Source organism: Pseudomonas sp. NY5710 (assembly GCF_013305665.1).
In the GTDB taxonomy this organism is placed as follows: domain Bacteria; phylum Pseudomonadota; class Gammaproteobacteria; order Pseudomonadales; family Pseudomonadaceae; genus Aquipseudomonas; species Aquipseudomonas juntendi.
Genome location: NZ_CP045554.1, coordinates 1,829,922 through 2,060,607, shown reverse-complemented (window position 1 = coordinate 2,060,607; position 230,686 = coordinate 1,829,922). Strand labels below are relative to the sequence as shown.

At 62.8% G+C, this 230,686-nt stretch carries 188 protein-coding genes, 2 tRNA genes and 6 pseudogenes (2 of these 196 only partly in view); 84 read left to right on the top strand and 112 right to left on the bottom strand.

Annotated elements, in window-relative coordinates; genetic code table 11:
* Window positions 1–1,010, top strand: partial view of an alcohol dehydrogenase AdhP gene (gene adhP, locus GEV39_RS09255; RefSeq protein ID WP_173888428.1) — the 3' portion only. It extends 1 nt beyond the left edge of the window; only the last 1,010 of its 1,011 coding nucleotides appear in the window; only part of the start codon is in view: it crosses the left edge, with 2 bases visible at window positions 1–2; it ends in the stop codon at window positions 1,008–1,010.
* 73 nt (window positions 1,011–1,083) lie between these two features.
* On the opposite strand, the gene GEV39_RS09250 is transcribed toward adhP, so the two are convergent.
* Complete coding sequence (locus GEV39_RS09250) at window positions 1,084–1,314, bottom strand: hypothetical protein (protein ID WP_173888426.1); 231 nt, start codon at window positions 1,312–1,314, stop codon at window positions 1,084–1,086.
* Between the two features lie 207 nt (window positions 1,315–1,521).
* On the opposite strand from GEV39_RS09250, the gene GEV39_RS09245 reads away from it, so the two are divergent.
* Window positions 1,522–1,758 carry a hypothetical protein gene (locus GEV39_RS09245; protein ID WP_173888424.1) on the top strand — a complete coding sequence of 79 codons (237 nt, stop codon included), beginning with the start codon at window positions 1,522–1,524 and terminating at the stop codon, window positions 1,756–1,758.
* A gap of 108 nt (window positions 1,759–1,866) precedes the next feature.
* The gene (locus GEV39_RS09240; protein WP_173888422.1) at window positions 1,867–2,202 is read left to right on the top strand and encodes a hypothetical protein; all 336 of its coding nucleotides are present in this window, start codon (window positions 1,867–1,869) and stop codon (window positions 2,200–2,202) included.
* Window positions 2,203–2,258: 56 nt separating this feature from the next.
* On the opposite strand, the pseudogene GEV39_RS09235 reads toward GEV39_RS09240, so the two are convergent.
* From GEV39_RS09235 to GEV39_RS09220, 4 genes and pseudogenes are all read right to left on the bottom strand, one after another.
* Window positions 2,259–3,224, bottom strand: a pseudogene (locus tag GEV39_RS09235) (DUF4113 domain-containing protein); the annotation flags it as partial.
* Between the two features lie 429 nt (window positions 3,225–3,653).
* Complete coding sequence (locus tag GEV39_RS09230; protein WP_003152694.1) at window positions 3,654–5,087, bottom strand: multidrug efflux transporter outer membrane subunit TOprJ1; 1,434 nt, start codon at window positions 5,085–5,087, stop codon at window positions 3,654–3,656.
* A gap of 4 nt (window positions 5,088–5,091) precedes the next feature.
* Window positions 5,092–8,226 carry a multidrug efflux RND transporter permease subunit TMexD3 gene (locus GEV39_RS09225; RefSeq protein ID WP_034065037.1) on the bottom strand — a complete coding sequence of 1,045 codons (3,135 nt, stop codon included), beginning with the start codon at window positions 8,224–8,226 and terminating at the stop codon, window positions 5,092–5,094.
* A 15-nt stretch (window positions 8,227–8,241) separates the two neighbouring features.
* Window positions 8,242–9,405, bottom strand: a complete 1,164-nt coding sequence (locus tag GEV39_RS09220) for a multidrug efflux RND transporter periplasmic adaptor subunit TMexC3 (RefSeq protein WP_034039546.1) — start codon at window positions 9,403–9,405, stop codon at window positions 8,242–8,244.
* A 179-nt stretch (window positions 9,406–9,584) separates the two neighbouring features.
* On the opposite strand from GEV39_RS09220, the gene GEV39_RS09215 reads away from it, so the two are divergent.
* Together GEV39_RS09215 and GEV39_RS09210 are read left to right on the top strand one after the other, a co-directional pair.
* Entirely contained in the window at window positions 9,585–10,142 is a 558-nt protein-coding gene (locus GEV39_RS09215; RefSeq protein ID WP_003152690.1) for a TetR/AcrR family transcriptional regulator, read from the top strand.
* Between the two features lie 439 nt (window positions 10,143–10,581).
* Window positions 10,582–13,272, top strand: a complete 2,691-nt coding sequence (locus GEV39_RS09210; protein WP_058131653.1) for an AAA family ATPase — start codon at window positions 10,582–10,584, stop codon at window positions 13,270–13,272.
* A gap of 67 nt (window positions 13,273–13,339) precedes the next feature.
* Here the strand turns inward: GEV39_RS09210 and GEV39_RS09205 are convergent, their stop codons facing one another.
* The 10 genes and pseudogenes from GEV39_RS09205 to merT form a co-directional block, all read right to left on the bottom strand.
* Window positions 13,340–13,804, bottom strand: coding sequence for a hypothetical protein (locus GEV39_RS09205; protein ID WP_023443007.1), 465 nt, complete (start codon window positions 13,802–13,804; stop codon window positions 13,340–13,342).
* Window positions 13,785–15,824, bottom strand: a complete 2,040-nt coding sequence (locus GEV39_RS26020; protein ID WP_173888420.1) for a hypothetical protein — start codon at window positions 15,822–15,824, stop codon at window positions 13,785–13,787. The genes GEV39_RS09205 and GEV39_RS26020 overlap by 20 nt, the downstream gene beginning before the upstream one ends.
* Window positions 15,821–17,551: a site-specific integrase gene (locus GEV39_RS09195; RefSeq protein WP_034039553.1), complete on the bottom strand. Its 1,731-nt coding sequence runs from the start codon at window positions 17,549–17,551 to the stop codon at window positions 15,821–15,823. The genes GEV39_RS26020 and GEV39_RS09195 overlap by 4 nt, the downstream gene beginning before the upstream one ends.
* A complete protein-coding gene (locus GEV39_RS09190; protein WP_034039555.1) occupies window positions 17,544–18,833 on the bottom strand; it encodes a site-specific integrase in 1,290 nt (429 codons plus the stop codon). Before GEV39_RS09190 ends, GEV39_RS09195 begins: the two co-directional genes overlap by 8 nt.
* A 73-nt stretch (window positions 18,834–18,906) precedes the next feature.
* A pseudogene (locus GEV39_RS09185) lies at window positions 18,907–19,119 on the bottom strand (Y-family DNA polymerase); the annotation flags it as partial.
* A 359-nt stretch (window positions 19,120–19,478) separates the two neighbouring features.
* On the bottom strand, window positions 19,479–19,895 hold the full coding sequence (locus GEV39_RS09180) for a hypothetical protein (RefSeq protein WP_008567175.1): 417 nt from the start codon (window positions 19,893–19,895) through the stop codon (window positions 19,479–19,481).
* An 18-nt stretch (window positions 19,896–19,913) separates the two neighbouring features.
* Entirely contained in the window at window positions 19,914–21,596 is a 1,683-nt protein-coding gene (merA, locus tag GEV39_RS09175; protein WP_008567178.1) for a mercury(II) reductase, read from the bottom strand.
* Window positions 21,597–21,628: 32 nt separating this feature from the next.
* The gene (gene merC / locus GEV39_RS09170; RefSeq protein WP_008567179.1) at window positions 21,629–22,063 is read right to left on the bottom strand and encodes an organomercurial transporter MerC; all 435 of its coding nucleotides are present in this window, start codon (window positions 22,061–22,063) and stop codon (window positions 21,629–21,631) included.
* A 12-nt stretch (window positions 22,064–22,075) separates the two neighbouring features.
* Entirely contained in the window at window positions 22,076–22,351 is a 276-nt protein-coding gene (gene merP / locus GEV39_RS09165; protein ID WP_008567180.1) for a mercury resistance system periplasmic binding protein MerP, read from the bottom strand.
* Window positions 22,352–22,364: 13 nt separating this feature from the next.
* Complete coding sequence (gene merT, locus GEV39_RS09160; protein WP_021205791.1) at window positions 22,365–22,715, bottom strand: mercuric ion transporter MerT; 351 nt, start codon at window positions 22,713–22,715, stop codon at window positions 22,365–22,367.
* Between the two features lie 71 nt (window positions 22,716–22,786).
* Between merT and merR the strand changes: the two genes are divergently transcribed.
* A complete protein-coding gene (gene merR, locus GEV39_RS09155; protein ID WP_008567182.1) occupies window positions 22,787–23,197 on the top strand; it encodes a mercury resistance transcriptional regulator MerR in 411 nt (136 codons plus the stop codon).
* 142 nt (window positions 23,198–23,339) lie between these two features.
* On the opposite strand, the gene GEV39_RS09150 is transcribed toward merR, so the two are convergent.
* Complete coding sequence (locus tag GEV39_RS09150; RefSeq protein WP_008567184.1) at window positions 23,340–23,522, bottom strand: hypothetical protein; 183 nt, start codon at window positions 23,520–23,522, stop codon at window positions 23,340–23,342.
* A 33-nt stretch (window positions 23,523–23,555) separates the two neighbouring features.
* Between GEV39_RS09150 and GEV39_RS09145 the strand changes: the two are divergent.
* Window positions 23,556–23,743 (top strand): annotated as a pseudogene (locus GEV39_RS09145) (DUF4113 domain-containing protein); the annotation flags it as partial.
* 17 nt (window positions 23,744–23,760) lie between these two features.
* Here the strand turns inward: GEV39_RS09145 and GEV39_RS09140 are convergent.
* From GEV39_RS09140 to GEV39_RS09115, 6 genes and pseudogenes are all read right to left on the bottom strand, one after another.
* Window positions 23,761–24,114, bottom strand: coding sequence for a hypothetical protein (locus GEV39_RS09140; protein ID WP_008567186.1), 354 nt, complete (start codon window positions 24,112–24,114; stop codon window positions 23,761–23,763).
* A 71-nt stretch (window positions 24,115–24,185) separates the two neighbouring features.
* Window positions 24,186–26,039 carry a site-specific integrase gene (locus GEV39_RS26015; RefSeq protein ID WP_249414335.1) on the bottom strand — a complete coding sequence of 618 codons (1,854 nt, stop codon included), beginning with the start codon at window positions 26,037–26,039 and terminating at the stop codon, window positions 24,186–24,188.
* Complete coding sequence (locus tag GEV39_RS09130) at window positions 26,020–27,636, bottom strand: site-specific integrase (protein ID WP_010794484.1); 1,617 nt, start codon at window positions 27,634–27,636, stop codon at window positions 26,020–26,022. The genes GEV39_RS26015 and GEV39_RS09130 overlap by 20 nt, the downstream gene beginning before the upstream one ends.
* A gap of 10 nt (window positions 27,637–27,646) precedes the next feature.
* Window positions 27,647–28,804: a tyrosine-type recombinase/integrase gene (locus tag GEV39_RS09125; RefSeq protein WP_010794485.1), complete on the bottom strand. Its 1,158-nt coding sequence runs from the start codon at window positions 28,802–28,804 to the stop codon at window positions 27,647–27,649.
* 118 nt (window positions 28,805–28,922) lie between these two features.
* A pseudogene (locus tag GEV39_RS09120) lies at window positions 28,923–29,039 on the bottom strand (Y-family DNA polymerase); the annotation flags it as partial.
* Window positions 29,029–29,457, bottom strand: coding sequence for a LexA family protein (locus GEV39_RS09115; RefSeq protein ID WP_173888418.1), 429 nt, complete (start codon window positions 29,455–29,457; stop codon window positions 29,029–29,031). The gene GEV39_RS09115 and the pseudogene GEV39_RS09120, both read right to left, overlap by 11 nt.
* 102 nt (window positions 29,458–29,559) lie before the next feature.
* Between GEV39_RS09115 and GEV39_RS09110 the strand changes: the two genes are divergently transcribed.
* Entirely contained in the window at window positions 29,560–30,279 is a 720-nt protein-coding gene (locus GEV39_RS09110) for an SOS response-associated peptidase family protein (protein ID WP_173888416.1), read from the top strand.
* A gap of 36 nt (window positions 30,280–30,315) precedes the next feature.
* Here the strand turns inward: GEV39_RS09110 and GEV39_RS09105 are convergent, their stop codons facing one another.
* The 3 genes from GEV39_RS09105 to sohB all read right to left on the bottom strand — a co-directional run bounded on the left by GEV39_RS09105 (window position 30,316) and on the right by sohB (window position 32,478).
* On the bottom strand, window positions 30,316–30,816 hold the full coding sequence (locus tag GEV39_RS09105; RefSeq protein WP_173888414.1) for a GNAT family N-acetyltransferase: 501 nt from the start codon (window positions 30,814–30,816) through the stop codon (window positions 30,316–30,318).
* A 409-nt stretch (window positions 30,817–31,225) separates the two neighbouring features.
* Window positions 31,226–31,299 (bottom strand) — tRNA-Cys (locus GEV39_RS09100).
* A gap of 153 nt (window positions 31,300–31,452) precedes the next feature.
* The gene (gene sohB, locus GEV39_RS09095) at window positions 31,453–32,478 is read right to left on the bottom strand and encodes a protease SohB (protein WP_009682123.1); all 1,026 of its coding nucleotides are present in this window, start codon (window positions 32,476–32,478) and stop codon (window positions 31,453–31,455) included.
* Window positions 32,479–32,674: 196 nt separating this feature from the next.
* Between sohB and GEV39_RS09090 the strand changes: the two genes are divergently transcribed.
* From GEV39_RS09090 to GEV39_RS09075, 4 genes are all read left to right on the top strand, one after another.
* Entirely contained in the window at window positions 32,675–33,385 is a 711-nt protein-coding gene (locus tag GEV39_RS09090) for a histidine phosphatase family protein (RefSeq protein ID WP_029884992.1), read from the top strand.
* Window positions 33,386–33,441: 56 nt separating this feature from the next.
* On the top strand, window positions 33,442–33,759 hold the full coding sequence (locus GEV39_RS09085) for an SCP2 sterol-binding domain-containing protein (RefSeq protein ID WP_009682121.1): 318 nt from the start codon (window positions 33,442–33,444) through the stop codon (window positions 33,757–33,759).
* Between the two features lie 203 nt (window positions 33,760–33,962).
* Window positions 33,963–35,030: a phosphotransferase family protein gene (locus GEV39_RS09080; protein ID WP_173888413.1), complete on the top strand. Its 1,068-nt coding sequence runs from the start codon at window positions 33,963–33,965 to the stop codon at window positions 35,028–35,030.
* Between the two features lie 33 nt (window positions 35,031–35,063).
* On the top strand, window positions 35,064–35,831 hold the full coding sequence (locus tag GEV39_RS09075) for an SDR family oxidoreductase (protein ID WP_173888411.1): 768 nt from the start codon (window positions 35,064–35,066) through the stop codon (window positions 35,829–35,831).
* Here the strand turns inward: GEV39_RS09075 and GEV39_RS09070 are convergent.
* Both GEV39_RS09070 and GEV39_RS09065 read right to left on the bottom strand, forming a co-directional pair.
* A pseudogene (locus tag GEV39_RS09070) lies at window positions 35,832–35,987 on the bottom strand (SAM-dependent methyltransferase); the annotation flags it as partial. It lies immediately after the preceding gene.
* Between the two features lie 9 nt (window positions 35,988–35,996).
* Entirely contained in the window at window positions 35,997–36,347 is a 351-nt protein-coding gene (locus GEV39_RS09065) for a hypothetical protein (protein WP_173888409.1), read from the bottom strand.
* A 116-nt stretch (window positions 36,348–36,463) separates the two neighbouring features.
* On the opposite strand from GEV39_RS09065, the gene GEV39_RS09060 reads away from it, so the two are divergent.
* Window positions 36,464–36,754, top strand: coding sequence for an RcnB family protein (locus GEV39_RS09060; protein ID WP_173888408.1), 291 nt, complete (start codon window positions 36,464–36,466; stop codon window positions 36,752–36,754).
* Window position 36,755: 1 nt separating this feature from the next.
* Here GEV39_RS09060 and GEV39_RS09055 read toward each other — a convergent pair whose 3' ends face one another.
* Entirely contained in the window at window positions 36,756–37,916 is a 1,161-nt protein-coding gene (locus GEV39_RS09055) for a GGDEF domain-containing protein (protein ID WP_173888406.1), read from the bottom strand.
* Between the two features lie 221 nt (window positions 37,917–38,137).
* Between GEV39_RS09055 and GEV39_RS09050 the strand changes: the two genes are divergently transcribed.
* The 4 genes from GEV39_RS09050 (at window position 38,138) to GEV39_RS09035 (ending at window position 42,319) form a co-directional block, all read left to right on the top strand.
* The gene (locus GEV39_RS09050; protein WP_173887062.1) at window positions 38,138–38,317 is read left to right on the top strand and encodes a hypothetical protein; all 180 of its coding nucleotides are present in this window, start codon (window positions 38,138–38,140) and stop codon (window positions 38,315–38,317) included.
* A 76-nt stretch (window positions 38,318–38,393) separates the two neighbouring features.
* On the top strand, window positions 38,394–38,786 hold the full coding sequence (locus GEV39_RS09045; RefSeq protein WP_009682112.1) for a glycine zipper domain-containing protein: 393 nt from the start codon (window positions 38,394–38,396) through the stop codon (window positions 38,784–38,786).
* A gap of 144 nt (window positions 38,787–38,930) precedes the next feature.
* Window positions 38,931–40,763, top strand: a complete 1,833-nt coding sequence (locus GEV39_RS09040) for an SLC13 family permease (RefSeq protein ID WP_173888404.1) — start codon at window positions 38,931–38,933, stop codon at window positions 40,761–40,763.
* A gap of 134 nt (window positions 40,764–40,897) precedes the next feature.
* A complete protein-coding gene (locus tag GEV39_RS09035) occupies window positions 40,898–42,319 on the top strand; it encodes a GGDEF domain-containing protein (RefSeq protein ID WP_173888402.1) in 1,422 nt (473 codons plus the stop codon).
* 1 nt (window position 42,320) lies between these two features.
* Here the strand turns inward: GEV39_RS09035 and GEV39_RS09030 are convergent, their stop codons facing one another.
* Window positions 42,321–43,082, bottom strand: a complete 762-nt coding sequence (locus GEV39_RS09030) for a sulfite exporter TauE/SafE family protein (protein WP_173888401.1) — start codon at window positions 43,080–43,082, stop codon at window positions 42,321–42,323.
* 98 nt (window positions 43,083–43,180) lie between these two features.
* On the opposite strand from GEV39_RS09030, the gene GEV39_RS09025 reads away from it, so the two are divergent.
* Window positions 43,181–44,086, top strand: a complete 906-nt coding sequence (locus GEV39_RS09025) for a LysR family transcriptional regulator (protein WP_173888399.1) — start codon at window positions 43,181–43,183, stop codon at window positions 44,084–44,086.
* Window positions 44,087–44,216: 130 nt separating this feature from the next.
* On the opposite strand, the gene GEV39_RS09020 is transcribed toward GEV39_RS09025, so the two are convergent.
* Complete coding sequence (locus tag GEV39_RS09020; RefSeq protein ID WP_054904596.1) at window positions 44,217–44,411, bottom strand: hypothetical protein; 195 nt, start codon at window positions 44,409–44,411, stop codon at window positions 44,217–44,219.
* A 412-nt stretch (window positions 44,412–44,823) separates the two neighbouring features.
* Complete coding sequence (locus GEV39_RS09015) at window positions 44,824–45,177, bottom strand: SH3 domain-containing protein (RefSeq protein ID WP_173888397.1); 354 nt, start codon at window positions 45,175–45,177, stop codon at window positions 44,824–44,826.
* A 495-nt stretch (window positions 45,178–45,672) separates the two neighbouring features.
* Here GEV39_RS09015 and GEV39_RS09010 point away from each other — a divergent pair, with 495 nt between their 5' ends.
* The 5 genes from GEV39_RS09010 to nhaA all read left to right on the top strand — a co-directional run bounded on the left by GEV39_RS09010 (window position 45,673) and on the right by nhaA (window position 50,427).
* Window positions 45,673–45,858 (top strand): hypothetical protein, encoded by a 186-nt coding sequence (locus GEV39_RS09010; protein ID WP_173888395.1) that lies wholly within the window; start codon window positions 45,673–45,675, stop codon window positions 45,856–45,858.
* Between the two features lie 207 nt (window positions 45,859–46,065).
* A complete protein-coding gene (locus GEV39_RS09005) occupies window positions 46,066–47,283 on the top strand; it encodes an amidohydrolase family protein (RefSeq protein WP_173888393.1) in 1,218 nt (405 codons plus the stop codon).
* Between the two features lie 262 nt (window positions 47,284–47,545).
* Entirely contained in the window at window positions 47,546–48,241 is a 696-nt protein-coding gene (locus GEV39_RS09000; RefSeq protein ID WP_173888391.1) for a 3-oxoacid CoA-transferase subunit A, read from the top strand.
* Window positions 48,242–48,249: 8 nt separating this feature from the next.
* Window positions 48,250–48,891 (top strand): 3-oxoacid CoA-transferase subunit B, encoded by a 642-nt coding sequence (locus tag GEV39_RS08995; protein WP_173888390.1) that lies wholly within the window; start codon window positions 48,250–48,252, stop codon window positions 48,889–48,891.
* Between the two features lie 174 nt (window positions 48,892–49,065).
* On the top strand, window positions 49,066–50,427 hold the full coding sequence (gene nhaA, locus GEV39_RS08990; protein ID WP_173888388.1) for a Na+/H+ antiporter NhaA: 1,362 nt from the start codon (window positions 49,066–49,068) through the stop codon (window positions 50,425–50,427).
* A 574-nt stretch (window positions 50,428–51,001) separates the two neighbouring features.
* Here the strand turns inward: nhaA and GEV39_RS08985 are convergent.
* From GEV39_RS08985 to GEV39_RS08970, 5 genes are all read right to left on the bottom strand, one after another.
* Complete coding sequence (locus tag GEV39_RS08985) at window positions 51,002–51,307, bottom strand: hypothetical protein (protein WP_249414334.1); 306 nt, start codon at window positions 51,305–51,307, stop codon at window positions 51,002–51,004.
* Window positions 51,308–51,337: 30 nt separating this feature from the next.
* Window positions 51,338–52,204: an ROK family protein gene (locus tag GEV39_RS08980; protein WP_173888386.1), complete on the bottom strand. Its 867-nt coding sequence runs from the start codon at window positions 52,202–52,204 to the stop codon at window positions 51,338–51,340.
* 108 nt (window positions 52,205–52,312) lie between these two features.
* A complete protein-coding gene (locus GEV39_RS26010; RefSeq protein WP_249414333.1) occupies window positions 52,313–52,552 on the bottom strand; it encodes an MDR/zinc-dependent alcohol dehydrogenase-like family protein in 240 nt (79 codons plus the stop codon).
* A gap of 160 nt (window positions 52,553–52,712) precedes the next feature.
* Entirely contained in the window at window positions 52,713–53,309 is a 597-nt protein-coding gene (locus GEV39_RS26005) for an alcohol dehydrogenase catalytic domain-containing protein (RefSeq protein ID WP_249414332.1), read from the bottom strand.
* Window positions 53,306–53,806 (bottom strand): lactoylglutathione lyase family protein, encoded by a 501-nt coding sequence (locus tag GEV39_RS08970; protein WP_029885012.1) that lies wholly within the window; start codon window positions 53,804–53,806, stop codon window positions 53,306–53,308. The genes GEV39_RS26005 and GEV39_RS08970 overlap by 4 nt, the downstream gene beginning before the upstream one ends.
* Window positions 53,807–53,896: 90 nt before the next feature.
* Here GEV39_RS08970 and GEV39_RS08965 point away from each other — a divergent pair, with 90 nt between their 5' ends.
* Window positions 53,897–54,787, top strand: a complete 891-nt coding sequence (locus GEV39_RS08965) for a LysR family transcriptional regulator (protein ID WP_218581702.1) — start codon at window positions 53,897–53,899, stop codon at window positions 54,785–54,787.
* Window positions 54,788–55,287: 500 nt separating this feature from the next.
* Here GEV39_RS08965 and GEV39_RS08960 read toward each other — a convergent pair whose 3' ends face one another.
* Window positions 55,288–56,202, bottom strand: coding sequence for a LysR family transcriptional regulator (locus tag GEV39_RS08960; protein WP_173888384.1), 915 nt, complete (start codon window positions 56,200–56,202; stop codon window positions 55,288–55,290).
* A 139-nt stretch (window positions 56,203–56,341) separates the two neighbouring features.
* On the opposite strand from GEV39_RS08960, the gene GEV39_RS08955 reads away from it, so the two are divergent.
* The 4 genes from GEV39_RS08955 (at window position 56,342) to GEV39_RS08940 (ending at window position 59,688) form a co-directional block, all read left to right on the top strand.
* Complete coding sequence (locus GEV39_RS08955; protein ID WP_173888382.1) at window positions 56,342–57,181, top strand: type 1 glutamine amidotransferase domain-containing protein; 840 nt, start codon at window positions 56,342–56,344, stop codon at window positions 57,179–57,181.
* 33 nt (window positions 57,182–57,214) lie between these two features.
* Entirely contained in the window at window positions 57,215–57,910 is a 696-nt protein-coding gene (locus tag GEV39_RS08950) for a type 1 glutamine amidotransferase domain-containing protein (protein WP_108190530.1), read from the top strand.
* A 130-nt stretch (window positions 57,911–58,040) separates the two neighbouring features.
* The gene (locus GEV39_RS08945) at window positions 58,041–58,343 is read left to right on the top strand and encodes a putative quinol monooxygenase (protein WP_108190531.1); all 303 of its coding nucleotides are present in this window, start codon (window positions 58,041–58,043) and stop codon (window positions 58,341–58,343) included.
* Between the two features lie 169 nt (window positions 58,344–58,512).
* Entirely contained in the window at window positions 58,513–59,688 is a 1,176-nt protein-coding gene (locus tag GEV39_RS08940) for an L-dopachrome tautomerase-related protein (protein WP_173888380.1), read from the top strand.
* Window positions 59,689–59,922: 234 nt separating this feature from the next.
* Here the strand turns inward: GEV39_RS08940 and GEV39_RS08935 are convergent, their stop codons facing one another.
* Window positions 59,923–60,825, bottom strand: coding sequence for a LysR family transcriptional regulator (locus GEV39_RS08935; RefSeq protein WP_050492165.1), 903 nt, complete (start codon window positions 60,823–60,825; stop codon window positions 59,923–59,925).
* Window positions 60,826–60,927: 102 nt separating this feature from the next.
* On the opposite strand from GEV39_RS08935, the gene GEV39_RS08930 reads away from it, so the two are divergent.
* From GEV39_RS08930 to GEV39_RS08920, 4 genes and pseudogenes are all read left to right on the top strand, one after another.
* Entirely contained in the window at window positions 60,928–61,920 is a 993-nt protein-coding gene (locus GEV39_RS08930) for a zinc-binding dehydrogenase (protein WP_173888378.1), read from the top strand.
* 28 nt (window positions 61,921–61,948) lie between these two features.
* Window positions 61,949–62,251: a putative quinol monooxygenase gene (locus tag GEV39_RS08925; RefSeq protein ID WP_173888376.1), complete on the top strand. Its 303-nt coding sequence runs from the start codon at window positions 61,949–61,951 to the stop codon at window positions 62,249–62,251.
* 81 nt (window positions 62,252–62,332) lie between these two features.
* A pseudogene (locus tag GEV39_RS26500) lies at window positions 62,333–62,446 on the top strand (DUF4224 domain-containing protein); the annotation flags it as partial.
* A gap of 4 nt (window positions 62,447–62,450) precedes the next feature.
* Window positions 62,451–63,518, top strand: a complete 1,068-nt coding sequence (locus GEV39_RS08920) for a site-specific integrase (protein ID WP_173888374.1) — start codon at window positions 62,451–62,453, stop codon at window positions 63,516–63,518.
* 123 nt (window positions 63,519–63,641) lie between these two features.
* Here GEV39_RS08920 and GEV39_RS08915 read toward each other — a convergent pair.
* A tRNA-Ser gene (locus GEV39_RS08915) sits at window positions 63,642–63,729 on the bottom strand.
* 132 nt (window positions 63,730–63,861) lie between these two features.
* On the opposite strand from GEV39_RS08915, the gene GEV39_RS08910 reads away from it, so the two are divergent.
* The 8 genes from GEV39_RS08910 (at window position 63,862) to GEV39_RS08875 (ending at window position 69,841) form a co-directional block, all read left to right on the top strand.
* Window positions 63,862–64,533, top strand: a complete 672-nt coding sequence (locus GEV39_RS08910) for a Bax inhibitor-1/YccA family protein (RefSeq protein WP_003251184.1) — start codon at window positions 63,862–63,864, stop codon at window positions 64,531–64,533.
* Window positions 64,534–64,783: 250 nt separating this feature from the next.
* The gene (locus GEV39_RS08905; RefSeq protein ID WP_173888372.1) at window positions 64,784–66,163 is read left to right on the top strand and encodes a nucleobase:cation symporter-2 family protein; all 1,380 of its coding nucleotides are present in this window, start codon (window positions 64,784–64,786) and stop codon (window positions 66,161–66,163) included.
* Window positions 66,164–66,393: 230 nt separating this feature from the next.
* Window positions 66,394–66,786 carry a sulfurtransferase complex subunit TusD gene (gene tusD / locus GEV39_RS08900; RefSeq protein ID WP_173888370.1) on the top strand — a complete coding sequence of 131 codons (393 nt, stop codon included), beginning with the start codon at window positions 66,394–66,396 and terminating at the stop codon, window positions 66,784–66,786.
* A gap of 1 nt (window position 66,787) precedes the next feature.
* Window positions 66,788–67,147 carry a sulfurtransferase complex subunit TusC gene (gene tusC / locus GEV39_RS08895; RefSeq protein WP_173888368.1) on the top strand — a complete coding sequence of 120 codons (360 nt, stop codon included), beginning with the start codon at window positions 66,788–66,790 and terminating at the stop codon, window positions 67,145–67,147.
* On the top strand, window positions 67,147–67,443 hold the full coding sequence (gene tusB, locus GEV39_RS08890; protein WP_173888366.1) for a sulfurtransferase complex subunit TusB: 297 nt from the start codon (window positions 67,147–67,149) through the stop codon (window positions 67,441–67,443). Before tusC ends, tusB begins: the two co-directional genes overlap by 1 nt.
* The gene (locus GEV39_RS08885) at window positions 67,440–67,775 is read left to right on the top strand and encodes a TusE/DsrC/DsvC family sulfur relay protein (RefSeq protein WP_173888364.1); all 336 of its coding nucleotides are present in this window, start codon (window positions 67,440–67,442) and stop codon (window positions 67,773–67,775) included. Before tusB ends, GEV39_RS08885 begins: the two co-directional genes overlap by 4 nt.
* 11 nt (window positions 67,776–67,786) lie before the next feature.
* The gene (locus GEV39_RS08880) at window positions 67,787–68,788 is read left to right on the top strand and encodes a glycosyl transferase family protein (protein ID WP_173891674.1); all 1,002 of its coding nucleotides are present in this window, start codon (window positions 67,787–67,789) and stop codon (window positions 68,786–68,788) included.
* Between the two features lie 93 nt (window positions 68,789–68,881).
* Complete coding sequence (locus GEV39_RS08875) at window positions 68,882–69,841, top strand: glutathione S-transferase family protein (protein ID WP_173888361.1); 960 nt, start codon at window positions 68,882–68,884, stop codon at window positions 69,839–69,841.
* Between the two features lie 104 nt (window positions 69,842–69,945).
* On the opposite strand, the gene cysG is transcribed toward GEV39_RS08875, so the two are convergent.
* From cysG to GEV39_RS08845, 6 genes are all read right to left on the bottom strand, one after another.
* Window positions 69,946–71,334, bottom strand: a complete 1,389-nt coding sequence (cysG, locus tag GEV39_RS08870; RefSeq protein ID WP_173888359.1) for a siroheme synthase CysG — start codon at window positions 71,332–71,334, stop codon at window positions 69,946–69,948.
* Window positions 71,335–72,615, bottom strand: coding sequence for a serine--tRNA ligase (serS, locus tag GEV39_RS08865; RefSeq protein ID WP_173888357.1), 1,281 nt, complete (start codon window positions 72,613–72,615; stop codon window positions 71,335–71,337).
* 30 nt (window positions 72,616–72,645) lie between these two features.
* Window positions 72,646–73,020: a fluoride efflux transporter CrcB gene (gene crcB / locus GEV39_RS08860; protein ID WP_173888355.1), complete on the bottom strand. Its 375-nt coding sequence runs from the start codon at window positions 73,018–73,020 to the stop codon at window positions 72,646–72,648.
* A complete protein-coding gene (locus GEV39_RS08855) occupies window positions 73,017–74,342 on the bottom strand; it encodes a replication-associated recombination protein A (RefSeq protein WP_054904213.1) in 1,326 nt (441 codons plus the stop codon). Before GEV39_RS08855 ends, crcB begins: the two co-directional genes overlap by 4 nt.
* Window positions 74,343–74,354: 12 nt before the next feature.
* Complete coding sequence (lolA, locus tag GEV39_RS08850) at window positions 74,355–74,978, bottom strand: outer membrane lipoprotein periplasmic chaperone LolA (protein ID WP_173888353.1); 624 nt, start codon at window positions 74,976–74,978, stop codon at window positions 74,355–74,357.
* A gap of 62 nt (window positions 74,979–75,040) precedes the next feature.
* Window positions 75,041–77,602, bottom strand: a complete 2,562-nt coding sequence (locus tag GEV39_RS08845) for a DNA translocase FtsK (RefSeq protein WP_457254946.1) — start codon at window positions 77,600–77,602, stop codon at window positions 75,041–75,043.
* A 323-nt stretch (window positions 77,603–77,925) separates the two neighbouring features.
* Here GEV39_RS08845 and aat point away from each other — a divergent pair, with 323 nt between their 5' ends.
* From aat to infA, 3 genes are all read left to right on the top strand, one after another.
* Window positions 77,926–78,609: a leucyl/phenylalanyl-tRNA--protein transferase gene (aat, locus tag GEV39_RS08840; RefSeq protein WP_054881605.1), complete on the top strand. Its 684-nt coding sequence runs from the start codon at window positions 77,926–77,928 to the stop codon at window positions 78,607–78,609.
* Window positions 78,610–78,664: 55 nt separating this feature from the next.
* Window positions 78,665–79,372 carry an arginyltransferase gene (locus GEV39_RS08835; protein ID WP_173888348.1) on the top strand — a complete coding sequence of 236 codons (708 nt, stop codon included), beginning with the start codon at window positions 78,665–78,667 and terminating at the stop codon, window positions 79,370–79,372.
* A 102-nt stretch (window positions 79,373–79,474) separates the two neighbouring features.
* A complete protein-coding gene (gene infA, locus GEV39_RS08830; RefSeq protein WP_002553999.1) occupies window positions 79,475–79,693 on the top strand; it encodes a translation initiation factor IF-1 in 219 nt (72 codons plus the stop codon).
* Between the two features lie 85 nt (window positions 79,694–79,778).
* On the opposite strand, the gene clpA is transcribed toward infA, so the two are convergent.
* Both clpA and clpS read right to left on the bottom strand, forming a co-directional pair.
* Entirely contained in the window at window positions 79,779–82,049 is a 2,271-nt protein-coding gene (gene clpA / locus GEV39_RS08825) for an ATP-dependent Clp protease ATP-binding subunit ClpA (RefSeq protein ID WP_173888347.1), read from the bottom strand.
* A 30-nt stretch (window positions 82,050–82,079) separates the two neighbouring features.
* Entirely contained in the window at window positions 82,080–82,442 is a 363-nt protein-coding gene (gene clpS / locus GEV39_RS08820) for an ATP-dependent Clp protease adapter ClpS (RefSeq protein WP_009683116.1), read from the bottom strand.
* Between the two features lie 230 nt (window positions 82,443–82,672).
* Between clpS and cspD the strand changes: the two genes are divergently transcribed.
* Window positions 82,673–82,933 carry a cold shock domain-containing protein CspD gene (cspD, locus tag GEV39_RS08815; protein ID WP_009683117.1) on the top strand — a complete coding sequence of 87 codons (261 nt, stop codon included), beginning with the start codon at window positions 82,673–82,675 and terminating at the stop codon, window positions 82,931–82,933.
* 72 nt (window positions 82,934–83,005) lie between these two features.
* On the opposite strand, the gene icd is transcribed toward cspD, so the two are convergent.
* Window positions 83,006–84,262, bottom strand: coding sequence for an NADP-dependent isocitrate dehydrogenase (icd, locus tag GEV39_RS08810; RefSeq protein WP_054912648.1), 1,257 nt, complete (start codon window positions 84,260–84,262; stop codon window positions 83,006–83,008).
* 481 nt (window positions 84,263–84,743) lie between these two features.
* On the opposite strand from icd, the gene GEV39_RS08805 reads away from it, so the two are divergent.
* The 10 genes from GEV39_RS08805 (at window position 84,744) to GEV39_RS08760 (ending at window position 96,901) form a co-directional block, all read left to right on the top strand.
* The gene (locus GEV39_RS08805; RefSeq protein ID WP_173888345.1) at window positions 84,744–86,969 is read left to right on the top strand and encodes an NADP-dependent isocitrate dehydrogenase; all 2,226 of its coding nucleotides are present in this window, start codon (window positions 84,744–84,746) and stop codon (window positions 86,967–86,969) included.
* A gap of 327 nt (window positions 86,970–87,296) precedes the next feature.
* Window positions 87,297–87,737: an NUDIX hydrolase gene (locus GEV39_RS08800; protein ID WP_173888343.1), complete on the top strand. Its 441-nt coding sequence runs from the start codon at window positions 87,297–87,299 to the stop codon at window positions 87,735–87,737.
* A 59-nt stretch (window positions 87,738–87,796) separates the two neighbouring features.
* Window positions 87,797–88,921, top strand: a complete 1,125-nt coding sequence (gene mnmA / locus GEV39_RS08795) for a tRNA 2-thiouridine(34) synthase MnmA (protein ID WP_029887826.1) — start codon at window positions 87,797–87,799, stop codon at window positions 88,919–88,921.
* Window positions 88,918–89,544, top strand: a complete 627-nt coding sequence (hflD, locus tag GEV39_RS08790; protein ID WP_144188000.1) for a high frequency lysogenization protein HflD — start codon at window positions 88,918–88,920, stop codon at window positions 89,542–89,544. Before mnmA ends, hflD begins: the two co-directional genes overlap by 4 nt.
* 215 nt (window positions 89,545–89,759) lie before the next feature.
* Window positions 89,760–91,130 carry an adenylosuccinate lyase gene (gene purB, locus GEV39_RS08785; RefSeq protein WP_154211427.1) on the top strand — a complete coding sequence of 457 codons (1,371 nt, stop codon included), beginning with the start codon at window positions 89,760–89,762 and terminating at the stop codon, window positions 91,128–91,130.
* An 81-nt stretch (window positions 91,131–91,211) separates the two neighbouring features.
* Window positions 91,212–92,378 carry a ribosomal protein uL16 3-hydroxylase gene (locus tag GEV39_RS08780; RefSeq protein ID WP_173888341.1) on the top strand — a complete coding sequence of 389 codons (1,167 nt, stop codon included), beginning with the start codon at window positions 91,212–91,214 and terminating at the stop codon, window positions 92,376–92,378.
* On the top strand, window positions 92,371–92,799 hold the full coding sequence (locus GEV39_RS08775) for a GNAT family N-acetyltransferase (protein ID WP_173888339.1): 429 nt from the start codon (window positions 92,371–92,373) through the stop codon (window positions 92,797–92,799). Before GEV39_RS08780 ends, GEV39_RS08775 begins: the two co-directional genes overlap by 8 nt.
* 167 nt (window positions 92,800–92,966) lie before the next feature.
* Entirely contained in the window at window positions 92,967–94,925 is a 1,959-nt protein-coding gene (locus GEV39_RS08770) for a DNA topoisomerase III (RefSeq protein WP_173888337.1), read from the top strand.
* A gap of 169 nt (window positions 94,926–95,094) precedes the next feature.
* Entirely contained in the window at window positions 95,095–95,925 is an 831-nt protein-coding gene (locus tag GEV39_RS08765; protein WP_173888335.1) for an alpha/beta fold hydrolase, read from the top strand.
* 196 nt (window positions 95,926–96,121) lie between these two features.
* Window positions 96,122–96,901 (top strand): TSUP family transporter, encoded by a 780-nt coding sequence (locus tag GEV39_RS08760; RefSeq protein WP_173888333.1) that lies wholly within the window; start codon window positions 96,122–96,124, stop codon window positions 96,899–96,901.
* Here the strand turns inward: GEV39_RS08760 and nudC are convergent.
* Both nudC and GEV39_RS08750 read right to left on the bottom strand, forming a co-directional pair.
* Window positions 96,869–97,699, bottom strand: a complete 831-nt coding sequence (gene nudC, locus GEV39_RS08755) for an NAD(+) diphosphatase (RefSeq protein WP_173888331.1) — start codon at window positions 97,697–97,699, stop codon at window positions 96,869–96,871. The two genes, GEV39_RS08760 and nudC, sit on opposite strands and share 33 nt — an antisense overlap.
* Window positions 97,700–97,734: 35 nt before the next feature.
* Window positions 97,735–98,547 (bottom strand): crotonase/enoyl-CoA hydratase family protein, encoded by an 813-nt coding sequence (locus GEV39_RS08750; RefSeq protein WP_173888329.1) that lies wholly within the window; start codon window positions 98,545–98,547, stop codon window positions 97,735–97,737.
* 141 nt (window positions 98,548–98,688) lie between these two features.
* Here GEV39_RS08750 and GEV39_RS08745 point away from each other — a divergent pair, with 141 nt between their 5' ends.
* Both GEV39_RS08745 and GEV39_RS08740 read left to right on the top strand, forming a co-directional pair.
* A complete protein-coding gene (locus GEV39_RS08745; protein ID WP_173888327.1) occupies window positions 98,689–99,234 on the top strand; it encodes a lipocalin family protein in 546 nt (181 codons plus the stop codon).
* A gap of 119 nt (window positions 99,235–99,353) precedes the next feature.
* Window positions 99,354–100,313 carry a ribonuclease Z gene (locus GEV39_RS08740; RefSeq protein ID WP_173888325.1) on the top strand — a complete coding sequence of 320 codons (960 nt, stop codon included), beginning with the start codon at window positions 99,354–99,356 and terminating at the stop codon, window positions 100,311–100,313.
* 221 nt (window positions 100,314–100,534) lie between these two features.
* On the opposite strand, the gene GEV39_RS08735 is transcribed toward GEV39_RS08740, so the two are convergent.
* Together GEV39_RS08735 and GEV39_RS08730 are read right to left on the bottom strand one after the other, a co-directional pair.
* Entirely contained in the window at window positions 100,535–101,818 is a 1,284-nt protein-coding gene (locus GEV39_RS08735) for a Zn-dependent hydrolase (RefSeq protein WP_173888323.1), read from the bottom strand.
* Between the two features lie 76 nt (window positions 101,819–101,894).
* Complete coding sequence (locus tag GEV39_RS08730) at window positions 101,895–103,385, bottom strand: NCS1 family nucleobase:cation symporter-1 (protein WP_173888321.1); 1,491 nt, start codon at window positions 103,383–103,385, stop codon at window positions 101,895–101,897.
* Window positions 103,386–103,720: 335 nt separating this feature from the next.
* On the opposite strand from GEV39_RS08730, the gene hydA reads away from it, so the two are divergent.
* The 3 genes from hydA to preA all read left to right on the top strand — a co-directional run bounded on the left by hydA (window position 103,721) and on the right by preA (window position 107,903).
* Window positions 103,721–105,160, top strand: coding sequence for a dihydropyrimidinase (gene hydA / locus GEV39_RS08725; protein WP_173888319.1), 1,440 nt, complete (start codon window positions 103,721–103,723; stop codon window positions 105,158–105,160).
* Between the two features lie 101 nt (window positions 105,161–105,261).
* Window positions 105,262–106,629 (top strand): NAD(P)-dependent oxidoreductase, encoded by a 1,368-nt coding sequence (locus GEV39_RS08720; protein ID WP_173888317.1) that lies wholly within the window; start codon window positions 105,262–105,264, stop codon window positions 106,627–106,629.
* Entirely contained in the window at window positions 106,629–107,903 is a 1,275-nt protein-coding gene (gene preA / locus GEV39_RS08715) for an NAD-dependent dihydropyrimidine dehydrogenase subunit PreA (protein ID WP_054911519.1), read from the top strand. The genes GEV39_RS08720 and preA overlap by 1 nt, the downstream gene beginning before the upstream one ends.
* Window positions 107,904–107,979: 76 nt before the next feature.
* Here the strand turns inward: preA and GEV39_RS08710 are convergent, their stop codons facing one another.
* The 5 genes from GEV39_RS08710 to gnd all read right to left on the bottom strand — a co-directional run bounded on the left by GEV39_RS08710 (window position 107,980) and on the right by gnd (window position 113,459).
* Window positions 107,980–108,600, bottom strand: a complete 621-nt coding sequence (locus tag GEV39_RS08710; protein WP_173888316.1) for a TetR/AcrR family transcriptional regulator — start codon at window positions 108,598–108,600, stop codon at window positions 107,980–107,982.
* Window positions 108,600–108,956, bottom strand: a complete 357-nt coding sequence (locus GEV39_RS08705) for a VOC family protein (protein ID WP_173888314.1) — start codon at window positions 108,954–108,956, stop codon at window positions 108,600–108,602. The genes GEV39_RS08710 and GEV39_RS08705 overlap by 1 nt, the downstream gene beginning before the upstream one ends.
* Before the next feature lie 80 nt (window positions 108,957–109,036).
* A complete protein-coding gene (locus GEV39_RS08700; protein WP_173888312.1) occupies window positions 109,037–110,833 on the bottom strand; it encodes a glycoside hydrolase family 15 protein in 1,797 nt (598 codons plus the stop codon).
* Between the two features lie 140 nt (window positions 110,834–110,973).
* Window positions 110,974–112,479, bottom strand: coding sequence for a glucose-6-phosphate dehydrogenase (gene zwf / locus GEV39_RS08695; RefSeq protein ID WP_173888310.1), 1,506 nt, complete (start codon window positions 112,477–112,479; stop codon window positions 110,974–110,976).
* Window positions 112,476–113,459 (bottom strand): phosphogluconate dehydrogenase (NAD(+)-dependent, decarboxylating), encoded by a 984-nt coding sequence (gnd, locus tag GEV39_RS08690; RefSeq protein ID WP_029887475.1) that lies wholly within the window; start codon window positions 113,457–113,459, stop codon window positions 112,476–112,478. The genes zwf and gnd overlap by 4 nt, the downstream gene beginning before the upstream one ends.
* Before the next feature lie 201 nt (window positions 113,460–113,660).
* On the opposite strand from gnd, the gene GEV39_RS08685 reads away from it, so the two are divergent.
* The 5 genes from GEV39_RS08685 to GEV39_RS08665 all read left to right on the top strand — a co-directional run bounded on the left by GEV39_RS08685 (window position 113,661) and on the right by GEV39_RS08665 (window position 119,990).
* Window positions 113,661–113,828, top strand: a complete 168-nt coding sequence (locus GEV39_RS08685) for a DUF6026 family protein (protein WP_009683150.1) — start codon at window positions 113,661–113,663, stop codon at window positions 113,826–113,828.
* 185 nt (window positions 113,829–114,013) lie between these two features.
* A complete protein-coding gene (locus tag GEV39_RS08680; protein ID WP_029887476.1) occupies window positions 114,014–114,919 on the top strand; it encodes a LysR family transcriptional regulator in 906 nt (301 codons plus the stop codon).
* 165 nt (window positions 114,920–115,084) lie between these two features.
* Window positions 115,085–116,044: a hypothetical protein gene (locus GEV39_RS08675; protein ID WP_173888309.1), complete on the top strand. Its 960-nt coding sequence runs from the start codon at window positions 115,085–115,087 to the stop codon at window positions 116,042–116,044.
* Complete coding sequence (locus GEV39_RS08670; RefSeq protein ID WP_173888307.1) at window positions 116,041–119,220, top strand: T6SS effector BTH_I2691 family protein; 3,180 nt, start codon at window positions 116,041–116,043, stop codon at window positions 119,218–119,220. Before GEV39_RS08675 ends, GEV39_RS08670 begins: the two co-directional genes overlap by 4 nt.
* Before the next feature lie 164 nt (window positions 119,221–119,384).
* On the top strand, window positions 119,385–119,990 hold the full coding sequence (locus GEV39_RS08665; RefSeq protein WP_249414331.1) for a DUF6708 domain-containing protein: 606 nt from the start codon (window positions 119,385–119,387) through the stop codon (window positions 119,988–119,990).
* Between the two features lie 101 nt (window positions 119,991–120,091).
* On the opposite strand, the gene GEV39_RS08660 is transcribed toward GEV39_RS08665, so the two are convergent.
* From GEV39_RS08660 to GEV39_RS08595, 14 genes are all read right to left on the bottom strand, one after another.
* Window positions 120,092–120,787 carry a response regulator gene (locus GEV39_RS08660; protein ID WP_173888305.1) on the bottom strand — a complete coding sequence of 232 codons (696 nt, stop codon included), beginning with the start codon at window positions 120,785–120,787 and terminating at the stop codon, window positions 120,092–120,094.
* Window positions 120,784–123,438 carry a DUF4118 domain-containing protein gene (locus GEV39_RS08655; RefSeq protein WP_173888303.1) on the bottom strand — a complete coding sequence of 885 codons (2,655 nt, stop codon included), beginning with the start codon at window positions 123,436–123,438 and terminating at the stop codon, window positions 120,784–120,786. The genes GEV39_RS08660 and GEV39_RS08655 overlap by 4 nt, the downstream gene beginning before the upstream one ends.
* 3 nt (window positions 123,439–123,441) lie before the next feature.
* Complete coding sequence (gene kdpC / locus GEV39_RS08650; RefSeq protein WP_173888301.1) at window positions 123,442–124,005, bottom strand: potassium-transporting ATPase subunit KdpC; 564 nt, start codon at window positions 124,003–124,005, stop codon at window positions 123,442–123,444.
* Between the two features lie 10 nt (window positions 124,006–124,015).
* Window positions 124,016–126,070 carry a potassium-transporting ATPase subunit KdpB gene (gene kdpB, locus GEV39_RS08645; RefSeq protein WP_173888299.1) on the bottom strand — a complete coding sequence of 685 codons (2,055 nt, stop codon included), beginning with the start codon at window positions 126,068–126,070 and terminating at the stop codon, window positions 124,016–124,018.
* Between the two features lie 9 nt (window positions 126,071–126,079).
* Window positions 126,080–127,774 (bottom strand): potassium-transporting ATPase subunit KdpA, encoded by a 1,695-nt coding sequence (kdpA, locus tag GEV39_RS08640; RefSeq protein WP_173888297.1) that lies wholly within the window; start codon window positions 127,772–127,774, stop codon window positions 126,080–126,082.
* A 9-nt stretch (window positions 127,775–127,783) separates the two neighbouring features.
* Entirely contained in the window at window positions 127,784–127,873 is a 90-nt protein-coding gene (kdpF, locus tag GEV39_RS08635) for a K(+)-transporting ATPase subunit F (RefSeq protein ID WP_033690477.1), read from the bottom strand.
* Between the two features lie 175 nt (window positions 127,874–128,048).
* The gene (locus GEV39_RS08630) at window positions 128,049–129,101 is read right to left on the bottom strand and encodes an AI-2E family transporter (RefSeq protein ID WP_047149931.1); all 1,053 of its coding nucleotides are present in this window, start codon (window positions 129,099–129,101) and stop codon (window positions 128,049–128,051) included.
* A gap of 12 nt (window positions 129,102–129,113) precedes the next feature.
* Window positions 129,114–129,908 carry a DUF4892 domain-containing protein gene (locus GEV39_RS08625; protein WP_173888295.1) on the bottom strand — a complete coding sequence of 265 codons (795 nt, stop codon included), beginning with the start codon at window positions 129,906–129,908 and terminating at the stop codon, window positions 129,114–129,116.
* A 108-nt stretch (window positions 129,909–130,016) separates the two neighbouring features.
* Window positions 130,017–130,871 carry an alpha/beta hydrolase gene (locus GEV39_RS08620; protein ID WP_173888293.1) on the bottom strand — a complete coding sequence of 285 codons (855 nt, stop codon included), beginning with the start codon at window positions 130,869–130,871 and terminating at the stop codon, window positions 130,017–130,019.
* Window positions 130,868–131,656 carry an alpha/beta fold hydrolase gene (locus GEV39_RS08615; RefSeq protein WP_173888291.1) on the bottom strand — a complete coding sequence of 263 codons (789 nt, stop codon included), beginning with the start codon at window positions 131,654–131,656 and terminating at the stop codon, window positions 130,868–130,870. Before GEV39_RS08615 ends, GEV39_RS08620 begins: the two co-directional genes overlap by 4 nt.
* Window positions 131,657–131,730: 74 nt before the next feature.
* Entirely contained in the window at window positions 131,731–132,123 is a 393-nt protein-coding gene (locus tag GEV39_RS08610) for a hypothetical protein (protein WP_173891672.1), read from the bottom strand.
* A gap of 129 nt (window positions 132,124–132,252) precedes the next feature.
* Entirely contained in the window at window positions 132,253–132,711 is a 459-nt protein-coding gene (sixA, locus tag GEV39_RS08605; protein WP_173888289.1) for a phosphohistidine phosphatase SixA, read from the bottom strand.
* Window positions 132,708–133,055, bottom strand: a complete 348-nt coding sequence (locus GEV39_RS08600) for a DUF4389 domain-containing protein (protein ID WP_029887739.1) — start codon at window positions 133,053–133,055, stop codon at window positions 132,708–132,710. The genes sixA and GEV39_RS08600 overlap by 4 nt, the downstream gene beginning before the upstream one ends.
* Before the next feature lie 24 nt (window positions 133,056–133,079).
* Entirely contained in the window at window positions 133,080–134,105 is a 1,026-nt protein-coding gene (locus GEV39_RS08595) for an NAD(P)H-dependent glycerol-3-phosphate dehydrogenase (RefSeq protein WP_173888287.1), read from the bottom strand.
* Between the two features lie 157 nt (window positions 134,106–134,262).
* On the opposite strand from GEV39_RS08595, the gene GEV39_RS08590 reads away from it, so the two are divergent.
* From GEV39_RS08590 to fabB, 5 genes are all read left to right on the top strand, one after another.
* Window positions 134,263–136,410: a TonB-dependent receptor plug domain-containing protein gene (locus tag GEV39_RS08590; protein ID WP_173888285.1), complete on the top strand. Its 2,148-nt coding sequence runs from the start codon at window positions 134,263–134,265 to the stop codon at window positions 136,408–136,410.
* Window positions 136,410–137,300, top strand: coding sequence for an ABC transporter substrate-binding protein (locus tag GEV39_RS08585; RefSeq protein ID WP_173888283.1), 891 nt, complete (start codon window positions 136,410–136,412; stop codon window positions 137,298–137,300). Before GEV39_RS08590 ends, GEV39_RS08585 begins: the two co-directional genes overlap by 1 nt.
* Entirely contained in the window at window positions 137,297–139,228 is a 1,932-nt protein-coding gene (locus GEV39_RS08580) for an ATP-binding protein (protein WP_173888281.1), read from the top strand. Before GEV39_RS08585 ends, GEV39_RS08580 begins: the two co-directional genes overlap by 4 nt.
* 208 nt (window positions 139,229–139,436) lie before the next feature.
* Entirely contained in the window at window positions 139,437–139,952 is a 516-nt protein-coding gene (gene fabA, locus GEV39_RS08575) for a 3-hydroxyacyl-[acyl-carrier-protein] dehydratase FabA (RefSeq protein WP_008089108.1), read from the top strand.
* Window positions 139,953–139,963: 11 nt separating this feature from the next.
* Complete coding sequence (fabB, locus tag GEV39_RS08570; protein WP_173888279.1) at window positions 139,964–141,184, top strand: beta-ketoacyl-ACP synthase I; 1,221 nt, start codon at window positions 139,964–139,966, stop codon at window positions 141,182–141,184.
* A 173-nt stretch (window positions 141,185–141,357) separates the two neighbouring features.
* Here the strand turns inward: fabB and GEV39_RS08565 are convergent, their stop codons facing one another.
* Entirely contained in the window at window positions 141,358–142,362 is a 1,005-nt protein-coding gene (locus GEV39_RS08565) for an amidohydrolase family protein (RefSeq protein ID WP_173888277.1), read from the bottom strand.
* Between the two features lie 117 nt (window positions 142,363–142,479).
* On the opposite strand from GEV39_RS08565, the gene GEV39_RS08560 reads away from it, so the two are divergent.
* Window positions 142,480–143,343: a pirin family protein gene (locus GEV39_RS08560; RefSeq protein ID WP_173888275.1), complete on the top strand. Its 864-nt coding sequence runs from the start codon at window positions 142,480–142,482 to the stop codon at window positions 143,341–143,343.
* 105 nt (window positions 143,344–143,448) lie between these two features.
* On the opposite strand, the gene GEV39_RS08555 is transcribed toward GEV39_RS08560, so the two are convergent.
* From GEV39_RS08555 to GEV39_RS08540, 4 genes are all read right to left on the bottom strand, one after another.
* Entirely contained in the window at window positions 143,449–144,174 is a 726-nt protein-coding gene (locus tag GEV39_RS08555; RefSeq protein WP_009684696.1) for a dienelactone hydrolase family protein, read from the bottom strand.
* A 63-nt stretch (window positions 144,175–144,237) separates the two neighbouring features.
* Window positions 144,238–146,142 (bottom strand): molecular chaperone HtpG, encoded by a 1,905-nt coding sequence (htpG, locus tag GEV39_RS08550; protein ID WP_173888273.1) that lies wholly within the window; start codon window positions 146,140–146,142, stop codon window positions 144,238–144,240.
* A gap of 69 nt (window positions 146,143–146,211) precedes the next feature.
* Window positions 146,212–146,694 carry a PaaI family thioesterase gene (locus GEV39_RS08545; RefSeq protein WP_173888271.1) on the bottom strand — a complete coding sequence of 161 codons (483 nt, stop codon included), beginning with the start codon at window positions 146,692–146,694 and terminating at the stop codon, window positions 146,212–146,214.
* On the bottom strand, window positions 146,691–147,167 hold the full coding sequence (locus tag GEV39_RS08540) for a PaaI family thioesterase (RefSeq protein ID WP_173888269.1): 477 nt from the start codon (window positions 147,165–147,167) through the stop codon (window positions 146,691–146,693). The genes GEV39_RS08545 and GEV39_RS08540 overlap by 4 nt, the downstream gene beginning before the upstream one ends.
* A gap of 152 nt (window positions 147,168–147,319) precedes the next feature.
* On the opposite strand from GEV39_RS08540, the gene GEV39_RS08535 reads away from it, so the two are divergent.
* On the top strand, window positions 147,320–147,583 hold the full coding sequence (locus GEV39_RS08535; protein WP_009684700.1) for a hypothetical protein: 264 nt from the start codon (window positions 147,320–147,322) through the stop codon (window positions 147,581–147,583).
* 65 nt (window positions 147,584–147,648) lie between these two features.
* Here the strand turns inward: GEV39_RS08535 and GEV39_RS08530 are convergent, their stop codons facing one another.
* From GEV39_RS08530 to sdhC, 11 genes are all read right to left on the bottom strand, one after another.
* Complete coding sequence (locus GEV39_RS08530) at window positions 147,649–148,398, bottom strand: DUF599 domain-containing protein (protein WP_009684701.1); 750 nt, start codon at window positions 148,396–148,398, stop codon at window positions 147,649–147,651.
* A 215-nt stretch (window positions 148,399–148,613) separates the two neighbouring features.
* Window positions 148,614–149,927: a branched-chain amino acid transport system II carrier protein gene (gene brnQ, locus GEV39_RS08525; protein ID WP_173888267.1), complete on the bottom strand. Its 1,314-nt coding sequence runs from the start codon at window positions 149,925–149,927 to the stop codon at window positions 148,614–148,616.
* 483 nt (window positions 149,928–150,410) lie between these two features.
* Window positions 150,411–151,295: a succinate--CoA ligase subunit alpha gene (gene sucD / locus GEV39_RS08520; RefSeq protein WP_003254203.1), complete on the bottom strand. Its 885-nt coding sequence runs from the start codon at window positions 151,293–151,295 to the stop codon at window positions 150,411–150,413.
* Window positions 151,295–152,461, bottom strand: coding sequence for an ADP-forming succinate--CoA ligase subunit beta (gene sucC / locus GEV39_RS08515; protein ID WP_003254205.1), 1,167 nt, complete (start codon window positions 152,459–152,461; stop codon window positions 151,295–151,297). Before sucC ends, sucD begins: the two co-directional genes overlap by 1 nt.
* Window positions 152,462–152,633: 172 nt before the next feature.
* Window positions 152,634–154,070, bottom strand: a complete 1,437-nt coding sequence (lpdA, locus tag GEV39_RS08510; protein WP_173888265.1) for a dihydrolipoyl dehydrogenase — start codon at window positions 154,068–154,070, stop codon at window positions 152,634–152,636.
* A gap of 96 nt (window positions 154,071–154,166) precedes the next feature.
* Entirely contained in the window at window positions 154,167–155,390 is a 1,224-nt protein-coding gene (gene odhB, locus GEV39_RS08505) for a 2-oxoglutarate dehydrogenase complex dihydrolipoyllysine-residue succinyltransferase (protein WP_054881175.1), read from the bottom strand.
* Between the two features lie 42 nt (window positions 155,391–155,432).
* Window positions 155,433–158,264 carry a 2-oxoglutarate dehydrogenase E1 component gene (locus tag GEV39_RS08500; RefSeq protein WP_173888263.1) on the bottom strand — a complete coding sequence of 944 codons (2,832 nt, stop codon included), beginning with the start codon at window positions 158,262–158,264 and terminating at the stop codon, window positions 155,433–155,435.
* Window positions 158,265–158,510: 246 nt separating this feature from the next.
* Complete coding sequence (locus GEV39_RS08495; RefSeq protein WP_009684708.1) at window positions 158,511–159,215, bottom strand: succinate dehydrogenase iron-sulfur subunit; 705 nt, start codon at window positions 159,213–159,215, stop codon at window positions 158,511–158,513.
* 11 nt (window positions 159,216–159,226) lie between these two features.
* Window positions 159,227–160,999, bottom strand: a complete 1,773-nt coding sequence (sdhA, locus tag GEV39_RS08490; protein WP_173888262.1) for a succinate dehydrogenase flavoprotein subunit — start codon at window positions 160,997–160,999, stop codon at window positions 159,227–159,229.
* A gap of 3 nt (window positions 161,000–161,002) precedes the next feature.
* On the bottom strand, window positions 161,003–161,371 hold the full coding sequence (gene sdhD, locus GEV39_RS08485) for a succinate dehydrogenase, hydrophobic membrane anchor protein (RefSeq protein WP_008091903.1): 369 nt from the start codon (window positions 161,369–161,371) through the stop codon (window positions 161,003–161,005).
* Window positions 161,365–161,751, bottom strand: a complete 387-nt coding sequence (sdhC, locus tag GEV39_RS08480) for a succinate dehydrogenase, cytochrome b556 subunit (protein ID WP_008091902.1) — start codon at window positions 161,749–161,751, stop codon at window positions 161,365–161,367. Before sdhC ends, sdhD begins: the two co-directional genes overlap by 7 nt.
* 352 nt (window positions 161,752–162,103) lie before the next feature.
* Here sdhC and gltA point away from each other — a divergent pair, with 352 nt between their 5' ends.
* Window positions 162,104–163,393, top strand: coding sequence for a citrate synthase (gltA, locus tag GEV39_RS08475; RefSeq protein ID WP_173888260.1), 1,290 nt, complete (start codon window positions 162,104–162,106; stop codon window positions 163,391–163,393).
* A gap of 202 nt (window positions 163,394–163,595) precedes the next feature.
* Here the strand turns inward: gltA and GEV39_RS08470 are convergent, their stop codons facing one another.
* From GEV39_RS08470 to GEV39_RS08430, 9 genes are all read right to left on the bottom strand, one after another.
* Entirely contained in the window at window positions 163,596–164,201 is a 606-nt protein-coding gene (locus GEV39_RS08470; RefSeq protein WP_173891671.1) for an START domain-containing protein, read from the bottom strand.
* 33 nt (window positions 164,202–164,234) lie between these two features.
* Entirely contained in the window at window positions 164,235–164,489 is a 255-nt protein-coding gene (locus tag GEV39_RS08465) for a YkgJ family cysteine cluster protein (RefSeq protein WP_009684718.1), read from the bottom strand.
* Window positions 164,490–164,621: 132 nt separating this feature from the next.
* Window positions 164,622–165,077: a hypothetical protein gene (locus GEV39_RS08460; protein WP_173888258.1), complete on the bottom strand. Its 456-nt coding sequence runs from the start codon at window positions 165,075–165,077 to the stop codon at window positions 164,622–164,624.
* Window positions 165,078–165,141: 64 nt separating this feature from the next.
* Entirely contained in the window at window positions 165,142–166,584 is a 1,443-nt protein-coding gene (locus GEV39_RS08455) for an aminotransferase-like domain-containing protein (protein WP_173888256.1), read from the bottom strand.
* Window positions 166,585–166,780: 196 nt separating this feature from the next.
* Window positions 166,781–167,593: an OmpA family protein gene (locus tag GEV39_RS08450; RefSeq protein ID WP_173888254.1), complete on the bottom strand. Its 813-nt coding sequence runs from the start codon at window positions 167,591–167,593 to the stop codon at window positions 166,781–166,783.
* On the bottom strand, window positions 167,590–167,943 hold the full coding sequence (locus GEV39_RS08445) for a DUF4398 domain-containing protein (RefSeq protein ID WP_173888252.1): 354 nt from the start codon (window positions 167,941–167,943) through the stop codon (window positions 167,590–167,592). The genes GEV39_RS08450 and GEV39_RS08445 overlap by 4 nt, the downstream gene beginning before the upstream one ends.
* Window positions 167,944–167,952: 9 nt before the next feature.
* Window positions 167,953–168,774, bottom strand: a complete 822-nt coding sequence (locus GEV39_RS08440; RefSeq protein ID WP_173888250.1) for a substrate-binding periplasmic protein — start codon at window positions 168,772–168,774, stop codon at window positions 167,953–167,955.
* Between the two features lie 95 nt (window positions 168,775–168,869).
* A complete protein-coding gene (locus tag GEV39_RS08435; RefSeq protein WP_054904872.1) occupies window positions 168,870–169,799 on the bottom strand; it encodes an electron transfer flavoprotein subunit alpha/FixB family protein in 930 nt (309 codons plus the stop codon).
* Window positions 169,800–170,549: an electron transfer flavoprotein subunit beta/FixA family protein gene (locus tag GEV39_RS08430; protein WP_029886526.1), complete on the bottom strand. Its 750-nt coding sequence runs from the start codon at window positions 170,547–170,549 to the stop codon at window positions 169,800–169,802.
* Between the two features lie 532 nt (window positions 170,550–171,081).
* Here GEV39_RS08430 and GEV39_RS08425 point away from each other — a divergent pair.
* Complete coding sequence (locus tag GEV39_RS08425) at window positions 171,082–172,764, top strand: electron transfer flavoprotein-ubiquinone oxidoreductase (protein ID WP_173888248.1); 1,683 nt, start codon at window positions 171,082–171,084, stop codon at window positions 172,762–172,764.
* 58 nt (window positions 172,765–172,822) lie between these two features.
* Here GEV39_RS08425 and GEV39_RS08420 read toward each other — a convergent pair whose 3' ends face one another.
* Window positions 172,823–174,148 carry an MFS transporter gene (locus GEV39_RS08420; protein WP_173888246.1) on the bottom strand — a complete coding sequence of 442 codons (1,326 nt, stop codon included), beginning with the start codon at window positions 174,146–174,148 and terminating at the stop codon, window positions 172,823–172,825.
* Window positions 174,149–174,206: 58 nt separating this feature from the next.
* On the bottom strand, window positions 174,207–174,686 hold the full coding sequence (locus GEV39_RS08415; protein ID WP_029886525.1) for a response regulator: 480 nt from the start codon (window positions 174,684–174,686) through the stop codon (window positions 174,207–174,209).
* A 296-nt stretch (window positions 174,687–174,982) separates the two neighbouring features.
* Here GEV39_RS08415 and azu point away from each other — a divergent pair, with 296 nt between their 5' ends.
* The 4 genes from azu (at window position 174,983) to GEV39_RS08395 (ending at window position 180,148) form a co-directional block, all read left to right on the top strand.
* The gene (gene azu / locus GEV39_RS08410; RefSeq protein WP_173888244.1) at window positions 174,983–175,432 is read left to right on the top strand and encodes an azurin; all 450 of its coding nucleotides are present in this window, start codon (window positions 174,983–174,985) and stop codon (window positions 175,430–175,432) included.
* A 135-nt stretch (window positions 175,433–175,567) separates the two neighbouring features.
* Complete coding sequence (locus GEV39_RS08405; RefSeq protein ID WP_173888242.1) at window positions 175,568–176,770, top strand: efflux RND transporter periplasmic adaptor subunit; 1,203 nt, start codon at window positions 175,568–175,570, stop codon at window positions 176,768–176,770.
* A gap of 2 nt (window positions 176,771–176,772) precedes the next feature.
* Complete coding sequence (locus GEV39_RS08400) at window positions 176,773–178,740, top strand: MacB family efflux pump subunit (RefSeq protein ID WP_173888240.1); 1,968 nt, start codon at window positions 176,773–176,775, stop codon at window positions 178,738–178,740.
* A gap of 4 nt (window positions 178,741–178,744) precedes the next feature.
* Window positions 178,745–180,148, top strand: coding sequence for an efflux transporter outer membrane subunit (locus tag GEV39_RS08395; protein ID WP_173888238.1), 1,404 nt, complete (start codon window positions 178,745–178,747; stop codon window positions 180,146–180,148).
* Between the two features lie 29 nt (window positions 180,149–180,177).
* Here the strand turns inward: GEV39_RS08395 and pvdP are convergent, their stop codons facing one another.
* Window positions 180,178–181,785: a pyoverdine maturation tyrosinase PvdP gene (gene pvdP, locus GEV39_RS08390; RefSeq protein WP_173888236.1), complete on the bottom strand. Its 1,608-nt coding sequence runs from the start codon at window positions 181,783–181,785 to the stop codon at window positions 180,178–180,180.
* Window positions 181,786–181,932: 147 nt separating this feature from the next.
* Here pvdP and GEV39_RS08385 point away from each other — a divergent pair, with 147 nt between their 5' ends.
* Genes GEV39_RS08385 through GEV39_RS08370 form a run of 4 tightly spaced genes read left to right on the top strand, consistent with a single transcriptional unit; the run spans window position 181,933 to window position 187,019 of the window.
* Window positions 181,933–183,309 carry a dipeptidase gene (locus GEV39_RS08385; protein ID WP_173888234.1) on the top strand — a complete coding sequence of 459 codons (1,377 nt, stop codon included), beginning with the start codon at window positions 181,933–181,935 and terminating at the stop codon, window positions 183,307–183,309.
* Window positions 183,306–184,184, top strand: coding sequence for a dihydropyoverdine dehydrogenase (gene pvdO, locus GEV39_RS08380; protein ID WP_173888232.1), 879 nt, complete (start codon window positions 183,306–183,308; stop codon window positions 184,182–184,184). The genes GEV39_RS08385 and pvdO overlap by 4 nt, the downstream gene beginning before the upstream one ends.
* A gap of 16 nt (window positions 184,185–184,200) precedes the next feature.
* The gene (ptaA, locus tag GEV39_RS08375) at window positions 184,201–185,310 is read left to right on the top strand and encodes a pyoverdine biosynthesis transaminase PtaA (protein WP_173888230.1); all 1,110 of its coding nucleotides are present in this window, start codon (window positions 184,201–184,203) and stop codon (window positions 185,308–185,310) included.
* Window positions 185,311–185,369: 59 nt separating this feature from the next.
* Window positions 185,370–187,019 (top strand): cyclic peptide export ABC transporter, encoded by a 1,650-nt coding sequence (locus GEV39_RS08370; protein WP_173888228.1) that lies wholly within the window; start codon window positions 185,370–185,372, stop codon window positions 187,017–187,019.
* 47 nt (window positions 187,020–187,066) lie between these two features.
* Here the strand turns inward: GEV39_RS08370 and GEV39_RS08365 are convergent, their stop codons facing one another.
* From GEV39_RS08365 to GEV39_RS08330, 8 genes are all read right to left on the bottom strand, one after another.
* Window positions 187,067–188,026: an alpha/beta hydrolase gene (locus tag GEV39_RS08365; protein WP_173888226.1), complete on the bottom strand. Its 960-nt coding sequence runs from the start codon at window positions 188,024–188,026 to the stop codon at window positions 187,067–187,069.
* A gap of 140 nt (window positions 188,027–188,166) precedes the next feature.
* Window positions 188,167–199,998: a non-ribosomal peptide synthetase gene (locus GEV39_RS08360; protein ID WP_173888224.1), complete on the bottom strand. Its 11,832-nt coding sequence runs from the start codon at window positions 199,996–199,998 to the stop codon at window positions 188,167–188,169.
* A gap of 190 nt (window positions 199,999–200,188) precedes the next feature.
* Entirely contained in the window at window positions 200,189–202,684 is a 2,496-nt protein-coding gene (locus GEV39_RS08355) for a TonB-dependent siderophore receptor (protein WP_249414329.1), read from the bottom strand.
* A 193-nt stretch (window positions 202,685–202,877) separates the two neighbouring features.
* Window positions 202,878–206,072: a non-ribosomal peptide synthetase gene (locus tag GEV39_RS08350; RefSeq protein WP_173888222.1), complete on the bottom strand. Its 3,195-nt coding sequence runs from the start codon at window positions 206,070–206,072 to the stop codon at window positions 202,878–202,880.
* On the bottom strand, window positions 206,069–218,191 hold the full coding sequence (locus GEV39_RS08345) for a non-ribosomal peptide synthetase (protein ID WP_173888220.1): 12,123 nt from the start codon (window positions 218,189–218,191) through the stop codon (window positions 206,069–206,071). Before GEV39_RS08345 ends, GEV39_RS08350 begins: the two co-directional genes overlap by 4 nt.
* A gap of 279 nt (window positions 218,192–218,470) precedes the next feature.
* Window positions 218,471–219,862, bottom strand: a complete 1,392-nt coding sequence (locus tag GEV39_RS08340; protein ID WP_173888218.1) for an aspartate aminotransferase family protein — start codon at window positions 219,860–219,862, stop codon at window positions 218,471–218,473.
* Window positions 219,863–220,068: 206 nt separating this feature from the next.
* Window positions 220,069–221,391 (bottom strand): ATP-binding protein, encoded by a 1,323-nt coding sequence (locus GEV39_RS08335; RefSeq protein ID WP_009684794.1) that lies wholly within the window; start codon window positions 221,389–221,391, stop codon window positions 220,069–220,071.
* Window positions 221,388–222,071, bottom strand: coding sequence for a response regulator (locus GEV39_RS08330; protein WP_173888216.1), 684 nt, complete (start codon window positions 222,069–222,071; stop codon window positions 221,388–221,390). Before GEV39_RS08330 ends, GEV39_RS08335 begins: the two co-directional genes overlap by 4 nt.
* Window positions 222,072–222,279: 208 nt before the next feature.
* On the opposite strand from GEV39_RS08330, the gene GEV39_RS08325 reads away from it, so the two are divergent.
* The 3 genes from GEV39_RS08325 to GEV39_RS08315 are packed head-to-tail and all read left to right on the top strand — an operon-like array spanning window position 222,280 to window position 224,904.
* Window positions 222,280–223,623, top strand: a complete 1,344-nt coding sequence (locus GEV39_RS08325; protein WP_173888214.1) for a DUF6861 domain-containing protein — start codon at window positions 222,280–222,282, stop codon at window positions 223,621–223,623.
* A 17-nt stretch (window positions 223,624–223,640) separates the two neighbouring features.
* A complete protein-coding gene (locus tag GEV39_RS08320; protein WP_173888212.1) occupies window positions 223,641–224,258 on the top strand; it encodes a GAD-like domain-containing protein in 618 nt (205 codons plus the stop codon).
* A gap of 19 nt (window positions 224,259–224,277) precedes the next feature.
* A complete protein-coding gene (locus tag GEV39_RS08315) occupies window positions 224,278–224,904 on the top strand; it encodes a GAD-like domain-containing protein (RefSeq protein WP_173888210.1) in 627 nt (208 codons plus the stop codon).
* Between the two features lie 7 nt (window positions 224,905–224,911).
* Here GEV39_RS08315 and GEV39_RS08310 read toward each other — a convergent pair whose 3' ends face one another.
* The 5 genes in view from GEV39_RS08310 to GEV39_RS08290 are tightly spaced (at most 3 nt apart) and all read right to left on the bottom strand, a layout consistent with a single transcriptional unit that may run on beyond the window.
* Window positions 224,912–225,478, bottom strand: a complete 567-nt coding sequence (locus GEV39_RS08310; RefSeq protein ID WP_173888208.1) for a nucleotidyltransferase family protein — start codon at window positions 225,476–225,478, stop codon at window positions 224,912–224,914.
* Window positions 225,475–226,446 (bottom strand): XdhC family protein, encoded by a 972-nt coding sequence (locus GEV39_RS08305; RefSeq protein ID WP_173888206.1) that lies wholly within the window; start codon window positions 226,444–226,446, stop codon window positions 225,475–225,477. Before GEV39_RS08305 ends, GEV39_RS08310 begins: the two co-directional genes overlap by 4 nt.
* Window positions 226,447–226,449: 3 nt before the next feature.
* Window positions 226,450–227,661 carry a cytochrome c gene (locus GEV39_RS08300; RefSeq protein ID WP_173888204.1) on the bottom strand — a complete coding sequence of 404 codons (1,212 nt, stop codon included), beginning with the start codon at window positions 227,659–227,661 and terminating at the stop codon, window positions 226,450–226,452.
* 2 nt (window positions 227,662–227,663) lie between these two features.
* Window positions 227,664–228,200, bottom strand: coding sequence for a (2Fe-2S)-binding protein (locus tag GEV39_RS08295; RefSeq protein ID WP_029887985.1), 537 nt, complete (start codon window positions 228,198–228,200; stop codon window positions 227,664–227,666).
* Window positions 228,193–230,686, bottom strand: the 3' portion of a protein-coding gene (locus GEV39_RS08290) for a xanthine dehydrogenase family protein molybdopterin-binding subunit (protein ID WP_173888202.1). 338 nt of this gene lie beyond the right edge of the window; 2,494 of the gene's 2,832 nt are visible here — the last part of the coding sequence; its start codon lies beyond the right edge, outside the window; the stop codon is at window positions 228,193–228,195. The genes GEV39_RS08295 and GEV39_RS08290 overlap by 8 nt, the downstream gene beginning before the upstream one ends.

Genomic DNA, 230,686 nt, shown 5'->3' with positions numbered 1-230,686 from the left:
TGAAAGCTGCTGTTGTTGCGCCAGGCCGTCGCGTGGACGTGATCGAGAAAACCTTGCGCCCACTGGAACACGGCGAAGCGCTGCTGAAGATGCAATGCTGCGGGGTATGCCATACCGATCTGCATGTCAAAAATGGCGACTTCGGTGACAAGACCGGTGTCGTGCTGGGCCACGAAGGCATTGGTGTGGTTCAGGAAGTAGGCCCCGGTGTTACTTCGCTCAAGCCCGGCGACCGCGCCAGCGTTGCCTGGTTTTACCAGGGCTGTGGGCACTGCGAATACTGCACCAGCGGCAACGAAACCCTGTGCCGCGAAGTGAAGAATTCCGGCTACACCGTCGACGGCGGCATGGCCGAGGCCTGCATCGTCAAGGCTGATTACTCGGTCAAGGTGCCTGACGGCCTCGACTCTGCAGCGGCCAGCAGCGTCACCTGCGCCGGCGTCACGACCTACAAGGCCGTGAAGAGCTCCAACATTCGCCCCGGCCAGTGGATCGCCATCTATGGCCTCGGTGGCTTGGGCAATCTGGCCCTGCAATATGCGAAGAATGTGTTCAACGCCAAAGTGATTGCCATCGACGTCAACGACGAGCAACTGCGCTTCGCCAGCGAGATGGGCGCCGACATGGTGGTCAACTCTCGTACCGAAGATGCGGCGAAGGTCATTCAGGCCAAGACCGGTGGTGCCCATGCAGCCGTCGTTACGGCGGTAGCCAAGGCCGCATTCGATTCGGCGGTCGACGCACTACGTGCCGGTGGACGCCTGGTTGCGGTCGGCCTGCCCTCCGAAGCGATGAACCTGAACATCCCCCGCCTGGTATTGGACGGCATCGAAGTAGTCGGCTCGTTGGTAGGCACCCGCCAGGACCTGCAGGAGGCCTTCCAGTTTGCCGCTGAGGGCAAAGTCGTGCCCAAGGTGACACTGCGGCCGATCGAAGACATCAACCAGATCTTCGACGAGATGCTGGAAGGCAAGATCAAAGGCCGCATGGTGATCCAGTTCGAAGGTTGACCTGCTGATTAAGCGTCGAACACTACCACTGCACAGCCCGCAGACAATCCATTGCGGGCTTCGCTTCCACCGGTCAGTTTCTGCCCATTGGGGCAACGCTCAAGTTCAACCGCGCGTTCATGCCCTGTAGCAAAGGGGGCACACCGTCCACAAGCGGCGACGTTGCGCACGAATGGCTACGGATACATTGATGATTGCCAGCACCGGTAAACACTTGGCTGGCTGGCTCACCCTCATGCGGGCAATCGGCAGCCGCCTCTTTGAGCATCTTGTCCAACGATTCAACCATGCTGGAATAATCCATTCCCTGACTCCGTCGTTGGTGAACATCGCTTACGCTCAACCATAGCTGAGAAACATTTCAAAAGTACGCAAGGAAATGCGTGATACAAACCACTCCCTTCAGTGATGCTGACCGATCACCGGCATGCCGGGTTCAACGAAAAAACTCGCACTGTTCGGCATAAGGGTTTTGAATGGCTTACACGGCGTGTACTTGCAGGAGAAAGAAATGACCATTCGCAGCCTGGCCAGGATCCTTCCCCAAGACCCCGAAAATCCAGGCTGGGTGCTTGGATGGGGCGTACTGAGAGACCGCCATCCGTGGCACTTTGTCGATGTCTATGCCGACCAGCAAACAGCGCAGGCAGAGGCGCGGCGGCGCGGCGCGGGCTATGTGGTCGAGTACGGGTCGCACCGGCTGGGATCGAAGGAGTTCATCTGTGGAACGAGCCTGCCGGAGGGCTAGCGCAACGCGACTCACTGCTGTGCACAAAAAATCCGACAGAGTGACCAGGGGATGAACGCCGGGTGAGCTAAAGTTTTTGATGAATACACGCAACGTGAGGCACCCATCATGATAAAAAGTGAAGCAGAGGCCGTTATCGAGCGTATCAGAAAGGAACTGGAGAAGAACGGCGTGAGTTTTGGCTTCGACCAGGTAACTACCACGCCGAATTTCGGTTGTGATCTGGACCACTCCGTTGCGCAGGTCAGCGAGGCTCCGGAGAACCTCGTAGAGCTGATTCTGATACATGACACAGGCTTATGGCGCTTTCTCGAGGGAAGCGAAGTCCATCACTGTGGAATCAAGAATTGCAAGGGCAAGCTCTTTGGCATGCCTATTGTCGCAGAACCGAGATCCGATGACTCTTACACCATCCAGTTCAGGGCAGGTCGGGGTTTGAGCTAACCGGTACATCCCCCGTAGACCTTGGGTCTGCGGGGGGTCTTAAACCGGCGCGTGGCTCAACCTCTGACCGTCCACAATTGATCGAGCCGTGTCGTATAGGATTGGCTCATCATCTCTCTCTTCATGCCCCAGTCCGGCACCGCGGGCACGCTGGCGGTGCGCATAGTACCCCTCCCCCAGCGCCCATTGATGTCGTCCATGACCGCCATCAGCCTATCGCACGCCACCGACTGCCTCAGGGCAAAAAGATCTTCTGAAAATTCGCCCGGTTGTCGAAGGTCCATCAACAGCACCTCGGCCTTACTGTAGCGAAACCCGGGGCGGAAGATTTTTTCGACCGCTGCCGTAGCCAGCCCGGTCATGAGCAGTGTGTCGCAGGTCGGATAGGGCAGCTCCACCAAGGCTCCCTGGGCGTGGTGCGGCTCCTGCGGGTTGAACATGCCGGTGCGGATGCTAACGCGCATGCGCTTGCACAGCGAACCCTGGGCACGCAACTTTTCCGCCGCGCGGCCAACGTAGGTGGCTACTGCCTGCTTGATCGGCGCCAATTCAGCAAGCCGCCTGCCAAACATGCGGCTGCAGCATATTTCCTGCTTCGGCGGCTCTACCTCGTCCAGCTCAAGACAGGGCGTACCGGCCAGCTCCCGGGCCGTTTTCTCCACGACCACGCTGAACTTGCGTCGCAGCGTCCAGGCATCAGCCCTGGCCAGGTCCATCGCCGTATGGATGCCCATCGCCTCGAAGTGGGCGGCCATGCGCCGGCCAACACCCCACACCTCCTTCACCTCGGTATTGCGGAGCACCCAATCGCGCTTGAACGCATCGGTAATGTCCACAACCCCGCCGGTTTGGGCCTGCAAGCGTTTAGCGGTGTGGTTGGCCAGCTTGGCGAGCGTCTTCGTACCGGCGATGCCAACGCCAACTGGGATGCCCGTGCACTGAAAGACTCTTGAACGCACATTTCGCCCAAACTGGGTCAGATCTCCCTGAATTCCGGACAGGTCAGCGAAGCACTCGTCAACGTAAAGGAAAGAAGAACAGCCATGGACATGACTTCAGCTCAGACATTCCGCTACTCAATCTCTGATGTCGGATGTCCATAGAAAGAACCTCTTTTCCAGGAAATTGGGGCTTGAAGTCCATACCTGCGCAATTGCACCCATTTGACCAGTCAATTGCATTGGTACTGACCACCGCGTGCATCCGACTTGGCCAGTGGGCAGCAGAGACGCAACAGGCAGAAACCGGCCAGAAGCAGTCAGTCAATCATGCGTTACAGTGATTTTTTGCAGCTCTTTATAGAGCCGTTAGCTGCTGCCACCAATAATCCATAGGCCTGCCAGTCGTCAGACAGTCTTATTCTCGATCAGACGATTGCCCCGTCGATGACCAGTAGCTCACCGGTGATGGAGCCAGAGTCCGGTCTTCGGATGCAGGACTCCTGGCTTTGCTCACTCAGCGCCGATCCCGGCCATCGGTTCAGTTTGGCCCCAGCCACCGCCCAGAGACCTGAACAGGTCAACCAGCGCAATCTGCCGTTCCGTGCTGATTTGAATTAGTGTGGTCTGGTTGCTAAAGGTGCTGCGCTGGGCGTCAAGATAACGCAGGTAGTCGTCCACGCCGCCCTCGTAACGCGCCTTAGCCAGGGCCATCGCAGCCTCGCTGGAACCGGCCAGAGCCTGGCGGGCAGCCTCCTCGCGGCGCAGGGTGTCGGTGGCGGCCAGGGCATCGGCCACTTCGCGGAAGGCGGTCTGGATGGTGCCTTCGTAGTCGGCCACCGCCGCGTCCTGGCGCACTTCGGCGAGGTCCAGGTTGGCGCGGTTGCGGCCACCGGCGAAGATCGGCAGCGACAGCGTCGGGGCAAAGCTCCAGGCCCGCGAGCCGCCATCGAACAATCCGGACAACTCGGCACTGGAGCTGCCCACCGAACCGGTCAGGCTGATCCGGGGAAAGAACGCGGCGCGAGCTGCACCGATATCGGCATTGCGCGCCTTGAGGCGGTGCTCGCTGGCGAGAATGTCCGGGCGCCGTTCGATCAGTTCCGAGCTGGTGCCGGGGGCGATGTCCTGCAGCACCATCAGGTCGTCGCGGGGCGTCGCGGGCAGCAGGCGAGCGGCATCTGGCGTGCCGAGCAACAGGACCAGGGCGTTGTCCGCCTGGCGTAACTGGCGTTCGGTGCTCTCGCGCTCGGCCCTAGCCTGTTCGGCAAGGCCGACCGCTTCCTGGTAATCCAGGGCGGTGGCGGCCCCCGCTGCACGGCGCTGGCTGACCAGCTCCAGCGAGGCCATGCGGCTGTCCAGGGTTTGTTCGACCAGGGCCATGCGGCGTAGCGCACCATCGCGGGTCAGGTAGGCCTGGATGACCTCGGCAACCAGGCTGATCTGCGTGGCACGGGTCGCCTCCTCGGTCGCCAGGTAGGTCTCCAGCGCGGCCTCGGAGAGGTTGCGCACGCGGCCGAACAGGTCGACTTCGTACTCCGCGAGGCCGAGGCCGACCTGATAGTTGCTGGTCACTTCCGAGCGCCCGGTCTGCGACAGATCGGCAGGCAGGCGCTGGCGGTTGCCGCTGGCATTGGCGTTGATCGAAGGCAGGCGATCAGCACGCTGGATGCGGTACTGGGCACGCGCAGCTTCGATATCCAGCAGCGCCTGGCGCAGGCTGCGGTTGTTGCTCAGCGCCGTATCCACCGCGCGGCGCAAGTCGGCATCGACGATGAAGGTCTGCCAGTCCAGCGCCTGGGCACGGGCGCCCTCCGCGTCGGCGGCTTGCCAGTGCGACGCGACCGGTGCCTGCGGGCGCTCGTAGGTCGGGGCCAGCGAACACCCCGCCAGGGCGGCGATGGCCAGGGGCAGCAGAGCGCGACGGAGCATGAAGTGAGAGGTCATCGCATTACTCCGCTTTATGCAGGGGATGGTTGTCGGTTTGCTGAGGTTTGGTGCGCAGCAGCGACAGCACCCAGACGAAGAAGATCGGCACGAAGATCACCCCGAGCATGGTCGCGCTGAGCATCCCGCCCAGCACCCCGGTGCCCAGTGCGCGCTGGCTCGCAGCGCCGGCGCCAGTGGCGATGGCCAGCGGCACCACGCCGAGCATGAACGCCATGGAGGTCATGATGATCGGGCGGAAACGCAGGCGCGCGGCTTCGACAGCGGCATCGCGCAGCGAGTAGCCGTCTTCCCACAGGTCCTTGGCGAACTCGACGATGAGAATGGCGTTCTTCGCCGCCAGGCCGATCACGGTGATCAGGCCGACCTTGAAGTACACGTCGTTGGGCAGGCCGATGGCAGTCACCGCCAGTACCGCGCCGAGTGCGCCGACCGGCACGATCAGCATCACCGTCAGCGGGATCGCCCAGCTCTCGTAGAGCGCCACCAGCAGCAGGAACACCACGGTGATGGCCAGCGCGAACAGCATCGTCGCCTGGCCGCTGGCGACCCGCTCCTGATACGAAAGCCCGGTCCACTCGTAGCCGATACCTTCGGGCAGCTCGGCAGCGATGCGCTCCAGTTCGAGCATCGCCTCGCCAGTGCTCACGCCGGGCGCGGCGTCACCGGCAATGCGGATCGACGGGTAACCGTTGTAACGCGCGACCTGCACCGGGCCTTCCTCCCAGCTCGTGGTGACGAAAGCACTCAGCGGTACCAGGCTGCCGCTGTCGTTGGGCACATGCAGGCGCAGGACGCTTTCCGGCGTCATGCGCTCGGCCTGTTCGGCCTGTACCACCACGCGCTGCTGGCGGCCGGCGTTGGCGAAGTCGTTGATCACCGACGAGCCGAACGCAGTGGACAGCGCGCTGCTGATCGCTTCGAAGCTGACACCCAGCGTGCGGGCCTGCTCACGGTCGATCACCAGGCGCAGCTGCGGCGCCTCGGCCAGACCTTCCATCATGGCGTAGAGGAACTTCGGATTGCCGTTGACCTTGCCCAGCACTTCATCGCGCGCTGCCAACAGGGCATCGCGGCCGAGACCGGCGCGGTCCTGCAGGCGCAGGGCGAAGCCACCGGAGTTACCAAGGCCTTCAATCGGCGGTGGTGGTACCGACATGATTGCGCCGTCATCGAGGTTGGCGAAGTGCTCGTTGACCGCAACCGACTCGGCTTCCGGCGACTGCGAAGAATCACGCTCAGACCAGTCCTTGAGCAGCGGGAAGGCAATGGCCGCGTTCTCGCCCATGCCGGAGAAGCTGAAGCCAAGCACCAGGAAGGTCGTCTGCACGGCCTCGCGGGCCATCAGAAATGACTCCAGCTCTCCACCAGCGGCCGAGGTACGCTCACGGGTGGCGCCGGGCGGCAGCTGGATGTCGACGATCATGTAACCCTGGTCTTCCACCGGCACGAAGGATTCCGGCAGGCGCATGTAGAGAAAGCCCATCAGCACCACCACGCCCAGGTAGATGAACATCACCCTCCCGGCTCGCGGCACCAGCTTGTCGTTGAGCTTCGTGTAGCGGCTGGTCAGGCTGGTGAACTTGCGGTTGAACCAGCCGAAGAAGCCAGTCTTCTCGTGATGGCCTACAGGAATCGGCTTGAGCAGCGTGGCGCACAGCGCCGGGGTGAAGGTCAGCGCGAGAAAGCCCGAGAACAGAATCGACACCGCCAGCGACAGCGAGAACTGCTGGTAGATCACCCCCACCGAACCCGCCATGAAGGCCAGCGGCAGGAACACCGCCGACAGAACCAGGGTGATACCGATGATCGCCCCGGACACCTGCCCCATCGCCTTGATGGTCGCCGGCACCGGCGCCAGGCCTTCCTCGGCCATGATCCGCTCGACGTTCTCCACCACCACGATGGCGTCGTCCACCAAGATGCCGATGGCCAGCACCATGCCGAACATGGTCATCATGTTCACCGAGAAGCCCAGCAGGTACATGAAGGTCAGGGTACCAAGCAGACACACCGGCACGACGATGGACGGGATCAGGGTGTAGCGCACGTTCTGCAGGAACAGGAACATCACCAGGAACACCAGCACCATGGCCTCGATGAGGGTCATGATGACCTTGTCGATGGCCACGTCGACGAAGCGCGAGGTGTCGTACGGCACGGAGAACTCGACGTTGTCCGGGAAGTTGGCCGACAGCTCGGTCAGACGCTGCTTGACCGCCTCGGCGGTCTGGATCGCGTTGGCACCGGGCGACAGCTGCACGGCGGCGGCAACGGCGGGCTTGCCGTCCTGGCGCGAGCCGAAGTTGTAGTCCTGGCTGCCGACCTCGATGCGTGCCACGTCGCCCAGGGTCAGGCGCGAGCCGTCCTGGTTGGCACGCAGCACGATGGCGGCGAATTCCTGCGGGTTGTCCAGGGTGCCCTTGACCGCCAGGGTCGCCGTCAGCTCCTGCTCGCTGGAACCCGGCGTGCTGCCGAAGGCACCGGCCGGCACCTGCACGTTCTGCGCGCGGATGGCGTTGTTCACGTCATCAATGGACAGGCCGTAGCCAACCAGCTTCTGCGGATCGATCCACACGCGCATGGCCGCCTCGGAGGCGAAGAACTGCAGTTTGCCGACACCGGGTACCCGGCGGATTTCGTTGTTGATACTGCGCGCCGCGTAGTCGGCCAGCGCCGTGACATCGGAGTCCTTGTCGCCATCGGTGTAGCTCAGCGCATAGATCAGCAGGAAGCCGGCGGTGGCCTGCTCGGTCTGGATGCCGAGGGTCAGCACGGCCTGCGGCATGCGCGCCTCGGCCTTCTTCAGACGGTTCTGCACGTCGACCTGGGCCAGTTCGGGGTCGGTCCCCGGCTGGAAGGTGACGGTGATCTCGGCTATGCCGTTGGCGTTGCTGGTGGACTCGAAGTACAGCAGGTTCTTGGCGCCGTTGAGTTCTTCCTCGATGACGCTGGTCACCGAGTCGGTCAGCACCTGCGCCGAGGCGCCGGGATAGGTGGCGGTCACGGTAATCTGCGGCGGCGCCACGTTGGGGTACTGTGCCACCGGCAGGAACGGAATGACCAGCAGGCCACCTAGCGAGATGAACAGGGCGACTACCCAGGCAAAATTGGGGCGTCGGATGAAAAACAGGGGCATGAATGGTTCTCCGGCTTACTGGGCCTGGGACTGTGGAGCTTTTTCGGCGGCGCCTTGCTCGCGTGGGATGACCTTGGCGCCCGGACGGATAGCCGCCAGCGAGCTGGTGATCACCTTGTCGCCGGCCTGCAGGCCCTCGCTGATCTGCCAGCGCGAGCCTTGCATGGCGCCAGTAGTGACCTGGCGCACCTCGACGGTATCGCCCTCGCCCAGCAGCATCACGCTGGCCTGGCCGTCAGCCGAACGCTGCACGGCACGTTGCGGCACCAGGATGGCGTTCTGGTTGAGCCCCTGCGGCGTGCGCACACGCACGTACATACCCGGCAGCAACACGCCCTCGGGGTTGTCGAACTGCCCTCGCAGGGCGATTTGCCCGGTGCTGCGATCCACCGAGATATCAGTGAACAGCAGCGTGCCCTTGCTCTCGATATCGGTACCATCGACGCGCAGCGACAACGGCTGGTCGCTAGCGCCGGCAACCTTGCCCTCGGCGATGGCCGCGCGCAGGCGCAGGGCGTCGGCAGCCGGCTGGGTGAAGTCGGCGTACACCGGATCAAGTTGCTGGATACGCGCTAGCAGAGTCGCCTCACCCTGGCCTACCAGCGCCCCTTCGGTGACCTGGGCTCGGCCGATGCGTCCGGCAATGGGTGCGCGAACCTCGGCATAGCCCAGGTCCAGGCGGGCGGTTTCGACATTGGCCTGGGCCGATCGCTTGTCGGCCTGGGCACTCTGCAGAGCGGCCTTGGCGTTGTCGAAATCCTGCTGGCTGACGGCGTTGATCTTCACCAGCGGCTCGTATCGGCGAACCATCGCCTGGGCCTGGAACAACTGCGCCTCGGCGCGGGCCAGTTCACCCTGCGCCCGCGACAGGGCCGCTTTGAACGGCGCAGGGTCGATCTGGAACAGCACGTCGCCGGCCTTCACGTCGGCCCCTTCCTCAAAGGTGCGCTTGAGCACGATCCCCGCCACCCGCGCGCGCACCTCGGCGACACGCACCGGCTCGATGCGTCCTGGTAGCTCGGCAACCACGGTGAAGGGCTCGGTCTGCACGCTGAGCACATCGACTTCACGCGCCGGCGCCTCCTCCCCTTGCTCTTCGGGCTTGTCGCAGCCAACCAGGGTCACGGCGACCAAACAGGAGATCACGGAAAAAGTGATCCACTCGCGAAATTTGTTCATATCTCACCCAAGCACGAAGCCAGTACGTAGTCGAAGCCGCGCATAATGCACACCAAAATCAAATGAGTCAATATTGACTCATTTGATTTTGATGTGAACAAAGCTAGTATCCTCTTTGAGAAAAATGAGTGTTCTAGGCAAAATACCCGCATCTGCCTGCGATAGATAAAGAGTGACCGATGGATTTAACTGCTGCCGATGAGAAATTGCTGAAGGCCCTGGCGATCGCCATCGTTGACCACCCGCGAGCCACGTTCAAAGAAATAGCCCAGGCAGCGGGAGTCAGCAAGGCGACGCTAAACAGGTTTTGCGGCACCCGCGACAACCTGATCGAGATGCTTCTGGATCATGGTTCGGTGGTTATTTATCGGGTCATTGCCGATGCCGATCTTGAGTCGGCGCCCTTGGACGCATTGCATCGCCTGATCGAAGGCCATTTGACTCACAGGGAGTTGTTGGTTTTCCTCTCATTTCAGTGGCGCCCGGACACGTTTGATTTAGATGCAGGCGGCTGCCGATGGCTGCCTTACTCAGAAACGCTGGACGAGTTCTTTCTACGCGGGCAAAAACTGGGCGTATTCCGTATCGATATCGGTGCCCCGGCGCTTACCGAAATCTTCTCCTCCTTGATCTTCGGCCTGGTAGACGCCGAGCGCCGCGGCCGTATCGCACGCGCAGGTATGGCGGCGTTGATCGAGCAATTCTTCCTGAACGGGGCTTGCAACTACCAAACTTAACGGAAAGCAACGCTCAGTTTTTTTCCAACGGGTTGGCGGTGTCCGTTTTTGGCCGTTCTCTGACGGTCGTGACAGTGACACGCCCTGGTCAAGTTGAACGCAATCCGTGGTCAACGCCAACCCAAATTGGTGGTCAAGAGGAGTGCAATTTCGCACATACCTGAGGACTGCTCACCACATCGCTTGCGTCGGTAGTAGCTTCCGCACTTTCCCCGTCTCTCACCGCTAAACAGCGCTTTCCGGTAGCGGACTTTAGAGCGGCTTGATACTGGCCAGCATGCAGAAATTCTGCCCGTGTAGCGTCACGACCGGACAAGCCACTAGGGTGGCGGTCAGGAAGGCAGGCAAACGGAACACGGCGAAGCACCTCGAAGGCGCTGGCCACTTGCCATCCAACTGGGCGCGGCCTTTAATCGGCGGATCTGGAAAGGAGACGGATATGCCATTGTTGGACGAGATTATTGGGTGGGCCGGCGGACTCAGACCCTGGCAGCAGGAAGCACTGCGCCGGATATTTGCCCGGGCCGAACTAACCCAAGATGACATCGAGACCATTCTGCGAATGGTTCGCGAGCAAGAACGGGAAGACGCAACCACGGGGGGAGCACGGCCATTCACGCTGGACGACGTACCAGGCGCCGGAAGTGGCGCAACCGTGCGGTTGGTGGGTGTCTCGGGGCTAGACCAGGTAAACGGCTTCCCGTCCGGTCGTGCCTTTGACCTCGCACCGGAGGGCATGACCATTTTCTTTGGTCATAACGGCGCCGGCAAATCCGGCTACGCCCGCGTCTTCAAGAATGCCTGCAACGCTCGGCATCGGGTGGAGGTCCTGCCCGACGCTTTTGGGGCGGCAACCCCAGCTAGACTGCCATCAGCAGATTTCGCCATTTTGGTGGATGGCACTCCGGAAACCGCACGTTGGGTCCAGAACGGGCCGGCCCATTTGCATTTGAGTTCGGTCTCGGTCTACGACGCGGCCTGTGCCAATGACTACATCGACGCGGAAGGGACCCCTGCATTTCAGCCCTACGGACTCACTCATCTGACGCGCCTGGTCCTACTTCAGCGTGATTTACAGGCACGGATTGGGACCGAACGCAATGCCTTGGCTCTGGATACCCGGCAATTCGAACCGCTGAAGGGTGACACCGAAGTCGGCCGCTACATCGCCAAATTAGGTGGGGACTCGGACCGCGCCGTGCTTGCTCGATTAGGGACGGTCGGTGACGATGAACTCCGGCGACTGGAGTTTCTGAAGCGGACATTACTGGAAAGCGATCCTGTGCCGCAGGCGCTGGCCTTGGAACGTTTGGCGACACGCTTGGACCAGGCGCAGCGTCGAGCCGAGGAAGTCCAGCGCTGGGTGAATGATCGTGCCATAGCACGGGCAAAGGAACTGATTACAACGGAAAAAACCGCGCATCTCGCCATGCAACTGGCGCAAGCGCGTCTTCAGGATCGAGACACACTGAACGCCATGGAGTTGCCGGTAACGTCCTCACCCACCGCCACGCTGCTGGAAGGCACAGGAGCTGAACTCTGGCAAACGATGTACCGAGCCGCTGAGGCTTTCTCTCAGCAGACGGCATACCCTGAACATCCCTTCCCGCACCTGGAACCGGACGCTTACTGCGTACTCTGCCAGCAACCTTATTCAACGGATGCCTCGGAGCGCATGCGGCGTTTCGCGGCATTTGTCGCCGACAGCGCCACGGCGGATGCGCAAGCCGCCACGCTTGCGCGCATGAACGCTCTAGGGAAGGTGCAGGCTGTCGATCTAAACGTTCTGGATGTGCCAACACGGGCTGACGTGGAGGAGCGACTGCCCGACCTACACGCTGCCATCACCGCAGCGGCATCGGTCTGGACCGCCCGGCATACTTGGGTTAGCCAAGCCCTGCAAACTGGAAACTGGTCCCCCGAGTCAGAACCGCTTCCTATCGAAGCAAACCTCGATAGTCTCTTCGCCGCCAAAGCTGCTTCGCTCCGAGTCGACGCCAATACCCTGCGGACCTCTGCCGATCCCGCTCTACGCTTGGCGCTGACCCAAGAACTGGCAGAGCTAGAAGCCCGACAACGCCTCGCCAACCAGCTTGGCGCGGTGGAGCGCTTTGTTCAGGACAGTCAGGTCCATGCCACATTGAGCCGCTGCCATGCCGCCCTCAACCCAGCGGCAGTGTCACGCAAACTGACGTCCCTGGCGGCGACGCATGTGACCGAGGCTCTGGCCGCTTCTATGAATGCTGAGTTGAAAGCCCTGGGCTATAAGCGACGGGTGCAACCCGACCTGAGCGGGCGCACAGAGCTGGGGGTGACCAAGGTCACGCTGCGCCTGCAGGAAATCACGGCGAAAGCCTCCAAGGTGCTGTCAGAGGGCGAGCAGCGCGCGTTGGGGATGGCTATGTTCCTCGCCGAGCTCGAATCCCTGCCACATACTTCGACCGTTATTTTCGACGATCCGTCTACGTCGCTGGATCACGTATATCGTCGGGCCATAGCTCGGCGTTTGGTAGCGCTGGCTGAGACCCGCCAAGTGCTGGTGTTCACCCATGATGCGGTGTTCCTGACCGAGCTCGCGATGGCGCTTCAGCGCGCTGATCGCTCGGCCAGCTACAAGACCATCGGTTGGGACGAGTCGCCGGGACTAGTGAGCGAGGGGCTGACGTGGACGACGATGGACACCAAGGCCCGCCTGGCCGATCTCGAAAGTCGTGCGAAAGCGCTGAACGTTCCGGTCGGCAGCGACCCGGATGATGAGCTTGAGCGGCAAATCGCATCGGGATACTCAAGCCTCCGAGGCACTGTCGAGCGCGCCATACGCGAGGTTTTTTTGAACAATACCGTCCAGCCGTTCAGCGATGTGGTGAGCGTAGAAGCATTTGGTGCTGTCATTGGCCACCCCGCAGAGGAGTGGGAGCAGTTGCTGGCAGTGTATGCGCGGGCCTGCGAAGCTACCGAGGCCCACGACACCCCAGGCGAGCGCCAACTACCGCTTCCCGCGCGTGAGGAGTTGCTCGGCGATATCGCCCAGGTCCTGGAATTAATCAAAAACGCGACTAAACGCCGAACTGCCTACGAGAATCTACGCCGGGAGCGGACCGCGCAACGCAAGAAGCTCTTCGGCGGCTAGCCCGACGTTTCATGCCGGGCTGGTCGGGCATGGCTGTGTTTCTTTCGAATATTGCGAGCTCTCCGTTTCAAAGTTTTTTGTGGCCTCGCGGATCAAGAGGAAGCACATTGGAGGCCGGCAGTTGGCGCTCCAAGTCCGCAATACGGTCGTACAGCTCAAGAATGGTGGCGTCGGCCTCACTGAGTAGGCTGGCTAGGTGGTCACGCTGCTGCGTGATTTCCTCGATCCGTTCTCGAAGTCCACGATTTTTTCTGCGGGCTAATAAGCTGACTTGGCGCACTGATGGCGGACGTTGCTCAGCGTGTCCTTCCACGTACTTTTGGATCTCAGCGATCAGTAGGGGGAAACGAGCTTTTTTCAGTGCAGAGGGGTCGCTGCCGGCCTCCTTGGCAACGTTGTTCTGACTTACGGGCGTCCCCTTCGGCAGTCGTTCGGGCTTGTTGCTCTTCAGCCGCTCGAACGCTGCGCGATACTGCTCGCCGGCACTCATTCGCTTAGCCGGGTCAGCGGATTCATGTTTGCCGGATGACATGGCGATAATTCTCCACACTACGTTTCTGGGCTTCCAACGAAGTCCTTAGCGGACTGTCTACCTCGGCAGCGGCCAGGCGCTCATCCAATACCGCCTCCAACACTTCGACTTCGTCGAGTTGCTCGGGGTCATAGAGAACGTCCGCACATGGTTTGGTTTCTCCGGGGGAGTCGCCCCCTCCGCAGCGAGCGATATTGTCGATGCCCCCATAGGGACAGGGGGTACGGCTCGTGCAGATGCCCAGCAAAATCGGTCGATGAGTGACCGTCCCCTTCTTAGCCAGATTGATCGCTTTCTTAGCATCAGAGGCTGAGATTAGGCGGACAATCTCAGATTTTCGCTTCTCGCCGTGGGGGCTGACGAATCGGTTGCTCGTCAGCTGTTGCAGCTGCCTACCCAAAGTTTCGTACATGGTGCGGACGTAGTAGGTATGGGCCTTCTCTTCCAGCCGTACCCTGGAATGGTTTTGCCCGTAGTAGAGACTCATCGCTCTGGCGACGTGCTTTAGCTGAAACTGCAATGAAGCGTCGCTGACCAGCCCGGATGCCTGCATATTCACTGCGCCGGTTCGTCGGAGTTGATGCCAGGCCAACGGCCAGATTTTGCCGACCGCAAACTCGTCGGTCAGCGTCGGCGTCACCAACCGAGCCAATTCGAAATCTTCCGGCGTAATGCGCAATTGCTCACGGTCGAACAGCTTGTCGAACCACTGAAGCACATGGGCATAGCTCGGAATCGATGGCCCAATCGTGCGGTTGATCTTGGTGAACTTCGTTCCCCACGGTTCAAGGCAATAATCAAGCAGATAGCGCTTGGCCGGATCATCCGGCACCGAGGCCTCGCCGGGGGGAGAGTCGCATTCTGCGCGGAGGTCTGCGACCACACGCATGGCTTCAACTGCCACCTGAGCTGACGGGGACGTCACCCAAAGTGCCTCAGAATCCGACATCGTCTTGGTCGTTCGTCCGCACAATACATGGATGTCGCCAAACTGCGGATCACGTTCTATGTGCAAGCAATCGGCGCGCAGGTTCCAAGCCTCTTCGACTCGCATGAGGCTGAAGTTCAGCAGATAGCACAGTCCAGATCGACTCACGAGGTTGAGGTAGCGACTCAGAGTTTGAATGCGAATTTCGTCGTCGCTCACTCCCAGCCAGCGACGAAATAGTTCCACCATGCCAAACCGATGCGCGGTGTCGATGAATGGGCCGTAGTACTGCCGCCCAGTCCACTTTCCGTTTGATCCATCCGACGGCCACTGAAACGGATAGAACGATTGTGGCCTGCGTTGTCCTTGGAGACTGGCAGAGTTGTGCCGATAGGCAGCCAGACAGAAGCGGAAGCACTCCTCGACTTGGCCTCGATGCGCCAAAAAGTCATCCAGGCATTCGCGCAAGCGTGTGATTTGATAGTGCCAAATGCGGGGCGGGATATAGGGGGTCTGGAGCTTCTGGTGGTCGGGCATGGCCGCTGCGAGGCGTGCCAACCCTGCGCGATCCAACAAGGTGAACCCCAGCGCATCCCGCCGCTCGTACAGTTCGTGCAGCAATGCCAAGAACTCACCGGACCGGGAAGCCTGGAGCACCTCCGGGAGACGGTCGGCAACGCGCGGAAAATGACTCAGTTCGGATGCGAGAATGCCTTCTTGAGTGCACAAGACGAACAGCCGACGCATCTGGTCGAAGCGCGTTTTCAGGCCTCGGTATCCACGGGCTCCATTGGGGCCGTATAGCCACCAGCCGATTACGGTCCGCAATAAATCGGCGTTCGCAGGATCGATCGCGGCGACATATTTCTTATCTGGGCCATCGCCGAAATTGAGAGTGAGCCGTTTTCCCGCCCATGGGTCGAGCCGCCAAATGGCATCGCCCCAACGGCTCACCACCTGGCCAGCGGCATCTATGATGACCGGCCAATCACGCTGCGGTGGCCAGCACGGCGGACGGTAGTTCGGCGCATCAGGAATCGCTAGGGGCGAGTCGATGCCGAGGCCAAGTTCGGAAAGAATATTTTTCGTCATGCTGATCTTTGTCGCAGTTCTGCCAATCGGATGAAGCCATCCCAGGCCGGGTGGTAGTCACCTTCACTTATGCGCGCTCTGGCTTCTTCGACCCAAAGCCTGCGGACCTCGCTACTTTCTTCGAAGAAGCGCAGTTTGGCCGTCAGCCGATCGATCACCAGCAGGGCCGGATGCTCTGTCGTCAGGTGCTTACCCGAACTGGATGGGCGGTAGCGTGCCAGTTCAAGCGATTTGAGGTGGCGCAAGCTACCGAGAGACCACACATGATCCTCACTTTCGATATCCCGGTGCTGGGTACAGAACAGGCAACCGGCAGCATTGATGCAGTCGGGTCGCGGACCATTCTTCGGCATCGTGCCCACTGGTTCAGGTGTGGCCGATACACATCTACCAGGAGCAGGAGGTGAAAGGGACGGATCGGTTTGCTGATGGAAGCGCGTAATTTCCACCATAGCGATCTGCGGATGGGGGTCGGCATATACGCGTATCAGCGTTTGCACCGTATGCTGGGCCAACTCCGCAACCTGTTGGGGATTCTGGGACTCCCGAAGCAACCAGTTGATGCGCGTCCCGCGCAGTTTTCGCGGTCTCACTATCGGTATGCCAAGCTCGCGGCAGATGCGCGTAACGTTCGTGAACTGCGTCGCCTCTTCTAGGATTCGTCCCCCGCTACGTATAAGCGGAAAGAGCAAACCATCCGGCTCATTGGGAAACCATTCGGAACGCCATTCGAGATAGCGCTCGAACCACTCTCGATAACTGGCAAAGATCTCGAATAGCACTTCTCCTTCCCGTCGATTTTTGTAGGTACGTACCTGGTAGCCGTCTATGTGGCTGGTGTAATGAAACTGCTCAACCCGCAGGGTATGTGCTTGCTGGAGGTTCAGACCGGTCTGGGCGATGAACATCAGCAATTCACTCTCGATCCGTAAATTGACGATGGGGAAACGGGTCCGCAGTGTCCGATCTGCATCGTGGGCGGCACGCGCCGCCAGGGATGCTTCGATTTGCGCTTGGTTTTGCGGCCTGGTACGGCGGGCCGCTACTTTCTCGGGGCTCTGCAATCCCGACCATAGTTCCAGCACTTGGCCGGTGCGTAACGAAATACAAACTGGGAGGGGGGCCATTGTCCCCCTCCAGGTCAATGCCTCGCATACGTCAGCTAGAAGGTGTCCGAATGCGAAGGTGTTTTGCAGATTCTGCTTGTCCGCTTTGCTCGTATGTACCTTGCCTTTGCCGCGCGGCTTGCGAATACGTGTGCTCTTGCTCAGGCTTGCTTGGCGGTCCAATGCTCGGTCCAGCATCGTCGCCGTGAGCCTGGTGAGATCGTACAGGGACCCATCGCTGAAATTGCGTTCGACTCGATGACGCTGGAGCAAGTGATCGGTCCAACGAATGAACGTGTCGGCCGCCGTCTCGAGACTGAGATTCACGTTTTCTGAATCGATCCAGGCAAAGAATCGGCGCAATGCACTGATCTTGTTCTGCACCGAGAAGCGACTTCCGCCACCAGCAAGGTCGTCAGTCATGTGCTCATGCAGCTGCGTCACCAGCTCGAAACGTTCCGGCAAGGGACTGCCGAGTTCGCCCTGCGCGATCTGGCGGCCCACATGCTTCACCTTTGCTGCTGCACCTCCGCGAAACAGCAGCGGCCGGAGGTCCCAGGGCGTTTCAGTGGCCCCATACTCAAGCATCGGGAAAGTGAGGTCGAATTCGGAACTATCCATCGTGCCGCGCCCCAGCGCCGATCCCGCTAAATGCCGCCATGAAGCTATTTGAGAGGGCTTGTTTGATCGGCAGTGCCTGTACGAATCGGATGTATTTGAAGGTGGTGGCTTCAGAGTTAGGCCCATGGAGCAACGCGTCGCTGACCGTCGCAATTACAATAGCGACATCGGCACAAGCCGATAGCGCCAGACGTGCCAATTCGGTACCGAAGGTGCAGCGCGACTGATGGAAGCGGAATTTACGGAGCACCTGTAGTTCTGCTTTGACGCCCCGTTTTCGAAACTCGGACATCTCAACATTCACAGCAGATGACTGATCGGTGCCGCGCCTGCCATAGGCGTTACCAAAGCGGGTCAAGAACAGCAAATCACGATTCTCGGGCGAGGCTTTCGCCTCTCGTTCCATCCTCCGCCAGCCTTTGGCATATTCCAGCAATTCATCACGCAACGCTTCGGGTATCCAGACCTGGCCAGTCACACCGAATTTCGTGTGCACTGGCGGAGCTGCGCCTGGACCAACTGCAAGGCGTAGAAGCCCTTCAGCGGAAGGGTCGGGGGCGGCGCGCTCCAGAGACTGAATCTTGAGATCACAGATGCTGCCGAGCCGCATCCCGGTAAAAAATCCAAGGGCCAACATGAGGTAGAGCTCGGGCGTGGCGTTCTCTGCGGCGAAATCCAGAATTGCATCGCGATCGGTCTCCGAGACTGGCAACAGCCCATCTTCAAGCGTTTGGCCTGGGCGCTTACGGTTCGGGATGCTGAGGTCGGTGGTGGTTCCGCTGATCGTTCGCTCGAACCCCACCCGGTCGAAGTATTTAACGACGTAGGGTTTTTCCCGCCACAGCTGGACGTGTGGAGAAAGAAGCTCCCTATGCCTTACCCACCGATAGAACATGATGCAATTGCGCATGTACTCAGACGCCGTGGATGGGCCGATCTGGCCGGCATCGCGCATCTTGATCAACGCCCCTCGGTATAGCACCAGGCAGCGGTCAGCTTTGCGAGCGGGAAACTCGAACCACTGCAAATCACGAGATTCAAGAAATTTAGCGTAATTGAGAAGGCCATTCATGTTACTGGCAACGGTCTTAAGAGAAGCGTCACCAGTCGTTGCTCGCTCCACTGCCCACAGGTTTGCCTCCCTCCAAGGTGCATAGTCTGCCCAAAAGATTTGGGGCAAGCCCTCAATGGATGGCCGGCTGCTACTGGGGGAGTATGCGACGGCGTTCTCTCTGCGCACGAGGTAATGGGGCACGAAATGAATGCGCTCTAGCGTCGCCATTCAACGCCCCTGGGACGCTTAACAATGTCCATAGATAGAACTCAATAGCTTAGGCGTCCGCACTATACAACTTACTCTTATCAACGGAGTAGACCTCGATGCTGGCGACCAGAGTGCTAATGGTTCGCATCACACGATTCGACACGTCGGCGTATAGCGCATAGTTGCTCGAAAAGGCTGTCACTCCCCTCTGGTCGAGAAACCGCTTCACTTTGAAGTACGGGTCGCCCATCTTTAGGCCCAACGCTTTAGCCTCCCGACTTCGAGCGATGATGCAGCCGTCGTTGTATCTGAATGACGCTAACAGTTAGTAGTGCATAACATATTGATATTTAACGATATTGTTACGCTAACAATTTTTCGTCCTTCGCAGCCTAAATCAGGGCTTTTCAGTCCGACCCACCCCCATGCGGCCAACTAGCTGCCCGCCTCGAATGTCGTGTCCCTGGGGCCGCGAGGCCCCAAAAAACTTTGAATGAACTTCATGAGCGTGCACATCTGTTGTCGGCTGGAGTCGTTCGGTTGTTCGGAAGAGCAGGCGAAACCGAAAAGCACACGGAGTCCTCGCATAACGTCCTTGGCTCGCAGCACTATTACGGAGACCGAAGCGTTCCCGGCCAATCAGGGCTGCTGAGAGGGCCTACATCACCGACACTCCCGGCCTTCTCCGCACCCTGGAGCGCCAAGGTACTTTCGGCCGGCCAGGCGCTCGGGCAGCCAGATGAGCAAGGGTGCCGCCCCCAGTGCCAGCAATAGCCACAGTCTGGAGAACTGCTCGCCATGCGGGTCGAAGCCATAAGCCAGCAGCCCGCCGAGCGCGAGCAACAGGAAGTACGGCGCCGTGAGGTAGCAGTGAAGTCGGCGGCAGCGTGCGGCATTGACCAGGCAGGCGCCACCCATCACCGCCAGCGCGGCGCTTGCGGCCAGGAATAGCGTGGGGTGTCGATCTGCCAGAAGAATGGTTAGCGTCGCGACAACGGCAGGCAGCCCCCAGAAGCTGATCACCTGCCATGTCTGGCGCAGGCTGTCACCCCTGCCGAGTTCATTAGTCTTAATGTTCATGTTTGCACCTCGCATTCTTTACCCGGCGCAGCAGGACAATTGCTTCACGTCCTTACTGAAGGTTTGCGCCGCGAGCTTCAGGCCCTCGACCATGGTCAGGTAGGGGAACAATTGGTCGGCTAGTTCCTGCACCGTCATCCGGGCGCGGATGGCGAGGGCGGCCGTCTGAATCAGCTCGCCCGCTTCCGGGGTCACTGCCTGCACGCCCAGCAGTCGGCCCGAGCCCGTTTCGGCGACCAGCTTGATGAACCCCCGTGTGTCAAAGTTCGCCAGAGCGCGCGGCACGTTGTCCAGGGTCAAGGTGCGGCTGTCGGTTTCGAGGCCGGCTTGGTGCGCTTCCGCTTCGCTGAAGCCGACGGTGGCCACCTGCGGATCGGTGAACACCACGGCCGGCATGGTGTCGAGATTGAGCATTGCCTCGCCGCCGGTCATGTTGATCGCCGCGCGATTGCCGGCCGCCGCCGCGACATAGACGAACTGCGGCTGGTTGGTGCAGTCGCCGGCCGCATAAATATCCGCTTTGCTGCTGCGCATGCCCTGGTCGATCTGGATGGCACCGCGTTCATCCAGCTGCACGCCGGCCGCTTCCAGGTTCAGGCCGTGGGTGTTGGGCGTGCGTCCGGTGGCGACGAGCAGTTGGTCGACCCGCACTTCACCGTGCTTGGTGGTCAGCACGAACTCGCCGTTGGCATGGGCCACCTGGCTGGCTTGCGTCTGTTCCAGCACTTCGATGCCCTCCAGGCGGAAGGCCGCCGTCAGCGCTGCGCCGATGGCCGGATCTTCACGGAAGAACAGCGAGTTGCGCGCCAGGATGGTGACGCGGCTACCCAGCCGGGCAAAGGCTTGCGCCAGCTCCAAGGCCACCACGGATGAGCCGATCACGGCGAGCCGTTGCGGAATACTGCTGCTTGCCAGCGCCTTTTCCGAGTTCCAAAAGGGGGTATCTTGCAGTCCGGGAATCGGCGGCACGGCCGCACTGGCGCCGGTGGCAATCAGGCAGCGGTCGAAGGTCACGATGCGCTCGCCCCCCTCGACCAGTTCCACACTGAGCGTGTGGCTGTCCTGGAAGCGGGCGGAGCCACGCAGCACGGTGATGGCTGGGGTGCTTTCCAGAATGCCTTCGTACTTGGCGTGGCGCAGTTCGTCGACACGACCCTGTTGCTGGGCGAGCAACCGTTCGCGCAAGACAAGCGGCGGCGTGGCGGGCAGTCCGCCATCAAACGGACTTTCGCGGCGCAGATGGGCCACGTGCGCGGCGCGAATCATGATCTTGGAGGGCACGCAGCCGACGTTGACGCAGGTGCCGCCGATGATGCCGCGCTCGATCAGGGTGACGCGGGCCCCCCTTTCTACCGCCTTGAGCGCGGCCGCCATGGCGGCGCCACCACTGCCGATAACCGCCACGTGAAGCCTGTCACCCTCTTTCCCGGCGTCAGTGCCACCGCTCAGCCAGCCCCGTGCCTTATCGAGCAGGCCGGGACGGGTAGGTAGCGTGATGTCTTCGAACGCCGCTCGATACCCCAGGGCCTCGACGGCGGCCTGCATTTGTTCACGGCTTACGGCCTCGTCGACCTTCAATTCGGCCCTCCCACTGGCGTAGGAAACATCCGCCCGATGCACGCCCGGAATCTTCTCCAAGGCCTCTTTCACATGCACGACACAGGATGCGCAGGTCATGCCAATGATTTTCAGTTCGGTCATAACGTTACTCATTGAATCGTCTCTTGTCAGGTTCACTGGTTTGGCGGCGTCGGACAGGACGCCGGGGAGCAACGGCGGTGCGCGGGCGACACGAAGTCCCAGATGGACACCCCAAACATGACGGCCAGGCCGATATAGAGCAGCCAGCCGCTCCGCCAGCCGTGAGCCAGCATCAAAAACACCGCTACCAGCACCAGGGCCGGGCCGATCAGGCCAGGCGCAGCGCGTCGCCACTGCCGGTGACTGAACCAGCCGAGGGCATTGACGAGCAGAGCCACGCCGGCAAACAACGGCAACAGCGTGGTGATGAACAGGCCTTCCCATTGGCTCAAAAAGCCCAGTCCGATCGTGGCGCCCAGGCTGGCAAGGGCGGGAAAGCACGAGGCGCAACCTATGGCGGAAACCAGCACGCCGACGGAACCGGCTTTGTCACCGATCCGTGTGAACAGATTGAAAGAATTTGCCATCGGAATGCCCGCCTATTGCTTGACGCTGGACGGGTAGCCGGCGTCCTCTGTCGCCTTGGTCAGCGCCTGCGCACTGGTCTTGGCATCGTCGAAGGTGACGATGGCTTCGCGCTTCTCATAACTCACCTCGGCCTTGGTCACGCCCTCGACCTTGGTCAGCGCTTTCTTCACCGTGATTGGGCAAGCGGCGCAGGTCATGCCCGGCACCGACAGGGTGATGATTTGGGAGGCGGCCCACACTGGGGAAACCACGGCAATGAGGGCGAGAGCGGCAAGCAGCTTTTTCATGACCAACTCCTGATTAGTAGAACAAGGGGAGGATGTAGGGGAAAGCGAGCGCGACCAGCACCAAGGCCATCACGACCCAAAAAACGAGCTTGTAGATGGTGCTTACCTGGGGATCAGCGCAGACCTCACCGGGTATGCAGACTTGAGCCGGGCGGAAAATGCGCCGGTAAGCGAAGAACAGCGCAACCAGTGCCGCGCCAATGAAGAACGGGCGGTAAGGTTCCAGAACGGTGAGGCTGCCGATCCAGGCACCGCTGAAGCCCAAGGCGATCAGCACCAGCGGCCCCAGGCAGCACGTGGACGCGAGGATTGCCGCCAGACCTCCAGTGAGGAGTGCACCGCGCCCATTTCGCGATTCAGACATACGTTCATCCTTCCGAGTGGTTGATCGATGGGTTAAGGTTATTTCCGTAGTTAGGTACGGGGTCAAGCGGCATGCACAACGCGGTGGAAAGCCTGACCATCGGCGCCTTTGCCAAGGCAGCCGGGGTTAACGTGGAAACCATTCGGTTCTATCAACGCAAGGGGCTGTTACCCGAACCGGACAAGCCCTACGGCAGCATTCGCCGCTATGGCGAGGCGGATGTCGCACGGGTGAGATTCGTGAAGTCCGCGCAACGGCTGGGCTTTAGCCTTGATGAAGTGGCCGGACTGTTGCGACTGGACGACGGCGCGCACTGCGACGAAGCGCGTGTGCTCGCCGAGCAGAAGCTTGAGGATGTGCGTGAGAAACTCGCGGATCTTCAGCGGATCGAGTCGGTCTTGGCGCAGCTGGTTGATGACTGTTGCGCGAGCCAAGGGACAGTGAGCTGTCCGCTGATCGTTTCGCTGCAAGCGAGCAAGTGACCGCCCGCACTTCGCGCGTTAGCCCACGATTTCCCGTTTGTCAGGGCTCTCTGTTTGTCGGTCTGAAGGTGGAAAGAGCGGCGCTCATTGAGCGCCGCTGACTGGGCAAAGGAGCACTTGCAAAGGCCCTAGGTTGGTACTGCTATTTGCCCTTGTGCATCAGTGGGGCGGGCCCACGTTGCATCTGGTCGAGTAGCACATATCTACCTTGCAGGCGGACAGCCGGGCTGCGCTTCGCTTCGCCACGGCCTGCCGCCGTGGCGCCCAGTTGTTCAATCTTCTTGACGGTTTCCGCCACTAGGATTGCGTCAGCCTTGTCGCGCATGGAGACAATCTGCTCGGTCGCTCTCGTGACATCGTGATCGCCGCCGTACAGCCCGTCGCCTCTGAGAAGGTCATGCAGGTGATGGATCGGATCAATTCCAAGTGGGGTCGAGGCACGCTCCGCCTGGGCGGGGTGCCGGTGACTCCTGACTGGGGATGTGTCGGGAAATGCTCGGCCCAAGCTATACCACACGGTTAGATCAGCTCTGGACAGTGAGGTGAGGCACACCCCAGCGCTGCTAGGAAGCCGGCTTACTGCTCAGAAGAACCACCTTACCAGTGGCTACGCCCTTCAGTTGAGCTAGTTCGAGAATCAGGGTCTGATTCACTGAGGCCAGTCGAGCCAGATCCTGGCTTAGCTGTGCGTTCTCCGCGCGCAATGCTCTGTTCAGCTCCCTCTCCTTCAACAATGCTTGGTGCTTCGAATCGCGCTGTGCTCGGACTGATTTCCCCATCAGACCACGAATGCGTTCAGCCACGGCTGGGTAGGTGTTGTGGATGAGACCTGGAGTGACCCCTGCCGCTTTCGCTACGCCAGAAATGGACAGCTTTCCGTTTGTTGAAAGGATGCCGTCGATGACCTTATCGAGCATCTCCGAGGTCTTCTGTCTGGAGCGTCCGGAGGATCGTTGCGCAGTTGGCTTATTGGTCAAAGTCGGCACCTTCAAGTTCGCGTTGGGTCACTGTCGCGAGCGTCCAAAGGAGACAGGCCAAGGCTGCTGATTACGTCGAATGCGACCTGCATATCACGTTTTGCCCGTTGCCTTACAGCCGGCCCGGCATCGTCGATTTCCATCAGCTCCAGCTGATGCGAGTAGATCCCCTGCCACGTGGTGGCAAAGGTCTCGTCAATCACAGAGTGTTTGCAGCCAGGACAACGGGTTGCCTCATACAAACCAGCCCCACCACAGCCCCGTTCTGTCGCGATGCACCAGCCATGACCAGTCGCTCGAATGTTTGCATGGGGGGCTGTCTGGGCCAGCAAGGCACTCCGATCTTTGATCGGAATGGCACGTAGCTCCATGATCCTCTCACCCGCCCCTCCAGCAAGTGGCTGATCATCCAACCACGACTCGATGAGATCGATCTTGAATTCCGTCATCTGTTGGAGGATTTCATCGAACAGGGTGAGATCCTGTAGGGGGTTGGAGGCATAGAGCTGAGTCATGCTCATACTGCTGTGTTTGAACTGCCACTTGAGGAAGACGAGCGAGGTACGCCCCATGCGAGACTCAACGAAGCACCGGGCATAGGTGCGACGGCACTGGTGAGTCCGCAATGGCCAATCACTTCCAGCCGCTTTTGCGACGCGCTTGAAGGCTTCATTGGAACCTGCGGCGCTGAGCACTTCGATGTGTCCAACACGTTCGGCTTTGTTGCCGTACCCATTCAAGCAGAGGAACAGTCTCTTCGAGTCCTTTCTGGCTTTCTCCAATCGAAGCAAAAGATCAGCGGAGTCAACTGAATTGCATGACAGTTCAAGGTCACTCAACTCCGCCTCGAGCTCCCTTCTCATGGGGGTTGAGCACATGGCGAAGAGATTCAACGCATCCAGCGTAAGCTCAGGGACAAGATAGTCGACTCGTCCCTTTCCCGTTTTATGCTCGGTCGTGGTTACCCAGCAGTAAGTAACGCCATCCACTACCTCTTTTCGCCACGCACCGACTTCAATCCCGATGACCTCTTCGTTACGCATGCCACTGGTAATGGATGCAATGTACAAAACAGCATCGCGGCAACGAATCATTTTGGGGCTGCGGCGAGTGAAAGTGTCAATTCCGGTGGCTTTCAGATCTTCTTTCGTCTTATGAACGATCTGCTCGCAATAGTTGAAGATCTTCGCCTGATCATCTGGCGAAATTATATCCGTTCTACCCGTATTCTTATTGGCAGCCGAAGTACCCCTTGCTTCTCCAATTCCGCTGACTCGCCACAGGGACGAGTCCCCCCACGGAAAACACTGAAGAGGGGAAAGGGTTTCGGCAGAGAATATCCATAAAAAGTCAATTATCCGCAGCCTGGAATAAAGAGGCATTGGTCTTAACGACTCTGACTTGCAATGGTGAATATAATTACTAATGTGTATGGGCCGAACATCGGAAAATCGTTCAAGCTCTAAATCGCTAAGCCAACGAATAAATGGAATGACACTGGCACTGACGAGAGTTGTAATACCCCGTGCGACAGGTGGCTTTGACCCTGGAAGCCCTCTCTTGAACCATGCATACGCAACTGCTTTGCAGTCATCAATCATCTCAGGTGGGAGATTAAAATCCCAACTGACGTACTTGTGCCCCTCGTTTACGTTAGATTGATCAAAGAAAGGTCGAAGATCCCAGCGAGCATCGCCAAAGCGGCTTAATACAAGAGTTTCGCCACGATCATTAACAATGGCACTAATAACTATCGCATCACGCTCAGCCTTGCTGAGGCCCGAGGCAGTTACAGGTTGCGCGAATAGCACATCATAGGCCTTAAGGGCGGCCCTAGAGTTCCGATTAGCCGACAAGAGCGTCACCTCGAACTTTCCTCATAAACTCAATCTTGCATCCCCAGAACGGATGAGGGGACGCTTTCGCTTTGGCTTTAGCCGCTTCGATCAGTTCAATCTTGAATTTTCGAGACGTAAACTCGTCAATAAGCCTGATGAAATCGCCCTGGCGTTTCCGCCATGCCGCCCACTCATCCGTTAAAAAATACTCCATCTCAGCGTGCAAAAACTGCTGATAGCTGAACAGTCGATACAAGTCTCCGAGAGTCCCTACAATTGCGTAACTAGGACATGTCAAGCAATGAATGAACTCGGAACAATGGGTAACGCCATCTTTGGGTGCCAGGCTTCCATAGAGGCTATCTTTGCAACCTCCTGGGGGTGTCGGTGTGACGTTGATGCCACGCAGCTGATCGGTGAATGCTTCCCCTACGAAGGTGGCACCCTCAACCTTGATCTCGTCATTTATCTTCAAATAGTGGTTATCAGCAACGCTAGGGGAATGGCCCATCACAGCGGACACCTCCAGTAGGTCGCCGCCGCTGAGCTTCCAAAGCCTACTTTCCATAGTCTTTCGAAGACGACTGAGATTAACGATCAGCGGTTGGCCCTGATCGTCCTTCAAAGCATGCCGCGCACAGATACTCTTTGTTGATTGAAATAGCGTACTGGAAGCCAGCGCGACTACCCTATGACCATGCCCATTCTGTCCGGCGCGGTAAAGCCAAACATGCGACTTAAGCTTTTCAGGCGCAAACCCAACCAGTGGCTCAGAAATTGCCAAAGCCTTATTTACAACAGCCACCCCATCTAAAGGAATTGGGTTATATCCGTCATGCAGTTCAGTTTGTCGAATGGTTTTGCTCTGAGCACCCTTGCCGCGTCTTTTTACGGTGTTCAAGAGCCGAAGATTGGGGATGAATGGATGCGGCTGGAGTGCATCTCTAGACATTTCCAGAAGCGGCGTAGTGTTAATTCCAGATCTGGCCGCAGTAATCAGCAATAAGACCGTCATTGCTTCGGCGTCATTTCCAGAGAATAAGCCCTTATGAATGGCTACTAAATCTGACTTTAGCGCAGTGATGAGCCCCTGCATTTCCGAGAGACTGAGCGGCTTCGCGTCATTGGTCGATTTCGCGGTATGGGGGAAAGGAACGGCTGGAAGTAGATCATCTTTATCCGCCTCAACGAATCCGTATTCAATTAGGCTGATGATCAATGACTTCAGCGACGTGTAATAGTTCTTCGCAGTTGACCCGTTTGGATACTTGAGCTTAAGCCACGAAACATATCGCTCAAGATGCCGCTTGGTCAGGCTGTTCGGGGTTGACGGCGGAGAATCAATCGTTCCGCTTTTCAGGAAGGCCATGAAATATCGAAGGCCATTGCTGGAGTACCCTACAAGAGTGGCCAGGGAGAAATTCCCTCCATTGACCAGTGCTCTGATTACATGAATACTCTGAATAGCCCATGCGTCAAAGCCAAACCCAATGTACTGAGAGTGATCAATCTTAGTTACATTCCGGGGATTTTTCGGAAGATCGATTCTAAGCTCATTCTCTACGGTCTCGAATCCTTTAGTGACCGATTGCATTTCAGCTTTATAGTTTTTCTTTCGGGCCAACAGTAGTACCTCAGATGCTTGGAGTAGAGACGGCCATAAACATCATGTCTATCTCGTCTTCATGAGCAAGGACAGACTGAGCCTCTAGCTGATTAATGAGATGCAGGTACACCATCGTTGTTTGAACGTCGGAGTGTCCCATCCTGTCTCGGACATAGAGCAATGGCTCTCCTTTAAAGTCTCGGCTTTTCCTCAGGGCAAGAAGGGTATAAGTCCCATAGGTATGACGAAGCATGTGGGCCCTAACATAAAATCCGCACTTGCGCTCATACGCCTTCATCACGTCGACGATGGAGTCTTTCGTGTACTGCCGCCCCTCCCTTGTCAGCACCAAGGCCGTGGCGCGCCCGTTGCCGGCCGCTTTCCGTACTTCGCGCTCATGAAGCGTGTACGACCACATTTCCTCCATCAGCGACCAAGGCACGTCAATTGTTCGAGGGCGGCCGTACTTGAGATGCATGTCCGATGGCTCGAGAGCCACGCTGATCATTTGCCCAGGGCGGAGGCCCTTCTTCAGCCGAGGATTAAAGACGTACTTGAAAGGGAAAGTGCGCGCCTCGCAGGAGCGAAGACCAGTGCGAACCATCAGATGGAACAAGATCCGGTGACTTGGATCGGCATCGAGGGCGAGGCAAACCTTAGCCTGATCTTTGGTCAGGAATTTGGTCAATCGCTTACGCTCTCGCACCATCACTGAGGGCTTCGTACTCTCGGCGTTAGGACGAGCTACGTGACTGAGGAAGCCGGAATGCGGAGTCGCTCTGACCCTTCGCTCGCCAAAGGGCAGCGCTGCGATCAGATCACGCTGCTTGGCCCATTGGTAGAACCTCACAATTAGGTTCAGTCGCTTGTTCAGAGTGCTGGGATCTAGTTCCAACTCACCGCTCGACCAGTCTCTATACCGCGACAGGACGCTCAGGCCATCTGCCTGACTCTCCTCATTCCAGGCCAGACCATTGGCCTCGAGGAAGGCGAAGTAGTCGAACAGACGGCGTCCATAGGCCTCCCACGTCAGAGCACTGAGTGCCTCACCTGACTCGACTAGCGTGTGCCAAAGGAAAGATTGCGCCGGCTCCACTGGCCAACCGTCGGCGCCAACCAACAGAGGGAAACCTTCGAATGATCGACCCGCTACAGCAAGGTCTTTTGTTGCGAACACCAGCCTCATTTCACAGCCTTAAACACCATCCAGATGACTCCCCTTCAGAGGCTGGAATGTAATTTCTCAGGCTTCTATCAAGGTGGTGCGGACTGTAATTCATTTACTAACGGAAGCAATCCCTCAGATCATTGTTGCTCAGCACCACGATCGGGGTCTTGGCCAGGTCGGGTCTGAACACACGCTCGCAGCTCGCGTAGAACGCGTTGCAGTCGATGAGCGCGAAAACCGGGTCACTGGGCATGGTCACGAACGCTGTATCGCACAACGCCCCATACTACAAAGTCATCCCCTTCCATGATGTACCGCGCCGGGTAAGCGGGGTTTTCAGACTTGAGGATCACCACTCCGTCGCGGCGGTGCAGGCGCTTGCACACCGGCTCGCAGTTGACCGCGGCAATGACGATGTCGCCGTGCTCCGCCTCACGGCCACGGTCTACGATGACCAGATCACCTGAGTAGATGCCGGCGCCTTGCATGCTGTCGCCTTCAACTTTCACCAGATACACATGGGGTGCGCGGATGTCGAACAGCTCATCCAGGGAAATATGGCCTTCCAGGTGGTCTGCGGCAGGCGAAGGGAAACCGGCCGGAACGTGGAACGAGTACTGCGGGAAGGTTTCGGTGCCGCCAGTCGGCGGACCGAGATAGGTGATGGTCATGACGGAAGGTCCAATGCAAACTGTATGCATATACAGTAAATCCGGCATTGGGCATGCGGTCAATCATGCACGGCGAAAATTCTGACGGACGAGAGGTGGATTATGTGCGGGCGCTACTCGATCTACGAGTCGATGGATCACTACCTGCGCCAGCTCGCGCTGGACCTGGTGGTGATCAATGGCTACGACCCCGAGCCGATCAACCGCTACAACGTTGCGCCGTCCACGCGCGTGGAACTCGTTCGTCAGCGTGGTGACGGTTTGTACGTGGACCGGGTCAAGTGGGGTTGGTCGCCTGCCTGGGCCAAAGGCAAGCGCCCGGATCCGATCAATGCTCGAGCCGAGACGGTAGTGTCAGGTAAGTTCTTCAAGGCGCTTTGGCCAAACGGCAGAGCCCTGGCGCCTGCCAATGGTTGGTTTGAGTGGCTTGCGGATCCAGCGGACCCAAAGCGCAAGCAGCCCTGCTACATCACCAGTGCCGACGGCGGCCCGCTTTTCTTTGCTGCGTTGGCAGACGTGCACCACGGCGTGGCGCCGGATGAGCGCGATGGCTTCGTGATCATCACCGCAGCCGCAGACCAGGGGCTTATCGACATCCACGATCGAAAGCCGCTGGTGCTGACGCCGCAACGGGCAAGGGAATGGCTGGACCCCGCCACATCGGCGGAACGTGCGGCGACGATCATCGAAAAGGGCTGCCGCCCCGCACAGGATTTCCGTTGGTTTCCGGTTGGAAAAGCAGTGGGCAATGTTCGCAACGAGGGGGCGGAGTTGATAGAGCCTGCCAATGATCGGGACCGTCAGGGGGACCTGGGGTTTTGAAGCGGGGAGCCGGGCTTCCCGCCTCGCAGGCGCTCATTAGCCTGCTTCCTCCACCTGCTTGTAAATGCGGAATCCCCGTGCTTGATAGTTTTGAAGGGCTGCAGGATGGTCAAGTGTGCATGTGTGCACCCATACCCGCTCTGTGCCAGGCCACTCCCATGCTGATAGGGCGGCGTGGCTCAACAGCGCCCCGCCGAACCCGCACCCTATGAACTGCGGCGCCAGCCCAAAATATCGGATCTCACTGTTACGACCATCGGGGCGATAAAGCTCGTAGTAGCCGGCGATTGCACCTCGGTGATAGGCAACCCACGTTCGATGGCAGTCCTGCTCAACAAGTGCCTGCCAATCGGAGTCACGCCAGGTATCAAGATCGCCCCATTCCCAGGACGCGCCTACAAGCTGGTAGAGGAATTTGTTGAATAGCGCCTGAGGCACTTCGCACTCGATAATCTGTAGGTCATGGGGCTGGGGCTTAGCCTTCAGGTCTGAAGCCGAAGTCATTTCCAAGTAATAGGTAGTGCAAGAACAATTCATTACGGGCACCCTTTGCTCCCTTTCGTGCGCAGACAAGAATGCCAGCAACCGCTTGATTTCGGCCAGCCCGCGCTGGCGCTTAATAAGGGGCGCAAGACAGCGTTTTGGCCGTGACTCAGCAGGCGTTCTCCCATCTAGGCGTCAATGTCGAAATACGCAATCAGGCGTAGGGCTAATGCCAGTCAGTTAAGTAATTTGGGGCCGCTTTGCGACCCTTCGCGGGCACGCCCGCTCCCACAGGGGATCGCGCATTTCTTGAGTTCAGCGCCAAACCTGTGGGAGCGGGCGTGCCCGCGAAGGGCTGCAAAGCAGCCCCAGTAACGCTTAACCTTTAGTTTCGGAACTTCTGGCACTTTTTGACGCGCAAATAAAAACCCCGCAGACGTTAATCTGCGGGGCTTTCGAATGGTGGAGGCCGAGGTCGGAATCGAACCGGCGTAGACGGATTTGCAATCCGGAGCATAACCACTTTGCTACTCGGCCTCAAAGTCGGACATAGCAGCTTGCGCTTTGCTATCCCCTTGAAACACTGAACCTTTTTCAAAGTTCGCTGCGTTTCGATGGGCGCCATTATGTCTTCATTCTTTTAACCTTGCAACCCCCTCGACGAAAAAAAATTTCAACGGGTTCAAGGTGTTAGCGCAGGCGGCCGAGTTTACTCCACAAACCCACCAAGGTGTTCTCCACCGCGCCACTGGCTGCCACGCCGATTCGCTCCTGCAGGCTTTTACGCTCGGCATAGTGCAGGTGGAACAGGTTGGCGTTGCGGGCACGTTCGCTCAGGTACTCGTCGCTGGTCTGCAGGGTATCCACCAACTGGCGGTTGAGGGCCGCCACACCTAGCCACACTTCACCGGTAGCCACTTCGTCAATGTGCAATTGCGGGCGATAGCGGGCTACGAAGTCCTTGAACAGCTGGTGGGTGATGTCGAGGTCTTCCTGGAACTTCTCCCGGCCTTTCTCGGTGTTTTCGCCGAATACGGTCAAGGTGCGCTTGTATTCGCCAGCGGTCAGCACCTCGAAATCGATGTCGTGTTTCTTCAGCAAGCGATTGACGTTGGGCAGTTGCGCCACCACGCCGATCGAACCCAGTACGGCGAATGGCGCACTGACGATCTTGTCGCCGATACAGGCCATCATGTAACCACCGCTGGCAGCCACCTTGTCGATGCACACGGTCAGCGGGATGCCTGCCTGGCGAATGCGCGCCAGCTGGGAGGCGGCCAGGCCGTAGCTGTGCACCAGACCACCGCCGCTTTCCAGGCGCAGTACCACTTCATCGCGTGCGGTAGCGAGGGTCAGCAGCGCAGTGATTTCATTGCGCAGGCTTTCAGTGGCCGAGGCCTTGATGTCGCCATCGAAGTCCAGGACGAACACGCGGCCCTGCTCGTCGGCCTTGCCTTTGCCCTTCTTCTGTTGTTTCTCCGCCTTGGCCTGCTGCTTGCGCAGCGCCTTTAGCTGGGCCTTGTCGAGCAAGCCGGATTCCAGGCGCTCGCGCAGGTCCTTGTAGAACTCGTTCAGACGGGTGACCTGCAACTGCCCACCCGATTTGCGCCGCCCTTTGCCACGCAGCCCGGCGATGGCCGATAACACCACCAGAATGGCGATGACCAGGGTGGCGGTTTTGGCGAGAAAGCTTGCGTATTCGGCAAGAAACTCCACGTTGACTCCTTAAATACCAGCGCCATCACGGCGCGTAACTGTTGCAAGCATACCGGTGCATCTGGCGTGCTGCCAGCGGATGCAAACGCTGGCAACATCTTTCAAACAACCTTTTCAAACGCTTGTATGTTTTTCGTTGACAGCCTCTGTGCAGCGTCCTAACCTCGCAGCAACCTCCTACAGGCCGGAACCTTCCGTGGGCAACCTCTACCTGATCCGACACGGCCAAGCCTCTTTCGGTGCCGCTGACTACGACGTACTTTCGCCAGTGGGCGAGCGTCAGAGCCTGGCGCTGGGCGAACACCTGGCCCAACTCGGCGTGCGGCTGGACCGCTGCGTAGCTGGGGACCTGCGCCGCCAGCAGGACACCGCGCGCCTGGCGCTGCAGGCCTTGCACGCCACGGGTTGCCCGGTACCCGCTGTAGAGACCGACGTGGCGTTCAACGAGTTCGATGCCGACGGTGTTATCCGGGCCATGCTGCCTGGGCTGCTGCCGGCAGAGCCCGATGCGCTGCAGGTGCTGCGCAACGGCGCCGAGCACCGTAGCGAGTTCCAGCGCCTGTTCGCACTGATGGTGCAGCGCTGGCACGATGGCGAGCACGGCGGCGATGACCTGGAAACCTGGCAGGCCTTCACCGGCCGCGTGCACGCAGGCCTGCAACGCGTACTGGATGCAGCCGGCAGCGGCGACAACATCGCTATCTTCACCTCGGGTGGCACCATTGCTGCCCTGCTCCACCTGGTGACCCGTATCACCCCCAGCCAGGCGTTCGCGCTGAACTGGCAGATCATCAACACGTCGCTCAGCCAGCTGAAGTTTCGCGGCCGCGACGTGGCGTTGGCTTCCTTCAACAGCCAGGCCCATGTGCAGCTGTTGAGGGCGCCGGAGCTTGTCACTTACCGATAAAGCCGGCTAGTTATGTCCCTGCGGGGACGTGTAAATCACTCAATAAGGAATGCGCCATGACCTCCGTAGCTGATGCCGTCAAAAAGATGCAAGAGAAGTTCAACCCATCCGCTGCTGCCGGCCTGGACCTGGTGTTCGGCTTCAATATCACCGATGAAGACAAGCACTACGCACTGATCGTCAAGGACGGCACCTGCGAGCTGCAGGAAGGTGAAAACCCGGATGCCAACTGCACCCTGGTAATGGACAGCGAAACCCTGAAGGGCATCGTCAGTGGCGAAACCGACGGCATGCAGGCCTTCATGGGCGGCAAGCTGCGCGTAGAGGGCGACATGATGTTGTCGATGAAGTTGAGCGAACTGTTCCCATCCTGAAGGCCGGGAACAGCGCATGATCGAAAAACCGAAGCCTGACCGGCTTCGGTTTTTTTTTGCCTGCACAACCCTTCAGCGGCTGCATCAAGGCAGCTGATCGTACAGCAACACCCCCACCTATTACGCACCTGGGACGCTTGTTCCATAACGGGCAGGCCATTAGATTAGCCAATAGTTCTTGCGATCGAGAATAAGGAAAACGCATGACGCTCACCGACCAGTCCACCCAGGCACGCCCCGGCGAAGAGCTCGACGCGGGCGTCATCGATCCTTATCTGAAGGCCAACATCGCCGGCCTTGATGGCCAGCCCAGCATCAGCCAGTTTCCGGGCGGCGCTTCGAACCTTACCTACCTGGTCAGCTACCCTGGTCGCGACCTCGTGCTGCGCCGCCCGCCGTTTGGCCAGAAGGCCAAGTCGGCCCACGACATGGGCCGCGAGTTCCGCATCCTCAACCAACTGAACAGCGGCTTCCCGTACTGCCCAAAGGCCTACGTACACTGCACCGACACCAGCCTGATCGGCAGCGAATTCTATGTGATGGAACGGGTCAAGGGCGTCATCCTGCGCTCGGACATTCCGGCTGAACTCAAGCTGGATGCCGAGCGCACCGAAACCTTGTGCAAAAGCTTCATCGATCGGCTGGTCGAACTGCACCAGGTGGACTACAGCGCCTGCGGCCTGGCCGACCTGGGCAAGCCGGAAGGCTACGTGCAGCGCCAGGTAGAAGGCTGGACCAACCGCTACGAGAAGGCCCTGACACCGGATGCGCCGCACTGGCAACACGTGACCGCCTGGCTGCACGAGAAAATGCCCGCCGACCACCCGCGGCCCGGCATCGTGCACAACGATTACCGCTTCGACAACGTGATCCTCGACGCGGACAACCCTATGCGCATCATCGGCGTGCTGGATTGGGAAATGGCCACCGTGGGTGACCCGTTGATGGACCTGGGCAACAGCCTCGCCTACTGGATCGAAGCGGGTGACCCGGCGCCCGTGCAACTCATGCGCCGCCAACCCAGCAATGCGCCAGGGATGCTCAGCCGTCGGCAGTTCGTTGACTATTATGCCGAGCGTGCCGGAATACGCCTGGAAAACTTCGATTTCTACTACTGCTACGGCCTGTTCCGCCTGGCCGGGATTGTCCAGCAGATCTACTACCGCTACTACCACGGCCAGACTCAGGACAAGCGCTTCGCCCAGTTCATCCACATGAACCGCTTGCTGGAACAGATGACCCTGCAGGTCATCGCCAAGTCCAGCCTTTGAGCCCCGCCCACCACGGATAACAAGGAAAACAGCATGTCCAAGACCCACCTGTTCGACCTCGATGGCAAGATTGCCTTCGTTTCCGGCGCTAGCCGTGGCATTGGCGAGGCCATTGCACACTTGCTGGCGCAGCAAGGTGCCCACGTGATCGTTTCCAGCCGCAAGCTGGAGGGCTGCCAGCAAGTAGCGGACGCCATCACTGCTGCAGGTGGCAAGGCCACGGCGGTGGCCTGCCACATCGGTGAACTGGAGCAGATCCAGCACGTGTTTGCCGGCATCCGCGAACAGTTCGGGCGCCTGGACGTGCTGGTCAACAACGCCGCCACCAACCCGCAATTCTGCAACGTGCTGGACACCGACCCGGGCGCCTTTGAGAAAACCGTGGACGTCAACATCCGCGGTTACTTCTTCATGTCGGTCGAGGCCGGCAAGCTGATGCGCGAGCATGGCGGCGGCAGCATCATCAACGTGGCCTCGATCAACGGGGTGTCACCAGGCTTGTTCCAAGGCATCTATTCGGTAACCAAGGCAGCGGTCATCAATATGACCAAGGTGTTCGCCAAGGAGTGCGCCCAGTTCGGTATCCGCTGCAACGCCCTGCTGCCGGGCCTGACGGACACCAAGTTCGCCTCGGCGCTGGTGAAGAACGATGCCATTCTCAACGCGGCCTTGCAGCAGATCCCCCTCAAACGCGTGGCCGACCCCAAGGAGATGGCCGGCGCGGTGCTCTACCTGGCCAGCGATGCCTCCAGCTATACCACCGGCACCGCGCTGAATGTCGACGGTGGGTTCCTGTCCTGATCAGGCTTTGACCGCCACCAGGGTATAGCTCAGGGGCAGGCGTGCGGGCTGTTCGCGAAGGCGATACTCGCCGTCGTCGCCCTTGATCATTTGCCCTGGCAGCGCCTCCGAGGGAATGCTCTGGTGCTCGACCAGCGTGGTCAGGTGCAGGCCGTGGCAATGACTTTACAAGCAGGTCGCAGCCGCTGCCCGGCGCTGCAGCGCCACGCCGTCGCGCTTCTGCGCGTAGTAATCGACCCGCGTGCCACCGGCCTGCGGGTACACGTCCACGAACGCTTCGGCTTCACGGGTATACACCGTCAACCCGCCCTGCTTACGCGGCTGCAGGTAACCACTGGCATTGTCACCGAACACCCTTTCTTCCTGCCAGCTGTACTGAATGCACTGGGCCACCAGCTCTGGCGCCTTGTGCGAGTCGAGCTGCGCCGTCGGCTTGCCGCCGCGGGCAGTGTCCATGGTCGCAGCAGCACAACCAACCAGCATCAGCGCCGCAGCCATCGGCAGAATCGCACGCATGTTCCATCCTCGGGGGTTTGAAAAAGAAGCGACTCTAGCATTGGCACGCAGCGCGAGTGAATTGTCACGCGTATTCCGCTGTCGCAGACAATACAAGCCGTCATAAGGACATTGCCATGAAACTGCACTATCTACTGTTCGCCGCCCTGCCCTGCCTGCCATTGGCCGCCACCGCTTCTCCCTCGAGCGAAGAAAGCGTCACCGCGCCAGATACCCACAACCGCGAGCTGAAGGTTGGTGACAAAGCGCCAGACCAGTACAAGCGTGAGGAGGAAGCCATCAAGAACTGGAAAGCCAAGGGCCTGCCACAGCCTGAGAAGGAAAGCCACTGGGTGCGCATGGGCGATCACTACGTACTGATACAGATTACCAACGGCGTGGTGCTGGCCATTCAGCCTGCCTCCTGATTCAACCCGCTGCGTCCAGCGCCACCATGCGCACGGTGTCGCGCCCGGCGGCCTTGGCCTGATAAAGCGCCGCATCGGCCTGCGCCAATAGGCTGGCGGTGCTGTCTTTGCTCCCCGGCACACCGCACCACAGGCCAACGCTGAAACGCAGCTCGATGTGGTCGCCGGCAAACCGGGCCGGGCTGCGCGCAATGGCCTCGCGCAGCCCTTGCACCGCAGCCAGGGCACCGGCGCGGTCGGTAGCAGGCAGCAGCAACAGAAACTCCTCTCCACCGTAACGCCCCAGGCTGTCGCCCTGACGCAAGCGTTGCTGCAACTGCCGTACGCAATGGCATAGCACTTCGTCACCGGCCAAGTGCCCATACAAGTCGTTGATGCGCTTGAAATGGTCAATATCGATCATCGCCACCGCAAGGCTCGCCTGCTGCCCGCGTGCGCGGTCCAGTTCGCTGGCAAAGCGCTCGAGAATCGCCCGACGGTTGAGGGTACCGGTGAGCACATCATGCAAGGCCAGGTGCTGCAGGCGCGATTCACTGCGCTCCTTGGCCATCAGCACCAGCCCGATCGAATACATCATCACCGTCACGGTGCCAATGGCTACCGAGATGCTCTGTTTCAGGTTGCTGGTGTCATAGCGCAGTTCCACAGCCGTGCCATTGGCCACCGCAACCACCCGCATGCCCAGGCCCACCAGGCTGATCAGCGCACCGATCTCCAGCAGCAGGTGCGCTTTGCCCGGTCGTTCGCCATGGCGCCATGCCCAATAAAGGATCAGCGCACATTGCAACATCAGTACCAGGGTCGCCAGCAACATGCGCGGCTCGACGGTATCGAGCAGTAGCATCAACCCCACCAGCATGAACGCCGGGATGATGAAAATGACCCGCCAGGGCACTACCCGCTCACGCACACGGAACAAGCTGGCCGTATAGAAGGCCAGCGCCAGGGAAAGCAGGCTGTTGCCCAACCCGTAGCTGAGCCACAGGGGGGCCTGGGCATAAAGGGTGTAACAGACGTAAGCCAGCGCATGCACCAGCAACCCGCAACCGGTGAGCATCAGGTTGTCGCGGCGGTTGCCGTGCCCCACCAGCAACAGGCAGAACGCCAGGATGGTGGCAACCAAAGCAACAGCGGCGAACAAGGTAGGGGTATGCGCGATCATCATGATTCACTGAGTGGCAGAATGCCGTCTTGGCTGCGGCTTACCGTGCAGTCTAGAGCTGCCACGGGCGCCCGGCCATGACCGTGCGGGACAGAACAGCAACCCAGAAGCACGTGGAGGCCCGTGGATAGCACAAATTTTTGCCCGCCCACGAAACCAAATGGATCGATCCGGGTCTCAGAGAGTGTGCGGTAAACCTTTGTGGATCAAGGACCTATCTCGTGATAAACCGTCTTGCAAGCCTTTCGCTGGTTGCTGTGGTACTGCTGACTGCAGGTTGCCACAGCCATCGCTACCATGACGACGATGGCTGGCGTGATCGCGACCGTGATCATCGCCACCACCGGCATGACCGCGACGATGACGACCGTCAATACCGCGGCGACCGCTACTACCGCTGAAGCGTTTACAGCCCCGGCTCGGCTCGCCGCCGTTCAGGCGGCACCTTAACCTGGTGAAATTTTCGAGGTTTATATCATGCGTCTGACTCTGCCTTCCGTTGCCCTTGGCCTGCTGCTGTGCCAAGGCGCTTTCGCCGGTGATGGTACTGCCGCCATCGGCGGTGGCCTGGGTGGCGTACTGGGTAATGTGGTTGGTCAGCAACTGGGTGGCAAGACCGGCGCAGCCATTGGTGCTGGCGTTGGCGGCGCAGCAGGCAGTGCGGTAGGGGCGCGCAAGGGCAACCGTACCGAAGCGGCGCTGGGCGGCGGCCTGGGCTCGGCGGGCGGCTCATTGCTGGGCGGTGCAGTTGGCGGGCAGACTGGCTCGACCGTAGGCGCAGGCCTGGGTGGCGCCGCCGGGGGTGCCTTGGGCAACCATCTGGGCGACGACGACCGGGGCGGCAAGAAGCACCGCCGGCACCGTCACTGACCAGCCGAGCTGGCCGGGGCCGCTGACGCCGATTGGTAGCAGCGGCCTTAAACCCTGCAGTACATCAACACCCCCTTCACCACAAGCTGGCACACTGGCTGCTACTGTCTAACGTGCCCCTGTGTGAAGGAACACCCCCTCCCCATGAACCAAGAGTTGCTTTGGGTCCTTGGCCTGCTGGCCATCGTCATTGTTCTGTTCGTCATCAACCGCCCACGCATGGACGTGGTTGCGCTGATGGTGATCCTTGCCCTGCCGCTGCTGGGCATCCTGAGCGTGGAGCAGGCGCTGGCCGGTTTCAGCGACCCCAATGTGGTGCTGATCGCCGCCTTGTTCGTGATCGGCGAGGGCTTGGTACGCACCGGCATTGCCTACCGCATTGGCGATTGGATGAGCGAGCGGGCCGGCAACAGCGAGGCGCGCCTGCTGGTGCTGCTGATGGTCGCGGTAGCCGGCCTGGGCTCGATCATGAGTTCCACAGGTGTGGTCGCCATTTTCATCCCGGTGGTGCTGAGCATTGCCGCGCGCCTGCAGCTCTCGCCCAGCCGCCTGATGATGCCGCTGGCCTTCGCCGGCCTGATCAGCGGCATGCTCAGCCTGGTCGCCACGCCGCCCAACGTAGTGGTGCACAGCGAGCTGGTACGCCATGGCCACGCCGGCTTCAGCTTCTTCAGTTTCACCCCCTTCGGCCTGGTAGTGCTGGTGCTGGGTGTCGGCTACATGCTGCTGACCCGCAACTGGCTCAACGGCGAGGTGCGCAAGGACGGCCGCGTGGAAAGCCGCCGCACCCTGCTGGACCTGGTACTGGACTACAAGCTCAACGGGCGCGAGCGGCGCCTGCGTATTCGCCCACACTCGCCGCTGATCGGCCATACCCTCGGCGAACTGGAACTGCGTACGCGGCATGGCGCCAACGTGATCGGTATCGAGCGCCAGCACAAGTTCACCACGCGGGTCATCACCGCAGATTCCAACACGGTGCTGCACCAGGGCGATGTGCTGCTGCTCGACCTGTTCGCCAACCATGACAACCTGCGTAGCCTGTGCCAGACCATGCAACTGGAACCCCTGCACTTCAAGGCAGCTTATTTCATCGACCAGTCCCAGGAATTGGGCATGGCCGAGGTGTCGCTGCCGCCTGGCTCGCAGCTGATCGGCAAAAGCATCCTGGAACTGGCGTTCCGTACCCGCTATGACCTCAACGTGGTCGGCCTGCGCCGCGACCAGGCGGCGATTGAAGGCCAGCTGGTAGAAGAAAAGCTGCGCCTTGGCGACACACTGCTGGTGGTCGGCCCGTGGAAGGCTGTGCGCCTGCTGCAGGGCAAACCCAAGGACTTCCTGGTACTGAGCCTGCCTGCAGAGATCGACCAGGTAGCACCAGCCCGCACCCGCGCACCGCAGGCGTTGCTGAGCCTGGCAGTCATGGTGGGGCTGATGGTCACCGGCGTGGTACCCAATGTCATCGCCGCGCTGATCGGCTGCCTGCTGATGGGCGCAGGTCGTTGCATCGACATGAACAGCGCCTACCGCGCCATCCACTGGCAGAGCCTGGTGCTGATCGTGGGCATGCTGCCATTTGCCCAGGCACTGCAGAAAACCGGCGGCATCGACCTGGCAGTGGGCGGCCTGGTCAGCGTGCTGGGCGGAGCCGGCCCCAGTGCCATTCTGGCCTGCCTGTTTGCGGTTACCGCGGTGATCGGCCTGTTCATTTCAAACACCGCCACGGCTGTGCTGATGGCACCGGTTGCGGTCAGCACTGCGGCGCAGCTGGGCATGTCGCCCTACCCGTTTGCCATGACCGTGGCGCTGGCCGCATCGGCGGCGTTCATGACGCCCGTGTCTTCGCCGGTCAACACGTTGGTGCTGGGCCCGGGCCAATACCGCTTCGCCGATTTCGTCAAGATCGGGGTGCCGTTCACCGTGCTGGTGATGCTGGTCACCGTGCTGATGGTGCCGTGGTTCTTCGGCCTGCAGTAAAAACGCCAAGCAGTAGCGGCAGTTTGGCATTATTACGACCTGCCGCGGCAGATTGACATCAACTGCCATGACGAAACACACTGCCGAACAAAGTCCCAGGTGCTACAAGGCGTTGTCCTGGATTTCGTCTCCGCTTGCCGGTCGAGCCCATGGTTTTCCCAGCCCCATCGCGCCTATTGCCCTACGCTGCTCTGCTATGCCTGGCCTTCGGCCTCACCTTGGGCGGCATCCTTGCGCGCCCGATCGAGTCCCTGTCATTGTTCTGGCCTGTGAATGCGGTAATGGCCGGCGTGTTGCTGCGGCACCCGCGCCAAGCCACGCTGGCCGGCTTCAGCCTGATGTGGCTGGCCATGGTCGGCGCCGACCTGCTGTGCGGCAGCGCCTGGCTGCCCGCACTGTGGTTCAACCTGTGCAACCTGGCTGTCGTGGCCACCCTCTGGCTGCTACTGTCGCGCCTGCCTCGTGTGCACCGGCGCTTGCGCACCCCACAGGGTGTACTCAGCGTGTTCGCCGCCTGTGCCGCCGGCGCCGTGGTTGCGGCCAGCATGGCAGCGGTGATGGCCGCACCCTGGTTTGAACAGTCCCTTGGCGCCACCTGGCGGGCGTGGTTCAGCGAACAGTTCTCGACCAGCGTGCTGATCCTGCCCGTGCTGCTCACTGCACCCTCGATGCGAGCCATGATACGCGGTGGCGCGCAGCCTGTGCGGCTGGCGCCGCTGCTGGGGCTGCTGGCCTCACTGGCGTTCAGCATTGCCTTCGGCGGCCCTGGCGCCATCGCCTTTCCCATCGCTGCACTGCTGTGGTGTGCCTGGACCTACTCGCCGTTTCTGGTCTCGCTGCTGGCACTTACCGCTGGGAGTACGCTGATCGTGGCCGTGGCACAAAACCTCATGCATTTCATCGTGCCGCAAAGCGCGCCGGGGGTGACGACACTGTTGTCGGCGCGCCTGGGCATTGCCATGCTGGTGCTCGGGCCGCTGGTGGTGGCCTGCGTCAGCCAGGCCAACCGTAGCCTCATGGCCCGCCTGGCCCACCAGGCCACCATCGACCACCTCACCGGCACGCTCACCCGCAGTGCCTTCACCCGCCGCGCAAACGCGCTGCTGGACAGCCGGCAACACACCCAGGCACTGCCACTGACCCTGATGATGCTGGACATCGACCACTTCAAGTCGATCAACGACGCCCATGGCCATGGAGTGGGCGACCAGGTGCTGCGCCAGTTCGCCGGCGCCCTGCAAGACCAGCTGCACAACAATGAACTGTTTGCCCGCCTGGGCGGGGAAGAGTTTGTCTTGGTGATGCCAGGCCTTGCGCCCGAGCGGGCCAAGTTCACCGCCGAACGGCTGCGCCGTGCCGTGCAGGACCTGCAGGTGGTCCACGGTGAGCACCGCCTGCAAATTACTGTCAGCATCGGCGTGGCCGGGTGCGAAGCGCACATGCCGTCACCCAGCCTGGACGTGCTGTTGGCCAGCGCCGACCAAGCGCTGTACCGGGCCAAGGCCCATGGCCGCAACTGTGTGGTGCATGCAGAACCGCAGCGCCAGGTGGTCTGATTCAGCCGACGAACACATCCCACGACAGCTTGGCGATCAGCACGCACAACAGCACCAGGAACAGCCCGCGAACGAAGCCCGCGCCCTTGCGCACCGCCAGCCAGGTGCCGGTCAACGCACCAAGGACATTGCACAGGGCCATGGGCAGGGCAATGGCGTACAGCACGTTGCCCGACGGCACGAAAAACACCAGCGCCGCCAGGTTGGTGGCAATGTTCACGACCTTGGCCGAGGCCGATGCGTGCAGGAAATCCAAGGCAAAGAAGCGGATGAACAGGAAGATCAGGAAGCTGCCGGTGCCAGGGCCGAACAGACCATCGTAGAAACCGATCGCCCCACCGATCAGCACTGCCAGGCATTGCTCCTTGCGGCCGATCCGGGCCGGTTTGTGCAGGGTGCCGAAGTCTTTCTTGCAGAACGTGTACACCGCCATCAGCACGATAAGCACCAACACCGCCGGGCGCATTACCCCCGGCGGCAGCAGCGACACCGTGGCAGCACCGGCGAACGACATGACGAAGGCGCTGACCGCCGCCGGCACGATCAGGCCCCAGTCCAACGTGACCTTGCGGATGAACGAACGCGCTGCGAAGGCCGTGCCACACACCGAAGCCAGCTTGTTGCTGCCTAGCAATGCCGCCGGTTGCGCGGTGGGTAGCACGTTGAACAACGCGGGAATCTGGATCAAGCCGCCGCCGCCCACGGCCGCATCGATCAGGCCGGCGGCAAAGGCAAATACAGAAAGTACAGCGATATCCATCATGACGCGGTTCCAGGCAGTGGGTACTGGTGCAAGGCTAATCAAAATGGCGTGGCTGTGTTGAAATGCCATATTGCGAAAACTGCAACAAGGAGCAGCGCATGGCATTGGACATGCTGCGGGAAATTCAAGCGTTCGTGAGCGTCGCGCACAAGCGCAGTTTTGTTGCCGCGGCTCGGGCACTCGGGCGTTCGCCCAGCGCGGTGACACGTGCGGTACAAACCCTGGAAGACAACGCCGGGAGCAAGTTGCTGAACCGCAACGCCAATGCGGTCACCCTGACCGCAGCGGGCGAACGCTTGCTGCCGCATGCCGAGCGCTTGCTGGATGTGCAACGCGATGCAGCCGACGAACTGGCTGCGCTCAGCGGGAGCGCACAAGGCTGGATCCGCTTTGCCGTGCCGCAACTGCTGGGCGAACACCTGTTGCCCCAGGTGCTCGCAGATTTTTCCCGTTGCAACCCCCAAGTCACATTGGACGTGCAGTACAGCGACGAAGCGCTCGACCCCCTGCTGGGCAAGATGGATTTCGTAGTACGCGGCGCCTTTCCGCAGTCCAGCGAACTGATCGGCTACCCGCTTTGGCCCTACCAGCGGCACTTGTATGCGAGCCCGGCGTACCTGGCCTTGGCCGGTACGCCGGCGCATCCCGAACAGCTGGAAGGCCACTCGCTGATCCTGCATACCGCACCGCGCATCCTCAAAGCCTGGCACTTTTGCCGCGATGGCCAGATCACCAGCGTGCGCCCCAGGCCACGGTTGCGCCTCGCCTCGGGCACTGCGGTGTACCACGGCGCCTTGGCGGGCGCCGGTATCGCGCGCCTGGCAGCCTGGGTAGGCGAAGCGCAGGTCAAGGCTGGGCGCCTGGTGCGTGTATGCGCGCCATACCGCCTCACCTCCAGCACTGGCCAGGACCCGCAAATGCACGCCGTATACCCGGCGGGCGAGCTGCCCGCCCGGGTACGCGACTTGCTGACAGCCCTGCGCCAGGCCGGCCTGGCGCCATGAACCGGCCCTCGAAAAGGCTGTTCAAATTCTGCTCAATTTAACAGAGCCCGCCGCCGGCATGGCTTTCAGCACTTTATCCACAGACCTACCCACGTTTTTTGTGGACAGATTTCCCAACGCAAAGAATGACTTATCCCACACCCAGCAATGCCGCATTGGCCAGCTTTACCAGCTCGATCCACTCTGACGTGCTGATATCCCCAGCCTGCTCCAGCGCTTGCGCATTACGCAGCGCCTGCTCATAACCGTGCTCATCCAACGTGCCCTCGGCGAGGAAACGGCTACGCCACTCCAGGGCGGCGCAGGCGCCTTTCTTGCATTCCATTAATGTGTCGACTCCCAGCTGAAAAGGCCGACCCGAATGAGCGGCGGCGGGAGACTACACGAGGTATTAGTGCTTGAAAATGAGGTGCAGCGACCGCCGGTCCAGCGATGCTGACGGTAGAGATAGCGGCCATTTGCCAGGAGATTGGGCCCGAGCTTGAAGTAGACGGGCCGCGCGGAAAAAAGACCGATCACCCTCAGCTTGGCGGAATGGTGCCAAGCAGACCGATCAGAATAGTGAGTAGCAGAAACCCTCCCAGGAACAGCGCCAGCTTGCCCATTGGAACCTCGACAGTTATGAAGCGGGAATGGGCGTATTGTCGGGCAAGGGCTGATACGGTTACAGATCCAGGTTGGCGCAAAAAAAGCGTATCAGATGCAGCGCACAACACATGGCAGCGTTGTGGCGCCCCTCAGCCCAATTGCTGAAGCTTCTCTGCCGGTAACCAGCCCAGCTCGCCATTGCCATGGCGACGGCACCAGAGCCATCCATTGAGCGGCCGCACCATCTGCACCAGTTGCCCCGGGTCGGCGTCCAGCTCGTGCGCACAGTAATGATCCAGCGCCCGCCCCTGGCAAACGCTGAGCCGTTCAATGAGCTGCGCGGGCACCCAGCCGGGCTCCTGGCCGGTGCAACTGCACAAATACCAGTCCTGCCAGCCAGGCTCGCCTTCATAGCGTGGGCCAATCTCCAGCAAAGTGCCTTTTGCGAAGCGGATTGGCCGCAGGTACTCGCTGCGGTGGGATTCGATCACAACGTAGTGCATGGGCCTCTCCTTGGCCGGTAAAACCTTCGCGCCAGGCTCAGGCGGCAGATACCGCCCGTTATCGGCGCATGAATGGGGCGACAACGGCAATGATACACACCAACGCCGCAGTGTTGCCTGCGGCATGCAGAGCGTTATGACAACCCCTGTTTTGCAGAAGTTGCACCGGCTCTGGATAGGTCCCGAGCAGGTCGCTGGGGGCACGGCACCTGCAGGTTGTGCGAGGTAAGTGCTACATAACATTTCCAAAGCTGATCAAGCCCTGCGCAGAAGGCCTGCCGATGGAGAACCGCCCCAACCCAGCGGATATGGGATGCCAGGCGGCATGTGGCGACATATTCAGAAATGCATCTTGTAGGAAACTTTACCGCTCGATGTGGGAAATACCGCGATCACCAGATTTTCCTGTATGAAACATCAGTTTCTAGGGGGAATTCGAGCTGTTACGGTCCAAGTTTCCTACAACGGCATGGAAGCCCACAGTGTGAGAAGCCCATGGACCCTTTCAACGCTTCAGCCCTGAAATTGCAGAAAACCCTGCTCAAACTGCGCATCGAGCGGGACCGCCTGAAAAGTGCGGGCAAGCACGAGGAGGCTGATCAACTTGCCCAGTCTGTCGCGCAACTGGAGGCGGCGTTGCAGCAGTTGCCAAGCGAGCTCAAACCAGCGACCTTGCAGTAAGAATACCCACGCGGTGCCCCCAGGCCGGTGAAGCCTACCGGGCTGAAAACCGCCGCCTGGGGGGCCGCACAACGATCCCCTGCGGCCGGCTGACGCTGTGCCGCATCCACAATTCCACTGGCCTTGATCCTGATAATTAATTGGAGGCAAGCGCTCATCCGCCTTACCGTGGCAAGCCACCAAGCCCCAGTAGAGAAGGCCAGTTCCATGAACGACCGTGAGTTCATCAACGCCATCGATGCCGATGGCCTGCCCCTGCACATTGCCGTCAGTAACGGCCGCATCAGCCACATTGGCCCGCAGCGCGCCGGCACCCCAGCCCTCGAGACCATCGACCTGGAAGGGTTGCTGGTATTGCCGGGTTTCGTTGATGGCCACATTCACCTGGACAAGAGCTTCGTGGGTGATCGCTGGCGCCCGCACCAACCTGTCGCCAGCCTGCGCGAGCGCCTGGCCGTGGAAAAACGTGAGCTGGCGAGCGCACCGCCCATCATCGAGCGCGCCAACGCGCTGATGCGTCAGGCTGCTGCGTACGGCACCCTGGCCATGCGTTGCCATGTGGACGTGGACGCCACCACCGGCCTGAGTCACCTGCACGCCATGCTCGAAGCCCGGGATAACTGGAAACACCTGCTCGACATCGAGCTGGTGGCCTTCCCCCAGGCCGGGGTGGTCACCTGCCCGGGCACCGCCCAGGTCATGGAAGCCGCTATCGGCGAAGGTGCGCAGGTGGTAGGCGGCATCGACCCCACCACCTTGGACGGCGACGCTGACGCCCAGCTGGATATCGTATTCGGCATCGCTGAGCGGCACGGCGTTAAAGTCGATATCCACCTGCATGAACCCGGCGATATCTGCATCGCCCAACTTCAGCGCATTGCCGCGCGCACCCAGGCCCTGGGCATGCAAGGCCTGGTTGCGGTCAGCCACGCCTACGGCCTGGGCGACGTCACCGACGCGGTAGTCGACCACACCGCCGAAGCTTTGGCGGGCGCAGGTATCTCGATCATGACCAATGCCCCGGGCGACCGTGCCTTTCCGCCGGTGCTACGCTTGCGCGCCGGGGGTGTGCAGGTGTTCACCGGCAACGACAACATCCAGGATGCCTGGTGGCCGTATGGCAATGGCGACATGCTGCAGCGGGCGATGCTGGTCGGTTACCGCTCGGGGTTCAACACCGACGAAGAGCTGCGGGTGGCGCTGCAGATGGCGACCGAGGCCAGTGCCGCGGTCATGGGCAAGCAGGATTACGGCCTGCAGCTGGGTAACGAGGCCAGCTTCGTGTTGTTGAGGGCGCCCAATGCGGCGGCGGCGGTGGCAGCGGCCATTCATGAACGGGTGATCGTCCGCCACGGCGCGTTCTGGGGCGGGCCTGCACAGTTGCACCTGCAGGCTGGCCAGTTCGCTGCCGAACTACGGCGCTGACAACAGCCCTGCCGCCCCGCTCACTTAAGCTTACCGCCCGGGTGGGGCTTCATGATTTGCCAGTAACGCTCTAAGAATGCTCGCAGATCGCACAACAGTTCGATAATCGCACGAATTCCGCCAAACCCCCTCTACTGTTGCCCTATCTTGCGGCACGCTATGGCCAAAGTCAGCAAGCAATTGCACATGCTGACAGGCCCACCGCTTTACAGGCGCCGGCCAGCCCGACAACTCCAACTCCAGGAACAACCAGGAGCTCGCCTTGATCAATAAAACGTACGAGTCCATCGCCAGCGCGGTGGAAGGGATCACCGACGGATCGACCATCATGGTCGGTGGCTTCGGCACTGCCGGCATGCCGTCCGAGCTGATCGATGGCCTGATCGCCACCGGCGCCCGCGACCTCACCATCATCAGCAACAACGCCGGTAACGGCGAGATCGGCCTGGCAGCCTTGCTGATGGCCGGCTGCGTGCGCAAGGTGATCTGCTCGTTCCCGCGTCAGTCCGACTCGTACGTGTTCGACGAACTGTACCGCGCCGGCAAGATCGAACTGGAGGTGGTGCCCCAGGGCAACCTGGCCGAGCGTATCCGCGCAGCGGGCTCGGGCATTGGTGCGTTCTTCTCGCCGACCGGCTACGGCACGTTGCTGGCCGAAGGCAAGGAAACCCGTGAGATCGACGGCCGCATGTACGTGCTGGAAATGCCGCTGCACGCCGATTTTGCACTGATCAAGGCGCACAAAGGCGACCGTTGGGGCAACCTGGTCTACCGCAAGGCGGCGCGCAACTTCGGCCCGATCATGGCCATGGCCGCCAAGACGGCCATCGCCCAGGTCGACCAGGTTGTCGAACTGGGTGAACTGGACCCAGAACACATCATCACCCCGGGTATCTTCGTCCAGCGCGTCGTCGCCGTTACCGGCACCCGCGCTGCTTCGCTTGCCACCGCTGTCTGAGGCCTGCCATGACCATCACCAAAAAGCTCTCCCGCACCGAGATGGCCCAACGCGTGGCCGCAGACATTCAGGAAGGTGCCTACGTAAACCTGGGCATCGGCGCACCGACCCTGGTGGCCAATTACCTGGGTGACAAGGAAGTATTCCTGCACAGCGAAAACGGCCTGCTGGGCATGGGCCCTAGCCCGGCCCCGGGCGAAGAAGACGATGACCTGATCAACGCCGGCAAGCAACATGTGACCCTGTTAACCGGTGGCGCTTTCTTCCACCATGCCGACTCGTTCTCGATGATGCGCGGTGGCCACCTGGACATCGCGGTATTGGGTGCCTTCCAGGTCTCGGTCAAAGGCGATCTGGCCAACTGGCACACCGGTGCCGAGGGTTCGATCCCGGCGGTAGGCGGCGCGATGGACCTGGCCACCGGCGCGCGCCAGGTGTTCGTGATGATGGACCACCTGACCAAGACAGGCGAAAGCAAGCTGGTGCCTGAATGCACCTACCCACTGACCGGTATTGGCTGCGTCAGCCGTATCTACACCGACCTGGCAGTGCTGGAAGTCACGGCTGATGGGTTGAAAGTAATCGAAATATGCGCAGACATCGACTTTGAAGAACTGCAAAAACTCAGTGGCGTGCCACTGATCCAGTGATCGAGCGCAGGCGCCCGCTAAAGGCAGGCCCTCGGCAAATGATCGATAACCGCATTCGGGTTCATCTGAACGCGGTTATTCGGTACACTAGCGCCCGGGTGTCTGCTGCATGGTGCAGTGAGGCAGGTTAAAGAACAGCGCAGGTCGGGCCGCCATGCGGGAGTACTTGCGCCTATGCCTAAAACAGATTTGCCTCGCGCCCAGAAAGTGGCCGAGCGCGCCTTGGCCAGCCTTCAACGCTTTTTGCATATTGAAGCAGTCAGTGGCATCGTCCTGTTGGTTGCCGCTGTCGCCGCCCTGATCTGGGCAAATTCCCCTGCCGCACACAGTTATGAAGCCCTGTGGCACGCCCCGATAACGTTCGGCGTGGGCTCGTATGTGTACTCGCAGTCCCTGCATTTCTGGGTCAATGATGGGCTGATGACCATCTTTTTCCTGGTGGTGGGCATGGAGATCCGCCGCGAAATCCACGAGGGTGCACTGGCCAGCCTGCGCCAGGCCATGCTGCCCATGGCCGCTGCAATCGGCGGCGTAGCCGCACCGGCACTTCTCTACCTCGGTATCGTTCATTCGCCAGCCGACCATCAGGGTTGGGCAGTGCCAACGGCCACCGATATCGCTTTTGCGGTAGGCGTACTGGCCCTGCTGGGCAAGTCGATTCCGTCCAACGTACGCGTGTTTCTGCTTGCCCTGGCGATCATCGATGACATTATCGCTGTGCTGATCATCGCAGTCTTTTACTCAGGCGGCCTCGACTACAGCGGTTTCGGCGTCGCGGCAATCGGCCTGCTGATGGTAATCGCGCTGCAGAAGATCGGTGTGGGGTCGGCATACGCCTATATCGTTCCCGGTGCGATCGTTTGGCTGGGCATCCTGTTGACCGGCGCCCACCCGACCCTCGCCGGCGTAGTGCTCGGGCTGATGACCCCGGTAGCCGCCATGCCGATGCGTGAGCGCCCTCTGGACGCCATAAGCCGCTTCACGGGCGAGTTGATGGGCCGCGCCAAGGCGCCTGAGCGCGATGCCAGCGAACTCATCGACCCGTTGAAACGCCTGCGCCTGGCACAGCGCGAACTGCTGCCGCCGGTGGTGCGGATGCAAGGCACGCTGCACCCTTGGGTAGCCTACGGCATCATGCCAGTATTCGCCCTGGCCAATGCCGGGGTCAGCCTGGCTGGGGTCGATCTGTCTGCGGCGGGCCCACAATGGGTCATGATCGCCGTGGTAGTCGCCTTGGTCGCAGGCAAGCCCTTGGGCATCATCAGCGTCAGCTGGTTGATGGTACGCCTGGGCTGGTGCGCGCTTCCCGCCGGGGTGAACTGGCGCAGCATCACGCTGGTAGGCCTGTTGGCCGGTATCGGTTTCACCATGTCGATCTTCATCGCCAACCTGGCGTTCGTCGACCCCGGCTCACTGGGGGCAGCCAAACTTGGTGTGCTATCGGCCTCGGTGATCGCGGCGGTGTTGGGGCTGACCTGGGGCGTATGTAGCGTGCGCCGTGCAGCCCCTGCAGGCAACCTGGGTTCGTCAACCTAGCAAAGCCTGCACAGGCCTGTTCTGGCCGGAGCTGAAATGCCCCGGCCAGAACAGGCCCGGCGGCCCTTTGCAATCGACAGAAGCAGCCGCGCCGCTTGAGCGCCTCCTGGCCTCTATGGCCTGTGGTACAAAGGAGGATCTGGGGGGCTGATTGCCTTTTTCTCGCTCCATAATCCCAATCAGGCCCAAACGAAGTGGCTTACTAGCCCTCATTTTCTTGTTAATGAGGCTCCCACGTGTCAATGGCACTCATGCCCCGCAGTAACAGTTCAGTGCCTTTGTCGAGTGTACGACTGTAGCCATGCCGACTGCTGGCTAAGAAATACCTGCTCAAGACGTTCCATCTCGTCGACTCGCCGGGCGTCATCAACGGCTTGCTGATGGGCCCGTATCGCCTGAAGAGTTTGCTTCAAGAGGGACTCTCCGCCTCAGCCATTCCCAAGGCCGTTCTCTTCACTTAGGGCACCAGCAATGTCTGTTTGTGCGGTGAGCTTCAGGCATAAGCATCTTGCTCAGATTCTGCTCTGAAAGCGGTAACCCTATGGCCGGTCGCTTACCTAATCGCCACGATGAACTATTGAGTTGGTGCCTGCGTGACGATCAGGCAGGTGAGTTCAGACAATAAGGCCTGAGCATCCGCCTGGTAACCTTCGCACCACCGCTCGTGCCAATCCAAAGGAGAACCCTGTTCCTCCCACTCAGCCAACGCGAGTGCGTTGACGATCTCCATCTCAAACCAAATAGACACCCACCTGGCTGCATTCGAGACCAGGGTTGTGTTCTGCCAGACAAACTCCGTCAGCGCCACGAACAACGACCACGACTTCAGATCCTTGTGTGCGCCACGGCCCAGTGCTATGACCTCCGACGACGTGAGCATTGCTGTTCTACATTGATGCATTTTGGCTATTCAAAATCTCGCACCTGATTGAGCTGCATCCCGCTGAGCTGCTCGTATAGATCCTAGCGCCGCTACAAAATCTTCCGACTTCACTCGTTTGACAATGCAAGCGTTCCATAGTGATGGAATAGCGTGAGTCTCGGCTGCAAGCAAAGCAGCTTCCCAGTAGCCTTTCAGTTTCAAACTGCCACCACCCACTGCCAGACGCGAGGGGTTGAGCAAATTTATGATACTGGCCATCCCTAGACCCAACGCCTCACCACCGGCCCTCACTGTTGCCGTGGCGATAGGGTCATCATCATTCGCCAATCGAGCGAGGGCTTCTCCACTGATGCCAAGCAAGTTGGCCATAGCGCCGCCACCGGCTATCTCATCCAGCCTCTTGACTGAACCATCAACGTGTAACGGTAAATACCCAAGCTCCCCAGCCCAGCCATTAACACCACGTAATTCCCGTCCGTGAGTCATGAATGCAGCACCGATCGCAGTGCCCGCCATAATCACGCCACCAGTAAAATCATTACCAACATCCTGCATTTCTTCCTGCAGTGCCGCCTCGACATCATTGATAACTGTTATTTGGCACCCAAGTGCTTTGAGGGAGGTTTCTGGACGCCAGCCTGTCAGACAGGGTAGGACATCGCAGCTAACGATCTCGCCGTCGCGAGCGACCAGACCAGGCACCGCGATTCCAATACGAACCGGGCTTAGACCCACATCTTCGATGAAGGCGTAGAGTTGGGTAGCAAAGTCTTCGGGTGTGTAGCCGGGCCCCGTTTCAAAACGTCTTGAATGAGCTCCGCATAATAGCAGCAGCTTAGTACCGCCCAAGTCGGCGCCAATGATGATCTCATTTCCTTCGGGGGCACTGTGCATTGCGATACCTTTGGTTAGCAAACGACGGGGTGGAAATACTCAGCACTCGAGTTGGACGGTTCATCATTCAGTCATGAGCACTGGGGAAAGCTTGAGACATTGCACACGTCACGGCAAGTTGCCCAACTCATCGCTCGTGATGCGGATCAAGCCTTTACCGCTAAAGGCTCGATGCTGCAGGCCTTCAAGATGATCTGGAAGACGCTCGAACGAGGCGACATTAAAACTCTCAGGCTCCCACTCGCCCCTCCCCACTGAGGTGAGGATACTCTCGCCTGCATCTACGAGGTCTTGCCAGGCACGATCGTCACCGAACGTATGCAACGCACCCAGTGCCACCTCGTGCATCGAAATCGTCCGAGTGAAAGGTGGTACTGGAGACGCCTGGAGCCGGTCTTGAACGCATACCAAGTGACGGTTGGCCCTAAGCGCGGGCACGAGTCGCGCAGCATGTTGAGCGTTCACCGTGTCTATTACAGCGTCGAACACCATGGGCCCATCCCATGCCTCAACGAGAGGGCCCTCCATGCAGTCGAACACCCCCAGATCGGTCAGCCGTTGCGCATGCCGCGGGTGGCTCAGCGAGCTGACCTTGAACCCTCGCCGCACAGCTATCTGAATCAGATGATTTGCAACAGATCCACCAGCCCCACTCACCAGCAGCGTCTGACATGACTGTGGTAGCTTTTAGAGCCAACCACGCGGTGAGTGCTGGGCACGGGAGACTGGCTGCTTGTTCCCAACTCACGCTTGCCGGAACCCGAAGAACTGCTCTGGCTTTCACAGAGGTATATTCCGCAAAACTACCATGACGACTAAGGCTTTGGTGGTAAGCAACACGTTGGCCAATCCAAGAAGCTGAGACATTCTCACCGACAGCAACCACAACACCCGCACCATCTACACCTGGTACGTGACCTGGCTGCCAACTGACCAGACGCCCACCCAAGACTTTCCAATCCACAGGATTGAGGCCGATCACGACGTTACGAATGAGCACATCGCCCGCTTCCGGCCTAGGAAGAGGGATCTCATTGAGTCTCAGCTCTGCTGGGTCAGCGCTGCCATGCCAGGTAAAAGCGCGGTGTGTTGTTGCCAGAATCATGATTGATAAGCTCCCGCCGAGTAGGTGAGCTCGTAGCTGTGGCTGTAGATTTCAAGGATGTTGCCGAACGGATCCTCCATGTAAACCATGCGGTACGGCTTCTCACCTGGAAAGTATTCACGCACCGGCATCCGCTGCTTACCGCCCGCAGCGACGATCTTGGCGGCTAGGCCTTCGACATCCGGATCTTGTACGCAGAAGTGGAAAACCCCCGTTTTCCAGTATTCAAAGTTATTCTCCGGACGCTCGGCGTTGGGGAACTCAAATATCTCGACGCCGATACGATCACCCGTGGACAGGTGGGCGATGCGGAACGAGCCCCACCCCTCACCAAAAACATCCGTGCACATTACGCCAATTGCGGTTTGGTCTTCAGTGATGGTGGTCGGCGGCATGATCAGGTACCACCCCAGTACCTCTGTATAGAATTTGACGGCGCCGTCCAGATCGGTGACCGACAGGCCAATGTGAGAGAAATTGCGTGGATAAACGGACATATCGGCTAGCCTCCAAAACAGTTGGTCCTACCCTATCCCCCGCGACGTATAATGAAAACAACGATCACGTTATGGTTACGATAAGACTTCATGATGGTTAACCCGCAGTGGCTCCGATCCTTCGCAGTGCTTGCCGATCTTGGGAATTTCACCCGCACTGCCGAGCATCTGAATCTGACCCAGGCTGCCGTGAGTCAGCACATACGACACTTGGAACAGCAGTACGGTAGTCTATTCATCCGTCACCACCGGCACGTTGAGCTGACCCCTGCGGGGAATGCCTTGTTGGACTACTTCAGAGAAATGGAGCGCGCTGGCCGTGCACTCGATGCCCGCCTGAGCGCAGAAGAACAAGACGTAGGTGATATCAGCTTAGTGTCCCCCGGCAGTATAGGATTGGCACTGTATCCGCTCCTGCTGGACTATCAACAAGCCCATCCTGGACTGATCATTCGCCACAGGTTCGCCCCTGACGCGGAGGTGCTCGAAGCAGTACTGAGCAATCGTTTCGAAATGGGAATTGTGACTTACAAGCCAGACAACGAGAGGATCGAAGCACAGAGGTTTGCCGAGGAGCCATTGGAGTTGATACTGCCAACCGCTAAACCCTACGTGGGGTTCGAAACGCTCTCCGAACTTGGCTTCATCGATCACCCCGACGGGGCCGCTATGGCAACGCGCCTACTCAGCCGAAGGTATCCAGAAGCACCGGGTATTCAAGCAATCCAGAAACGAGGCTTCAGTAATCAGGTAGGCCTCATCTTGGAGCCGGTTTCAAGAGGTTTGGGCTTTACTGTGCTGCCGAGGTTCGCCAGGCGCGCCTTCCACAAACAAGATACTTTGCAGGTGGTGGAGTGTGGGAACCCCGTTGTGGACACGCTCTGGCTCATCTACAGATCAGAGTGGCCTCTGTCGTCCAGAGCCAGGCGAGTCGTTGATCAGATGCAACAACACCTGAATGTAATCAACTGCCGCATTTGAGTTTTAAGATTCGGTTAAAAGCTCAGGCCCTTTGCAGCATCGACCAGTCCATTTAACCAATTCTGATGGCCGTTGATCAGAGGGTTCGGCTGGGCCTGTGCAAGCTCCTGTGCAGGCTTTCCGATCTGGGTCTCTTGGGTGAGTATCCGAACTCGGCCACCTTCCAAGTTTTCAATAAGCCACGCGGTGACTGATGAAGCGCTGTCAAAGATTAATCGACGGCGAAGAGTCTCCGTCTCTGTCTCCAGCTTCCTCATACTCCCAGAGTTGCTAAGCACCTGTGATCTGATCGCTGTAGCACCAGAGCGGCTGACTCCGGCGGATGAAGCACTTGTCGTGAGAGAGCCACCAGTCGATATTCCTGGGTTCACGAAAGCAATGGTTTGGCATGGAAGAACGGAGCGAGATGAAGGACAACGATGGATACGGTCATTCATGATTGAAGCATGCAGTCGCGAACCCCTATGACTATGCTAGATATCCAGTATTTGACACACCAGCTAGGGGTGGCGTACAGCTCGCACGATGAAGTCTACAAATGCGCGCACCCGAGCTGAGAGGTGCCGGTTCTGGGGATAAAGGATGGAGAACCGGCGAGTACGTCCGCCAGCACTGTGCAAAACCTCAACAAGTTCGCCCCGGTTGACGGCTGCTTGGGCGATGAAATGATAAATCTGAAATAGTCCCCCGCCTGCAATCGCCCAGTTGACACAGCCAAGCACGTCGTCATGAACCCGCTTCTGGCTTCGGAAGGTAAAGTCGATATCTTTGCCGGCCACGTCCCTGAAAATCCAGGGCATAGCCCGTCCAGTGCTTGGAAGCACGAACTGTAGACAGTCATGGTCATTCAGATCGGCCAGCGTCGACGGTGTTCCGCGCGCTTTTAAGTAGGAGGGGGCGGCAAAAACCCCCAAAGTGGCATCTTCAAGGGTGTGCGCAATGAGCCTGGAGTCTTGCGGAATGCCCAACCTGATGGCCAGATCAAATCCCTCATCGACAAAGTCCACCACGCGATTCGAGATACTCAACTCGATCTCGACCTGGGGATACATGGCTTGAAATTCAGGCAGCAGAGGAAGCAGCCGGTAATGCGCATAGGGGGTGCCGACGCTAAGGCGTAGCACTCCACTGGGGACTTTTTGGTTTCCAGTAATTATTCGTTCCGCTTCCGCTATCTGCTCCAGCGCTTGCTGACACTGCTGCCGGTAAAGCTCGCCCTCAGTGGTTAGACGGATGTGTCGGGTTGTACGCGCAAAAAGCCGGACACCTAATCTCGCCTCCAGTCGGCTGATTGAGCGGCTGACCGATGCTGGCGTCAGCCCCAACACTTCGGCGGCGGCGGTGAAACTGCCGAGTTCCGCTGCTTTGCAGAACAGCTCGATGCTGCCCAGTTGGACGGGGTCAAAGACTCTCATTTGTTCACCAGTGTAATTAATGAATTGCTTTCTAGCCAGTTTATCTGCATCAGCTCTATCAATACAGTTGGCTCACATAAGCGACCACTTTGGTCTTCAGCAAAAACTATCTTTTACCCACAGGAACGGATAGATCGTCATGAAATCGCTGTGCAAATCACTACTACTCGGATTGGCATTTGCTATTTCTGCTACTTCTCATGCTGCGCCCAAAGGCGAGGTACTGGTGCTGCTCTCCAGTGAAACCGAATTGCCCCTTCAGGACGGCAAGACTTTGCCGACGGGTTACTACCTCAATGAATTCGGCGTTCCCGCTGATGCTCTGTTACGTGCCGGTTACCAGTTAACGGTAGCCACTCCGAAAGGAAACCAGCCCAAGGCAGATCCGCGTTCTATTAATCCGGTTTACTTCGCCGGCAAGGCTGGCGAAATGCGCCGTATACAGGGTGTCGTTGAGAGTCTAACCGCGCCCGATCACGTCAGGTCTCTGGCTGAAGTAATGAAATCTGGCCTAGGCCGCTATGACGGCGTTTTCATCCCGGGCGGGCACGCGCCGCTTATTGATCTCTCGAACAATCCAAAGGTCGGACAGTTGCTGCAGCATTTTCATGCGCAAGGCAAGCCGACTGCCGCAATCTGCCATGGCCCTATCGCGCTTCTGGCTGCTCAGGATGATCCAGGCAGCTATGAGCAGGCTCTGGTCAATAGCCGGCTGGATCAGGCGCGGAACTGGGCCTACAGCGGCTACCGTATGACGATCTTTTCAGATGCCGAAGAGAAGGTTTTTGAAGACTCGCTGAAAGGCGAAAAACTGCGCTACTACCCGGCAAAAGCGATGGCGCAGGCAGGTGGCCAGATGCAGTTTGCTGATGCATGGCAGCGCAAGGTTGTAGTGGATCGTGAGTTGATCACTGGCCAGAACCCCTTCTCCGACCATGCTCTAGCAACCGAGTTTATCAAATCACTGAACCAACATTGACCCCTAATTAATAGCTGAACAAAGGAAAACTTCATGGCTCCTAAAATTCTGATGATCGTGACTTCCAGCAGCCGTATGGGTAACACTGACAAGCCCACTGGCCTCTGGGCTGAAGAACTCGCCGTGCCCTACTACGCGCTAGTCGATGCAGGTGCGTCGGTAGTAATTGCCTCAACTGCCGGTGGCAAAGCGCCGATCGATGCCGGCAGTGTTAAAGCTAAAGGGGCGAACGATCCCGATGTTGAACGTATGTTGGCTGATGACTCGTTGCTGGCTCAGATCGAAAGGACATTCCCTGTCAGCGAGCTAAGAAGCGAAGATTTCGACGCCGTTTTCTTCCCGGGTGGCCACGGCACGATGTGGGATCTGCCTACCGATCAAAGTGTGAAGGTCGCGGTGGAGTCAGCTTTTGAAAATGGCCGGCTCATTGCATCGGTATGCCACGGCGCTGCCGGTCTGGTTTCTGCGGTTCGAAGCGATGGGCTGCCGATGGTACATGGCAAGCGCGTCAATTCATTCACCGATGCCGAAGAGGTTGAGGTTGGTCTGGCAGGCGTGGTGCCCTTTATGCTGGAGACTCGACTGCGGGAACTGGGCGGTGTTTTTGAAGGCGGCGATAACTGGCAACCCTTCGCCATTCGTGATGGCCAGTTGATTACCGGCCAAAACCCGCAGTCCTCAGCGAAGGTTGCCGAGATTTTGATAGAGGCGCTTGGTATCAAGGCCTGATCGTCAGACGAATAGCTCATTAAAGCGCTGCTACTCACTGAGGTGGGCAGCCTATGCCTATCGGCTTAACGGTGATGTCAAGTTTGACTCAGACACACATGTCGACATAACCGCTTTAAAGGATACCGCAATGACCGTTCATGTTTTTGCCACTTTACAACCTAAGCCAGAGTACCGAATTAATGTGGAGAAAGCTCTGCAAGCACTGGTGAAAGCCACACGAACCGAGTCGGGGAATATTAGTTACGATCTCTTCGTTTCCGATACAGATAGCGGTTTCTATCTGATTGAAAGCTACAGGGACGAAGCTGCTTTTAAGGCTCACAAGCTGACGGAGCACTATCTTGGCTACCGTGAAAAAACTACCGACTGGCTCCTTGAGCCAACCATGGTGAAAGTTCTCTATCCGTTAAACGCGAATCATAAAAAGTAAGAGTGGGAGCCGGCACATGCACAAAACCATTGTTCTGACTGCTTACCCCAGGGTTAGTCTGTCAATATTGTCCTGAAGGATAAATCTTCTTCACTACCTTGTCGGCTCTTGATGTGATCAAAGCCTAATTTATTAATCGCATGGTAGTACTTATCAGCCAAGGATTTTTATGTATAAGCCATCCAGAATGTATGTAGCACTGTCTCTTGTTGCGCTGATCTCTCATCCGGCATTCAGTGCTGAGGCCGGGAAGCCTTCGTCATTACCTGCAGCCCGATCTATAGGCGTGATCGAGCCAGTGGCGACTTTCTACGGCGCAATGCCGACCGGGGTCACTGTCAGCGAAACTGGTCGGATTTTCGTTAATTTTCCGCGCTGGGGCGACGAAGTTCCGTACACAGTCGCTGAGTGGCGAAACGGCAAGTCGGTACCTTATCCTAATGCTCAGATTAACCGCCAAGACAATACCCACCCTTCCGAGCGATTCCTGAGTGTTCAAAGTGTCGTTGCCGATGGGCGGGGGCGTCTTTGGGTACTTGATACAGCTGCTCCTGAGTTCTCTCGTCCAGTTAGCGGTGGTGCCAAGCTAGTTGCTATTGATCTGGCTACCGACAAGGTGGTGAAAACTGTAATCTTCCCGTCGAATGTCATAGACGCTAGCACATATGTCAACGATGTACGACTCGATTTCCGCGTTGGGCGAGAAGGTGTTGCATATGTCACGGACTCATCACCGAGCGGCAAAGGCGGAATTATCGTTGTCGACCTTGCCACCGGAAAGGCGCTAAAACGATTGGTCGGCCATATTTCGACCTCGGCAGATGCAGAATTCGTGGCAATTGTTGAGGGTAAACAAATGCTTTTCCGAAATCCTGACGGTACTACTAAGCCTTTCACTATCGCGTCTGACGGTATCGCTCTTTCGCCAGATGGCACTACGCTCTATTACTCCCCGCTTACAAGCCGTCGTCTGTATAGCGTGCCTACAGCGCTCCTACGTGACCCTGCTGTTTCCGAGGAGAGACTAGCTGCTGCTGTAATCGACTTGGGTGACAAGGGTGCCTCGGATGGCTTGGAAGCTGACGCTGCCGGAAACATTTACGCAAGCGACTATGAGCATAATGCTATCCATCGTCTCGATTCCCATGGCCGCTGGAGCACCGTTGTACAAGATCCACGCGTGCTTTGGCCTGATACTTTGTCAATAGGCCCTGACGGCTACCTGTACTTCACTGCCAACCAGTTACATAGACAAGCTGGTTTCAATGAGGGTGTTGACGTACGCCAAAAACCTTATGTTATTTATCGTACTCCTGCAAAGAATGGCCCGGCTCCCACTCGCTAATCTTCCAACTTTCGAGATTCGTTGACGGTGAGGCCATGTACGGCACTCACCACTTCGGACGATCCGTAAGGGCCTTTAAGAGCAACGGGGGACAGCGCGCGGAGTGGCACTGGATTTGACAGCACAAGCTTCGGTAAAGCTCTTGCAGCACGGCATCATGTGCAGGCTTTACCAGGCAGTAGTTATCCGAAGATACTGCCGGGGTGAGGTTGTTGACTCTCGTGCCCCCCAAATTCATTTTACCTCGGCCTCGATCGGATGGATCGTGGCCCATTCTTTGAAGTGTTCGATGAACGCTCGCACAGGTGGGGCCATATTCTCCCTAGAGGGGTACACAGCATAGACGCCTACATTCGGTTCCACATTCCAATCGGGCAACGCCTCGACCAACCTACCTGATACAAGATCGGGTTTGACATGCCAGTCTGCCAAGAGCGCGATGCCATGGCCATCCAACGCCATCTGCCTGACGACCTCCGCCTGGCTCGATTCGAATCGGCGTTTAATCTTGATCGATTGTTGACTACCACCTTTGGACAGTGACCAATTAACCTCTTTCCCCACAATGAGACCCTCCAAATTCGTAAGATCTCTGGGCAACCGTGGTACCCCGACCTTGTCCCAATACACGGGAGCAGCGCAGATGACTCGCCGCGAATCGCTTATACGCTGTGCAATCATGGAAGAATCCGCCAACACTCCATGACGGATGGCCAAATCAAAGCCCTTTGCAACAACATCGACGACCTGGTCGGTAGGGTGAAGATCTACTACAACCTTCGGATAGGCAGCTAGAAAGCTGCTCAGCACGCGAGCAAGGTAGCCCTGTGCGAATGTGGCAGAAGCTGTGATACGTAAAGATCCTGAGACGTCCTGTGCTTCAGAAAAAGTCCGCTCCGCCTCCATGACGCCATCCAGTATCTGCCTGGCAAACCGTTGGAGCTTTTCGGCATCAGCGGTTGGACTTAATTTCCGAGTCGTTCTGTTAAAAAGCCTTCGCCCTAGTCGATCCTCAAGGGCAAGCAATTTCTTGCTCCCGCCCGCCGCTGTGAGACCCAGTCGCTGCGCCGCCGCACGGATGGTTCCCTCCTCATAAACGGCAAGAAACAAGCGAAGCTCATCAAGGGAGTCGAGCATAAAAAATTAACAACTTTTAGGACCGAATGAAGCAACAAGAATAGCATATTCGCGAATTTGCATTGCTGATAGATTTTGGGTTTTCAAGCGGAGCGATAATCGATGCAAGCAATCGTGATAAACCAGCACGGCCAGTCGGATGTATTTGAAGAAATCGAAACAGCTCCCCCTTCAGCACGCCCAGGCCACGTCGTCATTGATGTTATGGCCACCAGTGTCAACCCGGTTGATACCAAGATTCGCAGCGGGAGCGAAGGCACTGCAGGTCTCACCTTTCCCGCCATCCTGCATATGGACGTCTCTGGCATCATCAGTTCGGTGGGTGAAGGCGTTAGCCAATTCAAGGTGGGGGATGAGGTCTATGGATGCGTCGGGGGCATCGTGGGCATTCCTGGCGCCTTGGCGGAGCAAGTTGAAGCAGACGCAAGATTAATCGCTCTCAAGCCCGCCTCATTGAATTTTGCTGATGCGGCGAGTCTTCCGCTCGTGGCAATCACCGCCTGGGAAGCTTTGATTGATCGGGCCTCCATCCAGCCAGATGATGCAGTCTTGGTTCATGGCGGAACGGGTGGCGTCGGCCACATCGGCATTCAGCTGGCAAAACTCATGGGAGCCCGTGTTGCCACTACAGTCTCGAATGTACAGAAAGCAGAGATTGCCCGCTCCCTGGGTGCCGACGATGTCGCCTTTTACCGAGAAGAATCGCCAGAAGAATACACCCGCCGTATTACCAACGGCTCTGGCTTTGACACAGTGTTCGATACGCTCGGTGGCACAGTGCTCACAAACTCGCTGAAGGCTGCCAAGCTCAAGGGCCATGTCATATCCATCATCGGCTATGACACTTACGACCTCACAGATATGCATTTCAAGGCACTACGGCTGGACTTAGTCTTCATGGCTGTATCAATCATCCATGATCTTGACCGTAGTCATCACGGCAAGATTCTCACAAAGCTGAGCAGATTAGTGGATCGCGGCTTAGTCAAGCCCCTTATCGACGAACGACATCCATTCACAGCTGAAGGTGTAAAAGCAGCTCATGCCCGCCTGGAGTCCGGAGAGGCTATAGGTAAAGTCGTCATCACTCGGTAAACCGGTTTCCCCCTTGGAGCAAGATCATATGCCTAACAATTTACCCATTGTGATTATCGCAAGATTGAAAGCGGAAGAAGGTCTGGAAGAAGACCTGTTAACCGAGCTCCGCAGCTTGGTCGAGGCCTCTAAAAAAGAAGAGGGATGTATTCAGTACATCCTACATAAATTAGAGGGTGTACCTACCGATTTCATGATTTATGAAATCTGGAAAAGTCAGAAAGCTTTGGATGAGCACACGCTGCAGCCGCACTATCAAAATTTTTCTTTCAAAGCTGCGAGTATGCTGGCCGAGCAACCGACCATCGATAGGTTTGAGCAAGCCTTCTAGCAGTAAGATCTCGAAAGTCCTCCCTTGCGGATGATCATGACCAAATCCTCCGCAAGGGATCCCCAGTAAAAATCAAGCGATAGACGTCCGGTCGTTGGCCGAGCGTACGCTCGCCTCAAGTTGGCTGGCGTTAAGCCAACAACAATGAGCGCCGTCGCAGAGACGTGGACGTTCGATTTGTCTCGGGTGGGTTAACAAGATGCGTCCGAAACAAACCGCTAATAGAGATCTTCCGCCGCGAATGATTCGGCGTACGCGAAAACGCAAAACCGGACACATCTGGGTTGCTTACTACTACGACGGGAGGGACGAAGATGGCAGGCGTCGAGAGATACCTTTAGGTAACGACCTGGACATCGCCAAAGTAGAATGGGCGAAGCTCGACAGGGAGGCCATTCCAAAGATAACGCGCTTGATGGGTCAGCTATTTGATCGCTATGAAAGGGATGTCATCCCGGGTAAAAAGCCGCGAACCCAGAAGGACAACCTGGCTGAGCTCAAACAGTTGCGCAAAGCCTTCGATGATGCCCCGATGGAGCTGATTGCACCTCAAATACTTGCTCAGTATCGAGATCGACGGACAGGCAAGGTTAGGGCGTATCGAGAGATCGCCCTTCTCTCTCACATTCTCAACATGGCAAGGGAGTGGGGCATTACTGACCGCCCAAACCCAGCGACCGGTATCCGCAAGAACAAGGAGACTCCTAGGGACTTCTATGCTGGGCCGGCGATCTGGGATGCTGTCTACGAATACGCCGCTCCTGAATTGCGCGATACCATGGACCTGGGCTATTTGACCGGGCAACGCCCAGCGGACGTGCTCGCCACTCGAGCCTCGGACGTGGTTGATGGTTTCCTACAATTCGCCCAAGGCAAAACGACGAAAAAGCTGAGGATACGTCTTGGCACGGAAACAGAGACCAGCCAGTTGGGGGTACTGGTTGAGCGCCTTCTGAGCCAACGCAAGGCGCGAGGGGTTCGCAACCCCTACCTAATCGTGACAGAGGACGGCCGCAACGTGACGCAAGCGATGCTGCGCCTTCGCTTTTACAATGCGAGATCCAAGGCCGCCGCCAAAGCGCTGGAAGACCTTGATAGCGTCCTGGCCGATAGCATTCGTCAATTCCAGTCTCGCGATATCCGGCCCAAAGCAGCGAGCGAAATTGAAGACCTGGCGCACGCGAGTAGACTACTAGGGCATACCGATAAGCGGATCACGCAGACCTTTTACCGCCGCGTCGGAGAGATCGTGAAACCAACCCAATGAAACCTTTTTTGCGGAAGAGTTGCGGAACACCATCGAAAAGTTGCGGAACACTTGGCCTTTTCAGCGTCGAGTTTTCCGCCCCTCAGAAACGCAAAAAGCCCTGAATAATCAGGGCTTTGAATATGGCGGAAGCGTAGAGATTCGAACTCTAGGATAGTTGCCCATCGACGGTTTTCAAGACCGTTGCCTTAAACCACTCGGCCACGCTTCCAGCTCGTTTGCGGCCGCCATAATACCGTAATGAAACAAGCTGTCAAACTCTCTGTGTCGCGGGTTGCAATGGCTCTGGTAGACTCCCAGCATCTGAACGTTCGAAACCACAGGTTTACCAAGGAGTGTCGCCATGCGCGAACAGGATTATGCCGTACATCACGGCCAGCAGGTCGAGCAGCAGGAGATCAGCAAGGTCCTGCGCAACACGTACAGTCTGCTGGCGCTCACCCTCGCCTTCAGCGGCGTCATGGCCTTCGTTGCCCAGCAAATGCGTGTCGGCTACCCGAACGTGTTCGTGGTGCTGATCGGCTTCTACGGGCTGTTCTTCCTGACCAACAAGCTGCGTGATTCGGCCTGGGGCCTCGTCTCCACCTTCGCCCTCACCGGCTTCATGGGCTTCATTCTTGGCCCAATCCTCAACCGCTACCTGGGAATGGCCGGTGGTGCCGAGGTTGTCAGCTCGGCATTTGCCATGACTGCCCTGGTGTTCGGTGGTCTGTCGGCTTATGTGCTGATTACCCGAAAGGACATGAGCTTCCTCAGTGGCTTCATCACTGCCGGCTTCTTCGTGCTGCTGGGTGCGGTCGTGGCCAGCTTCTTCTTCCAGATCAGCGGCCTGCAACTGGCAATCAGCGCTGGCTTCGTGCTGTTCTCGTCGGTGTGCATCCTGTTCCAGACCAGCGCGATCATTCACGGTGGTGAGCGGAACTACATCATGGCCACCATCAGCCTGTATGTGTCCATCTACAACCTGTTCGTCAGCCTGCTCCAGCTGTTTGGCATCATGGGGCGTGATGACTGATTGTTGTAGGTTGTGAGAAAGCCCGCTTCGGCGGGCTTTTTTGTGGGTGTGGGAAAGGCATGCCGGTGTTCGCCTTCAGCATGGGTTAACCGGCGCGGCAGTGCACATTCGCGGCAGGCAGTTTTTGACTGAAAAGTCAGGTAATTAGGCATAGGGTCGCCGATCATGTCGGCATCGTGCTTTGCTCTACCGCAATCTGCCTTCACCCCGTAGAATGCGCTCCTTTTTTCTTCAGGGGCAGCTTTCAGCCATGAGCACACATGAACACAGCCCAGCAGCATCGGCCCCCGCCAATGAGCTGGTGCTTGGCCTCGAGGACAAGCCTCGGCTGCTGATCGGCCTGCTGGCAGCGCTGCAACACCTGCTGGCGATCATCGTGCCGATCGTAACGCCCGGGCTGTTGATCTGCCAGGCGCTGGGGGTGTCCGCACGGGATACCAACCTGATCGTCTCCATGTCGCTGGTAATCTCCGGTATCGCCACATTCGTACAGTGCAAGCGCTTCGGGCCGTTTGGCGCCGGGTTGCTGATCGTGCAGGGCACCAGCTTCAACTTCGTGGGCCCGCTGATTGCCGGGGGTGCGCTGATGGTCAAGCAAGGCACGCCGGTCGAAGGTGTAATGGCCGCCATCTTTGGCGTGGTCATCGCTGGCTCGTTCGTCGAAATGGGTGTTTCGCGCATCCTGCCCTTCGTCAAACGCCTAATCACCCCGCTGGTCACCGGTATTGTCGTGCTGATGATCGGCCTGACGCTGATCAAGGTCGGCCTGATCAGCATGGGCGGTGGCTTCGGCGCCATGGCCAATGGCACCTTCGCCAATGGCGAGAACTTGCTACTGTCGGGTGTGGTGTTGGCAATCATCGTCATCCTCAACCGTATTCCACTGGTATGGATGCGCAGCTGTGCCATCCTCATTGCCCTGGCGGTCGGCTATGCCCTGGCGGGCTACCTGGGCCGCCTGGACTTCACCGGCATGCACCAAGCCGCGCTGTTCCAGCTGCCGACGCCGCTGCATTTCGGCCTGAGCTTCTCCTGGGCGCTGTTCATTCCGATGCTGGTGATCTACCTGGTGACGTCGCTGGAAGCGATTGGTGACGTCACCGCCACCAGCAAGGTATCGCGCCAGCCCGTCGATGGCCCAGTGTGGATGCAGCGCATCAAGGGTGGTGTGTTGGTCAACGGCGCCAACTCGCTGCTGGCCGGTCTGTTCAACACGTTCCCGAGCTCGATCTTTGCGCAGAACAACGGCGTGATTCAGCTCACAGGCATTGCCAGTCGCCATATCGGCATGTGGATTGCCGTAATGCTGGTGATATTGGGGCTGTTCCCCAGTGTTGCCGGGGTGATCCAGGCGGTGCCAGAACCGGTGCTGGGGGGTGCGGCAATGGTCATGTTTGGCGCGGTTGCAGCGTCGGGCATCAATATTCTGGCCAGCACCCGCCTGGACCGGCGTGCGCTGCTGATCATCGCCGTGTCGTTGGCGCTGGGCCTGGGTGTGGCGCAGGTGCCGGAGTTCCTGGCGCATATGCCGGCGGCGGTGCGCAATGTGCTGGAGTCGGGCGTGGCGACCGGTGGCATCTGTGCCCTGGTGCTGAACTGGTTCCTGCCGGAGAGCAAGGAACAGGCTTGAGGCCTGTTCCCTTCTGACAGGGCCTTGCGCAATCCCTGTAGGAGCGGCCTTGTGTCGCGAATGGGCTGCGAAGCAGCCCCAGCAATTTGTGCATTTGCGCTGAAGCCCCGGGGCTGCTTTGCAGCCCATCGCGACACAAGGCCGCTCCTTCAAAAGCCCGCGCCCGCATGCACAAGCGGGCGCGGGCTTTTTTGCTTTATCATGGCGGTAGTCCTTTGCATGAGTTACCCATGAAATTCGCTATCGCGGTATTCTCCCCGGCCCATGCGCCCTCCTCGCGGCGCGCCTTGCGCTATGCCGAGGCGGTGCTGGCCGGCGGGCATGAGATTGCCCGGCTCTTCTTCTATCAGGACGGGGTACACAGTGCCTCGGCCAACGTGATCGCGCCCCAGGATGAAGTGGACGTGGCCGCGCAGTGGCGTGCCTTTATCGAGACCCACCAGCTGGACGCCGTGGTGTGCATCGCCGCCGCCTTGCGCCGTGGCGTGCTCGACGAGGCCGAGGCCAACCGCTATCAGCGCCCGGCCGTGAACCTGCCCAAGCCATGGGAGTTGTCCGGCCTGGGGCAACTGCATGAGGCCGCGCAAATCGCCGACCGCCTTGTCTGCTTTGGAGGCGACTGAAATGGCCAAATCCTTGTTGATCATCAGCCGCCAGGCGCCGTGGAACGGCCCATCTGCCCGCGAGGCGCTGGACATCGCCCTGGCCGGTGGCGCGTTCGACCTGCCGCTGGGCATGCTGTTCCTCGACGATGGCGTGTTCCAGCTAGCGCCAAACCAGCGACCTGCCGCCGTGCAACATAAGAACCTGGCCGCCAACCTGCAGGCGTTGCCGATGTTCGGCGTCGAAGAACTGTTCGCCTGCAACCACAGCCTCACCCGCCGTGGCCTGGCCGCCGACAGCCTGGCACTGCCCGTGCAAGTGCTGGATGACGCGGCACTGACCGCACTGATCGCCCGTTTCGACCAGGTGGTAACGCTCTGATGACGACCCTGCACGTAATTGCCCACTCCCCGTTCGGCGACGAGCGCCTGGCCAGTTGCCTGCGCCTGCTTGGCGCGAACGACGCCCTGCTGCTGTGCGGCGATGCGGTGTACGCCCTGCGCAGCGGCAGCGAAGCGTACCGCCAGTTGCAAGCCGCCAGCCTGGCCCAGCGCCTGTTCGCCCTGGACGAAGACCTACAAGCCCGCGCGGTTGGCAACGAACTGGCCAAGGCCGTGGACTACGCCAGTTTCGTCGAACTGTCGCTGCACTACGACAAGGTCAACAGCTGGTTATGAATACCCTCACCGTTGCCGATCAGGCGATCGCCCTGGACAAGGACGGCTTCCTGGTCGACCTGCAAGACTGGTCCCATGCAGCCGCCGAGGCCCTTGCCGAGCGCGAGGGCATTGCGCTGACCGCGGACCACTGGGAAATCCTCGAACTGCTGCGACAGTTCTACCAGGAGTACCAGCTGTCCCCGGCCACCCGCCCAATGATCAAGTACACCGCCCTGAAGCTGGGCCCTGACAAGGGCAATAGTCCGCACCTGAACCGCCTGTTCAATGGCACCCCCGCCAAACTTGCCGCCAAGCTGGCGGGCCTGCCCAAGCCGACCAATTGCATATGACCCTGCCACCCTTGAATCAAGCCCGCCCGCTGACCCTGGAAACTCCGGCCGAACACCCGTTCGCTGAATTCGTGCGCATTCTTGGTAAAGGCAAGCGCGGCGCGCGCGGCCTTACCCGCGAGGAAGCACGGGCTGCCATGACCCTGCTGCTGGAAGGCAAGGTCGAAGACACCCAGCTGGGCGCCTTCCTGATGCTGCTGCGGCACAAGGAAGAAAGCGCCGAAGAGCTGGCCGGCTTCACCGAAGCGCTACGCGGCCACCTACAAGCCCCGCGCATTGCCGTGGACCTGGACTGGCCAACCTACGCTGGCAAGAAGCGCCACTTGCCCTGGTACCTGCTGGCCGCCAAATGCCTGGCCGGCAATGGCGTGCGCATCCTGATGCATGGCGGCGGCGCACACACGGCCGGGCGGCTGTACACCGAGCAATTGCTCGACCTGTTGCAGATCCCCCTGTGCCGCGACTGGGCAGCGGTCGACACCGCGCTGGGCCAACATCAGCTGGCGTTTTTCCCCTTGCACGACTGGGCACCGCAACTGCAGCGCATGATCGACCTGCGCAACACCCTGGGCCTGCGCTCGCCCATTCACTCCCTGGCGCGGGTGCTCAACCCGCTGGGCGCGCGGTGCGGCCTGCAAAGCATCTTCCACCCCGGTTACCAGGCGGTACACCGTGAGGCCAGCCGCCTGCTGGGCGACCATGCCGTGGTGATCAAGGGCGATGGCGGCGAGATCGAGGTCAACCCGGACGTCATCAGCCACCTCTACGGCACCACTGCCGGCGTAGCCTGGGATGAGGAATGGCCGGCGCTGAGCGAGCGCCGTCACGTCAAACCCGCCACGCTGCAACCGGAGCATTTGCTCGCCTTCTGGCGTGGTGAAGTGCAGGACAGCTACGGCGAGAAAGCGCTGATCGCGACCATGGCCTTGGCACTGCGTGGCCTGGAGCAGACCCGGGAACAGGCCTTCACCAACGCGCAGACCTATTGGGACAACCGTGATAGATCGATTTAGTCGATAACACTACCCGGATCTTTGCGCTATTTCTTCGAACGATCTGGCCTAGACTGGGCTCCAACGACAAACCCTTTGTTCCAGGAGCTCACCATGGGCCTTTTGATCGACGGCCGCTGGCATGACCAGTGGTATGAAAACGGCAAGGACGGCACCTTCAAACGCGAAAACGCCCAGCGCCGCCATTCGTTGCCTGCCCCCGAAGCCGGCCGTTACCACCTGTACGTGTCGCTGGCCTGCCCTTGGGCCCACCGCACGTTGATCTTCCGCGCCATCAAAGGCCTGGCCCCGTTGATCGACGTTTCGGTGGTGAGCTGGCTGATGCAAGACCATGGCTGGACCTTCGACCAGCAGCAAGGCTCCAGCGGCGATCACCTCGATGCGCTGCAGTACCTTCACCAGCGTTACACCCAGGACGACCCGCACTATACCGGCCGGGTGACAGTACCCGTGTTGTGGGACAAGAAAGAGAAACGCATCGTCAACAATGAGTCGGCTGAGATCATTCGCATTTTCAACAGCGCGTTCAACGAGTTAACCGGCAACACCCTCGACCTGTACCCAGCGCCGCTGCGCCCGGCCATCGAGGCGCTGAACGAACGTATCTATCCGGCGGTGAACAACGGTGTGTATCGCGCCGGCTTCGCGACTACGCAGGAGGCCTACGAGGCGGCGTTCGATGACGTGTTCAACGAGCTGGATCATCTGGAAGAGTTGTTAGGCCGCAATCGCTACCTGGCGGGGGAATACCTGACTGAAGCCGATGTGCGCCTGTTCACCACGCTAGTGCGCTTCGACGCTGTGTATCACGGGCACTTCAAGTGCAACTTGCGGCGCCTCAGCGATTATCACAACCTGTCGAACTGGCTGCGCGAGCTGTACCAGTGGCCTGGGGTGGCGGGAACTGTAGATATGGAGCATATCCAGAAGCACTATTACATGAGCCACAAGACCATCAACCCGAACGGGATCGTGCCTAAGGGGCCGTTGCAGGATTTCAACCAGCCGCATGATCGGGAGCGGTTGGTGGGTGAAGGGATTTGGCAAGGTTGAGATCGTTGGGCTGCTTTGCAGCCCATCGCGACACAAGGCCGATCCTACAGGGTGTGTAGGAGCGGCCTTGTGTCGCGATGGGCCGCAAAGCGGCCCCGGCGGCTTCAGCTGTTCTGCGAACCTTCAAACCAGGCCAGCTTGTCGCGCAACTGCACCACTTCCCCAACAATCACCAGGGTCGGCGCATGCACTTCATGCTGGGCCACCAGCTCCGGCAAGTCCGCCAAGGTACCGGTGAACACCCGCTGGTTACGCGTAGTGCCCTGCTGCACCAGGGCCGCCGGGGTACTGGCCGCACGCCCATGGCGAATCAGCTCTGCGCAGATCGTAGGCAAGCCCACCAAACCCATGTAGAACACCAGGGTCTGCGACGGCGCTACCAGGTCGTTCCATGGCAGGTTGCTGGTACCATCCTTGAGGTGCCCGGTCACGAAGCGCACCGACTGGGCATGGTCGCGATGGGTCAGTGGAATGCCGCCATAGGCGGAACAGCCACTGGCCGCCGTAATACCCGGCACCACCTGGAAGGGGATGCCATGCTCGGCCAGCTCTTCGATCTCTTCGCCACCGCGGCCAAAGATGAACGGGTCGCCGCCCTTCAGGCGCAGCACGCGCTTGCCTTGCTGGGCCAGGTCAACCAACAGGCGGTTGATCTGGTCCTGCGGTACAGCGTGGTCAGCGCGGCGCTTGCCAACATAGATACGCTCGGCATCACGCCGGCACATATCGATGATCGCCGGGGCCACCAGGCGGTCATACAGCACCACGTCGGCCTGCTGCATGAGGCGCAAGGCGCGGAAGGTGAGCAGGTCAGGGTCGCCTGGGCCCGCACCTACCAGGTACACCTCGCCCCCCTGCTGCACCGGTGCGCCCTCCACCATCGCCTGCAACAGGCGTTCGGCTTCGGCGCCCTGCCCGGCCAGCTGGCGCTCGGCGATCGGGCCCTGGAACACGGTCTCCCAGAAGCCGCGGCGCTGGTTCACGTCCGGATACAAGGTCTTGACCTTGTGCCGGAACCGCGCCGCCAGCCCGGCCAGCTCACCGTAAGCCGGGATCCACGCCTCCAGCTTGGCGCGAATCAAACGCGCCAGCACCGGAGCGTCCCCGCCACTGGACACCGCAATCACCAACGGTGAACGGTCGACAATCGCCGGGAAGATCACCGTGCACAAGGCCGGCGCGTCCACCACGTTGACTGGCAGGCTGACGGCCTGCGCATCGGCCGACACCTGCGCGTTCAGCCCAGGGTCGTCAGTGGCGGCGATCACCAGCCGGCACCCGACCAGGTCGGCGGCCTGGTAGCCACGCACCAGCACCTCACCGCCACCTTCCCGCGCCAATGCAGCCAACTGACCGTCGACGTCCGGCGCCACCACGCGCAGCACACTCCCGGCATCGGCCAGCAAGCGCGCCTTGCGCAAGGCGATCTCACCGCCGCCGACGACCAGTACACGGCCGCCCTGCAGCTTGTGGAACAGCGGCAGATAATCCATTTAGCGGATGACCTCGACGCCGCCCATGTAAGGCTTCAGCACCTCTGGCACGCGGATCGAGCCGTCGGCCTGCTGGTAGTTTTCCAGCACCGCAACCAAGGTACGGCCAACCGCCAGGCCGGACCCGTTGAGGGTGTGTACCAGTTCTGGCTTGCCGGTTTCCGGGTTGCGCCAGCGGGCCTGCATGCGGCGCGCCTGGAAGTCGCCGCAGTTGGAGCACGAGCTGATTTCACGGTACTTGTCCTGGCTCGGCACCCACACTTCCAGGTCATAGGTTTTCACCGCGCCGAAGCCCATGTCGCCGGTGCACAGGGCCAGCACGCGGTACGGCAGCTCCAGCAGCTGCAGCACGCGCTCGGCGTTGGCCGTCAGCCCCTCCAGGGCTTCCATCGATTTCGCCGGCTCCACCACCTGCACCATCTCGACCTTGTCGAACTGGTGCTGGCGGATCATACCGCGGGTGTCGCGGCCGGAAGCGCCCGCTTCACTGCGGAAGCACGGGGTGTGGGCAACCAGCTTAAGCGGCAGTTGCTTGGCGTCCAGAATCGCGCCTGCCACCAGGTTGGTCAGCGACACCTCGGCAGTCGGGATCAGGTAGAAGTCAGCCTCGCCTTCGCGGGTAATCTTGAACAGGTCTTCTTCGAACTTCGGCAACTGGCCAGTGCCCTGCAGCGCTGGGGCCTGCACCAGGTACGGGGTGTAGTGCTCCTCGTAACCATGCTCGCCGGTGTGCAGGTTGATCATGAACTGCGCCAGGGCGCGGTGCAGGCGGGCAATCGGCCCGCGCAGCACGGCAAAGCGTGCGCCGGACAGCTTGGCGGCGGCTTCAAAGTCCAGGCCACCGCTGAGTTCACCCAGGGCAACGTGGTCCTTGATGTCGAAATCGAAGGTTTTCGGGGTGCCCCAACGGCGCACTTCAACGTTGTCGTCTTCGCTGGCACCGACCGGTACGCTGGCATCCGGCAAGTTGGGAATGGTCAGCAGGATGCCGTCCAGCTCGGCCTGGATCTCGTCCAGTTCGGCCTTGCCGGCCGCCAGCTCATTGGCCATGCGCTCGACATCGGCCATCAGTGGGGCGATGTCTTCACCCTTGGCTTTTGCCTGGCCGATGGACTTGGAACGGGCGTTACGCTCGGCCTGCAGTTGCTCGGTACGGGTCTGCACCGCCTTGCGGCGTTCTTCCAGTGATTCGATGCGCGCGACATCCAGGCTGAAGCCACGGGAGGCCAGGCGATCCGCCACTTCCTGAAGTTGGCCGCGTAACAGTTTGGAATCGAGCATATCGTTCTCTCGTTATAGGTAGGTGTTGGTTCAGAAACGGGTCAGGGACAGGCCAGCCCAGGTCGCGAGCAGCCCGCCCACTACGCTGATAGTGGTATAGCCCAAGGCCAGCGGCACTTGCCCGCTTTCCATCAGGCGCACGGTATCGAGCGAAAAAGAGGAAAAAGTTGTAAGGCCACCAAGGAAGCCGACGATCAAGCCGGCGCGCAACTCGACCGGCGCCAGCGGCTTGTGCAGGAACAAGCCGTAGAGCAGGCCGATCAGCAGGCAGCCAACCAGGTTGACCGCCAGCGTACCGGCATAGAAGTGCCGTGGCCAGTGGGCGGTGACCCAATTGGCGGTGGCGAAGCGCAGCAACGTACCGGCCACGCCCCCGGCACTCACGGCAGCGATCAAGGCAATCATGGTTTTCTCCGCTGACGGGGGCTATTGCGGTCAAGGTCGGCCAGGTGACGCAGCTTCTCGCCGATTTTCAGTTCCAGGCCGCGCGGCACGGGCTGGTAGTACTGGCGCGGCTCGAGTGCATCGGGGAAGTAGTCCTCACCGGCCGCATAGGCGTCGGGCTCATCGTGGGCGTAGCGGTACTCGTCGCCGTAACCCAGTTGCTTCATGAGCTTGGTGGGCGCATTGCGCAAGTGCAGCGGCACTTCCAGCGAGCCATGCTCGGCGGCTTCGCGCAGGGCGGTCTTGAAGCCCATGTACACCGCGTTGCTCTTCGGTGCACAGGCCAGGTAGGTGATGGCCTGGGCCACCGCCAGCTCGCCTTCGGGGCTGCCCAGGCGCTCTTGGACATCCCAGGCCGCCAGGCACAAGCCGAGCGCCCGCGGGTCGGCGTTGCCAATGTCTTCGCTGGCCATGCGCACCACACGGCGGGCGATGTACAGCGGGTCGCAGCCGCCGTCGAGCATGCGCGCGAACCAGTAGAGGGCGCCGTCCGGGTTGGAGCCGCGTACCGATTTGTGCAGCGCGGAAATCTGGTCGTAGAAGGCTTCGCCGCCCTTGTCGAAACGGCGACGGCTGTCGCCCAACAGGCTCTGCAGCATCTCGACGTCGATTTCACTGCCATCTTCGGCCAGGTCCGAGGCGTTTTCGAGAAAATTGAGCATGCGCCGGCCGTCGCCGTCTGCGGCGGCCATCAGCATCTTGAAGGCATCGTCGCCCACCCGCAGGTTGCGCTTGCCCAGGCCACGCTCCTCGGTGAGGGCGCGGTCGACCAGCTTGCGCAACGCTGCCTCGTCCAGGCTTTTGAGCACATACACCCGCGCCCGCGACAACAGTGCGTTGTTGAGCTCGAACGAGGGGTTTTCGGTGGTGGCGCCAATGAACAGCAGGGTGCCGTCTTCCACATATGGCAAGAAGGCATCCTGCTGCGACTTGTTGAAGCGGTGCACCTCGTCGACGAACAAAATGGTGCGCCGGCCGTATTGCCCTGCCTGCTGCTTGGCAACCTCCACCGCCTGGCGAATTTCCTTCACCCCGGCCAGTACCGCCGACACGGTTTCGAAATGCGCATCACAGAACTGCGCCAGCAGCCGCGCCAGGGTGGTCTTGCCTACCCCTGGCGGCCCCCAGAAGATCATCGAGTGCAGCGCGCCTTGCTCCAATGCCTCGCGCAGCGGTTTGCCGCGCGCCAGCAGGTGCTCCTGGCCTACGTACTCGTCCAGGTTGGACGGGCGCAGGCGGGCCGCCAGAGGCTGGGCGACAGGTTCGCTTCGAAACAGGTCCATGGCGAGCTCTGGTTACTCCTTGATCACGTCCGCGCCTTTGGGGATGTCGAACTTGAACCTGCTGTCCGGCACCGCCTGGTTGGCCTTGACGCCATTGAACAGGATGTTGGTGCGCTGGCCGACGCTGTCGATCAGCTGCATGTCATTGATCAGGCCCTTGCGGAACGACACGCGCAGCGAGTCGAACAAGGTGTCCTTGGTTTTCGGCTTGAGGGTGAAGTCCATGACTTCGCCCTGCTCCTTCGAGGTGATGTCGAAACTCTGGCTGATCTTCGACACATCACCCGACAGCAGCAGCGCCGGGGTCTGGTTCAGGCGCACGTCGAGCTTCTTGATGGTGGCCTGTTCCAGGTCCGGGTCCCACAGGGTGACGTTCTTGCCGTCCGACACCACCACTTGCTCCTGCGGTGCGTCGGTATGCCAGTAGAACAGGCCCGGACGCTTGACGGTCATCTTGCCCGAGGTTTCTTGCAGGCTGGTGCCATCGGCGTCCAAGGTCAGCTGGGAGAAATTGGCCTCGATAGTCTGTGACTTTTCCAGCAACTGGGTCAGGCGTTGCACATCTTGCTCACCGGCGTAAGCGGTAACCGAGCCCAGGGTCAGGGCAGAAACCAACAGCATGCGAATCGCGCGCATGGGAATCCTCATTGAGCATTGAAAAGGCCGGGCATCAACACTGGCGCCCGGCAGGGTGTTCATCAGTCGCGCGGGCCGCCTGGGGCAATTACTTCCCGCGAGCCGTTGCTGTTCATCGGGGTAACCACGCCGGCCATCTCCATCGACTCGATCATGCGAGCAGCACGGTTGTAGCCAATCTTCAGTTTGCGCTGCACGGCAGAAATGGAAGCACGCCGGCTCTCGAGCACGAACTGCACCGCTTCATCATACAGCGCATCGGTTTCGGCATCGTCGCCATCACCGCCACCGCCGCCGCCGTCGAAGCCGCTGCCGGCCTCTTCCACGCCATTGAGAATGTCGTCGTTGTAGTCTGGGGCGCCGCGCAGCTTCCACGCCTCTACCGTGCGATGCACCTCGTCATCGGAAACGAACGCGCCATGCACCCGGATCGGCAGGCTGGTACCCGGCGGCATGTACAGCATGTCACCGTGGCCCAGCAGTTGTTCGGCACCGCCCTGGTCGATGATGGTCCGCGAGTCGATCTTGCTCGACACCTGGAAGGCCATGCGGGTCGGGATGTTGGCCTTGATCAGACCGGTAATCACGTCCACCGACGGGCGCTGGGTGGCGAGGATAAGGTGAATACCCGCCGCGCGCGCTTTCTGCGCGATACGGGCGATCAACTCTTCGACCTTCTTGCCGACAATCATCATCATGTCAGCGAATTCGTCGACCACCACCACGATGGTCGGCAGGGTTTTCAGCGCCGGCGGCTCATCGTCCATGCTTTCGCGGCGATACAGCGGGTCGTGGATGATTTCCCCGGCTTCCTGGGCGTCCTTGATCTTGCGGTTGAAGCCGGCCAGATTACGCACACCCATGGCCGCCATCAGCTTGTAGCGGCGCTCCATCTCGGCCACGCTCCAGCGCAGGGCGTTGGCGGCGTCCTTCATGTCGGTGACCACCGGGCACAACAGGTGCGGAATGCCTTCGTAGATCGACAGCTCGAGCATTTTCGGGTCGATCATGATCAGCCGCGCGTCTTCCGGACTGGACTTGAACAGGATCGACAGGATCATCGCGTTGACCCCCACCGACTTACCGGAACCCGTGGTACCGGCCACCAACAGGTGGGGCATCTTGGCCAGGTCGGTAATCACCGGCTTGCCGCCAATGTCGTGGCCCAGGGCCAGGGTGACAGGGGACTTCTGCTCGTCGTACTGCGGCGTGGCCAGCACTTCGGAGAAACGCACCATCTGGCGGTTTTCGTTGGGGATCTCGATACCCACGGTGGTCTTGCCGGGGATGACCTCGACCACACGCACGCTGGTCACCGCCAGCGACCGCGCCAGGTCCTTGGCCAGGTTGGCGATACGGCTGACCTTGACGCCTGCGGCAGGCTGGATTTCGTAACGGGTGATCACCGGGCCTGGGTGGATGGAGTCCACCGAGACCTCAACGCCGAACTCCTTGAGCTTGATTTCCAGCAACTGACCGACACCGGCCAGGGATTCTGGCGAGTACTCGATCTTCTTCTGTTCTGCCGGGTCGAGGATGGATATCGACGGCAGCGTGCCCTCCACGGCGCTGTCGATGAACAGCGGCGTCTGCTTTTCTTTCATCACCCGCTTGCTCGGCTCTGGCGCCTTGTCTGCGGCTGGGGGCACGATGGTTGGCGTGGACGACGGCACACGGGCAAGGATTGGCTCGCGGGGCGGCACCACCGGCTCGCGGGCCAGGGCCGGTTCGCGGAGCGGGGCCGCGGGCTCGCGCCCGAGGGTCGGCTCGCGGGGCTCGACCGCCGGTGCCGGCGCCTCTTCGCGCTTGAAGATGCGCTCACGCAGCGCCGGTTTGGCGGGTTCGCGTTTCTCGGCGACCGTTGGCGCGGCCTTCACCACAGGCTCATCCTCGCGCAACTGCGCCTCGAGGCGCTTGCGTTCGTTGCGGGCTTCCCACCAACGATTGGCGGCGCCCTGCACCAGTTCGAACAGGTCGAGGGTGATCTTGCCCGTCAGGTCCATCACCTTGAACCACGACAGGTCGGTGAAAACGGTCAGGCCGAACAGGAACAGGGCAATGAACATCAGCGTACTGCCCTGCACGTTCAGCAGGTTGCGCGCCAGGTCGCCAAGGCTTTCGCCCAGGGCGCCGCCGGCAGAAAACGGCAAGCTCGCAGGCGAATGGAAGTGGATGTGCGCCAGCGCGGCCCCCGACAGCACCAGGAATACCAGGCCGATCAGCCGCCAGGAAAACAGCCAGCCGCTCCAGTCCCAGGGCTGATGGCGCTGGCGGAAGATCTGCCAGGTTTTCACCGCCAGCAGCAGCGGGAAGATATAGGCGAAGTAACCCAATACCATGAACAGGATGTCGGCAAAGTAGGCACCGGCACGCCCGGCGGCGTTCTGCACCTGGTCGACGGTGGCGGTGTGGCTGAAGCCCGGATCCGAAGTGTCGTAGGTCAGCAGCGCCATCCACAGGTACAGGCACAGAGCGCCAACGGCGATCAACGCACCTTCCTTGAGGCGATAGTGCAGCTGCTGCCGCCACAGGGGCACGGGCAAGGGAGCTGGGGTTGCGGTGGATTTCTTCAAAACACGTCTATTCCTGCGCGTGCTGCGCGTCCAATAGTGCTCGGCCGGCAGTGCGGCCAATGAACCACTACTTTTAACATTACTGCCCGCCCACTGCCATGACGGCGCGCCGTAAGGCGCTCAAGCGGGGGCGACTTTCACATGCCTGCAATTTGAGCACGCATTTTCTTTCGTGACAAAGGCTTATGCTGTGTTTTTGCACAGGTATGACAGCAAATGTAGCGGATGGTGCCTGCGGTTTCATCAATGCGCAGGAAATTGCCCGAATTCCGCGACCGCGCTGCCCCCGGCCGCCGCTGCGGGCGCTCAGCCATTGACCCTGCCCGGTGCGCACGCCATGCTGCCCACTCCCCTCCCCCACCGCACGATAGACCATGCTCACCTGGCTGACCCGCGACTCGCTGACCTTCCCACCCCTGGAAAAGGCCCTGCACGAACCCAACGGCCTGCTCGCCGCCGGCGGCGACCTGAGCCCCGAACGGCTGGTGCAGGCCTACCGCCATGGCTGCTTCCCCTGGTACCAGGACGGCCAGCCGATCCTGTGGTGGTCACCCGACCCGCGCACGGTGTTGCTGCCCGACCAGCTTCACGTATCGCGCTCGCTGGCCAAGCTGATGCGCCAGGGGCGCTACCAGGTCAGTTTCGACAGCGACTTCCCGGCGGTAATCGATGCCTGCGCCGCCCCCCGCGATTACGCCGACGGCACCTGGATCACCGACACCATGCGCAACGCCTACTGCGAACTGCACCGTCGCGGCATTGCCCATTCGGTTGAGGTACGCCAGCACGGCGAACTGGTCGGTGGCCTGTACGGCCTGGCCATGGGCCAACTGTTCTTCGGCGAATCGATGTTCAGCCGCGCCGACAACGCCTCCAAGGTCGGTTTCGTGACCCTGGTCGAGCACCTGCGCCAGGCCGGCTTCGTACTCATCGACTGCCAGATGCCCACCAACCACCTGCACAGCCTCGGCGCCCATGCCATCAGCCGCGCCGAGTTCGCCCGCTACCTGGCCCGCCACCTCGACCAGCCCAACAGCGCGACTTGGGTGGTCGCCTAGGCGGTTTTCCCTGGCTGGCTTACACTTAGAACAAAGTCTCACCGAGGGGTTGATCATGACAGAGTTGGCGCGGTTGAAGTTCTATGCCACTCAACCCCACACCTGCAGTTACCTGCCCGACGAGCAGGCAACCACACTGTTCCTCGACCCCAGCCAGCCGATGGACGTGAACGTCTATGCCGACTTGTCGGACATGGGTTTCCGCCGCAGCGGCGACCACTTGTATCGCCCCCACTGCCAGAACTGCAACGCCTGCGTACCGGCGCGCATTCCCGCAGCCCGCTTCATTCCCAACCGCCAGCAGCGGCGCATCCTCAAGCGCAATGCCGACCTCACCGTGAGCGCAGCGCGCCCGGCGTTCAAGGAAGAGTACTTCGAGTTGTACCGGCGTTACATCGAAACCCGCCATGCCGACGGTGACATGTACCCACCCAGCCGCGACCAGTTTTCCACCTTCCTGGTGCGGGACCTGCCCTTCTGCTGGTTCTACGAATTTCGCCTGGCCGGCCGACTGATGGCAGTGGCCGTGTGCGACGTACTGCCCAATGGCCTGTCAGCGGTCTACACCTTCTACGAGCCCGACGAAGAGCGTCGCAGCCTGGGCCGTTTCGCCATTCTCTGGCAAATTGGCGAAGCCCTGCGCAAGGATCTGGAGGCGGTGTACCTGGGCTACTGGATCAAGAACTGCAAGAAGATGAATTACAAGACACAGTATCGGCCCATCGAATTGTTGATAAACCAGCGCTGGGTCACCCTCAACTGAAAGCATTGGCTTGACACACAGTTTTCCGGCATAATCCACGCCACTTTTTTGCCCGGTGCGGTTATGCGTCGGGCCAACACTGGACACCGAGGGCTCAACTGCATGTCGAAAGAAGACAGCTTCGAAATGGAAGGTACTGTCGTCGACACCCTGCCCAACACCATGTTCCGCGTGGAGTTGGAAAACGGGCACGTCGTAACCGCGCACATCTCCGGAAAGATGCGCAAAAACTACATCCGTATTCTCACTGGCGACAAGGTCCGCGTCGAACTGACGCCTTATGACCTGAGCAAGGGCCGCATCACCTACCGTGCGCGCTAAGCTCCAGCCATGAAAAAAGCCCGGCCAAGTGCCGGGCTTTTTCATGGATTCAAGTTTCTAAGGGGCTGCGTTGCAGCCCCATGTATCACGCTACTTCAGCCGTGGTCTCGAAGTCGAACACCAGCTCGCCATCGCGCAAGTCGACGTGCACCACACCGCCATGCTCGGCCAACTCACCAAACAGGATCTCCTCGGCCAGCGGCCGCTTGATCTTGTCCTGAATCAACCGCGCCATCGGCCGCGCGCCCATCTGCACGTCATACCCCGAAGCCGCCAGCCAGCCGCGGGCCTCATCGCTGACCTCAAGCAGCACCCGCTTGTCTTCCAGCTGCGCCTGCAGTTCGATAAGGAACTTGTCGACGATGCTCTTGATGGTTTCGGTGCTCAGGCGGCCAAACTGGATGATGGTGTCCAGGCGGTTGCGGAATTCTGGCGTGAAGCTCTTGCGGATCACTTCCATCGCATCGGACGCATGGTCCTGATGGGTGAAGCCGATCGAGGCCCGCGCCGCGGTTTCCGCGCCGGCGTTGGTGGTCATGATCAGGATCACATTACGGAAGTCGGCCTTGCGCCCGTTGTTGTCGGTAAGGGTGCCGTGGTCCATCACCTGCAGCAGCAGGTTGAAGACTTCCGGGTGAGCCTTCTCGATTTCGTCGAGCAGCAACACGCAGTGCGGCTGCTTGGTAATCGCCTCGGTCAGCAGACCACCCTGGTCGAACCCAACATAGCCAGGTGGTGCACCGATCAACCGCGAAACCGTGTGGCGCTCCATGTACTCGGACATGTCGAAGCGCACCAGCTCCACACCCAGCGCCTTGGCCAATTGCCGGGCCGCTTCGGTCTTGCCGACGCCTGTAGGGCCGGCAAACAGGAACGAACCCACCGGCTTGTCAGGGGCCTTGAGGCCGGCACGCGACAGCTTGATGGCCGTGGACAGCGAATCGATGGCCTGGTCCTGACCGAAAACGGTCAGCTTCAGGTCGCGCTCCAGGTTACGCAGCAGTTCCTTGTCGGAGCTGCTGACATGCTTCGGCGGAATTCGCGCAATCTTGGCGACGATGTCCTCCACCTGCGGCACATCGATGCGCTTGACGCGGCTGGCTTCCGGTTGCAGGCGCTGGTAGGCGCCAGCTTCGTCGATCACATCGATGGCCTTGTCCGGCATGTGCCGGTCATTGATGTAGCGCGAGGCCAGCTCAGCGGCGGCGCGCAGGGCTTCGTCGCTGTACTCGATGTTGTGGTGGCTTTCGAACCGCCCTTTCAGGCCACGCAGGATGCCCACGGTGTCTTCAACCGAGGGTTCGCTGACGTCTACCTTCTGGAAGCGCCGCGCCAAGGCGCGGTCCTTCTCGAAAATGCCACGGAATTCCTGGAAGGTCGTGGAGCCGATGCAGCGGATTTCACCCGAAGACAACAGCGGCTTGAGCAGGTTGGACGCATCCATTACCCCACCCGACGCCGCACCGGCACCGATGATGGTGTGGATCTCATCGATGAACAGAATGGCCTGCGGGCGCTTGCGCAGCTCGCCAAGCAGCGCCTTGAAGCGCTTCTCGAAGTCGCCGCGGTACTTGGTACCGGCCAGCAGCGCGCCCAGGTCGAGCGAGTACACCACGCTCTGTGCCAGCAGGTCAGGCACCTGGCCATCGACAATACGCTTGGCCAGCCCTTCGGCAATCGCCGTTTTGCCCACCCCGGCCTCACCCACCAGCAGCGGGTTATTCTTGCGGCGGCGGGCAAGGATCTGCGCAACGCGCTCCACTTCCTGCTCGCGGCCTACCAGCGGGTCGATACGGCCGGCACGCGCCAGCTCGTTGAGGTTGCTGGCATAGGCGTCCAGTGGGTTGCTGGAAGAAGAGGTTTCACCGCCCTCTTCATCCTGCATGTCCTGGTCGCTTTCGGATTGCGAGCCATGCCCCGGCACCTTCGAAATGCCATGGGCGATGTAGTTGACCACATCGATGCGGGCCACGCTCTGCTGCTTGAGCAGGAACACGGCCTGGCTTTCCTGTTCGCTGAAGATTGCCACCAGCACGTTGGCGCCGGTCACCTCGCGCTTGCCAGAGCTTTGTACGTGGAACACGGCGCGTTGCAGCACACGCTGGAACCCCAGAGTTGGCTGGGTTTCCCTGTCTTCATCGTTGACAGGAATCAGCGGTGTGGTCGAATCGATGAACTCTTGCAGGTCGTGCTTGAGCTTGTCGAGATTGGCGCCACAGGCGCGCAGAACGGTCGCGGCAGCCTCATTGTCCAGGAGTGCCAGCAGCAGATGTTCGACGGTCATGAATTCATGACGCTTCGAACGGGCCTCCTTGAAGGCAAGATTGAGGGTGACTTCGAGCTCGCGGTTTAACATAGCTTCACCTCATACCCAAGTGGTCGGCGATTAACCGTCCTTCTCGATTTCACAGAGTAGCGGATGCTGGCTTTCCCTGGCGTATTGGTTGACCTGCATAGCCTTCGTTTCGGCGATGTCGCGGGTAAACAATCCGCACACTGCCCGCCCCTCGGTATGGACGGTCAGCATGATCTTGGTCGCCAGCTCGCGGTTCAGACTGAAGAACGTCTCGAGCACTTCGACGACGAAATCCATCGGTGTGTAGTCATCGTTGAACAAAACCACCTTGTACATCGGTGGCGCCTGCAGGATCGGCTTGGCTTCCTGAACCGCCAGACCGGAGCCATCGTCCTCATTCGATTGGGGACGATCCTGATTGAATGTTAGTCGAATCTGGCTGTGTGCATGCATGGAAAGAATTTCATCACATCGACAGGTTAAGGTTGTGGGTTGACCCTGCGAACGGCCATTGGTGCAGCCGCTGCATGACCTTGACTATCGGCAAAACGGTGTTACAACCAATAGGAACCCACCGTGGTCGATAAAGATCCGCGCAGTCAACCAGATTTTTTCGCAAGGTTCGTATGCGGATGAAGTGGATGATACTCCAGTGATGGAGTCCTTTGCAGAGGGACATAGGGATGGCAAGCGGTAAAGTCAAGTGGTTCAACAATGCCAAGGGCTATGGATTCGTCAATGAAGAGGGCAAGAACGACGACTTGTTCGCTCATTATTCAGCCATCCAGATGGACGGGTACAAGACGCTCAAGGCCGGCCAGGCCGTGACCTTCGACGTCATCCAAGGCCCGAAAGGTCTACATGCCGTCAATATCAGCAGCGCATCCACGGCTGCGCCCGCTCCGGCCAGTGCACAGCCCGCCGGCAGCACGGCCGACGCCTGACCGACTGCTCTGCCAGCGGGTAAACGAAAAGAAAGGCCGCTTCTTTACCAGAAGCGGCCGTTTCACATTCGCTTACATATGTTTGATCATAGCGTCGCCGAAGCCTGAACTTCCCACCAGCGTGGCACCGTCCATCAGGCGCTCGAAGTCGTAAGTCACAGTCTTGGCCGCAATCGCGCCATTGGTGCCTTTGATGATCAGGTCGGCGGCCTCGGTCCAGCCCATGTGGCGCAGCATCATTTCTGCCGAAAGAATCACCGAACCCGGGTTGACCTTGTCCTGCCCGGCATACTTGGGCGCCGTGCCGTGGGTAGCCTCGAACATGGCCACGGTGTCGGACAGGTTGGCCCCCGGGGCGATACCGATGCCGCCCACCTCCGCCGCCAGGGCGTCAGACAAATAGTCGCCGTTGAGGTTGAGCGTGGCGATCACGTCGTACTCGGCCGGGCGTAGCAGGATCTGCTGGAGCATGGCGTCGGCAATGGCGTCCTTGACGATGACTTCGCGGCCGGTCTTGGGGTTGTTGAACTTCATCCACGGCCCGCCGTCGAGCAACTCGGCACCGAACTCGTCACGCGCCACTTCGTAGCCCCAGTCCTTGAAGGCACCTTCGGTGAACTTCATGATGTTGCCCTTGTGCACCAGCGTCAGCGACTCACGGTCGTTATCCACCACGTATTGCAGGGCTTTGCGTACCAGACGCTTGGTCCCTTCGCGGGAAACCGGCTTGATACCAATGCCGCAGTCCTGGTCGAAGCGGATCTTGGTAACGCCCATTTCCTCCTTGAGGAACTTGATCACCTTGTCTGCTTCCGGCGAACCGGCCTTCCATTCGATGCCGGCATAGATGTCTTCGGAGTTCTCCCGGAAGATCACCATGTCGACATCCCCCGGTTTTTTCACCGGGCTTGGCACACCTTGGAACCACAGCACAGGGCGCAGGCACACATACAGGTCCAACTGCTGGCGCAAAGCCACGTTCAGCGAACGGATGCCGCCACCCACCGGGGTGGTCAGCGGCCCCTTGATCGACACCACGTAGTCACGCACCGCATCGAGGGTTTCCTGCGGCAGCCAGGTGTCCTGGTCATAAACGTGGGTGGCCTTTTCGCCGGCGTACACCTCCATCCAGGCGATCTTGCGCTTGCCGCCATAGGCCTTCTGCACAGCGGCATCGACCACCTTGATCATCACCGGTGAGACATCAACGCCGATCCCGTCGCCTTCGATGTAGGGAATGATCGGCTGGTCAGGCACGTTGAGCGAATGGTCTGCATTGACGGTGATCTTGGCGCCGTCGGTCGGAACCTTGATTTTCTGGTATGCCATGCTTGCACTACTCCGCTATCGGGTGTGGGTTGGACATCACGCGTTGCAATGAGCCTAAACCACATCTGCCGACCTGCAAGCTGTGGGCGTGGGCGCGCCCGTGCAGAACACCCCGCCGGCGCTGCGGCATTACGCCACATTGCCCCTCAGTCTTTGGTCTTATAAATGGGCCGATATCACTTGGCCTTGCTGATTAGGCCAAATGGTTTGATATACTCCGCCGCGACCGTTGGGTCATCGGGGCGAATCCCAGGAAAATGCGGACCGCCCTAGGCCGTGATCGGCCAAAAAGCCGGGCCTTTCCCGCCTGGCTGCCAACGCCTGGGCTGTTACCGCAGTTCAGCACTTGACGCTCGACTGATGCATCCACCATCACCGCTCGCAGCTTCTCGACTTTCCGCTCATGGCTTGCCAGGGCGATGCGCCTTACCCTGCGCACCACGAGACTCGAGCACGCTCAGCACACAGAGAGTTAACCCGCATGCCCACCCGTTCCAAGATCATCTATACCTTCACCGACGAAGCCCCTGCCCTCGCCACCTACTCGCTGCTGCCGATCATCGAAGCGTTCACCGCTTCGGCTGACATCGCTGTCGAAACTCGCGACATCTCCCTGGCTGGCCGTATCCTTGCCGCCTTCCCGGAGCAACTGGGCGCAGAGAAGCAAGTAGGCGATCACCTGGCGGAACTGGGCCAGCTGGCTACCACCCCCGAAGCCAACATCATCAAGCTGCCGAACATCAGCGCCTCGGTACCGCAGCTCAAAGCCGCGATCAAGGAGCTGCAGGCCAAGGGCTACAACATCCCTGACTACGCCGACGAGCCGGCCACCGAGCAAGATAAAGAATCCCGCGCCCGCTACGACCGCATCAAAGGTTCGGCCGTGAACCCGGTCCTGCGTGAAGGCAACTCCGACCGCCGCGCACCGCTGTCGGTCAAGAACTACGCGCGCAAGCACCCGCACAAGATGGGCGCCTGGGCCGCCGACTCCAAGTCGCACGTCGCCCACATGACCCAAGGCGACTTCTACGGCAGCGAAAAGGCTGCACTGATCGAAGCTGACGACAGCGTACGTATCGAACTGGTCGGCAAAGACGGCAGCACCACCGTGCTGAAGGAAAAGACCGCGGTCAAGGCTGCCGAAGTCATCGACTGCGCAACCATGAGCCGCAAGGCCCTGAAGGCCTTCATCGCCGAGCAGATCGCCGATGCCAAGGCCGCCGGCGTGCTGCTGTCGGTACACCTGAAAGCCACCATGATGAAGGTCTCCGACCCGATCATGTTCGGCGTCATCGTCGAAGAGTTCTACAACGACGTGCTGGCCAAGCACGCCGCCGCCCTGGCCGAAGTGGGCTTCAACGCCAACAACGGCATCGGCGACCTGTACGCCCGCATCAAGGACCTGCCAGCTGACAAGCAGGCCGAGATCGAAGCCGATATCCAGGCCCTGTACGCCCAGCGCCCGGCCCTGGCCATGGTCAACTCCGACAAGGGCATCACCAACCTGCACGTACCGAGCGACGTGATCGTCGACGCCTCGATGCCGGCCATGATCCGTGACTCGGGCAAGATGTGGAACACCGCTGGCGAGCTGCAAGACGCCAAGGCAGTGATCCCGGACCGTTGCTACGCCGGCATCTACCAGGCCACCATCGAAGACTGCAAGGCCAACGGCGCCTTCGACCCTACCACCATGGGCAGCGTGCCGAACGTTGGCCTGATGGCGCAGAAAGCCGAAGAGTACGGTTCCCACGACAAGACCTTCCAGGTCAAGGCCGACGGCGTGGTTCGCGTGGTCGACAGCAAGGGCAACGTGGTTCTGGAGCAGAACGTCGAGGCCGGTGACATCTTCCGCATGTGCCAGACCAAGGACGCGCCGATCCAGGACTGGGTCAAGCTGGCCGTCAACCGTGCCCGCCTGAGCAACACCCCAGCGGTGTTCTGGCTGGACCCGGCCCGTGCCCACGACGGCGTGATGATCGAGAAGGTGCAAAAGTACCTGAAGGATCACGACACCACCGGCCTGGACATTCGTGTCATGGCTCCGGTCGACGCCATCAAGTTCTCCCTGGCCCGCATTCGCGAAGGCAAGGACACCATCTCGGTTACCGGTAACGTACTGCGCGACTACCTGACCGACCTGTTCCCGATCATGGAACTGGGCACCAGCGCCAAGATGCTGTCGATCGTGCCGCTGATGAGCGGCGGCGGCCTGTTCGAAACCGGCGCCGGCGGTTCGGCACCCAAGCACGTGCAGCAGCTGGTCGAAGAGAACTTCCTGCGTTGGGACTCGCTGGGTGAATTCCTGGCCCTGGCCGCTTCCCTGGAGCACCTGGGCAACACCTACGACAACCCGCGCGCCAAGGTTCTGGCCAGCACCCTGGACCAGGCAACCGGCAAGTTCCTCGACACCAACAAGTCGCCATCGCGCAAGGTCGGCGGTATCGACAACCGCGGCAGCCACTTCTACCTGACCCTGTACTGGGCCCAGGCCCTGGCTGCACAGAGCGACGACGCCGCCCTGCAGGCACGCTTCGCCCCACTGGCCAAGACCCTGACCGAGAACGAGGAGACCATCGTCGCCGAGCTCAACGCCGTTCAGGGTAAGCCAGCCGACATCGGTGGCTACTACGCCCCGGATGCCGAGCTGACCGCCAAGGTGATGCGCCCAAGCCAGACCCTGAACAGCGCGATCGCCGCCCTGTAAGGCCCGCTTGACGTAACCGCACAAACCCCGGCCACGCACCGGGGTTTGTGCTTTTTCAGCTGCAAGTTTCGAGCTACAAGCTACAAGCTACAAGCCACAAGTCGAAGCGGTACGCGGTTGCTTCAACTTGCTACTTGCTACTTGCTACTTGCTACTTGCTACTTGCTACTTGCTACTTGCTACTTGCTACTTGCTACTTGCTACTTGCTACTTGCTACTTGCTACTTGCTACTTGCTACTTGCTACTTGCTACTTGCTACTTGCTACTTGCTACTTGCTACTTGCTACTTGCTACTTGCTACTTGCTACTTAGGGAGAGCATCGACCGTGTCTTGGCAACCCCACATCACCGTCGCCACCATCGTCGAGCAGGACGGCAAATTCCTGTTCGTCGAAGAATTCAAAGCCAACCGGCACGTCTTCAACCAGCCCGCCGGGCACCTGGAAGCCAACGAGACCCTACCCCAGGCCGCCCTGCGCGAAACCCTGGAAGAAACCGCCTGGGAAGTCGAGCTCACCGGCGTGGTCGGCATCTACCTGTACACCGCGCCTAGCAACGGCGTGACCTACCAGCGCATCTGTTTTGCCGCCCGCCCCGTGCGTCACCATGCCGACCTGGCCCTGGACAGCGACATCGTCCGCGCTGTCTGGCTGACCCGCGAAGAGCTGCTGGCCGACCCCACCCGCTGGCGCAGCGAGCTGGTGCCGCGCTGCCTGGACGACTACCTTGCAGGCCCGCTGCACAGCCTTGAACTGCTGCGCGACTGACGTGGCGCCGCGGCTTTGATAGAATCGGCGTTTTTCCCCCTTGATACACACCGGTACCCATGACCAGCCCAGCACTCAAAGACCCCGCCAAGACCCGCGTCATCGTCGGCATGTCCGGCGGCGTGGACTCTTCCGTCTCCGCCCTTCTGCTCATCGAGCAGGGCTACCAGGTGGAAGGGCTGTTCATGAAGAACTGGGAAGAAGACGACGGCACCGAATACTGCACCGCCCGTGAAGACCTGGCCGACGCCCAGGCCGTGTGCGACCGCATCGGTATCAAGCTGCACACCGCCAACTTCGCCGCCGAGTACTGGGACAACGTGTTCGAGCACTTCCTCGAAGAGTACAAGGCCGGCCGCACGCCCAACCCGGACATCCTCTGCAACCGCGAAATCAAGTTCAAGGCGTTCCTCGACTACGCCCTGTCGCTGGGTGCAGACCTGATTGCCACCGGCCACTATGTACGCCGTCGCGACACCGGCGCCGTTACCGAACTGCTCAAAGGCCTGGATCCGAACAAGGACCAGAGCTACTTCCTGCACGCCGTTGGCGGCAAGGAAATCGCCCGCACGCTGTTCCCGGTGGGCGAACTGGAAAAACCCGAGGTCCGCGCCATCGCCGAAAAACACGGCCTGGCCACCGCCAAGAAAAAGGACTCCACCGGCATCTGCTTTATTGGTGAACGCCGCTTCAGCGACTTCCTCAAGCAGTACCTGCCCGCCCAGCCAGGCAACATCGAAACCACCGAAGGCGAGGTGATCGGCCGCCACCATGGCCTGATGTACCACACCATCGGCCAGCGCCAGGGCCTGGGTATCGGCGGCCTGAAGGACGCCGGTGACGAGCCCTGGTACGTGCTGCACAAAGACCTGACCCGCAACGTGCTGGTGGTCGGCCAGGGCAACGAACACCCCTGGTTGTTCTCCCGCGCCCTGCTCGCGTCGGAAATCTTCTGGGTCAACCCGGTGGACCTGAGCAGCCCGCGCCAGCTCACCGCCAAGGTACGCTACCGGCAGAGCGACCAGCGCTGCACCCTGGCGCTGACCGACGGCGGCTACCGCGCCGTGTTCGACGAGCCCCAGCGCGCCGTGACGCCGGGCCAGTCGGTGGTGTTCTATGATGGCGAGGTGTGCCTGGGTGGCGGCGTGATCGAGGCGGCCGAGCCGTGGAGCCCGCGGGCATGAGCACACTGCGCGAGCAATTAATTGCCCTGGGCGGCGTATTCCAGGCAGCCGTGCTGGTTGACCGCATCGCCCGCACAGGCCAGGCCAGCGAGGCCAACATCGGCTGCATGCTGGGCAGCTTGCTGGTACGCGACCCCAAAGACACCCTGGAAGTGTTCGGCGGCGACGACCTGAACCTGCGCGATGGCTATCGCGCGCTGGTCGGCGCCCTGGAGCGCGACCCCAGCAGCCTGCAGCGCGAGCCCCTACGCTACGCCTTGTCTATGCTGGGCCTCGAGCGCCAGCTGAACAAGCGTGGCGACCTGCTCGACACCATCGGCAACCGCCTGCCACAAATCCAGTCGCAGGCCGATCACTTCGGCCTGGTTCACGAAAATGTCATCGCTTCCAGCGGAGCCTTGTACCAGGACACCCTGAGCACCCTGCGCCAGCGCATCCAGGTACACGGCGACATGCGCTTCCTGCAGCAGGCCAGCAACGCCTCGAAAATCCGCGCCCTGCTGCTCGCCGGCATCCGCGCCGCGCGCCTGTGGCGCCAGCTGGGCGGGCACCGCTGGCAGCTGGTGTTCAGCCGGCGCAAACTGCTGAACGAGCTGTACGACATGATGCGCAGCCCCAACTGACGGGCTGGGCAGCCCCTTGTGGGAGCGGGCATGCCCGCGAAGCAGGCGACGCGGTGTATGGCACCGGCTACGCCGGTGTTCGCGGGCATGCCCGCTCCCACAGGGCCCCCGACCAGATCCGAATTGGGCCGACCTTTGGTCAGCCATCCGACCCAGGCGCATTTTTCATGTATGATATGCGCCCTTCCAAAAGCCTGACTGTCCGAGAACACCCCATGCAGCTTTCTTCGCTCACTGCGGTTTCCCCTGTAGACGGCCGTTACGCCGGCAAAACCCAGGCCTTGCGCCCCATCTTCAGCGAATTCGGCCTGATCCGTTTCCGCGCCCTGGTCGAAGTGCGCTGGTTGCAGCGCCTGGCCGCCCACCCGCAAATCGGCGAAGTGCCGGCGTTCTCCGCCGAGGCCAACGCCCTGCTGGACACCCTGGCCAGCGATTTCAAGCTTGAGCACGCCGAGCGCGTCAAGGAAATCGAGCGAACCACCAACCACGACGTCAAGGCGATCGAATACCTGCTCAAGGAGCAGGCCGCCCAGCTGCCTGAGCTGGCCAAGGTCAGCGAGTTCATTCACTTCGCCTGCACCAGCGAGGACATCAACAACTTGTCCCACGCCCTGATGCTGCGCGCTGGCCGTGACGACGTGCTGCTGCCGCTGATGCGCCAGATCGCCGAGGCCATTCGTACCCTGGCCCACGCTCACGCCGACGTGCCGATGCTGTCGCGCACCCACGGCCAGCCGGCTTCGCCGACCACCCTGGGCAAGGAACTGGCCAACGTCGTGTACCGCCTGGAGCGCCAGATCGCCCAGGTTGCCGCCGTACCGCTGCTGGGCAAGATCAACGGCGCCGTGGGCAACTACAACGCCCACCTGTCGGCCTACTCGCAGATCGACTGGGAAGCCAACGCCCGTGCCTTCATCGAAGACGAGCTGGGCCTGCAGTTCAACCCGTACACCACCCAGATCGAGCCGCACGACTACATCGCCGAACTGTTCGACGCCATCGCCCGCTTCAACACCATCCTGATCGACTTCGACCGTGACGTATGGGGTTACATTTCGCTGGGCTACTTCAAGCAGAAGACCGTCGCCGGCGAAATCGGCTCGTCGACCATGCCGCACAAGGTCAACCCGATCGACTTCGAAAACTCCGAAGGCAACCTGGGCATCGCCAACGCCCTGTTCCAGCACCTGGCCAGCAAACTGCCGATCTCGCGCTGGCAGCGTGACCTGACCGACTCCACCGTGCTGCGCAACCTGGGTGTGGGTTTCGCCCACAGCGTCATTGCCTACGAAGCCAGCCTGAAAGGCATCGGCAAGCTGGAAGTGAACGAAGCCCGCATCGCCGCCGACCTGGACGCCTGCTGGGAAGTGCTGGCCGAACCGATCCAGACCGTGATGCGCCGCTTCAACATCGAAAACCCCTACGAAAAGCTCAAAGAGCTGACCCGTGGCAAGGGCATCACCCCACAAGCGCTGCTGACCTTCATCGACGGCCTGGACATGCCAGCCGAAGCCAAGGCCGAGCTCAAGCTGCTGACCCCTGCTACCTACATCGGTAACGCGGCAGCCCAGGCCAAACGCGTCTAAGCGGACCGCCGCGTATAACGCCCGGCCTGGCCGGGCGTTTTTATTCCCGTACAAAAATTACGTTTTTTCAATAGGTTGAACATGAATCCTGATACTCCACTGCAGCTGCTCGGCGGCATCTCGGCCCGCGAATTCATGCGCGACTACTGGCAGAAAAAGCCGCTGCTGGTGCGCCAGGCCTTCCCGGACTTCATTAGCCCGATCGACCCCGACGAGCTGGCTGGCCTGGCCCTGGAAGAAGAAGTCGAGTCGCGTATCGTGCTGGAGCATGGCGCCCACCCGTGGGAACTGCGCCGTGGCCCGTTCACCGAAGACACCTTCGCCGAGCTGCCGGAAAAAGACTGGACGCTGCTGGTACAGGCCGTCGACCAGTTCGTTCCGGAAGTCGCCGAGCTGCTGGAGAACTTCCGCTTCCTGCCCAGCTGGCGCATCGACGACGTGATGATCAGCTTCGCTGCCCCTGGTGGCAGCGTTGGCCCGCACTTCGACAACTACGACGTGTTCCTGTTGCAGGGCCACGGCCAGCGCAACTGGAAGGTCGGCCAGATGTGCAGCAGCGACAGCGCGCTGCTGGAGCATGCCGACCTGCGTATCCTGGCCGAGTTCGAGCAGGGCGAAGAATGGACCCTGGAGCCAGGTGACATGCTGTACCTGCCACCACGCCTGGCCCACTACGGCGTTGCCGTGGACGAGTGCCTGACCTACTCGGTTGGCTTCCGTGCCCCTAGCGCCGCCGAAGTACTTACCCACTTCACCGACTTCCTCGGCCAGTTCCTGCCCGACGAAGAACGCTACAGCGACGCCGACGCCGAGCCTGCCAGCGACCCGCACCAGATCCAGCATGACGCCCTCGACCGCCTCAAGGCACTGCTCGACAAGCACATGAACGACAAGGACCTGCTGCTGACCTGGTTTGGCCAGTTCATGACAGAACCGCGCTACCCGGAACAGATCGTCGGTGAAGAGCTCAGCGAAGAGGAACTGATCGATGCGCTGGAACAAGGCGCCATCCTGATCCGCAACCCGAGCGCCCGCCTGGCCTGGTCGGAATTCGAAGACGACCTGCTGCTGTTCGCCAGCGGCCGCAGCTGCCCACTGCCTGGCAAGCTGCGCGAGCTGCTGAAACTGGTGTGCGCGGCCGACGCCCTGCACATCGACAACCTCAGCGAATGGCTGCAGGATGAAGATGGCCTTATGCTGGTACAGCAGCTGGTGAAACAAGGAAGCCTGGGATTCGCCAATGAATAAGATCCGTGTGCGCCTCGCCGACTGGCACAAGGACAACGCCGACATCCGCCGTATCCGTGAAGCGGTGTTCATCGCCGAACAGCACGTGCCGCCGGAGCTGGAATGGGACTCGGACGATCCGACCGCCGTGCACTTCCTGGCCCTGGAAGGCGACTATCCGATCGGCACCGCCCGCCTGCTGCCCGATGGCACCATCGGCCGGGTCTCGGTATTGAAGGACTGGCGCGGGCTGAAGGTGGGTGACGCACTGATGAATGCGGTGATTGTCGAAGCGCAGAACCGTGACCTGAAGCAGCAGATGCTCAGCGCCCAGGTACACGCCACGCCGTTCTACGAGCGGCTGGGCTTTCGCGTAGTCAGCGAAGAGTTCCTCGAAGCCGGCATTCCGCACGTTGACATGGTGCGCGACTCGCGCCCCTGACCCATAGCCTTTACCGGCCTCTTCGCGGGTAACCCGCGAAGAGGCCGGCGCAGGCCGGTGACATGCTCACTCACAAAAAGCTGTACATCCATCCAGATAAAACTTGCCTCCGCGCCCCTGCTTGCGCATCCTAGTGCTCATCATTCCCCGATGAAGCGTTCCCGGCCATGCGCCTGTTCCTCTGCGAAAAACCCTCCCAGGCAAAAGACATCGCCAAAGTGCTCGGCGCCACCCGCAAGGGCGACGGCTGCTGGCAAGGCACCGACGTCTGCGTAACCTGGTGCATCGGCCACCTGCTGGAAACCGCCCCGCCCGACAGCTACGACGAACGCTACAAGCGCTGGAACCTGGCCGACCTGCCGATCATCCCTGACAAGTGGAAGATGCTGGTCAAACCCAAGACCGCCAGCCAGTTCAAGGCAGTCAAGCGCCTGCTGGGCGAAGCGCGGGAACTGGTGATCGCCACCGACGCCGATCGTGAAGGCGAAATGATCGCCCGCGAACTGGTCGAACATTGTCGCTACCGTGGCCCGGTGCAGCGCCTGTGGCTGTCGGCGCTGGACGACGCCTCCATCCGCAAGGCCTTGGCGCGCCTGCTGCCCGGCCACGAAACCTTCAACCTGTACCACTCGGCGCTGGGCCGTTCCCGCGCCGACTGGCTGATCGGCATGAACATGAGCCGGCTGTTCACCCTGCTGGGCCGGCAATCCGGCTACCAGGGCGTGCTGCCAGTGGGCCGGGTGCAAACGCCCACCCTGCGCCTGGTGGTTGACCGCGACCGCAGCATCGCGAACTTCGTGCCGGTGCCGTTCTGGGCTATCGACGTGCAGTTGGAACACGCCGGCCAGGGTTTCAACGCGCAATGGCGGGCGCCGGAAGACGCCTGTGACGACCAGGGGCGCTGCCTGAACCAGGCACTGGCGCAACGAGCGGCTGCCGATATCGGCCAGGCCGCCACTGCAAGGGCCATGAAGGTGGCCACCGAGCGCGTGCGCGAAGCAGCACCATTGCCCTTCGACCTCGGTACCCTGCAAGAGCTGTGCTCGAAAAAATTCGGCCTCGGCGCCCAGGAAACCCTCGACATCGCCCAGGCGCTGTACGAAACCCATAAGCTGATCACCTACCCGCGCAGCGACTGTGGCTATCTGCCGCAAAGCCAGCACGCCGAGGCAGCAGCCATCCTCGCCGCCCTGCAACGGGCCGATGCCAGCCTGGCGCCCCTGCAGCCCTACCTTGAGCCGCAACGCCGCTCGCGGGCCTGGAACGACGCCAAGGTCAGTGCCCACCACGGCATCATCCCCACTGCCGCTGCCAGCGACCCGGCGCGCCTGCCAGCCAAGTACAAGGCGGTGTACACCCTGATCCGCGCCCGCTACCTGGCGCAGTTCCTGCCCAACCACGAGTATGACCGCACCCAGGCCGACTTCGACTGCGCGGGCCATGCCCTGCGCGCGGTGGGCAAGCAGATCGTCGAACCGGGCTGGCGCCGCGCGCTACCCGAGGCGCTGACCCCAACCAAGGGCCGTGAGGCACCACCCGCCCAGGTACTGCCAGTGCTGCGCGAAGGCCAGGACTGCGACGTGCAGGGCCTGCAGCTGAAAGACCTATGGACCCAGCCGCCCAAGCCGTTTACCGAAGGCGACCTGATCAAGGCGATGAAGAACGTGGCCAAGCTGGTCGACGACCCACGGCTGAAACAGAAGCTCAAGGAAACCACCGGTATCGGCACCGAAGCCACCCGCGCCAGCATTATCCAAGGCCTGCTCGATCGCGGTTATCTGGTGAAGAACGGCAAGGCACTGTCGGCCACGCCTGCCGCGTTCAGCCTGATCGACGCCGTACCGCGCGCCATCGCTGACCCAGGCACCACGGCCATCTGGGAGCAGGCGCTGGACATGGTGCAGAGCGGCGAGATGAGCCTGGAAGACTTCGTCGCCCGGCAGTCGGCATGGATGGGCAAGCTGGTGGAGCGTTGCCAGGGTATGCGCATGACCATCAGCGGGCCCGCAGTCGGGGCGGCACCCCCTTGGAAGAAGAAGCGCCGGGGTAGCGGGAGAAGCAAAGCGGCCGGGGGCAAAGCAGCGGCGGGCAAACCAAGGCAGCCGCGGAAAAAAGCGGCAACCTGAATGTTTGCAGTGCCAGTACCGGCCTCTTCGCGGCTAAAGCCGCTCCCACCTGCGGGAGCTGGCTTGCCGGCGATGAGCCCCGCACAGGCAGCACAACTTCCCGCTACTCGCCAAAATCTCTCCTAACCTCAATAGCTCCCATCGGTTCCTGCGCACAGGAGACACGAACATGAGCTATGTAACCACGAAGGACGGCGTACAAATCTTCTACAAAGACTGGGGCCCGCGCGATGCGCCCGTCATTCACTTCCACCACGGCTGGCCGCTGAGCGCCGACGACTGGGACGCACAGATGCTGTTCTTCCTCGCCCAGGGTTACCGCGTGGTAGCCCACGACCGCCGTGGCCATGGGCGCTCCAGCCAGGTATGGGACGACCACGACATGGACCACTACGCCGACGATGTGGCGGCCGTGGTCACCCACCTGGGCACCCAGGGTGCCGTGCATGTCGGCCACTCGACCGGCGGCGGCGAAGTGGTGCGCTACATGGCGCGTCACCCTGAAGGCAAGGTGACCAAGGCCGTGCTGATAGCTGCCGTACCACCGCTGATGGTGCAAACCCCAACCAACCCGGGCGGCCTGCCCAAGTCAGTGTTCGACGGCTTCCAGGCCCAGGTGGCCAGCAACCGTGCGCAGTTCTACCGGGATGTGCCGGCGGGGCCGTTCTATGGCTACAACCGCCCCGGTGTTGAAGCCAGTGAAGGCATTATCAACAATTGGTGGCGCCAGGGCATGATCGGCAGCGCCAAAGCTCATTACGACGGTATCGTGGCCTTTTCCCAGACCGACTTTACCGAGGATTTGAAAGGCATCCAGCAGCCCGTACTGGTAATGCACGGCGATGATGACCAGATCGTGCCGTATGAAAACGCCGGGCCGCTGTCGGCAAAGCTGTTACCCAATGGCACGCTGAAGACCTACAAGGGCTACCCGCATGGCATGCCGACTACCCATGCCGATGTGATCAATGCGGATTTGCTGGCGTTCATCCGCAGCTGATGTGATCGCCAGTAGCGGCCCTATCGCGGGTGAACCCGCGATAGGGCCGCTACTGGCGACACAGTTATCTTCTCTGCAGGGTTGGTTTGAAACAAGTACGCGGCCTGAAACACTGACAGCCTTAGGGACGAGGGATTACCATGCTCGTTTATCTGTCCTTTTGCCGCACCCCCGGCCCTTCAGCTTGAAGCCTCCCATGCCCTTCGAACTCACCGTAGAACCCCTCACCCTGCTGATCCTGGCCCTGGTCGCCTTCGTCGCCGGTTTCATCGATGCCATCGCCGGCGGGGGCGGCCTACTCACCACCCCAGCACTGCTCACTGCCGGCATGCCGCCGCACCTGGTGCTGGGCACCAACAAGCTCAGCTCCACCTTCGGCTCGGCCACGGCCGGCTTTACCTACTACAAGCGCAAGCTGTTCCACCCCGCGCAGTGGCGCCCGGCGCTGTTCGCCACGCTGGTGGGCGCGTTGATCGGGGCGATCGTGGCCCATTACATGCCAGCCGAATGGCTGAACAAGATGCTGCCGGTCATCGTCTTCGCCTGTGGCGTGTACCTACTGTTCGGCGGCACGCCCAAGGCGCCGCTGGACGCCGATGCCCCGATCAGGAAGAAATGGCAGATGCCCCAAGGCTTCACCTTGGGCTTCTACGATGGCGTGGCCGGCCCGGGCACCGGGGCGTTCTGGACGGTCAGCACCCTGCTGCTGTACCCCATCGATCTGGTTCGCGCCAGCGGCGTGGCGCGCAGCATGAACTTCGTCAGCAACATCGCGGCGCTGACGGTGTTCATCATTTCCGGGCAGGTCGACTATATCGTCGGCCTGTGCATGGGCCTGTCGGTGATGGTCGGTGCCTTCTTTGGCGCACGCACGGCGATCAGCGGCGGCAGCAAGTTCATCCGCCCGGTGTTCATCACCGTGGTGCTGGCGTTGACCGTGCGCCTAGCGTGGCAGCACTGGTTCGGGCAGGCCTAAGCGGCGAGCGACATAGAGGTCAATCAGGTAGCGCGCAATAGAGCGCCCAGCCGGCAGCGGCGGCAAGTCGTGGACGCTGAACCACTGGGCGTCCTCGATCTCGTCCGGCTGCATGACGATCTCGCCACCCGCGTATTCAGCATGGAAGCCCAACATCATCGAGTGCGGGAACGGCCAGCACTGGCTGCCAACGTACTGGATGTTCTGCACCTCCACCGCCACTTCTTCACGCACTTCGCGCACCAGGCAGTCCTCGGCCGACTCGCCCGGCTCGGCAAAGCCTGCCAGGGTGCTGTACACCCCCGTGACGAAGCGCGGCGAGCGTGCCAACAGGATTTCGTCGCCACGGGTCACCAGCACGATCATGCTCGGCGAAATGCGCGGGTAGCTGCGTAGATCGCACGGCTGGCAGTACATCGCACGCTCCCAGCGGATTTGAGTCATCGCCTGGCCGCAGCTGCCGCAGAAACGGTGCTCGCGAGCCCAGGTGCCGATCTGCGCGGCATAACCCAGAACCTTGTAGGTGTCGAAGTCACCCTCCAGCATGAACGCGCGCAGGCCGCGCCAGTTGCAACCGGGCACGTCGCTGGCAGCGCGCAGTTCCAGCAGGAATACAGGCTCGCCGTCGAAGTGGCCAATGCCGTGTTCGCACAGCACATCCAGGCCCTGGCGCTTGAGCCAGTCACGAGGGAACAGCGCGCCGTTGGCGTCGTGCAGAAACCCTTCCGGGCTGCGCGCCACGGCCAGCCCGCCAGTGATCTGTGGGTCGAGTACTGCGGTAGTCCAGCGTGCTGACATCTCGGGTTTCCTTTACTGCGCGTGCGCCGGCCCGGTCAGTCGGCGAACGTCGGTTTCTGTTTGCTCATGTGCGCGGCCACGGCCACGCGCAGGTCTTCGGACTGCAGCATCGCGGCGTTCCACGTGGCGATGTAGTCCAGGCCATCGTCGATGCGGTGGTCGCGCATGTAGCTGAGCATTTCCTTGGTGCCCGCCACCGCGATCGGCGATTTTGCAGCAATCTGGCGGGCGATGGCAAAAACCCCGTCCAGCAGCGCGGCGTGGTCACCATAGACCCGGTTCACCAGGCCAATGCGCAGCGCCTCGTCAGCGGCGACATTACGCCCGGTGAACGCCAGCTCACGCATCATGCCGTCGCCGATGATATGTGGCAAACGTTGCAGCGTGCCGACGTCGGCGGCCATGCCCATGTCGATTTCCTTGATCGAGAATTGCGCGTCACTGCTGCAGTAGCGCATGTCGCAAGCCGAGATCAGGTCGATGGCGCCACCGATGCAATAGCCCTGCACCGCCGCCAGCACCGGTTTACGGCAGCTGTCCACGGCGGTGAACGAGGCTTGCAGCCGCTGTATGGTCTTGCGCAGGAACCGCGCATTGCGGCCCACGTCCTTGCCCATCTCCCCGGCCAGCGAGGCCAGCATCATCAGGTCGATACCGGCCGAGAAGTGCTTGCCGGCACCGCTGATGACCACCGCACGCACGGCGTCTGTGTCGTCGACCCACTGGAAGATATCGACGATCTCTTCCCAGAAGGCCGCGTTCATCGCGTTGACCTTTTCCGGGCGGTTGATCTGAACGTGGGCGATGCTATCGGTCAGCTCGACCTTGAATGCGGTGTATTCGGTCACGAACGGAACTCCTAGGGTTGGATGGTTCACCATCGTGGATGGTAACCCAGCTGGACCAGACAATGGTTTGCGCATACAACTTTTGCCCCGCCGCGGGATCGAACCCCAGGTAAGCCCTCATCCGTTTCAAGGAGATCAACCATGGCGCTACGCACCACGCTGCTGCTTTCCTGCATGACCCTTGCCTTGCTCGGCTGCGCCGGCAACGACCACCCTGCACCGCCGCGCACCCAACAGGTGGACCTGCAGCGCTACCAGGGCACCTGGTACGAACTGGCGCGGCTGCCGATGTTCTTCCAGCGTAATTGCGTACAGTCCGAGGCTCATTATGGGCTACGCGCCGATGGCCGTATCGACGTGACCAACCGCTGCAAGGAAAAGGATGGTGAGGTGAACGAAGCCAAAGGCATCGCTGAAGCCCAGCAGCCGGGTAGTACCGACAAATTGTGGGTGCGCTTCGACAACTGGTTCAGCCGCCTGGCCCCTGGCCTGACCAAGGGCGAGTACTGGGTGCTGTACCACGACAAGGATTACCGCGTGGCGCTGGTCGGCCACCCCAACCGTGAGTACCTGTGGCTGCTTTCGCGCACCCCTGCGGTCACCGACCAGCAGCGCGAACAGTTGCTGAACATTGCCCGCGAGCAAGGCTACGACACCAGCAAGCTGATCTGGCGGCAGGCTGACTAACCGACAATCGACGGTCTGCGGCAACCCGGCTAAGGTGTGCGGCGTTGTTCGTCTCGAAGGAACGAGGCCCTGCGTATTGCGCGAGTTTGCGCGACTGGACTGGCCCAAGGAGCCGCAACATGGACCTGCTGTTTCTCGGTACCTCCGCCGGGGTGCCCACCAAAGCCCGCAACGTCAGCGCCACCGCCGTAGTCGAAGCCAGTGGTAGCCACTGGTACCTGGTCGACTGCGGCGAGGGCACCCAGCACCGACTGTTGCACACGCCGCTGTCGGTTCGCGACCTGCAGGCGGTTTTCATTACCCACGTTCATGGTGACCATTGCTTCGGCCTGCCCGGGCTGCTCGCCAGTGCTGGCATGAGTGGCCGTAGCCAACCGCTGGATATTGTCTTGCCTGCCGCGCTGCACGGCTGGCTCCGCCAAGGCCTGGCCGCCAGTGATACCTTCCTGCCGTTCGAGCTGCGCCTGCTGGCCGTGGAAGATTGGCAGGGCTGGCGCAACCAGACCCTGCAGGTGACAGCGGTGCGCTTGTCGCACCGGGTACCGAGCGTAGGTTTCGTGTTTACCGAACTCAACCCCGCCCCCCGCCTGGACATCCTGCGCCTGGAGGCTGAGGGCATACCGCGTGGCCCGATGTGGGGCGAGCTGGCCAAGGGGCGTACCGTGCAATTCGGCGAGCAGCTGTTGCATGGCAATGAATACCTGCGTGGCTCGCGCCCGCCCCGGCGGGTTATCGTGTGTGGTGACAATGACAACCCGCAATTGCTCGCCGACGCCGCCCGAGGCGCCGATGTGCTGGTGCATGAGGCAACCTTCACGCAGGCGGTGGTGGAGCGGACCGGGGTCACCTTTGGCCACAGCACCGCGGCGGCGGTGGCGCGCTTTGCCGAGGCGGCAGGCGTGCGCAACCTGGTGCTGACGCACTTCAGTGCCCGCTATCAGAGCGACCCAAGGCGCAGCCCGAGCATCAACGACGTGCGTGATGAGGCGCTGGCTCACTACCGCGGCCGGCTGGTGCTGGCCCGGGACCTGCAGCGCTATCACATTGGCCGTGACGGCTACCTGGAACCAGCCCTGTAGGAGATAACACAGCACTACGGACTGCGCTGTCGCGCAGAGAACTGAATTCGTAAGCGCGACGCGGCCTGTGTGGGAGCGGGCGCGCCCGCGAAGAATCCAGCGCGGTGGCTGGCACCGGCTAAGCCGGTGTTCGCGGGTGAACCCGCTCCTACAAACGGACGGAGTGGCTCCGCCGATCTATGGCCAAACACGACCAGTGAAGGAGCCGCCCTTACCCCTGATCAGGCTGCCAGGCGGCCGCTGGCAATGGCCTGCGAAGCAGCCAGCATCGCCCGCAACAACACCGCACACCCCGCCGCCAGGTCACCGGGTGCGGCGTTTTCAATCTCGTTGTGGCTGATGCCGTTCTCGCACGGAACGAAAATCATCCCCGCCGGCCCCAGCTCGGCGAGAAAGATCGCGTCATGCCCTGCCCCGCTGACGATGTCCATGTGCGGCAACCCCAGTGCCTTGGCCGAATCGCGCACGGCATCGACACAGCCCTTGTCAAAGTACAATGCCGGGAAGTCCGCCGTGGGCACCAGTTCGTGGCTCAGGCCATGCTTGGCACAGGTGGCCTCGATGACCTCTCGCACCTCGGCGATCATCGCATCCAGTTGTTCGCCCTCAAGGTGGCGGAAGTCCAGGGTCATGCGCACTTCGCCCGGGATTACGTTGCGTGAGCCCGGGTAGGCCTGCAAGCAACCCACCGTGCCGCAGGCATGCGGCTGGTGGCCGAGGGCTGTGCGGTTGACCGCTTCGACCACCGCGGCGGCACCCACCAGGGCATCCTTGCGCAGGTGCATGGGGGTGGGGCCGGCATGGGCTTCGACACCGCGCAGGGTCAGGTCGAACCACTTCTGGCCAAGGGCACCAAGGACCACCCCAATGGTCTTGGCCTGGTCCTCGAGTATCGGCCCTTGCTCGATATGCGCTTCGAAATATGCCCCCACCGGGTGCCCGAGCACCGCACGTGGGCCGGCGTAGCCGATGGCATTCAACGCCTCGCCCACACTGGTGCCCTGGGCATCGCGCTTGGCCAGGGTTTCTTCCAGGGTGAACTTGCCGGCGAACACACCCGACCCCATCATGCAGGGGGCAAAGCGCGAACCTTCTTCGTTGGTCCACACCACCACCTCCAGCGGTGCTTCGGTTTCCACGCCCAGGTCGTTGAGGGTACGGAGCACTTCCAGCCCGGCCATCACGCCGAAACAGCCGTCGAACTTGCCGCCAGTGGGCTGGGTATCGATATGGCTGCCGGTCATCACCGGTGGCAGCTTGGGGTTACGCCCAGGGCGACGGGCGAAGATATTGCCCACGGCATCGACGCTGACCGTGCAACCGGCCGCCTCACACCACTGCACGAACAAATCACGGGCCTGGCGGTCGAGGTCGGTCAGGGCCAGGCGGCAGACACCACCCTTGGGCGTGGCGCCGAGGCGGGCCAGGTCCATCAGCGATTGCCAGAGGCGGGCACTGTCGATGTGGTGGGCGGTGGTCTTGAGAATGTCTTGGAAAGGGGTCACGGGTTTCTCCTTCAGGCTTTTTTGTTGTCTGTTCGGGCCTCTTCGCGGGCACGCCCGCGAAGAAGCAGACACGGTCTCAGGGCAAGGGCTTGACCAGCCGCGCCGGGCTGCGCGCCGCCAAGCCGGCGAACACGTAGTACAACGCCGCCCCCAGCAGTGAGCCGGTGAACCAGCCATAGTCGTAGAACCAGCTGAAGCTGCTGTTGCCGATCGCCAGCACCGTCAACCCCACGGGCAGCACGAAGGCGGCGAAGCCGGCCCAGTTCCACGCCGGGTACACGTCGTCGCGGTACAGCCCGGCCAGGTCCAGCTTTTGCCGGCGGATCAGGAAGTAATCCACCACCATGATCCCGGCTATCGGCCCGAGCAGGCTGGAGTAGCCCAGCAACCAATTGGAGTACACGCTTTCCAGGCTCAGGTCGGACACGATCCAGCCCAGTTTCTTCAGCAACTCGTGGCCCATCAGCGCCAGGCCGATGAAGCCGGTCAGCCACACCGCACGGCTACGCCCGATCAGGCGCGGGGCAATGTTCTGGAAGTCGTTGGTCGGCGACACGATGTTCGCCGCAGTGTTGGTCGACAGCGTGGCGATCACGATCAGCGCCATGGCCAGGGCGACCCAGAACGGGCTGTGGATCTTGCCGATCAGGCTGACCGGGTCGGACACCGTTTCGCCCACCAGCGACGCCGAGGCCGCAGTCAGCACCACACCCAAGGCCGCGAACAGGAACATGGTCAGCGGCAGGCCAAAGATCTGCCCGAGGATCTGGTCCTTCTGGCTGCGGGCATAACGGCTGAAATCGGGGATGTTCAGCGACAGCGTGGCCCAGAAGCCGACCATGGCCGTGAGCCCAGCGCAGAAGTAGCTGACCACGCTGGCGCCTTCAGGGCGTTTGGGCGGTTGCGCCAGCAGTTCGGTCATCGACATGTGTGGCAAGGCCCACACCAGCAGGCCCAGCCCAACGGCCACCAGCAGCGGCGCCGAAAGCGTTTCCAGCCACTTGATCGACTCGGCGCCGCGCAGTACCACCCACAGGTTCAGGCACCAGAAGATCATGAACCCGATCACCTCGCCGACACCGCCCAAGGCCTTCCACCCGTCAAACACCGAACCCAGGAACAGGTGGATAGCCAGCCCGCCGAACAGGGTCTGGATGCCGAACCAGCCACAGGCCACCACGGCGCGAATCAAGCACGGTACGTTGGAGCCCAGAATGCCGAACGACGAGCGCAGCAGCACCGGAAACGGGATGCCGTACTTGGTGCCGGGAAACGCGTTGAGGGTCAGCGGGATCAGCACGATGAGGTTGGCCAGCAGAATCGCCAGCAACGCCTCGCCGACGCTGAGGCCAAAGTAGGCTGTGAGCACGCCGCCGAGGGTGTAGGTTGGCACGCAGATGGACATGCCTACCCACAGGGCAGTGATATGCCATTTGTTCCAGGTGCGCTGGTGCACCTTGGTCGGGGCGATGTCGTGGTTGTAGCGCGGGCTGTCGAGAACATCACTGCCCTCGGCCAGCTCGAACAGGCCATCCTGCTCGACCACTTGCGATCTGCTCTGTTGCATGGGCCTTTCTCCAGACTTTTTCTAGTTGTCTGCTCATCGGGCTAATTCGATGGCCGGAGTACACACGCGTCTAAGTGCCTTAGAAATCTCGACCAATTTTCTATCTTGTCAAGTTAGTCAAAAACCCTGAAAGCCCCGAGCTAGGCGGGATCGAAATATTTAATTCATGCAAATCAACGACTTAAAGACCACAAAATAAATAGGAAATTTTCTTGCTGAATTCAGGATCAGCATCTAGCCTCGAATCTTGTCAGGTATGACAGGATTAAACCCCTGCCCTGCTCCCGAAAATTCCAAGAACCGGCCAAGACCGGTCAGCCTGCGAGGTAAACGGCATGTCCCTGTTGATCCGTGGCGCCACCGTTGTTACCCACGAAGAGAGTTACCCCGCCGATGTGCTGTGTGCCGATGGCCTGATCCGAGCAGTCGGGCCTGGCCTGGAAGCGCCGACCGATTGCGAGATCCTCGACGGCAGCGGGCAATACCTGATGCCGGGTGGCATCGACCCGCACACCCATATGCAATTGCCGTTCATGGGCACCGTGGCCAGTGAAGACTTCTTCAGCGGTACCGCCGCCGGCCTGGCGGGCGGCACCACATCGATCATCGACTTCGTCATTCCCAACCCGCAGCAGTCACTGCTGGAGGCCTTTCACACCTGGCGCGGCTGGGCCCAGAAAAGTGCCAGCGACTATGGCTTCCACGTCGCCGTCACCTGGTGGAGCGAGCAGGTGGCCGAGGAGATGGGCGAACTGGTGGCCAAGCATGGGGTGAACAGCTTCAAGCACTTCATGGCCTACAAGAACGCCATCATGGCGGCCGACGACACCTTGGTGGCCAGCTTCGAGCGCTGCCTGCAGCTAGGTGCAGTGCCCACCGTGCATGCCGAAAATGGCGAGCTGGTGTTCCACCTGCAGAAAAAGCTGCTGGCACAGGGCCTGACCGGGCCGGAAGCGCACCCCCTGTCGCGCCCTTCGCAGGTTGAAGGCGAGGCGGCCAGCCGCGCTATCCGCATTGCCGAAACCCTCGGTACACCGCTGTACCTGGTGCACATTTCCAGCCGCGAGGCGCTGGATGAAATCGCCTATGCGCGAGCCAAGGGCCAACCGGTTTACGGCGAAGTGCTGCCTGGCCACTTGCTGCTGGACGACAGTGTCTATCGTGACCCGGACTGGGCCACAGCCGCCGGCTATGTCATGAGCCCGCCGTTCCGCCCGCGCGAGCACCAGGAAGCGCTGTGGCGCGGGCTGCAGGCGGGCAACCTGCACACCACCGCCACCGACCACTGCTGCTTCTGCGCCGAACAGAAAGCCATGGGCCGGGATGACTTCAGCCGCATCCCCAATGGCACCGCCGGCATTGAAGACCGCATGGCGGTGCTGTGGGATGCCGGGGTCAACAGCGGGCGCCTGTCGATGCACGAGTTCGTGGCACTGACCTCTACCAACACGGCGAAGATCTTCAACCTGTTCCCACGCAAGGGCGCCATCCGCGTTGGGGCCGATGCCGACCTGGTGCTATGGGACCCGCAAGGCACACGCACCATCTCGGCCCAGACCCACCACCAGCGGGTGGACTTCAACATCTTCGAAGGCCGCACTGTTCGAGGCGTCCCGAGCCACACCATCAGCCAAGGCAAAGTGGTCTGGGCCGCCGGCGACCTGCGCGCCGAGGCGGGCGCGGGGCGGTACGTGGAGCGGCCGGCGTATCCGTCGGTGTATGAGGTGCTGGGGCGTCGGGCCGACCAGCAGCGGCCGACGCCCGTTCAGCGCTGAAGCCATTGGGGCTGCTGCGCAGCCCATCCGACCGGTCCGGCGCCCCGGCTCCACCACAACACCTGTCGCCTGCACCCTAAAAAAATAGAGAGGCTACAACCGTGATCGACGCCCTGAACCATTTGCCGCGCCCCCGGGCCGGCGCCGACCAATTGGCCGAGTGCTTCAGCGACCTGGCCCCACCCCTCACCGCGCGCCAGGCCGCCGTGGAAAGCGCCCGCTGCCTTTATTGCTACGACGCCCCCTGCGTCAACGCGTGCCCCAGCGAAATCGACATCCCGTCATTCATCCACCGCATCAGCGACGAGAACCTGCAAGGCGCTGCCGAACGGATTCTGTCGGCCAACATTCTCGGCGGCAGCTGCGCCCGCGTCTGCCCGACCGAAATCCTGTGCCAGCAAGCGTGTGTGCGCAACAACGCGCAGGAATGCGCCCCGGTACTGATCGGCCAGTTGCAGCGCTATGCCCTGGACAATGCCCGGTTCAGCGAACACCCGTTCCAGCGTTCACCGGCCACGGGCAAGCGCATTGCGGTGGTCGGCGCTGGCCCTGCGGGGCTGGCCTGCGCGCATCGGCTGGCCATGCATGGCCATGACGTGGTGGTGTTCGAAGCCTGTGACAAGCCAGGTGGCCTCAATGAATACGGCATCGCCCGCTACAAGCTGGTGGACGATTATGCCCAGCGGGAAGTGGCATTCCTGCTGGGCATCGGCGGTATCGAGCTGCGCCATGGCCAGCGCCTGGGGGGCAACCTCAGCCTGGGCGAACTGCGCGAACAATACGATGCGGTGTTCCTTGGCCTGGGCCTGAATGCCGTGCGCCAGCTGGGGCTGGCCGATGAAGAGGCCCCCGGCCTGCTCGCCGCCACCGCTTACATCCGCGAGTTGCGCCAGGCAGACGACCTCAGCCAACTGCCGCTGGCCGAGCGCTGCCTGGTGATCGGCGCTGGCAACACCGCCATCGACATGGCAGTGCAAATGAGCCGCCTAGGTGCACGCGACGTCAACCTGGTGTACCGCCGTGGCCACGCCGACATGGGGGCCACCGGGCACGAACAGGACATCGCCAAGGCCAACCAGGTGCGCTTGCACACCTGGGCCCGCCCCGACAGCGTGCTGCTGGATGACACCGGCAACGTACGCGGCATGCGCTTTGCCCGTACCGAATTGGCCGACGGCCGCCTGCGCGACACCGGCGAAACCTTCGAACTGGCCGCCGACGCCATCTTCAAGGCCATCGGCCAGCGTTTCGACGACAGCAGCCTCGCCGACCCAGTGGCCGCGCAACTGGCCCGTGACGGTGAGCGTATTCGCGTTGACGTGAACATGCAGACCAGCCTGCCAGGGGTATACGCCGGTGGCGACTGCACCGCGCTGGGCCAGGACCTCACCGTTCAGGCCGTACAACACGGCAAAGTGGCCGCCGAAGCCATCCATGCCCAACTCATGCTCAACGTGGAGGCAGCGTAATGGCCGACTTGTCTATCGTGTTCGCCGGAATCAAGGCCCCCAACCCGTTCTGGCTGGCGTCCGCGCCGCCCACCGACAAAGCCTACAACGTGGTCCGCGCCTTTGAAGCCGGCTGGGGTGGCGTGGTGTGGAAGACCCTTGGCGAAGACCCGGCCGCGGTCAACGTCTCGTCGCGCTACTCGGCCCATTACGGCGCCAACCGCCAGGTGCAGGGCATCAACAACATCGAACTGATCACCGACCGTTCACTGGAAATCAACCTGCGCGAAATCACCCAGGTGAAGAAGGACTGGCCCGACCGCGCGTTGATCGTGTCGCTGATGGTGCCGTGCGAGGAAGCGTCGTGGAAGTTCATCCTGCCGCTGGTGGAAGCCACCGGCGCCGATGGCATCGAGCTGAACTTCGGCTGCCCGCACGGCATGCCGGAGCGCGGCATGGGCGCGGCGGTCGGCCAGGTGCCGGAGTACGTGGAAATGGTCACCCGCTGGTGCAAGCAGCACTGCTCGCTGCCGGTGATCGTCAAGCTGACGCCGAACATCACCGACATCCGCCAATCGGCACGGGCTGCGCATCGCGGCGGGGCCGATGCAGTGTCGCTGATCAACACCATCAACTCGATCACCAGCGTCGACCTTGACCGCATGGTCGCCCACCCCATCGTCGGTGACCAGAGCACCCATGGCGGTTACTGTGGCTCGGCGGTGAAGCCGATCGCCCTGAACATGGTCGCGGAGATTGCCCGTGACCCGGCCACCCATGGCCTGCCGATTTGCGGCATCGGCGGCATCGGCAACTGGCGCGACGCGGCCGAATTCATGGCGCTGGGCAGCGGCGCGGTGCAGGTGTGCACGGCGGCCATGCTGCATGGCTTTCGCATCGTCGAAGACATGAAAGACGGCCTGGCCCGCTGGATGGACCAGCACGGCCACGCCAACATCGAGGCGTTCCGGGGCCAGGCGGTAGGGCATACCACCGACTGGAAGTACCTGGACATCAACTACAAGTCGGTGGCGCATATCGACCAGCAAGCGTGCATCGGTTGCGGTCGCTGCCACATCGCCTGCGAGGACACCTCGCACCAGGCCATCGCCAGTACGCTGAAGGCAGACGGTACGCATGCCTACAGCGTGATCGAGGAAGAATGTGTGGGCTGCAACCTGTGCCAGATCACCTGCCCGGTGGAGAACTGCATCGACATGCAGGCGCAGGATACTGGCAAGCCTTACCTGAACTGGACCCAGGACCCGCGCAACCCCTACCGCGAAGCGAGCTGATGTAGACCGGCGCCCGCCGCACAGGCACGGCCTTTTTGTGGGCAGCAAAAAGACCGTGCGCGGCAGGCATGGCCGGTCACGGTTCCAGGCCAATCCCCCGCAGGATCACACTGGTCACCGTCTGCACCGCACTTTCGAACGCCAGGTCCGACAGTTCATCGCCGCCGTTGAGCAACTGCACCTGGTAACCGAAGTCGGCGTAATGCTGGGTCGAGGCCCAGATCATGTACAGCAACGCCGAAGGCTCGACCGGCAGAATGCGCCCCTCCTCCACCCAGCGGCGGATCTTCGCCTCCTTCAGCTTTGCCCAAGGCACCAGGCTGTCATCCAGGTTGCCCCCCAGCACCGGCGCCCCATGCAGCATTTCCTCGGCCCAGATCTTCGAGCCTAGCGGCCGTGACCGCGAATGCCCCATTTTCGCGCGGATGTAGCTGGTCAGGACCACCCGTGGGTCGTCGAAATTCTCGAAACACAGCGCGTCCTGCTTCCACACGTCCAGCAGGTCCTGCAGCACCGCGCGGAACAACTCGTCCTTGGTGCTGAAGTAGTAATGCAGGTTGGAACGCGGCAGTTCAGCCTGCTCGGCGATATCGCCCATGGAGGTCGCGCCGTAGCCTTTTTCGGCGAACACCTTTTCCGCCGCTTGCAGGATCTTGCCAACGTTGCGCCGGCGAATTTCGATCTTGTGATTGGCCATCAGGCTTGAGCCGTCCACACCGCCAGTTCATAACCGTCCGGGTCAATGAAATGGAAACGCCGCCCACCGGGGAAGGCAAAGGTCGCGCGGCTGATACTGCCCCCCGCCGCGGTCACGCGCTGCTGCGTGGCTTGCAGGTCATCGGCGTAAAGGATTACCAGCGCGCCCCCCGGGCGTACCGGCTCCCCCGTGGTAAAGCCGCCCGTGAGGCGGCCATCGCTGAATTCGCTGTAGGTTGGGCCGTAGTCGGTGAAGCGCCAGCCGAAAACATGCCCATAGAACGCCTTGCTGCGCGCGATGTCGCTGACATTGAACTCGATGTTGTCGATCTGCCGATCCGAACCGCGGATACCCATGTACGCTCCTTGCCGAATGAGATTTGACCTAGTCTACCCCGCTCGCTTGCCGGAGCGCGCACAAATCTGGTGCAGCCGGCTTAACCGCAACTGGCCCGGTCGCGGGCCGGGCAGCTGGCCTGCTGGAGGTTCAGGGCGGTGTTGATGATGCCGATATGGCTGAACGCCTGCGGGTAGTTGCCAAGCATGCGCTGGCAGGCCGGGTCGTATTGCTCGGCCAGCAGGCCCACGTCGTTGCACAGGCCGGTCAAACGCTCGTACAACGCTTGCGCTTGCGCCATCCGGCCCAGCAGGATGTAGACGTCGGCCAGCCAGAACGAGCACACCAGGAAAGTACCCTCGCCCGGGGCCAGGCCATCGCCTGCACTGTCACTGTCGTAGCGCATCAGCAACCCGTTTTTCAGCAAGCGTTGCTCGATCTGTTCCAGCGTGCGCAGAAAGCGCGGGTCATCGGCAGGCAGGAAGCCGGTCAGGGCGATCTGCAGCAGGCTGGCGTCCATCTCGTCCGAACCATAGGCCTGAACGAAGAAACTGCCGCTGCTGTCGAGCCCTTGCTCACACACTTCACGGCGGATCTGGTCGGCCACCTGGCGGTAATGCTGGCCATGCTCACGGCCTTCTTCGGTGGTGTCTGCCAAGCCGGCAGCGCGGTCGAACGCCACCCAGGCCATCACCTTGGAGTGCACGAACTGCTGGCGGCCGCCGCGGACCTCCCAGATACCCTCGTCCGGCTGGCGCCAGATACGCTCCACATAGGGCAGGATCAGCCGAGAGATGGCGGCGCTACGCGGATGGCGCGGCAAGCCGCCCTTGATTGCCTGGCTCATGGCATCGGCCAGTTCGCCATAGATATCCAGCTGCGCCTGGGCCGACGCGGCATTGCCCACCCGCACCGGTTGCGAATGCTCGTAACCCTGCAACCAGGGCAAGGTGTATTCCTGCAGGTCGCGCTCGCCACCCAGGCCGTACATGATCTGCATCTGTTCGGGGTTGCCGGCCACCGAGCGCAGCAGCCATTCGCGCCAGGCCTGGGCCTCGTCGAAATAGCCCAGGTTCATGAATGCCAGCAAGGTCATGGTGGCGTCGCGCAGCCAGCAGAAACGGTAATCCCAGTTGCGCTCGCCGCCGAGTTGTTCCGGCAACGACGTGGTGACGGCCGCAACGATGCCGCCAGTAGGCGCATATGTCATGGCTTTCAGGGTGAGCAACGAGCGACGAACCAGTGCGCTGTAGGGGCCCACCTGAGGGCAGCGGTCGGCGAACGCCTGCCAGTGCTCGCAGGTATAGGCCAGGGCCGCGTCGGCATCGCAGCCGGGCTGCACCGGCAGGTGCGAGGGCTGGTGGCGCAGGTTGAACACCTGGCGCTGGCCGGCCGCCACGCGAAAGCGCGCGCCGGTGTGGTGGTCGCGGGCATGGGGCGGTACGGTGCTGCACAGGATCAGGCGGTCGGGGCCGGCCACCGCGCTGAGGGTGAGCGGGTCCAGGCGTTCGACCCATGGCACGCTGCGCCCGTAATCGAAGCGCATGACCAGGTCCATTTCAAAATTGGTTTCGCCCGAGAGACCTTCGACGATGCGCACCACGGCGTTGACGTCACCCAGCGGCATGAAATCGAGCACGCGGGCCCGGCCAGTGGCAGTGACCCACGTAGTTTCCAGCACCAGCGTATCGTTCAGGTACTGCCGGCTGCAGTGCTCGACCGGGTCGCAAGGGGCCAGGCGCCAGCGGCCGTTTTCTTCGTTGCCCAGCAAGGCGGCGAACACGGCCGGGGCGTCGAAGCGTGGCAGGCATAGCCAGTCGAGCGAGCCATCACGGCTGACCAGGGCGGCGCTGCGGCAATTGCCCAGCAGGGCGTAATCTTCTATGTGGGCGGGCATCGCGTTTCCTTAAAGTGGTTGCCTGTGCTGGCCCTTTCGCTTGTCAACCCGCCCCACAGGGCCGCGCCGCCCAAGGGGTTGTGCAGCACCTGTCAGAGGGGTTTCACGCGCGAAGCGGCCGGCACACGCTGACAAACCTGTTACCCCAATCGGTGCCATTCCCGCTTGTCCCGGCTCAGCAGGTCATTGCCCGCCTCGGGGCCATCTTCACCCGCCGGGTACTCGTGCACCTCGCCCCCCTGGGCCCAGGCGTCGAGGAACGGCTGCACGGCACGCCAGCCGTTCTCGATGTTGTCGGCCCGCTGGAACAGGGTCTGGTCACCGGTCAGGCAGTCATAGATCAAGGTCTCGTAGCCGGTCGCCGGGGTCATCTTGAAGAAGTCCTTGTAGGCAAAGCCCAGCTCGACGTTCTCCATCACCAACTCCGGCCCGGGGCGCTTGGCCTGCAGGTCGAACCACATGCCTTCGTTGGGCTGAATCTGGATTTTCAGGTAATTGGGTTTGGGCCGCTCCAGCTCCGACTCGCGGAACTGCGCGTACGGTGCCGGCTTGAAACAGATGGCAATCTCGGTGTCACGCACGCTCATGCGCTTGCCGGTACGCAAGTAGAACGGCACGCCCGCCCAACGCCAGTTGTCGATCATCACCTTCAGCGCCACGTAGGTTTCGGTCTGGCTGTCGGGTGCGACGTTGGCCTCCTCGCGGTAGCCGGGCAGGTGCTTGCGCCCCTGCTTGCCGGCGCTGTACTGGCCCCGCACGGAATGCTTCAGCGCCATCTTCGCCGACCACGGGCGGATGGCGCCGATCACCTTGGCCTTTTCGCCGCGCACGGCGTCGGCGCCGAACGCTGCCGGCGGTTCCATGGCAACCATGGCCAGCAGCTGGAACAGGTGGTTGGGCACCATGTCGCGCAAGGCGCCGGTGGCGTCGTAGAAGCCACCCCGCGTCTCGACACCGACGGTTTCTGCGGCGGTGATCTGCACATGGTCGATGTAGTGGTTGTTCCAGAAAGACTCGAATAGCCCATTGGAGAACCGGCTGACCAGAATGTTCTGCACCGTTTCCTTGCCCAGGTAATGGTCGATACGGTAGATCTGCCGCTCGCCCATCACCTTCAGCAGGCAGGCGTTCAACGCCTCGGTACTGGCCAGGTCGGTGCCGAACGGCTTCTCCACCACTACCCGGCGAAAGCCGCCGGCAGACTCGTCGAGCAAGCCGGCCTCGCCAAGGCGCTGGGCCACTTCAGGGAAGAAACGCGGCGAGGTGGCCAGGTAAAAGATGGCGTTGCCGTGGCTGGTCTTCTCGATGCGCTTGCCCAGGGCCTGGTAAGTGGCCGGGTCGAGAAAATCGCCCGTCTGGTAGTCCAGGCGCTTGGCCAGCCGCGCCCAGAGTTTTTCGTCCAGGCACTGCGCGGCGCCCTCGCCGCCCTTGTCCCGCTCGGCCATGAACGCATGCAGGCGTGCGGCAAACTCCTCGGCCGTGGCAGGGTTGTGATCAACGCCAACGATGCGCAGGTTGCGGTCGAGCAAACCGTCGCGGCTGAGGTTGTACAGCGCAGGCATGAGCAAGCGCTTGACCAGGTCGCCATTGGCGCCGAACAGAAACAGCGTGCAGGGGGGTGCGGCCGGAGTGCTCTTTTTAGTCATTCGTCTTTTTTCTCGACATGGCCACCGAAGCCCAGGCGCATGGCCGAGAGCACTTTGTCACCGTAGGTGCCCTGCTGCTGACGCGAGCGGAAACGGGCAAACAATGCGCTGGACAGGACCGGTACCGGCACTGCCTGCTCCACGGCGGCATCGATGGTCCAGCGGCCCTCGCCACTGTCGGATACCGAACCACTGAACTGCGACAGCTGCGGGTCGGCCACCAGCGCATCGGCGGTGAGGTCGAGCAGCCACGAGGTGACCACACTGCCCCGGCGCCATACCTCGGCGATTTCGGCCACATCAAGGTCGAAGCGCTGGTCTTCCGGCAGTTCGTTGCCGCCTTTGCTGCGAAGCAGGTCGAAGCCTTCGGCATAGGCCTGCATCAGGCCGTACTCGATGCCGTTGTGCACCATTTTCACGTAGTGGCCAGCACCCGGTGGGCCAGCGTGGATATAACCATGCTCGGCGCGCTGGTGTTCGCCGCTGCGGCCATGGGTGCGCGGAATGTCCCCTACACCCGGTGCCAACGCCTTGAACAGCGGCTCCAGGCGCTCGAACACGTCCTTCTCGCCACCGATCATCATGCAGTAGCCGCGGTCCAGGCCCCATACCCCGCCAGAGGTACCTACGTCCAGGTAATGCAGGCCACGCTTGGCCAGCTCGGCGGCGCGGCGCATGTCGTCCTTGTAGAAGGTGTTGCCGCCGTCGATGATGGCATCGCCCGGCTCCAGCAGCTCGGCCAGTTGCGCGATGGTCTGCTCGGTCGGCTCGCCAGCCGGCAGCATCACCCACACCGCGCGTGGCGCTTTCAGTTTTTGCACCAGCGCGCCAAGGTCGTGTGCGCCCTGGGCGCCCTCGCCTTCAAGGCCGGTAACCGCCTCGCGGTTGCGGTCGTGCACCACGGTGCGGTGGCCAGCGCGCATCAGGCGCCTTGCGATATTGCCGCCCATGCGGCCCAGCCCGACGATTCCCAGTTGCATGAGCCGATGCTCCCCTTTCGAAATAAATGACAACAGTCCAGCTGTTCAGGTTAGTCCAGCATGCCGCCCGAGGGTTCAGCGACGAACGGCAAGACCACGATAAACAAAAAAGTTCCCAAGGCTTGTGAAAGAATTCAAAATGCGCCCGCCAGAAGCGTCTACGCTTTGAATTGTCACCAGCCAAAACCGCGAGGTGTGCTCATGGGTACCTTGATGCCTGCAACCCCAACCCAGACCCTCTATGTCTCCGTGCGCCGTGATGAGCTGCGTAAACTCAAAGACGAACGTGACCAACTGCGCCAGCAGGTCGCCGAGCTGAATGTGCTGCTGGACCAGGCACGCATCGCCGCAAAAGCCATCGACCTCTGATTTTCCCCGCCCTCGGTGGGAGTCCTGCGCTCCCACGCTGCAGCCCTGCCCCGCGGTAAAAGTTGAATTGTGAAGGGTTCGCCTTCAAGGCGCGCGATTTCAGGCCTCGAAAAACTCGAACCCTCCACCGGCCACCCCATCCAGTACCATCGGCTATCAACGCCTCCACATCAGGTTCAGCGAACATGGCCTTCTCCAGCGACTCCCTGGCAATCTTCCTCGCAGTGCTGGATGCCGGCTCGTTCTCCGCCGCCGCCCGCAAGCTGGGGCGGGTGCCGTCCGCGGTGAGCATGGCAATCGCTCAACTCGAGGCCGAACTGGACCTGCCGCTGTTCGACCGGGCAACGCGCAAGGCCCTGCCCACCAGCGCCGCCCTGGCCCTGGAGCCTCAAGCCAGGCAAGTGATCTGCCAGCTCAATCTGCTTGATGCCCAGGCCCTGCAATTGCACAAAGGCCTGGAGAAACGCCTGACCATCGCCATGGCGCCCGAACTGCAGACCGGGCGCTGGAGCCAGCCACTGGAAACCCTCGCCCAGGCGTTTCCCAGCCTGGAAGTGGAAGTGCGCTCGGCGACCCAGACCGAGGCCATTCGCCTGCTGCACGAAGGCAGCGTGCAACTGGCACTGGTGTTCGAGCGGCCAGGCATCGATGAGCGCGAGTCATTCCTCGAAGCCGGGAGCCAACTGCTGGTTGCGGTGGCCTCGCCGCGCCATCCGGCCGGGCAGAACAGCGGCACGCCGTTGCCCGAAGAAGCCTTCGCCGAGCAACGGCAAATCATCGTGGCTTCGGGCAAGCCCACCGGCTCGGACCCGCGCATGGTGCTGTCGCGGCGCATCTGGCTGACCGACAGCTACCTGGCCACCCTGGATCTGGTGCAGTCCGGGCTGGGTTGGGCATACCTGCCACAACCCCTGGTGGAACCACTGATTGCATCCGGCGCGCTGGCCGAAGTGCGCTTCGACAACATGGCCAGCCGCTTGCGCTTGTGGGTGGACATCATCTGGCTCAAGGCACGCCCCTTGGGCCTGGGCGCCCGCCGTTATCTGGACGTCATGCGCCAGTGCTTCGAGGCAGAGCCGCCCAGGGCCTGAACGGTGATTGCCCAGCGCCCGGCTAAGCCAATAGGTGCCGGCGGTACGGTGCGGGCAGATTCAAAAAAAGAAAATTCCTACAGCCCGCTAAGACTCCAGTAACTGCCCACTGAAGCGATTCCTCGCTAGATTCGCGCTCGCCATCCGGAAGAAAAGGAACTTCTCATGTCGAGCCAAGCCGCACGCGGCTACCAGCAGTCGGTGGATGACTTCGCGCACCGCCACCGCCACCGCGATGAAGCCTTTTACCTGCTGCTGGCCCCCTTCGCTGGCTGCCCGAGCGGGCACCCGCTGGACATCACCATGCTGGCCGAGGCGCTGGGCAGTGACGCCGTAACGCGCATCGACAGCAGCGGCCTGGTGCAGGCCCCTGAACGCTGGCCTGCGCTGGTGCGCCTGGCCCGCCCCGGCCAGGCATGCGGCGCTCTGGCCGCATTGAGCGCAACCTACGCCGCCCGAGAGGCTACGGCCACCTGGCACTATGTGTGTGCCTGGTTGCTCAGCGATCAACCCGCCGAAGCCATTGCCCGGCACATCAGCCAGCAGTGCCATGTGCTGCATCAGCCCGCCCCGCATGGCATCACGGCCTGGTACGAACCCGTGAGGCTGGCGTTGCTGCGCGTCACCCTGAACAATGCTGGCGCAGTACTCGGGCCAATTCGCAGCTGGCTGCATCCCGATGGTTGCGGCAGTTGCACGGTGCTCGAACGGCCATCGCCGGCTGGCGAGCTGCGCATCACCCGTGAAGTCCGCGCAACCCAGAACGTCGCGCCCCAGATCATTCAACTGCTCAGTGCCTGGCATCGCCTGGCGACCACGCAAACTGGCGCCCCCCGTGGCCAATGCCCAGGCTCATCCGGCTTGCCGGCCAACGCCCCCGTCCATGTCATGAACCTGATGATCAGGGCCTTCAGGCAGGGCCTGCGCGACCGTGCCGATATCCAGTGCATGTGCCTGCACCTGCTCATGATCCACCCCTTGCTGCTGCAGCACCCGACCATCCAGCGCGACGTGGCACAGGCAGTGGCTGGCCAGCAGCGCCTGGCAGCCTGCTTCGCCCGCTACGGCGACAGTACCTGGGCACGCATCGTCGCCGACCTGCCGCCAGCAAGAGGCTACTCATGAGCATCAGTGCAAACATCCATGCCGCCATGCAGGAAGAAATCCCCAACAGCCACGGTGGCTGCAACGCCTGCGGGCGTATTGGCCTGCCCATCCTGCTGCTGCGCGAGGCCTATGCCCCGCGCCCCGATGCCGGGCACCTGTTTCGCTGGGCCAGTGATAGCGAAATCACCTACCACCCGATGCATACCGACCAGCTCCGCCTGTTGCGCCAGGGTTACGTCTACGTGCTGCTCGACCAGGCCACCTGGCAGGCCTACGCAGTGGCGGCCGATGCCACCTTGCAGCGGTTTCCGGTATCGCAGATGCCGCTGGGGCCGCCCAGGCCATTGCCCAAATGGTGTGCCACCGCAGGCCATGACGTCATCGCCTCGTTCATCAACCTCGACACGTCGCTGTACCGCACCGCATGGGTTGCCTTCGCCAACGATCCCTGGCCGCGCACCGTGCTCGACCGCTACCGCAAAGGCATCGCCCAGTCAGACCCAGCCACCCTCGCCCGCTTCGTCGAAGTCGACCTGCACCGCGCACGCAATGACCCCGCCAGCCTCGGCATCGCCATGACCGACAGTTTCCGCTTCGGCATGGAGGGCGTGCTCGAGTTCTCCACCTTTTCATCGGCCCGGTTCACGAGTGCTCACGGCTTCTACAGCCGTTTGGGTCGGTGGTCCGAAACCCACAACTATCTGCGTACCGTCATTGCCCGGGAACAACTGCCAAACGGTGTGCTGGCACTGACCTTGCCCGACCCCGTCGGCATGGTGGTGGAACTGAACGCCCAGCGCACAGGTTGGGTCCAGGCCATGCAGGCGTGGCGCGCGCAGCCGCAGCGGCACTTCGAGTACTTCACCTCCCAGGCGTTGCTGGGCATCCAGCAACTGCACGCGGCCACGGCCGCCGCACAGGGCGCCGAGGCAGCTGAGCGTGAGGCACGCCAGGTCGAACAGTGGAACAACAGCCCCGTCGGCATCAAGGCGCACCTGCCGCCAGTGGATATCGCAAGGCAGACACGCCGCAACACCGCCCGCAACCAGGAGCAAGCCCGGGACCGCTTGCAAGCGCGCTATGACGAAAGCGCCCGCGCGGCGTTCCAGGCTGGCTACGACCGTGAACTGCACCACTGGCAGTCGATGATCGACCAGGTTGCCCAGCTGTACGCGCTGCACTTCGCTCAGCCGGCGTTCCACCAGATCGGTCGCTTCGACTACGACGCTGCCGACCCGGTCTCGGTCGAGTACTTCATCCAGATGATGGCCGACTGCCTGGCCGGTGGCCCTAGCGAACTGATGCCCGAGGAAGGTCAGCCGCTGGGTATGACGCAGCTCGTCTGGCAGCACCTGCTGGAAGACGAGCACAGCTTGTTGTACCAGGCGCTGATGGCCAGGAACCAGACGCTGCTGCAGCACGTGATCGGCGGCTTGGCAGGCGACGACTTCGGCAAGGTCTACGACATCATCAAAGCCATCGCTGGCACCCCCGAGGGCCAGTTGCTGATGGTCAAGCCGCTGCAGGATGCCATCGGTCAACTGCTGGCCGCGACCACCAGCGCAGGGAATACGCTCGCCCAGCACCTCAGCGAACGCAGCCGCACCCTGGTCGGCCATGTGCACCGTGCGGCTTTCGCGCTGTATGCCGGGCAGCACGTAACCCCGCTGCGGGTTTCATTGACCGCCGGCGAGTATCTGAGCGTGCTCGACGAGGCCCTGCAAATCCGCACCGATGCATTTTTGCAGCAAGTCGACCAGCAGTTCCGCGACCCCGTGGGGCGCAAGGTCCGCGCCATGGTGCTGAGCGGCGCAATCCATATCGCCGCGGTCGGTAACCGCAACCAGATGATCGACGTGGTGCTGTGGACCTTCGAGAGCGCCGAGCAATTACAGGCACGGTTGGTCCAGCTGAAGTCGTCGACGGCCGAAGGTTTCGGCGCGCTGGTGCGCAATGTGGCGATCGGTGCAGCCTCGGTAAAGGCACAGGTGTCTGCCGGGCTGCAGATCAGTTCGATGGCGGCGCAAAGCGTGGCCAGCGATGCAATGCGTAGCCTGCGGGATGCGGCGACCGGTACGGGCAGCGTCGGCCTGCTGCTTGCGCTGGGCGGGCTGTGGTTTCAGCAGGACAGCCTGCGCAGAAATTACCGGGCGTTACAGCAAACACATCAGCACAACCCCGAGGCGCAGGCGGCGGTCTGGTCTTCATCGCTGGGGGTGCTGGGTGCCAGTGTTGAGGCCGCAGGACTGGTTGTTGCGCAGGTATTCGCACGTACACAGCGCCCTGGGCAGATACTAACGGCGGGTTTGGGCATCAGTATTGCGCGGTACGGCGGTGGCATCGCGGCGATGGCTGGTGTTATGGATGCCGTGCAGTACTGGAATGCCGGCCTTCGAACTGGCCGTGAGGGTGATGAGTTAGCGAGCCTCTCATACAAGCACGCAGCCGCAGCATCAGTACTCTCTGCTGGCGCTGGCATTGTTAACGCCGTATTGACGACCTCTCTTCTCATCGCGCTAGGCACTGTTGTTTTACTTGGACTGGCGGCCTACGCACTGGCGATAAACGCCAAAGACCATGAGTCTTCATTGTTAGAGCTGTGGACACGACACAGTAAATGGGGAAAGCCAGAGGGCCATCGACGCTGGATCGAAGACAAAGACCTCGACAACGCTGTTAGCGCATTCAATGCAGCAGTCATTGGTCTACACGCTTACGTGTCGATCGAAACGAGATTTCATTCCTCCCACACCGCAAATACGCCATATTCAGCAGGAGGGATGCTTAATGACGGAAACGCTGTTGCGGCGGGCTTCTATCTAGACGTAAATCTCAGTCTGCCGAACCCGACCTCCGAATTGACGCAGTACGAATGGCATCTTGTAATAATCCCATCACGCGTTGGTCAACCATGTTGCATCGCCGCTTATAACTCTGATACCGGGAGAATCGAATACAACTCAAGAGCTTCAGAAGGTGTCCTCGCTGAGCCTGCGAGTCTCGATAAACACTTTATCTTCAAAGCCCTCGACAGAACCATTCGCATCACTGGCTCACTTCCCCTTTCGGACAATCATAATATAGAGGGGATAGAGTTGACTCTTGCCTATTGGCCCAACAGACACGATAAATCGAACCATGCAAAAGTGATAACAATCGAGAATAAAATTAATTCCACCTGGAGTATCTTCTAATGCCCCGGCCGCTACTGAATCCTCCTTGTGCTGGTTGGAAGGAAGACCTTCCCCTACCCGATGCTCCCTGCACAAGTATACCTGGCTTAGGTTACCAACCCCCAAACCACCAAGATTCAATCTACCTTGAAATAGCTAGAGCTATAAGCGGAGCCAGGGAATTAATGGCCATAATTTCACTGCCCGTTATTTTTTTCACTGCCTACTTACCCATTGAGACAATAAAAACTCTCGAACAATTTGACTTTGAGTTCCTAATCATTAGCATTTTTTCATTAGTCAGCGGAGTATGGGGATCCGTTTTTTTCATTCGAATCAGTCTATCTCTCCCCCGCGACGAACCCATTCGTTTCAACCGGAAACGAAAAAAAATCTATGCCTACAACTTCAAATACTGTTGGTGGAAGCCTTTCGGAACCTGGAGAGTCGAGCCAGTCTGCTACGACTGGTCGCAAGTGCGCGCCGAGCGCTGGTTTCAGCGTGGCCTGCCGGGAAGCGGTGCGCCCAGTTTCAAATGTGGGGTGGTGCTGTCCATCGTCGCACCCGGAACGAACAACGTCATCGACCGGTTTCCCCTGAGTACCATGGGGGCGGACCAGCATGCCTGGGCTTACATCTGCACTTACATGCAGCAAGGCCCCAGCGCCTTGCCCCCACCTGGGGAGCCCAAGGATCACAACGACGTACTCTGGTGTGAGTTCGCCTTGCGCCTGGCCCCTAAAGTGGAGTGGCCGGCCGAAATGGATCTGGAGTCAAGAACCGCACCTTGAAGTCACCCGATGCTCAATTCACCGGGCGAAGAACCTGTTCCACCCCAGGCAGCCGCGCGGTCGGCGCTGCGTGATCCCGCCGCAACGAGCGCGACTTTCCGCTAGGCAACAGGCGCCACCAGCCTATACCCCACCCCCGCCTCGGTGATGATGAAGCGTGGCGCCGTAGGGTCATCGCCTAGCTTCTGGCGCAGGTGCCCGACCACGATGCGCAGGTAATGGGTATCCTCCACATGGCTGGGCCCCCAGATATCCTTGAGCAACTGCTGCTGGGTCATCACTCGCCCCGGGTGCCCGGCCAGTAACGCCAGCAGCGCATACTCCTTGCGTGTCAGCGCCACTTCCACGCCCTCCAGGGTTACCCGGCGAAAGGCGAAGTCCACCGTCAACGGCCCGAAGCTGGCCGCCACTTCCGAGCCCCCGGCTTGCGGCACCTGGCGCAGCAATGCACGGACCCGGGCGAGAAATTCCTGGATACCGAACGGCTTGGTCACATAGTCGTTGGCCCCACTATCCAGCGCATCGACCTTCTGCAGCTCACTGGCACGCACTGACAGCACCAACACCGGGACCGAGCTCCATTCCCGCAGCTCCCGCAACACCTGCTGGCCGTCCATGTCAGGCAGGCCCAAATCCAGCACGACCAAATCCGGCTTACCCAGGGCCGCCTGGGCCAAGCCTTCGGCGCCGGTAGCGGCCTCAAGCACCTTGTAACCTTGCGAGGCCAGGCTGATACGCAGGAATTTGCGGATCTGCGGTTCATCGTCGATAACCAACAGGGTGGCGGGCTGGCTCATGGGCTTTCACTTTCGGCTGCAGGTTGCGGGGGCAGCGGCAAGCATAAAGTGATGCCGGTGCCCTGGCCATCAATGCCTTCGCCCACCAGGATCTGCCCGCCATGGGCACCGATCATGCCCTGGCAGATGGCCAGGCCCAGGCCGGTACCCTGCCCGCCGCGATCGCCACGGGCGGCGGTGTAGAACATGTCGAAGATCTTTTCGCGATCGCCCACGGGAATGCCCGGCCCTTGGTCGCTCACGGTCAGGCACAGCCGCTCGTCCTGCACCGCCACCCGCAGTTCCAGCCGACCATTGGCCGGCGAGAAGCGCGCAGCGTTCTCCAGCACATTGACCAATGCCTGCTCGATCAATGCCGCATGCACGAACAGCAGCGGCAGATCACCGGGCACGTCGGTGTGCACGCGAAGCGGCGCCAACACCACGCGCAGGCGGTTGAGCGCACTGCCAACGATATCGGCTGGCGCCACCCAGTCGCGGGCCAGCTTGAGGCCACCGTGCCCCAGGCGTGTCATGTCCAACAGGTTCTGGATGTAGCGGTCCAGGCGCTCGGCCTCGTCGCGGGTGCCCTCCAACAGCTCGCGGCGGTCGTCGAGCGGAATCGCTTCGCCCAGCGCCAGCAAGCTGTCGATGCTGCCGCGCATGGCCGTCAATGGGGTGCGCAGGTCGTGGGACACCGAAGCCAGCAAGGCACTGCGCAGCTGCTCGGTCTCGCCATGCAAGCGCGCGGCTTCCAGTTGTTCGGCAAGGCGGGCCCGGGCCAGGGCCTGGGCCAGCGGCTGGCCAAGGGCGATCAGCAGGCGCCGACGCGGGTCGCTCAGCGGCTGGCCTGAACGTGGGCGCACGCCCAACAGCGCCAGCGGTTGCTCATCCACCGCCAGTGGCCACCACCACCAGCGCCCCTCCGGCAGGGTGTCGCTGCCGTGCCCGGCGGCCTGCCCGTGTTGCCAGGCCCAATCGGCGGCGGCCCGCTCGGTGGCGCTGAAGCCCTGCTGCTCGCCGCTGGCCACCTGCAGCTGGCCATCGGCAGTGCGCTGCAGCAGGCACACTTGCAGGTCGCGCCAGCCGCCCAGGTGCTGCCCGGCGGCGTTGAACACGGCCTGGCGGTCAGTGGCCACTGTCAGCCTGCGCGACAGGTCGAGCAGTTGGCTGGTCTGCGCCTGGGTTTCGCGCAGCGCCTGCAGCTGGCGGCGCTGGCGGGCGGCCAGGTTGCCGGTAAGGGCGGCCATCAGCAGGAAGAACACCAGCGTCAGCACATCTTCTTCGCGCTGGATGCTGAACGAGAAATTGGGCGGAATGAACAGAAAGTCATACGCCAGGAACGACAGTGCCGCGCAGGCCAGGGCCGGCCCCAGGCTGCTGCGTACCGCCACCAGCAGCACCGCGGCCAGAAACACCAGCGAGATGTTCGGCAGTGCCAGCACGCTCGACACCGCCCAAGCCAGGCCTGCGGCCATCCCGGTGGCCAGCAACGCCAACAGGTAGTGCCGCCAGACCCACACCCGGCGCACCGCCGAACGCGGCGCCGAGGGCTGTACATCGCGGTCCAGCACGTTGATTTCCAGCCCATGGCTTTCACGCAACAGCCGGGCAGCCACCCCTGCACCGAACCAGCGCCGGTGCACACGGTCGCGCGACTGGCCGACCAGTACCAGGCTGGCGCGCCGCTCGGCCGCATGCTGGATCAGCGTGCGCGCCACTTCACCGGCGCGCAGCAGCACCACTTCGCCTCCCAGGCGCTCGGCCAACTGCTGGGCCGCCTGCAGGCGCTGGCGGGCTGCCTCGTCACGCAAACGGCCGTTGTCCACGTGCACCAGGCTCCACGGCAAGTGGCGGCGCTGGGCCACGCGGCTGGCGTGACGCACCAGGCGCTCGGCCTGATCATCGCCATCCACACCGACCAGCAGCCGGCCGCGCAACGCGGGGGCTGCCTGCCCGCGCTGGCGGTAGCCATGGGCCAGGTCGGTATCGACCTGGGCGGCGGCCGTCTGCATGGCCAGTTCGCGCAGTGCGGTGAGGTTGGTTTGCGAGAAAAACGCATCGATGGCGGCCCGCGCCTGCTCGGGCACGTACACCTTGCCTTCACGCAAGCGTTCCAGCAGCTCACGCGGTGGCAGGTCGATCAGCACCAGCTCAAAGGCTTCCTGCAGCACCCAGTCAGGCAAGGTTTCGCGCACGTGCACGCCGGTGATGTCGCGCACCTTGTCGTTGAGGCTTTCCAGGTGCTGCACATTGACCGTGGTGTACACGTCGATGCCCGCGGCCAGCAGCTCCTGCACGTCCTGCCAGCGCTTGGCGTGGCGGCTGCCGGGGGCATTGGTGTGCGCCAGCTCATCGACCAGTGCCAAGGCTGGCGCACACGCGAGCAGGCCGTCGAGGTCCATTTCCTCAAGGGTGACCCCCCGGTACTGGCTGCGCAGCATGGGCTGCTGCGGCAAGCCGGCAAGCAGCGCCTCGGTTTCGCAACGGCCGTGGGTTTCGACCACCCCGGCCACTACCTGCACGCCCTGGCGTTGCTGGGCATGCGCGGCTTGCAGCATGGCGAAGGTCTTGCCCACCCCCGGCGCAGCACCGAGGAACACCTTCAGCCGGCCACGGCCGGTGCGCGGCAAGGTAGCCAACAACGCGTCTGCACGCGCGGAATCACTCATGTTTCATCCTTTGCTCTTGCTGGCGAGCTTTTCCAGGGCCCGGTTCAACGCCAGCACATTGACCACCGGCGGGCCGATCAAAGGCCTGAGGGTGGCCTCTTCCTGCAAGGCTTGCAAGCGCGCCACAGGCAACTGCCGCGCCGCTGCGACCCGGGGAATCTGGTAGGCCACCGCCGCCGGTGGCAGGTGCGGGTCCAGGCCGCTGCCCGAGGTGGTCAGCAGCGCCTGCGGTACCGGCCCTTGCTGGGCCTGGTACAGCAGCGCCGCATCACCCTGGACCCGCTCCACCAGCGCCGGGTTGCTCGGCGCAAGGTTGCTGGCGCTGCTGGCCACGGTGGCATACGCGCCTGCCGAAGGCCGTGAATGGAACCAGCCATCGCCCTGGAAGTTCTGGGCAATCAGGGCCGAACCCCGCACCTGGCCCTGGTCATCGCGCACCAGGCTGCCATTGGCCTGTACCGGGAAAGCCACTTGGGCCACGCCGGTCACCGCCAGCGGGTAAAGCGCCCCAGTGATCAAGGTCATCGTCAAGGCCAAGCTCAAGGCAGGGCGTAGATAAGCGTTCATGGTGGCCTCCTCAGACCAGGTGCAGGGCGTTGAGCAACAGATCGATCAGCTTGATGCCGGCAAACGGCACCACGATGCCGCCCAACCCGTAGATCAACAGGTTGCGCCGCAACAGGTGGGCAGCGCTGGCCGCCTGGACCCGCACACCCCGTAGCGCCAAAGGAATCAGCACGACGATGATCAGGGCATTGAACACGATGGCCGAAAGGATCGCGCTTTGCGGGCTGGCCAGGTGCATCAGGTTGAGCACACCCAACTGCGGGTAGATGGCGGCGAACAGCGCCGGCAGGATGGCGAAGTACTTGGCCACGTCATTGGCGATGGAAAAGGTGGTCAGCGCCCCCCGGGTCACCAGCAACTGCTTGCCGACCTGCACCACGTCCAACAGCTTGGTCGGGTCGCTGTCCAGGTCGACCATGTTGGCCGCCTCGCGCGCCGCCTGGGTACCGTCATTCATGGCCATGCCCACGTCGGCCTGGGCCAGCGCCGGGGCGTCGTTGGCACCGTCGCCGCACATGGCCACCAGACGGCCGTCGTTCTGCTCCTGACGAATGCGCGCCAGCTTTTTCTCCGGCGTGGCCTCGGCCAGCACATCATCCACCCCGGCCTCCGCTGCGATGGCAGCAGCCGTCAACGGGTTGTCGCCGGTCACCATCACGGTGCGGATACCCAGCTTGCGCAATTCGGCGAAGCGTTCGCGGATGCCAGGCTTGACCACGTCCTTGAGGTGGATCACCCCAAGCAGGCGCTTGTCCAGGCACACCAGCAAGGGCGTGCCACCGCTCTGGGCGATGCATTCAACCTCACGGGCCAGCGCTGGCGGCATGTCCAGGCGCTGCATGCCGACGAATGCCAGCACCGCATCGACGGCACCCTTGCGGTAGCGGCGCTGCTGGAAGTCGATGCCCGACAGACGCGTTTCGGCACTGAACGCCACGGCTTCGTAGTGCCCGGCAGGGGGCTCGACAACGTCATGCAACTGACGCAGGTACTCGACGATCGACTTGCCCTCGGCGGTGTCGTCGGCCAGCGAGGCCAGCAGGGCACCCTCCCCCAGTTCCCGCGCGGTGACGCTCGGTGCGGCGTGCAGCGCGCTGCAACGGCGGTTGCCGAAGGTGATGGTGCCGGTCTTGTCGAGCATCAGGGTGTGCACGTCCCCGGCCGCTTCCACGGCACGGCCCGAGCGGGCGATCACGTTAAGCCGTACCAGCCGGTCCATACCGGCAATGCCGATGGCCGACAACAGGCCACCGATGGTGGTGGGGATCAACGTCACCAGCAAGGCAGCAAGAAAGATCAGCGGCAAGCTGCCGCCGACAAAGTGGGCGAATGGCTGCAAGGTCACCACCACGATCAGGAAGATCAGCGTCAGCCCGATCAGCAGGATGTCGAGGGCGACTTCATTGGGGGTTTTCTGCCGCTTGGCACCTTCGACCAGGGCAATCATGCGGTCCAGGGTGGACTCGCCCGGGTTGCTGGTGATGCGGATCACCAGCCAGTCCGAAACCAGCCGGGTGTTACCGGTGACGGCCGAGCGGTCGCCGCCGGATTCACGAATGACCGGCGCCGACTCACCCGTGATCGCTGCCTCGTTGACCGCTGCGATCCCTTCGAGCACCTCACCATCGGCGGGGATCATTTCACCGGCCACCACACGCACCACATCGTCTTTGCGCAAGGCGCCGGCAGCCACCGTTTCATAGTGGCCGTCACGCTGACGGCGCTGGGCGGTCAAGCCTTGGCTGCCGGCCTTGAGGCTGTCGGCGCGGGCTTTACCGCGCCCTTCGGCAAGGGCTTCGGCAAAGTTGGCGAACAACACGGTGAACCACAGCCACAGGGCAATCTGCACGGCCACGCCGCGGCTGACGCCACTGTCAGGGGCAAAACACAGCACCGTGGTCAGCAGCGCAGTCACCGCCACCACCAGCATGACCGGCGAGCGCTGCAACTGGCGTGGGTCGAGCTTGACCAACGCCTGTACCAGCGCTGGGCGCCACAGCGCCGCAAAACGGGTCTGGTCTTTGGCACTGTGCCGGGCTTTCATTTCAGGAATGGGCATATTCATGGTCGATCCTCAAAAACCCAGGCTCAAATGTTCGGCGATCGGCCCAAGGGCCAAGGTCGGCAGAAACGTCAGGCCACCGACCAGCAGGATGGTCACCAGCAGCAGGCCGGTGAACAGCGGGCCGTGGGTGGGGAAGCTGTTGACCCCAAGGGGCGCGGCCTTCTTGGCCGCCAGGCTGCCGGCCAAGGCCAGTACCGGCAGGATGTAGCCGAAGCGGCCGATCAGCATGGCCAGGCCGATCATCAGGTTGTGGTACACCGTGTTGGCACCGAACCCGGCGAACGCCGAGCCGTTGTTGGCGGCACCCGAGGTGTAGGCATACAGCAGTTGGCTGAAACCATGCGCCCCCGGGTTGCTGGCCGCCCCCGCCGGGCCCGGCAGGCTGGCGGCAATGGCACCAAGCACCAGCACACCCAGTGGCATCACCAGCAGCGTGGCCACCAGCAACTGCACCTCACGGGCCTGCAGCTTCTTGCCCAGGTACTCCGGCGTACGACCAATCATCAGCCCCGCCAGGAACACGGCGATCAACACGAACAGCAACATGCCGTACAGCCCCGCGCCGACACCGCCAAAAATCACCTCACCGACCATCATGTTGACCATCGCCACCATGCCAGTCAGCGGGTTGAGGCTGTCGTGCATGGCATTGACCGAGCCATTGGATGCGGCAGTGGTGGTCACGGTCCACAGTACCGAAGCGGTAGTCCCGAAGCGGCTTTCCTTGCCTTCCATGGGGCCGCTCTGCTGGACCTGTTCGCCTGCAAGCGCCGGGTTGGGCTGGTGCTCGGCCCACAGCGCCGTGCTGCCGCCAATCAGGAACAATGCGAGCATGCAGGCAAGGATGGCGCGGCTCTGGCGCAGGTCCTTGACGTAGTGGCCGAAGGTGAACACCAGGGCCGCCGGAATGAGGATGATCGATGCCACCTCGAACAGGTTGCTCCAGGCCGTGGGGTTCTCGAACGGGTGCGCCGAGTTGACGCCGAAAAAGCCGCCGCCGTTGGTGCCCAGCTGCTTGATGGCGATCTGGCTGGCGGCCGGGCCCAACGGGATGGTCTGGTCGGCACCTTGCAGGGTCAACGCGTGGGCGTAGTCGGCAAAGGTCTGCGGAACGCCCTGCCATACCAGCAGCAGCGCCAGCAACAGGCACAACGGCAGCAAACCGTAAAGGGTGGCGCGGGTCATGTCGGCCCAGAAGTTGCCCAGCGTTGCGCTGCTACGCCGGGCAATACCGCGGCACAGCGCGACCAGCACGGCCAAGCCCGTGGCGGCGCTGACGAAGTTCTGCACCGTCAGGCCAAGCATCTGGCTCAGGTAGCTGACCGACGCCTCGCCGCTGTAAGCCTGCCAGTTGGTATTGGTGACGAAGCTGACGGCGGTATTGAATGCCAGCGCCCATTCCTGGCCAGGCAGGTGCTGCGGGTTGAGGGGCAGGTAGCCCTGCAGCAGCAATACGGTGAATAAAAGCACAAAGCCGGCCAGGTTGAAGCTCAGCAACGCCAGGGTGTACTGGCGCCAGTTCTGCTCCTGGCGCGCGTCTACCCCAGCCAGCCGGTAGCAAGCCTGCTCGACCGGGCCGAGTACGGGTGACAGCCAGGTGCGCTGGCCTTCCATGACCTTGAAATAGAAACGCCCTAGCCAGGGTGCCGGCAGTAGCACCAGGGCGAAGAATGCCAGGAGCAAGGCGTAGTCGTAACTGTGCATGGCCGCTCCTTAGCCGCGATCGGCGCGCAAAAGCGCCACCAGCAGATAAAACGCCAAGGCCACTGCCAGTAGCAGTGACAGCCCGTCGAGCATGTTCATGTGTGGTTCTCCCCGAGATGCGGCTTGGGCCGCGTTGGGGAATTGTCCGAGGAAGGGGTGTAAAGGAACGAGATGGAGGGGCAGTGATGGGTATAAAGAATGCGTAAAGATCAGGGTGTCGAGGCGGCGGCGCGGCCCGCTTCGCGCATGCCTGCGCGAAGCGGGCCCGTACAGGCTAGTGCTGGGGCGGTTGCTCTACGGCGTTACGGCTCCAGTCCAGCAACAGGCTGTAGCCGACCGCCAGCAAGGTAGGCCCGATGAACAGGCCAATGAAGCCGAACGCCAGCAGGCCGCCGAACACGCCCAGCAATACGATGACCAGCGGCAGGTTGCCGCCCCGGCTGATCAGGTAGGGCTTGAGCACGTTGTCCACGCCACTGATGACGAACGTGCCCCAGATACCGAGGAACACCGCCATGCCGTACTCGCCCTTCCACACCAGCCAGGCGGTGGCCGGAATCCAGGCCAGTGGCGGCCCCATGGGAATCAGGCTGAGCATGAAGGTCACCAGGCCGAGCACAATGGCCCCCGGCACGCCGGCGATCAGGAAGCCGATCAACGCCAACAGCGCTTGGGCCGCTGCGGTACCAATCACCCCGTTGACCACCCGCTGGACGGTGGCGGCCACCAGCTCCAGGTAATATGCGGCACGGTCGCCCATCAAGCGGTGCAGCAAGCGCAGCACGAACGCCGACAAGCGCGGCCCGTCACGGTAGAAAAAGAACACGAACACCAGGCTGAGTGTGAGTTCCAGCACGCCGCTGCCGATTTGCGCGCTGCGCGCCAGCAACCAGTTGCCAACCTGCCCCAGGTGCGGTTTGACCGAGGCCAGCAAGGCTGCCCCCTGCTGGTCCAGCGACTGCCACCAGCTGACCAGGCGCTCGCCCACGAACGGCAGCCCCCCCAGCCAGGCCGGGGCATCTGGCAGGCCGTCGACCTGCACGTCACGCACGAACGCAGTGGCATCACGGATGTGGTCGGCCAGGTTGAAACCCAGCCACACCAGCGGTAACGCCACGATCAGGATCCAGGCCATGGTCAGCAGGCTGGCCGCCAGGGTTTCGCGCCCCCCCAATACCCGCGTGAGCAGGCGCATCAACGGCCAGCTGGCAAAGGCCAGGATAGCCCCCCACAGCAATGCCGATATGAACGGCGCCATCACCCAAAGGCCCGCCCCCAGCAACGCCAGCAGCAGAATCTGGACCAGCAGGCGATCATTGTTGACCATCGCAGCACCCGCTCAACGAATCAGTTCAAGGTGCAAGCCAGTGGTGGGCGCAGTGCCCACTTCAAGGCGCCCGTTGCGCACCCCGGCCTTGATCAGCGCCTCGCGCCAGGCTTCAGCCTGAACGCCGCTGAGGCTGACGCGCAAGGTGCTATCGAGGTTCAGGCTGCGTGCCAGCAGGTTCGCCCAGGCAGCCTGGGGTGCCGCCAGGTCCGGGTAGTCGAGCTTGCCGGTATCGCGCATTTCACGCAGCACCGTGGCCGCCGTGGGCAGCAAGTCGCCCAACGGGCTGCCGGCGACGAACTCTTCCACATGCAAATAGGCGCGGCGGTTGCCACGGGTGACGCTGTACAGCGCAACCAGGGTGTCGGCCTGTTCCGCCGAACGGCGCAGCAGAATGAACGCCTGTTGTTCGTCGCCCCCGTTGAGGCGGGCATTGGCAAACACCTCGTTGGCCCACAGGCTGGCCTCGCCGCAATCGCGGCCCTGGCACCAGAACAGCGGGTAGCCACCGTCGCGCTGCAGCGCTTCGCGGGCGCTGGTAAAGGCTTCGCGGGCGGTGCGTTCGACCGGCAGCTCGTAGGTGACCGAGCTGACCTGGCCACGGCTTTCGACCTTGTCGTCAACCCGCAGGCGGCCGCTGATTTTGCGCAATGGGCCCAGCGGGTAGACGCGCTCCTGCTCCACGGCCGGGCGCTGGTCGACCACTTTGGCGTCTGCAGGCACCGGCAGGCTGCCAGCCCATAGCAGGGGGCTGGCAAATGCCAGGCAGGCAGCGGCAACGGTGCGGATGGACAGGGGCGCGCTCATCGGCGACCCTGGCGGCGCCGTGCGCCGAGGTGAAGCTCCAGGTTGTCTGGCAATTGCATGGTTGTCTCCCTTTCAACCCGCCAAGCCTCGACACTTGTCCGGTGCAAGTCAAGCAAAGCCAAAGAAGCGATTGAAACAGTCTGCGACAAGGGCCGCGCCCTGCTCATCGTTCAAGTGCAGGTGGTGACCACCCGGCAGTGTCAGTTGCTCAAAGGGTAGCTGCTCCAGCAATGCGGTGTGGCGCACCAGCATCCCGTCGGCGGCAATCACCAGTTGCGCCGGGCAATTCACCCGGCGCACGTAGGCCATGGCCTGGGCTTCGCTCAGGCGCAACGGAGAAGGCAAGGTCAGGCGGCTGTCGCTGCGCCAGCTGTAGCCCCCGGGCACCGGCATCAGCCCGCGCTGCGCCAGCAGTTCGGCCGCTTCCCGGCTTACCGCGACCATGCCCTTCATGCGCGCCTGCACACCTTGCTCGAGGGTGGTGTACACCGATTTGCGCTTGTCATCCAGGCGCAGCTGCGCCAACAACGCCATGCCCAGGCGCTCACCGGCATCCTGCTCGGCGCCGGTGGGTGGGATAACGCCGTCGATCAAGGCCAGGTGGCTGACCCGCTCCGGCAACGCACCGGCCAATTGCACCGCAATGATGGCGCCGAGCGAATGGCCGAGCAGGGCGAAACGCTGCCAGCCCAGTTGCTCGGCAACCCGCAGTACATCGTGGGCGTAGTCGGCCAGGGCATAGCTGGCCCCTGGCGGGCGGTGCTCCGAATAGCCATGCCCGGCCAGGTCCAGGGCAACGATGCGCAAGCCGCGCAACAGCGGCGCCAGGCGGGCGAAGCTGTTGGCGTTGTCCAGCCAGCCATGCAGGGCGATCACCGGCAGGCCGTCCACAGGCCCGAACAGATGCGCGGCCAGTTCGATGTGGCCCAAACTCAGGCGAACTTCCTCGACATGCGCGCTCATGCCTGGCCCCAGCGGTCGAACAGGCCCTTGAGCAGGCTGGCGGTATCGGCAGGCCGCTCCAACGGGAACATGTGCCCCCCTGGCACACTGTGGTACTCCCCTAGCGGCATGCCACGCACCGCCAGGGCATGGTGGCGCCGGATGACCTTGCTGCGGTCACCCCGCACCATGGCCAGCGGTACCCGCAACTGTCGCGCCGGGGCGGGGCTGGTGTGCGGGATACTGCGGTAGATGCTGATCTCGGTGGCCGGGTCGAAGCGCAGCTGCAGGCCCTGCTCCATCGCCTGCAGGCCATGCTCTATGTAAGCGTCCAGGCAGTCGGGGTCGAACTGGCGAAACAGGGACTTGCCGGCGAAGTACTCACGGGCACTGTCGCGGTCCGTGAAAAGATGACGGCGCCCCAAGGTGCGCCCGGCCGGGGTGATGCGGTCGATGAAGCCGAAGCGCTTGGCGGTGCGCAGCAGCCATTGATCTGCACGGGTCAGCACCGGCGAGTCGAGCATGACCACCCCACGGTAGTACTCGGGGCAGCGCAACGCCGCGTGCAGGTGCAAAACCCCACCCAGCGAATGGCCTACGCCCCACACCGGCTGATCCTGCTGCGCCAGGTGGTGCAGCAACTCATCGACCAGGCTCTGCCAATTGTCATCCACCGGAAAGCGCGGGTCGTGGCCGTGCTGAGCCAGATGCCGGACCTGATAGTCCGGCGCCAACGCGGCGAACAGCTTGCCGTAGGTGGCCGAGGGAAAACCGTTGGCATGGGCGAAAAAGATCTGTTGCGACATGGCGCCTGATCCGGACGGGAATGATGGCCCATTGTCGGCATGGCGAGCCGGTTCGGCAATGCCCGGAAAGGTCATCAGCGGCGGCTATCAGGCCATGAAGCGTGGTCGAAACTCTCCAGTGAACGGCGAAGGCAGGCCTGCATGTAGGCCAGTTGGCTCTGCAGCGCTTCACGGGCCAGGCGCTGGTCCTGGTAATCCAGTTGCAGGCGGCGCAGTGCCAGGCAGCTGGATTGCAGCAGATGAGAGACCCGCAGGCAGGCATCCTGCAGGGTCTGCAGATCGTGCTCGCTCTGTTGCCGGGCGATCGGCCCCGGCACCGTATAACCCTCGACCTTGCGCATCAGCTGGTAGAACTTGGCGTCGGCAGCCTCGCGCAGCAGGCTGTACTGGGCGAAGTCCAGCGAAACTCCTTGGTCAACCTGGTCTATGGTGGGTTGCAGGTCCAGGGAGCACAGCAGCTCCCACATCGCACCGCTCATGCATCGCTCCCTGACTGCTGGTTTTCGGGCAACGCTATCAAGCAGTCGACGCGAGGGACAACTGGCAAAAATGTCAGTTGCCATCTCGTTGTATGGGGGCCCCAGGCCCCCGCAAGCTCAGGCAGGGGCGTTGAGCGCCTTCAGGGTCATCAGCCCGGCCAGGGGCCACTCCCCTTCCAGCTGGGCCAGGCTGGCCGTGCTCATGGCCGCTGGCTGTTGCAGGTGGCCATGCTGCAACAGCCCGACCAGGTTGCCCACCAGCGGCTGATGGCTGACCAACAGCACATGCTCCAGCCCCAGCCGCTCGATTTCGCCGATGACCTGCTGCACATCGCCGTCTGGCGTGAGCCAGGGCACGGTGCGCAGCGGCTTGGCAAACCCCAGGGTCTCGTGCACCAGCGCCGCAGTCTGCTGGGCCCGCACATAAGGGCTGGCGATGATCGCCTGCAATGGCTGCCCCAGCAGGTGGGCAGCGCTGCGCACCACCTGCTCGCGACCATGCGCAGTCAGGCGCCGTTCGGCATCGCTGTTGGCCCGCGGTTCGGCCTCACCGTGGCGCAGTACCCACAGTTTCACAGCTTGGGCTCCTCGTCACGCACAGGGTGCGGGGCCGGGGCTACGGCGTGCGGCGCCTCGCCTTCCGGCGCACGCGCTGCTGGCCAATCGGCGAACGGCCAGGGTTTCTGGTCGGTATGGAAAGTGCCGAAACGGCCGATCTGCGCCAGGTACTGGCTGAGGCTGTCGCCGAAATTCATCAGGCTGGCGCTGGGGGCGCCATACACCAGGCGGTAGACCAGTTGCACCAGCACCAGGCCGCCCAGCAGCAATTCAGCCAGTTGCCAAACCACCAGGAACACCAGCATCCACAGCACCCGCAGGATGATCGACTCGCGCTGGGCGCGCTCCGGGGTATCGTTCATGTACCGCTCCTTGCTCTGTTCGGCTCAGTTGAAGCCGCTGATGGAAATGAAATCGACGTCGGTCTTGGGCTCGGCACGCATCAGGTGCTCGATGACCTGGTTCAGCGTGCGGCCCTCGAACAGAATGGCATGCAGGCCCGCCACCAGCGGCATGTACACCTGCACCTCCTGGGCCTTGGCCTTGAGCACCTTGAGCGTGTTGACGCCTTCGGCCACTTCGCCCAGGCGGGTAACGGCCTCCTCCAGGCTCTGGCCCTGCCCCAGTGCGAAACCCACCTGGTAGTTGCGGCTTTTGGGGGACGAACAGGTGACGATCAGGTCACCGACCCCGGCCAGGCCCAGGAAGGTCATGGGGTTGGCGCCCAGGCTGACGGCAAAGCGGGTCATTTCGGCCAGGGCACGGGTAATCAGCATGCTCTTGGTGTTTTCGCCCATGCCCAGGGCCACGGCCATGCCGGCGATGATCGCGTAAACGTTCTTCAGCGCCCCGCCCAGCTCCACGCCAAAACGGTCGGCACTGGCGTAAACGCGGAAGGTGCGCCCGTGCAGCACCGCTTGCACCTGCTGGCACAGCGCTTCGTGTTCGCTGGCCACTACCGTGGCAGTCAATGCGTGCTCGGCAATTTCGCGGGCCAGGTTGGGCCCGGACAACACGCCAATGCGTGCCTGGGGCGCGATCTCTTCGAGGATCTGGCTCATCAGCTTGAAGCTCTGCGCCTCGATGCCCTTGGTCAGGCTGACCAGGCCCTTGCCGCGCAACAACTCGGCATGCGGCGCCAGTACGCTGCGCAGTGCGCTGGATGGCAGGGCCACGAACACCAGCTCGCTGGCTTGCAAGGTGGCCAGCAGGTCATTGACCGGTTCCACCCCGTCGTGCAGGCGAATGCCCTTGAGGTAGCGCGGGTTTTCACGATTGACACGCATGGCCTCGGCCTGGGCCGGGTCGCGCATCCATTGGCGCACCGGCACACCGTTTTCCGCCAGCAGGTTCGCCACGGCGGTGCCGAAGCTGCCGCCGCCCAGAACTGCAACAGGTTGCTGTTCAGTCATATTCAATCCGTTAAAGCCATAAATTAAGTGGCGACCGGCGCATTATAAAGCCAAGCTGCAAGCTTCGAGCTACCGGCAGCGAGAAAAGCCTGGCACGGTGTGCTGGCAGCCAGAAGCTTGAGGCGGGTCACTGGCAATTGCGCCAAGGTCGGTTACCATGCCTGTTTCCATCCTGAGACAAGGCTGCTCTGTGTTCCCTGGCACGCCCCCTTTCCCGCGTCTGCTCATATTGACCGCCCTGCTCGGTAGCCCGGCCGTGGCCGAGGATCTGTTCATCGACAACACCGACCTGCCCCAGGTTCTTACCGCCACGCGCCTGAAACAGTCGCCGGCAGCGGTGCCGGGCAGCATGACCGTCATCGATAGCGAGCTGATCCGTGCCAGCGGTGCCCGTGACATCCCCGAGCTGCTGCGCCTGGTGCCGGGTATGATGATCGGCTACGGCGCCGGCAACCAGCCCACGGTCAACTACCATGGCAGCAACGCCAACGACGCGCGGCGCATGCAGGTGCTGATCGATGGCCGCTCGGTGTACCGCGCCGGCCTGGCCACGGTGGACTGGAGCGACATTCCCCTGGCCATGGAGGATATCGAGCGTATCGAGGTGTTCCGTGGCCCGAACACGGTCAGCTATGGCGCCAACGCGCTGATGGCCGTGGTCAACATCCTGACCCGCAACCCGGCCGACAGCCATGGCACGCGGATGAAACTAACCCGCGGCCAGGACGGCATCAACGATTATTACCTCAGCCACGGCTTCGGCTGGGAGGGCGGCGACATGCGCCTGTCGGTATCGGGCCAGCGTGACGACGGCTTCGACGAGAACCAGTTCGGCCAGGACTACCGCGACAGCCGCCGCTTGAACCGCTTCAACCTCAGCGCCAGTCATACCCTGGCCATCGACCAGACCCTGGAATGGCAACTTGCGGCCAAAGAAGGCAGCAATCAACGGCCCTACACCTACCAGCCGGTTTTCCAGCAGTACGAAGCCGGCAACAACGCCGACGTCAACGCCAAGGACTACGCCGGCTCGCTGCGCTGGACCAAGGAATTCAGCGCTGAACACAGCCTTTATGTTCAGGGCTCGGCGCAACATTTTGACCGCCAGCAAGTGTGGCGCGCCTGTGATGCGGTGCAGTCATTCAGCCCCGAGCTGACCCAGCTCTGGCAACTGAACCCGGACTTCGCCGAAAGGGTGGCGCGCGGCATCGCCACAGGTGCCCCGCTGGCCACGAACGACCCGGCCCTGAAAGGGCTTTTGCAGAAAGTGCAGGAACAATGGCAGAACGGTGGCAAGCAACAGGTATGCGGCGATGTTGACCAGAGTACCCGCGAAACCCGCTATGACCTGGAAATCCAGGACACCCTGAGCCTGACCGACAGCCTGCGCCTGCTCAGCGGCATGAACTACCGCTATGACCGTGCCGATTCGCAGACCTACTTCAACGGCAGCGTCGACGACCAGACCTGGCGGCTGTTCGGCCAACTGGAATGGCGCGCCGACGAGCACTGGATCCTGCAGGGCGGCGCCATGTTCGAGGACTCGCAGCTGTCCGGCAACTCGCTGACCCCGCGGGTGGCGGTCAACTACCTGATCACCCCGCGCCATGGCCTGCGCGCGGTGTATTCCGAGGCCGTACGCTCGCCCGACATGTTCGAGAACAACGTCAACTGGAGCTACACGGTCAAGAACCTGACGCCCAATGCATTTGGCCTGCAAAACGGCGAATACTTCGTCAAGACCCGCGGCCCCGGCAACCTCGAGCAAGAGCGCATGCGCTCGCGCGAACTGGGCTACAACGGCTATTTCAGCGACATCGACCTGAGCATGGACGTGAAGCTGTTCTACGACGAGATCACCGGCATGATCAGCGAGCCGCTGCGCAACAACCAGTACATCGCCAGCAACGCCAACAAGGCCCGCTTCAGCGGCAGCGAGGCACAACTGGACTGGCGCCCTACCCTGCGCGACCGCCTGCGCCTGACCTACGCCTATGTCGATGCCTGGGCCAGCAACCCCGACGATCGCCGCCTCAGCGCCCGCAACAGCGGTTCGGCCGGGTGGATGCGCGACTGGGGTGCAGGTTGGTCGAGCGCGCTGTTCTACTACGGCGACGATGCCCTCAACGAGTACCGCTACGAGCGCCTGGACCTGCGCCTGGCCAAGCGTTTCCGGGTATATGGCAGCAACCTGGAGCTGGCGGCGTTGTGGCAACAGCGCCTGGACGATGAGCCGACCACGGCAGCCCAGAACCGCTATGACAGCCGCCACCGCCTGAGCGTCAGCGCGGAGCTGGAGTTCTGATGAGTCTGGTGCTGCGCCTGCTGGTACTCTGCCTGTGGCCGCTGGGGCCACTGTCGGCCAGCGAGATCCTGCTGATCGGTGCCGAGGACCAGCCCGGCATCCGCAGCTTCGTGGCGGCACTGGAAAACCGTCGGCCCCACGATCATGTGCACTTCCAGACCACCGCCGACTTGCCATCCCCGGGCAAACTCAAGGCCGACCAGCGTCTGATCCTGCTCGACAACGCTGCTCTCGAATGGCGCCTGAGCGAAACCGCCGGGCCACCGGCCCTGGCCATGCGCGTCAGCCGTGTTCAGGCTGAGCAGCGCCTGGGAAAGTCGCGCCCGGCGTTTCTCACCTTCCTGTGGAATGACGCGCCACCGGCCCGTCAGTTGCGCCTGGCGCGTTACTTGCTGCCCCAGGCACGGCGTATTGGCGTGCTGTACGGCCAGCACAGCGGGTTTCTGCTCGAGGAGCTGCGCCATGCAGCGGGTCCGCTGGGCCTGGAGATCGTGGCCCAGGACTGGTCCGACCCGCGCGACAACCGGCCATTGCAGCATCTGTTGGGCAACAGCGATGTCCTGCTGGGGCTGGACGACCCTGACCTGTACAACTCCAAGACGGCGAAAAACCTGCTGCTGAGCAGCTATGGCCGGCAGATGGCGCTGATCGGCCCCAACGCAGGTTTTGTCCGCGCCGGCGCACTGGCCAGCAGCTACAGCGACCAGGACGACTGGCTGGCGGAACTCGACCAATTGCTCGACCAGCCCCCGGCACGCTGGCCACGCAGCCTCTACCCCAAGCGCTACAGCGTCAGCGGCAACCAGCAGGTGGCCCGGGCCCTGGGCCTTGAACCGATCGATCCGAACGCCGCCGCCCAGGTACTGGCCGAAGGAGAACCCACCCCATGAGCAAACGCCTGAGTTGGGACATTCACACCCGCACCCAGATCATCAGCCTTGGCCCTGCGCTGCTGCTGACCTTGCTGCTGATCAGCTTCTTTACCTTCGTCCGTATCCAGGACCTGCGCCAGGAACTCAACCACACCGGGCAATTGATCGCCAACCAGCTGGCACCGGCGTCGGAGTACGGGGTGATTTCCGGTAACAACGAAGTGCTTGAGGGGCTCATGCGGGCCACCCTCAGCATCCCGCACGTCCGCTTCCTGGAGGTACAGGACAGCCGCAACCACATCCTGGTCTACGTGGAGCAGTCCGACGAAAGCGCCAACCGCGCGCAGCAGGTCGAAGTGTTCCAGGCGCCCATCCGCCTGCAGCAGATACGCCTGGACAACGATTTCCTGCAACAGGGCAAAGCCAACACCCCGGCCATCGGGGACGACTACCTGGGCCGGGTGATCGTCGGCATGTCCGATGATGCGTTCAGCCAGCGCCAGCAGGAAATCGTGATCAAGGCCGGCATTCTGGCGTTGTTCGCCCTGCTGTTCACCTTCTTGCTGGCTCGCCGCCTGGCCCTGAGCCTGGCCAAGCCGATCAGCGACATGGGCCACGCGGTCAAGGCCATCCAGCAAGGCAAGTACAACACCCCCTTGCCGGTGGTAGACGACAGCGAGCTGGGCCACCTGGCGCGCCACATCAACAACCTGGCCAGCGCCCTGGAGCAGGCCAGCGCTGAACAGCAACAAACCATCGCCGAGCTGATCCAGGCCCGTGAAGAGGCTGAACAGGCTAACCGCGCCAAGTCCGATTTCCTGGCCATGATGAGCCACGAGCTGCGCACCCCGATGAACGGCGTGATGGGCATGCTGCAGTTGCTGGAAACCACCCCGCTCAGCACCGAACAGGCCGATTACACCGCCGTGGCCAGCGAGTCCACCGGGCACCTGCTGAAAGTCATCAACGATATTCTGGACTTCTCGCGCATCGAACGCGCCGCGCTGCAACTGGAGCATATCGACTTCAACCTCGGCGAGCTGATCACCAGCAGCGTCCAGTCCTTCCAGCACAGCGCCCAGCAACGCGGCCTTGGGCTGCACCTGCAACTGCCGGCCGACATCGGCCAGTTGCAGGTGAACGGCGACCCTACGCGCATCCGCCAGATCCTGCTGAACCTGGTGGGCAACGCGCTGAAGTTCACCGAACGCGGCCAGGTGCAGGTCGAGGCTCGCTGGCAAGTGGTCGACCGGCAGTTGATCTGGCTGACCTGCAGCGTGCGTGATACCGGCATCGGTATCGATAGCGACCGCCTGGAAATGATGTTCGTCGCGTTCCAGCAAGCGGACAGTTCGATTTCCCGCCGCTATGGCGGCACCGGGCTGGGGTTGTCGATCGCCCGTACCTTGGCCGAGCGCATGGGTGGCAAGCTGCGCGGCGAGAGCCACGTGGGCTTGGGTTCAACGTTCACCCTGGAGATGCCCTTGGCCCTGGCCAGCCAGGCGCCGGCGCCACTGCCGCACCCAATCGACGCGCTACCGGCGGCTGCCGAGCAGGAAAAGGTGCTGTTGGTCGAGGATAATCCGGTCAACCAGAGTGTCATAGAAGCCATGCTGCGCAGCCTGGGGCTGACGGTGTGCACCGCTGCAGACGGCCTCGAGGCGGTCGACCTGGTGGGCCGCCAGCGCTTTGCCGCGGTGCTGATGGACTGCCGGTTGCCGCACATGGACGGCTATGAAGCCACCCGCCGCATTCGCCAACTGGGCAATGGCACAGGCCTGCCGATCATCGCCCTGACCGCCAACGCGCTCGACGGCGACCGCGAGCGATGCATGGCCGCCGGCATGGATGACTACCTGAGCAAACCCTTGCGCCGCAGCGAACTGCAGCGGGTGCTGCAACGCTGGTTACCCGGCCAGACAACCGCGACTGGCGATAAATGCTAAAGTGCGGCAGTCTTAAACACTGGACAGGACCTTCATCGGCCCTGAAAATAGACGTTTCAGTGCACACCTGTACTTCTTTCACCAGGTGCGCTGTGACTTTCACCACAACGCAATAGTCTACCTGTAGGCTACCGCCCCGAAGCCGTTGGTTATTTGGGTCGGTCGGGAAGATTCATCCCCTGCCACAGGGGGTTATTGAGGAGCTCGCATGACCAAACAACACGCCTTTACTCGGGAAGACCTGCTGCGCTGCAGTCGCGGTGAGCTGTTCGGCCCAGGTAATGCGCAACTGCCCGCGCCGAACATGCTGATGGTCGATCGCATCACCCACATCAGCGAAGAAGGCGGCAAGTACGGCAAAGGTGAGTTGGTCGCCGAGCTGGATATCACCCCGGACCTGTGGTTCTTCGCCTGCCATTTCGAAGGCGACCCGGTCATGCCGGGCTGCCTGGGCCTCGACGCCATGTGGCAGCTGGTCGGTTTCTTCCTCGGCTGGCAGGGCCTGCCAGGCCGCGGCCGCGCCCTGGGTTCGGGCGAAGTGAAGTTCTTCGGCCAGGTTTTGCCTACCGCCAAGAAAGTCACCTACAACATCCACATCAAGCGCGTCCTGAAGGGCAAGCTGAACATGGCCATCGCCGATGGCTCGGTCAGCGTTGACGGCCGCGAGATCTACACCGCCGAAGGCCTGCGGGTCGGCGTGTTCACCTCCACTGACAATTTCTAAGGGTTATTCGCATGCGCCGCGTCGTTATCACTGGTCTGGGCATCGTTTCGTGCCTGGGCAATGACAAAGCTACCGTCACCGAAAACCTGCGCAACAGCCGTCCGGGTATCCGTTTCAACCCGGAATACAAGGAAATGGGGCTGCGTAGCCAGGTTTCCGGGTCCATCGACCTCAACCTCGAAGAACTGATCGACCGCAAGGTCTACCGCTTCGTTGGCCACGCGGCTGCCTACGCCTACCTGGCGATGCAGGACGCGATCAAGGATTCCGGCCTGACCGAAGAGCAGGTGTCCAACCCGCGTACCGGCCTGGTGGCTGGCTCCGGCGGCGCGTCGACCCTGAACCAGATGGAAGCGCTGGACACCCTGCGCGAGAAAGGCGTCAAGCGTGTCGGCCCATACCGTGTCACGCGCACCATGGGCAGCACCGTTTCGGCATGCCTGGCTACGCCGTTCAAGATCAAGGGCATCAACTACTCGATCTCGTCGGCTTGCGCCACCTCGGCTCACTGCATCGGTACCGCACTGGAGCAGATCCAGTGGGGCAAGCAGGACATCGTTTTTGCCGGCGGCGGTGAAGAAGAGCATTGGAGCCAGTCGTTCCTGTTCGATGCCATGGGCGCGCTGTCGACCAAGCGCAACGAAACCCCGGAACTGGCCTCGCGTGCCTACGACGCAGACCGTGATGGCTTCGTCATCGCTGGCGGCGGCGGCATGGTGGTGGTCGAGGAGCTGGAACACGCCCTGGCCCGTGGCGCCAAGATCTACGCCGAAATCGTTGGTTACGGTGCGACCTCCGACGGTTACGACATGGTTGCCCCGAGCGGCGAAGGCGCTATCCGCTGCATGCAGCAGGCGCTGTCCACCGTTGACACCCCGATCGATTACCTGAACACACACGGCACCTCGACCCCGGTCGGTGACGTTGCCGAGATGAAAGGCGTTCGCGAGGTATTCAAGGACAAGGCGCCGAAAATCAGTTCGACCAAGAGCCTGTCGGGCCACTCGCTGGGCGCCGCGGGCGTGCACGAGGCGATCTACTGCCTGCTGATGATGGAAAACAACTTCATCGCCGGCTCTGCCAACATCGACGAGCTGGACCCGGAAGTGGCCGACCTGCCGATCCTGCGCAAAACCGAAGAAAACGCCAAGATCGACACGGTCATGAGCAACAGCTTCGGCTTCGGCGGCACCAACGCCACCCTGGTGCTCAAGCGCTGGGAAGGCAAGTAAGGCGCTCAAGCAGTAATCAAAACGCCCCGACTGGTTCGGGGCGTTTTCTTTTGTGTGGCCTGTACTGGCCCTATCGCAGGCAAGCCAGCTCCCACAGGTACTGCGCAAGGTTCGGAACCTGCGTAACCCTGTGGCAGCTGGCTTGCCTGCGATAGGTCAGTACTGGTAAACCGTTACTTCTGCTTGGGCAACACAGCCAGGAAGTTCTCCTTGGCTACCTTGTTCGCCACCACCTCCGGCAACGCATCCAGAAACGGCTTGAACCCGTGCATCTGCTCGCCCAGGCTGCCAAACTGCCCCACCACATCCGATCCCAGCATGAACCGCTCCGGGTACTTCTCGACCAACGCCAGCCATTCCTTGCGTGGCACACCCTTGTCATCCAGCAGATACGGCTGCAGTACACTCCACGACAAATCGACATACAGGTTTGGGTAGCTCTCCAGCAACCGCGTCAGCACTGGCAGTAAAAAGTCCATTTGCGTCTGATGCCGGTGTATCTCCATGCTGCTGCCAGCATGGGCCCAGATGAACCGGGTGTGCGGGTGATTGCGTAGCGGCTCTTCGATCTCTGCCAGGTACAGCGGGTTGCGCTCGCGCTTGGAGGTGATGTTGGAGTGCAGCAGCACTGGCAGGTCGCGCTCGGCGGCCAGGTGATAGATCCGGGTCATGGCTTCGTTGTTGGCGCGCGGCGTTTCGCCACTGGTCAGCGCGGTCAAGTCATCGTGGCGGGTGAACACCTCCCCGATGCCCTGCCATAGCCCCGGGTACAGCTCGAGCATACGCTCGATATGGCTGACGGCATTCTTGTCCACCGGATTGAACCCGCTCAGGAACGGGTGGAAGCGTTTACGCTGCTGCGGTGGCAACTGCTGGAGCGCGGCGGCCACATAGATGTCGGTGGCGCTGTACCAGTAAGCATCGGCATCATCACCGGCATAGTAACGCGGGCGCTTGGGCTCGTCTTCGTGCCACTTCTTGGCCACCGGAATGCCGGAAATCATCGACTGGTCAACGCCTGCCGCATCCATCGCCTTGAGCAATGCTGGCATCCCTTCGCTTTCCTGGAAGAAATCCACGTAGTGCAGGTGGGCGTCACTGTAGCGGTAGTCACGCGCCTGTACCGCTTGGCACAAGCAAGCGGACAATAACGCGCAGGCCAGCGCTTTGGCATTCATGGGCAGCTCCATTCTCCTGGTATCAGACAGGGTAGACCGGCCGGTGCAGAAGACGGTTCAGGCCCAGCAGGCAAACCGTTATGCTTGGACACTGCCACCTTGCCTGGAGCCCTTCCCATGAGCAGCACGCTGATCATTCGCCCCCGTGCAGAATCGGTCGAGGGCCAGCCGATCCTACGCCCGCTGCCAGCGGCGCAGTGCCGCAGTGTCGGCCCGTTCGTATTCTTCGATCACATGCTGAAAACCGCCTACGCACCCGGGCGCGGCATGGACATCCGCCAACATCCGCACATCGGCCTTTCAACCCTGACTTTTCTGTTCGAAGGGGCGATCCAACACAAGGACAGCCTGGGCTCAGACCAGTTGGTGCTGCCCGGCGACGTCAGCTGGATGACGGCCGGTCGCGGCGTGGCGCACGTCGAGCGCACCCCGGCAGACGCCTTGGCCAATGGGTCCAGCCTGCACGGCTTGCAGGTTTGGCTGGCCTCGCCACGTGAGCATGAACAAGGCGCGCCGAGCTACAGCCATCATCCTGCGGCCAGCCTGCCGGTCAGCGACAGCCTGGGGGTGCGCATCTGCATGATTGCCGGCACCGGGTTCTGCCTGGCGTCACCGGTGCCGGTGCTGTCCCCTACCCTCTATGCACAGGTGCAGATGCAAACGGCGGCTACCTTGCAGGTGCCGAACGAGCATGTGCAGCGGGCGCTGTACCTGTTGCAGGGCGAACTGCAGATAAACGGCGAGGATGTGGCGCCGTGCAGCCTGGTGGTGCTGCCGGAGGGCGAAGAGGTGACGCTGTATGCGCAAGGTGAATGCCAGCTGGTACTGATTGGCGGCGCGCCGCTGGATGGGCCGCGGCGGATGAACTGGAACTTTGTCGCCAGTGACCCGGCGCTGATCGAGCAGGCCAGGGCCAGATGGGCTGCGGGGGATTGGCCGGTAGTGCCGGGGGAGAGCTCGAGGATCGAGTTGCCTCGCTGATTGGGGCCGCTTTGCGCCCCTTCGCGGGCTTGCCCGCTCCCACAGGGTGAGAGTTGTGGGAGCGGGCAAGCCCGCGAAGGGCTGCACAGCAGCCCCACTATGCGATCAGCGCTGGAACACTTCAGTCAGCAGGTTATGCATCGAACGGAACGCCCGCTCCGAGGTGCGCCGGTCATACTGCATCTTGCCCGGCACATTGGCGCCAGGGTCGGTGAACGAATGCACGGCCCCGCCATAGCTGAGCAACTGCCAGTCGACCTTGGCCGCATTCATCTCGTCTTCGAATGCCGGCAGCTGCTCTTTCGGCACCAATGGGTCCGATGCACCGTGCAGCACCAGCACCGAGCCCTTGATGCGCTTGGCATCCTCGGGGTTCGGCGTGTCCAATGTGCCGTGGAACGACACTGCCGCACGCAAGTCGGCGCCGCTGCGCGCCAGCTCCAGCGCACAGCAACCCCCAAAGCAGAAGCCGAAGGTGGCAACTTTGCCAGGCTCCAGCAGCGCCTTGGACTGCCCCAGCAACTGGGCCAGGGCCTCCTGCATGCGCTTGCGAAGTTCGCCGCGGTCATTCTTGAGCGGCATCATCGCTGCGCCCGCTTCGTCCGCATTGGACGGGCGCACCGACTGCCCATACAGGTCGGCGAGCAACACCACATAGCCCTTTTCGGCCACTTCCTTGGCGATGCGTTCGGCACCTTCGCCAATGCCCATCCAGTTAGGTGCCATGACCAGGCCCGGGCGCCCCAGCGCACCGGGCTCGTAGACCAGGCGGCTTTCGTAGGTTCGGCCGGACAGGTGATACACCAGCGATTCGACGATTACTTTGCTCATCAGGCACTCCATTGGCACTCGTCATAAAAAAGCCCGCCGAAGCGGGCTTTCCTCTGCATCAACTCAAGCAGACAGCTCGACCAGCAGCTTGTTCAGGCGACGAACGTACGCTGCCGGGTCTTTCAGGCTGTCCCCGGCCGCCAGGGCCGCCTGATCGAAGAGGATATGCGAGAGCTCGGCGAAACGGTCTTCGCTCTGCTCGTTGTCCAGCTTGTCGATCAGCGGGTGGCTCGGGTTGAACTCGAAGATCGGCTTGGACTCCGGCACTTTCTGCCCACTGGCCTCAAGGATCTGGCGCATCTGCAGGCCAAGGTCCTGCTCACCAATGGCCAGGATCGCCGGCGAGTCGGTCAGGCGGTGCGACACGCGCACTTCGGCCACGCTGTCACCCAATGCACCTTTCAGGCGCTCGACCAGGCCTTCCTTGTCCTTGGCGACTTCTTCCTGGGCTTTCTTGTCCTCTTCGGAGTCCAGCTTGCCCAGGTCCAGGTCGCCGCGGGCGACATCGACGAAGGCCTTGCCGTCGAATTCGTTGAGGTAGCTCATCAGCCACTCGTCGATGCGGTCGGTCAGCAGCAACACTTCGATGCCTTTCTTGCGGAAGACTTCCAGGTGCGGGCTGTTCTTGACCTGCGCGTAGGACTCACCGGTGAGGTAGTAGATCTTGTCCTGGCCTTCCTTGGCGCGCGCCAGGTAGTCGGCCAGGGCAACGCTCTGCTCGCCGCTGTCGTCGTGGGTGGAGGCAAAACGCAGCAGGCTGGCAATCTTCTCTTTGTTGGCGAAGTCTTCGGCCGGGCCTTCCTTCAGCACCTGGCCGAAGTTTTTCCAGAAGCCCTTGTACTGCTCAGGCTCGTTCTTCGCCAACTTCTCCAGCATGTCCAGCACGCGCTTGGTCAGCGCGGTCTTCATCGAGTCGATGATCGGGTCTTTCTGCAGGATTTCACGCGACACGTTCAGCGACAGGTCGTTGGAGTCGACCACACCTTTGATGAAGCGCAGGTACAGCGGCAGGAACGACTCGGCCTGGTCCATGATGAACACGCGCTGTACATACAGCTTCAGGCCGCGTGGCGCTTCGCGCTGGTACAGGTCGAACGGCGCGCGGGCCGGTACATACAGCAGCGAGTTGTATTCAAGCTTACCTTCGACCTTGTTGTGGCTCCAGGCCAGCGGGTTCTCGAAGTCGTGGCCGATGTGCTTGTAGAACTCCTGGTATTCCTCGTCCTTCACGTCGCTGCGCGAACGGGTCCACAAGGCGCTGGCACGGTTGACGGTTTCCCACTCTTCGGCCGGCTGCTCTTCACCTTCGGCAGCCGCCTGCTCTTTCGGCAACTGGATAGGCAAGGCGATATGGTCGGAGTACTTCTTGACCACGTTGCGCAGGCGCCAGCCATCGGCGAACTCCTGCTCGTCCTTCTTCAGGTGCAGGACGATGCGGGTGCCGCGCTGGGGGTTGTCGACAGTGGCGACTTCAAACTCACCCTCGCCACGGGACGACCAATGCACGCCTTCGGCAGCCGGCTGGCCGGCGCGACGGCTGTACACGTCAACCTTGTCGGCAACGATGAACGCGGAATAGAAGCCCACGCCGAACTGGCCGATCAGGTGCGAGTCCTTCTTCTGGTCACCGGTGAGGTTCTTCATGAAGTCGGCAGTGCCGGACTTGGCGATGGTGCCCAGGTGGGTGATGACGTCTTCGCGGCTCATGCCGATACCGTTGTCCTCGAGGGTCACGGTACCCGCCTCCTTGTCGAAGCTCAGGCGAATCTTCAGGTCGGCGTCGCCTTCCAGCAACTCTGGCTTGGCCAGCGCCTCGAAGCGCAGCTTGTCGGCGGCGTCGGAGGCGTTGGAGATCAGCTCACGCAGGAAGATCTCCTTGTTCGAATACAAGGAATGGATCATGAGGTGCAGCAGTTGCTTTACCTCGGTCTGGAAGCCAAGCGTTTCTTTTTGAGTCTCCACACTCATGGTCTTCAAAACTCCGATCTGTTTGCAATGGCGCCTGGCGGGCGGTACAGCCTGCTTTAACGGCGGATGTCATGCAGATGGGGGCTGCCCGGATGATTTCAAGGGCTTTTGCGGGTCGATCTTGAAATGCGCGCGGGCCGTGGCGATCGGCGACTGGCGGTCGCCCTGCCAGGCGGTAATGGCCACGTTGGTTACCCGGCGCCCCTGGCGCCACAACTGGCACTGGGCATAGGTATCGCGCAACAGCCCGGCGCGCAGGTAGTCGATGGAGAAATCGATGATCTTCGGAATGCTGGCGCTGTCGCTGTAGATCAGCAGGTACAGCGCTGCCGACAGCTCCATGAAGCCGGCAATCACCCCGCCATGGATAGCGGGCAAGAGGGGGTTGCCGACAGTGTCCGGATTGGCCGGCAGGCGGAACAGCAGGTCATCCCCCTCGCGCTGGCATTCGATGCCGATCAACCCCGCGTAAGGGATCAATGCCAGCAAGGGGCGGTAGTCACCTTGCGCATGTGCTGCGTTGAGTTGCTGGCGAATGGCAGGCGGAATCATGACCCGCCCTCCTTCAGGCTGCTGCCGAAGCGGATGCCGCCCTTGACCTGCGGGCCCAACCGCATGAAGGTACCCACCACCTGGCAGATTGGCCGCTCGGGGTCGTCCTGGTAGGCGCTGCCACGGGTAAAGATCACGTCGCGGGTCACCCGGTAACACTGGGCATGCCCATGGATGTCCTTGCCCGGTACCGACGGGTGCATGTAGTCGATGCGCAGATCCAGGGTCGGGCATACCTCGAAGTGCGGCAGTACGCATAGCGTGGCCATGCCGCAGGTGGTATCCATCAGAGTTGTCAGCGCCCCACCGTGTACGGCACCGGTTTGCGGGTTGCCGACAATGGCCGGCGACCAGGGCAGGACCAGCGTCATGCCAGTTTCATCAGCCTGTGCCACACGCATCTGCAACAACTGGCAGTGTTTCAATGCCGAAAGAAAACGCTCGGCCATGGACATCAAGGTCGAATCACTCATAGGCTGTTACCACGTCCCTTCCAAACGGCATAGGTGGGTTCAAAAGTCCATGTAGAACGGGGCGTTATATATCTGAAACCTTCGTTGAACTTATTCCAAGTGGCTGCACTCGAAGGAACAAGTCACTTATCACACCAAGGAGAAACACCCCCATGCGTAAACCATTTGCTTTTGCTCTGATGCTGGCTGCTGCCATGGGCCTGGCTGCTTGCGATAAAGCGAGCGAAGACAAAGCCCAAGATGCGCAGGAACATGCCGAGCAAGCCCAGGAAAAGATGGGCGAAGCTCAGGATAAAATGAACGACGCCGCCAAGGAAAACGCCGAAGCTGCCAAAGATCAGGCTGAAGCCGAGCAAAAGGCTGCCGAAGAAGCCGCCCCGGCTACTCCGGCGCCGGCAGAACCTGCCAAGCAGTAATCAGCCCGATAAAAAAAACCCGACGTTGTCGGGTTTTTTTTGCGTTGAGTTCACGGTTAATCGTTTCAGTTCACTGCCACACCACCCTCTTTCAATGGCTCGCTGCTGACACTATCCGTGGGGGTAAAGACCATCACCTCCAGCACATCGGAATGGAACTCCCGACGGTACAAGATCAATACAACACCCACACTCATGCCCATGAACAACCACGGGCTGATGAACCAGCTCAACATGGCCATGCCGAAGTAGTAAGAGCGTAAACCAAGGTTGAACTGGTTGGCCGCCAGCGACAACACCCGTGCCGCCCGCGAGGCGAACGCCTTGCGCTCCAGTTCGTTGACCTGCCGTTCGCCAATCATCGGTGCCGAACCAACCAGTACGGCAGCAAAGTTGTATTGGCGCATGCACCAGCTGAAGGTGAAGAAGGCATACACGAAGACCATGGCCAGGCACAACAACTTGATCTCCGACATGCCCTGCGAAGTCTGCTGCACCAGCGGCAGGTCGGCCAACAGCGACAGCGCCCTGTCGGAGGCCCCCAGCACGGTGAGGATGCCGGCCAGAATGATCAAGGTGCTGGAGGCGAAGAACGAGGCGTTGCGCTCCAGGTTGCCGATCACGCTGGCATCGGCAATACGGTTATCGCGCAGCAACATGCGCCGCATCCAGTCTTCACGGTACAGGTGCAGCACGCTGGCCAGGCATGCGGTGTCGCGCCCTTTCCAGATTGCATACCGGGTATAACCACCCCAGCACAGGGCGAACCAGGCGACGGCCAGCAGGTTGTTGAGGTTGCTTTGGATGAAATTCATGCAGGATTCCCGAAAAGGCCAGGTGCCTGAAGGATAGGGACCGGGTTTCGACGCTGGCAAGCGGCAAAAGGCACACATTCCTGCTGAAATTCGTACTGCCGGTGTGGGCCAGAAAAAAGCCCCGCATCGTTGCCGATACGGGGCTCTGCAGCTTGCACCTTGGCGGGCACCCTTCGGCTTGTGGCCGGTGCCGCCCCAAGGCTTGGCCCGGCGCGTCAGGCCAGCGCTTCGCGCGGCTTGCCCAGCATGCGGTCGCAGGCGACGGCGCCCACCAGGGTTACCACCGACGGCACCAGCCAGGCCATGCCGGCATCGCTCAACGGCAGGTGCGCCATGAAGTCCGGGAGCATGTGGGCAAGGCTGCTGCCCTTGATCGCATCGACCATGCCGAACACCAGCGACACCAGCATGACCGGCGCCAGGATACGGGTCGGCGAATGCCACAGGTCTTTGACGAAACTCAGGCCGACGACCACGATGCAGGGCGGGTAGATGGCGGTCAGTACCGGGATCGAGAACATGATCAACTTGGTCAGGCCAAGGTTGGAAATCAACAGCGAGAAACCGGCCAGGATCACCACCAGGGCGCGGTACGACAGCGGCAGGATCTGGCTGAAGTACTCGGCGCACGCGCAAGTCAGGCCCACCGCAGTCACCAGGCAGGCCAGGGCGATCAGCACCGCAAGGAAGCCGCTGCCCAACGAACCGAAGGTGTGCTGCACGTAGGCATGCAGAACGGCCGCGCCATTGGTGGCATCTGCCGCGATATCATGGCTGGTGGCGCCCAGACGGAACAGGCTGATGTAGACCAGGGCCAGGCCGACACCGGCGATAAGGCCGGCGATAATGGCATAACGGGTGATCAGCTTCGGCGACTCGACACCGCGCGAGCGGATGGCGTTGACGATGACGATACCGAACACCAGGGCCCCCAGGGTATCCATGGTCAGGTAGCCATCGGAGAAGCCTTTGGAGAAGGCCGCTGCCGCATAAGCCGGCTGCGCGTCACCCATGCCCCCTGCCGGCAGGGCAAAGGCGGCAATCCCCAGTACGGCCAGGGCGATGATCTTCAGCGGCGCCAGGAAGCGGCCCACGGTATCGAGCAACTTGCCGGGGTACATCGACACGGCCAGCACCACTGCGAAATACACCAGGCTGTAGATGAACAGCGCCAGCGGGCTTTCCCCGGTCAGCGGAGCAACACCCACTTCGAACGAAACGGTCGCGGTACGCGGGGTGGCGAACAAGGGGCCGACCGACAGGTAGCAGACAGCCGCCAGCAAGCCGCCGAAGAATTTGCCGATCGGGCTGCTCAGGGCATCCATGCCACCACCGACCTTGGCCAGGGCGACCACAGTGATGACCGGCAAGCCTACGGCCGTGACCAGGAAGCCCAGGGCCGCCATCCACACATGGGGGCCGGACTGCAGGCCGACGATAGGCGGGAAGATGATGTTGCCTGCACCCACAAAAAGCGCAAACGTCATAAAGCCAAGCGCCAGGATATCCTGGCCTTTGAGAACTTTCATTTTAAGGTAGTACCACACTGCTGAAATCGGGATTCGAGAGGGGATTTCCCTTTGGATGAGGGGAAATGCTGCCCGGCTTGATAGGCCAGACCCGTTTAGCGTGTCGTTCCCTTTTGGGGTACGGGCACAGAGTGAGCGCGTAATGTAACCGTTTTGTCAGTCAAACGCACTGGAACAGTGCTGCTTGTCCGATGTGCGTACATGTTTGTCGTCTGCGCGACCGAAGACAGAGGGAATTATCCTCGGTTTAAAAGCCGCGTCTGTATGAAAATTCCTATCAAACCCATCGAAAAATCTACAGTGCCTGCTCTGGCCTCTTCGCGGGCTTGCCCGCTCCCACAGGGCTCACCACATTCAGAACCTGTGGTGATACCTGTGGGAGCGGGCAAGCCCGCGAAGAGGTCGGCACAGGAATACCGAAAACCCACAAACGACAAAGGCCACCCGAAGGTGGCCTCTGTGCGCGTGGGGGGTGTAGCGGTATTACTTCTTGGCTTCCCAACCGGTCAGCTCGGCCAGGGCCTTGCCGATGTCGGCCAGGGAACGCACGGTTTTCACGCCCGCGTCCTGCAGGGCTGCAAACTTCTCGTCTGCAGTGCCTTTGCCGCCAGAAATGATGGCGCCAGCGTGGCCCATGCGCTTGCCCGCAGGTGCGGTAACACCAGCGATGTAGGAAACGACAGGCTTGGTCACGTGGGCCTTGATGTAGGCCGCTGCTTCTTCTTCAGCCGAACCGCCGATCTCGCCGATCATGACGATCGCTTCGGTCTTCGGGTCTTCCTGGAACAGCTTCAGGATATCGATGAAGTTGGAGCCCGGGATCGGGTCACCACCGATACCGACACAGGTCGACTGGCCGAAGCCGGCGTCGGTGGTCTGCTTCACAGCTTCGTAGGTCAGGGTGCCGGAGCGCGACACGATACCGACCTTGCCTGGCAGGTGGATGTGGCCTGGCATGATGCCGATCTTGCACTCGCCCGGGGTGATGACACCTGGGCAGTTAGGGCCGATCAGGGTCACGCCCAGCTCGTCGCACTTGACCTTGGCATCCAGCATGTCCAGGGTTGGAATGCCTTCGGTGATGCAGACGATCAGCTTGATGCCGCCGAAGGCTGCTTCCAGGATCGAGTCCTTGCAGAAAGGAGCCGGTACGTAGATGACCGAAGCATCAGCGCCGGTAGCTTCCACGGCTTCCTTCACGGTGTTGAACACCGGCAGGCCCAGGTGGGTGGTGCCACCCTTGCCTGGGGTTACGCCGCCGACCATCTTGGTGCCGTAGGCGATGGCCTGTTCGGAGTGGAAAGTACCCTGCGAGCCGGTGAAGCCCTGGCAGATGACTTTGGTGTCTTTATTGATCAGGACGCTCATTACTTGCCCTCCGCAGCTTTGACAACTTGTTGAGCAGCGTCGGTCAGGCTGGTTGCCGCAATGATGTTCAAACCGCTTTCTGCCAGTACTTTAGCGCCCAGTTCGGCGTTGTTGCCTTCAAGGCGAACGACGACCGGAACCTTCACGCCGACTTCTTTCACTGCACCGATGATGCCTTCGGCAATCATGTCGCAACGAACGATGCCGCCGAAGATGTTGACCAGAACGGCCGCGACATTGCTGTCGGACAGAATGATCTTGAACGCTTCGGTAACGCGCTCTTTGGTAGCACCGCCGCCAACGTCGAGGAAGTTGGCAGGCTTGCCGCCGTGCAGGTTGACGATGTCCATGGTACCCATGGCCAGGCCGGCACCGTTGACCATGCAGCCGATATTGCCTTCCAGGGCAACGTAGTTCAGTTCGAACTTGGCAGCGTGGGCTTCACGGGCGTCGTCCTGCGACGGGTCGTGGAAGGTTTTCAGCTTAGGCTGACGGTACATGGCGTTGGCGTCGATGTTGATCTTGGCATCGAGGCAGTGCAGGTCGCCATCGGCCTTGATCACCAGCGGGTTCACTTCCAGCAGCGCCAGGTCGTGATCCTTGAACAGCTTGGCCAGGCCTACGAAGATCTTGGCGAACTGTTGAACTTGCTTGCCTTCCAGGCCCAGCTGGAATGCCAGCTCGCGACCCTGGAACGGCTGTGCGCCAACCAGTGGGTCGATGGTGGCCTTGAGGATTTTCTCAGGCGTTTCGTGAGCGACCTTCTCGATGTCCACGCCACCTTCGGTGGAGGCCATGAACACGATGCGGCGGCTCGAACGATCGACTACAGCGCCCAGGTACAGCTCTTTGGCGATGTCAGTGCAGGATTCGACCAGAATCTTGGAGACGGGTTGACCGTTGGCATCGGTCTGGTAGGTAACCAGATTCTTGCCCAACCACTGTGCAGCGAACGCCTTGGCGTCTTCCTTGCTGCGAACCAGCTTGACGCCGCCCGCTTTACCGCGACCACCCGCGTGAACCTGGGCTTTGACTACCCACTCGTTCCCGCCGATCTTGTCGCAGGCTTCTGCAGCTTGCTCAGGGGTATCGACTGCGAAACCCTTGGAAACTGGCAGGCCGTACTCAGCGAACAGCTGCTTACCCTGATACTCGTGAAGATTCATGCTTTTTACCGTCTTCGTTAGGTACTGCGCTTCGGCGCTGCGCCATCACTGGCGCCGCGCCACCTGTGACCGTTGACCCCGGGTTATCCCATGTGATCCGGTCCGGCGGACGTTCCGCGGTGAGTCATGCACGCAAGACTCACGACGGGCTGCCCGCCGTGGTTTCTTATGATTAACGCTTCTTACGGTTGGCCACGTGAATGGCGCCGCCATTCACAGCCAGCGCTGCTTCATGCAGCGCTTCGGACAGGGTTGGATGGCTGAAGACCATCATGCCCAGGTCCTCGGCACTGGTGCCGAATTCCATTGCGATTGCGCCCTGCTGCACCAGTTCGGCAGCCGATGGGCCAATCACGTGTACACCCAGCACGCGGTCGGTCTTGGCGTCGGCGATGACCTTGACGAAACCACCGGTGTCGTTGGCCGCCATCGCACGGCCGCTGGCCGCGAACGGGAAGGTGCCTACGTTAACCTCAACACCCTCGGCCTTCAAGGCTTGTTCGGTCTTGCCGACCCACGCGATTTCCGGGTGGGTGTAGATCACCGAAGGGATCAGGTCGTAGTTCATCTGGGCCTTGTGGCCCTTGATGCGCTCAACCACCATGATGCCCTCTTCCGAGGCCTTGTGCGCCAGCATCAGGCCACGCACCACGTCACCGATGGCATAAACGCCCGGCACGCTGGTCGCGCAGTGGTCATCGACGTAGATGTAGCCGCGCTCGTCGATGGTCACGCCGCTGTCGGAAGCCAGCAGGTCGGTGGTCACCGGACGACGTCCGACCGCAACGATCAGCTTGTCGAAGGTGATCTTCTGCTCGCCTTCGGCGTTGGTGTAGGTGACTTCGACTTCGTCGCCGTTGACTTTCGAGCCGGTGACGCGAGCGCCCAGCTTGATGTCCAGGCCTTGTTTGGTCAGGGTCTTCTGGGCTTCTTTCGACACGGCAGTGTCGGCAGCCATCAGGAAGGTGTCCAGGGCTTCCAGCACGGTGACTTCAGCACCCAGGCGAGCCCACACAGAGCCAAGCTCCAGGCCGATGACGCCAGCACCGATCACGCCCAGGCGCTTGGGTACGGCCTGGAATTCCAGGGCGCCGGTGGAGTCGACGATGACGTTCTGGTCGACAGGCGCTGGCGGAATGTCGATCGGACGCGAGCCGGAGGCCAGGATCACGTTCTCGGCTTCGATCACTTCGGTGGTGCCGTCAGCCTTGGTGACTTCGACCTTCTTGCCCGCCAGCAGCTTGCCGTGGCCCTGGATCGAAGTAACACCGTTGGCCTTGAACAGGGTGGCCACGCCACCGGTCAGGTTCTTGACGATGCCAGCCTTGCGGCCAACCATCGCGGCAACGTCCATCTTCACTTCACCGGTGGAGATACCATGCACGTTGAAGCTTTCTTTGGCTTCCTTGTACTTCCAGGAGCTGTCCAGCAGGGCCTTGGAAGGAATGCAACCGACGTTCAGGCAGGTGCCGCCCAGGGCCAGCTTGCCCTCGGCGTCGGTGTACTTCTCGATACAGGCAGTCTTCAGACCGAGTTGTGCGGCCTTGATGGCAGCGACATAACCGCCAGGACCTGCACCGATTACCACTACGTCGAATTTCTGGGTCATAAAAGATTCCTTTTGAGCTTCAAGCAGCAAGCTGCAAGCTGCGAGACAGACAGGCTTCGACTTGAAGCTTGCCGCTCGCAGCTTACAGCCGCGCGATTAGATGTCCAGCAGCAGGCGAGACGGATCTTCCAGCAGGTTCTTGATGGTCACCAGGAAGGTTACCGCTTCCTTGCCATCGATCAGGCGGTGATCGTAGGACAGCGCCAGGTACATCATCGGGCGAATCACCACTTGGCCGTTAACGGCCATCGGGCGCTGGATGATGTTGTGCATGCCGAGGATCGCGGCCTGCGGCGGGTTGACGATCGGGGTCGACATCATCGAACCGAAAGTACCGCCGTTGGTGATGGTGAAGGTGCCACCGGTCATCTCTTCGATCGACAGCTTGCCGTCACGGGCCTTCTTGCCGAAGGTGGCGATGCCGTTTTCGATTTCGGCCAGGCTCATCGATTCGGCGTTACGCAGTACCGGTACCACCAGGCCACGGTCGCTGGACACCGCGACGCCGACGTCGGCATAGCCGTGGTAGACGATGTCGTTGCCGTCGATCGAGGCGTTGACCGCCGGGAAACGCTTCAGCGCCTCGGTGGCAGCCTTGACGAAGAACGACATGAAGCCCAGGCGCACGCCGTTGTGGGTCTTCTCGAACAGGTCCTTGTACTTCGAACGCAGGGCCATGACTTCGGTCATGTCCACTTCGTTGAAGGTGGTCAGCATGGCCATGCTCGACTGGGCTTCTACCAGGCGCTCGGCGATCTTGGCACGCAGGCGGGTCATCGGTACGCGCTTCTCGGTACGGTCGCCAGCAGCGGTGACCACCGGAGCAGCAGCAGCGGCAGCAGGCTTGGCAGCCGGCGCAGCGGCAGGTGCCGACTTCTTGTTGGCAACAGCTGCAACCACGTCTTCCTTGGTGACGCGACCGCCTTTGCCGGTACCGGCAACGCTGGCCAGGTCGATACCGTTTTCTTCAGCCAGCTTGCGCGCAGCCGGGGCGGCGACCGGGTCGTCTTCGCCAGCATCGGCAGCTGCCGCAGCGGGTGCAGCGGCAGGTGCAGCGGCGGCGGCAGGTGCGGCAGCAGCGCCGCCTTCAACGATCGAACCCAGCACCTCGTCGGACAGGACGGTGTCGCCCTCGCCCTTGACGATGTCGCCCAGCACGCCGTCAGCGGTAGCCAGCACTTCCAGGACGACCTTGTCGGTCTCGATGTCGACGATCAGCTCGTCACGCTTGACGGCTTCGCCCGGCTTCTTGTGCCAGGTGGCAACGGTGCCATCGGCAACCGATTCCGGGAAGGTTGGGGCTTTGATCTCGATAGCCATTATCTGTATTTCCTTAAATTCGGTTTCAGGTGCGCGAAGGCGTTAGACAGTGAAGGCGTCTTGCAGCAGTTTTTCCTGCTGTTCGGCGTGCTTCGAAGCGTAACCACAAGCTGGCGCGGCGGAAGCGTCGCGGCCGGCGTATTCCAGGACCAGTGCCTTGTTGTGGCGGCCCAGGATACGGCGCATGTGGTGCTGGCTGCTGTACCAGGCACCCTGGTTCATCGGCTCTTCCTGACACCACACGGCATGCTGGAGGTTGGTGTACGGCGCCAGGATTTCGACCAGGTCGTCCTCCGGGAACGGGTACAGCTGCTCGATACGCACGATGGCGATGTCTTCGCGGCCCTCGGCACGGCGTTTCTCCAGCAGGTCGTAGTAGACCTTGCCGCCGCACAGGACCAAGCGCTCGACCTTGGCCGGATCGAGGTTGTCGATTTCCGGGATCACGGTCTGGAACGAGCCTTCGGCCAGGTCTTCCAGGGTCGAAACGGCCAGTTTGTGACGCAGCAGCGACTTCGGTGTCAGCACGATCAGCGGCTTGCGCAGCGGGCGAATGACCTGACGACGCAGCAGGTGGTAGATCTGCGCCGGCGTGGTTGGCACGCAGACCTGGATGTTGTGCTCGGCACACAGCTGCAGGTAACGCTCCAGGCGCGCGGAGGAGTGCTCCGGGCCCTGCCCTTCATAGCCGTGCGGCAGCAGCATGGTCAGGCCACACAGGCGACCCCACTTGTGCTCGCCGCTGGTGATGAATTGGTCGATGACCACTTGCGCACCGTTGGCGAAGTCGCCGAACTGGGCTTCCCAGATCACCAGCGCGTTCGGCGTGGTGGTCGAGTAGCCATATTCGAAGGCCAGCACGGCTTCTTCCGACAGGAAGGAGTCGTACAGCTCGAACATCGGCTGGCCCGGGAACAGGTTCTTCAGCGGTACGTAGGTGCTGGCATCCTTCTGGTTATGCAGCACTGCATGGCGGTGCGAGAAGGTGCCACGGCCGATGTCCTGGCCGGTCATGCGGATCGGGTGACCTTCGAACTGCAGGGTGGCGTAAGCCATGGTCTCTGCATAGCCCCAGTTGATCGGCAAGCCACCGGCCTGCATCTTCTGGCGGTCTTCGTAGATCTTCGCCACCTGGCGCTGGACGACGAAGCCTTCCGGGATTTCCAGCAGCTTGGCCGACAGGTCCTGCAAGGTCTTGAGGTCGAAGCGGGTGTCGTGACGCGCAGTCCAGGCATGGCCCAGGTAGGGGCGCCAGTCGACGAACAGCTCGCGGTTCGGCTCCTTGACCAGGCTTTTCACCACGTGCAGGCCGTTGTCCAGCGCGTTGCGGTACTCGTCGATCTTCGCCTGGGCACGCTCGGCATCGATACGGCCAGCCTGGATCAGCGACTCGGCGTACAGCTCGCGGGTGGTACGCTGCTTGGTGATCTGCTGGTACATCAGCGGCTGGGTGCCGCTCGGCTCGTCGGCCTCGTTGTGGCCGCGACGGCGGTAGCAGACCAGGTCGATGACCACGTCACGCTTGAACTGCATGCGGTAGTCAATGGCCAGCTGGGTGACGAACAGCACTGCTTCCGGGTCATCGCCGTTCACGTGCAGGATCGGCGCCTGGATCATCTTGGCCACGTCAGTGGCGTACTCGGTGGAGCGCGCGTCAAGCGGGTTGCTGATGGTGAAACCAACCTGGTTGTTGATCACGATGTGCACGGTGCCGCCGGTCTTGAAACCGCGGGTCTGCGACATCTGGAAGGTTTCCATGACCACACCCTGGCCGGCGAATGCAGCGTCGCCGTGGATCGAGATCGGCAGCACCTTGTCGCCAACGGTGTCGTTGCGGCGGTCCTGACGGGCGCGCACCGAACCCTCGACCACCGGCGAAACGATTTCCAGGTGGGACGGGTTGAACGCCATGGCCAGGTGCACTTCGCCACCGGAGGTCATCACGTTCGAGGAGAAGCCCTGGTGATATTTCACGTCACCGGAGCCCAGCTCGTTCATTTTCTTGCCTTCGAACTCATCGAACAGCTCGCGCGGGTTCTTGCCGAAGGTGTTCACCAGCACGTTCAGACGACCACGGTGGGCCATACCGATGACCACTTCCTTGGTGCCGTAGGAGCCGGAACGCTGGATCATTTCGTCCAGCATCGGGATCAGGCTCTCACCACCTTCCAGGCCGAAGCGCTTGGTGCCTGGGTACTTGGTGCCCAGGTATTTTTCCAGGCCTTCACCGGCGGTGACGCGCTCGAGCAGGTGGGCCTGCACGTCAGCGGAGAACTCCGGACGGCCGCGCACGCTTTCCAGGCGCTGCTGGAACCAGCTGCGCTGCTCGGAATCGACGATGTGGGTGAACTCGGCGCCAATGGTGCGACAATATGTCTTCTGGAGTGCATCGAAGATGTCGCGTAGGCTCGCCTCCTCTTTGCCGATGAACAGGTCGCCGGCACGGAAGGTCGTATCAAGATCGGCATTGGTCAAGCCGTAGTGATTGATCGACAGGTCTACGGGCGCAGGGCGCTGCCACAACCCCAACGGGTCGAGCTTGGCAGCCTGATGGCCGCGCATACGATAGGCCTGGATCAGTCGCAGAACTTCAACCTGCTTCTTCTCGTGTTCACTGCTCACGCTCCCGGCAGATACCGGTTGGGCGCGGCGCTGGTTCTTTGCCAGCAGTACGAAATGGTCGCGGATTGTCGAGTGCGATACATCAGTAGCGGTGCTGCCGTCGGCTGGCAACTTCTGGAAGTAAGTGCGCCACTCTTCTGGCACAGCGTTAGGGTCGTGCAGGTAGAGCTCGTAGAGCTCTTCCACATATGCAGCGTTACCACCTGAAAGGTGGGCGCTATCCCACATGCGCTGCATCACGCTTTCTTGCATGCTTGGTCACCCTCGATTAGGGGACTGATCGGCGAGAGCCGAAGCAAACCTGGAAAAGTCCGAAAACAGCGACTGAACCACGCCACCTGGATCCTGCTGATTTTCCGGGTACCAGCCCGGAAAGCCCCTGCTGGTCTCATATCTTCATAGGTAATGAGCGCAGGCTTTTTGGGCCCTTGCTCGGGTTTTACCTCAGTGCGGGCTCACCGCCCGCACCTTGGCTTACTGCAGGTACAACACTGTGTATCAGGTGCCGCTTTGCAGCAGCATGTTACGTACGTGGCCGATTGCCTTGGTCGGGTTGAGACCTTTCGGGCAAACGTTCACGCAGTTCATGATCCCGCGGCAGCGGAATACGCTGAACGGGTCATCCAGGGACGCCAGGCGCTCCTGAGTCTTGGTGTCGCGGCTGTCGGCCAGGAAGCGGTAGGCCTGCAGCAGCGCGGCCGGGCCCAGGAACTTGTCCGGGTTCCACCAGAACGACGGGCAGGAAGTCGAGCAGCAAGCGCACAGGATGCACTCGTACAGGCCGTCCAGCTTTTCGCGGTCTTCCGGCGACTGCAGGCGCTCGATGGCCGGGGCCGGCGTGTCGTTCTGCAGGAACGGCTTCACCTTCTCGTACTGCTTGTAGAAGATGCTCATGTCGACCACCAGGTCACGAATGACCGGCAGGCCTGGCAGAGGGCGCAGAACCAGCTTGTTGCCCTTGACCACCGCCGACAGCGGGGTGATGCAGGCCAGGCCGTTCTTGCCGTTCATGTTCATGCCGTCGGAACCGCACACGCCTTCACGGCAGGAACGACGGTACGAGAAACCTTCGTCCTTTTCCTTGATCAGGGCCAGTACGTCCAGCACCATCAGGTCCTTGCCGCCGGTATCGACGTCGAACGACTCCATTTTTGGCGCCGAATCGGTATCCGGGTTGTAACGATAAACTTCGACTTTCAACATAGCAGTCACCCTTAGTAAGTCCGGACTTTAGGTTCGAAGGCCGGAACAGTCTTCGGCGCAAAGTTGACGCCACGCTTGGCAACGCGCTTCTCACCCGGGTAGTACAGGGTGTGGCACAGCCAGTTTTCGTCGTCACGGTCTTCGAAGTCTTCACGGGCGTGAGCGCCACGGGACTCTTTACGGGCTTCGGCCGCGATGGCGGTAGCTTCGGCGACTTCCAGCAGGTTCTGCAGCTCCAGCGCTTCGATACGCGCGGTGTTGAAGGCCTGGGACTTGTCGTTGATCTTGACGTTGGCGATGCGCTCACGCAGGCCAGCCAGTTGCTCGATACCCTTCTGCATGTATTCGCCGGTACGGAACACACCGAAGTAGTTCTGCATGCAGCTCTGCAGCTCGCGCTTCAGGCTGGCTACGTCTTCACCGGAAGTACGCTCGTTGAGCTTATTCAGGCGGCTCAGGGCAACGTCGATATCGGTGTCGCTGGCGTCGAGGTGCTCGATGCCGTCGCTCAGCGCCTTCTCCAGGTGCAGGCCGGCAGCACGGCCGAATACCACCAGGTCGAGCAGCGAGTTGCCGCCCAGGCGGTTGGCACCGTGTACCGATACGCACGCAACTTCACCTACGGCGAACAGGCCAGGGATGATGTGATCCTTGCCTTCTTCGTCCATGGTGATGGCCTGGCCATGAATGTTGGTGGCAACACCACCCATCATGTAGTGGCAGGTTGGAACCACCGGCACCGGTGCGACAACCGGGTCGACGTGGGCGAAGGTCTTGGACAGCTCGCAGATACCTGGCAGGCGGCTGTGCAGCACTTCTTCACCCAGGTGGTCCAGCTTCAGCAATACGTGGTCCTTGTTCGGGCCCACGCCGTTGCCGGCGATGATTTCCTTGACCATGGAACGGGCGACCACGTCGCGGCCGGCCAGGTCTTTGGCGTTCGGCGCGTAACGCTCCATGAAGCGCTCGCCGTGGGCGTTGATCAGGTAGCCACCCTCACCACGGCAACCTTCGGTGACCAGTACACCGGCGCCGGCGATGCCGGTCGGGTGGAACTGCCACATTTCGATGTCCTGCACCGGAACGCCTGCACGCAGGGCCATGCCGATACCGTCACCGGTGTTGATCAGGGCGTTGGTGGTGGAGGCGTAGATACGACCGGCACCGCCAGTGGCCAACACGGTAGCCTTGGACTTGATGTACATGGTTTCGCCGGTTTCGATGCAGATCGCGATCACACCAACGAAAGCGCCTTCCTTGTTTTTCACCAGGTCAACGGCGTAGTACTCGTTGAGGAAGGTGGTGCCGGCCTTGAGGTTACCCTGGTACAGGGTATGCAGCAGCGCATGACCGGTACGGTCGGACGCCGCGCAGGTACGGGCGGCCTGGCCACCTTTACCGAAGTCCTTGGACTGGCCACCGAACGGGCGCTGGTAGATACGGCCGGTTTCGGTACGCGAGAACGGCAGGCCCATGTGGTCCAGCTCGAACACGGCAGCCGGCCCTTCCTGACACATGTATTCGATAGCGTCCTGGTCACCGATGTAGTCGGAACCCTTGACGGTATCGTACATGTGCCAGCGCCAGTCGTCGTTCGGGTCGGCCGAAGCGATGGCACAGGTGATGCCACCCTGGGCCGATACAGTGTGCGAACGGGTTGGGAAGACCTTGGTGACTACGGCCGTCTTGTGGCCGCCCTGGGCCAGTTGCAGCGCTGCGCGCATGCCGGCGCCGCCGCCACCGATGATGATGGCGTCGAAAGAAATGGTTGGAATGCTAGCCATGGATCAGATACCCCAGAGAATCTGCACACCCCAGACGAAGTAAGCGAACATCGCAACGCCGCATACCGCCTGGAACAGGAAACGAATCGCAGTTGCCGACTTGCCGAACGACATAGGCGTCAGGTAGTCGGTAGCAATGGTCCACATGCCGACCCAGGCGTGAGCGCCGAGGGCAACGAGGGCCAGCAAGCTGAAGATTCGCATCGCGTTGTTGGAGAACAGACCATGCCACTGGGTGTAGTCGATGCCTGGGTGGGCGACCACGTAGCCGATCAGGAAGATGAAATAAGCCGCGAGAACGACCGCAGATACGCGCTGCGCCATCCAGTCATAGAGGCCCGAACGCGACAGGTTCGTGACATTGGTTACCATACCCAAACTCCCACCAGAACGATCAGCACCACGGAGATGACGATCACGATTTTCGAGCCCAGCTTGCCGCCTTCCAGCGTCTCGCCGATGCCCATGTCCATGATCAGGTGACGAACACCTGCCACGAGGTGATAAAGCAGGGCAGACAACAGCCCCCAGGTCACGAACTTGGCCAGCGGGCTGGTCAGACACGCCTTCACCTCGCCGAAGCCTTCCTCGGAACCCAGCGATTTGCCCAATGCATAAAGCATGATGGCAAGGCCGATGAACAGGATGACGCCGGAGATACGGTGCAGGATGGACGTGTACGCAGTGACAGGGAGCTTGATGGTCCTTAGGTCTAGGTTTACAGGTCGTTGGCTTTTCACGGCTTTTTTCACACTGAAGAGCCCCTAGCGAATCAGGGCAAAGTTGTTGGTAAGTGTACTGGTCAGGTACCCACCACCCAGGGAACGGCGACCCCCAGCAGTTCGGGCTTGCAAGCCCTTGGCGGTCGGGTGCCGAGTATAGACAGTTAGGCTGCTTATGACAACGTGACGGGGTAGCCCAAATAGCGCATTGCCTTTAATGAACAAAAGGCGTAAATGGGCGAGAATTTCGGGAAAAATCAGGCTTGAATGCCTGATTCAACAAGCCTTTAGGCAAATTGACATCTGAATTTATCCCTCTATAGTGGTGCGGGCCCTGCGTGGGGGGTCTGTCTGATGATTTCAAGCATTAATAGGAGGCCACATGGCTGACAAAAAAGCGCAGTTGGTCATCGAGGGCGCTGCCCCCGTCGAGCTGCCCATTTTAACCGGCACCGTTGGTCCTGATGTAATCGACGTCCGCGGGTTAGGGGCCACTGGTCACTTCACCTTCGACCCAGGTTTCATGGCGACCGCCTCGTGCGAGTCGAAGATCACCTACATTGACGGCGACAAAGGGATCCTGCTGCACCGCGGCTACCCGATCGAACAGCTCGCCGAGCAATCCGACTACCTCGAAACCTGCTACCTGCTGCTCAACGGCGAACTGCCGAATGCCGAGCAGAAGGCGCAGTTCGTCAGCACCGTGAAAAACCACACCATGGTTCACGAGCAGCTGAAGTCGTTCTTCAACGGTTTCCGCCGCGACGCCCACCCGATGGCGGTCATGTGCGGTGTGGTCGGCGCCCTGTCGGCGTTCTACCACGACTCCCTGGACATCAATAACCCGCAACACCGCGAAATCTCCGCGGTGCGCCTGGTCGCGAAGATGCCGACCCTGGCGGCGATGGTTTACAAGTACTCCATGGGCCAGCCGATGATGTACCCGCGCAACGACCTGTCGTACGCGGAAAACTTCCTGCACATGATGTTCAACACCCCGTGCGAGATCAAACCGATCAGCCCGGTACTGGCCAAGGCAATGGACCGGATCTTCATCCTCCATGCCGACCATGAGCAGAACGCCTCCACCTCCACCGTACGCCTGGCCGGCTCGTCCGGTGCCAACCCGTTCGCCTGTATCGCCGCAGGCATCGCTGCCCTGTGGGGCCCGGCGCACGGCGGTGCCAACGAAGCCGTACTGACCATGCTCGATGAAATCGGCGATGTCTCGAACATCGACACCTTCATCGCCAAGGCCAAGGACAAGAACGACCCGTTCAAGCTGATGGGCTTCGGTCACCGCGTGTACAAAAACCGTGACCCGCGCGCCACCGTGATGAAACAGACCTGCGATGAAGTACTGCGCGAGCTGGGCATCAAGAACGACCCGCAGCTGGAACTGGCCATGCGCCTGGAAGAGATCGCACTGACCGATCCATACTTCATCGAGCGCTCGCTGTACCCGAACGTCGACTTCTACTCGGGGATCATCCTCAAGGCGATCGGCATTCCAACCAGCATGTTCACCGTGATCTTCGCCCTGGCACGTACCGTGGGCTGGATCTCGCACTGGAAAGAAATGCTCTCCAGCCCGTACAAGATCGGCCGTCCGCGCCAGCTGTACACCGGCGAGCAGAAGCGCGACCTCGTTGCGCTGAAGGACCGCAAGTAAGCTTTATCAGCCGATAGCAAAAGGCTGCCCTTGGGCTGATGCCAGCTCAATGGCAGCCATAGGGCAGCCTTTTTTATTTGTCCTGTGCCGGCCTCTTCGCGGGCTTGCCCGCTCCCACAGGTACAACACAGGCCTCGGGATCTGTGCAGTACTTGTGGGAGCGGCAGGCCCGCGAAGAGGCCGACACAGCCAGCACAAAACCTCAGTTTTTCTCGGCCCGCTCACGCAACCCTTTCAGGGTATTGAACGGCGAATCCACCACAAACTTGTTCGCCACCATCGCCGGCACGCTGCCACCCGGCTCGGTATGCACCTGGTAGGTCACTTCGGTCGTGTTGCCCTTGGGCACCAGCTTCCAGAACCCTTCGACTTTAGCAACCCGCACGAAGCCCTTCTCTTCCGGCAGGTAGGTCGGCTCTTCTTTCAGGTTGCGGGTGACGCTGCCATCAGCCTCCTTGACAGTGATGATATGCAGCACCGAATCGCGCGGCGTCACCGGCCATGGCGTATTGAACTGGGTGTAGGTCCAGCTCTGGTTACCTTGATGCTTGAGCAGCTTCTGCGATTTGCATTCGTGGATCCATGCACATGCCCCAGCCGCGTCTTCCTGCAGCGCCTCGACCTTGGCCAGCGGCGCCTTGATCACGGTCACCCCGCGATAGGCCTTGTACTTGGAGCCAGCGACTTCGCTGAGGGACACCTTGATGCCCTCCTCGTCCTTGGCCACTTGCCAGTTTTCGGCCCAGGCCGCCGGCGCAAGCAGAACACCCACGCCACACAGCAGTGCAATACGCTTTAACGATCTCATCATGTTTATCCTTGTTGTCGAAGATCCAGCCTTTCACGCCGCCGTCATCTGCTCCCACCAGCCAAGAATCCTGATAGCCTCGTCACGGTCACTGCCACACACCTCGACATCTGCCTTGAACCCGCCACACACTGCTGGCCGCTCAGGCTTGCCGAACAGGTCGCAGAGGTTGGCCGCCGTCAGGTGCAGGCAGCGCTCGCCAGCCGGCTTGCCATTGGGCATGCGCGGCATGGCAGAGGTAATGGACGGGGCGATGCAGCAGGCACCGCAGCCCTCACGGCAGTTCATGGCGATTCACCCAACTCAGGACTCCCTGAAACAAGTAACGGGACGAACGCCCCTGGATAGTACCCGCTCAAACAGGTGTTTGAAATTGCTGGCACGATGAAAAATGGCATGACCCGGCAGTCAGTTTGCCACTTACTGCCGGTACTCGAAGTCGATGGCCGCACCTTCCACTTCACGGCGACTGTCATTGCGCAGTTGCAGCTGCATCTCGTTGTTGATCAAGCGGCCATTGAGCTGGAACGGGCTGTCGTCGGCTTCCGACTTGTCCCGGAACATAGGGGGCAGCAGCGGTTTGCGGCGCTGGATCGGCGAAGGTGTCCCTACGTCTGGCTCAAGGTTGTCGACCAGGTCGGTGGGCAGGCTCAAGTCCAACTTTGCTTTGGGCAAAGGCTTGGCAACTGCCTTGCTTGGCGGTTTTGCTTTCTTGGCAGGGGCTTTGCGGACTACCGGCTTCTGCGCAGGCTTGGCGGCGTTTTTTGTCTGTGCCTGCTGGGCCTGCGCCGGCTGCGCAGCGAAGGCCAGGCCCGCGGCGGCGCAGCACGGGGCCGCAAGGCACAGAATCAGAACAAAACGACGTAAGGCATTCATGGCAAATGGACAGACCCGCTGTAAAGGCTCGTATGCTCCCTGTTCCGCGGGCTGCTGGCAAGCCTCACAAAAGTGTGAGCGCAGGCTCGCGGCACAGCTGCTGTGCCAGCAAGCCCAAGGTCATGACCGCGCGCTCTGCCTCCTTGTTCCACGGAATACCGCAGTTGAGGCGGATGCAGTGGTTGAACTGTTCCGTGTTACTGAATATCAACCCCGGAGCAATACTGATGCCCTGCTCCAACGCACGCACATGCAGCTCTTGCGTATTCACCCGCCCAGGCAGGCTCACCCAGAGGATGAACCCCCCGGTAGGCCGGGTCATTTGGGTACCTTCGGGGAAGTGCTGCTGCACCGCCAGCTGGTAGGCACTGAGGTTCTTGCGGTACTCCTGGCGGATATAGCGCAGCTGCCGGTCGTAGCCGCCATTTTCCAAGTACGCTGCCACACCCATCTGGGTCACGCTGCAGGCTGAATGGGTGGTGAAAGTTTGCAGGCGCTGTATCTCGTCCTGGTAACGCCCAGCGATCATCCAGCCAACCCTCACCCCGGGAGACAAGGTTTTGGAGAAGCTCGAACAGTAGATCACCCGGTCCAGCCGATCGAAGGCTTTCAGTGCCTTGCTCTTGCCCTGCTCGAACATCAATTCGCCATAGATGTCGTCCTCGACGATCTGGATGTCGAAGTCCGAAGCCAGGCGCAGCAGTTGCTTTTGCCGCTCTTCCGGCACCGTACCGCCCAGCGGGTTGCTCAGCCGCGCAGTCAGCACCAAGGCCTTGATCGACCACTGGTTTGCCGCCAGTTGCAAGGCTTCGAGGCTGATCCCCGTGGACGGGTCGCTGGGGATCTCGATCACTTTCAAACCCAGCAGGTCCGCCAGCTGCAGCAAACCGTAATAGGTCGGCGACTCGGCGGCGATCAGGTCCCCGGGGCGAGTCAGCACGCGTAACGACATCTGCAGGGCATCGACACAGCCGTGGGTCACGATCACCTCACGCGGGTCGACGATCACACCGGCATCGCGCATGCGAATGGCAATTTGCCGGCGCAGCGGCTCGAACCCTGGGCTGAACATATAGCTGAAGGCGCGCGGGCTGTGAAAGCGTGTCACTTTGGCGATTTGCTGGTGCAGTGCGCGCACAGGCAGATAATCCACATGCGGCACCGCAGCACCGAAGGGGAACACACCGTCGCGGCGGGCCTCGGTCAATACCTGCTGGATGATGCTGGCACGTGTGACCAGGCCTGGGCGTTCGACCCTGGCGATATCCGGGGTCGGGGCGGTCAGGGCCGGGGTCTGGTGCACATAGTAGCCGGACTGCGGCCGCGCACGGATCAGGCCTTGGTCTTCGAGGTTTGCGTAGGCCTGCAGCACGGTGGCATGGCTGACGTTGAGCTGGGCGCTCATCTTGCGTACGGAGGGTACCCGCTCGCCTGGCTGGTAGACGCCGCGACGAATGTCATCGGCCAGTTGCTGGGCGATACGCTGGTACAGCAGCAGGTTGGTCATGGCGGGATCTCGACGCGCGGACGGGCTCGTTGTTCTTGTGCGACTCACTGACAGTAGAGGATACCGTAACAGTTAAGAAGTGTACCGGGACAGATGGTGGGCTCGCCACTTCCTCTTCAGCGCCTGTGAGATCCAGCGCCGCGCGGGCGGCGCGCGATCTGATCGGCGCCGACCGCACCAAGCCGAACACTCACGCTCAACGCGCCGGCGCGAGCCTGCCCTTGTCATCGGAAAATACAATCTCGACCCGGCGGTTTTGCGCCCTGCCCCGCTCCGAGGCATTGGCCTCGATCGGGTACTGGTCGCCGTAGCCTTCGACCTGCAGGCGCTTTTCGTCGACACCAAGGTCCACCAGCATGTCGGCAACGGACTGAGCCCGGTCGCGCGACAGCTTGAGGTTTTCTTCAGGCGTACCCGTGCTGTCGGTATAGCCCTCGATGCGTACCACCCGGTGTGGGTTGAGCTGCAGGAACTGCACCAGCTTGAGCACGGTGCGGCTGGCGGTGTTTTTCAGGTTGGCACTGCCGGTGTCGAACAGCACGTCACCCAAGGTCATCACCAGGCCACGGTCGGCTTGCTCCGAGGCCAGCGCGGCGATTTGCGCCTCGACCCATTTGCCTTGCTGCTGCACACTGGCCAGCTTGGCCTCGCGCAAAGCCAGCTGCAAACGCTGGCGCTCCAGGTCGAGCTTGGCCTGGCGCTCCTGGTTCAGCGCCAGCTTGGCATGCTCACCGGCAATTTCGCTGTAGCGCTGGCTGAGGTAAGCGTAATGGCGCACATCGGAGCCGGTGCCGATGTAGCTGGACAAGCGCTCGGCGCGCGCCAGCGACTCGCCCGCACGAATCACGTCACGCGGCGCGCTGCGCAGCACGTCGGAATCGTCCTTGACCTTCTGGAAGGCCGCGCTGGCTTCATCCAGCGCCGCGCTGCTGCGCTGGCTGGCGCAACCCTGCAGGCCAGCAGCCAGGGCCAGCACTGCCAGTGCGGCCAATGGCACTTGACGGTTCATGGCTGCACCTCCAGCTGTTTGCGCAGGCGCTGCACCCGCGACTGCAACAACTGCAACTGCTCTTCACTCTTTTGGTTCAGCACCTGGGCCTCGGCAAAACGCGCGTCCAGTTCCGCCTGCTCGGCGCGCATGCGCGCATCGCGGTAGTCTTCGGTCAGCATGTTGGTCTTGGCCCGCGCCAGCTTGTCTTCGGCCAGTTTCAACGATTCGACCTGGTCGGTTGCACCGACGGCCCTGGCCTGCTCCAGCGCCTGTTCGGAAATACGCATCTGCTCGTTAGGGGCCGGGTCATTGGCGCAGCCCGCCAGGCCGAGCACGGCCAGGGCAAGGATCAGTGGTTGGGTTCTCACGCAATCTTCCTAGTGTTTGGGGGCCTCCGCCGGCACCTGCAGCTGCGCCTTCCAGCGCTCGACATTACGTTGCAGTACCGCTTCGGATGCACCGGAGATCGGCAATTCTGTCAGTTTTTTTGCCAATTGCCCACGCAACCAACTGTCATTGCACGCGGAATTGTGCGACAGGGCCAGGTACAAGCCTGGGCGGTCGACCGGCAAACCCCGCGCAATCAGGTCATTGCTCATGCCCAGGCTCTGGGCCATGGCCATACCGGCGTAACGGCCGGCCAACACGTAGTCCACCTGGCCGAGCACCAGTTTCTGGAACGCTTGAGTAAGGTTCTGCGCGGGCACCAGCTTGAGCTGCGCCTTGGCGAACGCAGTAAAGGCCGGCGTCAGGCGCGCACGCTCGGACAAACTACCCTGGTAGCGCGCCAGGTCGGCCGGGCCATCGAAGGTCAGTTGCGCATCGTGCCGCGTCCACACCAGGTACTCGTTCAGCTGCAACGGGGGGTGGATATAGTCCAGCGCAGTCAGTTGCTCCACCTGCATCGGCGTGTCGAGCAGCAGGTCCATGCGGCCGCTGCGAACCTCTTGCAGCGCCTGTTCGCGACGGCCAGCATTGAGCACCTCCACCTTCACCCCCAACTCGCCAGCCACCTGACGCAGCAGGTCGACGTTGGCACCGATCAGGTGCTGCGGGTCTTTCGGGTCCTGCCACGAATAGGGCGGCGCATCAGGGCTGCCGGTTGCTACCAGGCGTTCGCACTTGCCTGCCGCCATGGCCGGTGGCGCAACCAAGACCGCCATGCATGCCAGCACCCTGCCTGCTTTACGCAGCACCATTGCTCACTCCTTGTATCGCGATTGACTCGTAACCGGCCATAAAAAAACCCGGCCCCTGTAACGGGGCCGGGTTCTTTATAAGTGAAGCAGGCGGATCAGACCAGCTTTTCCAGCTCTGGCACCGCTTCAAACAGGTCCGCGACCAGCCCGTAGTCAGCCACCTGGAAGATCGGCGCCTCTTCGTCCTTGTTGATCGCAACGATCACCTTGGAATCCTTCATGCCGGCCAGGTGCTGGATCGCACCGGAAATGCCCACGGCGATGTACAGCTGCGGCGCGACGATCTTGCCGGTCTGGCCGACCTGCATGTCGTTGGGCACGAAGCCGGCGTCGACGGCGGCGCGCGAGGCACCCACAGCAGCACCGAGCTTGTCGGCCAGGCTGTACAGGTGGCTGAAGTTGTCACCGTTACCCATGCCACGGCCGCCGGAAACGACGATTTTGGCGGCAGTCAACTCTGGGCGGTCGGACTTGGCCAACTCTTCGCCAACGAACGCCGAGATACCGGCATCGTGCGCGGCACCGACCGCCTCGATGGCAGCCGAACCGCCTTCGGCGGCCACGGCGTCAAAGCCGGTGGTACGCACGGTGATCACCTTGATGGCCGCGCTCGATTGCACGGTGGCAATGGCGTTACCGGCGTAGATCGGGCGCTTGAAGGTGTCGGCGGACTCGACCGAGATGATCTCGGAGATCTGGTCGACATCCAGCAGCGCAGCAACCCGCGGCAGGACGTTTTTGCCATTGGTGGTGGCCGGGGCCAGCACGTGGCTGTAACCCTTGGCCAGCTCGACGATCAGCGGCGCCACGTTCTCAGGCAGCACGTGGGCATAAGCTGCGTTATCGGCAACCAGGACCTTGGCCACGCCAGCGATCTTGGCAGCGGATTCGGCAACGCCGCCAATGTTCTGGCCAGCGACCAGTACATGCACATCGCCACCGATCTTGGCAGCAGCGGCAACGGTGTTCAGGGTGGCCGGGGCTACGGCACCGTTTTCGTATTCAGCGACAACCAGGATAGTCATTTAGATTACCTTCGCTTCGTTCTTCAGCTTCTCGACCAGTTCGGCCACCGACTTGACCTTGATACCCGCGCTGCGGGCAGCCGGGGCTTCAACTTTCACGGTTTTGTTGGTGGAGGCGAGGGAAACGCCCAGCGCGTCTGGCGCAAGGGTTTCCAGCGGCTTTTTCTTGGCCTTCATGATGTTCGGCAGCGACGCGTAGCGTGGCTCGTTCAGGCGCAGGTCGGTGGTGACGATCGCAGGCAGGTTCAGTGCAACCGTCTGCAGGCCACCGTCGATTTCACGGGTGACATTCAGCTTGTCGCCGGCCACTTCCACCTTGGAGGCGAAGGTGCCCTGGGCGTAGCCGGTCAGCGCAGCCAGCATCTGGCCGGTCTGGTTGTTGTCGCTGTCGATGGCTTGTTTGCCGAGGATGATCAGCTGTGGCTGCTCCTTGTCGACAACGGCCTTGAGCGCCTTGGCCACGGCCAGGGAGTTCAGTTCATCGGCGGCTTCGACCAGGATAGCGCGGTCGGCGCCCAGGGCCAGGGCGGTGCGCAGTTGTTCCTGGGCAGTGGTCGGGCCGACCGAAACGACCACGATCTCGCTGGCAACGCCCTTCTCTTTCAGGCGTACGGCTTCTTCCACGGCGATTTCGCAGAAGGGGTTCATGGACATCTTGACGTTAGCAAGGTCGACGCCGGAGTTGTCCGCTTTGACGCGAACCTTGACGTTGTAGTCGACCACTCGTTTGACAGCTACAAGAACCTTCATGGATTCCTCGTTACTCTCCGGTGAATAGATAGTCGCCTGGGGCAAAGCCCTGCGATGCGCGTGGGTACAAGGGCACCTCTAAAAACGTACCGGGAAGCGGCATCTTCACAGTGACCGAACAGTCTTGTTCGGACCATTGCGACAAATACTCACGGGTCATTTCCTGTCGTGGCGTGTAAACTCCACTACAAACCGGCCTAAGCCCGCAAAACCCTGCTCCACACCTGGTCTTTAGAGGTGTACCTGCGCCCGGCTGCAAGCCTACGGCGAACGTAAAACCGCTCGTATCTTGACCGTAACACCCAATCCGGTCAATACGGCAAATCGGTCACCCTCCAGCCGCACTCCTGTGATTTTACTGGCCTGCGGCAAATTCAAACAAACGTTTGTATTGGACCCGCCAAGTGGTGTAGATATAATGCGCGGCCAAGACAAAACGGTGTAGTCCGTCAGTTGCGCAGCTACAGTTTCGCTCCCGTGACGAGCCACTGCGCGCATGCACCCATAAGATCCAGCAACAGCACGAGCCTTGATGAGTAGGAGAGAACCTGTGGAACGCGAATACATGGAATTCGACGTGGTCATCGTCGGCGCCGGCCCGGCGGGCCTGTCCGCCGCCTGCCGCCTGAAGCAGAAGGCCGCCGAAACCGGTAGCGAAATCAGCGTCTGCGTGGTGGAAAAAGGCTCCGAAGTCGGTGCTCACATCCTCTCCGGTGCGGTGTTCGAGCCCCGCGCGCTGAACGAGCTGTTCCCCGACTGGAAGGCACTGGGCGCGCCACTGAACACCGAAGTGAAGCGCGACGATATCTACGTGCTCAAAGACGCCGGCAGCTCGACCAAAGTGCCCGACCTGTTCGTGCCCAAGACCATGCACAACCAGGGCAACTACATCATTTCGCTGGGCAACCTGTGCCGCTGGCTGGCCCAGCAGGCCGAGAACCTGGGCGTGGAAATCTACCCAGGCTTCGCCGCGCAGGAAGCCCTGTTCGATGAAAACGGCGTGGTCCGCGGCATTGTCACCGGCGACCTGGGTGTCGACCGCGAAGGCAAGCCAAAGGACGGCCTGTATACCCCCGGCATGGAACTGCGCGCCAAGTACACCCTGTTCGCCGAAGGCTGCCGTGGCCATATCGGCAAGCAGCTGATCAAGCGCTTCAAGCTCGACAGCGAAGCCGACGTGCAGCACTACGGCATCGGCCTGAAGGAAATCTGGGAAATCGACCCGGCCAAACACGAGCAAGGCCTGGTGGTACATACCGCTGGCTGGCCGCTGGATGTGATGGCCAAGGACAACACCGGTGGCTCGTTCCTTTACCACCTGGAAAACAACCAGGTGGTGGTCGGCCTGATCGTCGACCTGTCCTATGCCAACCCGTACTTGTCGCCCTTCGACGAATTCCAGCGCCTGAAGCACCACCCGGTGATCAGCCAGTACCTCGAAGGCGGCAAGCGCATCAGCTACGGCGCCCGCGCCTTGGCCAAGGGCGGCATCAACTCGCTGCCGAAAATGGTCTTCAATGGGGGCGCGCTGATCGGTTGCGACCTGGGCACAATGAACGTGGCCAAGATCAAGGGCAGCCATACCGCGATGAAGTCTGGCATGCTGGCCGCCGAAGCGGTGGCCGACGCATTGATCGCCGGCAGCGAAGGCGGCGATGAATTGAACAGCTATGTCAGCGCGTTCAAGGCCAGCTGGCTGTACGAAGAACTGTTCGCCAGCCGCAACTTCGGCCCGGCCATGCACAAGTTCGGCCCGCTGCTGGGCGCGGCGTTCAACTATGTCGACCAGAACTGGTTCGGCGGCAAGCTGCCGTTTACCCTGCACGACACCAAGCCGGACTACGCCTGCCTGAAGCTGGCGGCCGACTCGCAGAAAATCGACTACCCGAAACCGGACGGCAAGCTCAGCTTCGACAAGCTCAGCTCGGTATTCCTCTCCAGCACCAACCATGAAGAGGAACAACCCTGCCACCTGAAGTTGACCGACCCGAGCATCCCGATCGCCAGCAACCTGCCGCTGTACGACGAGCCCGCCCAGCGTTACTGCCCGGCCGGCGTTTACGAAGTGGTCACCCAGGAGGACGGCAACAAGCGCTTCCAGATCAACGCGCAGAACTGCGTGCACTGCAAGACCTGCGACATCAAGGACCCGGCCCAGAACATCACCTGGGTCACCCCTGAAGGCGCTGGCGGGCCGAACTACCCGAACATGTAAGCCCGCCCTTGCAGCAAGAAAAAGCCCCCTGGCCTCGCGGCCCGGGGGCTTTTTTCGTTCATTTGTCGACGCACATGATCGGCATCGGCTCCGCCGCGAACGCGGAAGTTTCACGGCGGCCAAAGTAGCGGGCAGTGAGCAGCCCCACCGCGCCCATGACCAGACAGAAGCCAACGCACACCCATGGGCTCCACGGCATCAAGGCTATCAACGCCAGCGGCGTAGTGCTGGCCCACAAGGCGTAGGCCACGTTGTAGGTGAAGGAAATACCCGATACCCGGATCTGTGCCGGAAACAGCCCGACCATGACCGACGGCACCACACCCACTACCCCACAGCAGAGCCCGGCCAACGCATAAGCCAGCCACGTCATGCCCCACTGCCCCACCAGGCTCGCATACAACGCAGCGATACCCAGCGGCAGCAGCGCGCTGTAGATCATCAACGCCCGCCAGGCGCCCAAGCGGTCGACCAGCAGGCCGGCAAGCACACAACCAATGTTGAGAAAGACGATGCCTACGCTGCTCAGCGCGAACGTGTGCGCGGCAGACATGCCGAAGCGCTGCTGCATGACCGTCGGCGTAATCACCACCAGCACCACTACCGCCGAGGTCAGCACGCAGGTCAGCAGCGCAGCCGGAATCAACGCCCCACGATGCGCGCCCAGCACATGGCGCAGCGGGAACTTCACCGGCTGTTCCTTGCGCTCGCGCAAGGCCAGAAACACCGGCGTTTCACTCAGCCAACGGCGCAACCACACACCGATCACGCCAAACACACCCCCGAGCAGGAACGGGTAACGCCAGGCGTAGTCGAGAATTTCCTCGGCGCTGAAAGCCTGGGCCAACAGTGTCGCGGTCAGTGCCCCCAGCAAATAGCCAAAGGTCAACCCGGCCTGCAGGAAGCCCAGGGCATACCCCCGCCGCCCCGGCGGTGCGTGTTCTGCAACGAATGTCCAGGCACTGGGTACCTCGCCGCCGACCGCAGCCCCCTGCAATATGCGCAACGCCAGCAAGATCAGCGGCGCGGCGTAACCAATCTCGGCATAGGTCGGCATTACCCCGATCAGCAGGCACGGCAGCGCCATCATCAGAATGCTCAGGCTGAACACCCGCTTGCGGCCCAGGTGGTCGGCGAAGTGAGCCATGACGATGCCGCCCAGCGGCCGCGCCAGGTAACCGGTGACGAAAATCCCGAAGCTTTGCAGCAGGCGCAGCCACTCCGGCATTTCCGGCGGAAAGAACAGTTGGCTGAGGGTCAGCGCGAAGAATACGAAAATGATGAAATCGTAGATTTCCAGCGCGCCGCCCAGCGCCGCCAGGCCCAGGGTCCGGTGATCGCCGCGGCTGAACCGGGGCGGGCGAGCGGTATCGATGGCAGTCATGGCAGGGTCCGCAAGATCGGCAAAGCGCAAGAGGATAGCAAATACCCGCCGGCCGCCCCTAACGGCTGAACACCGTTTGGCCGAAATTGCGGTGCCTGCGGGTATGTGCAGTGTTGCCCGACAGGCCCGGCGGCAGTGCCAGGGTGCCGATCAGCAGCGGGCTGTCGATGAGCGCCATGAAGGTCTGCAAGGCTTCGTTGTCCGGCACCTGGGGCAGGCTCACGTTGACCGCCTGGCGTTCGCTCGGCGGCACGCTGGGGACCTTGAGGTGCGGGGTGTGGTACAGCAGGGCATGCTGGATCTGCGTGCTGACCCCACAGAAACGCGCCAGGTCGACGCCGGCGTGGCTGGCGAGTTCGATATTGCCCAGCAGCAGGTTGAACGGCTGCAACGCACTCTGCACCAGGCGCTGCAGTTCTTCGAAGCTCTCCACCGGGGCGATCCGGTAATAGCCCAGGCCATTGAGCAACCGTTCCAACTGCAGGCGCTGGTACGGGTGCTCGTCGGCGATCAGGATGCGCAGCGACTTGTTGATCATGTTGTGGCCCGGGCAAGGGTAGAGATAAAGGGCACGCTCCCTGACCATACTGCGCCAGCAACAGGCGTCCACCAGGGCTGCACTTGGAGGGGTCTTTCTAGATAGTTGTCGGGAACCGGCGAGAAATCAAGTGGCCAGCTCGCAGAATTTTCACGCGCAAAGCGCAATCGTTCCCGGCGACTTGGAGGCGAAGCAGCACCCAGGTTAAATCCGGCGACTTCACATTCGTCTTTCGGTCAACCTGTGGGCGCCGGTATTCCAGGCCGGCGTCGTCCGTACCTCGATGGAGATAGACCATGTTTCGCACTGCCGCAGCCCTGGCTGCACTGACGCTGTCAGGCTTTGTTTTCGCCGACGAGCAATGCTCGGTGACCATCCAAGGCACCGACCAGATGACCTACGACCTCAAGACCATCCACGTGCCGGCCAGCTGCAAACAGTTCACCGTTACCCTGAAGCACCCGGGCAACCTGCCCAGGAACGTAATGGGGCACAACTGGGTGCTGACCCGCAAAGATGACCTCAAGGGCGTGGCCGACGACGGTGCCAAGGCCGGTGAGGGCAATGACTACATCCAGCCGGGTGATGCCCGGGTGCTGGCGCACACCAAGCTGATCGGCGGCAACGAGCAAGCGTCTGTCACGCTGGATACCAAGGCACTGAAACCGGGTGACGACTACGTGTACTTCTGCTCCTATCCCTTCCACGCCACGGTCATGAAGGGCACCCTGACCTTTGGCGGCTGAACCCCGTTGACCAGGCCGGAGCAGCACCGTAGCGGGCTGCGCCCGGCCCCTTGGCCCCGCCCCGCGCAGGGCCCTAAATTTCGCCCCACCAGCCTCGTCTAACCGGCAGCCTTCCCTCACTGGCCGGACTTTCGCATGAGTTGCTTTCGCAAGAGTTACTTTCGCCTGACCCGCCGCGCTGCAATCGTCATGCTGTGCCTCATTCCCGTGGCTGCAGCGGCGGCCTGGCAACTGCTGCGCAATGACGCCGAACAGCGCCCCTTCGTGCGCGTCGCGCGCGGCAACATCGAATCCAGCGTCACCGCCCTGGGCACCCTGCAGCCTCGCCAGTATGTGGACGTCGGCGCCCAGGCCTCTGGGCAGATCCGCACGCTGCACGTGGAAGTGGGCGACACGGTCAAACAGGGCCAACTGCTGGTGGAAATCGACCCCTCCACCCAGCAGGCGCAACTGGACGCCGAGCGCTACGCCATCCAGACCCTCGAAGCCCAGGTCAAGGAACAGCAGGCCGAACACCTGTTGGCCAGGCAGCAACTGCAACGCCAGCAGCGCATGGCCGCCGATGGCGCCACCCGCGACGAAGACGTGCAAACCGCCCAGGCCAAGGTGCTGACCACCCAGGCGCGCATCCACAAGTACCAGGCGCAGATCCTCCAGGCCCGGGCCAGCCTGCGCAGCGCCGAGGCTCAACTGGGCTACACGCGCATCTACGCCCCCATGAGCGGCACCGTGGTGGCGGTCGACGCCCGTGCAGGCCAGACGCTCAACGCCCAGCAGCGCACGCCGTTGATCCTGCGCATCGCACGGCTGTCGCCGATGACCGTCTGGGCCGAGGTGTCGGAAGCCGACATCGGCCAGGTCAAGCCAGGCATGCAAGCCTACTTCACCACCCTCAGTGGCGGTGGCCGGCGCTGGACCAGCACCGTGCGGCAGATCCTGCCGATCCCGCCCAAGCCTCTGGACCAGCTCAGCCAGGGCGGTGGCAGCCCAGCACCGGCCGGGGCCAGCAGCGGCACCGGCAGCGGCGCCGGGCGCGTGGTGCTGTACACCGTGCTGCTGGACGTCGACAACGCCGACAACGCACTGATGGCCGACATGACCGCCCAGGTCTTCTTCGTCGCCGGCAGTGCCCAGAACGTGCTCACCGCCCCGGTCGCCGCCCTGCCAGGCAAGCCAGACCAACCCGACCAGCGCACCGCCCAGGTACTCGCCGACAACGGCCAGGTCCAGCAACGCGCCGTGCGCATCGGGCTCAGCGATCGCCTGCGGGTGCAGATCCTCGATGGCCTGAAGGAAGGCGACCGCCTGCTGATCGGCCCAACCGGCAACGGAAGTTGAGCATGCGCACACCGCTGATCCAGCTGAGCGGCATCCGCAAGGCCTATGGCGGCGGCGACAGCCCCACCGTGGAGGTGCTGCGCGGCATCGACCTGAGCATCCATGCCGGGGAATTCATCGCCATCATCGGCACCTCGGGGTCTGGCAAGTCGACCCTGATGAACATTCTCGGCTGCCTGGACCGGCCCAGCGCCGGCCAGTACCGCTTCGCTGGCCAGGACGTGGCCGAGCTCGATGACGACCAACTGGCCTGGCTGCGCCGTGAGGCCTTCGGCTTCGTGTTCCAGAGCTACCACCTGATCCCCTCGGCCTCGGCCCAGGAAAACGTCGAAATGCCGGCCATCTACGCCGGCACCCCCGCCGCCGCGCGCGCCGCACGCGCCCAGGTGTTGCTGCGGCGCCTGGGGCTGGGCGAACGCACCGGCAACCGCCCGCGGCAATTGTCCGGTGGCCAGCAGCAGCGAGTGTCGATTGCCCGTGCGCTGATGAACGGCGGGCACATCATCCTCGCCGACGAGCCCACCGGTGCGCTGGACAGCCACAGCGGCACGGAGGTCATGGCCCTGCTCGACGAGCTGGCGCAGCAAGGCCACGTGGTGATCCTGATCACCCACGACCGCAACGTCGCTGCCCGCGCACAGCGCATCATCGAGGTGCGCGACGGCGCGGTGGTCAGTGACAGCGCTGTCGGCCAGCCGCCCCCTGCAGCCAAACCCGGCGCCCTGCAGGCCGACGCCCTGCGCCAGCGCCTGGCCCACGCCAACCAGGCGCGCAGCCCCTGGCTCGGCGAAACCCGCGACGCCCTGGTGGCCGCCTGGCGGATGATGTGGACCAACCGCACGCGCACCGCCCTGACCCTGCTGGGCATCATCATCGGCGTGGCCTCGGTGGTGGTAATGCTGGCCGTGGGCGAAGGCAGCAAGCGCCAGGTGATGGCGCAGATCGGCGCCTTCGGCTCCAACATCATGTTCATGAACGGCGCCCCGGCCACCCCGCGCGCGCCACCGGGCCATATCCGCCTGAGCGACGTGCAGGCCCTGGCCGAGCTACCCCAGGTCAAGTCGATCATGGCCGCGACCACCTTGCAGGCCCAAGTACGCTACGGCAACGGCGAGATGACCTCGACCATCGGCGGCTACAGCCCGGCGTTTCCATCGATCCTCAACTGGCCGGTGGCCGAGGGCAGCTTTTTCGACGAAACCGACATGGCCACGGGTGCTGCCGTCGCGGTCATCGGCTCCGAAGTCAAAAAGAAGCTCTTCGCCGACGGCCAGGACCCGATCGGCCGTTACATCCTGGTGGAGAACATCCCCTTCCAGGTCATCGGTGTGCTGGCCAGCAAAGGTTCCAGCGGCGCCAACCAGCGCAACGACCTGCGCATCGCCATTCCCTATTCGGCTGCGCGCATCCGCCTGTCCGGCGTCGAGTACCCCGAATATGTGATCATCGCCGCCACCGACAGCACCCTGGTGCACGAGGCGGAACAGGCGATCCGCAGCTTGATGACCAGCCTGCACGGTGGCATCCAGGACTTCGAGATCGACAACAGCGCCGCCCTTATCCAGGCCGAAGCACAGACCCGCAACGGCCTGTCGCTGATGCTCGGGGCCATCGCCGCCATCTCGCTGCTGGTGGGCGGTATCGGGGTGATGAACGTGATGCTGATGACCGTGCGCGAGCGCACCCGCGAGATCGGCATCCGCGTGGCCACCGGCGCCCGCCAGCGCGACATCCTGCGCCAGTTCCTCACCGAAGCCGTGGTGCTGTCGCTGGTCGGTGGCGTCACCGGCGTGGCCCTGGCCCTGCTGATCGGCGCAGGCCTGAACCTGGCCCAGGTGGCCGTGGCGTTTTCCGCCCTGGCCATGTTCGGTGCCTTTGCCTGCTCGGTCGCCACCGGTGTGATCTTCGGCTTCATGCCAGCCCGCAAGGCCGCCGGGCTCGACCCGGTGGCCGCCCTGTCCAGTGAATGAACCCATGACCAAAGCCCCGTTTGCCTTGATCCCCCTGCTGGCGCTACTCAGCGCCTGCAGCCAGACCACCCCGGTGGACAGCGCGGTTGCCCCACCGCCCGGCTGGCAAAGCCCGGCCGTGCCCAAGGCGCAGGCCGTGGACATCGAGCGCTGGTGGGCGAGCTTCAACAGCCCGCAGCTGGCGCGCCTGATCGACCAGAGCCGGCAAGGCAGCCACGACCTGAAGGCGGCCATGGCCAGGGTGCGCCAGGCCGGCGCCGATGTGCGCATCGCCGGCGGCACGCTGCTGCCGCGGCTCGATGCCAGCGCCAACGCCTATCGCCAGCGCCTGCTCAAGGGCCAGGGCTACAGCGAACTGGACGCTTCCAGCAGGGAGCGCACCTACCATTACTTCAACACGGCACTCACGGCCAGCTATGAAGTGGACTTCTGGGGGCGCAACGCGGCCACGCGCGACAGCGCCGGCCACAGCCTGCAGGCCAGCGAACTGGACCGCGACACCCTGGAGCTGAGCCTGGCCGGCCAGGTGGCAGACACCTACCTGGCAGCCCTGGCCGCGCAGGAGCAGACCCGTATCGCCACGTTGAACCTGGGCAATGCGCAGAAAATCCTTGACGTGGTCCGCACCCGCTACCAGGCCGGCTCCGCCACCGCGCTGGAGCTGGCCCAGCAGCAGAGCCTGGTGGCCGGCCAGCAGCGCCAGTTGCCGCTGTACCGGCAGCAGGCCCGCGACGCGCTCATCACCCTGGCCACCTTGCTCGGCGAGCCGGTGCAGAACCTGCAGTTGGAGGCACTGCCCTTCGAGCAGATGCAAGGCCCCGCCATCGATGCCGGCATCCCCAGCCAATTGCTCACGCGCCGCCCCGACATCGCCGCGGCCGAAGCGCGCCTGGCCGCGGCCCAGGCCGACGTGCGCGTGGCCCGCGCGGCCCTGTTCCCCACGCTGACCCTGAGCGCCAGCCTGGCCACCGGCGACCGCCAGGCCGCCGACCTGTTGCGCAACCCGGTACTCAACCTGGGCGCGGGCCTGACCGCACCGATCTTCAACAACGGCCAATTGCGCGCCGAGCGCGACAAGGCCTTGGCGCGTGAGGAAGAACTGCTGGAAACGTACCGCGGGGTGCTGGTAACCAGCTTCGGCGAAGTGGAGAAGGCGCTCAACAGTGTCGACGGCCTGGACCGCCAGGCCCGCTGGCAACAGCAAGCGCTGCAACAGGCGCAGCGCGCCTTCGACCTGGCCGAAAGCCGCTACCGCGCCGGGGCAGAAGACCTGCTCAGCGTGCTGCAGGCGCAAAGCAGCCTGTTCGACGCCCAGGCCGAGCGCGTGCAGCTGCGCAGGGACCGCCTGCAAGCCAGCGTGGCCTTGTACAAGGCCCTGGGCGGCGGCTGGGCGACACAGCAACGGTGAGGCCCGGGCGGTGGCCGCGCCAGCCGCAGCTACAGCCCATCCTTGCGCGGCCCCGGCGCCAGGTAGCGGGCGAACCACGGCCGGCTTGGCGGCACACGCTTCATCAGCCGCTCGGCCTCCTGTTCCGGGCTGAAGATTACTTGCAGCGCCAGCTTCATGGTCTCGATGTCCAGCTGGCTGCCACCACCATTGCCTTTGCCCCAGGCGCCGCAGCCTTCGCTGGACGGCCCCAGCCACGGCTCGGCCACGCGTACCCAGCGCCCCGGCGCGAACCAGGGAATGCCGTTGACGGTCAAGCGCCGCACTTCCCCGGGGTGCGCCTGCTCATGGGCCAGGAACCAGTCCTCGAGGCGGTCGTCGAGCCAGCCATGGAAAGCCCAGAACACCGGGTTCACGTGGGACGAGAACGGGTCGCCGAGAAAATCGTTGCCCGCCCCGAACCAGCGCTCGGAAAAGTCATGGTTGCGCCGCGCATAGGCCATCGGCCAGCCGGTGTTCGGGTCCTGGGCCATGGCCGCCCAGCGCATGTGCAGCCAGTCGTGGATGCCCAGTTCGATGCGCGAGCCCAGCTCCCCCAGGCACAGCGTGCTCAGGTACTCGGGGTCGTGCAGTTGCGCTTCCCACAGCTGGAAGTTGGCGTACAGGCCTTCGCGGCTCTTGATGTAGTACAGCCACTGGTTGAAGTGGTCATCGTCGTCGGCCTGCCAGCAAGGCGGCACGCTGTAGCCGGTGACGTTGTTCATGTAGTCGGCGAACGCCTGCCGGTTCTCGCCCACGAAGGGGCGCGGCGCCGGCAGGCACGGCCACGAACGTAGGTCCTGCACCTGGCGCACGCCATGCAGCATGTGCCGGTGCATGAACAGGAAGTCCTCGCCCGAACCGTTGAGGTGGCGGTCATGGCCACGGGCATTGCGCTCCTTGCCCAGCGGCCCGGCCTGCCAGCCCAGGCCACGCAAGGCCTGGCGCCGGGACTCGTCAATGCGGTGCCAGCGGTCACGGGTGGCATGCCAGAGCTGGTGAAAGTAGCGCCACCCCGGCGAAATCAGTTGCTCGTGCAGCGCCGGAACGAAGGCCAGCCGCTCACGCGCCGGCACGAAAGGCCGACGACGGGCGACGAAGCGGCCCTGGGGCCCGGAAAACCCCGCCTGGACACCGGCCAGGCGTACCTGGCCGCTGAGGGTGGCACCGCCACCGCCTTGGCTCCAGTCCCCCCAGATCTCATCGAGCACCGCTTCGCAATCGTAACCCTGGCCGCTCGTCGAGATCAGCTTGAGGCGCAGGTGCGGCAGGCGCTCGGCGGCCAGCGGCGCATACACCTGCATGCCGTCGGCATAGGGCGGCAGGCCCAGGTAGCCGCGCACGGCCCGGGCTCCCTGCCCCACGTCCAGCAGCAGCTCCCGCGGCCGCGCCAGCTCGTGCAGCGCCACATCGCCCTCTACCAGTTGCCACTCCCAGATACCCGTCAGGCGCTCGCCCAGCAGCGCATTGGGCACATCGTCCACCGGCACCGCCGGTTCGTCGCTGGCCAGCTCCGCCTCCTGGGCTTCGTCCCATTTCTGCCAGGCGAAATAACCCGTGGGCAGCACTGCGCCGGCGGCCACAAGCCCTGCCAGCATTCCTCGGCGTGACACCTTCATCCACTGTACTCATGACGTGACTACTCCAGCGAAAACGAATGGTCACAAAGGCGATTTAGGCGTTTGGTAAATTCTTCCGCCATCGACTCGTATCACCCAACAAGTTCGAACGGCATGGGGCCGTCGTCCAGGCGGGTCGAAATGGCAATGACGAAACACCTCCTTTTCTCGCGCAAGTGGCCGTGGCTACTGGCCCTGGTCCTGCTGCTGGCCGCTGCGGGCAGCGGCGCCTGGTGGTACTGGGTGTACCTGCCGGCGCACCCCTACAGCCGCGCCATCGTGCAGCGCGCCAACGCCCTGCAGGAACGCATCCTGGCGCTGGACGGGCACCTGGACGTGCCCCTGAACTATGGCACCGATGGCCGTGAAGCCAACCGCGACGGCCCGACCCAGTTCGACCTGGTCAAGGCCGGCAAGGCACGCCTGCGCGGCGCCTCGATCGCCATCTGGTCCTGGCCCGAGTTCTGGAGCGGGCCGAACTGGCCGCACCGCCCCACTGCCGGCTTCCAGGCCGCCATGGCCAACGAGCTGGAGGTGCGCTACAAGATCATCACCGGCATCGCCCGCGACTTCCCCAACCAGGCCGGCATCGCCTACACCCCGGCAGACTTCCGCCGCCTGGCCGACGAGGGCAAGTTCGCCATCGTCATCAGCATGCTCAACGCCGCTCCGCTGGGCGACGACGTCGACAAGCTCGACTTGTGGGCCGCGCGCGGCGTGCGGGTGTTCGGCCCCGGCTACGTGGGCAACAACAGCTGGGTGGACTCGGCACGCCCGCTGCCTTTCCTGGGCGATTCGACCGACCCGCTGGGCGGCCTGTCACCGCTGGGCCGCCGCGCCGTGGCCAAGCTCAACGACCTGGGCGTGGTGATCGACGTCTCGCAGATGTCCAGCCAGGCCCTGACCCAGGTCACCCAGCTCAGCCACGCCCCGGTGATCGCCTCGCACACGGGTGTGCAGGGCATGATGGACATCCGCCGCAACCTCAGCGACGCCGACCTGGCCCACATCAAGGCCACCGGCGGCCTGGTCAACATCGTCGCCTACTCCAAGTACCTCAAGCCGTTCTCGCGCGAAACCATCGCCCGGATGAACGCCCTGCGCGAACGCTACGGGCTGCCCGACGTGCAGAACCAGACGCAGATGGGCACCACCACGGACCCGGTGTTCTCGATCTGGCCAGAGAAGAAGTTCGGCGAATTCCTCACCCCCTTCTACGACATCCTCGGCCAGGAGCCCGAGGCCACCCTGGCCGAGTACGTCGATTCCATCGACTACGCAGTGAAGAAGATCGGCATCGACCACGTCGGCATCAGCTCGGACTTCAACGACGGCGGCGGCGTGATCGGTTACCAGAACGTCGGCGAAAGCCGCAACGTCACCGCCGAGCTGATCCAGCGCGGCTACTCCGACGAAGACATCGCCAAGCTCTGGGGCGGCAACTTCCTGCGTGTGTGGGACACCGTCCAGAAGGCCGCCAAGCCGGCCAACACGCCTGTCACTCAACTACAAGGACAACCATGAAACGCCTTGACCTGCTGCTTGCCCTAGGATGCCTTTCGCTGTCGGCGCATGCGCTGGCCGCCGACCCGACCGAACCCGGCAAAGTCTTCACCGACTGCAAGAAGCACTGCCCGGAAATGGTCGTGCTGCCCGCCGGCAGCTTCGTCATGGGTACCCCCGATGACGAAGTCGGCAGGCAGGACGACGAAAATCCCCTGCACACGGTGACCTTCGCCCGCCCCTTCGCGGTCAGCCGCTTCACCATCACCGCCGCGCAGTGGCAAGCCTATGCCAAGGCCACCAAGACCGTGCTGCCCGATGGCGACCTGCGCCCCGGCCGCCTGTGCCAGAACGGCAAGCCCCACTATGCCCAGGGCCCGCGCCAACCGGCCGTGTGCATGACCTGGTTCGAGGCCCGCGACTATATCGCCTGGCTGGCCAAGACCACCGGCAAGCCCTACCGCATGCTCAGCGAAGCGGAACGCGAATACGCCGCCCGTGCCGGCTCCACGGGCTCGTTCCCCTTCCCGTTCGACAAGGAAGGCGAGTACACCATCAGCAAGCACGCCAACGTCTACGGCCCGGCCGACGGCTTCTCGTTCACCTCGCCGGTCGGCAGCTTCCCGCCCAACGCCTTCGGCATGTACGACATGCACGGCAACGTCTACGAATGGCTGGAGGACTGCTGGCACACCGACTATGTCGGCGCACCCACCGATGGCAGCGCCTGGACCACCGGCGGCAACTGCGGGCATCGGCAGATCCGCGGCAACGACTACAGCGAGCCGGCGATCTTCTCGCGCTCCGGCAACCGCAACGAACGCGAACCCCAGGTGCGCGGTGACTGGCTGGGCTTTCGCGTAGCCCGCGACCTGGACGTTGACCACAAGGACTGACCCAAGGAGCAACCCCATGAGTGCTTTGAGCCGACGACGCTTCGTCACCACCGCTGCGCTGGCCAGTGTCGCCCCCGCCTTGCCTGCCTGGGCCGCGCAACTGCCTGCCGGCCCCGCGCCGGACCCGGTCCTTGGCGACGACATCGTGCGCCTGGACTACAACGAAAGCCCGTACGGCCCGAGCCCTTCGGCGGTCAAGGCCCTGGAACAGGGCGGCCGCCAGAGCGGACGTTACTATTACGAACAACAGGTCCGCCTGATCGAACTGTTCGCCCGGCAGAACGGCATCCCCGAGGATCACGTGGCGGTGTTCTGCGGCTCGCGCTCACCCCTGCAATACGCGCTGGCCCAATACGCCGGCCCGCGCAGCGTGGTCACCGCCGCGCCGACCTACGACTCGGTGGCGGCCGGCGCCAGCAGCGTCGGCGCCGCCGTGCACGAGGTGCCCCTCGATGCCCGCCACGCCCACGATGCACGCGCCATGCTGGCCGCCGACCGCAATGCCGGGGTGATCTACCTGTGCAATCCCAACAACCCCACGGGCACCCTCACCCCACGCGCCGACATTGAGCAGGTGGTCACGCACAAGCCCGCTGGCTGCCTGGCGATCATCGACGAGGCCTATATCCACTTCAGCGATGCCCCGCCCTGCCTGGACCTGGCCGTGCAGCACGACGACGTGATGGTCCTGCGCACCTTCTCCAAGCTGTATGGCATGGCCGGCGCACGCCTGGGCCTGGCTATCGCCAGGCCTGCCGTGCTGACCGCGCTGCAGCGCTTCAACGGGCGCAATTTCATTTCCCTGGCAGCCTCCCTGGGCGGCATCGCCAGCCTGGAGCAGGCCGACCTGGTCAGCGAACGCAAACGCACCAACCAGCAGATCCTGCACAGCACCACCGAGCACCTGCGCGCCGCCGGCTACCGCTGCACGGACGCCCAGGCGAACTGCTTCATGGTGCAGCTCGGGCGCCCTGCGCAACCGGTCATCGAAGCCCTGGCCCGGCGCAAGGTCCGGGTCGGGCGAGTGTTTCCGGCATGGCCCGACTGGATGCGCGTGACCGTGGGTACACCGCAGCAGATGCAGGCGTTTCTGGCGGCCTTCGAGCAGGTCATGACCGCGGCCTGACACCTGTTCCGGCACTTATGCACGCTAACCAGCGTTTGATGCGTCACAAGGAGTACACCATGTCACCGCAACCTAAAAGCGCCCTACGGGAGTTGTTCACCCTGCTGCGCCCGTTCAAATACACCGTACTGGGTGCCGTGCTGCTGGGCGTGGTCGGTGGCCTGAGCATCACCGTCCTGCTGGCGACCATCAACCGCGCGCTGCATGCCCAGAGCGGCCTGGGCCAGGGAGCGGTGTGGCTATTTGCCGGGCTGTGCCTGGTGGCGCTGGCCAGCTCGATCTTCTCCGACCTTGGCACCAACCGCGTCGGCCAGTCGATCATCGCCTCGCTGCGCAAGGAACTGGGCGAGAAGGTGCTGTCTGCGCCCATCGAGCAGATCGAGCGTTACCGCAGTCACCGCCTGATACCGGTACTGACCCATGACGTGGACACCATCAGCGACTTCGCCTTCGCCTTCGCCCCCCTGGCCATCTCCATGACCGTGACCCTGGGCTGCCTGGGCTACCTCGCCCTGCTGTCATGGCCGATGTTCCTGCTGATGCTGGTGGCCATCGCCCTGGGCACAGGCGCCCAGTACCTGGCCCGGGCCAAAGGCATGAAAGGCTTCCTGGCCGCGCGCGATGCCGAGGACGAGCTGCAGAAGCACTACCACGCCATCGCCGCCGGCGCCAAGGAGCTGCGCATCCACCGGCCACGCCGCCAGCGCATGTTCAGCAGCCACATCCAGGGCACCGCCGACCGCATCCGCGACACCCAGATCCGCTCGATCAACACCTTCGTCGTGGCCAAGAGCTTCGGCTCCATGCTGTTCTTCGTGGTGATCGGCGTGGCGCTGGTGCTGCAGTCGCTGTGGCCGGCCGCGGACGCCTCGGTGATGAGCGGCTTCGTGCTGGTGCTGTTGTACATGAAGGGCCCGCTGGAGCACCTGGTCGGCACCCTGCCGATCGTCAGCCGGGCACAGGTCGCCTTCCGCCGCATCGCCGAGCTGTCCGAGCAGTTTTCCTCGCCCGAGCCGCACCTGCTGCTGCAGGACCGCAAGAGCCAGATGACCGGCCTCGCCACCCTGGAACTGCGCGACGTGCGCTACGCATTCCCGCCGGTTGAAGGCAGCGCACCGTTCGCCCTGGGCCCGGTGAACCTGGAAATCAAACAGGGCGACATCGTCTTCATCGTCGGTGAGAACGGCTGCGGCAAGACCACCCTGATCAAGCTGCTGCTGGGGCTGTATGCGCCGCAGCAAGGGGAGATCCGCGTCGACGGCCAGGCCATCGACGCGCAGCACCGCGACGACTACCGCCAGCTGTTCACCACCATCTTCGCCGACTACTACCTGTTCGAAGACCCGGCCATGGGCCCACAGCAGGTCCCCGACAGCGCCCAGACCTACCTCAAGCGCCTGGAGATCGCGCACAAGGTGAGCGTGCGCGACGGCGTGTTCAGCACCACCGACCTGTCCACCGGGCAACGCAAGCGCCTGGCGCTGATCAATGCCTGGCTGGAGGAGCGCCCGGTGCTGGTGTTCGATGAATGGGCCGCAGACCAGGACCCGACGTTCCGCCGGGTGTTCTACACCGAGCTGCTGCCGGAGCTCAAGAAGCTGGGCAAGACCATCATCGTCATCAGCCACGACGACCGATACTTCGATGTCGCCGACCAGCTGGTGCGCATGCAAGCCGGCCAGGTGCTCTGCGAGCTGAACGTTGCCTGAGTGAACCCACGCACCGCCGGCAGCCCTGCGCTGCCGGCGGTCACGCTTCAGGCCTGCTGCCGCAACCAGTCGGCGGCAGCCTGGTACAGCCCCTCCACCCCGCCATTGAGGACCCCGGACATCCGCAGGAAGTCGTGGGTCAACCCCTCCTCCAGCCGCAACGTCACCGGCGTGCCGCCACGCGTTAGAAACTCGGCATAGGCCAGCCCTTCATCACGCAACGGGTCGTACTGCGCCACGCTGACGTAAGCGGGGGCCAATGGCCGCCCATGGTCGGCCAGCAATGGCGACACCCGCCAGTCGTCACGCCTGCCCGCCTCGCCCAGGTAGTGCTGGTAGAACCAGCCCATCGTCTGGTGCTCCAGCAGGTACCCCTCGGCATAGGCACGGCTGGATTCATAGGTCACCGAGGCATCGCAGACCGGGTAGAACAGCATCTGCGCCGCCAGGGCGAAACCGGCGTCGGGGCCTTGCATGGCAGCGGTATGTGCCAGCAAGGTAGCCAGGGTGGCGCCGGCGCTGTCCCCCGCCGCCACCAGGCGCGACGCGTCCAGGCCCAGCGACACTGCATTGGCCGCCAGCCAGCGGGCGCTGTCGAGGGCATCGTCCAGCGCCACCGGAAAGCGATGCTCAGGGGCCAGGCGGTAGGCCGGGGCCAGCACGGCATGCCCCGTGGCTTGCGCCAGGCGACGGCAGACCACGTCGTGGGAGTCGAGGCTGCCGACCACGTAACCGCCACCATGGAAGTACAGCATCACCGGGCCCTGGGCTTGGCAGGCAGGTGCGCGATAAAGCCGGGCTGGCAGCCGCGCGCCGTCGCGCGCGGGAATGTGCAGCGCGGTGACCCCGATATCCTGCGGCGGGGCCGGGTCCAGCAACAGGGCGCTCAGCTCGAATTCCTCGCGCGCCTGTTCGACGCTTTGCTCATGCATGGGCAGGCTTTTACAGGTAGCCCTGCCGAACGCCACCAGTTCCAGAAACGCTTCCAGATCGGGATGCAGCGACATCTTGGTTCTCCTTGAAAAGAACTTCATAGCGGTGAAAAACAAAACCCCCACGCAGCGACGCCGGGTGGGGGCACAGTCGGATCAATGGGCCCGCGCAGCCAGGGCAGCGCCCGGGGGCAACTGCCCTGTGCGCGCCTCGGTCAGGCGGACACCTTGCGCGCCAGCGCGCCGCCCAGCCCCGCCAGCAAGCTCGGGTGCCTGAGGATGCCGTAATGGTCGCTGTCCAGGGCAAACCGGGCCACCTCGACCGCCACGTGGCGTTCGAAGCCGGCCTGCGCCGCGCCAGGCACGGCCTGTGCCCACCAGAAACTCACCGGGCCTGCCAGTTTCGGCAAGGCCAGGGTCTGCAACGACAAGTCGCGCAGGCGCAACCCGACGATGACCCCCTGGGCCAGGTCCTCGGCATCGAAGCCGGTGCCGCCGGCAATGCCGCTGGCGAAGTAGGCGGTGAGCTGTGGCAACGAAGGCAAGGCTGCCGCCTCGAAGTTGGAGGGCAGCGAACCCGCTGGCTGGGCGACGTTCATCACCTGGCAGAAGCCGGCCAGTTCCTCGCGCCAGTCGAAGGCCTCGGCCGACGCCTGCTGTGCAGGTTCCAGCGGGATGAAGCTGTCCACCAGCGAGACGTGCTCGACAACCTGCCCTTGCTGGCGCAGCTCGGCCGCCACCAGCACCGCCAGTACCCCACCCAGCGACCAACCGAGCAAACGGTACGGGCCGTCGGGCTGCTTCTGACGAATGTACTGGGCATAGTCGATGGCCATGCTCGCCAACGATTCGTCCTGCCAGTCCGGGTCCAGCAGCATGCGGCACTGCACGCCGTAGACACTGCACTCGCCCTTCAGGTGGCGGGCCAGGGGTTCGTAGTCGAACACCGTGCCGTAGCCTGCATGCAGGCAGAACAGCGGTGGCACGTCGCTCACCGGGTCGTTGAGCAACAGCAGCGGGTCGAGTTCACCCGCCGCCGGCTCGCTGTAACCGGACAGCTCGGCAATCGTCGGCCGGCTCATCAGGTCGCGCAGCTTGAGCTCGAACCCTTCGCGCTGCAGGCTGCGCACCCGCGAGATCACCTTGAGGCTGCGCAGCGAGTCGCCGCCGCGTTCGAAGAAGTTGTCCGTCACCCCCACCCGTTCGACGCCCAGCACATCGGCCCAGATCTGCGCCAGCTGCTCCTCGAACAGGTTGCGCGGTGCCACATACAGCGCTTCAGGTTCACTGCAGTCCGGATCAGGCAGCGCCTTGCGGTCGACCTTACCGTTCGGGTTGAGCGGCAGGGCATCGAGCAGCAGGATGCGGGCGGGCACCATGTAGTCGGGCAGTACCGCACGCAGCTGCTCGCGCAGCGCCTCGCCGATATCCGGGCTGGCGGCGGTGCTGGTCACGTAGCCGACCAGGCGCTTGTCGGCACCCTCCCCTTGCACGCTCACCACCGCATCGCGCACGCGTTCGCAATCGCGCAGGCGCGCCTCGATTTCGCCAAGCTCGATACGGAAACCGCGGATCTTCACCTGTTGGTCCAGGCGGCCGAGGTAATCGTAGATGCCATCGGCGCGTCGGCGCACCAGGTCACCACTGCGGTACAGCCGCCCGCCGGCCTGGAACGGGCTGGCCACGAAGCGCTCGGCGGTCAGCCCGGGGCGTTGGTGATAACCGCGGGCCAGGCCCTCGCCACCGATGTACAGCTCGCCGGCCACGCCATCGGGCAGCAGGTTCAGCTGATCGTCCAGCACATACAGCTCACGGGCGCCCACGGCTTCGCCGATCGGGGCGATGGGGCCACCGCAAGGCTGATCGCCAGCAACCTTCCACAGCAGCGGCGTCACCACGGTTTCGGTCGGGCCATAGCCGTTGGTCAGGTAGCGCGGCTGCAAGCTGGCCTTGACTTGCTCGAAGGTGGCCTGGGCCACCGCGTCGCCGCCGAAGCAGTAGGTGTGTACCGCAGGCGGTGCCTCCGTTTCCAGGGCGGCCTGTTCGGCCAGTTGCTGCAGGTACGCCGGCGGGAAGCAGGCAATGCTGATCGCCTGCTCGCGCAGGGTGCGCAGGGTCTGCTCGGCGGTCCACAGCTGGTTGTCACGCATCACCAGCCGCCCACCGGCCAGCAGCGTCGACAGCCAGCGCTCCTGGGCACCGTCGAAGGCGAATGACATGAACAGCAGCTCGCGGGTGTCGCGGTCCATGCCGTACCGCGCGATGATGGCCTGGCAGTGCATGCTCAACGGGCCATGGCTTACCGCCACGCCCTTGGGCTGGCCGGTGGAGCCCGAGGTGTAGATCATGTAGGCCAGGTTGTGCGCCTGCACCGGTACTTGCAGCGCGCGGGCGGGCTGCGCCGCCAGGTCCAGTTCGTCCAGCGCCAGGCACTCGGAGCCGGGCGTCACCGGCAGGCGTGGCAACAGCGCAGAGTGGCTCAGGAGCAGGGCCATGCCCGAATCCTGAATGATCCATTCCAGGCGCTCGCGGGGGTAGTCGATGTCCAGCGGCACGTAGGCCGCGCCGGCCTTGAGCACGGCATAGAACGCCACGATGCTCTGCACCGACCGTTCCAGGGCCACGCCCACCCGGCTCTCAGGCCCGATGCCCCGGGCCACCAGCACCTGCGCCAGCTGGTTGGCACGGCGCTCCAGCGCATCGAAGCTCAGCTGCTGCTCGCCACACACCACAGCGATGGCATCGCCCCGGCGCTGGGCCTGGGCCGCGATCAGCTCGGCCACCGACGTGCGCTGCGGCGTCACGGGCGCAACGTCTGGCGTTGCCGCAGCGCACATGGGCAGGTTGCCCAGGCAGGCATCGGGGTTGGCCAGGATGGCGTCGAGCAGGGTTTCGAAGGAGGCGACAATGTTCGCCACCACCGGCTCGCTGAAGCGGCTGCGCAGGTAGAGGAACTCGATGCTCAAGGTGTTGCCCAGGTTCACCGCCAGGTCCATGGCATAGTTGGTCACATCCCGCGACTGCACCTCGCCGAAGCTCAGGGGGCCACCCACGCCTTGCTGCAGGCGGTCGTCGATCGGGTAGTTCTCGAACACCACGATGCTGTCGAACAGCGGCAGGCCGCTGCGCCCGCTCCAGCGCTGGATATCGGCCAGCGAGGTGTGCTCGAAGTCGCGGGCCTCCAGGTTGTAGGTTTGCAGCGCCTGCAACCACTGCGCCACCGGCTGGGTGGCCAGCGGGCGCTGGATGACCGGGATGGTGTTGATGAACAGGCCCAGCAGCTTGTCGGCACCGGCCACGTCGGCGGGCCGGCCGGCAACGGTTGCACCGAAGCACACCTGCGCCTGCCCGGTGTAGCGCTGCAACAGCAACAGCCACACAGCCTGGATCAGGGTGTTGGGGGTGACCCGCTGGCGTTGGGCGAAGTCTTGCAGGCCCTGGGTGCGTGCCTGGTCCCACTTCAGGTACAGCGCGGCATGCCCGGGCAGCGGCGTTTCTGGCTGTGGCAGAACGCTGGCGAGCAAGGTCGCGGCACCCTCGCCGTCCAGTTTTTCCTCCCAGAAGCGCTGGGCGGCCTGCAAGTCCTGGCGCTGCAACCAGTCGATATAGTCGCGGTAGCGGCAGGCCTGGGGCTCGGGGGCGTGGCCGGCGTAACTGGCCAGCACGTCGGCGATCAGCCGCGAGGCGCTCCAACCGTCCATCAGCAGGTGGTGGCTGGTCCAGATCAGGTGGTGGCGATCCACCAGGCGGATCAAGGTCAGGCGCATCAGCGGCGCCTGGGCCAGGTCGAAGCCGCGACGCCGATCCTCCAGCACCTGCTGCGCCAGGTCATCCTCGCTCACCGCCCTGGTCGACCAGTCCAGCAGACGGATGTCCAGTTGCGCCTGGCGCTGCACCAGTTGCACCGGCTCCGCCAGCGACGCGCCTTGATGGAAGCTGGTGCGCAGTATCGGGTGATGGGCGACCACCTGTTGCCAGGCGGCCACGAAGCGCTCGGCCTCAAGCCCGGTGACAGGCACGCTGGTCTGGTTGATGTACAGGTCCGCCTGGTCGTCTTCGCTGGCGTGGAACAGCATGCCTTGCTGCATGGGCGACAGCGGGTAGATGTCCTCGATGTGCGCGGCCGGGACCGGCAGGTTGTCCAGTTGCGCCTGGTCGAGGCCCGACAGCGGCACGTCCGACGGCGTGATACCCGCCGCCTCGCCGCTGACGCAATGGGCGATCAGGGCCTTGAGCTCGGCGGCGTATTCATCCGCCAGGCGCTGCACCGACGCCGGCTTGAACATCTCGCGGCTGAAGCTCCAGCCCAGGCTCAGCTCGCCACCGTAGACCCGGCCATTGATCGACAGCCAGTTACCCAGCGGGGCTGCTTCGCTCAGGCTGGCACCGCTGCTTTCCACCGCCGGCGTCAGCAGCCCGGCCACCTGGCCGCCCTCACCGGTGGCTTCGGCGAAGCTGCCGTCGAACTGCCCCAGGTAGTTGAAGGTGATGCGCGGCACCGGCAAGGCGGCCAGCGCCTCACGGGCCGGCTGATCGGCCAGGTAGCGCAACGCACCGAAGCCGACCCCCTTGTCGGGGATTGCCCGCAGCTGTTCCTTGATGCGCTTGAGCGACTGCGCCAGCGACGGCGCCGGGCTGAGCTTGACCGGGAACAGGCTGGTGAACCAACCCACGGTACGGGTCAGGTCGACATTGTCGAACAGGTCTTCGCGGCCATGCCCCTCCAGTTGCACCAGCACGTGCTCCTGCTCGGTCCAGCGTGCTATCACCCGGGCCAGGGCGGTCAGCAGCAGGTCGTTGACCTGGGTGCGATAGGCCGCCGGCGCGTGTTGCAACAGGGCACGGGTGTCTTCGGCGCCCAGGCGGGTATGGGCGACTGCCTGGTGTAGCCCTTGCAGCGAGCCTGACGGGTTGTCGCACGGCAGGTCGGCCTGCACATCGGTCAACAGGGCCTGCCAGTACGGCAACTGCTCGCGGCCGCTGCCCTGGGCGTAACCGCGCAGGCTTTCGGCCCAGGCACGGGTGGAGCTGGTCTTGGCCGGCAGGCTGACTGGCTGCCCTGCGCGCAATTGGCCATAGGCGTTTTGCAGGTCTTCCAGGAGGATGCGCCAGGACACCCCGTCCACCGCCAAGTGGTGAATCGCCAGCAACAGCCGTTGGTCGCCGTCGGGCAAGGTGGCGAATACTGCGCGCAGCAACGGCCCCTGGGCCAGGTCGAGGCTGCGCTGGGCGCGCTCGCACAGGGCCTCCAGGGCCGGACCATCGGCCACGGCCTCGTGCCAGAAGCACGAGGGCTGCTGCGCGACCTCCCGATACTCGCCCGCCCAATGGCCGTCATCGGCCTGGGCGAAACTCAGGCGCAGGGCATCGTGGTGGGCGATCAGGGCCAGCAGCGCCTGCTCCAGCAATTGCCCGTCCAGCGCCTCGACCGGGCGCAACAGCAACGCCTGGTTCCAGTGATGCCGCGCGGGAATCGGCTCATCGAAGAAGTAATGGTGAATCGGCAGCAGCACGGCCTGGCCCGTGACCGGGCCCTGGTCGATCTGCACGTCGCCCGCTGCGCCCTGGGTGGCCACGGCCGCCAGCCCCTGCACGGTCTGGTGCTGGAACAACTGCTTGGGAGTGATGCGGATACCGGCCTGACGCGCCCGGCTGACCACCTGGATCGAGATGATCGAGTCGCCGCCCAGCTCGAAGAAGTTGTCTGCCAGGCCGACTTGATCCAGTTTCAGCACATCGGCCCAGATCGCCGCGATCTGCTGCTGCAGGGGCGTTTCAGGGGCGACGAAGGTTTGCCGCACCTGGTTGGCATCGGGTGCCGGCAGTGCCTTGCGGTCGAGCTTGCCGTTGGCGGTGAGTGGCCAGGCGGCCAGGAACACCTGGTGCGCCGGGACCATGTGGTCCGGCAGGCTCGCCAGCAGGTAGTCACGCAATTCGCCGCGCAAGGCATGCTGCGCAGCCAGGTCCAGCGCCTGCGCCTGATCGGCGATCAGGTAGGCGACCAGCTGCTTGCCGGCAGCGCCGTCGACGTCCAGCACCACCGCCTCCGCGACCCGAGGGTGAGCCTGCAGGCGTGCTTCGATTTCACCCAGCTCGATGCGGAAACCGCGGATCTTCACTTGGTGGTCGATACGCCCCACGTAGTCGATGCTGCCCTCGGCCCGGTAGCGTGCCAGGTCGCCGGTGCGGTACAGCCGGCCACCGCCCTGGGGGCTGGTGTCGAACGGGTCGGGGATGAAGCGTTCGGCCGTCAGCGCCGGGCGCTGGTGGTAGCCACGCGCAAGCCCTGCCTGGCCGATGTGCAGCTCGCCCTGGCTGCCGGCCACGGCCAGCTCCAGGTTGGCGTCCAGCAGGTACCAGGACAGGTCGGGGATGACCTCGCCGATGGGGCTGAGCCCTTCGCGGTGCACATCGGCCAGGCACAGCGGGCGGTAGCTGACGTGCACCGTGGTCTCGGTGATGCCGTACATGTTGACCAACTGCGGGCGCTGGTCGCCAAAACGCTCGAACCAGGGCCTGAGGCTGGCGACGTTCAGCGCCTCGCCGCCGAACACCACGTAGCGCAAGGCCAGGGCCGCCGGGTCCTGGTTCGGCTGGCAGGCGATGGCCACCAGCTCCTTGAACGCCGAGGGCGTCTGGTTGAGCACGGTGACCTGTTCGCGCACCAGCAGGGCGTGAAAGTCTTCCGGCGAGCGGGCCACGTCGCGGGGGACGATGACCGCCCGGGCGCCATGCAGCAGCGCGCCAAACACTTCCCACACGGAGAAGTCGAAGGCGTAGGAGTGGAAGACGCTCCAGACGTCCTCGGCAGTGAAGCCGAACCAGTCCTGGGTGGCCTGGAACAGGCGCATCACGTTGGCATGCGGCAGCAGCGTGCCCTTGGGCCTGCCAGTGGAGCCCGAGGTATAGATCACATACGCCAGGTTCTGCGGCGAGGTCTGGTTGCCAAGGTCAGGCTGGTCATCGCCCGGTGCCGGCTCGTCCTGCTCCAGCACCAGGCTCTGCACACCGGGGGCCAGGGGCAATTGCGCCAGCAGTTCGGGCTGGGTCAGCAACAGGGTAATACCGCTGTCCTCGATCATGTAGGCCAGGCGGTCCTGCGGGTATTCCGGGTCCAGCGGCACATAGGCGCCCCCGGCCTTGAGGATCCCCAGCAGCCCGACCACCATGTCCAGGCTGCGGGCCATGGCCAGGCCCACGCGCACGTCGGCGCCAACGCCAAGGTGGCGCAGGCGGCGCGCCAGGCGGTTGGCGCGCTGGTTGAGTTGCCGGTAGGTCAGGTGCCGACCTTCGCAGGTCACGGCCACGGCCTGCGGCGCACGCGCAGCTTGGGCCTCGATGGCCTGGTGCACGCACAGCTCGACCGGGTGTTGAAGCGGTGCCGGGTTCCAGGCCTGGATCACCTGCTGGCGGCTGTAGGCATCGAGCAGCGGCAAGTCGGCGATGCGTGCTTCAGGTTGCTCGACGATGCCATGCAGCAGCACACGCCAGTTGTCGGCCAGGGCCTGCACCGTCTGCCGGTCGAACAGCGCAGTGGCGTAGCTCAGCGAAGCGCCCAGGCCATCGGCGTGCTCGAAGGTGTTCAAGGTCAGGTCGAACTGCGCGCTGTGGCGCTCCCAGGACAGTCGCTGCAAGCTCAGGCCCGGCAGTTCGCGGGTCTCGCCACGAACCTGGGTCTGGTGGTTGAGCATCACCTGGAACAACGGGCTGTGGCTGAGGCTGCGTTCCGGCTGCAGGGCATCCACCAGTTGCTCGAACGGCAGGTCCTGATGGGCCTGCGCCGCCAGGGCGGTATCCCTGACCTGCCCCAGCAGCGCCTTGAACGACAGCTGCGGATCACAATCGGCGCGCAGCACCTGGGTGTTGACGAAGAAGCCGATCAGCCGCTCGATCTGCGCCCGGTTACGGTTGGCGATCGGCACGCCGACGCGAATGTCGCGCTGCCCGGTATAACGGTGCAGCAGCGCCTGGAAGCTGGCCAGCAGGACCATGAACAGGGTTGCATTGTGCTGCTTGGCCAATTGCTTGAGCGCCACGGCCAGCCCGTCGTCGAGCACGATGTCGTGGTTGGCCCCGGCCAGGCTCTGCACCGCCGGGCGCGGGCGGTCGGTGGGCAGTTCCAGCACCGGCTGGTCGCCGCCCAGCTGTTGCTGCCAGTAGGCCAGCTGGCGTTGCTGCTCACCGGCCTGCATCCACTGGCGCTGCCAGGCCGCGTAGTCGGCGTACTGTACCGCCAGCGCCGGCAAGGCCACGGGCTGGCCGCTGCACAGGCCGGCATAGTGCTGTTCGAGCTCCTCCACCAGGATCGGCATCGACCAGCCATCGGTGACGATGTGGTGCAGGGTGAGGACCAGCACGTGGTCGTCATCGGCCAGGCGCAGCAGTTTCACGCGCAGCAGCGGGCCTTGCGCCAGGTCGAAGGGGCGCTGTGTTTCCGCTTCGATCAGGCCCTTGAGCCAGGCTTGCAGCGCACCGCCGGCAGGCGCGGTGACGGGCTCGGCCTGGAGGCAGAATGCCTGGTGCGGATGAATCACCTGCACCGCCTGGCCATCCTCGACCCGGAAGGTGGTGCGCAAGGTTTCGTGACGCAGCGTCAGCGCCTCGAAACTGCGGGCCAGGGCGCTGACGTCCAGTTGCCCGCGCAGGCGCAGCGCCGCGGGGATGTTGTAGGCACTGCTGTCGGGGTCCAGTTGCCACAGGAACCACTGGCGATGCTGGGCGTAGGACAGGCTCAGTGGCCGGCTGCGGTCCACGGCTGCGATGGGCGGCGCACCGTCGTCACTGCCCTGCCCGGCCAGCGCCGCGAAATCGGCCAGCACCGGCGTCTCGAACAAGGCGCGCAACGGCAGGTCGAGCCCCAGGGCCTGGCGCAGGCGCGAGATCACCTGGGTCGCCAGCAGCGAATGCCCACCCAGCTCGAAGAAATTGTCGTGTCGCCCCACACGCTCGAGCTTCAGCACCTGGGCCCAGAGCCTGGCGATCTGTTGCTCATGGTCACCCTCGGGCGCCACGTAGCCGGCCCCGAAGCTGGCCGCTGGTTGGGGCAGTGCCTTGCGGTCGAGCTTGCCATTGACGGTCAGGGGCAGCGCCTGCAGGAACAGCAGGTGCGCAGGCACCATGTGCTCCGGCAGCAGCCCGCGCAGGTAGTCGCGCAGCTGGCTGCGCAGGGTGTCCTGTTGCGCAGCGCTGACCGCGTGCTGGTCGCCGGTCAGCAGGTAGGCGACCAATTGCTTGCCGCCCGGCCCGTCCCGGTCGAGCACCACCGCCTTGGCGATGGCGTGATGGTCTTGCAGCCGGGCTTCGATCTCGCCCAGCTCGATGCGAAAACCGCGAATCTTCACCTGGTGATCGATGCGGCCGCGGTAGTCGATGATGCCATCGGTGCGATAACCGGCAAGATCGCCCGTACGGTACAGGCGCCCACCACCCGCGGGGCTGTCATCGAAGGGGTCGGGCACGAAGCGCTCGGCCGTCAGCCCCGGGCGCCCATGGTAACCACGGGCCAGGCCGGCACGGCCGACATGCAGTTCCCCCTGGCACCCCGGTGCGACCAGGTTGAAGTCGCGGTCCAGCAAGTACCAGGAGAGGTCCTCGATGACCGTGCCGATCGGGCTTGCGCCTTGCAACGCCAGGTCGGCGCGGCTCAGCGGGCGATAGGTGACATGCACCGTGGTCTCGGTGATGCCATACATGTTGATCAGTTGTGGCTGGCGGTCGCTAAAACGCTCGAACCAAGGCTTGAGGCTGGCGACGTCCAGGGCCTCGCCGCCGAACACCACGTAGCGCAGCGCCAGGGCCTGGTCGGCATTGGCCGCCGCGCAGGCGACCGGGATCAGCTGGCCGAACGCCGACGGTGTCTGGTTGAGCACGGTCACCCGTTCGCGCACCAGCAAGGCATGGAAGTCCGCGGCCGAGCGCGCCACCTCCCGCGCCACGATCACCGCGGTGGCGCCATGCAGCAAGGCACCGAACAGCTCCCACACGGAAAAGTCGAAGGCGTAGGAGTGGAACACGCTCCACACATCGTGCTCGTCAAACCGGAAATCCGCCTGGGTCGCCTGGAACAGCCGGGCCACGTTGCGGTGCGCCAGCAAGGTGCCCTTGGGCTTGCCGGTGGAGCCCGAGGTGTAGATGACGTACGCCAGGTTGTCGGGGTCGGTGGTATTGGCAGGGTTGCTGTCAGGGTAGCCGGCCAGTAGCGCCGGCTGGTCGAGCTCGATGCAGCTCACGCCTTCGACCTCGGGCAACTGGCCACGCGACTGGCTGTGGGTCACCAGCAAAGCGATGCCACTGTCGGCCAGCATGTAGGCCAGCCGCTCGGCCGGGTACTCGGGGTCCATCGGCACGTAGGCGCCGCCTGCCTTCAGGATCGCCAGCAGGCCGACCACCATGTCCACGCCCCGCTCCAGCGCGACCCCCACACGCACGTCAGGCCCTACACCCGCTGCCCGCAGCAGGTGCGCCAGGCGGTTGGCCCGGCGGTTGAGCTCGTCATAGGTCACCCGCTGCTCGCCCGCCACCACGGCGATGGCCTGCGGCACCCTGGCCGCTTGCGCCTCGATGGCCACATGCAGGCATGGCGCGGCCGGGTATTCGGTGAGCGCCGGGTTCCACTGGGCGATGACCCGCTGCTGCTCGTCGGCCGCCAGCAGCGCGAGCTCCGCGAGGGGCCGCTGGGGTACCTCGGCCAGCCCTGCCAGCAGGTGCAGCCAATGCCGCCCAAGGCGCTCGATGGTTGCGCCGGTGAACTGACCTGCGTCGTACTCCAACACCGCGCTCATGGCCTCGGGGGCGTAGTCGACATCCAGCGACAGAGCGAACTTGGCCTGCTGCGGGCCGGTCGCGAGGAAATCGACGGCCACCTCCCCCAGGCGCAGCGCTGCCGGCCGGTCGCCATCCACCCGCCAGTTGAACAAGGTCTCGAACGTAGCGCTAGCCTGCCCCTGCTGCTCGAGCAGCTCGATCGGCCAGTCGGCGTGCTCCAGCAACGCCAGGGAATGACGCCGGATACCCTGCAGGAACGCCTGCCCCGTGGTCGCGCCGTCAACCCGCACGCGATACAGCTGGGCGTTGACGAAGTAACCGACCAGGTCCTGGATCTGTGCGCGGTTGCGCGCAGCATTGGGCACGCCGACGCAGAAATCGGCCTGGCCACTGTAGCGCGCCAGCAGCAGTTGCCAGGCGCCCAGCACGAAGGCGAACGGCGTCAGCCCCAGGCGCTCGCACTGGGCGTGCAGGCGGGCCATCAGCGCCGCGGGCACGCTGACCCGGTGCAGCGCCGCAATGCCAGACTGCGCGGCATGGGGCGCGTGATCGACCGGCAAGCTCAGTGGGGCGATGTCCCCTGCCAGGTAGTTTTTCCAGTAGGCCTGGGCCCGCCCGTATTCCGCCGTGCCGGGGTATACGTGGCGTTGCCAGTGGGCGTAGTCCGCATATTGCACCGGCAAGGCCGGCAAGGGCGTGGTGTCGCCTTGCAGGGCCTGGGTGTAGGCCAGGGTCAGGTCACGCAGCAGGATCGGGTTGGACCAGGCGTCGGAGACGATATGGTGCATGTTCAGGAACAGCACATGCTCCTGCGGGCCAAGCTCGAACAGCACGCAACGCAGCAGCGGCGCCTGGCCCAGGTCGAACGGTTGCAGGGTCAGCGCTTGCAGGCGCGCGGCCAGCAGCTGCCGGCGCTCGGCACCGTCTGCCGCGGCCAGGCGTTCGACCTGCAGCAGCGGGCGCGCCGCGTTGTCCACCACTTGCATGGGCTGGCCATCGACCGCTTCGAAGCCGGTGCGCAGGATCTCGTGGCGTGCCACCACCTGCTGCAGCGCCGCCTCCAGCACCGCCACTTGCAAAGGGCCGACCAGGTGCAGCGCGCGCGCCAGGTGGTAGGCAGAACTGCTCGGGTCCAGTTGCTGCAGCACCCACAGACGCTGCTGGGCGAACGAGGCCTGACACGTGAATGGCCGCCCCATGGGGCGAATGACGCCGGGATCGTCGCTGTCGTCAGCCATCAACAGCGCCAGCAGGTCATCGTCGGTCAAGGGGGTGGAAGACATCAGTGTCGGCCTCGTGTCGAAGGGTGCGGGAAGTGCGTCGTCCTCAGTTGACGAAAGGCTTGCGGCGAAATTTACACGGCTGGGCGGCCCGCAGCGGGCGCCCTGGCGGCCTGCCCGGCGAAACGAAACCGGCCGGTCCCTGGGCAGGGATCGGCCGGTTTCAGGTGCCTGTCGGCAGCTGCTGGCGGGCTTAGAACTCGCCGCGCAGGGTCAGCATGTAGTTACGAGGGTCGCCGTAGAAGTTGCCGTTCGCCGCACTGGAGACCGTCTGGTAGTAGGTCTTGTCGAACAGGTTGTTGGCGTTGAGCGACAGCGTCCAGTGGTCATCCACGCGGTAGCGCACCAGGGCATTCCAGACGGCGTAGCCGCTTTGCTTGTAATCGAACGGAATGTTCGACTCGACCACGTTGCCATTGCCGTCCACGCGCACGGTGGTACCGCTGACGTAAGTGGCGCTCTGTACATCGACGCCACCGCCGACGGTCCAGTCCTTGAACGCGTCAGGCAGCTGGTAGGTGGTCCACAGCTTGAACTGATGCTTGGGCGTGATAGTGCTCAAGGCCGTGCTGTCGGTCTCGTTCTTGTTGTAGTTGTACACGTAGCTGGCCATCAGGTTCCAATCCGGGAGGATCTCGCCCGTCGCTTCCAGCTCGATGCCCTTGCTGACGACCTCGCCCTGGTTCACGTAGCAGCAGCTGCCGCCATACAGCACCGACGCCTGCGGGTAGTTGGTGTCTTGCACCGCGCCGTTCTTGCGCTTGGTGTAGAACACCGCCAGGCTGGTATTCAGGCGGCCGTCGAACAGTTCGCCCTTGATGCCCAGCTCGGTGGTCTTGCCCTCGAGCGGCTCGAGCACGTCGTTGCTGCCCAACGGCCCGCGCAGGTAGCTCTGCTGCGGCTTGTAGATCTTCGAGTAGCTGCCGTACAGCGACCATTGATCGTCGAGGTCATAGATGGCGCCGAAGTACGGCACGAAGCGCGTCGGTTCGCGCATGTCGATGTCGCTCTGCACCACGCCTGCGTTGGTGTAGACCTGCTGGAAATGGTAACGGGCCGCGCGCCCGCCGACGATGACCTTGAGCGGGTCGCTCACCTGCAGGGTCAGGCGCCCGTACAGGCCGTACTGCTCCTGGGTGTTGGGGCTGTAGTCGCGCGGGGTCACCAGCGAGGTGGTGGTCGGCTTCCAGTAGCCTGGGTCGAACACGTCGATCGGCACGCCGGTGCCGGTAAACACCCCCGAGCCCTGCCAGCGGCTGGTGACGCGCTGGTAGTCGGCGCCCAGCACGAACTGGTGCTCACGGCCAAAGGCATCGAAGCTGCCGGACAGGTTGCTGTCGACCAGGTCCTGGCTGGTGGAATAGACGTTGTAGCTGGCCCGCCAGACTGGCCCGGCCAGGGTCACCGGGTTGACCGCGTTGCCCGACACCGCCGCCAGCGCCTTGCCGGCGTCACGGGTATTGGTGTACGAGACGTTCAGCTTCCAGTCGTTGTCGAAGTAGTGGTCGATCTTGGTGAAGATTTCCTGGGAGATGTTGTCCATGTAGGACCAGTTCTGCCCCAGGTTGGTGTGCCGCGCCAGGCCGATGTCGGCACCGGTGGTGTAGCGCGGCAGGCCCAGCGACGAGTTGGAGTGGGTGCTTTCGTACATGCCGCCCAGGGTGAAGATGGTCTGCGGGCCGAGGTCGACCTCGAACACCCCGTAGACCGTGGGTTTCTGAGTGGCCAGCTTGTCGGTGAAGTACTGGCGGTCGTTGTAGGCCGTGACCAGCCGGCCACGCACGTTGCCGCTGTCGGTCAGCGGGCCGGTCAGGTCGACCTGAGTGCGGTAGTTGTCCCACGAACCGGCGGCGGCCTCGAGCTTGAGCTGGAAGTCCGACAGCGGGCGCTTGCGCACCAGGTTGATGACGCCACCCGGGTCGCCGACGCCGCCGAACAGTGCGCCCGAACCGCGCAGCACCTCGACATGGTCGAATTCGGCCAAGTTGTACAGGCGGCGCGAATAGAAACTGGTGGCCACCGACGACAACGCCATGGGCGCGGCACCGTCGATCTGGATGCTGTCGATGTTGAAGCCGCGCGAGTAGAACTCGTAGGTGTCGCTGGTGGTTTTCTGCACTGTGACGCCCGGGGCCATTTTCAGCGCGTCCTGCAGGCTGGTGATACTGCGGTCTTCGATCAGCTGGCTGGACAGCACCGACACCGACTGTGGCGTGTCGCGCAGGCTGGTCGGCGTCTTGGAACCGACGCTTACCGCACCGGTGGTGTACGAGCCACTGTTCTCGGTCATCTCGCCCATGCCCTGGCTGGTGATGGCCGTGGACTGCAGGGTGATGCCGTTGGTGCTGCTGGTGGCCGGCAGCAGGATCACCGCGCCGTTCTCGATCTGGAAGCTATAGCCGGTGCCATCGAGCAGCATGTGCAGGGCGGTTTCCGATTCCATGGTGCCGGACACGCGCGACGATTGCGCATCGCCGATCATCTCGGGCGAGAACAGGATCTGCAGGCCGGTCTGCTCGCCGAACGCGCGCAGGGCGCTGCCCAGTGGCTGCTTCGCAATATCGACCTTCACCTCTTTGGCGTAGGCCGCGTTCCCCAAGGCCAGTAGCACCGCCGATACCGACAGGCAAAGTATGCTCTTTTGCAGTGCAGACGCCTTGCGTCGCCCTTGCCGTACTACGGAACCCATTGTAATCCCCTTGCTGTGATGGTCTTTTCTAATGGTTGGCGTAAAAATGACGCCCCGCAGCCCCCTTCCCGAGCTGCGCCGGCACCTACGCCTTGGATGAAGGCGTAGATGAGACGAGCGACGTTCAGGAGAAATTAGAGTTTTTTGCAATTTTGTGAACAGGCCCGGGCGCGGACGCACCCGGGCCCTCGGTTCAGCGCTGGGTTTCGCGCAGGCGCCGGGCCTTTTCTTCCAGTGCCGCGCGTTGCTCCGGCGGCAATGCCTCCAGTTGCAAGTGGGCACGGGCCAGCGCTTCCAGCGCCTGCGCATCGCTGCCGGGCAATGCGCCCAGGGCCTGGGCAAGCTCGGCCACGGTCGGGTTGTCGAACACCAGGGCCGGGCTCACCTCGCGGCGCAGCACGTTGCGAATGCCCGCCACCAGCTTGATTGCCAGCAACGAGTGACCGCCGGCGGCAAAAAAGTCCTGGTGCAGGCCCAGGGCCGGCTGCTCCAGCAATTGCCCCATACGCTTGGCCAGCAGGCGTTCCAGCGCCGAGCGGGCTGGCTGCTGCTCGGTTTGCGGGGCCTGCGGTGCCAGCTTCGCCAGGGCCTGGCGGTCGACCTTGCCATTGGCCAGCCGGGGCAACTGCGCCACCAACTGGATACGCCGTGGTAGCAAAGGCTCCGGCAGGCGCAAGGCCAGGTCGCGGCGGATACTGGCTTGCGGGTTCTGCTCATCGGCCTGCACCACCACGAAGGCCGCTGGCTGCAGCCCCGCCTGGGCGTCCTCGGCAGGTACCGCGACCACCGCTGCCTCACGCACACAGGCCACCCGCTGCAGCTCGGCCTCAAGTTCCGCCAGCGCGACCCGGAAGCCATTGAGCTTGACCTGCTGGTCGCTGCGCCCATGCAGGGCCAGGCTGCCATCCACGCGGTAACGGGCCAGGTCGCCAGTGCGATACAGCCGCTCCCCCGGCGCGAACGGGTGGTCGACGAAGGCTTCGCCCGCGTTGTTCAGGTAGCCCCGGCACAGCTGCCGGCCGCTGATGTAGAGCTCGCCCAGCACGCCAGGGGGCACCAGGCGGTGCCGTGCATCCAGCACGTACACCTGGTTGCCCGGCAGCACGCTGCCCAGCCCGACCGGCCCGTGGCCGAGCGCCTCAGGCGTCAGCACCTGTACCATCACCCCGACCGTGGCCTCGGTGGGGCCATAGTGGTTGAACACGCGGCAATCGGCGCGCAACTGGAAGACCCGTTGGAGCAGGCCAGGGGCTGGCGCCTCGCCACCCAGCACCAGGGTGCCAGGCAGGCGTGGTTGTTCGGCTTCGAGCAAGGCGCCCAGGTGCGAAGGGACGATCTTCAGGCAATCGACCTCGCCGGCCACCAGGTAGTCCCTGAAGCGTTCGGGGTCGCGCAGGGTGTCTTCATCCGCCACCAGCAGGCAAGCCCCGTTGTACAGGGCACCGAACAGGGTGGTGTTGCCCAGGTCCGCCGCCACGCCGCTGGTGAAGGCGAACCGCGAGCACTGCTCCAGGCCCAGGAGCTGCGTGGCACCGGCCAGGTAGTTGGCCAACTGCCGATGCTCGATCACCACGCCCTTGGGCTCGCCGGTGGAGCCGGAGGTGAACAGCACGTAGGCCGCCTCATCGCCCTGCAACGGGCACGCTGGCGCACCGTCGTCTGCCTGCTGCACCACCAGCGCCGCAGGGTCGAGCAACTGCACACCCTGCGCGTGCCACGGATCTGGCTGCGCGGGCTGGCCGAGCAGCCAGGCCGCGCCCGCCAGGCCGACGATGCTGGCCTGGCGTGCCTGTGGCCAGTGCGGGTCCAGCGGCACATAGGCCGCGCCCAGCCACCAGGTGGCCAGGATCGATTCCACCAGGGCACTCGAACGGGGCAAGGCGACGGCCACCCGCGCCCCCGGCCCCACGCCCTGGGCAGCCAGGCCGGCAGCCAGGCGCCGTACCCGCTGCCCCAAGCCGGCGTAACTCAGGCGCTGCTCGCCGTGCACCAGCGCATCGCGGCTCGGCGCCTGTGCCAGCCACTGCGCCAGCCGGGCCATCAGCAATGGCGCCGGCGACGTCGGTACTGCCGGGTTGAGGGCCAGCAGGCGTGCCTGCTCCGCCGCGCCGACCAGGTCAAGCGCGCCGATCGCTGTCGTGGCGTCATCGACAACCCCTTGCAGCAACATCAGCAGCTGTTCGAGCAGACGCTGCACGCTGGAAGCGCTGTAGCAGTCGGGCAGAAACTCGAGCGCCAGTGCCTTGCAATCCCCGTGCGCCGACAGCTGCACCTGCAGCAACAGTTCACAGCCATCAGCGCCTTGCGCCACCTGCTCCAGGCGCCACCCCGACGGGGCGTCGGCGCAGTACTCACGCACAGCGGCAAAACCCAGGGCGGGCAGCGCCTGGTCAGGCGCCGCCGCCCAGTACTCCTGCCAGGTCACGTGCTGCGCCGCCAGCGCGGCGAACGCGCTCACCCACGCATCGAAGCGCTGGTTTTCATCAATACGCACCTGCACCGGCAGGGCCTTTTCCAGCACGCCGGCGCTCTGGGCAAAGTAGTCATAGTCCTCACGGCCGTCATGCCGCCATTGCGCGAGGAAAGCGGGTTGGTCGCTGACCCGCCCCAGCAGCGCCCACCAGGCGGCCTGCAACAAGGTTGGCACTGCCACCTGCAACGCGGCGGCCCGGCCTTGCAGGCCGGCCTTCAGCGCCGGGTCGAGTGCGACCTGCACCCGCTGCACCGGCGTTCCACGGTTGTCGCCGAGGCGATACGCCAGCCTGGCATGGCCGCTCGCCTCACCGTGAAGATGATCGTGCCAGTACCGCCGGGCCTGCCCGGCATCCTCGTCGATGGCCGTTTCCGCACGCCATTGCAGGTACTGCTCGAAGCACCCGGCCGCCTCGTCCTGGCATGTATCAGGTGCCCGGTACAGGGTGATCAGCCCTTCGGCCAGCAGGCCCATGCCAGGGCCATCGACCAGCACGCTGGCCACCGCCAGGGTCAGTTGCCAATGCGTCTGGTCCAGGCGCAGCAGCAAGGCTTGCGCCCAGGGGCCCTGGGCCAGGGAGAACGGCGTGTCCGCCCAGGCCTGGCGTTGCTGCTCAAGCGCCTCGGCAGGCAACGCCGACAGGTGCGCGGCCAATGCCAGTGGCGTGCGGTCGGCGCCAGGGCACCAGCGCAGGCCGTGGAAGCCCGGCACCGTCTGCAGCCGCGCGGTCAGCTCGGGGTGCAGCTCGGGCAGCGCGGCCACGGCGCGCTGCAGGCGCGGCACATCCAGCTCGCCCTGGATGTGCAGGGTGACCTGCCGGCACGCCTGGGCGAAGGTCGTGGCGCGCTGCAGGGCCTTCAGGGTCACTTGCTGTTGCGGGCACAGGGCAACGCTTTCAGACATTGGCGTGCTCATGCGTCCACCTCCTGTGGCTGTACCTGGGTCGCCGCCAGGCTGGCCCGGTCGAGCATGTCGCCCATGGCGACGACGATCTTGCGCGGCCCTTCGAAGGGGTCGCGGGCGTGGGCGACCAGCATGTTGTCCAGCAGGATCACGTCGCCCTTGCGCCAGTCGAAACGCACCGCGCAGGCTTCGTACAGTTCGCCGATGCGCTGCATCACCTCGTCCTCGATCGGCGAACCATCGCCGTAATACACGTTGCGCGGCATGCGCTCGTTGCCGAACAGCGTCAGCAGGTCTTCGCGCACGTCGGCATCCAGGCAGTAAGGGTGGTGCAGCTGCACCTGGTTGAAGAACGACCGCGCACCGCTCACCGGGTGGGTGATGATGGCCGGGCATGGCGTGCGGATCTGCAGCCCGTCATCGGCCAGCCACTGCCACTGGATACCGGAGGCCTGGCAGCGGGCCTCGACTTCGGCGCGCTGTTCGGTCTTGAAGAAATGTTGCCAGGACACGTCGAGCTTGCCGGTAAAGGTGCGCACGTACAGCAGGCCCTTGCGCTCGAACCGCTCACGCAGGGCGGTGGGCAGGCGCTGGTACATCTGCCGGCAATCGACCACCGGGGTGGCGCCACCGACCGGCGACGGCAGCTCGCAGTAGAACAGCTGCTTTCGCGGCCAGCTGTCCTGGTGGGCGCTTTCGTTGTGAAAGAGGATCATCTTCTTCTCGGGGTAAGGCGTGGAGCGGTAGGTGTTCTGCCCGCCCTCCTTCTTCGGCAGATCGCCGTAGTTGCCGTACAGGCCTGGCTGCACCGCCTCGGCGAACGCCTCGAACGCCTGGCTGTCGGGGATGCTGAAATTGCGGAACAGGATGCCACCGTGGTGAACCAGCTTTTCCTCGACCCAGGCGCGGTTGGCGGCGATCCAGCCGGTCACGTCAAGGCCAGGGTCGGTCGGCTCCAGCAGCAACGGGAACACCTGCTCTGGCACCAGCAGGGACTCGCGCACCGGTTGCTGCGCTTGCCCTGCCGGACGGGCCTGGTTCTTCTTCAGGAACTTGTCCAGCTTGTTGGCTTTGCCGGCAGGTACTGCCGGGCCGGCCGCCGCGTGTTGCATTGGCACGTTCATGTCTTCCACTCTCACGCTCTGGTCACATGTGATCTGCTCGAGAACGGCGATCCAGCCGTCCACGAACCCCTGGATCTCAGCCTGCTCGAACAACGCCGAGGCATACTGCCAATGGCCGCTGAGCTCGGCCTGCTGGCCCTGTTCGACGAACAGCGCCATGTCGAATTTCGACTGCTGCGACACGCTGGGCAGCGCCTCGACGCTCAACCCGTCGATACCCGCGGTGGGCAGTGGCAGGTCGTTCATCACGAACAGCACCTGCACCAGCGGGCTGATGCCCTTGTGCCGAGGTACCCGGGCGGCCTCGACGATCATGTCCAGCGGCAGGTCCTGATGCTCGAAGGCGTTGAGCAACTGCTCGCGCCCCTGCGCCAGGAACTGGGCGAAGGTGCTGCCGGGCAACTGGCGTGAGCGCACCGGCAGGACGTTGACGAAGAAACCGATCAACCCTTCGAGTTCAGGCTGCTGGCGGCCGGCGTAGTCGACGCCCACCACCACATCGTCACTGCGGGTCAGGCGGTGCAGGTAGGCCTGGAAGGCCGCCAGGATCACGCTGTACAGGGTGACCTGGGCCTGCGCCGCCAAGGCGTTGAGTGCCGCGGTCAAACCTTCGCGCAGGCGGAACGGGACCGTGCCGCCCTCATGGCTGGCCTTGGCAGGCCGAGGCTGGCGCAGCGGCAACGGCAGCTGCCCGGAGTAGCCAGCCAGCGTCCGTGCCCAGTACTGCGCCTGTTGATGCAGCACGCCAGCGTCCTGCAACGCCTGCTGCCAGTGGGCGAAGTCCGAGTATTGCAGCGCCAGTGGCGGCAGCGGCGTGGGGTCGCCCGCGCGCAGGCGGGCATAGATCCGCACCAGTTCGTTGGCCATGACCGCCATCGACCAGCCATCGGAGATGATGTGGTGCATCGAATAGAACAGCACATGCTCCTGCGGCCCCAGGCGGGCGAGCTGCATGCGCAGCAGCGGCCCCTGATCGAGCACGAACGGATGGGCTTCGTTGGCCAGCGCCTGGGCCGCCACCTGGGCCTCCTGTTCGGCGCGGCTCAACTGCGACCAGTCGTGCAACGGCAGGTCTACGACCAGGTGTGGCGCGATCAGGGCAAGCGGTTCGCCCTCGCTGTCCTGGCCATAGGTGGTGCGCAGCACCTCATGGCGGCCGACCACAGCCTGCAGGCTGGCACGCAGCAGCTCGACCGACAGTTCGCCGCGCAGGCGCAACGCCATGGGCATGCCATAGGCGGCACTGCCCGGGGACAGTTGCTCGACCACCCACAACCGGCGCTGCACCAGCGCCAGCGGCGCCTGGGTGCTGCCGGCGCGGGCCTGCAACAGCGGCAGCGCTGGCTGCGCCTGTTCGTCATGGCCCAGGCAGGCGACAAACGCGTCCAGCCGCGGGTGATCGAACAGGGCACGCAGCTTCAGGCCCGGCGCCAGTTGCTGGCGCACCCGCGCCACCACCTGGGTCGCCAGCAGCGAATGGCCGCCCAGGGCGAAGAAGTCATCGCTGCGCCCTACCCGCTCGACGTCCAGCACTTGGGCCCAGATCGCCGCCACCTGCTGTTCGCGCTCGCCCTTGGGCGCGACATAGGCATGCCCCTGGCGATCGGTCTGTGGCTGCGGCAACGCCTTGCGGTCGAGCTTGCCATTGGCGGTCAATGGCAGGCTGGCGAGAAACAGCAGATGGGCCGGCACCATGTGCTCGGCCAGCACCGCCTTGAGCGCGGCACGCAAGCTGTCGCGCAGGCCCTGCTGGGCCTCCAGGCTGCCCGGCAGCGCTTCGGCAGGCACCACATAGGCCACCAGCTGCGTGCCGCCCGGCCCTTCCTGGGCCAGCACCGCCGCTTCGCGCACGACCGCCTGCTCCACCAGCCGGGCTTCGATTTCCCCCAGCTCGATGCGGAAGCCCCGCACCTTGACCTGGTGGTCGATACGGCCGTTGTATTCAATCACCCCATTGCCTGCGCTACGGGCCAGGTCGCCCGTGCGGTAGAGCCGCCCGCCCCCTTGCGCGCTGGTGTCGAAGGGGTCGGGCACGAAGCGTTCGGCGGTCAGCGCCGGGCGGTTGAAATAGCCCCGGGCCAGGCCGGCCTGGCCGACATGCAGCTCACCCCGGCAACCCTGTGGCGCCAGCTCGAACGCTTCGTCCAGCAGGTACCAGGTCAGGTCGTCGATGACCCGGCCCAACGGGCTGGTCACACCGCCCTGCAAGTCCGCGCGGGTCACCGGGCGGTAGGTGACGTGCACGGTGGTCTCGGTGATGCCGTACATGTTGATCAACTGCGGCGTGGCATCGCCGAACTGGTCGAACCAGGGTGCGAGGCTGGCCACATCCAGCGCTTCACCGCCAAACACCACATAGCGCAGGGCAAGTGCCTTGCCCTCGCGGGCGCCGGCACAGGCGGCGCGAATCAGCGGTTTGAACGCCGAAGGGGTCTGGTTCAGCACCGTGACCCGCTCCTGCACCAGCAGCTCATGGAAATCTTCGGCCGAGCGTGCCACGTCCTGCGGCACGATCACCGCCCGCCCGCCATACAGCAGCGCGCCGAACAGCTCCCACACGGAGAAATCGAAGGCGTAGGAATGGAACACCGTCCAGACATCCCCGGCGTCGAAGCCGAAATCGCCCTGGGTCGCCGCGAACAGGCGCGTGACGTTCTGGTGCGCGAGCAAGGTGCCCTTGGGCTTGCCGGTGGAGCCGGAGGTGTAGATCACATACGCCAGGTTCTGCGGATGCGCACCACTGTCGGGGTTGGCCTCGCTGTAGGCGGCCCAGGCGCCCTCGCCGCTGCCCACCTCCAGGCACTGCACCGCCGGGCCGGCCGACAGCCGCGGCTGCAGGTGCGGCTGGGTCAGCACCCACTGCACGCCACTGTCCTCCAACATGTAGGCCAGGCGTTCGCTCGGGTAATGCGGGTCCAGCGGCAGGTAGGCGCCACCGGCCTTGAGAATGGCCAACAGGCTGACGACCATCTCCAGGCTGCGCTCCAGCGCCACACCAACGCGCACATCCGGCCCCACGCCCAACTCGCGCAAGCGGTGCGCCAGGCGGTTGGCCCGGCGATTGAGCTGGTCATAGCTCAAGTGCTGGCGGCCCAGGGTCACGGCGATGGCCTGCGGGTTGCGCGCCACCTGCTGCTCGATCAGCTGGTGCAGGCAATGGCCTTGTGGGTAGTGCGCGGTGCGCGGGTTCCAGGCCTGCACAGTCTGGCGTTGTTCGTCGGCATCGAGCAACGCCACCCGGGCGATCGCCTGCTGCGGTGCAGCGGCGACCGCTTGCAGCAACCGCATCCAGTGCCGCCCCAGGCGCTCGACGGTCGCGGCATCGAACAGTGCGGTCGCATAGGTCAGCGACGCCGCCAGGGTGGTGCCGTTGTCGACGGTGTCCAGGGTCAGGTCGAACTGCGCGGTGGCATGGGCATGCGGCCACATCTCCAGGCTCAGCCCCGGCAGCGTGCGGCGGTCGCCCTGGGCGTGGCCCTGATGGTTGAACATGACCTGGAACAGCGGGCTGTGGCTTTGGCTGCGCTCGGGCTGCAAAGCCTCCACCAGTTGCTCGAACGGCAGGTCCTGGTGCATCTGCGCGCCCAAGGCGGCCTGTTTAACCTGGGCCAGCAAGCCGGCAAAGGTGGTGTCGGGGGCGAATTCGGCCTTCATCACCTGGGTGTTGACGAAGAAGCCGATCAACTGCTCGGTTTCCACCTGCGTGCGGTTGGCGATGGGCACGCCGACGCGGATATCGGCCTGGCCCGAGTAACGTTGCAGTACGCTTTGCCAACCCGCCAGCAACACCATGAACAACGTGGCATCGGCCGCCGATGCCAACGCCCGCAACGATTGGGTGAGCGGTGCGTCGAGCTGCAGCGCCAGGCGTGCGCCAGCGTGGCTTTGCACGGTGGGCCGCGGCCGGTCGGTAGGCAGTTGCAGCAACGGCTGCTCGCTGCCCAGTTGGGCGCGCCAGTAGGCCAGCTGGCGGTCACGTTCGCCGCCCGCCATCCATTGGCGCTGCCACTGGGCGTAATCGGCGTACTGGATCGCCAGCGCCGGCAGCGTCACGGGCTGCCCCTGGCGGTGCCCCTCATACAGTTGCACCCACTCGTCGAGCATGATCGGTACCGACCAGCCGTCGGTGACGATGTGGTGCTGGGTGACGATCAGCACATGCTCGGCCTGGCCCCGCGACAGCAGGCGCACGCGCATCAACGGCCCGTGCTGCAGGTCGAAGGGGCACTGGATTTCCGCGTCGATGCGCGCCTGCACCTGGGCATCGTCCCAGGCCTGCGCATCCTCCACGGCGAACGCCAGTGGCAGGCTGGCGTGGATGACCTGGCGCACCTGGTCGCCGTCCTGGCAGAAGGTCGTGCGCAGCGGCTCGTGGCGAGCGATCAGGTCATTGAAGCTGCGTTGCAGGGCGGGCACATGCAGTGCCCCGGTCAGGCGCAGCACGGCCGGCACATGGTACGCCGCACTGTCAGGTTGCAACTGCCAGAGGAACCAGTGCCGTTGCTGGCCGTAGGACAACGCCAGAGGCTGTTCACGGTCCACCTGGGGAATGCCGCCCTGGGTTGCGCGCGCCGCGCCCCCGGCCAGCGCGGCGAAGTCGGCCAGCACTGGAGCCTCGAACACGCTGCGCAGCGGCAGCTCGATGCTCAGGGCCTGACGGACCCGGGAGATCATCTGGGTGGCCAGCAACGAGTGGCCGCCCAGCTCAAAGAAGTGGTCGGCGCGCCCCACGCGGTCCAGCTTGAGCACCTGCGCCCAAAGGTCGGCGACCTGCGCCTCCAGGGTACTGGCCGGGGCTTGGTAGGCCTGTTGCAGCAAACTGGCATCGACCGCCGGCAGCGCCTTGCGGTCCAGCTTGCCGTTGGGCGACAACGGCAATGCCGGAAGAATGAGCAGGAACGCCGGCACCATGTGTTCGGGCAGGCTGCCCTTGAGCGCATCGCGCAAGGTGTCACGCAGCGCCGCTTCGGCCTGCAGGTCGCCGGCCTGCCCAGCCTCGGCAGGCACCACGTAGCCCACCAGTTGCACGCCGTTGGCGGTCGGCTGCGCCAGCACCACGGCTTCGCGCACCAGGGCGTGGCCCAGCAGGTGGCCCTCGATCTCGCCCATTTCCACACGGAACCCGCGGACCTTGACCTGGTGGTCGATCCGCCCGCTGTACTCCAGCACACCATCGGTGCGGTACCGCGCCAGGTCACCGGTGCGGTACAGGCGCCCACCGCCTGCCAGACTGGTGTCGAAGGGGTCGGGCACGAAGCGCTCGGCGGTCAGCGCCGGCCGGTTGAAATAGCCCCGCGCCAGGCAACCGTTGCCGCCGATCAACAGCTCTGCCCCCCCCCCCACGGGCGCCAGCGTGAAGCCGCTGTCGCACAGGTAGGTGGCACGCCCGCCGATGGCCGTGCCGATCGGTACGCTGGCCTTGGGCAACGCCTGCCAGGCGCTGGCCGAGCAGTCGAACACGGTCGACACCACCGTGGCCTCGGTGGGCCCGTAGGTATTGAGCAGACGCACGCCCTTGAGGCAGGAGGCAAACCAGTCGTTAAGGCCTTCGGGCGGCATGGCTTCGCCGCCCACGTGCACCTGGCGCAGGGCGCCACAGGACGACGCACCGCGCATGTGCGCGGCGAACAGCCGCCAGTACGCGGTGGGCAGGTCGGCCACGGTCACGCCCTGGCGGACGATGGTGTCGGTCAGCGTCTCGATGTCCCAGCGCTGTTCGCCCCGCATCACCACCTGCGCGCCCACGCACAGCGCCGGGTACAGCTGTTCGACGAAGCCGTCGAAGCTGACGGTGGCGAACTGCAACACCTTGTCTTCAGGGGTGAGTCGCGAATACGCCGCGGCCACCTGGCAGAACGCTGACAGTTCGCCACGGGCGATGGCCACGCCCTTGGGCTTGCCGGTGGAGCCGGAGGTGTAGATCACATAGGCCAGGTTGCTTGCCACGGCCAGCGGCTGCGGGTTGCCCTCATTGCCGCCCGCCAGTGCCTCCTGCGCCGCGCTCAGGTGCATGCGGCGCACGCCTGCCAGGTCTGGCAGGCTCGACGCCAGTTCGGGCTGGCTCAGCAGCAGTTCGATGCCACTGTCCTGGAGCATGTGCACCAGCCGCTCGCGCGGGTAGGACGGGTCCAGCGGCACATAGGCGCCACCGGCCTTGAGAACCGCCAGCAGGCCGACGATCAGGTCGAGGCTGCGCTGCGCCGCGATGCCGACCCGCACTTCAGGGCCCACGCCCTGTTCGCGCAAGCGGTGCGCCAGGCGGTTGGCCCGGCGGTTCAGCTCGCCGTAAGTCATGCTTTGGGCGTCGAGCACCAGCGCCGTGGCCTGCGGCCGTGCCTGGGCCTGGGCTTCGATCAGTTGCAGGGTGTCAGGCGCCAGGGCGGTGGCGGTGGGCAGGGGGTTCCAGTCCTGGACCAGCTGGCGCTGCTGCGCGGCATCGACCATCGGCAGCTCGGCAACGGCCACCTCGGCCTGACCGAGGCTGGCCAGCAAGGTCAGCCAGTGCCCCGCCAGGCGCTGGATGCGCTCGGCATCGAACAGGTCGGTGGCATAGTTGAAGGTCGCGGTCACGCCGTCCGAGCGCTCCAGGGTGTCCAGCGACAGGTCGAACTGGGTGGTCTGCTCCAGCCACTGCACTTCTTCCACTTGCAAGCCCTGCACGCTGTCACTGGAGACCTTCTCGCCCACATCCAGCAGGTGGTTGAACATCACCTGGAACAGTGGGTTGTGGCCCAGGCCGCGTTCCGGCTTGAGCTGCTCGACCAGCACGTCGAAGGGGATGTCCTTGTTGGCCTGGGCCTGAAGGGTGGTTTCCTTGACCGCGGCCAGCAACTGGCCAAAGGTGTGCGCGGGCACGATGCCGACCCGGGCAATGAGGGTATTGACGAAAAAGCCGATCAGGCCTTCCAGTTCCAGGCGGTTGCGATTGGTGACGGGAATACCGATGTTGAGGGTCTGCTGCCCGCTGTAGCGCGACAGCAGCAGGGCGAACGAGGCCAGGAACACATGGAACAGCGTGGCATTGGCTGCCACCGCCAGGCGCCGCAGCTGGCCGGTCAGTTCGGCGGGCAGTTGCACGTCGATGCGCCCGCCGCGGTAGCTCTGTTGCTGTGGACGCAGGCGGTCGGCAGGCAACTCCAGCACCGCGAAATCGTCCTCCAGATTGGCCTTCCAGAACGCCAGCTGCGCCTGCAACTGGCCCTCGGCCAGGCGCTGGCGCTGCCAGCCGGCATAGTCGGCGTACTGCACGGCCAGCGCCGGGCGCTGGTCGGCCTGCCCCTGGGTGCGGGCGTTGTAGACGGCGGCCAACTCGCGCACCATCACGCTCATCGACCAGCCGTCGGAGACGATGTGATGCAACGACACGGCCAGCAGGTGCTCCTGCGCGGCAGTGCGCCACAGCGCGACGCGCAGCAGCGGCTCCTGGGCCAGGTCGAAGGGGCTGGCGAACAGCTGGTCCAGGTGAGGCTTGAGCGCATCGCGTGACAGGCCGATCAGGTCCTGGGCCTTGATGAGCACCGGCGCGGCCGGTTTCACCACCTGCCAGGGCAGGCCATCGTGCTCGGCGAACACGGTGCGCAGGCTTTCGTGCCGCGCGACCAGCGTATCGAAGGCGGCCTGCAGGGCGCCCAGGTCCAGCGCGCCGCGCAAGGTCACCGCCAGTGGCGTGTTGTAGGCGGTGCTGTCGGGGTTGAGCTTCCAGAACATCCACTGCCGGTACTGGGCATGGGAGACGGGCAGGCGCTCGCTGCGGTCCAGCAGCGCGATGGCGCCGGCGCCGGTTTGCTCCAGGCCTTCGAGTACCTGGGCATACGCCTCCAGGTCCCGGGTATCGAACAGCACGCGCAAGGCCACTTCCCGCTGCAACTGCTGGCGGATCCGCGACACCACCTGCGTGGCCAGCAACGAGTGGCCGCCCAACGCGAAGAAGTTGTCGTCCAGGCCCACCTGGTCCACTTGCAGCACCTCGGCCCAGATTGCCGCCACCTTCGCTTGCAGCGCGGTTACCGGGGCACGGTAGTCCACCTGGGTGGCCACCGCCTGCGGCAGGGCTTGCAGGTCGACCTTGCCGTTGGCCGTCACCGGCAGGTGCGGCAACAGCATCAGGTACCGCGGCACCATGTGCTCGGGCAGCGTCTGGCGCAGGGCCAGCCGGGCGGCGTCGATGCAGGCCTGCCGGCCCGCGTCGTCCGCAGGCCACGCCCTGGGCACCAGGTAGGCGGCCAGTTGCCGGTTGTCCTGCGCGCCGACCACGCGCACCACAGCGGTGTCCAGCGCGGGCAACTGGCGCAGGCAGTTGTCGATTTCCGCCAGTTCCACGCGATAGCCACGGATCTTCAACTGGCCGTCCATGCGCCCGGCGAACGCCAGCTGGCCCTGGCCATCAGGGCGGACCCAGTCGCCGCTGCGGTACAGGCGGCCGCCCTGGCCCACAGGGTCGGGTACGAAGCGCTCGGCGGTCAGCGCCGGCTGCCCCAGGTAGCCCCTGGCCAGGCCCGCACCGCCCAGGTACAACTCGCCGCGCGCGCCAGCCGGCACCGGCAGCAGGCAGGCGTCGAAAACCTGCGCGCTGAGGTTGCCCAGCGGGCGCCCCAGCAAGGCCTGGCCGTGGACCTCATGGGTCAGCACACCGACCGTGGTTTCGGTCGGGCCGTAGTGGTTTAGCAGCCGCAGCCCCGGTGCCAGCGCGGCGATGCGCGCGATCAGCGCCGGGCTGATGGCCTCGCCGCCGACCACCAGGCAGCGCCGAGGCAGGGCATCGCTGCCGGCGGCGAGCATCGCCTGCAGGTGCGAGGGCACCATCTTCACCGCGTCGATGGCATGCCGTTGCAGGTAGTGCGCGTAGGCCTGGGCGTCCAGCACCGTATCATTGGCCAGCATGTGCAAGGTCTTGCCGTTGCACAGGGCGCCGAAGAGCATGGTGTGCCCCAGGTCTGCCGCCGGTGTGGTGACCATTGCCAGGCTGCGCAGTTCGTCGATACGCAGGCGTTCGCCCACGCCTTGCACATAGTTGGCCAGGGCGCCATGGCTGATGGCGACGCCCTTTGGTGTGCCGGTGGTACCGGAGGTGTAGATCACGTACGCCAGGTTGTCGGCGTGCACAGGCACGCGCGGCAACGGCGCCGCCGGGTAATCACCCGCGGGGTCGATACGCTCGATGCCGGGCGCCAGTTCCAGCCGCCCTGCCGGGGCCAGTACCCGCTTGACCTGGCTGTCAGCCAGCATGAAATCCAGCCGCGCCTGCGGCTGCTCCGGCTCCAGCGGCAGGTAGGCGGCACCAGCCTTGAGCACGGCCAGGATGGCGACCAGCATGTCGATGGAGCGATCGGCCAGCACCGCCACCCGCTCGTCGGGCTGCACGCCGGCGCCCAGCAGCACCCGGGCCAGGCCCTCGGCGCGGGCTTGCAGGGCGCCATGGCTGATCTGCTGGCTGCCACTGACTGCCGCCAACTGCTGCGGATCTCGTGCGGCAGCGGCATCGATCAGTGTGTGGACCGCCGCGGGGGCGTCAAACGCCTGGGGCACGACCAAGGGCGCTTCATCGCCCAGCACCAGCTCGCCCACCGGGCCTTGCGCATGCTCGGTCAGGCCCTGTAGCAGGCGCAGCCAGTGCTGGCTGAGCGTCGCCACGGTGTGCGGTTCGAAGCGGTCCACGGCATAGGTAAACACCGCGTGCAGGCGGCCGGCACTCTCGTAGGTGTCCAGCGACAGGTCGAAACGTGCGCTGTGCTTGTCCAGCGCGACTTTTTCCAGGGTCAGGCCGCTGGCCAGCTGAATCTGCCCTGCATCGGCGATGGCCGCCTGATGGTTGAACAGCACCTGGAACAACGGGGTATGGCTGGCACTGCGCGGCACGCCCAGGGCCTCGACCAACTGCTCGAACGGCAGGTCTTGGTGGGCCTGGGCCCCCAACGCGGTGTCCTTGACCCGAAGCAGCAGTTGCGCCACGTCCATCAGCGGGTCGATCTCGGTGTGCAGCACCTGGGTATTGATGAAGCAGCCGATCAGGCCTTCCACTTCACTGCGGTGGCGGTTGGCGACCGGTACGCCGACGCGAATGGCCCGCTGGCCGCTGTAGCGCTGCAGCAGCAACTTGAACGAGGCCAGCAGCACCATGAACAAGGTCACGCCATGGGCCTTGGCCAGGCTGGCCAGGCGCGCCGCCAGGTCCGCCTCGAGCTGCAGTTCCACACGCTTGCCGCGCAAGCTGGGCAGCGCTTGCTGCGGGTGGTCGAACGGCAGGTCGAGCGGCGCATGGTCGTCGCCCAGCTTGTCGCGCCAGTACGCCATCTGCCGCTCCTGCTCGCCCGCCTCCAGCCAGCTGCGCTGCCACAGGGCGTAGTCGCGGTACTGGATGGGCAAGGCCGGCAACGACAGCGGCACCTGGCTGCACGCGGCGTCGTACAGCTGCACGAACTCGTCGACCAGTACATTCAACGACCAGCCGTCGGCGACGATGTGGTGCAGCGTCAACATCAGCACATGCTCTTGCGCCTGCAACTTCACCAGTTGCACCCGCAGCAGCGGCCCTTGCACCAGGTCGAACGGCGCTTGCGCCTCGGCGGCGCCGAGCGTCAGGACCTGCTGCTCGCGCTCGCCGGCCTCGAGCAGGCTCAGGTCGTGGCGGGTGATGGCCACTGCAGCGGGCGGCAGTACCTCCTGCAGCCATTCGTCGGCGTCGGCCCGCAGGCGTGTGCGCAGGCTTTCGTGGCGGGCCACCAACTGATCGAACGCAGCTTGCAGCGCGACAAGATTCAGCTCGCCCTTGAGCCGCACGGCCATGGGCAGGTTGTAGGCCGCGCCCTGTGGGTCCAGCTGCCACAAGAACGCCATGCGCCGCTGTGCATACGAGAGCCGGTCACGGCTGGCCTCGGCGACATTGCCCGGGATCGGAAACACGGCAAAATCCACCCCCTCTCGTTGCAGCGCGGCCAGGAACAAACGGCGTTTTTCCGGCGGCAGTTCAATGAAGCGGCGAGCGAGTTTCAACGAATCTTCGGCATTCATGCGATGCGTCCTTAGCAATAGGAAGCGGGACCAGAGGGTCCAGTCATCCCACAAGGACGAAACTGCGCGGGGCCGATTTAGCCCCTGCAGCCGCGCGGCCGGGCGCCTGCAAATGCGTGCGCCGAACTTGGCCTACGGTGACGCCATGCGGTTATGAATGGAAACCCTGCGGGAAGAGATCAGTAGCGCCAGCAGTGGGTTTCACGCCTGGTGGCGGGGGAAGCGGCGACGGTGATGGATAGGCTATTGGCGGGGCCGCTTCGTGGCCCCGCCAATCAGTCAGACCGCCGCGATCAACGCCTCGGCAAAGCGCTGCGCGACTTCATCGATCTGCTCGCCGCTGATGATCAACGGCGGCAAGAAGCGCACCACCGCACCCTGTCGCCCTCCCAGCTCCAGAATCAGGCCACGCTTGAGGCACTCGCGCTGCACCCTCGGCGCCAGGTCGCGGTTAGCCGGTGGGTGGCCCAGCGCATCGGGCTGGCCTTGCGGGTCGACCAGCTCCACGCCCAGCATCAGGCCCCGGCCACGGATATCACCCAACTGCGGGTAGTCCCGCTGCAGGCGCTGCAGGTGCCCACGCAACCGCAGCCCCATGGCCTCGGCATGCTCGGCCAGGCGATGCTCGACCAGGTAGTCGATCACGGCCGAACCCGCCGCCATGGCCATCTGGTTACCCCGGAAGGTGCCGGCATGCGCACCCGGTTTCCAGGTGTCCAGCCAGTCGCGATACACCACCACCGCCAACGGCAGGCTGCCGCCAATGGCTTTGGATAGCGTGACCACGTCCGGCACGATGCCAGCATGCTCGAAGGCGAACATCCGCCCGGTACGGGCAAAGCCGCTCTGAATCTCGTCGACGATCAAGGCCACACCCGCCTGCTCGGTGATCCGGCGCACGCCCTTGAGCCATTCGATATCGGCCGGGATCACTCCGCCCTCGCCCTGCACCACCTCCAGGATGACTGCAGCCGGCAGTGGCACCCCGCTTTCCGGATCGAGCAGCAGGTTTTGCAGATAATGCAGGTTGGCCTTGACCCCGGCCTCACCGCCCAGGCCGAACGGGCAGCGGTAGTCGTACGGGTATGGCATGAACTGCACGCCGCTGCTCAACAAGGCACCCAGCGGTTGCTTGGGACCATGGCTGCCCATCAGGCTCAGCGCCCCCTGACTCATGCCATGGTAGGCACCCTGGAAGGCCAACACGGTGCTGCGCCCGGTGGCGCTGCGCACCAGCTTGAGGGCCGCCTCCACGGCGTCGGTCCCGGTCGGGCCGCAGAACTGCACCTTGGCCTCGCGGCGCAGGGCCTCGGGCAGGATGCTGTACAGGTCCTGAACGAAGCGGTCCTTGACCGGCGTGGTCAGGTCGAGTGTGTGCAAGGGGATCTCATCGGCCAGCACACGCTGGATCGCCTCGATCACCACCGGGTGGTTATGGCCCAGCGCCAGGGTGCCGGCGCCCGCCAGGCAGTCGATGAACTGTCGGCCTTCGACGTCTTCGACGTGAATACCCCTGGCGCGCTTGAGCGCCAGCGGGATGCGCCGTGGGTAGCTGCGGGCGTTGGACTCCTGCTGTTGCTGGCGTTGCAGCAACGGTGAGTCGGTGAATTCGTACAGGGCCTGCGACACGCTGGCCGGCGGGACCTGGGCAAGGCTGGAAGCGGTGGACATGGGTAAATCCTCGCAAGCGAGCGAAAGTGCGGGTGTTCGTCGCTTGGAAAACGCTTGAGTGCTGGGAGGATTTAGCGGTTGTTACTGGATTTTACTCACCCTGTGCCGGCCCTTTCGCGGGCTTGCCCGCTCCCACAGGTACTGCACAGGGCCTGACCCTGTGGGCGCGGGCAAGCCCGCGAAAGGGCCGGCACAGGCAGTGAAAATCAACTGCTCGAACGCGCCGGCACCTGCAACCACACCCGCAAGCCATCGCTACTGCTGTCGAACCTGAGGCTACCGGCACACCGCTGCACGATCGCCTGCACGATCGCCAACCCCAGCCCGCAACCACCGCTCTGCCCGCTGCGCCAGAAACGCTCGGTAAGGTGTTCCAGATCCGCCTCGGCAATCCCCGGCCCATGGTCACGCACCATGAAGCCCACCTGCCCGTCAGCCATCTGCACCTCCAACTCCACTGCCTGTTCGCCGCCATGGCGCAGGGCGTTGTCCAGCAGGTTGCGCAGCGCGGCCACTGCCAGCGGCGCCGGCATGCCCAGGTAGATCTGCGTGGCTTCTTCAGGCAATCGCAGCACAATGCGCCGGTTGTCACCCCCACCGGCATCCTGCACGGCCTGGCGGGCCACCTGCTCGGCGCTGCACTGCACGCCATCCTCGAACGAAAGGCTGCCCTCCACCCGTGCCAGCATCAGCAGCTGCTCAAGGGTACGGTGCATGCGGTCGGCGCCTTGTTCGGCATGCTCCAGTGCCTGCTCCCGCACGGCGCCATCGGTCATGCGCGCCACCTGCAGGTGGGTCTTGATTGCGGTCAACGGGCTGCGCAACTCGTGCGCGGCGTCGTCGGTCAGGCGCCGCTCGCGTTCGATGGTCTGGGCAATGCGCAGGAACAACTGGTTCTGGGTGTCCAGCAACGGTTGCAACTCGCTGGGCAGGCCCGCCACCTGCAAAGGCTCGACGCTGTCGGCACGCCTGCGGCGCAAGGCATCGCGCATCCGGTTGAGCGGTTCCAGGCCCTTGCCCAGGCCGATCCACAACAACCCCAGGCTACCGAGCAGGGCCATCAGCACCGGTGCCGAAGCCGCCAGCAGGATCGACTGGTTCAGCGCTTCACGCTCCATATGCCGGTCGGCAGTGGTGATGCGTACATCCCCATGGTTGTAGGTGAAGGTGCGCCACGAAGCGCCGTCGATGGTCTGGTCGCGGAAGCCGCTGCGCTCGTCATCCATGGTCCCGTCGTGCTTGTGGTTGCTGGCGAGGATTTCGCCGCGCAGCGAGCTGACCTGGCAAGCCATGCCGTCCGGCACGCTGAACTGGTCGGCCGAGAAGTGCGCCTCGCCGCCCTTGGCCGTCAATGGTTGCGGCAACTGGTCGATCAGCCCGGCAACCATGCGCGCCGAGGCGACCAGCCGCTGGTCGAGGGAAAACATCATCTGCTGGCGCAGGTCGCGCAGCATCCACGCCGCAGCCAGCACCCAGATGATGATGAAGGCACTGCCCAGGATCAGGCTCAAGCGTACCCGCAGGCTCATGGTGCGGCCTCTTCCGGTGCCTGCGCCGGGCCCAGGCGGTAGCCCAGGCCGCGTACGGTCTCGACGATACCGTTGCCGAGCTTGCGCCGCAGGTGGTGGATGTGCACGTTCAGGGCGTTGCTTTCCACTTCGTCACTGAAGCCATACACGCAGTCCTTCAACTGCTCGCTGGACAACACCCGGCCGGGGTTTTGCAACAGGGCCTGCAACAGCGCCTGTTCGCGGCGGGAAAGGTCGACCTGCTGGCCGGCCAGGGTCGCCTCGCAACTGCTGGGGTCATAACGCAGCGGACCGTGCTCGATCACATTGACCGCCCGCCCGGCCACCCGCCGCAGCAGGGTGTGCAGGCGTGCAGCCAGCTCGCGCAGATCGAAGGGTTTGAGCAGGTAATCGTCGGCACCGGCCTGCAGGCCATCGACGCGATCGGTGACAGCGTCGCGCGCGGTAAGCACCAGTACCGGCAAGGTCTCGCCTTTTTCGCGCAGGCGGCGCAGCAGCTTGAGGCCGTCTTCGTCGGGCAGGCCCAGGTCGAGGATCATCACGTCGAACTGCGCCGCCTGCAGCATGGCCCGCGCAGCGGCGGCGTTGCCCACCCGGTCGACGGTCAGGCCCTGGGCGGTAAGGCCGGCGCAGATGCCGGCGGCGATCAGGTCGTCGTCCTCGCAGAGCAGAACGTGCATGGTGTGGGCTCCCGAAGTGGTGTGGCTGGCATTGCACTATGAAGGGATTAAGGGGGGATTATGGACCTTTGCAGGTGGGCTGGGCGAGCGTGGCTTGAGCGCGTGCGACAGCCTTGAACGAAGTCTCCTTTTCCTACAGCCGACTCAGGAATTTCCGAACCGAATTCATGATGGGATTTCCCTGCACATGCTGTCAGGGAGACACCTCATGCACCTGAATTACCTGGTGCCCTCGTGGTTTGAGATCGAATCACGTGTCACCGATGAAATGGGCTATCAGGGACGCGCTCAATTTCGTACCCACTTCAATGAACCGGTCGCCTCACTGGCCCTCAACCTGCGCCGGGTCAGGGCTGTCCAGTCGGCCTTCAACCAGGCCGAGTGGCAGGCCGGCAGTATCCTGCACCAACGCTTTGCCGACCTGGAAATCGCCAGCATCCTCAACGAACTGCTCAAGGTGGTGAGGGAGATGGCGATGATCGTCGTCGGCAGCACCCTCACCGGCGGCGCCATTGGCGCTGGCATCGGGGCATTTGGCGCAGGTGCAGGGGCCATTCCCTTGGCCGGCGCTGGCGCGGCGATGGGCCTCAAGGTCAGCGGCTGGATACTTGGCGTACTGGGGCTTGCCTCCATCGCCGAGTTCTTCATTGAAGGCCTGCCCCGCATCGGCGAGTACTACCTCGATGGCATTCGCATAGCCTGGGAGGGCACGCGGGACGAAAGCCATGACCCGTTCGGGCGGGACGATCCGCATGCGATTTCCGGGGCTGCCCACCACATTGCCTTGGGCCATGTGGAAGTGGTGATGCTGTTGCTGGGGGCGATCGTCTCGTACCTCACCCGCGGGCACGGCGATGCCCGGGTGCTGGCGCAAGAGATGGCGGCCAGCCGCAAAGGCGCGCGGCTGGGGCAATGGATGCTCAAGCATGAGGAAGGGCTGAAGAAACGTCCGGATCTGCAGGGGCCGGAGCGGCGCAAGGGGGCAGCGAATGAGCCGCAACCGATGCCGCCGAATCGGCCGGCGGGAAAAGACAAGAAGCCCTCGCCAGGGAAGCCCGGTAGCATGCCATTGCATACGGTGGCGTGTTTCAAGGCAGACAAATTGCCAGTATCCAAGCATGGCGAGTTTGAACGGCAGTTGAAGGGACAGCAGGTTGGGTTGAATCGATTGACGGTTGAGGAGTTTCTGGAAAACGTTGCCAACCCAGTAAAACGAGACCCCAAAATTGCCCGCATCGCGAGGAAAGACTTGCAGTTGAAACTACAAAACAGAATCCAAACAGAGCTTCCTAAAGACATGAACCCTGTTGAAGCACGGAGAATTGCCATGAAACAAGCGAAAGAAACAATGGCCACGCTTGCGGCGTTGCACAACCCCGACCTAAGCGCAGGTGGCAAGGACACCATCTCAGACTTTGGCGACAGACAGGTCAATTCAAGTATAGGCCCTCAGTGGAAAACCAAGATTAAAGACCTGAAGCAAGCCGCCGAGCGGGCATCGCAAAGCGGCAACAAGTCCAACTTCATGAACGTAAAGCTTCACAAATGCTAGGCACTAGGGACATAAGCATGGACGAGATATTCTCTATATTCATCGAATCAATCGGAAAGCCCATGTATCGCCAAGAAGTGCCGCCTTCAAGCATACGCCGCTATACAGGAAAACTGCCTGATAAGCTTTTGGAGTATTGGGCGGAACATGGTTGGAGCGGATACGGTGAAGGAATATTCTGGACAGTTAATCCTCAAGAATATGAAGGCGTTGTCGATTCATGGCTACAAGACACACCCCTAGCCATCCGCGACAACTATCATCTCATTGCCCGAAGTGTTTTTGGCGACCTTTATCTTTTTGGCGAAAAAACCGGATTCTCACTCAAGATCACAGCCGCTATTTCTCACTATACAGGCAGCTTTCATGCAACCGCAGCAAATGAAATGGACAGAGCGGTACAAAATTTCTTCCTGACTGTAGACAAAGAATATAACGATTTCGACGGCATGTTCGATTCCGCATTAAAAAAACTAGGCACACCCAAGCACGACGAGATGTTCGCGTTCGTACCGGCACTGACGCTAGGGGGGCAAGCCACTCTCAAAAATCTTGAGAAGGTCAAGACACTAGAGCACTTAGTATTATTATCACAAATCGCCGAACTTCAACCTTACAGCTTCTCTGACTTCTAAAAAGACAAAAGGGACTAAAATGGACGTAATCTTCACCCTCTTCCTTGAAACCTTCGGCGACCCCGTCGGCCACCAACCCGTACCGCCCTCCGCCATCGACCATTACCGAGGCAAACTCCCGAACCGCCTCCTTGCCTACTGGCAAGACCACGGCTGGTGCGGCTACGGCGACGGCTTGTTCTGGGTGGTCAACCCCCAGGAATACCAGAAGGTCGTGGCTTCCTGGTTGGCAGGTACGCACTTCGAAGCTTGCGACACTTATCACCTCATCGCCCGCAGCGCTTTTGGCGACCTGTACCTATGGGGTGAAAAAACCGGTTCAGTGCTGACCATCGCGGCCTTCCACTCCCGTTATATCGAGGGTGCCCACAGTTCAGGGGACGAAGAGCGGGACAACAAGATCCATGGTTTGCTCATGTGGCTGATGACCGAAGGCACGTATTTCGACGAGCTGTTCGACCCTGCCAGGGAACGGCTCGGCACCTTGGGCGTGGATGAAATGTATGGCTTTGTCCCCGCCTTGATGCTGGGAGGTTCAGGCAGCCTTGAGCGGCTGAAAAAGCTTAAAGTGGTGGAGCACCTGCTGCTGCTGTCGCAACTGAGCGAACTGCAGCCTTACGAATGGGCTGACGAAGAGGATGAATAGGCCATGGCTACGGGTTAAGCGCCTCTGGCCTGTCGACATCCTGCAGCACACCGGCATCCTGCACGGGCACCCTGACGCAGCATTGCGGGTGAGCCTTCACTACCGACCGCGCCCCTTCATCACCCTGCAACCGGGCAAGCGCCGGCCAGAAATCACGGCCGAACAACACCGGATGGCCCTGCCGCCCGGCATGCCAAGGCAGGACTATCGTTGACGCACCGGCCTGGCGTGCAAGCAAGCCAAGCGTGGCGGGCGCCACCCAGGGCATGTCGCCCAACACCACCGCTACCGCCCGCGCCTCGCAATCTGCCAGCGAGGCGGCGCCGGCTGCCAGGCTATGGCCCATGCCCTGTGCGCAATCGACACTGGAAATGACCCGGCACGCCGATGGCAAACCCAGCGCCTCTGCCCGTTCGCCGTCGCGCAACACCACCCGCACCTCATCGAACACCGCGCAGGCACGTTCGACACTGTGCACCAGCAGGCTGCGACCGTCCGCCATCAGCGCCCGGCGCTTGTCGCCGCCGAAGCGCACGCTGCTGCCAGCCGCCAACACCAACGCCACCACACTCACAGCGCCGCCCGCCCAATGCCGTTGCGCAGGCGCAAGATATCGGCCAGTACCGCCAGGGCGATTTCGGCCGGGGTCTTGCTACCCAGGTTGAGACCGATCGGCGCGTGGATACGCGCCAACTGGTCGCCACTCAGGCCGCCGATGCGCTGCAAGCGCTCGCGACGCTTGTCAGAGGTGGCCTTCGAGCCCATCACGCCGATGTAGAACGCTTCGGTACGCACCGCTTCAAGCATGGCCAGGTCATCGATTTTCGGATCATGGGTCAATGCAACCACCGCCGTGTCGGCATGGCAACCGCCATTGGCGATAAATTCCGACGGCAGCTCGCGGCGTAGCTCGATGCCGTCCAGGTGCACGCCGTCGAGCACTTCATCACGTGGCTCGCAGAGAATCACTTCGAAGCCCAGGCCTTTGCCGAACTCGGCGCAACAGTGCGCCACGCTGGAATAGCCCGCCAGCAGCAGGCGCTGGGCGGCGCCGACGCGCAGCCGTACACAGGTGGGCTCACGCTGCACCCGCGGCCCCTGGCTGGTGTCAGGCAACAACTGGCGGTTGCCGTCGGGCAGGCGCACTTCACGCAACAACCGGCGCTGCCCCAGCAATGCGCTTTGCAACTCGCGCAGGTGGGCCTGCACGTCGCACTCGGCCGCCAGGTTTTCCACCAGCACTTCCAGCACCCCGCCGCACGGCAAGCGAATACCCGAACGGGGGTCACTGCCATCGCCGTAACGCACGAGGGTGACCGGCTCGGCGAACTCGCCCAAGGCCACACGGTGCAGGAAGTCATCCTCTACGCAGCCGCCAGACAACGAACCCAGCCACTGGCCGCTGGCGTTGACCGCCAGCAGCGACCCCGGCGCACGCGGCGCCGAACCGTAGGTGGCGAGTACCGTGCACAACCACACCTGCTGACCGCTGCACGACCACTGCAAGGCCTGGCGAATCACCTGAAGATCGAGATGCTGCACCGGTTACTCCGCCTGCAGCTCGGCGAGCTGCTGTACCTTCAGGTCACCGGGCAATCCACCCCAGGCCTGGCGCAGGTAGTTGACCATGTCCGTCACCTGCTGGTCATCCAGCTTGCCGGCGAAGCCAGGCATCGGCTGCATGCGCTCGAAGCCGGTGAACTGCTGTTCGCGGATGCCTTCGAGGATGACCTTGACCAGGTTGCGCGAGTCGGCCTGGCGCAGCACGGTATTGCCCTGCATGGCCACGGCGACGTGTGGCTTGCCCTCGCCGTCGACCCCATGGCAGCCGGCGCAAACGTTCAGGTACTGCTGGTGGCCGCGCTGGGCACTGTCGCTCATCTGCGCCAGGGCAACCGGCTGGATGACCTTGGCCGCGGGTGGCTGGTCACCCAGCAGGTAGGTGGCCATGGCCGCCAGGTCGGCGTCCTCCAGGTGCTGGGTGCTGTGGTGCACCACCGGGAACATCTCGTTGAACATGCTGCCCTGGGCGCTGATGCCGTGCTTGAGGAAGGTGGTCAAGTCTGGCTGGGTCCAGCCCCGCTCAGCCAGGTCCTGCGCCAGCAGGCTGGGCGCCAGGTAACCCGCCAGCAGGCCGCCGCTCAGGCGCTGGTCCTGCTGCAGTGCGCCGATCGCATTGCGTGGGGTATGGCACTCGCCACAGTGGCCCATGACTTCGACCAGGTACTGGCCACGCTGCCAGGCCGGGCTTTTGCCCTCGGTTGGCTGCAGCTGCACGCTCTTGCCATACAACAGGTTCCAGCCGCTCACGCCCATGCGCACGTTGAACGGGAAGCGCAGCACCGTCTGCGGGGCCGGGCGGTTGATCGGCGGTACGGTTTTCAGGTAGGCAAGAATCGCGTCCGAGTCTTCGCGCTTGATCAGGTGGTACGAGGTGTAAGGCATCGCGGGATAAAGGTTGGCACCATCCTTGCGCTTGCCCTGCGTGACTGCTGCGAAGAACTCGTCGGCGCTGTAGTTGCCGATGCCGTACTGCTTGTCCGGGGTGATATTGCTGCCGTAGATGGTGCCGAACGGCGAATGGATCGGCAGGCCGCCGGCATACGGCGCGCCGCCTTCGGCGGTGTGGCAGGCCATGCAGTCGGCGGCGCGGGCCAGGTATTCACCGCGCTTGACCTGCGCTTCATCGGCAGCCAGGGCCGCCGAACTGACGGCAACACCCAACGCCAGCGCCAATGCGCTACGTACGAAGCCCATGTTCAACCCTCCTTGACCAGGCCGAGGTCGTTGAGCACCTGGCGGGTGGCGTCGTAGTAACGCACGTAGCCTGTGCACCGGCAGATGTGGTGCCCGAGACTGGCCTCGATGCGGTCTTGCACTTCGCTCTTGTTCAGCGGCTGGCGCTGGGCGGTTTCCACCAGCACGGTAGCGGCGTTGACGAAGCCTGGTGCGCAGTAACTGCACTGGAAGGCGAACAGGTCGACGAACTTCTGCTGGATCGGGTTCAGCGTCAGGTTGCCGGCCTCGTCCTTGCTGGCATGGCCTTCGATGGTGCGCACTTTCTTGCCTGCAAAGTAGTGGGCACCGGTGATACAGGTGCGCACTTCTTCGCAGGTGCCGTCCGGGTTGTCCACGATCACCACGCAGGCGTGGCAGATGCCCTGGCCGCAGCCCAGGCGCGAGCCGGTGAGGTTTTGGTGTTCGTGCAGGTAGTCGAGCATCGCCAGGTCGTCGGGGACCTCGACCGGGCCGACCGGTTGACCGTTGAGGGTCAGTTGCAGTGGGCGGTTAGCCATTGAGGGCCTCCTTGATACGGGCTGGGGTAATGGGCAGATCGCGCACGCGCTTGCCAATGGCATGCGCGACGGCATTGCCGATGGCACCGACGACCGGGATCATCACCACTTCGGCAATGCCCTTGGACGGGTCGGTGGGTGACAGCGGCGGCAGAATTTCGCTGGTCTGCTGCCATACCGCCACATCGCGCGCATGCGGCAGGCGGTAGCGGTTGAAGTTCCAGTCGCCCTCCCCGGGCCCGCCCTCGTACATTGGCATTTCTTCGGTCAGGGCGTGCCCGATACCCATGGCGATGCCACCTTCGAGCTGGCCTTTGACCAGCTCCGGCACCAGCGCCCGGCCGCACTCGACCCAGCTGTGGTGGTTGAGCACTTGCACTTCGTGGGTGCCCTTGTTGACCTTGACTTCGACAATGGTCGCCACCGGGCTGTAGTAGGTGACCATGGCGTTGTTCAGCTGGGTATCGGGGTACGCCGCGTTCTGCCGGTCGAGCAGGTGATAACCGTGGCTGCTCATCTGCGCTTTCTTGGCGTTGACCGCGCCGTCGCCGTATTTCACGGCCACGGCGTCGAGCGGGAAGCGCTCGCGCACACCGTCGATGACGAAGTCGGCCTCGGCCCAGCTCCAGCGGTTGAAGCCGTGTACGCTCACACCGGTGACCAGGCCCATGTCATGCGCCTTTTGCGCCAGCTGGGCGAACGGGATCGGTGCCAGGCCGTTGCCGGTCAGCTCACCGTTGACCCACACAGCGTTCTCGCGGCGCACCACCAGCGGGTTGGCCTGCCCGCCGTAAGGCCCCTGGCGCCAGATGGCCATGGCCGCCGGCCACAGGCCATGGTTGAACAGTACCCGTGCAGCTTCGCGGGTAGCGTGGCTGAAATAGAACGCCGAGTTGGTCGCCGACGATGGCGACGCCAGCTTGCCCACCCAGCGCGGGTTACGCAGGGCAGCGTCCTGTTCGGGCTGGCTGATCAGGTACGGGTTACCGCTGGTGGTCAGCTGCAGCTCTGGCCACTCGGTAACGGCAGTGCGCACCTCGTCGGCCGAACGGCCAAGGAAGTCGCTGACCACCAGGGCCTGCGAAGTGGACATGCCCGTGCCCAGTTCGGTACCGATGTGGCGCAGACTGATGCGCCCGTCGCGGCTGAACTCGACGCTGGCCATCGGCGCTTCCGCGCCCGTCCCGAAGTCTTTCTGGCAGATGGCGAAACCCACGCCGTACCAGTGATCCTGGTCCTTGGCATCGATCTGCTGCTTGCGTGCTTCACGGTTGCGCCACCAGTCGTGCACGGCGGCCTTGTCAAGAATTTCGTACAGGCGCAGGGCGCCGGCCGGCACCGCGCCCTGGGTGTTCTTCATGCCCGACTTCAGCGCGTTGGCACGGCGCAGGTCGATGGCATCCACGCCCAGGCGGCCGGCGATTTCATCGACCATCATTTCAGTCGCCGCCATGCTCTGCAGGGTGCCATAGCCGCGCATGGAGCCCGCCTCCACGCCACGCGAGTAATAGGCAGTCACCGACAGGTCGTTCTGCGGCATGTAATAGATCGACTGCGCTGCGGTCGCACCCACTGCGGCCACCGACGGGCTGTAGTTGATGCGCCCGCCGCCGTCGCAGCTCATGTCGGCGCGGAAAATCTTGAACCTGTTGTCTTTCTTGTCCACCGCCAGTTGGTAGCGGATATCGAAGGCATGGCGCTTGATGCCGCTCTGGAACTGCTCGTAGCGATCATTGGCCAGGCGGACCGGTACACCGTCGCCGTACAGCGCAGCCACGGCAGCGTAGAAGACGAAGATGTTGTTGTCTTTGGAGCCGTAGCCCACGGTGTAGCCGGGGTGCATGTTCAGGGTGTTCAGGGCAAACCGCGACGGCTTGATCATGTGCACGCATTCCTGCGCCACTTCGAACGGGCACTGGGTGGCAACCACGAAGTGCAGCGTGCCGCTGGCCCGGTCGTACCAGCCGTTGCCGTTGTCCGGCTCCAGCGCGGCAGGTTCGATGGACGGCGTCTTGTAGCGCTCGTCGAACACCAGCCAGTCCTCGGGCGGGTTGTCCAGCTGTTCGGCCATACGGTTGGCGTAGAACAGCCCCTGCTCGGTCAGGTCACCATGCTGGTTGGGCTGTCTCGACCACACCGGCTTGCGGTTGAGGATGGTGGGGAACAGCATGGAATTCTTCAGGCTGGAGAATTCATCGTCGTCGAACGGCGTTGCGCCGCCCACCCGCACGAAGCGGAAGCTGCCATAGGGGTCACGCTGGTACAGCGGCGCCTGGGCGCCGTAGCGGATCGCCTGGTCGTTGAACTGCAGCTTGCGCTTGGCCTGGCGGAAACGCTCGAAATCGTGCCAGATCAGGATTGCCACGGGGTGGCCGATGAACATCGGGACTTGGCCGGGCGGCAGCAGTGGGTCGGGCGAGTGCGCTTCGGGCCAGGCGATGCCGTCCTGTTCCAGGTCGGCGGCGGTGACGACACGGTCGGGTTGC

Bases quoted from the DNA above. Each gene is read 5' to 3' on its own strand.
- GEV39_RS08780 (WP_173888341.1), top strand. From the start codon at position 91,212: ATGAATCCTGATACTCCACTGCAGCTGCTCGGCGGCATCTCGGCCCGC.
- brnQ (WP_173888267.1), bottom strand. From the start codon at position 149,927: ATGAAAGTTCTCAAAGGCCAGGATATCCTGGCGCTTGGCTTTATGACG.
- GEV39_RS08330 (WP_173888216.1), bottom strand. From the start codon at position 222,071: ATGCACGTTCTGCTCTGCGAGGACGACGACCTGATCGCCGCCGGCATC.
- GEV39_RS08355 (WP_249414329.1), bottom strand. From the start codon at position 202,684: ATGGGTTCCGTAGTACGGCAAGGGCGACGCAAGGCGTCTGCACTGCAA.
- GEV39_RS09025 (WP_173888399.1), top strand. From the start codon at position 43,181: ATGGCATTGGACATGCTGCGGGAAATTCAAGCGTTCGTGAGCGTCGCG.
- GEV39_RS08500 (WP_173888263.1), bottom strand. From the start codon at position 158,264: ATGCAAGAAAGCGTGATGCAGCGCATGTGGGATAGCGCCCACCTTTCA.
- GEV39_RS09150 (WP_008567184.1), bottom strand. From the start codon at position 23,522: ATGCGCGACAAGGCTGACGCAATCCTAGTGGCGGAAACCGTCAAGAAG.
- GEV39_RS08565 (WP_173888277.1), bottom strand. From the start codon at position 142,362: ATGAATGCCAAAGCGCTGGCCTGCGCGTTATTGTCCGCTTGCTTGTGC.
- GEV39_RS09205 (WP_023443007.1), bottom strand. From the start codon at position 13,804: ATGTCATCCGGCAAACATGAATCCGCTGACCCGGCTAAGCGAATGAGT.
- GEV39_RS08400 (WP_173888240.1), top strand. From the start codon at position 176,773: ATGCGCACACCGCTGATCCAGCTGAGCGGCATCCGCAAGGCCTATGGC.
- GEV39_RS08425 (WP_173888248.1), top strand. From the start codon at position 171,082: ATGAGTAGGAGAGAACCTGTGGAACGCGAATACATGGAATTCGACGTG.
- GEV39_RS09250 (WP_173888426.1), bottom strand. From the start codon at position 1,314: ATGGATTATTCCAGCATGGTTGAATCGTTGGACAAGATGCTCAAAGAG.
- GEV39_RS08610 (WP_173891672.1), bottom strand. From the start codon at position 132,123: ATGTGGGAGCTGCTGTGCTCCCTGGACCTGCAACCCACCATAGACCAG.
- merT (WP_021205791.1), bottom strand. From the start codon at position 22,715: ATGTCTGAATCGCGAAATGGGCGCGGTGCACTCCTCACTGGAGGTCTG.
- GEV39_RS08985 (WP_249414334.1), bottom strand. From the start codon at position 51,307: ATGCTCACGTCGTCGGAGGTCATAGCACTGGGCCGTGGCGCACACAAG.
- GEV39_RS08745 (WP_173888327.1), top strand. From the start codon at position 98,689: ATGGCGCTACGCACCACGCTGCTGCTTTCCTGCATGACCCTTGCCTTG.
- kdpA (WP_173888297.1), bottom strand. From the start codon at position 127,774: ATGCACAGTTACGACTACGCCTTGCTCCTGGCATTCTTCGCCCTGGTG.
- GEV39_RS08360 (WP_173888224.1), bottom strand. From the start codon at position 199,998: ATGTCTTCCACCCCCTTGACCGACGATGACCTGCTGGCGCTGTTGATG.
- GEV39_RS08540 (WP_173888269.1), bottom strand. From the start codon at position 147,167: ATGAGTGATTCGACCTTGATGTCCATGGCCGAGCGTTTTCTTTCGGCA.
- GEV39_RS09055 (WP_173888406.1), bottom strand. From the start codon at position 37,916: ATGATCGCGCATACCCCTACCTTGTTCGCCGCTGTTGCTTTGGTTGCC.
- GEV39_RS08585 (WP_173888283.1), top strand. From the start codon at position 136,410: ATGAGTCTGGTGCTGCGCCTGCTGGTACTCTGCCTGTGGCCGCTGGGG.
- GEV39_RS09220 (WP_034039546.1), bottom strand. From the start codon at position 9,405: ATGAACAAATTTCGCGAGTGGATCACTTTTTCCGTGATCTCCTGTTTG.
- GEV39_RS09065 (WP_173888409.1), bottom strand. From the start codon at position 36,347: ATGCGTGCGATTCTGCCGATGGCTGCGGCGCTGATGCTGGTTGGTTGT.
- sdhD (WP_008091903.1), bottom strand. From the start codon at position 161,371: ATGGTAACCAATGTCACGAACCTGTCGCGTTCGGGCCTCTATGACTGG.
- GEV39_RS08370 (WP_173888228.1), top strand. From the start codon at position 185,370: ATGTCACCGCAACCTAAAAGCGCCCTACGGGAGTTGTTCACCCTGCTG.
- GEV39_RS08670 (WP_173888307.1), top strand. From the start codon at position 116,041: ATGAGCATCAGTGCAAACATCCATGCCGCCATGCAGGAAGAAATCCCC.
- GEV39_RS08460 (WP_173888258.1), bottom strand. From the start codon at position 165,077: ATGAATGCCTTACGTCGTTTTGTTCTGATTCTGTGCCTTGCGGCCCCG.
- GEV39_RS08805 (WP_173888345.1), top strand. From the start codon at position 84,744: ATGCCCACCCGTTCCAAGATCATCTATACCTTCACCGACGAAGCCCCT.
- azu (WP_173888244.1), top strand. From the start codon at position 174,983: ATGTTTCGCACTGCCGCAGCCCTGGCTGCACTGACGCTGTCAGGCTTT.
- GEV39_RS08675 (WP_173888309.1), top strand. From the start codon at position 115,085: ATGTCGAGCCAAGCCGCACGCGGCTACCAGCAGTCGGTGGATGACTTC.
- GEV39_RS08950 (WP_108190530.1), top strand. From the start codon at position 57,215: ATGGCTCCTAAAATTCTGATGATCGTGACTTCCAGCAGCCGTATGGGT.
- GEV39_RS08590 (WP_173888285.1), top strand. From the start codon at position 134,263: ATGCCTGTTTCCATCCTGAGACAAGGCTGCTCTGTGTTCCCTGGCACG.
- GEV39_RS08910 (WP_003251184.1), top strand. From the start codon at position 63,862: ATGCGCGAACAGGATTATGCCGTACATCACGGCCAGCAGGTCGAGCAG.
- GEV39_RS08385 (WP_173888234.1), top strand. From the start codon at position 181,933: ATGACGAAACACCTCCTTTTCTCGCGCAAGTGGCCGTGGCTACTGGCC.
- GEV39_RS26005 (WP_249414332.1), bottom strand. From the start codon at position 53,309: ATGATTCTGGCAACAACACACCGCGCTTTTACCTGGCATGGCAGCGCT.
- GEV39_RS08365 (WP_173888226.1), bottom strand. From the start codon at position 188,026: ATGTCGCTGCATCCCGATCTGGAAGCGTTTCTGGAACTGGTGGCGTTC.
- GEV39_RS26020 (WP_173888420.1), bottom strand. From the start codon at position 15,824: ATGACGAAAAATATTCTTTCCGAACTTGGCCTCGGCATCGACTCGCCC.
- GEV39_RS08335 (WP_009684794.1), bottom strand. From the start codon at position 221,391: ATGAGCCTGCGGGTACGCTTGAGCCTGATCCTGGGCAGTGCCTTCATC.
- clpA (WP_173888347.1), bottom strand. From the start codon at position 82,049: ATGTTAAACCGCGAGCTCGAAGTCACCCTCAATCTTGCCTTCAAGGAG.
- GEV39_RS09240 (WP_173888422.1), top strand. From the start codon at position 1,867: ATGATAAAAAGTGAAGCAGAGGCCGTTATCGAGCGTATCAGAAAGGAA.
- GEV39_RS08925 (WP_173888376.1), top strand. From the start codon at position 61,949: ATGCCTAACAATTTACCCATTGTGATTATCGCAAGATTGAAAGCGGAA.
- pvdO (WP_173888232.1), top strand. From the start codon at position 183,306: ATGAAACGCCTTGACCTGCTGCTTGCCCTAGGATGCCTTTCGCTGTCG.
- preA (WP_054911519.1), top strand. From the start codon at position 106,629: ATGGCCGACTTGTCTATCGTGTTCGCCGGAATCAAGGCCCCCAACCCG.
- GEV39_RS09060 (WP_173888408.1), top strand. From the start codon at position 36,464: ATGAAACTGCACTATCTACTGTTCGCCGCCCTGCCCTGCCTGCCATTG.
- nhaA (WP_173888388.1), top strand. From the start codon at position 49,066: ATGCCTAAAACAGATTTGCCTCGCGCCCAGAAAGTGGCCGAGCGCGCC.
- GEV39_RS08595 (WP_173888287.1), bottom strand. From the start codon at position 134,105: ATGACTGAACAGCAACCTGTTGCAGTTCTGGGCGGCGGCAGCTTCGGC.
- merR (WP_008567182.1), top strand. From the start codon at position 22,787: ATGCACAACGCGGTGGAAAGCCTGACCATCGGCGCCTTTGCCAAGGCA.
- GEV39_RS08655 (WP_173888303.1), bottom strand. From the start codon at position 123,438: ATGAGTGATTCCGCGCGTGCAGACGCGTTGTTGGCTACCTTGCCGCGC.
- GEV39_RS08995 (WP_173888390.1), top strand. From the start codon at position 48,250: ATGACCATCACCAAAAAGCTCTCCCGCACCGAGATGGCCCAACGCGTG.
- GEV39_RS09015 (WP_173888397.1), bottom strand. From the start codon at position 45,177: ATGCACTACGTTGTGATCGAATCCCACCGCAGCGAGTACCTGCGGCCA.
- GEV39_RS09180 (WP_008567175.1), bottom strand. From the start codon at position 19,895: ATGAACATTAAGACTAATGAACTCGGCAGGGGTGACAGCCTGCGCCAG.
- sdhA (WP_173888262.1), bottom strand. From the start codon at position 160,999: ATGGCTAGCATTCCAACCATTTCTTTCGACGCCATCATCATCGGTGGC.
- GEV39_RS08465 (WP_009684718.1), bottom strand. From the start codon at position 164,489: ATGAACTGCCGTGAGGGCTGCGGTGCCTGCTGCATCGCCCCGTCCATT.
- GEV39_RS09195 (WP_034039553.1), bottom strand. From the start codon at position 17,551: ATGGATAGTTCCGAATTCGACCTCACTTTCCCGATGCTTGAGTATGGG.
- GEV39_RS09080 (WP_173888413.1), top strand. From the start codon at position 33,963: ATGACGCTCACCGACCAGTCCACCCAGGCACGCCCCGGCGAAGAGCTC.
- kdpB (WP_173888299.1), bottom strand. From the start codon at position 126,070: ATGAATATGCCCATTCCTGAAATGAAAGCCCGGCACAGTGCCAAAGAC.
- GEV39_RS08630 (WP_047149931.1), bottom strand. From the start codon at position 129,101: ATGGTCAACAATGATCGCCTGCTGGTCCAGATTCTGCTGCTGGCGTTG.
- GEV39_RS08450 (WP_173888254.1), bottom strand. From the start codon at position 167,593: ATGAACCGTCAAGTGCCATTGGCCGCACTGGCAGTGCTGGCCCTGGCT.
- GEV39_RS08395 (WP_173888238.1), top strand. From the start codon at position 178,745: ATGACCAAAGCCCCGTTTGCCTTGATCCCCCTGCTGGCGCTACTCAGC.
- GEV39_RS09030 (WP_173888401.1), bottom strand. From the start codon at position 43,082: ATGATGGATATCGCTGTACTTTCTGTATTTGCCTTTGCCGCCGGCCTG.
- cspD (WP_009683117.1), top strand. From the start codon at position 82,673: ATGGCAAGCGGTAAAGTCAAGTGGTTCAACAATGCCAAGGGCTATGGA.
- GEV39_RS08615 (WP_173888291.1), bottom strand. From the start codon at position 131,656: ATGTCGCAACAGATCTTTTTCGCCCATGCCAACGGTTTTCCCTCGGCC.
- GEV39_RS08580 (WP_173888281.1), top strand. From the start codon at position 137,297: ATGAGCAAACGCCTGAGTTGGGACATTCACACCCGCACCCAGATCATC.
- odhB (WP_054881175.1), bottom strand. From the start codon at position 155,390: ATGGCTATCGAGATCAAAGCCCCAACCTTCCCGGAATCGGTTGCCGAT.
- GEV39_RS08765 (WP_173888335.1), top strand. From the start codon at position 95,095: ATGAGCTATGTAACCACGAAGGACGGCGTACAAATCTTCTACAAAGAC.
- GEV39_RS08855 (WP_054904213.1), bottom strand. From the start codon at position 74,342: ATGGACCTGTTTCGAAGCGAACCTGTCGCCCAGCCTCTGGCGGCCCGC.
- sucD (WP_003254203.1), bottom strand. From the start codon at position 151,295: ATGAGCGTCCTGATCAATAAAGACACCAAAGTCATCTGCCAGGGCTTC.
- GEV39_RS08535 (WP_009684700.1), top strand. From the start codon at position 147,320: ATGCGTAAACCATTTGCTTTTGCTCTGATGCTGGCTGCTGCCATGGGC.
- tusB (WP_173888366.1), top strand. From the start codon at position 67,147: ATGACGACCCTGCACGTAATTGCCCACTCCCCGTTCGGCGACGAGCGC.
- GEV39_RS08770 (WP_173888337.1), top strand. From the start codon at position 92,967: ATGCGCCTGTTCCTCTGCGAAAAACCCTCCCAGGCAAAAGACATCGCC.
- GEV39_RS08710 (WP_173888316.1), bottom strand. From the start codon at position 108,600: ATGGCCAATCACAAGATCGAAATTCGCCGGCGCAACGTTGGCAAGATC.
- GEV39_RS08965 (WP_218581702.1), top strand. From the start codon at position 53,897: ATGATGGTTAACCCGCAGTGGCTCCGATCCTTCGCAGTGCTTGCCGAT.
- merP (WP_008567180.1), bottom strand. From the start codon at position 22,351: ATGAAAAAGCTGCTTGCCGCTCTCGCCCTCATTGCCGTGGTTTCCCCA.
- GEV39_RS08325 (WP_173888214.1), top strand. From the start codon at position 222,280: ATGCACCTGAATTACCTGGTGCCCTCGTGGTTTGAGATCGAATCACGT.
- GEV39_RS08960 (WP_173888384.1), bottom strand. From the start codon at position 56,202: ATGAGAGTCTTTGACCCCGTCCAACTGGGCAGCATCGAGCTGTTCTGC.
- GEV39_RS08430 (WP_029886526.1), bottom strand. From the start codon at position 170,549: ATGAAGGTTCTTGTAGCTGTCAAACGAGTGGTCGACTACAACGTCAAG.
- GEV39_RS08300 (WP_173888204.1), bottom strand. From the start codon at position 227,661: ATGGGCTTCGTACGTAGCGCATTGGCGCTGGCGTTGGGTGTTGCCGTC.
- GEV39_RS08415 (WP_029886525.1), bottom strand. From the start codon at position 174,686: ATGATCAACAAGTCGCTGCGCATCCTGATCGCCGACGAGCACCCGTAC.
- GEV39_RS08680 (WP_029887476.1), top strand. From the start codon at position 114,014: ATGGCCTTCTCCAGCGACTCCCTGGCAATCTTCCTCGCAGTGCTGGAT.
- cysG (WP_173888359.1), bottom strand. From the start codon at position 71,334: ATGGATTATCTGCCGCTGTTCCACAAGCTGCAGGGCGGCCGTGTACTG.
- GEV39_RS08905 (WP_173888372.1), top strand. From the start codon at position 64,784: ATGAGCACACATGAACACAGCCCAGCAGCATCGGCCCCCGCCAATGAG.
- GEV39_RS08775 (WP_173888339.1), top strand. From the start codon at position 92,371: ATGAATAAGATCCGTGTGCGCCTCGCCGACTGGCACAAGGACAACGCC.
- GEV39_RS08705 (WP_173888314.1), bottom strand. From the start codon at position 108,956: ATGGGTATCCGCGGTTCGGATCGGCAGATCGACAACATCGAGTTCAAT.
- GEV39_RS09125 (WP_010794485.1), bottom strand. From the start codon at position 28,804: ATGAGGCTGGTGTTCGCAACAAAAGACCTTGCTGTAGCGGGTCGATCA.
- nudC (WP_173888331.1), bottom strand. From the start codon at position 97,699: ATGTCAGCACGCTGGACTACCGCAGTACTCGACCCACAGATCACTGGC.
- pvdP (WP_173888236.1), bottom strand. From the start codon at position 181,785: ATGAAGGTGTCACGCCGAGGAATGCTGGCAGGGCTTGTGGCCGCCGGC.
- GEV39_RS08740 (WP_173888325.1), top strand. From the start codon at position 99,354: ATGGACCTGCTGTTTCTCGGTACCTCCGCCGGGGTGCCCACCAAAGCC.
- GEV39_RS09225 (WP_034065037.1), bottom strand. From the start codon at position 8,226: ATGCCCCTGTTTTTCATCCGACGCCCCAATTTTGCCTGGGTAGTCGCC.
- GEV39_RS09110 (WP_173888416.1), top strand. From the start codon at position 29,560: ATGTGCGGGCGCTACTCGATCTACGAGTCGATGGATCACTACCTGCGC.
- GEV39_RS08685 (WP_009683150.1), top strand. From the start codon at position 113,661: ATGGGTACCTTGATGCCTGCAACCCCAACCCAGACCCTCTATGTCTCC.
- GEV39_RS09230 (WP_003152694.1), bottom strand. From the start codon at position 5,087: ATGACCTCTCACTTCATGCTCCGTCGCGCTCTGCTGCCCCTGGCCATC.
- GEV39_RS08600 (WP_029887739.1), bottom strand. From the start codon at position 133,055: ATGAACGATACCCCGGAGCGCGCCCAGCGCGAGTCGATCATCCTGCGG.
- GEV39_RS08660 (WP_173888305.1), bottom strand. From the start codon at position 120,787: ATGAGCCAGCCCGCCACCCTGTTGGTTATCGACGATGAACCGCAGATC.
- GEV39_RS09210 (WP_058131653.1), top strand. From the start codon at position 10,582: ATGCCATTGTTGGACGAGATTATTGGGTGGGCCGGCGGACTCAGACCC.
- GEV39_RS08730 (WP_173888321.1), bottom strand. From the start codon at position 103,385: ATGCAACAGAGCAGATCGCAAGTGGTCGAGCAGGATGGCCTGTTCGAG.
- GEV39_RS08530 (WP_009684701.1), bottom strand. From the start codon at position 148,398: ATGAATTTCATCCAAAGCAACCTCAACAACCTGCTGGCCGTCGCCTGG.
- GEV39_RS08835 (WP_173888348.1), top strand. From the start codon at position 78,665: ATGACAGAGTTGGCGCGGTTGAAGTTCTATGCCACTCAACCCCACACC.
- kdpC (WP_173888301.1), bottom strand. From the start codon at position 124,005: ATGAACGCTTATCTACGCCCTGCCTTGAGCTTGGCCTTGACGATGACC.
- GEV39_RS08455 (WP_173888256.1), bottom strand. From the start codon at position 166,584: ATGACCAACCTGCTGCTGTACCAGCGTATCGCCCAGCAACTGGCCGAT.
- GEV39_RS09005 (WP_173888393.1), top strand. From the start codon at position 46,066: ATGAACGACCGTGAGTTCATCAACGCCATCGATGCCGATGGCCTGCCC.
- GEV39_RS08935 (WP_050492165.1), bottom strand. From the start codon at position 60,825: ATGCTCGACTCCCTTGATGAGCTTCGCTTGTTTCTTGCCGTTTATGAG.
- gnd (WP_029887475.1), bottom strand. From the start codon at position 113,459: ATGCAACTGGGAATCGTCGGGCTGGGCCGCATGGGCGGCAATATCGCA.
- GEV39_RS09245 (WP_173888424.1), top strand. From the start codon at position 1,522: ATGACCATTCGCAGCCTGGCCAGGATCCTTCCCCAAGACCCCGAAAAT.
- GEV39_RS09140 (WP_008567186.1), bottom strand. From the start codon at position 24,114: ATGCTCGATAAGGTCATCGACGGCATCCTTTCAACAAACGGAAAGCTG.
- GEV39_RS08665 (WP_249414331.1), top strand. From the start codon at position 119,385: ATGGCCATAATTTCACTGCCCGTTATTTTTTTCACTGCCTACTTACCC.
- GEV39_RS08405 (WP_173888242.1), top strand. From the start codon at position 175,568: ATGAGTTGCTTTCGCAAGAGTTACTTTCGCCTGACCCGCCGCGCTGCA.
- fabB (WP_173888279.1), top strand. From the start codon at position 139,964: ATGCGCCGCGTCGTTATCACTGGTCTGGGCATCGTTTCGTGCCTGGGC.
- GEV39_RS08545 (WP_173888271.1), bottom strand. From the start codon at position 146,694: ATGATTCCGCCTGCCATTCGCCAGCAACTCAACGCAGCACATGCGCAA.
- serS (WP_173888357.1), bottom strand. From the start codon at position 72,615: ATGCTCGATTCCAAACTGTTACGCGGCCAACTTCAGGAAGTGGCGGAT.
- GEV39_RS08420 (WP_173888246.1), bottom strand. From the start codon at position 174,148: ATGACTGCCATCGATACCGCTCGCCCGCCCCGGTTCAGCCGCGGCGAT.
- crcB (WP_173888355.1), bottom strand. From the start codon at position 73,020: ATGATTGCCTTGATCGCTGCCGTGAGTGCCGGGGGCGTGGCCGGTACG.
- GEV39_RS08315 (WP_173888210.1), top strand. From the start codon at position 224,278: ATGGACGTAATCTTCACCCTCTTCCTTGAAACCTTCGGCGACCCCGTC.
- GEV39_RS09190 (WP_034039555.1), bottom strand. From the start codon at position 18,833: ATGGCGACGCTAGAGCGCATTCATTTCGTGCCCCATTACCTCGTGCGC.
- GEV39_RS08470 (WP_173891671.1), bottom strand. From the start codon at position 164,201: ATGAGATCGTTAAAGCGTATTGCACTGCTGTGTGGCGTGGGTGTTCTG.
- merA (WP_008567178.1), bottom strand. From the start codon at position 21,596: ATGACCGAACTGAAAATCATTGGCATGACCTGCGCATCCTGTGTCGTG.
- GEV39_RS08980 (WP_173888386.1), bottom strand. From the start codon at position 52,204: ATGCACAGTGCCCCCGAAGGAAATGAGATCATCATTGGCGCCGACTTG.
- htpG (WP_173888273.1), bottom strand. From the start codon at position 146,142: ATGAGTGTGGAGACTCAAAAAGAAACGCTTGGCTTCCAGACCGAGGTA.
- lpdA (WP_173888265.1), bottom strand. From the start codon at position 154,070: ATGACCCAGAAATTCGACGTAGTGGTAATCGGTGCAGGTCCTGGCGGT.
- GEV39_RS08760 (WP_173888333.1), top strand. From the start codon at position 96,122: ATGCCCTTCGAACTCACCGTAGAACCCCTCACCCTGCTGATCCTGGCC.
- GEV39_RS08350 (WP_173888222.1), bottom strand. From the start codon at position 206,072: ATGAGCACGCCAATGTCTGAAAGCGTTGCCCTGTGCCCGCAACAGCAA.
- lolA (WP_173888353.1), bottom strand. From the start codon at position 74,978: ATGCGCGCGATTCGCATGCTGTTGGTTTCTGCCCTGACCCTGGGCTCG.
- GEV39_RS09020 (WP_054904596.1), bottom strand. From the start codon at position 44,411: ATGGAATGCAAGAAAGGCGCCTGCGCCGCCCTGGAGTGGCGTAGCCGT.
- GEV39_RS09215 (WP_003152690.1), top strand. From the start codon at position 9,585: ATGGATTTAACTGCTGCCGATGAGAAATTGCTGAAGGCCCTGGCGATC.
- GEV39_RS08970 (WP_029885012.1), bottom strand. From the start codon at position 53,806: ATGTCCGTTTATCCACGCAATTTCTCTCACATTGGCCTGTCGGTCACC.
- GEV39_RS08435 (WP_054904872.1), bottom strand. From the start codon at position 169,799: ATGACTATCCTGGTTGTCGCTGAATACGAAAACGGTGCCGTAGCCCCG.
- GEV39_RS09085 (WP_009682121.1), top strand. From the start codon at position 33,442: ATGACCTCCGTAGCTGATGCCGTCAAAAAGATGCAAGAGAAGTTCAAC.
- fabA (WP_008089108.1), top strand. From the start codon at position 139,437: ATGACCAAACAACACGCCTTTACTCGGGAAGACCTGCTGCGCTGCAGT.
- GEV39_RS08875 (WP_173888361.1), top strand. From the start codon at position 68,882: ATGGGCCTTTTGATCGACGGCCGCTGGCATGACCAGTGGTATGAAAAC.
- hflD (WP_144188000.1), top strand. From the start codon at position 88,918: ATGAGCACACTGCGCGAGCAATTAATTGCCCTGGGCGGCGTATTCCAG.
- tusC (WP_173888368.1), top strand. From the start codon at position 66,788: ATGGCCAAATCCTTGTTGATCATCAGCCGCCAGGCGCCGTGGAACGGC.
- GEV39_RS09040 (WP_173888404.1), top strand. From the start codon at position 38,931: ATGAACCAAGAGTTGCTTTGGGTCCTTGGCCTGCTGGCCATCGTCATT.
- GEV39_RS09105 (WP_173888414.1), bottom strand. From the start codon at position 30,816: ATGAATTGTTCTTGCACTACCTATTACTTGGAAATGACTTCGGCTTCA.
- mnmA (WP_029887826.1), top strand. From the start codon at position 87,797: ATGACCAGCCCAGCACTCAAAGACCCCGCCAAGACCCGCGTCATCGTC.
- GEV39_RS26010 (WP_249414333.1), bottom strand. From the start codon at position 52,552: ATGCACGAGGTGGCACTGGGTGCGTTGCATACGTTCGGTGACGATCGT.
- GEV39_RS08620 (WP_173888293.1), bottom strand. From the start codon at position 130,871: ATGAGCGCGCATGTCGAGGAAGTTCGCCTGAGTTTGGGCCACATCGAA.
- GEV39_RS08345 (WP_173888220.1), bottom strand. From the start codon at position 218,191: ATGAATGCCGAAGATTCGTTGAAACTCGCTCGCCGCTTCATTGAACTG.
- GEV39_RS08560 (WP_173888275.1), top strand. From the start codon at position 142,480: ATGAGCAGCACGCTGATCATTCGCCCCCGTGCAGAATCGGTCGAGGGC.
- GEV39_RS08940 (WP_173888380.1), top strand. From the start codon at position 58,513: ATGTATAAGCCATCCAGAATGTATGTAGCACTGTCTCTTGTTGCGCTG.
- GEV39_RS09115 (WP_173888418.1), bottom strand. From the start codon at position 29,457: ATGACCATCACCTATCTCGGTCCGCCGACTGGCGGCACCGAAACCTTC.
- infA (WP_002553999.1), top strand. From the start codon at position 79,475: ATGTCGAAAGAAGACAGCTTCGAAATGGAAGGTACTGTCGTCGACACC.
- clpS (WP_009683116.1), bottom strand. From the start codon at position 82,442: ATGCATGCACACAGCCAGATTCGACTAACATTCAATCAGGATCGTCCC.
- GEV39_RS08340 (WP_173888218.1), bottom strand. From the start codon at position 219,862: ATGTCCACCGCTTCCAGCCTTGCCCAGGTCCCGCCGGCCAGCGTGTCG.
- tusD (WP_173888370.1), top strand. From the start codon at position 66,394: ATGAAATTCGCTATCGCGGTATTCTCCCCGGCCCATGCGCCCTCCTCG.
- ptaA (WP_173888230.1), top strand. From the start codon at position 184,201: ATGAGTGCTTTGAGCCGACGACGCTTCGTCACCACCGCTGCGCTGGCC.
- GEV39_RS08440 (WP_173888250.1), bottom strand. From the start codon at position 168,774: ATGGTGCTGCGTAAAGCAGGCAGGGTGCTGGCATGCATGGCGGTCTTG.
- purB (WP_154211427.1), top strand. From the start codon at position 89,760: ATGCAGCTTTCTTCGCTCACTGCGGTTTCCCCTGTAGACGGCCGTTAC.
- kdpF (WP_033690477.1), bottom strand. From the start codon at position 127,873: ATGAACATGCTCGACGGGCTGTCACTGCTACTGGCAGTGGCCTTGGCG.
- GEV39_RS09045 (WP_009682112.1), top strand. From the start codon at position 38,394: ATGCGTCTGACTCTGCCTTCCGTTGCCCTTGGCCTGCTGCTGTGCCAA.
- zwf (WP_173888310.1), bottom strand. From the start codon at position 112,479: ATGACTAAAAAGAGCACTCCGGCCGCACCCCCCTGCACGCTGTTTCTG.
- aat (WP_054881605.1), top strand. From the start codon at position 77,926: ATGCTCACCTGGCTGACCCGCGACTCGCTGACCTTCCCACCCCTGGAA.
- icd (WP_054912648.1), bottom strand. From the start codon at position 84,262: ATGGCATACCAGAAAATCAAGGTTCCGACCGACGGCGCCAAGATCACC.
- merC (WP_008567179.1), bottom strand. From the start codon at position 22,063: ATGGCAAATTCTTTCAATCTGTTCACACGGATCGGTGACAAAGCCGGT.
- GEV39_RS08920 (WP_173888374.1), top strand. From the start codon at position 62,451: ATGCGTCCGAAACAAACCGCTAATAGAGATCTTCCGCCGCGAATGATT.
- GEV39_RS08555 (WP_009684696.1), bottom strand. From the start codon at position 144,174: ATGAGCAAAGTAATCGTCGAATCGCTGGTGTATCACCTGTCCGGCCGA.
- GEV39_RS08930 (WP_173888378.1), top strand. From the start codon at position 60,928: ATGCAAGCAATCGTGATAAACCAGCACGGCCAGTCGGATGTATTTGAA.
- GEV39_RS08320 (WP_173888212.1), top strand. From the start codon at position 223,641: ATGGACGAGATATTCTCTATATTCATCGAATCAATCGGAAAGCCCATG.
- hydA (WP_173888319.1), top strand. From the start codon at position 103,721: ATGTCCCTGTTGATCCGTGGCGCCACCGTTGTTACCCACGAAGAGAGT.
- GEV39_RS08295 (WP_029887985.1), bottom strand. From the start codon at position 228,200: ATGGCTAACCGCCCACTGCAACTGACCCTCAACGGTCAACCGGTCGGC.
- gltA (WP_173888260.1), top strand. From the start codon at position 162,104: ATGGCTGACAAAAAAGCGCAGTTGGTCATCGAGGGCGCTGCCCCCGTC.
- GEV39_RS08625 (WP_173888295.1), bottom strand. From the start codon at position 129,908: ATGAGCGCGCCCCTGTCCATCCGCACCGTTGCCGCTGCCTGCCTGGCA.
- GEV39_RS08495 (WP_009684708.1), bottom strand. From the start codon at position 159,215: ATGTTGAAAGTCGAAGTTTATCGTTACAACCCGGATACCGATTCGGCG.
- GEV39_RS09010 (WP_173888395.1), top strand. From the start codon at position 45,673: ATGGACCCTTTCAACGCTTCAGCCCTGAAATTGCAGAAAACCCTGCTC.
- GEV39_RS08885 (WP_173888364.1), top strand. From the start codon at position 67,440: ATGAATACCCTCACCGTTGCCGATCAGGCGATCGCCCTGGACAAGGAC.
- GEV39_RS08945 (WP_108190531.1), top strand. From the start codon at position 58,041: ATGACCGTTCATGTTTTTGCCACTTTACAACCTAAGCCAGAGTACCGA.
- GEV39_RS09075 (WP_173888411.1), top strand. From the start codon at position 35,064: ATGTCCAAGACCCACCTGTTCGACCTCGATGGCAAGATTGCCTTCGTT.
- sucC (WP_003254205.1), bottom strand. From the start codon at position 152,461: ATGAATCTTCACGAGTATCAGGGTAAGCAGCTGTTCGCTGAGTACGGC.
- GEV39_RS08955 (WP_173888382.1), top strand. From the start codon at position 56,342: ATGAAATCGCTGTGCAAATCACTACTACTCGGATTGGCATTTGCTATT.
- GEV39_RS08700 (WP_173888312.1), bottom strand. From the start codon at position 110,833: ATGCCCGCCCACATAGAAGATTACGCCCTGCTGGGCAATTGCCGCAGC.